Below are 230,686 nucleotides of genomic sequence, written 5' to 3' on the forward strand. Positions count from 1 at the left end.
AAGCGTCGGGGAGATGTGAGCAATCTTTGATCCGGCGATTTCCGAATGGGGAAACCCACCTTCACCATTTCTTCCTGATCATCTTTGATGGTCCGGGAGAGGTGGACAAGGTATCACCGAGTTGAATAAAATAGACTTGGTGAAGCGAACCCGGGGAACTGAAACATCTCAGTACCCGGAGGAAAAGACATCAAACGAGATTCCCGTAGTAGTGGCGAGCGAACCGGGACCAGGCCTATGCCTTTCATTCAATTAGCAGAACACATTGGGAAGTGTGGCCATAGCGGGTGATAGCCCCGTATGCGAAAATGATGTGGAAGGATTTGAGTAGGGCGGGACACGTGAAATCCTGTCTGAACATGGGGGGACCACCCTCCAAGCCTAAATACTCGTACATGACCGATAGCGAACACAGTACCGTGAGGGAAAGGTGAAAAGCACCCCGATTAGGGGAGTGAAATAGTACCTGAAACCGAATGCTTACAAGCAGTGGGAGCCCCATAGGGGGTGACCGCGTACCTCTTGCATAATGGGTCAGTGACTTAATCTAGCATGCAAGCTTAAGCCGTTAGGTGTAGGCGTAGTGAAAGCGAGTCTGAATAGGGCGACTGAGTATGTTGGATTAGACCCGAACCCCGGCGATCTAGGCATGACCAGGTTGAAGGTGCAGTAACATGCACTGGAGGACCGAACCGTTTAATGTTGAAAAATTATCGGATGAGTTGTGTTTAGGGGTGAAAGGCCAATCAAGCCGGGAAATAGCTGGTTCTCCGCGAAATCTATTGAGGTAGAGCGTCGGACGTATGCCGATGGGGGTAGAGCACTGGATGGGCTAGGGCTGCGCGAGCGGTACCAAACCTAACCAAACTCCGAATACCATCGAGTCTTATCCGGCAGACAGACGGCGGGTGCTAAGGTCCGTCGTCAAAAGGGAAACAGCCCTAACCTACAGCTAAGGTCCCCAAGTCATATCTAAGTGGGAAAGCATGTGGGAATCCCAAAACAACCAGGAGGTTGGCTTAGAAGCAGCCATCCTTTAAAGAAAGCGTAACAGCTCACTGGTCTAAATAAGGGTTCCTGCGGCGAAGATGTAACGGGGCTAAAGATATGCACCGAAGCTTAGGGTTGCAGTTTACTGCAGCGGTAGCGGAGCGTTCCGTAAGTTGATGAAGCCGAAGGGTAACCGACGGTGGAGATATCGGAAGTGCGAATGCTGACATGAGTAGCGATAAAGAGGGTGAGATGCCCTCTCGCCGAAAGACCAAGGGTTCCTGCGCAACGCTAATCGGCGCAGGGTAAGCCGGCCCCTAAGACGAGCCCGAAGGGGGTAGTCGATGGGAACCACGTTAATATTCGTGGGCCTGAAGATGTGTGACGGATGGCGGAAGTAGTGTGTCCTTATTGGATTGGGCATGCTGCCAAGTCGTTCCAGGAAATAGCCTCTTCATATAGACCGTACCCGAAACCGACACAGGTGGTCAGGTAGAGTATACCAAGGCGCTTGAGAGAAGTATCCTGAAGGAACTCGGCAAATTGCCTCCGTACCTTCGGAAGAAGGAGGCCCTGAATCGAGGCAACTCTTTTCAGGGGGCACAGGCCAGGGGGTAGCGACTGTTTATCAAAAACACAGGACTCTGCTAAGTCGGCTTCAAGACGACGTATAGGGTCTGACGCCTGCCCGGTGCTTGAAGGTTAAGAGGAGGAGTGCAAGCTCCGAATTGAAGCCCAAGTAAACGGCGGCCGTAACTATAACGGTCCTAAGGTAGCGAAATTCCTTGTCGGGTAAGTTCCGACCTGCACGAATGGCGTAACGACTTCCCCACTGTCTCCAGGATATGCTCAGCGAAATTGAATTCTCCGTGAAGATGCGGAGTACCCGCGGTTAGACGGAAAGACCCCGTGCACCTTTACTGCAGCTTTAGAGTGGCATTAGGAAAGAATTGTGTAGAATAGGTGGGAGGCTTTGAAACTTGGGCGCCAGTCCGAGTGGAGCCAACCTGTGAAATACCACCCTGTTGTTTTCTGATGTCTAACCACGCACCGTTATCCGGTGTTGGGACCCTCTATGGCGGGTAGTTTGACTGGGGCGGTCGCCTCCTAAAGAGTAACGGAGGCGCGCGATGGTATGCTCAGGCCGGTTGGAAACCGGCTGCGAGAGTGCAATGGCATAAGCATGCCTGACTGCGAGACCGACAGGTCGAGCAGAGACGAAAGTCGGTCATAGTGATCCGGTGGTCCCTCGTGGAAGGGCCATCGCTCAACGGATAAAAGGTACGCCGGGGATAACAGGCTGATGATTCCCAAGAGCTCATATCGACGGAATCGTTTGGCACCTCGATGTCGGCTCATCACATCCTGGGGCTGGAGCAGGTCCCAAGGGTTTGGCTGTTCGCCAATTAAAGTGGTACGTGAGCTGGGTTCAGAACGTCGCGAGACAGTTTGGTCCCTATCTGCCGTGGGCGTCGATACTTGATAGGAGTTGCCCCTAGTACGAGAGGACCGGGGTGAACATACCTCTGGTGTACCAGTCATGCCGCCAGGCGTGCCGCTGGGTAGCTATGTATGGACGGGATAACCGCTGAAAGCATCTAAGCGGGAAGCCTCCCTAAAGATAAGGTATCTTCGAGTCGTAGTAGACCACTACGTTGATAGGCCGGGTGTGGAAGCGCAGTAATGCGTGGAGCTAACCGGTCCTAATAACTCTGATCGCGCTTGATGAATCTGCACCATCAATGACAGGCCTGAATAGGTGTGTTGTTGAGGAGGATCCTCACAGCCAGATCGCCCACTGAATAAACCTAAATCAGGTGCATCGATTAAAACCCGCCCGCAAGCTTCATTGCTTGGTGGCTATAGCGTCTGTGACCCACCCGATCCCATCTCGAACTCGGCCGTGAAACCGGACAGCGCCGATGGTACTATGTCTTAAGGCATGGAAGAGTAGGTCGTCGCCAGGCATTGTAGCTTGCGAGCGCGGTAACAAACCCATTCACTAGTCAAAGGGCTGACCCCACCAGGGCAGCCCTTTTGGCGTCTCTGGCCTTCGTAGCTGGCGATGCCACGAACGGTGCCGCGGGATGGAGCAGTCCGGTAGCTCGTCAGGCTCATAACCTGAAGGTCGTTGGTTCAAATCCAACTCCCGCAACCACCGTATCATTGAAAACATGCAATTAATTAGCCTCACTGTTACCAGTGGGGCTTTTTGCGCTGGAACTGGAAGCATATAGGAAGCAGATTTTCCGGTTCTGTGGCGTAGTTAGGCGTAGTCTTTGGTGATCCAGTGGAGCCTAAGCCGCCCTTGAAATACGCCGGGATTGTCTAGAGCCGATAACAACAAAGTGATGAATGGCCGCTAAGCGCCCCAATGTCGGTCGTGGCGATCCGAAACCTTGGTCCCTCAAAGCGGACAGTTGGATACGGTATTAGAGGCCGATTGCGGTCGAGCGTTCACAAAACCAAATGCAACCTGGAGCTTCAGCTACAGCTCAGCGCAGACAGCAGGCGCATTGGCGTCGTCGCAAAAGTCTGGAGCCTCTGTCTCCTGCCAATACGAGACCAGGCCCAATTCGCGTGCCAAAGATTCAAATCCCGGCCGGGCGCGGGTTTGGTTGGAAACAAAGGCTAGGCCGGCGCGCGCGCGGTTGGTCGATCTGGAAGCGACGCTCTCTATCATGCCCAGCGCCTGATCCGGGGCGCCAAGACGGTCCAATAGGATCACGGAGATGTCGTTGTAGGTGTTGGGTCCGGGCGAGGCTTCGATGATTTCGCGAGCGGCTTTCGCGCGGTCCGTCTGGTTTCCTCCATTCAGGGCCGCATAAGCGGCAGACCATGCCTTTGCCAAAGGATTGCCCCTCGCCCTTTCCGATCCGGAGATCAAATCCGCAGCGCGCGCATAATCACCTGCCAGAGTCGCGATCATAAGGCGTTGACCCGCCGTACTATCCTCGTCTCCGGTCCGCAGATCACGCAAGATATCGAGATCGGATTCCACGGCAGCGCGATTGCCCTTTAACGCGTGGTAGTAGCCAGACCAGCGAAATGCCGATGGAAATATCGGACCGGCGGCCGTAGCCCTTTTCAGGTGCTTGCGTGCCTCGTCGACCCTTCCATGCAGAAGAAGAAAGGATCCGAGCGAAAGCTCTTCGCACATGCAGTCCAGCGGACGCGCGGCAACAGCCTTACGAATTTGCTGCTCGCGTCCAACGAGATCGTCGGGATCGAGGAGGTCCGAAGCTTTGAGCAGCGCCGTCCCATTCTCCGGATCAAGCGTAAGCGCTTTGGCATTAAGCCGTTTCGCTTCGGCAATAAGTGCATCGAAATCATCGGGGTTCGCATAGGCTTCGGCCCGTTTGTAGCTTGCCAGAACCGTCCAACCTTCGGCGAAGTCTGGCGCCAGAGTGGTGACGCGCTGCAATTCCAAGAGAGCACGGTCAAAGTCGCGCTCGATCAATCCTCCGTTCGAACAGAGCGAAGCCCACGCTTGCAAGGCATCAGTCGGCAGGCTGGCTGCGCCATTTGCCCCCAAGGTGCATCGCACCAGAAGCGCGGTGCTGATGGCCAGCCGGCGTGGCAGTGTTCCTGCTTCATCGGCCGGGTGCGTGAACGAATGCGACCAGATGACTTTCTGCGAACGGTCATCCTGCAAACGGACGATGGCGATCAGGTCCTCGGTCTCGCGGCGCACTCCTCCCGTCACAAAGAAACTCGGATACTTGCTGTCCTGCGCTTCGTCCGAGACCACCAGCGAGACTTTGCTCTGATAATCCTCGCTGAAAGCCGCAGCAATCTCGTCCCGGATCGAAGGGATAAACCCGCTCGGGATATCAGGAGACTGTGCGCGAAAATCGGTGACGCGGATATTCGCCTCGGTTTCTATCGAAGGCGATCTTTCAAAGTCGATGATGAAGGTCGCCAAGGCCACGGTTCCGGCCGCTGTCGAGATCGCCCCTGCGACAATCTTCCACGGTTTTGCCAAACGCTGGAAGAAGCCCCTGGGCTGAAGTTCATTGACAGCATCCTGCTCGGTCACATGGGACTTGGCGTCATGCTCATCAGAACTCTCGCCGGCCAACGGCCTTTCAGGAGCCTTTTCCGCAAGTGATACCTCTGGCAGGAAGCGATAACCTCGGCCATAGACGCTTTCGATAAAGCTCGCATTGCGCGCTGTATCGCCCAAGGCTTTACGCAGTTCCTTGATAACACTCGTAAGCGCGGACTCGGAAACGGCTGCTCCATCCCAAACAGTGTCGAGCAGCATTTCCTTGGTTGTTAGCATGCCGCGACGGGCAGACAGGTTCTTCAGCACTCGAAAAGCTTTGTTGCCGATATGGACGGGGCCGTTCGGCCCGATTAGGCGCTCGTCCACCGGATCGAGGATGTAGTCCCCGAACGCCACGGCTTGGTTCGATTGCTCCGTACCCATTGTGATCAACCCTTCGATGGCCATGCTGTGCTCTGACCTGTACCGAGATATATAGTTGGTCGGCGATTTCGAAACCAGCGAAACCCGCAGAAATGCGTGACCAATTATGGAAAGATTCTGGAAATGCGAGATTCCAGCGTTTGCACAAGATGCAGGATACCAAAGGCGCTAGCCAAGATGCAGTCGAAGGGACGGACTGTCGTTTTAGGCGCTCTACAACCCTTCAAAGACAGACGTGCGCTTGGCGCATCACATTTTGGCAAAGGATATTGATCATGGGTTGCACTCCGAAAACTATTCGTACCGTATCCACCTTCGCATTGGCGCTGGGGCTTGCTTCGGCAGCCCTTACCCCCGCCTGGGCGCAAGCGGCCGGCCAGGCGGAAGCTGCGTCTACGAGCCGACCGGCGCAAAGCCCCGTGTGGGGTATTGTGAGCCAGGAAATCGAGGCCGATGCCGACATCCGTTTTGGCGTCCTCGCTAACGGTATGCGCTATGCCTTGAAGCGCAACACAAACCCATCAGGCGAAGCGGCAATCCGCTTTACGGTGAAAGTCGGCAACCGCGAGGAAACCGATGCAGAGAGTGGCGCGGCCCACTTTATCGAACACATGGCGTTCAACGGCACGACTAACATTCCTGAAGGACAATTGCTGCCAATGCTCGAACGTCTTGGCCTAGCTTTCGGGGCCGATACCAATGCAGAAACATCACTCGACTACACGACCTACAAGCTCTCCCTGCCGAACACTGATGAGGCGACTGTCGATACCGGCCTCATGGTCATTCGCGAGATGGCGGGTGAAATGACGATCGCTCCTGAAGCGGTGGAGCGCGAGCGCGGCATCCTCTTGAGCGAAGCGCAAGTGCGCAACGACCCGCAACGTCGTCGCGCAGCCAGCTATTTCGGAGCCGCGTTACCTGGGTCACGTATCGGACAGAGGATCAACGCCAATGTGGAGCGCATCCGCGAGATTTCGGCAAACGAGCTACGCGAATTCTATGAGGGATATTACCGCCCCGAACGCTCCACTCTGGCGATTGTCGGTGACTTCGATGTCGACGCAATGGAAAAGAAAATCCGCGCACAGTTCGGCGATTGGAATGGGAAAGGCGAAGCACGCGACATATACATCGGTCCGGTGCCCGATGGGGCGCAGCCATTGATTGCGACTTTCGTCGATCCGGCGATCCCTGAGTTCATTGAATTGCAGCGCCTGAGCGAATGGACGCCTTCGCAAAACACTGTGGCCGAATCGCGCGAGCAATTCCTCCGCCTGATTGCCTCGATTGCGCTTTCCAACCGGATCAACGCGCTCTCACGGTCAGCAGATGCGCCAACTCTAGGCGGGCAGGCATCGGAACAACCGCTGTTCCGCACGGCCCAGTCATTTGGTCTAATGGCCATCGCTAAGGATGGCCAATGGCGCGATACGCTAGCGCTGGCAGAGCAGGAATTGCGCCGTGCCGATCAATACGGCTTTACCGCGAGCGAAATTGCTGAGGCCAAGGCGAATATCGAAACCGCTCTTGCCAATGCTGCGGCGCAGGCTGCAGGCCGCACCAGCGTTGCGATTGCGGAAAGCCTTGTACAGGACAGCCTGAACAACGGCATTCCGACATCGCCTGAGACCAACCTTGCGCTTTACCGCATGATCGCCCCCACGGTTACACCGCAAGCTGTAAGCGCCGCATTCAGCGAAGCCTGGGATGGCGGCCCCAGCGTGGTCCACATTTCCACCAAGTCACCGATTGAAGGCGGGCAGGCGACAATCGCGGCGGCATTGAGCGAAAGTGCAAAAGTCGCTGTTTCCGCGCCGGTCGAAGCCGCCGCTGTAGAGTTTGCGTATTCCGATTGGGGCGTACCGGGCAAAGTGGTGGCCGACGACCGGATCGCCGATCTCGGCATTCGCACGGTCCGCTTTGAAAACGGCCTCCAGCTCAACCTGAAGCGGACTGAATTTGAACCTGGCAAGGTCGGCTTTTCCATGCGCGTGGGAAGTGGCCTGTCCACATTCCCCGCCAACAAGCCTGGTCTGAAGGAAATGCTGCCTATCGCGATGCAGGTCGATGGACTGGAAGCACATGATCCCGACGAGCTGCGCCGGGTGCTTGCCGGCCGAGCCGTATCGCAGAGCCTTTCGCCTACCAATGGCGCACTCGTTGCGTCCGGCGGGACGACGCCCGACGACCTCAAGCTGCAGCTCGACCTGCTGGCCGCTCGCCTCACGGCGACCGCGTGGCGCGCCGAAACGCAGGCACAGTGGGCAGGCGTTGCGCCGGTACTCGTCAAGAATATCACTTCCTCGCCGGTGCCAGTATTCATCAACGCGATGAACGCGGTGCTGGGCGGAGGTGACACGCGGCTTGGCTTGCCTGACGCATCGCGCCTCGAAGACATTACTCTCAGCGATCTTCAAGCCGCTGTGGCATCACAATTGGGCGAAGGCCCAATCTCGCTTGGGCTGGTGGGCGACTTCGATGAAGATGCCGCGATCGAGGCGGTGGCGAGCACGCTCGGTACCCTCCCCTCACGGGGCGAGCGCCGAGAACAAGGTGCCGAAATCAGGCCGCTTTCGTTTGTTGCAGACACATCACCGAAGATTCTGACGCACAGTGGCGCAGCCGATCAGGGTGCACTGGCCGTGAGCTGGCAAACCGATGATGCGGGTGACTTGCGCGACAATATCGTGCGCGATCTCCTCGCCGCGGCAATCGGCCTGCGTCTGACCGAAACGTTGCGCGAGGAACAGGGCGCAACCTATTCTCCGGAAGCTTTCAGCTACGCGCAGCGCACGTTCGACGGCTTTGGACATATCACCGCCTTTGCGACCGTGCCGATGCAATCCATGGATGATGTCGCAAATGTCATCAGGTCGATTGCCAGCGAATTCAGCAACACGGCTATATCGGAAGACCTACTTGAACGCGCGCGCAATCCGATACGCGAGCGCTATGAGCGGGCCACTACGCAAAACTCTGCCTGGCTCGGACTTGTTGCCATGGCCCAGAGCGATAGCGAGGTGCTGGACCGCAGGCGCAATCGCATGGCCGTACTGGAATCGGTTACGCCTGCAGACATTCGGTCCGCGGCACGGAAATATCTGGCCGACACCCCTGGCGTAGAAATCCGAGTCATTCCCGAGACTGGTGCAAACTAGCGATAACTCATGCAGCCAAAGCGGGGTCGCCACTGAAGTGTTCGACCCCGCGGAGACTGTTAGGAGTACAGATCGGTGGACGAAGCGGTTCGTGAACCTACCACAAGACGTCGGTTTCAGAATTGTGAGAAACGGTGAATGAGGTGCCACACAGTCAAAATCTGAAGGTGCGGCTCGGCGTTTTAAGATAGCGTGACTGTGCTATCGTCGTCCGCTATTCGAAAGTATCGCATCAAAACCGGCCAGTCAGCTTTCCACCCACATATCGGACATTCCTCGCTTCAAACTGTGAAGCTGAAATCTGCCGATCGCAATCCATTCGGGTTGTGGCAGAAACTGGGCCGACAGAAGAATGTCCGCTTGTGGTCCGCCAGCGTCACCAAGCCGACCGTCACTTCCTTGCCATAATTAGGCAGAATACCACCTCAATGGCTGATATTGGTATGACAAAATGCAAGAATTGGTAGGGATAATGGATTGCCTCGCTGGAAAACCTTGCGGCGGAGGGGATCTCAACGATCTGCTACAACTTCATGCCGGTGATCGACTGGACGCGCACTGACTTGAAGTTTCAACTCCCGACCGGCGCCTATGCCCTACGGTTCGATCAGGATGAATTTGCCGCTTTCGATCTGTTCATTCTCCGGCGCGAAGGCGCAGGTGAAGAGTACACGGCGGATGAGATCGAGCGGGCCAGGCTTGTATTCGATGCGATGACGGAGATGGATGCAGCCTCTCTAACAAGGACGATCATAGCCGGCCTTCCGGGCAAGATGACGGATGCATATTCCCTTGAGGACTTTCGATCGGCCTTGGCGCGCTATGCAGGGATCGACCATGCGAAATTGCGGCAAAATCTGTTTGCGTTCTTGAGCAAGGTCTTGCCCCATGCAGAGAAACTTGACGTCCGGCTCGCGATCCATCCCGATGATCCGCCATGGGATATGTTCGGCTTGCCCCGGATAATCTGCACGCCCGATGACCTGGACATTCTCTTCAAGAATCTGCCGAGTCCTGCAAATGGCATTACGCTGTGTGTCGGCACCTATGGCAGTCGGCCAGACAACGACTTGCCGCAAATGGCCCGCGACTACCGCGACCGTATTCACTTTGCCCACTTGCGAGGGGTGAGCCGCGATCCGGAAGATCAGCGCACATTTGTTGAAGCGAGCCATCTCGACAGTGACATCGATATGGTCACGGTGATTCGACACTTGATCGAAAACGAACGGATCAATGGGCGAGAAATATTTATCCGGCCAGACCATGGCCACCTGATGATGGGGGACGTCAATCGCGCCAACAATCCGGGCTATTCGGCGATCGGCCGGATGAAGGGCTTGTCGGAAATTCGGGGTGTAATCAAAGCCGTATCTGATCTCGGATCGGCGTAGCCCTCGCCTATACCCGCGCAATGAGTGACCGTTACGATAATGCAACAGCCCTGCAATATATCAAATTGGTATGACAGACTAATGCACACAGGTATGAAAGTAGGGTTGACAGCATTGGACTGATTGGTATCCCAACGGCAGAACAAAACCCGTTGGGAGGGATGAATGTCGAAGTTTACCGGTCGCGGCCGTTCGGTTGCGTGCAATTCTCGTTTTCTAGCAAAATGCCTGGCTGGCACCGCGCTTTCGGTGCTTGCAGTGCCGAGCGCCGCGTTCGCACAGGATGGTGAGCAGCCGGCGGCTGAAGATGTCGATACGTCGACGGGCGACGTGATCGTTGTCACGGGCATTCGCGAGTCTTTGCAGGGTGCGCTCCGTGAGAAGCGCAATGCAGATAGCCTGATCGAAGTCATCCAGTCTGAAGACATCGGCAAGCTTCCCGACCAGAACCTGGCAGAGGTTCTGGAAAACATCACCGGTATCCAGATCACGCGTACGGCAGGTGTCGGCACGGGGGTCCAAATCCGTGGTACCAACGACAACCGTGTCGAGATCAACGGGGTTTCCTCGGTCGGTTCTGGCACGGGACGTGGCGGGATCAACTTCGAAGATATCAACGCGGCCATCATTGCCGCTGTCGAGGTGGTGAAGGCTCCTGAGGCGAGTACGATCGAAGGTTCGGTCGGCGGTACGATCAACCTGCGGACTATTCGCCCGCTGGATCTTTCGGACCAGCTGCTCTCCGTGCGTGTGCAGGGGGAATATAGCGAGCTGTCGGACAGCATTACGCCACGCTTTTCTGCCAGCTACGGCAATAACTGGTCGGTTGGTGGCGGCGAAATCGGCATCGTCCTGTCCGGTAGCTATACCGAGCAGGAGGCGACCTCATTCCGCCCGCGTGTCGACCGCGACAATCTGGTTGCGGCAGGTAGCGCGGTTACAGCCGCTGGCGCACCAGGCCCGAATTTTGACTATCTCGGTATTCAGTTCCTCAATCAGGAACGCGAGAATTTCGAGTACGAAACCATCAACTTCGCTGGTTCTCTCGAGTGGGCGCCAAACTCTGATATCAAGGTCTATTTCGACGCCATCATAAACGATCAGGAGCGTCGTCAGGACAGCTCCCGGATCCAGGGCTCCGGTGTTAGCGCCCTGCGCTTCAACAATGTCCCCAGCCAGTTTGAGACAGTCAATTTCGGCTCGCTCGACGGCGTGGCTCTGGGCAGCATCGAAGCGTCATTGGTAGGTACCATCCAGCCAAACCTTGCGCGCGATGATGATGATCCCAACCTGCGTTTTTCAAGCGATACGGGTGCCCGTGTCACCGACAGTAAGATCTTCCGGCTGGGCACCGAATTCGAAACCGGTCGCTTCACCGGTCTGATCGAACTTTCGACATCGCGTTCGGACACCACGAACCCGAACCTCAGCACGACCCTGAACTTCATCAACCCGAACCCGCTGACGCCGCTTGATGGCTCCAGCAACGACAACAGCGTGCCGTTCATCTACGATCTTTCGGGCGGAGCGCTCACATTCGGTGTTGATTTCGATTCACCCTTCGCGCCTACCGTGCAGGATCTCCTCAATCCGGCGAACACGGTGCTTGACGCGGTTACAGTCGGCAACAACCAGACCGACAACAAGGAAGATGCATTCCGACTGGATGGCTCGCTTGACCTCGAAGGTCTGGCTGGCCCGATCGTATCCTTCGATGCAGGCTACCGATACAACAAGGCGTCGTCGAAATTCGATCTGATCCGTTCCACCTTCGGAACGGGCGCGATTGCAAACAGCCCGAATGGTTCTTTGTTCGCAGACCTTCTGGTCCCGGGGCCTAGCAACTTCGGCGCCTTCGACGGGCGAGCTCTTGCATTCCGGAACTTCCTGCTGGTCGATCCCAATCGTTCGTTCTCCGATCGCGAGGGCACTCTTGCCATCCTGCAGGCGGCGCTCGACTCGACGCCAGGCGGCCAGGCTCGGATTGCTGCAGGCGGTCGCTTGCTGAGCGATCCGTCGCTCAACCCGGCTGGTTCATTCGACATCTCGGAGACCACTCACGCGGTCTACGGACAGCTGAACTTCGAGATGGGCCGTGTTCGCGGCAATGTCGGGTTGCGCTGGGTCAATACTGACATCGATTCCCAAGGCACCAGTGTGGCTGCCGGCGTAGAAACGCCCGTGCGGGCTGGTGGCAGCTATCAGGAGTTCCTGCCGCGCGTGAACATCGTCGCCGACCTGACCGACGACATCGTCTTGCGGGCAAGCTACACCGAAGACATCAACCGCCCGGACTTCAACGATCTGTCGCTGTCGGTGAACTTCCCGACCGGGCCGAACAATGCCGTGGCATTGGGTAACTCCAACCTCGCCCCGGAAACGGTGCAATCATATGATGCTTCGGTATCGTGGTATTTTGCCCCGTCTTCGGTCTTCAGTGTCGGCTTCTTCCACAAGAAACGGACCAACCTGTTCGTGCGCCAGGTCGAGGATGCGCTGGAAGATGCCAACGGTTTCCGCGACATTACCGCACCGTGTGAGGGTGGCGGCATTTTCAACCCTCTGCCTGACCGCAATGTTCTTTCGAACATTCCGGGCAATGGCCTTTGCGTCCCGCTGCAGACCATCATCAACGATACCGGCAGCACGACGCAAACCGGCGTCGAAGTCGCCTTCCAATATGATCTGTCGCAGTTCGAGGACACGCTTGGATTTGCATCCGGCTTCGGCTTCATTGCGAACTATACGTGGCAGGAATTCGGCGGCGGCGAAGCGACCAACTCAAACTCGGGTCGCGGCGAAGACATTTTCCAGGCCATCAACCCGACGATCAATGTGCCGGTCGAAGCGGTTCAGGGCCTCCTGGACTTCTCGGAGAATGCTTACAACGCCACGATTTACTACGAGAAATACGGGATTTCGGCGCGTGCCCGTTACACGTGGCGTGATGCATTCCGTACTCTGGACACCGCTGCCGGTGCATCTCTGAACAGTACGCTGGGCTTCCCAGTGGTGACGGATGCGCGCGGTCAGTTGAATGCCAGCATCAATTACGATGTGACGGAGTGGCTGAATATCGGCGTCGAGGGTGTGAACCTGACCAAGTCGAAAATCACCCAGTATTGCGTCAACCAGGACGCGCTGTTGTGTTTCCAGGGTCTGCCAGATCGTCGCATCACTTTCGGCGCGTCGGTAAGGTTCTAAACGCATATGTCGACATCGGCCTGAAGCCGATTCTGTCGATGCACTCTGCCGGTGTCGCCGCTCTCCCTGGCGACACCGGCATTCTTGTTTTTGCGCGCCTTGCAATTCAATTGGTATGACAGAGCAGCAAATTACGTCGCACCAAATGGTTGACAGTTTTGGCCTAGGCGTTCAACCAAGTGGGAAGAACGGGCATCGGGAGGGAAACATGTCGCACATCATCGCTAGCAGCCAGGCTGCTATTTGCACTTCACGTTCAGTCGGGCGATTTCTTGCTGGAACTGCATTCATCGCGCTCGCTTTGCCGGGTGCTGCGATGGCGCAGGATCAGGAAGGGCAAGAGGCCGCCGAACAGAGCGGCGATACGATCGTGGTGACCGGTATTCGCGGTACAATCCAGAACTCGATCGAAGAAAAGAGGAACTCAACCGAGGTCTTCGATGCCCTTTCGGCAGCCGAGATCGGTGATCTTCCAGCCTTGTCGATCGGTGAGGCGCTCGAGACCCTGACCGGGGCCGGCTCTCATCGCGAGCAGGGTGGTGCGACCGAGATTTCTATCCGAGGCCTTGGGCCATTCCTTGGCTCGACCGTCATCAATGGCCGGATCGCGACCAACGGTAGTGGCGACCGCTCTGTCAATTTCAGCCAGTTTCCGTCCGAGCTTTTCGACAAGGTCGGCATCTACAAGACTCAGGCCGCAAGTTACATCGAAGGCGGCGTAGCTGGCCAGATCGTCCTCGAAACGGTTCGGCCGCTCGATTACGGCAAGCGGCGCTTGCAGGGCAATTTCAAACTCAACATTAACCCGGACAATTTGGACATCGATGCTAGCCAGAGGTTCCAGAAGTTCGGTTATCGCGCGACCGCAAGCTATGTCGACCAATTCACCTTCGGGGACAGCGAGCTGGGGATTTCGCTGGGATATTCGCGCAACAAATCTACCAATCCTGAGCAAGAGGCCAATGTTTCAAACACGATCCGCGCCTGCGTGGTTGACCCGACGACTACGAGCGACGGTGTGTTCGACGATGGTAACTGCGACACGAGTGGCGGAACGATAAGCGGTCTGCGTGACGGGACCGTCACCGACGACTTTGTCATCGCGCGTAACAGTTATGCTCTGCGGCACAATATCACTGATGACACGCGCGACTCGGTATTTGCTGCTGTTCAGTTCAAGCCGTCTCCGGGCATCGATATCAATGCCGACTTTCAATACTCCAAGCGTCTCTTCCGGGAGCAGCGCAGCGATTTGAACTTTGCGGAAGGTCGCCGCATTGATGGCCCGGGCGATCCCAATCGGATCGATCTGCCGCTGATCTTCACCAACAGCGGCGCGTTGCGCCAGTTCACCAACGAGCAGCGTATCGAAGCGGTGAGCGAATATCTCGAACGCGATGAGGAATATTATGGTGGGGGCCTCTCCCTCGCTGCGGATGTGACGGATCGCCTGACGTTGTCATTCGATGCGTCTTATTCGCGGACTCAGCGCATCGAGGAGGCGGTCCAGATCCGCTTCCGGACCGAAGATAATGAGGACATCACCGGTGCTGCCGCCTGGCCCAACGCAAGGGAAAGCGATGGCAGTTCCACCAATGATCGCATCGAGACTGCAGTTTTGATCCAACAGAACGGGTCCGAGGGACTGAACTTCTTCACTCAGAATTTCGATGTCACCAATCCCGATCTGTTCGCCAACGATCCGCGCTTGCGCGCTGACCTTGAGCAGGATCGCTTCAACAGTGTCCTCGCGTTCCGGGGTGACGCGGATTACGAGCTTGATGGCTTCTTCTCCGGGATCTCTGCGGGTGCGCGGTATCAAAAGCTGAAATACCGTGATGTGCCTGGCGCTTCGGCGGGTACCAGTCGCTTCCAGAACACATACAACGATACAGATGGTACTGGCGCACTTCAGGCAGCGAACCGCGAATGCCGGACCAACTTCCCTTCGTCGGGCTTTTTGTCGTCTGTTTCGGGCGGAAATCCGCTGATCACCAATGTCGATGCTGCCGGCAACGTGATTGGCACCTCCAATAGTTTTGCGACCTTCGACGCTCTGTGCATCGCACGGGTTCTTGAACGCGAAGATCCATCAGGTCTGCAATTCGGTCCTGATGGCCTGCCCATCTACCCGACGGGTGATTTTGACTCGATCCAGAACACCGACGTCGTTGAAGAAAGCCTGGCGGCCTATATTCAGGCAGATTTCGACGGTGAATGGGGCGCGTTGCCAGTTCGCGGAAATCTGGGCGTGCGTATCGTTGATACAAAGGTACGCTCGCGCGGTTTCCGCACCTCTCTCAGCATCGAAGTCGCTGACGCAGATGGTGACGGTAATGTCGGCTTTGCGCTGGTGGAAGATCCAACCCAACTCACCGAGCGGGTGACTGAAGCTTCCTATACGGAATTCCTGCCCAGTTTGAACCTGGTCGCAGAATTCCAGCCGGACTTGCTGGGCAGATTTGCCGTCTATCGCGCGCTATCGCGCCCCGATCCATCGGAGCTGGGTGACGGACGGATCATCAACATCAATGCCAATGATGATTTTACGACTCCTGCAGAAGCGCTGGCGAATGGCGTGAACAACGTGTCGGCGACCGGCAATCCGGGCACCGATCCGCTGCTGTCGTGGAATGTCGATGTGGGCCTTGAATGGTATCCCAATGACGATACGATTCTCGCCTTCAATGCCTATTACAAGAGCTTCAATGGGGGGTTCGAGACGATTGGTTCGTTCGAAACCTTCAATATTGACGGCGAAAGTGCAGACTTGTTGGTGACGACGATCGACACCAACAACGACACCAGCACAATCAAGGGTATCGAGATAACCGCTGCCCACCGGCTCAGCTATCTTCCGGCACCGCTCGACGGGCTCGGGTTCAAACTCAGCTACAATTATGCAGATTCGGATTTTGAGTTCGAGGACGATGCGTTGGGTGCGATCACAACGGTCAATCCCGATGGGTCGACCAGCACCAACAACGGGCTAATCCCGCCCTCGAACCTGTTCGGTTTTTCCAAGCATGTGCTATCGGCACAGCTCTATTATGAAATCGGCGATTTCGATTTCCAGGGCGTGTACAAGCACCGAAGCGATTACTTCCAACAGTTCGTTTCGACACCCGGCCGGGTTCGGTATGTCGGCGATGTCGGCGTGTTTGAAGCGCGCATTTCATACGAAGTTACGCCGAATTTCCGCATTACTGCCGAGGGCCTCAACCTATTCAACGAGCCGCGCGTCAATTATCGCGGGGCACCCGATGACTTTGGCGCGATCCAGGTCTACGGGCCTCGCTACTATGTTGGCGCTCGGGTCAAATTCTAGTGTGAAGGCCGCCCGCACCTTCTCGGTGTGGGTGGCCACTCACGGCGGGCTGGAGTTTTGACAGGATACTGACTAGGAAAAATTGGTATAGACATCGTAGCGTAAATGAGTGGAGCATAGCGCCGCATGGCCTCGAAAAGACTTTTCCAATCAGTGGCAGAGCAAATTGCCACATTGATCGACGAAGGGGCCTATCCCCCCGGGACGAGGTTGCCGGGCGAGCGTGAATTGGCGGAAAAGCTTGGGGTTAGCCGTGTCACAATTCGCGAAGCGGAAATTGCGCTTCAGGCCGTTGGAAGACTAGAAATCAAGACCGGCTCAGGTGTCTATGTCAGCGAGAAGAAGCCTGCTCCGGGCGAATTGCTGCCCAAAGCCAGTGCCTTTGAAGTGACGGAGGCCCGTCTGTTGGTCGAATCCGAGGCTGCGGCGCTGGCCGCGCACAACATCACGGATGAAGCGATCGGGAGGCTTGAAAAACTCATCGATCAAATGCGTCACGGCAGCGAAGACGAGGCAAACGAAGCTGACGAGCAATTCCACCAGACGATAGCCGAAGCCTCGAACAATTCGGCGATGGTGCATACTGTGAAATCCCTGTGGCGAATGCGCGAAGAGCTGCCCGAGGTGAAGGCGACCTACGCGGCAGTATGCGTCCACGATGCCGAATCGCGGACTGAAGAGCACAAGGCCGTCTTCGATGCCTTGAAGGCACGCGATCCGGCAGGTGCGCGAGCAGCGATGCGCGAGCACTTCCATCGCCTCATCGAAAGCATGCTGGATGCTACCGAAAAATTGGCTCTCGCAGAAGTGCAGCAACGCGCATCGGAGAGCCGCGAGCGCTTCGCCGGTGTCGCGAAGATTGTCTAGCCAAATTGGCATTACAGAAAATCTAGAATCTACAGTCCAAAGTGATTGACATAGCCGGACTTGGTCCGGTAGCAATATGCCTCGACAACTCGAAAAGAGTGTGGAGGGGAAATTGGTGAGATTGCTTGGCATGGTGTTGCTGGCGTTTGCGTGGACAGCGCCCGCGCACGCGGAGCAAATCCTGGTCAGCAACCAGCAGGCTTACTTCGCAGCTGCCGAACGAGTCGAGGCGGGTGATACGATCGTCCTCGCAAATGGCACCTGGCGTGATTTCGAACTCGTCATCACCGGTAAGGGACGCAAGAATGCCCCGATCACCGTGCGTGCGGAGGAATCGGGCAAGGTCATTTTTTCAGGTCAGTCCAGCTTGCGTGTCGGCGGCACATACATTGTCGTAAAGGGTCTGGTTTTTCGGGACGGATACAGCCCGCGCGGTGAAGTGGTTTCGTTCCGTCGCAGCAAGAAAGATCAGGCGCGCAACAGCCGCATGACCGAAATCGTGATCGACGGATTCAGCAAGCCAGACCGGTATGAATCGGACTATTGGGTCGGCCTTTATGGCAGCAACAATCGTTTCGATCACAATCACCTTGTCGGCAAGACCAACAAGGGTGTGACGCTTGCGGTGCGGCTCGACAGCGAAGAGAGCCGCGACAACAACCATCGGATTGACCATAACTATTTCGGGCCGCGCCCGGTGCTGGGATCGAACGGCGGCGAGACGCTGCGTATCGGGACCAGCAAGTACTCGATGTTCACTTCGCGCACTGTGGTCGAAAACAACATCTTCGATCGCTGCGATGGCGAGGTCGAGATTATTTCATCGAAGTCTGGCGCGAATGTCTTTCGGGGCAACCTGTTTCTGCGGTCGCGTGGCACGCTGACGCTTCGTCACGGCGACGACAATCTGGTCGAACGCAATGTCTTCCTGGGCTACGGCAAGGATTACACCGGCGGAATCCGGGTTATCAATCGCAACCAGACGGTTCGTGGCAATTACATGGAGGGGCTGCGGGGAACGGCCTTTTCCAGCGCGCTTGCAGTGATGAACGGCGTGCCGAACTCGCCGGTCAATCGCTATGTTGAAGTTTCGGGCGCTCGGATCGAGAGCAACACGATCATTGATAGCCGACGGGTGGCATTCAATGTCGGCGCCGACGAAGAGCGATCGGCTGCGCCTTCAGACAGCACCTTCGCCAATAACCTTCTTGGTGGAGTGGAAGGCGAATCCTTCCTGGAAGTCTATGATGACATTTCGGGCATTACCTTTGACGGTAATCGCGTATTGCAGGGCGGCGTAGATGATGCGCTGTCCGGCCTCGAAGCGGCTCCGACAGCGATGGAGCGTGCAGACAATGGCTTGCTCTATCCGGTGGATCAGGAGCTCTCCAGCCTTGGCGCTCCACGCGATCTGATGCCGGTCAAGCTCGAAGAAGTGGGTGTAGCTTGGTATCCCAAGCCAGGTGCGGGCAGCCCGTTCGGGACCAGCGGCACCGTTACACAAGTTGAGCCGGGCGAAGGCACGCTGGTTACCGCGCTGGTCGCTGCAAAGGCTGGTGATGTGCTGATGCTCGCACCCGGTGAGTATATTGTCGACCGGACTATCCCAATCGACAAGCCGGTTACGCTCAAGGCGGTGGCAGCCGACGAAAGCGAAGAATCGGTGGTATTGTTCGCGCGCCCATCACTGTTCGAGCTGCGCGAAGGGGCTGATTTGCAGCTGATCGGAATTACCATTGACGGCGCATTGGCACCGGACTCGGTCGGCAATTCGGCGATCCGCACGACAACGTTTCCGATCCAGTCCAACATGCAGATCGAGCTGGACGGGGTCACCGTACGCAATCTCTCGGTCAACAAGTCCTTCAACGTCCTGACACTGGGCAAGAGTACGCTTGCGGACCGTGTATCGATCCGGAACAGCAGCTTTGCCGACATATCGGGGGCAGTCGTTTCAGCCGCAGCCGAGACCGAAGATTTCGGCCAATACAATGTCGAGTATCTCGATATTGCGCAAAGCAGCTTCAGCAACATCGGGGGTCCAATCGCGACTATTTATCGCGGCGGTCGGGATGAAAGCACCTTCGGCCCATATGTCGCGATTGCGAACAATGCCTTGGCCAATGTCGGCAAGGCGCCAACCAATGGGTCCGGTGCTGCAATCCACCTGCACGGTGTCCAAACCGCCAGGGTGGCGCGCAACGCGCTTGCTGAATCGGCACCGCTACGAGTGGTGCACACGGTCGGAACGCCTGTCACGGCAGTGATCGGGAATTCCTTCGCGCAAACGCCTGCGCCAGTACTGGAAGAATTGATCTTTGAAGGTGCGCCGCGGGTCGATCTGGAGGGCAACACGCTTGATGGGGAATTGATTCCATGAGGAACGTACTTCTGATCCTCTCGGCGTTGCTCATGCTCGCGGGCGGATTGATCGCTCCTGCGAACGCGACAACTAGTGCCGAAGCGCAGACCGAGCTTCCACCGCTGTTCCGAGCGGAGGTCAAGCGCGCGAAGCAATTCGTGGACGGCATGATCGAACAGGGTGTCGTGGTACCGGTGCCCAAAGATCCGGGCGGCGGATACACCCACGAACAGCACAAGCGGAATTTCCGTGCGATCTATCAGGGCGGACAACTGTATCGTGTTACCGGCGACGAGACGTACCGCAACTATGTCCGCGACATGCTCCTCGCCTATGCCGATCTCTACCCAACGCTCGGAGACCATCCTGCAAAGGCCAACCAGAATGTCGGGCGCCTGTTCTGGCAAGTGCTCAATGATGCCATGTGGCTCGTGCATGCGGTGCAAGGCTATGGCGAGATCCGCGACACTTTGACCGAGGCGGAACGCACACGCATCGACGGCGATGTGTTCCGCCCCGCCGTTAAGTTTCTATCGGTCGATTCCCAGCGCACCTTTGACCGCATCCACAATCATGCCACCTGGGCGACTGCCGGTGTCGGTATGACCGGCTATCTGCTTGGCGATCAGGACATGGTCGACCGCGCTCTGCTCGGCTCTGACAAAAGCGGCAAGGCCGGATTTTTGCGCCAATCGGAGCTGCTGTTCTCGCCCGATGGCTATTATACCGAAGGCCCCTATTATCAGCGGTTTGCGCTGCTGCCTTTCGTGGTCTTTGCGAACGCCATCGAGAAGAATGAGCCAGACCGCCGGATATTCGAGTTTCGTGACGGCATCCTGAGCAAGGCGCTGACAACGACGATCCAGCTGAGCTATGGCGGCTACTTCTTTCCTTTCAACGATGCCATTCGCGACAAGAGCCTGAACACTGCCGAACTCTATGAAGGTGTCGCCATCGCCTACGCGCAGACCCGCGACCCGGGACTGCTCGCAATTGCCGAGTTCCAGGACCGGACCGTGCTACGCGAAGAAGGTCTGTTGCTTGCCAGCGATCTGGCTGGAGGCAAGGCCAAGCCATTCGATTTCCGATCCATGCTGCTTAGCGACGGCCCCGAGGGGGATGCGGGTGCCGTCGCTATCCTGCGCCATGGCGCAGGCCCCAAACACACAGCGCTGGTCGCCAAGAATAGCTCGCAAGGCATGGGGCATGGCCACTTCGATAAGCTCAGTTGGCAATATTACGATAATGGCCGCGAAATCGTGCGCGACTACGGTGCCGCGCGCTTCCTGAATATCGTAGCCAAGGAAGGCGGGCGCTATCTTCCGGAGAACGAGAGCTGGGCCAAGCAGAGCATCGCACACAATGCCCTGGTGGTGAACGAGAAGAGCCACTTCGATGGCAATGTGAAAGTCGCTGATACATTCGCGCCAACGCAGCTCTATTTCTCGGCCAAGCCGGAACTCCAGATAAGTACGGCGTCTATCGACAGCGCCTATCGGAAGCAGAGCGTTTCCATGCTGCGCAGCCTTGCGCTGCTCAACGTCGAAGGCCTTGACGCGCCTGTCGCGGTTGACGTGTTCCGGGCGCGCGGCAAGGGCGACCTGCAGTTCGACCTGCCTTTGCACTATTCCGGCCACCTTATGCGGGTCGGGTTTGAAACGCAGAGCAACGTTGCCGCGCGCCCGGTTCTTGGCGACAGCAATGGCTACCAGCATATCTGGGTCGATGCCGTCGGCCAGCCGGACGCGGACAATGCATTCGCAACCTGGCTGCTTGATGGCAGGTTCTACACCTATCGCTTTGTGCCGAATGCCGGACAAGAAGTGATCCTGGCCGAAAGCGGTGCCAACGATCCGAGTTTCAACCTGCGTCGCGAACGGATCATCATCCAGCGCGTGCAAGGCGTGGACAGTGCAACTTTCATCAGCATTCTCGAGCCGCATGGTCTGTATGACGGAGCGACTGAGCAGACGATTGAAAGCGACAGCCGCATCGCGTCGCTCCGGTACGTCACGCAAGGTGAATATGACCTGGTGATCGTCGAAACGTTGACCGGCGAGAAAACCGTGCTCGCGATTTCATACGACAACGATTCCGGCAAGGCGCACCGCGCAAACGTGGACGGGCGCCAAGTCACCTGGACAGGCTACGCTGGGCGGATTGTCCTGGCGGGAGGAGGGAACTGATATGGCGAGTTTGGCAAGGTCGAGCAGCTCTGCGTTTGTTGCTGCAGCCGATGTTCCGCGCGAAGGTCTCGGCGGTGGCATCACGCGACAGATCCTCGGATATGGCCCTGAAATCATGATCGTTCGGGTCTGGTTCGAAAAGGGCGCGGTCGGTGAGGTGCATGCGCATCCCCACAGCCAGTCGACCTATGTCGAAAGCGGGCAATTCGAAGTCTTCATTGATGGCGAGAAGCGCGTGCTGGGCGCAGGCGACAGCTTCTATATCGCGCCGCACCTCGATCATGGTGCGGTTTGCCTCGAGCCGGGTGTCCTGATCGACACATTCAGCCCGCTGCGTGAAGATTTTCTGAGCGAGGGGGCCTGACCATGTTCAAGGGTAAATTACGCTATGTGATTGTAATGCTGGTCGCGCTTGCGACCATTATCAATTACATTGATCGCGGAGCGTTGGGCTTTTTGTGGCCCGAAATCTCCGAAGACCTCGGCATGACCAAGACGGATTATGCCATTATTCTCAACGTCTTCACCTTCGCCTATGCATTCGGTCAGACCCTCTTTGGCAAGATCTTTGACTGGATCGGTGTCCGGCTGGGATTTGTGCTCTCGATTGTGGTGTGGTCGGCCGCGACGATCCTGCATGCTTTTGCGCAAGGCTTGCTGAGTTTCGCAGTCTTTCGCGCGGTCTTGGGTGTTTCAGAAGCCGGCAACTGGCCAGGTGCGACCAAGGCCAACGCCGAGTGGTTTCCGATCGATGAGCGGGCCCTCGCCCAGGGTATCTTCAATTCAGGCGCCGCCATCGGCGGTATCGTTTCAGCGCCAATTATTGGCTTGCTGTTCGTCTGGCTGGGTAGCTGGCAAGCGACCTTCATCGCGATTGGCGCGCTGGGCTTCCTGTGGCTCATACCGTGGTTGATTGTCTACAAAAGCGGCCCGGACGCACACCCTTGGATCACCGAGGAGGAGCGTCAGTTCATCCTGACCGGCCAGCGCAACCAGGACACCAACGAGGTCGCCGAATACGCGCCAGACACAAAGGAAATCCTCAGTCGCAAGGAAAGCTGGGGCGTCATCCTCGCCAGCTTCTTCCTCGATCCGATCTGGTGGCTCTTTGTGGGTTGGCTCCCGCTCTATCTGAACGAGACTTATGGTTTCGGCGTTGAAGAGATCGCGCTCTATTCGTGGGTGCCCTATGTCGGCGCAATGCTAGGTGCCTGGTTTGGCGGATTGCTGGCCGGAAACCGGATCAAGGCGGGATGGAGCGTCAATCGCACGCGCAAATCGGTGATCGCGCTGGGCGGGTTGATTATGCTCATTTCACTGCTTGCCACCACTCAGGCATCTACGCCTCTGTTCGCGGTCTTGCTCATGGCGATCATCCTGTTCGGCTTCCAGACCGCGGTTGGCAATATCCAGACGCTGCCGAGCGACTTCTACAGTGGCAAGTCGGTGGGATCGCTGGCAGGTTTCGCCGGAACTGCAGCCAAGCTCGCTGTGGTTCTGCTCAATTTCCTGATCCCGATCATCACGATCAACAGCTACGTACCTGCGTTTATTGTCGGTGCAGGCCTGGCAATCATGACCGTGCTTTCTGTCTTGATCCTGTGCCCTGAGATCAAGCCACTCAAATCCAAAACTTCCTGATTTACTTCGTTCAAGCAATGGGACCCAGACTATGAAATTTGCAGGCAAAACCGCGATCGTAACCGGCGGAAGCCGCGACATTGGGCGCGCAATCAGCGTCAAACTGGCTAGCGAAGGCGCGAACGTCGTCGTGAATTACAACAGCAATGAAGAAGATGCAGATGCGACTCTGGCAGCAATTGCAGCCTCTGGCGGAGGCAAAGGTATCAAGGTCAAAGCAGACGTGACCAAAGCGGCTGATGTCGATGCCTTGGTTGCGAAGGCCCGCGCCGAATTCGGCGATGCGATCCATGTCCTCGTCAACAATGCGGGCGGCCTCGTTGCTCGCAAAACACTGGAAGAGATGGATGAAGAGTTCTTCAACTTCGTCATGCAGCTCAATATCACTTCGACCTTCCTCGCAACCAAGGCAGTTGCCCCGCACATGGGCGCCGGTGGCGCGATCGTAAATCTTGCCTCGCTGGCCGGCCGGGATGGCGGCGGAGGCGGCGCTTCGGCTTACGCAACTTCGAAGGGTGCCGTGATGACCTTCACCCGTGCCATGGCCAAGGAACTTGGCCCCAAGGGCATCCGCACCAATGCCCTGTGCCCGGGCATGATTGCTACGGCCTTCCATGACAAGTTCACGCCCGATGCAGCGCGCGAGAATGTCGCCAATTCCACCCCGCTCAAGCGGCAGGGCAAGGCGGAGGAAACGGCCGATCTCGTCGCCTATCTCGCCTCTGATGAAGCATCGTTCATCAATGGCGCGAATATCGATATCAATGGCGGCCTGGCTTACTCCTGACCAGGTGCGATTGATGCCATGAATATCCAGTCGGAAATTGAAAAGCGTCTTGCAGCGGCCCCGATCGTTCCACTGATCGGATCGGATAGTCCGGCCGAGGCTGTCGAGACCGCGAAAGCTCTGCAGGCCGGCGGCTTGACTGTGATCGAGGTCGTCCTGCGCAGCGATGCTGCGCAGGCGTGCATGGAGGCGATCCTGGCTGAAACCGATGGCCTGATCGTCGGTGCCGGGACGGTCTTGACAATCGACCAGGCGAAATCGGTCCTGGATGCCGGAGCGCAGTTCATTGTCTGCCCCGGTCTGGTCGACGAGATCGTAACGCATTGTTTCGCCGAAGGCGTACCAGTTTATCCCGGCACGATGACAGCTGGCGAAGTGCAACGCGCCTATGCGCTTGGCCTGCGTGCAGTGAAGTTCTTCCCTGCCAGCCTGGCAGGCGGAGTTCCCATGCTGAAAGCGCTTGGCTCTGTATTTGGGGAAATGCGCTTTATGCCGACTGGCGGTGTTTCGGCCCAGAACCTTGGCGAATTCCTCGGGTTACCGAGCGTGATCGCCTGTGGCGGCAGCTGGCTCACTCCCAAGGACGCGGTCGCGGCTGGCGACTACTCCCAGGTAACCCAATTGGCGCGCGAGGCGGTTGCGATCGCTCAAGCCGCTCGCTGAACGAAAGGTCCCCCTCATGGCTGAATTCCTGTCTTTTGGTGAAATCATGCTGCGTCTCAAGACGTCAGGGCATGAACGTTTCTTCCAATCACCAACCTTCGAGGCGACCTTCGGCGGTGGTGAAGCCAACGTCGCCGTTGCCCTGAGCAATTATGGTCTGAATGCTGGGTTCGTGAGCGCATTGCCGGACAATGACATCGGCGAGGCGGCGATCCGCGAACTGTGGAAGTTCGGCGTCGACACCGCTCACGTCCGCCGGAGCGGGGATCGGGTCGGCATCTATTTCCTGGAAACCGGCTCCAACCAACGCCCATCCAAAGTGGTTTACGATCGGGCGCGTTCCTCGATCTGTGATGCCGGGCCGGGCGACTTCGACTGGGCCCAGGTTTTCAATGGTGCAAAGTGGTTGCATATCACCGGGATAACGCCTGCTCTCAGCCAATCCGCCGCAGACCTGAGCCTGGAATGCGTCAAAGCGGCGCAAGAGGCAGGCGTGACCGTTTCGTGCGACTTCAATTTCCGGGGCAAGCTCTGGAAGTATGGCAAAACTGCGCCCGAGGTCATGCGCGAGCTGGTGAAATATGTCGATGTCGGCATCGCCAACGAAGAAGACTGCCAGAAGTCTCTCGACATCTCTGTTGATGTCGATGTGGAATCGGGTGAGCTCGACACGGCCAAATATGAAGCGCTCTCGCAGAAGGTGCTCGATATCTATCCGGGTATGAGCACCATCGCGATAACCCTTCGCGAAAGTCTCAGCGCAGATCGCAATAACTGGTCCGCCTGCCTGCGCACTCGCGAGGGTGGCTTCAAGCTTTCGCACCGCTACGAGCTGACCGACATCGTCGACCGTGTGGGCGGCGGCGACAGCTTTGCATCCGCACTCATCTATGGCCTCAATGCTTACGAAGACCGTCAGCAATCGCTCGAATTTGCAGTCGCCGCAAGCTGCCTCAAGCATTCGATCCTGGGCGATTTCAACCGCGTGACTGTGCCGGAAGTCGAAAAGCTAATGTCAGGCGATGGTTCAGGCCGCGTCCAGCGATAGACTAAATCTCCCGGTCCTTTCTCGCACCAGATTTGGCAGATTATCGCTTTTGGCCGCTGCTACCCAATTGAACGGATCAAGAGGCGGCCGATTCGCCCCTTTTGATTACGGACCGATTTGGCTGAGCGCTCGAACTGACATGATCGTCGCCGCGAGCTCGGATCTGCGCAATTTTGGCGTTTGAGAGCCCGCTTTCAGGAATGAGGATCTCGAACGGCAAGGTCTGGATTGGGGACGCAAAACAGACGTTCGTCGGTCCCATGTTTCGTTTGGGACCGCAGGGCCTCAGGTCTGCCTCATCAATTGTTCGTCGATTAGCGCTGACACATCGTTGGCAGCCTTGAGGACCGGCTGGTTGGCAAGGTGCGCATATCGTGCTGTCATTTGAACCTGTGTGTGTCCGAGTAGCTTGCCAATCATCGGTAGGCTTTGGCCATTGCTCACGGCAACCGAAGCAAACGTATACCTAAGGTCGTGGATGCGCGCGTCCTTGAGGCCCGCCCGCCCGCGCAGCCGCTGCCAGAACGGCTGGAGGTCAGTGAGGTGCGCCCCAGGATTGCGTCCGACAATGACAAAGGGATTTCCGTCAACTTTGTCGATCGACTGAAGGACGGAGATTGCGGCTGAACCAAGATGGACGACTTTGGCACCAGTCTTTGAATCGGGGAGCCTCAGTGCGTGGTCCGGGAGGTCGACATGTTCCCATCGAAGCTTGAGGATTTCACCAAGTCGACAGCCAGTGAACAGCAATAGCCGGATAGCGGCAATCGCTGAAGGCAGCTCGATCCGTTCCTTCTCCAACTCCCGCAACCACCGTCTTATTGAAATCATTCAACAAATAGGCCTCGCTGTTTCCAGCGGGGCCTATTTGCGTTGGAACTGGGAGCACATAGGAATCAAATGGGGGTTGGGCAGACCGCCGACATCCCCTGTCACTCGCCTGTCTGGCGCACCTCGTCCCTCATATTGTCTTCGCTTGGTCCCTTGGTGGTTAGTGACCATTTGCGCTGGTTTGCGAAGAAGATGCTTGATGTCAGCCCGGCGACAAGGATTGGATAATCTCTTCCCGGTCACTACATTGGCCATGTAATCGAAGGAGGTTTGCGATGCCGGACTCCGCTATCTCGGTGGCAACGGGTCAAATCAATGATGCTCGCGCGCGTAAGGCGCTCCGCCCTTCCATCGCGGGCTTTTTTGACGAAGCGACCAACACCGTCAGCTACGTCGTGCATGATCCGGCGACGGGCGAGGCGGCTATTGTCGACTCTGTGCTCGACTATCAGGCGGCGTCAGGGCGGACATCCTACGGCTCGGCTGATCGCATCATCGAATATGTGAAATCGCATGATCTGACAGTCGTTTGGCTGATCGAGACGCATGCCCATGCCGATCATATCTCGGCCGCGCCCTATTTGCAGGAGAAACTGGGCGGCAAACTCGCGATCGGGGCAGAGATTGTCCGGGTGCAGGAAGTGTTTGGCAAGTTGTTCAACGCGGGCACAGATTTCGAGCGTGACGGATCGCAGTTCGACCATCTGTTCACCGATGGCGAAAGGTTCGCACTCGGCGATATCACGGGCATTGCTCTGCATGTGCCGGGCCATACGCCCGCCGATATGGCGTTCATCATCGGCGACGCGGCATTTGTAGGTGATACGATTTTCATGCCCGATTTCGGCACCGCGCGGGCGGATTTTCCGGGTGGTGACGCACGGCAACTGTTCCAGTCGATCCGTCGCCTGCTCTCTTTGCCGGACGAAACGCGCTTGTTTCTGTGCCACGATTACAAGGCACCGGGCCGTGATGATTATGCGTGGGAAACCACCGTCGGCCAGCAACGGCGCGAGAACATCCATGTCAAGGATGGGGTCAGCGAAGAGGATTTTGTCACCATGCGAACTGAGCGGGACAAGGCGCTGGATATGCCGAAGCTGATTATGCCGTCGGTACAGGTCAATATCCGCGGGGGACACTTGCCGGAGCCGGAGGATAATGGCGTCAGCTACATCAAGATCCCGGTGAACGCGGTATGACCTTGCCAGGTTTTCCCGAAGCGGCTCCGCTTGCTGGGCTGGGCGGCGGCATTCTGATCGGGCTCGCGGCTGCGCTGATGTTGCTGGGGGCCGGAAGGATCGCAGGCGTTTCTGGCATTGCCGCGCGCGCCACGGGTCTCAGCTCGGGCGGTATGTCCGGCTCTAGCGCATGGATGTTCCTGCTCGGGCTGCCGCTGGGCGCGCTGGTCGTGGTGATGCTTTCAGGAGGGCTTGAGGCGAGCTTTGCCAACCCGTGGGTTCTCGCCATCGCAGGCTTGCTGGTGGGCATCGGCACGCGGCTGGGCAGCGGCTGTACTAGCGGTCACGGCGTCTGCGGCGTTAGCCGCCTGTCGCAGCGTTCCATTGTTGCCACGCTCACTTTCATGGCCGCAGGCATCGCCACAGTTGCCGCGATGAATGCAGCCGGACTGGAGGTGCTGCCATGATCAAGCGCATTCTTCCTCCGCTTGCCTCCGGCACTTTGTTCGGCGCCGGTCTGGCGCTGGGCGGCATGACCGACCCCGCCCGCGTCCGCGGATTTCTGGATCTGTTCGGCGACTGGGATCCCACGCTTGCTTTCGTGATGGGCGGCGCGGTGATCGTGATGGCACTTGCCTGGCGATTCCAGCCGCGCATGGCTGCGCCGCTATTTGCCGAAAAATTCGCACTGCCCAATCGGACTGAACTGACCCCGCGCCTGATCGGCGGGGCCGCGCTGTTCGGCATCGGTTGGGGCGTCGCCGGCCTGTGCCCGGGCCCAGGGGTCGCCGCACTGGTGATCGAACCGGCATCGGCGGCGATCTTCGTGGTCGCCATGCTGGCCGGTATGGGCCTCGTCAGGCTGATCGAAGGGGCATGACGCGCGTCATCTTGTTCAACAAGCCGCACGGCGTGTTGTCCCAATTCACCGACCGGGGAAGCCCGACGCAGCGACAGACCCTGTCGAATTTCATCGACGTGCCGGGCGTCTATCCGGCTGGCCGGCTGGATCGCGACAGTGAGGGTTTGCTGCTGTTGTGCGATGACGGGAAGCTGCAGGCGCAAATCGCCGATCCGCGCTTCAAGCTGCCCAAGACGTATCTCGCGCAGGTTGAGGGCGAACCCGCTCCGGAAGCTCTGGAACAGCTACGCAGGGGCGTTCGCCTCAAGGACGGGCTCACGCGTCCCGCAGAGGTGGACCTCATTGCTGATCCGCAATTGTGGCCCCGTGATCCTCCGATCAGGGTGCGCAAGTCTATTCCCGATAGTTGGATCAAGCTGACCATCCGCGAGGGGAAGAACCGTCAGGTGCGCAGGATGACAGCAGCCGTCGGACACCCGACCTTGCGGCTCGTCCGTTGGGCCATTGGCGATTGGACCCTCGAAGGTTTGGAGCCGGGCAGTTGGCGCGAAAGTGCTGCCCCCTGACTAGCTGCCGTGTTCGCCGTCAAAGGCAATGCAGCCCTGATTGATCAGTGTGCGGATCAAGCCCTGCGTCGATTGCGATGCACTCTGGCTCGCATCGATGGCAATATAGGGCTGCGCGCACAGCGCCTCGGCAAAGGCCACGGTATCACCCGCACACTCATGCGCCTCTCCGTCCACCATGAGCAGTATCAATCCCTGGTCCTGCCGGACGTAGGCGAACCGGCTGGCCGGATTCCGGACGAGGGCGGCTCCGGCTCTTAGGGCCTGCTCAACTTCGCTTGCGCTCACGGCTTCGTCGGGCCCCCAATCGACAATATCGTTCTTGGGTGCCGTCGCATATTTGCCGAACCAGCGTGCAAAGGCGCGTTTGTCGGACAGGCGCTCTGTCACCATCGCATGAAGCCGGGATAGCGCGAGACCGGTAATCTCTCCGGGGTTGTCCTGCGCGGCCAGGTCCGGGTCACCGTATCGATCGGCTTGCGATAGGCCGGCGAGCACGTCTTCGCTCCACCCCTCGATCAGGTCCTCACGCGAGGGCGCGCGGAACCCCACCGAATAGGTCATGCAATCATGGCCGATTGCGGTGCCCCGATGCGCAACACCGGGCGGCACATAGAGCATATCTCCTGGCTCCAGCACCCAGCTGTCGCCGGCCTCGAATTCGGCGAGGAGTTGCAGGTCGGCATGGGGAAGAAGGGGCGTTTCGTCGGAGCACAGAGGCCCCAGCTCCCACCGGCGCTGGCCCAGACCCTGAATCAGGAACACGTCATACTGGTCAAAATGCGCGCCGACACCGCCGCCATCGGTGGCATAGCTGACCATGATGTCGTCGATCCGCCAATTGGGGACGAACCGGAACGGTTCGATCAGCGCGGCAACTTCTGGCACGTGATGATCCACCGCCTGTACCAGCAAGGTCCACGGCTCCTGACCCAGCCTGTCAAAGCGGTCTTCAGGCAAAGGGCCATGTTCCACGCTTAGGCCATTGGCTGGCCCGGTCACCAGCCGCGATTCCACCGGCGCCTCACAGGCCAGGCCGGCCAGTTCGTCCGGCTCCATCGGATTGTGCCAATCGGCCCAGGCCTTGCGGATCAGCAGCGGCTTCTTTTGCCAATAGTCGCGCAGGAATTCCGCTGGATCAAAGCTATCTAATCCCGTCGTCACAGTGGCTATTCCTGTCCCGACGCGGCGACCATATCCATGAAATTGCGCGCAGCCTCGCGCTCTGTCTCATCCTTGAAGGCGATGTCCAGATCTGGCGCGGCATCGAGCATGTAGAGCAAGCTCCACAGAACGAAGCGCTGGCCCGGATCCTTTTCCAGCCCGAAGTCAACCAGCATTCTCTCGGTCGCCGCCGGGATCGCGTCAACTTGCACTTCGCTCAGGTCGGTTGTTCCGAAATAGCGCTGCAACAGATGTTCCATGTCCATCGGGCGGCGCTAAACCTCTGGCGCGATGATGCAAGCCTGCAAACGGTTTGCCGCTCCGGCATCAAGGCCATTGGGCATAGCGGCCAGAGTTGCTAGGGGCGCCCGCTATGCTCACGATTGATGATGTTACTGTCCGGCTCGGCGGCCAACCGATTCTGGAGCACGCCAGTGCTTCGATCCCGCATGGCGCGCGGGTCGGGCTGATCGGCCGCAATGGTGCGGGCAAGTCGACATTGATGAAGGCGCTGATCGGCGAGATTGAGCCTGACGAAGGCGCGATCACGCGGTCATCGAAGGTCCGTCTGGGCTATATCGCGCAGGAGGCGCCCAGCGGTTCTATCACGCCGGAAGAGGTTGTACTGGCGGCCGATGTCGAGCGTGCGCAATTGCTGGAGGAATCGGAAAACTGCACCGACATGGATCGTCTGGGCGATGTCCATGATCGCCTGCTGGCCATCGATGCCTACAGCGCCCCGTCGCGGGCGGCGCGTATTCTCACAGGCCTCGGCTTTGACGAAGGCATGCAGCGCCAACCGCTCGACAGCTTCTCTGGCGGGTGGAAGATGCGTGTGGCGCTGGGGGCTTTGTTGTTTTCGCAGCCGGATGTGCTCTTGCTGGATGAGCCGTCCAACCACCTCGATCTCGAGGCGACCTTGTGGCTGGAGAACTTCCTCAAGAGCTATCCGGCAACCCTGCTGGTTATCAGCCATGAGCGCGATCTTCTGAACAAGGTGGCCGATCATATCCTGCACCTGCAGGGCGGCCGGCTGACCTTGTATCCCGGCGGCTATGACAGCTTTGAAAAGCAACGTGCCGAGCGGGCAGCACAGTTGGAAGCTGCAAGAGCATCGCAGGAGGCCCAGCGCGCCAAACTGCAGGATTATGTCGCGCGCAACAGCGCACGCGCTTCGACCGCCAAACAGGCGCAATCGCGGGCGAAAATGCTCGCCAAAATGCAACCGATCGCAGCTTTGATGGAAGACCCCTCGCTTAGTTTCGATTTCCCCAATCCTGCTGCGCTGAAGCCGCCCATGATCACGATGGACATGGCCGCCGTTGGCTACACGCCCGATGTGCCCGTGCTCAAACGGGTGAGCTTGCGGATCGAACCGGATGACCGGATCGCGCTGTTGGGCCGGAACGGTAACGGCAAGACCACGCTTGCGCGGCTGTTGGCAGCCCAGCTTCCGCTGATGGAAGGCGAGGTGAACGCGCCGGGGAAGATGAAGGTCGGCTATTTCACCCAGTACCAGGTGGAGGAACTGGCCGGAGACGATACTCCGCTGGAGCATATGACCCGGGCCATGCAGGGTAAGCCGCCAGGTGCCGTGCGCGAGCAACTGGGCCGGTTCGGATTCTCCGGCAATCGCGCAACGCAAAAGGTGGCGAAACTGTCTGGCGGGGAACGCGCCCGCCTGGCGCTGGCCCTCATTACCCGCGACGCGCCGCATTTGCTGATCCTGGACGAGCCGACCAACCATCTCGATGTCGATGCGCGCGAGGCGCTGGTCCAGGCCCTTAACGCCTATTCGGGCTCGGTAATTCTGATCAGCCATGACCGGCACATGGTCGAACTGACCGCGGACCGGCTGGTGCTGGTCGATGGCGGGACGGCCAAGGAATATGCCGGCAGCATGGAAGATTATATCGACTTCGTGCTCGGCCTGAACCAGCCGAAGAAGGAAAGCTCTGCCAAGCCGCACAAGGGCAAGCGCGGAAGCTCTTCCAAGGATCGCGCGAAGATCCGCAGCTTGCGTGCCGATGTGAAGCGGGTCGAGACGGTGATGGCCAAACTGCAATCAGACCGCAGCGCAATCGATCAGGCCATGTACGAGCCTGCCAACGCTGCCCCGCGCCTTGCCGAGCAGCCTATGAGTGACCTGTTGGCGCAACGGGCGAAACTGTCGGAGCAGCTTGATGAAGCAGAAGCCGAATGGCTTTCGCTAGGCGAGGCGCTGGAAGCCGTCGGGGGCGATTGATCTGGCTAACCCGGCTGCTGCAGTCAGATTTCAGCCGAGAAACTCGCGACATCCGGTCGCGTTCAGCAAAGGAACAATTCGCTCGCGGGTTTCGTCCGGCAATGCGGCAAACCGCTGCCGAAGATCAGCCAGGCATTTAAGCTGGTATTTGAAGGTACCCTGCTCGTAGGGCAGGCCATCCACTTCGAAGCGGAAGGTTTCCTTACCCGCTTGCGCCGCTGCCGCATTGGCTTGCAGGAAGGGGACATAGACCCGGCCGACCTCTGACAGAAACGCCTCGACCACTGGCGGGGCTGGCTCAACCGGTGCGCTCCATGCGCCTTCGATATCGGACGCATCATCGACATGCAGCAACCAGCGATAGGTGTCCGGGAACTCGGCCCGCATCATGGTCTGCGCCGTCGGGTCCACGCCGAGCTGCGAGAATTGGCCATAGATACCGAACTCGGCCAGCGAAGGACGGGTGCCGAAGAACCAATGCTGGTTCACTACATGGTCCTCCAACGCGCGCAGTAGCCGACGTGTGGACGCCTCGATCAGGGCAAAGTTCTCCCGCGTGCAGCCGACCAGTGCCATGCGCCCGACCTGGCGCTCGCGGAAGGTACTCGCGAAGCTCTCGATTGTGTCCAGGCCGCCGCCCTTGAAAGCATCGAAGGCCAGCCAATGGCTCATCTGGATCTGGTCGACATCCTCCAGCCAGCGATATCCGAACATAGCCTTGGTCAGCCACTCGTCGGCGAAATCCTCGATCAGGTGCGCGAGGAATGCCTGGCCGGGATCGTCAGGGATCACGGACCGGCCCGTGTGTCGCCGTTCAAGATCATAGATCAGCGGAGTTGAATCATTGGCAAAGCTGCCATCGGGGTATTCCAACACCGGAATAACGGGCGCGCGGACCTGCGATTGCGCGTCCCGGGCCGATGCTCCATGCGCCCAGATGTGCGTGATCCGCCGATAGCGCAGCAACGCGCGCATCTTCATCGAATAGGGCGAGGCAAGTGCGCCGTGGAGTGTATACATGGATGCCGTCCTCACCTCGGTGTAGATGCTACGATTGTATCACAGCTGAAAGGCCGGGCGTTGCCGGAGGCTGTCGCGCCAGCGGGCAATATTCGTGCACTCTTCACCCGGCTGCAGACGCACAATCTTGGCGAAATCCATAAACACGAAGGCGGTCACATCGGCGACCGAAAGCTGGTTTGCCGCGACAAAATCCTTGCCTGCCAAATGGCGTTCCAGCTTGTCGAAGAAATGCCCGATCTGCTGCATGCCACGCTCGGCCAGGGCAGGAATCTGTTCGTAATTATGTGGTCCGGGCAGGGCGCGGCCTTTCATCGCCGGGGTGGAATTGCGCAAAGCGCTGGCAACGCCCATGCCGAACTCCTGCTCAACCTTCCATTGCCAGGTCGCAATTTCTGACTTTTCCAGTGCTGTGGTGCCCATCATTGGCGGCTCGGGAAAAGTCTCTTCCAGCCACACGGCGATACCGGCGTTGTCGGTCAACACGGTGCCATCTTCCAGCTTCAGCGCCGGGACAGTGGCATTCGGATTGATGGCCAGAAATTCTGCGCCCATTTGCTCGCCCTTGCGCAGGTCGATTTCGACCACATCATGCGGCACATCTTTCTCGGCCAGGATAATCCGGGCCCGGCGCGGACTTGGCGCTGTTTTGCAGTCGTAGAATGTCAGGGTCATGATGAGGCGCTCCGGCACATATCAGGCAGCATTGCTGGGGTGATATTGCACTGCTACTTTTGCAAGACAAGCACGGCTCTCGGGATGCACCACTGATGATCGATCTCTACACCTCGCCTACACCCAACGGTCACAAGGCGTCCTGCACGCTTGAGGAATTGGGGCTGCCCTACACGGTTCACGCCATTGATCTTTCAGCCGGTGACCAGAAACGTGAGAGCTTTCTGGCGATGAACCCGAATGGGCGGATCCCGGTGATCGTCGATCGCGAGAATGATGATCTGGCGGTGTTCGAATCCGGTGCCATCATGGTCTATCTGGCAGAGAAGACCGGCCGTTTGCTGCCGACCGAGAGCAAGGCGCGGGCGCGGGTGATGTCGTGGCTGATGTTCCAGATGGGGGGCGTTGGCCCGATGATGGGCCAAGCCAACGTGTTCCACCGTTACCTGCCCGAGAAGATCCCGACCGCGATCAGCCGCTACCAGAATGAATCGCGCCGCCTGTTCGAAGTGCTTGACCGGCGACTGGGCGAGAGCGAGTGGCTGGGAGACGAATTCTCGATCGCGGATATTGCCAATTGGTGCTGGGTCCGGACCTATCGCTGGTCAGGTGTATCTCGCGATGGGTTGGACAATCTCGATCGCTGGCTGGATATTATGAAACAACGCCCCTCGCTGCGCCAGGGGGTGCAGATCCCGATCGTTTCGGAAAATGCCCTGAAGGACGAGGAAGCGACGAAGAAGTTCGCCGAACGCGCCCGGAACAACGTCCAGACCTGAACGGGTGGGCCGCCTAGCCCACCATATAACCCCAGATTTCCTGACTGTCCTTGCGCACCAGACGCCGCTTCGTGCGCTTGGTCAGCAGCGGTTCGAGGCCTGCAGCGGCAAATGTCTCCCTTATTGCGGCCTGATCATTCGCAGACTGACGGTCGAAGGCATCCTGCAGCCTGTGCAAAAGATAAAAGCGATAGGGAATGACCACGCTGTCGATTTGCGTTTCGCGCCAGGTGAATGACGCAAAGCCCATGGCAGGCCGCGCCGTTTCCTGGTTGGCCGCATTGATATCAGCCTGTATCGGGTGGTTATCAAGCCATGCATTGGCGAATTCGATGTGCGCGTTGATCTCCGGCAGATAGTCCTCCGCAATGAAGCCAAGCAGGGCAACGAGGCTGTCCGGCAACGCAGTGCCCTCGAACAGTTCGTGGCCCGATTCCGCCTGGGCCCCGTCCACAAATGTCTCGGCCATATTCATCCGCTCGACCCAGCGGAACACGCGCGGTGCGGTTGTCTGCATCAGTTGCAAGGGCGCGGGATCGCGGCCGAGATGGGCATACATGGCGCCGATCAAACCATAATCGGCTAGTGTCGGATGACCGCCTAGCAGGAAGGGATAGCGGTCGAGATGCGTGTTCATCAGCGCGAGGAACCGGGCGTAGCTGTGCTCGATCTGGGCGTGGACATCTTCTTTCGCGCCCAGGGCAAGGGTGGCAGCGCGCATGCGGCCACTGGCCTGCAGGAAGGCTTTTTCTTCCGCCTCTGGCGGCAAGCCCGTCGGCAAGACATCGCGAAATGTGTCACGGATGAAGGGCAGGTTCACATCATCGAAATTCCACCGGTAGTGCATCGCCGGGCGCAACAAGCCCTGCGCTCCAAACAGTTCGAACAGATGTGCGATCACCAACAAGGCGGGTTGGTCGGGATAGAGGGGGTGCTTGCTGAATCCCTGGCTATCCAGGTGATCAATGATGTCGGCGCCGTCCTGGATGATGGCCCCGTCGGGGGTCTTGATCACCGGGATCATCCAGCGCCCGATCGCAGGTACGATCTGGCCCAGAAACTCTTCGCTCCCGGCTTTCACCTCTGTGAAGGGGACAGCGTTGATGCGCATGTAGGATCGCACCCGCGCGGTGTAGAGCGAGGCAGCCATGCCATAGAGCGTATAAGTGTCAGTCATTGCGGATTCCCGGGCGCAGGCCCCGTTGAGTTGCGGTTTTGGCATCCTTAGTTCTCGCATGCGCCTGGACAAGCCTTGGAATCGCCGGTGTTTATTTCCTGCCCGCAATTGCCTAGGCCAGAGCAATGAGTTCCACGACATCCTGGCGCTTCGCGATTGATCGTGGTGGTACCTTCACCGATGTCGTTGCGACTACGCCGGACGGGCAGATCGTCACGCACAAACTGCTCTCCGAAGATCCCGGTCGCTATGCCGACGCTGCCAGCGAAGGGGTGCGCCGCCTTCTTGCCGAACATGGCGAGGGGCCGATCACAGATGTCAGGATTGGCACTACGGTTGCCACCAATGCCTTGCTTGAACGCAAGGGCGAGCGCCTCGCGCTGGCCATAACTGCCGGCTTTGCCGATGCCTTGCGGATCGGGACGCAGGCCCGGCCCGAAATTTTCGCCCGCAATATCGTCTTGCCCGAACAATTGCCCGAACAGGTCATCGAGATCGGCGAGCGGGTCGGAGCCGATGGCGAAGTGTTGCACGAGCTTGACCATGGGGCTGCGCGCGAACAGCTGGCGCAGCTGAAGGCCGCCGGTTTCGATGCGCTTGCCATAGTATTGTTGCATGGCTGGAAATATCCCGAGCATGAGCAGCAGGTTGCCGCCATCGCGAGGGACCTCGGCTTCGCACAAGTCAGCGTCAGTCACGAGGTGTCTCCGCTGATCAAGTTGGTTCCGCGCGGCGATACGACTGTGGTCGACGCTTATCTGTCACCCGTGATCCGCCGGTATATCGACGGATTGCAAGCCAACCTGCCCGGCCAGTCACGCCTGTCCTTCATGCAATCCAATGGCGGGTTGGCCGAAGCGCATGCCTTTCGCGGCAAAGACGCCATCCTTTCCGGCCCGGCGGGCGGCGTGGTAGGCATGGTCGCGGCATCTGCTCCGCTTGGCCATAATCACGTGATCGGTTTCGACATGGGCGGGACAAGCACCGATGTCGCCCATTATGCCGGCGAATACGAGCTGACCGCAGAGGAAGTGATCGCCGGTGTCCGGGTCGCTGCGCCAGCGATGCAGATTCATACCGTGGCGGCGGGTGGCGGATCGATCTGTCGTTTCGACGGACGACGGTTCCGGGTCGGCCCGGAAAGCGCCGGGGCGAATCCTGGACCTGCTTGTTACGGCAAAGGCGGGCCGCTGGCGGTGACGGATTGCAATTTGTTCTTGGGAAGGATCGATCCGGCATTCTTCCCCCATGTCTTCGGCGATGACGGGCAGCAACCGCTTGATCCGGCGGCATCGGAGGCGCGCCTGAAGGAAATCGCCGCTTCGCTCGATGAACCGATGGCGCTGGAGGCGATCGCAGAGGGGTTCCTCGCGATCGCAGTCGACAACATGGCCAACGCGATCCGTAAGGTCAGTGTCGCGCGTGGCCATGACGTAACTGAATATGCCTTGGCCTGTTTCGGTGGTGCAGGTGGACAACATGCTGCGCGCGTGGCTGATCAATTGGGGATCGAAACGGTTCTGGTCCACCCGCTCGCCAGCGTCCTGTCAGCCTATGGTATCGGTCTTGCTCCGGTGAAGGCCATTCGGGAACGGAGCCTGGTCCAGCCTCTGGAGAGTGACTTCTCAGCGCAACTGGCTGAGCTCGAAGCTGCCGCGCGAACTGCTCTGCTGGAGCAAGCTATCCCGGACGACGCGATCCGGTTAATCCCGCGCGCGCGCCTGAGGTTCGAAGGCAGCGACAGCACGCTGACGCTCGACTGCACCGATGGGCTCGCGATGGATGCCGCCTTCCGTGCGGGCCATCGCACACGTTTCGGCTATAGCGATGATACAGCACCGATCATCGTCGAAGCGTTGAGCGTGGAGGCCACCGGCATTGTAGGCGGTTTGGCGGGGATGCAGGCACGGCCCAGCCATTCGGGTGAAGTCCCGACCGGCAGCTGGACCGCGATCGAGCGTGCGGACCTGACCGTTGGCCAGATGCTCGCGGGGCCTGCACTAGTGATCGACAGCGGCTCCACTACCGTCGTGGAGGAGGGCTGGCAGGCGCAGCTTGCCGAAGAGGGGAGCCTGGTTCTGACCCGCGCAGTGGCCCGGCCGAGCCAGAGGGCAAGCGGCGTTGAAGTCGATCCGATCCGGCTCGAGATCTTCAACAACCAGTTCATGACCATCGCCGAGGAAATGGGCGTGGTCCTCCAATCGACAGCGACTTCGGTGAATATCAAGGAGCGGCTCGATTTCTCCTGCGCGCTGTTCGATGCCGAAGGCGCGCTGATCGCCAATGCGCCGCATATCCCGGTTCATCTTGGCAGTATGGGGGATTCGATCAGGCGTGTCCTTGAGACGCGTGGGCCCGGGGCAGATGGTAACCCGCTGGATGGTCGCGGGTTGAAACGCGGCGATGCCTATGTCCTGAACGATCCCTATCGCGGGGGAACCCATCTTCCCGACATCACAGTCATCGTGCCGGTATTCTACGGGGCGGAGAGCACGCGACCGGACGCTTTCGTCGCAGCCCGTGGCCACCATGCCGATATTGGCGGAATTGCGCCGGGCTCCATGCCACCCGAAAGCAAGACAATCGAAGAAGAAGGCGTGCTGCTCGACAATTTGTTGCTGGTTGACGAAGGGCGCTTCTGCGAGGCCGGGATTCGCGCCGCGCTGGCTGGCGGCGCGTGGCCAGCGCGCAAGCCGGACCGCAATCTGTCCGATCTGCGCGCCCAGATCGCGGCCTGCACGCGGGGTAAGGAATTGCTGGTGCAGGCAGCCCGGGAACAGGGCGCCGATGTGATCGCCGCCTATATGGGCCACGTGCTCGCCAATGCGGAGGAGTCGGTCCGGCGCCTCCTCGACCGGCTGGAGGATGGCGCCTTCACCTATGCGATGGACAATGGCGCGCAGGTGCATGTCGCAATCACCATTGATCGATCCGGACGATCAGCGGTGTTCGATTTTACCGGCACCAGCGCCCAGCAAACCAACAATTTCAATGCCCCGCGCTCGATCACGCGTGCTGCCGCGCTATATGTCGTGCGGACCCTGATCGATGATGCAATCCCGATGAATGACGGGTGCTTGCGCCCGATCGAGCTGGTGGTACCAGACGGCTCGATGCTCAATCCCGTGCCGCCAGCGGCTGTGGTGGCGGGCAATGTCGAAACCAGCCAGGTGGTCACCGATGCCCTGTTTGCAGCGACCGGAGAGCTGGCCCCGTCGCAAGGCACGATGAACAATTTCACCTTCGGCAATGACGAATACCAATATTACGAAACCATCTCCGGGGGATCGGGAGCCGGTCCCGATCATGACGGCACCAGCGCGGTCCAGACCCATATGACCAACAGCCGCCTGACCGACCCCGAAATTTTCGAAAGCCGCCTTCCTGTCCGGCTTGACCGTTTTGCCATCCGGGCAGGATCGGGCGGCGCAGGGCAATTCTCTGGCGGAGATGGCGTGGAGCGCAAAGTGACGTTCTTGCAGGCGATGCGGGCCAATATTCTGGCGAACCGGCGCGAGGTCGCTCCGCGCGGGATTGGCGGCGGGGGCAATGCCTTGCCCGGCCGCAATTGGGTCGAGCGGGCAGACGGCTCGCGCGAAGATTTGAGCGGTACCGCGTCGGCTGACATGCAACCCGGGGATGCATTCGTGATACAGACGCCGGGCGGGGGCGGGTTCGGGACAATGCCGGACTAGAGATTTCAGGGGGACGGGATGATCAATTATTGGCCGCTGGCCGGAATCGCGATTGTCGTGATCGGATTTGCATTGCGGTTCAATCCGTTGCTGGTCGTTGTGGTGGCGGCGGTGGCCACCGGCTTGCTTGGCGGGCTCGATGTGGTTGCCGTGATCGAAGCGCTGGGCAAGGCCTTTAACGACAACCGTTATATCAGCGTGACCTGGATCATCCTGCCGGTGATCGGATTGCTGGAACGGCACGGCTTGCAACAGCGCGCCCGCGCCATGATCGAAGGGGTGCGCGGGGCCACGATGGGGCGGTTGCTGGTGCTCTATCTGCTGTTCCGCCAGGTCACCGCGGCATTGGGCATGAAGGACATTGGCGGCCATCCGCAAACGGTGCGGCCGCTGGTGGCGCCAATGGCCGAAGCTGCCGCGCTGAAGAGCCATGGTGACCTGTCGGAGGCCGAGCGCGAGCAAGTCAAAGGCATGTCGGCCGCGACAGACAATGTTGGCCTGTTTTTTGGCGAAGACATCTTCTTCGCGATTGCATCGATCCTGCTGATCCAGGGAGTTTTCGAAAGCTACGGCTATCCGCTCACGCCGCTACAATTATCGGTCTGGGCGATACCGACGGCGATCTGCGCCTTTATCATTCATGGGGGCCGTCTGCTGGCATTTGACCGCAAATTGGGCGTGAAGGCGCCGGAGGTGCGGCCATGATCACGCTGGACTGGCTCTATGTCCTTGCTGGCATCGTCTTCGCGATCTGGGCGTTCGCCAGCCTGCGCGATGCGAGCAATGGCAAACGGTTTGGCAATGCCGCGTTCTGGGGCTTGCTTGCGGTCAGTTTCTTTTTCGGCGGGGCAATGAGTGACCTGGCCAACGGAATACTCGTCCTCGCTTTGGTCGGCATTGCGGGAACCGGACAGCTCGGGCGCAGCGATCCCCCCACCACCACTCTCGAAGAGCGACTGGGGTTCTCCCAGAGGTTCGGCAACAAGCTGTTTCTGCCTGCTCTGATCATTCCGCTGACGGCAGTCGTCGGGACGGTACTCTACAATTACACACCTTTGGGCGAGACCGGTCTGTTCGAGGAACGGCGCGAGACTCTGATCCTGTTCGGCATCGGAGTGTTGCTCGCCCTGGCGGCCTGCATGGTCTGGCTCAGGCCGCCGCTACTCGCTCCGGTCGAGGAGGGGCGTCGCCTGATGGACTCGATCGGCTGGGCGGCTGTCCTGCCGCAAATGCTTGCGGCCCTGGGCGGTGTTTTCGCGCTGGCAGGGGTGGGTAACATCATTGGCGAGATCGCGGGCGGGGTTATTCCCGAGGGCAGCATCTTTGTCGCGGTGGTGATCTTCTGCCTTGGCATGGCGCTTTTCACCATCATCATGGGCAATGCATTCGCTGCCTTCCCGGTGATGGCGGCAGCCATCGGTATTCCCGTGCTGGTGGAGCAATTCGAAGGCAATCCGGCGGTGATCGGGGCGGTCGGGATGCTGGCCGGGTTCTGCGGTACGTTGATGACGCCGATGGCGGCCAATTTTAACATCGTGCCGGCCGCGCTGCTCGAATTGAAAGACCAGTATGGCGTGATCCGGCAGCAGATTGGCACTGCAATCCCGCTATGGGTCTGCAATGTGGTGATCATCTATGTTGCGGGGTTCCTGCTATGGAGCTGACCGAGGACATTGCTCGCAACTTTGCGCGCATTGCACTGGGCCATGTGGCGCGCGAGTATCCCAACAAGCTGGACCATGTGATGGCCAGCAATGCCGACGCGCAGACGCCGCGGGCACTGCATCCATGCTTTTTTGGCAGCTATGACTGGCATTCCTGCGTCCATGGCTGGTGGACCTTGCTGACACTGCGGCGGCTCTATCCCGACATGCCAGAGGCAGCGGACATCACGCAATCGGCCGAGGCCACCTTCACAACCCAGAAGCTCGCCGTCGAGGCCGCGTATCTTGACCGTCCTGAATCGCGCGGTTTCGAACGGCCCTATGGCTGGGGCTGGCTGCTCTTTCTGCATCACGAGGCAAGCCGCCATGCTGATTGCGAATGGGCAGCGCGGATGGGGCCGCTCGCGCGCAAATTCGCCACCATGCTGCGCGGCTATCTCGAGGTGCTGACCTATCCGATTACGGTGGGCACGCATTTCAACACGGCGTTCGCACTGGTGCTGGCGCGCGAGTGGGCAGTCGCGCGCGATCCAGAGTTGGTCGACGCCATCGATAGCTGGAGCTTGCGGGTATTCTCCGACCGGGCCGACTATCGCGGGTGGGAGCCGGGTGGAGACGAATTTCTCTCTCCTGCGCTGATGGCGGCGCTGCTGATGCGGCGCGTGATGCCACAGGACGAATTTCGCGCGTGGTATCGCGCATTCATGCCTGCCGGGCGGATGGAAGAAATGTTCTCTCCCGCCGATGTCTCTGATCGCAGCGACGGCAAGATCGCCCATCTCGACGGACTCAATCTCAGCCGGGCCTGGTGCTTGCGGGAAATATCAGCAGGGATGGGCGAGGCCGAGGGAAGCGGTCCCATGCAGGAGATGGGCCGGCGCCATCTGGATGCGGCAATGCCCCATGTTGCAGGGGACTATATGGGCGAACATTGGCTCGCCAGCTTCGCCCTGTTGGCCCTGCTGGCACCGCATTGACGCATCCATACAATCGGATTTTCCGGCATGACCTAGAATACGAGGTCAGGAGGGCATGATGATCGGATCGATGGCATGCATGCTGGTGATAGGGGCTATGGCTTGCATGGTCTCCATGCCGTTTGCAGCCCGGAGCCAGGATCAGGCTAGCGATCCATTCGCAGCCGATACGCTATCATCCGAGCCGCCAGTCCGGGTGGAGATGCGCACGACCGCGCCGCTCCGTGTGCGCTTGTCCGAAGACCTTGAACCTGACGATGCGGCAGCGATCCGGTCAGTTATCGATGCCAGACCTGGCTGGGAAATTGGCGCCCGCCCACACTACGAAATCGTGCCGAACCCCGAATTTTTCGAGCACATCCTGCTGGTGCCGATCAAAGGCATGACGGATGACACGTTGAGTGCGTTCGACCCCGCGCTCCAAAAGCTGGGGCCGATGTCGGTCGAGGATATCTTCGAATATTACGCAGAACCGTCGCATGAAGCTCGCGCCTGGGCCTCCAATGTGCCGCAGCCGATTGATCTTGGCTTCGCGTCCCATCCAGATTTTCTCCCGGCCTTGGGGCAGAATCTTGACCGGTTCTATCGCCGCAAGGCCTTGCTCGCGCTCGAAAGCAGCCGTGGCTACGGTAACGGCAGCGCCGTCTGCATCAGTGTAGAGACCCCGCTGGATGATACTTGCCCCATGCCAGGGCCGGATGGCTGGAATACAGTCCCGGTCGACCGGCCTGCCTATTTTACGGTGCGTTCGAATTCTGCCCGCCTGGATTCTTTCATTACCGTCGTGATGATTACGCCCAATGGCGAGATTGTCCCTGTCCTTGCGCAGCCAGCACGCGCCCAGCGATACGGCTATTTCGATCCGGAGGAACAATCGAGATACTTGTTTGCGGACAATCTGGACGCGCCCGTGAGCCTCGGCCAGCCAGGGCGATATGATGTGCTGACGATTGTCAGCGATGAACCCATCGACCCGCGCATTTGGCGATTGCGCCAAGGAATGGGTGCCCATGGCGAGTTCTGCCGAAATGGACTGGAGCGAAACTTGTGCCGGGCGATGATCGGATCGAATCTCGCCAGCGAGTATAGTGGTTCTGCCAATATCGCGCGGCAAATTTTGTGGGCGACGGCCTATCGCGGCGGGACTGGCTACGTAACCAATGGCACCTTGGCGGAACTCGGTGTATCGCGCTGGCAGGCCCAATTGTTCACACCCCGCGGTCGCTCTCCGTTGGGAAGGTCGGGCCGTCGCGGGCCGGGTCTTGTGTGGCTCTACAACTTCGAGAAATCGCACAAATGTGGTGGCAGCTATCTGGGTGACGGCTTTGTACTGACAGCGGCGCACTGCGTCTCGAAAGCGGGGATGAAAGACTTGTATGTTCGCCTCGGCACCCGCAACATCACGACGGGAGGCAACAGTTTCGCGGTCCAGTCGATAGCCGTTCACAACCGGTCCAAATGGAGTAGCCAGCGTGCCGATGTTGCACTGATCAAGCTGCGTCCTTCGCGGCGGCTGGCAACGCTGCAACAGCAAGGTAAGCTGGCTGCGATTCCGATTGCGCAAGGACGGATGAGTGCGCTGCCGCGGGGGAGTACGGTGACCGTAACCGGCTGGGGGCTGACCGGTGCAATTGCGCCTGGCGGTGATGCGATGCTGGACCAAGAAGGCAACGCCCAGCGCAACCCTCGTCACCTGCTCAAGGCCAATCTTTCCGTAAGGCCGACCAGCGAATGCACGGCCTTTTCCTCCTATCGCTTCTTTTCGGCCGGAGAGGTCGTGTGTGCCGGGTCAGGCACCGCTGGCCGTGATGCCTGCTTTGGCGATAGCGGAGGGCCGTTGACACGGTCGGTTCGCGGTCGAAGGGTCCTGGTCGGGATTGTCTCGGCGGGCATTGGCTGCGGACAGGACAATACGCCGGGCGTCTATATGCGTGCGAGCCGGTTCACCGGCTGGGTCAATCGCGCGAAGAGCAAGCTTCGCCGGGTGCAATCGGGCTTTCACGTCGTCTCCTGAGACGCAAAAGCGGCGCCCCGCCCGATAGCGAGGCGCCGCCAGTTTTGGTTCAATGGAACCTAGTTGTCGCGGTCAGGCGGGCCGGTCCGCTCGACATCTTCGACTTCCATCGATTCCATGGCTTCAGGCTCGGGCGCTGCTTCCATCGCCTCACCTTCCATAGCTTCGCCCTCCATGGCTTCACCTTCCATGGCGGTTTCTTCAGCGGCCGTGTCCTCGGCAGCGGATTCTTCCGCAGGCGGGTTGCAAGCCGCCAGCAGCAGTCCGGCTGCGATAGGCGCGGCCAGCTTCAGGTGTGATGTCTTCATTACGTTTCTCCTCCAGTTCCAAACCGACCCTACACGAAACCCAGACGGGCCACCAATTCCCGATACGGCCCTGTGGAACGAACCGGCTCCAGCAGCGGATCGAGATAGAGCTGCACCAGGCCGCTATCGCGCAAGCGGACGGCATCGGCCATCGCTGCCAATGCCGCCTCTTGCTCGCCCCATTGGGCGTATATCTGCAGATATTGGTAATTGCTCTTGTCGCCGTATTCGGCCTTGAGCGCGTCGAGATGCGCCTGGGCCGCTTCGCGGTTGCCGAGCCGGTGTTCGGCGATGGCGCCGCCGGTTTTCTGCCACACGAAGAACGGGTCTTCGGCGAAAGAGTCGCGGGCAGCCTCGTCTTGTCCCAATTCCAGTTGGGCCAGTCCCACGCCGTAATGATAGCTGGAAAGGCCGTCGCGAATGGCCTTGGCTTCGGCGAAATGCTCGATCGCCTTTTCGGGTTCGCCGCTGCCATAGGCGATATCGCCCTTGAACTTGAAGACCCGGGCGTTGAGCGGATCCAGACTGACGGCCCGCTCGATAGCTTCAGTTGCTGCGGCTGCATTGTCGAGACGTGACTGGAAAATGGCATAGCGACTGAGGATATCAGCGTCGCCCGCACCCAGTTCGTAAGAACGCTGATAAGGTTCCTGTGCGCCCTTGATATCGAGCTTGCCGGTCGACCTGACATAACCCAGGACCGAATGCCCATCGGCATATTCAGGTGCAATCCTGACGGCTTCCAGCGCTGCTTTTTCTGCCGCACCGAACACGGTGTCTCGCTGGTCCGGCGCAGCATAGAGGTTGCCGATCAATGCCAGCGCCCGGCTCTTGCTGGCATGGGCCGCAGCGTAGTCCGGGTCGATCGCGATCGCGTTGTCGAACATCGTTACCGACCTGCGATCGCTGCTTTCGTCGATGCCGGCATCGTAGAGCTCGCGCGCCTGCAAGTAGATTTCATAGGCCGCAACGCTTTCGGTTCCGCCGACCTGTTCGCCGGTGTTGCGCCCCTCTATCTCTGCGGTCAGCTCGCCGATAACGGCAGATGCGATCGCGCCCTGGATTTCGAAAATGCCGTCAACGGCCCGGTCATAGCTTAGCTGCCGCGCGGTGAATCCGGTGTTGCCGTCGGTAAGCGAGGCGGTAACGCGCAATTGGTCACCGTCCCTGCGAACGTCTCCATTGAGCAGAAAGGCGACCTTGAGCTTGTCGGCGATGTCGGTTGCGCTGACACCACTATCGCGAAAACTGCTGGAGGAGGCCTTGGCCGCCACTTTGAGCAAGGGATTGCGCGCGAGGCGCGAGCGGATTTCGGCGGCCAGTCCATCTGCGAAATAGGCCTGGTCCTTCCCGCTTCCGATGGTTTCGAATGGCAGCACGGCAATGCTGTTGCTGCGCGCGCCGCCGATTAACCCACCTTGCCATGCTGCGAGGCCCCCGGCACCGGCAAGCAAGGCCGCGCCGCCACCGATTGCCCAGCGACGGTTGATCGCGAATGACCCGGTGCTCGCAGTTGGCGGCAAAGTCGTCGAGGGTGCGGCAGGGCGTGTTTGGTCCTGGCCGTCACCACCTGCGACCATGTTGCGCACGGAATCGATCAGGCGGGCAATGGCATCTTCGTTGAACGGGCCAGCCTGGTCGGCCACGGTTATGCACTGGAACTGGCGAAAGCCCAGTGGGGGCTCAGTACCATCGATGGAGACCGGCACCAGGCAGCCGCGATCCCGGCCCCTGGTCGCTTCGTCATGGACCCAGTGGGATTTGACCGAGGTCGCAGACCACAGCACGACCACGGCGCGGGCACTTTCCAGGTTTTGCTCGGTCACATCGCCATAACGGGCGCCGCCATCGAGCAGGCCATCCCACCATACGGTGATCCCGGCGGCCTCGAGCCGGTCGATTATTGCACGCGCGGCGTCCTGATCCCCGCGCGAGTAGCTCACGAAGGCCATAGGTCGATTGGCGTCGGCATCACTCATAAACAGCTGTCCATGCTCTTATGCAGCCCACACATCGGCCCGACCCTGACCTGTATGATGCTGATTGCGCGTGAATACCTAACATCGGCGCGGCTGTCGAATAGGATGGAAGCGACTGTGGACGCCACCTGCGGTCATGCGCTTGTCGATAGGAGCGGTTGCGGTTACGCTCCGGCCCAATTGCGGGGGATCAAGGGCCAGTGCGAATTGCGCATCAATTACCAGGGCGTGGACGATGAGCGCGCCCCCGCTGCCGCAACCCTGTTTTGTGATCGGTGTGACCGGCCACCGCGCAAGCCACGCTTCCTTCCCGCAAGATACAAGTGAACTCGACCAGGTTCTGGCGCAAATTTTTGACCGGATCGATGCCGCCTTGGTTGAGGTAACGTCGCCGGATGGCGAACCCTGCGCCTGCAGCGTTACGCTGGTGACACTGCTGGCGGATGGGACCGATCACTGCGCGGCTGAGTTGGCACTGGCGCGCGAATGGCAATTGGTCACGCCGCTCCCGTTCGGACGCAGGTTGAACACCGCGATCAACGCCGGGCCGCAATCGCCCGCAGATGCGCGCGCCATTCTTGACGGCAAACCGGTGGCTGACGAAGCAACGGCGGGCCGGGTCGCGGCAATCGAGAGCCTCGCGGCGAAGGCCAGAGTGTTCGAACTTGCCGACCAGGATGCCGCCGTGAAAGAAAGCTTCCTCGCTGCGATAGGCCAACCGCAAGACATCAAGGCGGTGACAACATTCGAACATGTGTCATCCCGCCGGGCGGCCCTCGCCGGTACCGTGCTGATCGAGCAATCCGACCTGATTGTCGCGGTCTGGGACGGTCAGTCGACCGATCCTGTCGGCGGGACCGGCCATACAGTTGCCGAGGCGCTGGCGAAAGGTTCGCCGGTTTTGTGGATCAACCCTGAAAACCCTCCGCACTGGCGCATTTTGCGCGCGCCGGAATCCCTGCATGGCAGGCACGGGGACGAAAAAGCGGATCAATCGCTCGAGCATGTTGTCGCCAGTGCAGTTTCCTTGCAGGCACCGGAGGCCAAAGGGCGCTTCGCCGGGATCGCGACGATTGGTGCGCAATGCTGGAGAGACCAAAGCGGCTTGGCCAGTCACGCGTTTCGCAGGATCGAGTCCGTTTTTGGCGAACGCAGATTCTCCGCCCGCTTTGCGTCGCTCCGTCAACAATACGAATTGCCGTCACAGATCGGCGCTGGCAGTCACAAGGGGCTGGTCGATGCCATCACGGCCTTGCCGGCGGGTGACAAGGCATTGCCGGGCAAGGTCGAAAGCGAAGTCTTGCGCCGGTTCGCCTGGACCGATGCGATTTCGGCGAGCCTGTCCGACCGATATCGATCCGGCATGGTCATCAATTTCCTGCTTGGTGCAGCGGCGATTATTGTCGGCACCTTGTACCTGCCCCTTGTCGACGTGACTCAAAAGTGGATTTTCGCCGCGTTGGAGCTGCTGCTCCTGCTCGCGATCGTCGCCAATACGGCGAATGGTTTGCGCGCGCGGCTGCATGGAAGATGGTTCGAAACCCGCCGTGCGGCAGAATATCTGCGCCATAGCCCGATGATGGTGGCTCTGGGCATTGCTCGGCCGACAGGGGTCTGGCCGCAAGGGGTGAAGAGCTGGTGGCCGGAATGGTACGTGCGCCATTCCCTGCGCGGCATCGGCCTGCCCGAGGCCCAAGTGGACCGGGCATATCTACGCGCGATCCTTGCCATGATGCGCGACCTGCATGTCGATCCCCAGCGCAGCTATCACCGGGGCAAGGCCGAACGGCTCAACCGGGTGCATCACGGGCTGGATCACCTTTCCGAATTGTCCTTCGCTGCTGCAATTGGTGTGGTGAGCCTGTATCTCGCGCTCGCCGCGCTTGCCCATTTCGGCCAGATTGATGCGGTATGGCTGGGCAAAGCGGCCAAGTGGTTCACGGTCGCAGCTGTGGCCCTGCCCACGATAGGCGGCGCGATTGCCGCGATCCGATACTATGGTGACTTTGAAAGGTTTGCCGAAATTTCCGAAGTCACTGCCGAGAAACTGGACCATGTGGCGGAGCGCGTCGGGTTGCTCCTGGATGCACCGCATGACAGCCTCGATTTTGGTGCCGTGGCCCGCATCATGCACGATACAGACGAAATTGTGTTCAGCGAGATCCAGAACTGGCAGGCTGTGTTTAGTGGGAAGAGGACAACGATTCCGGCATGATTGCAGCCTTTCTCATATCCTTCGTTCTGATCGCGCTGACGATTGCCATTCATTACGAAGCGCTACGGCTCACCTCGAGCTGGGTCGTCGACTTGCCGGTTTACCCGCGCGCCCGGATCATCGTGGTGCTTGCGGTTGGCATGATTTCGCACTGTATCCACGTGCTGATTTACGCCGTCGCCTTCATGTGGATGATCGAACAGGGCGATTTCGGCACCATTGGCGGGATCGAGACGCTGACCTTTGCCGATGCGTTCTATTTTTCGATCACATCCTACACCACGCTAGGGATTGGCGACCTGTTTCCGGAAGGCGCAATCCGGCTGGTGTCGGGGATCGAGGCGTTGAACGGGCTTGTATTGGTCGGTTGGACAGCGTCCTTCACCTACCTGAAAATGGAACGCTACTGGCGCGTGCCCGAAGAAACGGCCCGCGACGAGGTCGGCTCGGTCAAAGACGACTAGAGCGCCCGTTTGGGTTGTCACTCAGGGCATTTGCCAGACACCCATGCCCTCGTCATCACGGACGATCACCCCGTCCATTCCCACCGGTTCTACTTCGCCATGGGTTAGCATCGCGATCATGGCGACGTCTGCGGCGGGGACCATGGCGAGTGTGCGTGCGCCTTCGGGCGTGCGGGCGACAATGGTGCCCATACGAGGGGCGCCATCGCGCTTGTAGTGCACGGTGTAGGTTTCGATCTGGGCGTGGCCGGCATAGGTTTTGTCGAGCATCGGCACTTCGCCGCGCGCGGTATCGGCTTCTGCATTGAAGTCGAATTCCTGCGGGAAGCTCACGCCAGCAATCGGATCGCTGCCCAGCACAATGGTGTGGCTGTGGGTGGCATAGCCGCCATTGGCGAAAAGCAGCCCCATTCCGCCGGCCTCGCGCAGCTTGTCGACCATGCAGGCGATGGAATGGCTCATGTAATTGCCGATCGGTCCGCCGCCGAAGGTCAATCCGCCAAACACGGTCATCGGCTTATCAAGCGGCCAGCCGACGATGCGCCTCGCCATCTTGGGCACGCAGGGGAAGCAGGAATAGAGCTCGACATGATCGAGGTCTTTCGCAGTCACCCCGTTCAATTCCATCGCCTTGCGGATCGAGACTTCCATGCCCGGTGACGCGGCATAGGTGTTGCGGGCCAGGATACTGTCGGGCTCGAAGGCGCTGGCACCCGCACCAATATGGATAATCTTGCTCTGCGGCACGCCGCGCTTGTGGGCCTCTGCCAGGCTGGTAACGATAAAGCCTGCCCCCTGGTTCACCGCTGAATTGGCGACCTGGAACTTGGTGTAGGGGAAGGCAATCGGCCGGTTATCTGGTCCGGCCTCGACGATCTCTGGCGCGGGTTTGGGCTGGCGAATCCAGGCCGCTTCATTGGCCGCGGCGACATGGGAGAACCCCTCCCAGATCGCGCCGCTTTCCGCCTGTCCTTCGGCCAGCGTTTGGCCCTGCGCGGCGCGAAAGGCATTTTCATAGAGCGGATAGACATCGACCGGCACGACCAGCCCATAGCTCTGGGCGTAGCCGACCTTGGCCCGGTGCGCGGCATTGCGCATGGGATCGTGCTTCTTCGACTTTTCGCTTGGTGCTTGCGCGGCGGCCTTCAGCTTGGCCAGTCCGCCCGCCGTGCGCAGCGCTTCCGCGCCTGTCACCGCACAGATAACCGCTTCCCCTGCTCCAATCCGGTTGGCCGCCTGATTCAGCAGCCGCACCGGATTATCCCCATGCGGAGTGGTTTCCTCCAGATGTGCGGGTGCCATGCCCAATGCATCGGCGACCATTTGCGCAACAGGATTGATCTGCGGCCAGCCGATCTGCCCGATCACACCGAGTGATTGGCAATCCGCCAGCCAGCCACCGCCCGCATCCGCGTCAGCGTGGCGCAAAGCCTCTGCCATCAGCGCGGTGGGATCCAGTCCCTCACGGGGGTCTTCAGGCCGGTCATTAATCTGGCCGACGCCGATAATCACCGGGATACGAGCAGGGTCATTCGCCATCAAAAACGCCTCAAGCCATTGTCAGATACCGGCGGCTTAGACGGGTGCGACCGGCGCTGGAAGCCCCGTTTCTGACAGGCAATTTTCGCGCAGCGTGTCGAGATCGGGGCCGAAGTCGAACAGTTTTTGCTCACCGCGAGTTTCGCGCATTTCGCTGCGCAGTTTCTCAGTGCCAGCGGTGTCGATTTTGCCATCCTCATCGGCCACCACGCCATACCGCAATGCGCCATTCGCAGTGACGAGGCCCTGCCGGATTTCGAGGCCGACCAGCTCGGGATCACGCTCCAGCGGATCACCCCAGCCACCGCCGCCCCAGGTGATGAAGTGCAGCAGATCGCCTTCCTCCACCTCGAGCCCGTCCTTCTTGTTCGCGACCACCGTCTTGCTGCCATCAGGCTTTTCAATGATCTTGGTCGCTCGTTCGCCCGGATCACCGCCATTGACGCCCCAAGGATAGGTGAACCAGCGGTCATCATGGATGGCGACCGTGCCTGGCTCCAGGAAGCGATAAGTCATCAAGATGCCATTGCCGCCCCGGTGCAGGCCCGCGCCGCCGCTATCAGCCAGCGCTTCGTATCGTTCGATCCGCAGCGGGAAGTATTTCTCCAGGAATTCGTTCGGCACATTGGTGAAGCCCGGCCATAGCGAATGCCCGTCCGGCCCGTCGCCCAGCGGGCGGCCCGGAATGCCGCCAAAGCCGATCTGGAACAATTGGAACCACTCGCCCTGCTTGTCATTGCCGGAATACATCAAATGCGGGCTGGAACTGAAGCCAGCGGCATTGAGGAATTCGGGCGTACCCTGGCCCAGCAATCCGCCCAGAATATCGAAGATCCGGCCCAGCGCATGGGTCCGACCGGCGAGCGGCGCAGGATATTTTGGCTTGAGCAAAGATCCTTCGGGGATGCGAACATCGATCAAGTCGTAGAACCCGTCATTGAACATGATCTGCGGGTCGAAGACCATGATCATATAGATGCCGTAGAACATCTTGAACATGTTCTCATTGAGGTAGAAATTGATCGACGCTTTTGATTGGGGATCAGTGCCGTCAAAATCTAGGATGACCGTGTCGCCCTCGCGCCACATCGTGCATTTGATCTTGTAAGGGCCGTATCCGATCCCATCATCGCAGATGTAATCCTCGAAGCTCACCGGCTCGGTGCCGACAGCCTGCGAAAGCAGCGCCTTCATCGCGCGGTGGTTGCGCTCCAGCAGCAGGTCGGTCGCGCTGGTGAACACGTCTTCGCCAAACCGGTCGCACATCTCGTCCACCCGGCGCGCCGCCACGCGGCATGATGCGATCAGTGCGTTGAGATCGGCGGCGCACCAATCTGCCTTGCGGCTCTGGTGCAGCGCCAGTTTGACGAGATCCTCATTGTATTCGCCTTTGCGGTAGATCTTCACCGGCGGGATCCGCACGCCTTCTTCGAACACGCTGGCGCTGTCGATCGGGATCGACCCGGCGACTTTGCCGCCAATATCTGATTGGTGCCCAAACATCGCGGTCCAGGCGATCAGGCGGCCACTGCGGAACACCGGCAGCAGCACGAGCCAGTCATTATTGTGACTGACCGCGCCCTCGCAGGAATAGGGGTCGGACAGGAAAATCATGTCGCCATCTTCCAGCTCGCCGTCCCATGCGCGCAGGAAGCCATCGATGAAGCTGCCGAATTGGCCGACAATCATCTTGCCGTTGCGGTCTGCAATCAGCGGGAAAGCATCGCCCTGTTCGCGGATACCGGGGCTCATTGCCGTACGCACAAGCGTCGCGTCCATCTCAATCCGGGCGTTCTTCAGCGCGTTCTCGATGATGTCGAGTGTGACCGGATCGATTTCGGCTTTGCCGAACGGTGTGGTGTTGGTTTCGATGATACGGGCGGGCATTATGCAGCCTCCCCTTCCAGAGTAATCAGCAGATTGCCTTTCGCGTCGACACGCGCCTGGCAGCCAAGATGGACCAGTGTGGTGGAATCCATTTCCGTGACGATGGCGGGGCCCGGGATAATGTCACCCGCCCGCAGCCTGGCGCGGTCATAAATCACCGCATCGCGCATCTCCCCATCCATATAGAGTTGATGATCTCGCAGTTTGGCAGCCGAGGGATCGCCATTACCCTCCGGGATAGTCTCGGCGCTGACATTGGCCGGCTTGCCGAGCGCGACCGCGCGGATGTTGACGATTTCATGCGCGGTGTCGGGCAGGTTGAAGGTGAAGAGCCGCTTGTGCTCCGCATCGAACCGCTCGACCAGATCGGCAATGGTACTGCCGGGCGGGAAGGGCAGGGGCACCTCGAAAGCCTGGCCCGAATAGCGGATATCGACTTCGATCTGGCTGGTCTGATCAGCAGGATCGACGCCTTCCTCGGCCAATTCGTTTCGCACTTGCGCCGTGATTTCGTCGATCACCGCCTGCACTGCGGCATCATCGGTATCAGGCACGAGCGTGTTAAAGCTACGCTGTGTTTCCACCCGCTGCCGGGTGGTCGCATCACCATAAGCGCACAGAACGCCGGGGCTGGGCGGGATAATCACCGGCCAGCTGTTCATCAGCTTGCCCATCGCATTGGCATGCAGCGGACCGGCCCCGCCAAAGCCCATCAGTGCAAAATCACGCGGGTCATAGCCTTGCTGGACGGAAACCAGCCGCAGCGCGCCAAACATGTTCTCGTTGACGATATCGATGATACCAGCCGCCGCCTCCATCAGCGTGACGCCCAGCGCATCGGCAATGGTCTGCACGGCCTTGGTCGCGCCCTCACGGTCAAGATTGAAACTGCCACCCAGCAATGCTTCGGGCAAATATCCCAGCACCACATTGGCATCGGTAACGGTCGGCAATTCGCCACCTTTGCCGTAGGCCACGGGGCCGGGCACTGCGCCTGCGCTTTCGGGGCCAACCCGCAACGCCTTGGTCAGTTCAGGTACAAAGGCGATGGAACCTCCGCCAGCGCCAACAGTCTTAACATCGATCGACGAAGCACGGACATTCAGGTCTCCCACGCTTGTCTCGCGCTGAAGCCGGGCGGAGCCTTTCTCGATCAGTGCCACATCGGTGGAGGTGCCGCCCATATCGAGGGTGAGAACATTCTCGACGCCAGCGTTGCTGGCAATCCATTCGGCACCTGCAACACCGCCAGCTGGGCCGGACATCAGTAGGTTCACAGGTGCGGCGGCACTCTTCTCGGCGCTCATCAAGCCGCCATCGGAACGGAGCAGGTTGAGCTTTGCCGAGGACCCCCATTCCTGGATCTGGGTGTTCAGATTGTTGACGTAGCGGGCGACAGTGGGCCGCACGCCGCTGTTGGCGACGGTAGTGAGCGCGCGCTCATATTCCTGCATTTCGGGCAGGATATCGACCGAAAGCGAAATCGGAATGTCCGGGAATATCTCCGCGCAAATCTCACCGACCCGGCGTTCATGTGCGCCATTGGCGTAGGAATTGATCAGGCACACGGTCAGCGCTTCGATCTCTTCGGTGGCTTTCAATTTCTCGAGTCGCTGGCGCAGGGTTGCTTCATCAAGATCGCGCACGGTGTCGCCTTTGGCACCCATCCTCTCGGGTGCTTCGATGGTGCATTCCAGCGGCGCCATCGGCTCCGGCTTGGGCCAGACAATCCATGCGGCCAGACCACCTGGCACCAGGCTTCGGGCGATCTGCAATATGTGGCGATAGCCCTCGGTGACGACCAGGCCCACGCGGGCGATCTTCTTTTCCAGCACGGCATTGGTGGCGACGGTGGTTCCGTGGAGGAACAGCGAGAGATCGCCGGGTGATACGCCTTCCCGCTCGCACAGCCCGCGCGCGCCATCGATCACGGCGCGACCGGGGTCGTCCGGAGTGGACGGGACCTTGTCGCGATGGGTGTGCCCGCTGGTTTCGTCGATCAGCAGCAAGTCGGTAAATGTTCCCCCGACGTCCACGCCAAGCCGATATGCCATAGCCTCTCCGTTCTTTCTGTTCTGTCAGGCCGCGCGAGCGACCAATGATGGTAATTCGCGGCCCAATATGTCCGCAAACCAATGGTTGGTTTTGATGGTTCCCTCCAGGTCGAGCCCGTGCCCGATCCCGGATTGCCCCATCAGGTAGATCAAGTCTTCGGTGGCGATGTTGCCGGTGGCGTTGGGAGCAAAAGGGCAACCGCCCAATCCGCCCAACGAGCAGTCAAAGGTGCGCACGCCGGCACCATAAGCCGCCCAGGCATTGGCGATGCCGGTATTGCGTGTGTCATGAAAATGCGCCCGCATCGGGATCTTGCCGCAAAGCAAGTCGCCGAGCCTCCCGAACAATTCCTCGACCTGCGCGGGCACGCCTACGCCGATCGTATCAGCCAATGCGATTTCGCTTGGCTCCTCGGCTGCCATTTCCTCGGCGATAGCGAGGATCGTCTCCGGCTTCACTTCGCCTTCGAACGGACAGCCAAATGCGGCAGAGATGGTGACTTGCGCGGCCAGACCTTCTTCCTTCGCGAAGCGGATCATGGCGCGGTTCTCGGCGATGCCTTCCGCGATGGTCTGGCCCTGGTTCTTTTGACCGAATGTATCGCTGCCCACCAGCACACAGCCCGCTTCGTCAATGCCCCGCTTGCCGCCTTCGCGTGTGGCCAATCCACGCATGATGCCGCGCTTGTTCAGGCACAGGCCGATATAAGCGACGTCGGCACGGTCAGGCAGGCTGGCAATCACATCTTCCGCATCTGCCATCTGCGGCACGCGCTTTGGGTGGACGAAGCTGGCGACCTCAAGCCGGCGCGCGCCATAGCCGATCATCCGCTCGATCATCGCCAGTTTGTCGGCTGTCCCGATGATATCCGGCTCGTTCTGCAGCCCGTCGCGCGGGCCCACTTCGACGATGGAAACCTGATCAGCGGACATCAAAACAAACCTCGGGCTAGCGGGGATGGCGGTCGAGCATTCCAAAATTGTATACAAATGGCAATTGCACTTGTATAGCCCCGCTCGTAAATCGATGAACCGAACGAGCAGCGTTACGGCCGCTTCAACGGCTTTGTGTACGGCGTGGGTGCCCCTGTGTCCCCTTAGCCATTTTGGAGGAACCGATGGCTGAAGGCGCGCTTTCCGGGTTGCGATTGATCGAAATGGGGCAATTGATTGCCGGGCCGTTTTGCGGACAGCTGATGGGCGATCATGGCGCTGAAGTGATCAAGATCGAACCACCAAAAGTAGGCGATGCCATGCGCAATTGGGGGCAGGGCATTCCGCTGTGGTTTTCGGTCGTGGCGCGCAACAAAAAGTCGATCACGCTCAATCTTCGCGAAAAGGAAGGCCAGGATATCGTCCGTAAGCTGGCGGCAAAGTCCGACTTTCTGCTCGAGAATTTCCGCCCCGGCACTCTGGAGCGATGGAACCTTGGTTGGGATGATCTTCACGCTGTCAATGAGGCGCTGATCATGATCCGCGTCTCCGGATATGGCCAGACCGGGCCCTATTCCAGCCGGGCCGGCTATGGAGGGATTGGCGAGGCGATGGGCGGGATGCGCTATCTTGCTGGCGAACCGGATCGCCCGCCAAGCCGGGCAGGCCTTTCGATCGGCGATTCGCTGGCGGCGACCTATGCCTGTCTCGGGGCACTGATGGCGCTCAATCACCGGCACAAGACCGGGCTAGGTCAAATGGTCGACTCCGCAATCTACGAGGCAGTCTTGGCCAATATGGAATCGACCATTTCGGAATATACCGTGACCGGCCATATCCGAGAGCGAACTGGCTCGATCCTGCCCAAGATTGCGCCCTCCAACGTTTATCCGACAATTGATGGCAGTGTGCTGGTGGCGGGCAACCAGGACTCGGTATGGAAGCGGATGTCGGCGATGATGGGTATGGCAGAATTGGGCGATGATCCGCGCTACAACAGCCATGTCGCACGCGGGCAGCGCCAGGCCGAACTCGACGATCTGATCGGGGAATGGACCCGAAAATTCACGAGCCAGCAAGTGCTTGATATGTGTGAGGAACATGGTGTTCCTGCGGGCAATATGTACCGCGCGCCAGAGATGCTGGAAGATCCGCATTTCGCCGCGCGGGAGGCGATTATAGAGCGCGATCATCCCAAGCATGACAATTTCAAAATGCAGAATGTCGCCCCGAAATTGTCCGCCACGCCGGGCGGAGTGGACTGGGTCGGGCCGGAGCTCGGCGAGCATAACGAACTGGTTTATGGAGAGCTTCTGGGGATGGATTCTGGCACCATGTCGGACCTGGAAGAGCGCGGCATCATCTGACCGCCTGCCGAGAATGCTAGCCTATTCGGCGGCCTCAATATCATCGTCATTGGCGACGCCCTCGGCTGCCTGGGAAAAGGCGTGGAAGGCGCGGCGCAAATGGCTGCTCATCACGGCTTGGGCCCAACCTTCATCGCGGGCGCGAAAAGCGGCAATCAGCTCGTCATGATCGCGCGCTGACTGGTCCAATTGCTCGAACGTGTACTGCCGCGCAGTGCGGCGAACGACCGGTTGTTCGACCAGCATGGCAAGCACTTGTGCCAGCCGCGGAGACCGGGCCGCCTCTATGATGACATCGTGAAATTCTCGGTTCGCATCGAGGAAATCCGTGATGTCGGGTGGGCGTTTCGCCACAGCCTCGGCGAGCCTCGCATTGATGGCGGCAAGTTGGTCGAGCGCGTCAGACGAAATATGCCGCGCCGCGCGTTCTGCGGCATGGCCCTCCAGCATCATGCGCAGAGTGAACATCTCATCGATGTCGTCATGCGACCAGTCGGCCACAAAGATTCGCTTTGACGCACTGCGCACCAGCAGCATCTCGCCTTCCAGCCGGCGGACGGCTTCGCGCACTGGAGTGCGGCTGACGCCGGCAATGTCTGCCAGCCTTTCCTCAGTCAGCTGCTCTCCCGGCTGGGCTTCGCCACCCAGCACAAAGCCGCGGATTTTCTCATAGGCAGTGTCGGAAGCGCGACTCATTTAGTCTCTCACCAGTTTTCCCGGGAACGAGTTGCAGCTCTATCAATTTTCCTTGACGCGGGCAAATTGTATACAATAGAGGTCCGTGAGAGGGAGAACAGCCGATGGCGCAAGCAAAGCGTATCAAGGTCATCGTTCCCATCCCGATGGATGAGGCCGGGGTCGCAAACCGTGCCGAGCAATTGCCGGACGATTTCGTGCGGCCCGGATTTGCGCCCGAATTTGAGGCTGTCCGCTTTGGCGCTGCGTTGGGCGATTCTTACCACGACACGATGCTGATGGACTGGACGGTGTTCCAGGCCGGCGTGACTGCCGAAAAAGAAGGCTACGCCGGTGTCCTGATCGATACGGTGAGTGACAGTGGCTTGCGGCCGCTGCGTTCTGCGCTGTCCGTACCGGTGGTTGGCCCTGGCGAGGCAAGCTTTGCCATGGCGATGATGCTGGGAAAGAAATTCAGCGTTATCACCATGTGGCCCGAATGGTTCCCGCTCTACGAAAAGACCCTGACCGAATATGGCTGGCACAGCCGCTGCGCCTCGCTGCGGTCGATCGATACGCGCCCCGATGTAACCGAACTGCTCGAGGGCAAGGAGGAGATCGTGTTCGGCAAGCTCAAAGCGCAGGCCGAACGCGCGATTGCCGATGACGGTGCGGATGTGATTGTGCTGGGCTCCACCACGATGCACCAATCGGCCAACTTTCTTGCCGAGAACCTGCCCGTCCCGGTGATCAACCCAGGGCAGGTCGCCTACAAAATGCTCGAAACGCAGATCGAGCTCGGCCTGACCCATTCCAAGACGGCCTTTCCGGCCCCTGAAGTGCCGATGCACGCCGACATACGCAAAGGATGGTATTGATGAGCGAGTGGAGCGCAACCGAATGGAGTGAGGGCTGCCCCGGACAAGCGCCGCTGCCCTATCCCTTTTACGTCGACATCGTGACCAAGAGGTATTTCGACGGGGTCGACAATAAGAACATGGATCAGGTGCTGAACTGCTTCACACCCGACGCGGTGCTGACCGAAGCGACCAGCGACACGGTGCATGAAGGGCGCGAGGCGATCCGGGCGATGTTCGTCAAGCTGTTCGCCGATTTCGAAAGCATCTGGCACGGCAATTTCGTCCACACTGCGGATCCTCAAAGCAATGCCGTTTGCAGCCAGTTTACCGTGCTGATCACGCCCAATGCCGGGGATGAGTTGCGGTATGAAAACTGCAACCGCTTCTATCTGAAGGATCGCCTGTTCCACCGCGTGACGGTTTATATGTCCGGCGACAATCTGCTGAAGGAAGGAGACGCCTGATGCAGTATGAACCCTCCCTTGGTCGCGACGAACTGATCGAATTCGCCACCAAAACCTATTTCGGCAATGTCGATGCGAAGAACATGGAGGCGGCTCTCGATTGCTTCCATGACGAAGCTCTGTTCTGCGTCCAGACCGCGCACACTCGGCACAGCGGCAAGGCGGAAATCCGCCGCATGTTCGAAGACTTCTTCGGGGCCTATGAGACCATCATCCATCGTGATTTTACTTGTACGGTCGACGAAGCGAATGGCCGGATCACAGCGTCTTTCATTGCAGAACTGCATGACGCGGACGGGCAAGTCACCTTGCTCAACAACACTAATTTCTGGCGCTTCCGGCCCGGCCCCGATGGGCCCAAATTCCAGGAAGTCTATGTCTATATGAGCGGGGCAAACGTCCTGACCTGAACCCTTCTCGGCGCGGGGTTCAGGGCCCTTCGCCACCCGATATTTCACCGATGAGGATGCGTACGATGAGGACTTTCAAGAACACACTGGCATGCGGCGCAGCGTTTGCAGCTGTAGCGATGGCGTCCCCGGCATTTGCGCAGGACGCGGACGCTGCCGATGGGGCGAGTGAAGGCGCACCTGACGGTGATGTCATCATCGTGACAGCCCGCCGCCAGAGCGAAGAACTCGCCGATGTGCCGGCCTCCATTACGGTTTTCACGCAAGAAGCACTGGCCCGTACCGGCGTCGAACGCGCTGACGAATTCGTGCAGCTGACGCCGGGCGTTACGATTGTGAGTGGCACAGCCGAAGCCGGCGACACCCAGATCAATATTCGCGGCATCAACGGTGCCCGCGACGCGGAAAGCTCGGTCGCCCTGGTGGTCGACGGCATCCTGAAGACCAATACGGCCCAACTGAACCAGGACCAGGGGACGCTGCGCCAGATCGAAATCCTCAAAGGTCCGCAGGGCGCGCTGTATGGCCGCAACGCTGCGGCAGGCGCGATTGTGGTCCAGACGCTCAAACCGGGGGATTTCCTTGAAGGCGGGGTAAAGATCAGCGCTGCCGAAGACGAGACCTACCGCGCGAGCGCCTATATCTCGAGCCCGATCGGCGATAATGCAGGTGTGGTCCTGGGTGGCAGCTATTCGACGACTGACGGTTTCTACCGCAATGATTTCCTTAATTCGAACACGGTGGACGACCAGGAAATCTGGTCCGTCGACGGGCGTTTTGTCGCGCAATTGGGGGATCGCACGGAGCTGGACGTGAAGGCTCGCTATGCCGATCTGTCGGGCGCATCGATTGCGTTTAACGCGGCCTTCCACTTGCCGAACTTCGCCGCGGTCAATCCCGATTTCTTCGAGGATGTGAACGACCACCCGTTCAACTTCTATTCCAACATCCGTCCGACAAATGAGCAGCAAACGTTCGAGGTCTCGGCCAAGATTGATCACGAATTCGATGCCGTCACTCTGACAGCGTGGGTGCTCTATTCGGATGTCCAGCAGTCGCTGACAGCGGACGGAACGTCGGCGGACTTCGCCCGCTTCACATTCCCGATCGGAACACCCGCATCGGCGGCTGCATCGGGCGCATGCTTTGGCTCGACCGCAGCGTTGACCGGGTTTCCGGTGAATTCACCCGGCTTCATCGGCAACAACCCGGTCCCGTTTATTTTCGATCCGGTCAATGGTTCAACATTCGGACCATACAGCCCGACGACTTGTGACGGCACGCAATACCAGATCCGCGAACAGAGCGATATCAGTGCGGAAATCCGTATTGCGTCGAATACCGGCGGCCCGCTTAGCTGGCAGCTGGGCGGCTATTTCCTTCGCATTGACCGTGAAACCGGTGTGAGTCTTGGTGCTGACCTCGGCAACGGGGTGATCGAGAACCTGTTCAACGATGCGACCTCGGGTAATCCGACCACCCAGCTTTACAACGATGATTTCTCGACCAACGTTTATGCGATTTTCGGCTCGGCGGATTACGAAGTCACGCCCGATCTCGATATCGGCCTGGCGCTGCGATACGATATTGAAGACCGTTCGGTCCGCAATCTCGTACCGGTTGCGGTTGATCCCTTCACCGGTGGCCCGATCAATCCCGGTCAGGCATTTGGCGCGATTGGACCGCAGAGCGAAACTTTCAAGCAGCTCCAGCCCAAGCTCAGCCTGCGCTATGCGATAACAGACGACGTGAATTTCTACGCCAACTGGGGCATCGGCTTTAAATCTGGTGGCTTCAACAACCAGGGCTCGGCCGCCATCGTCGATCAGGCGTTCAACCAGTTTATCGGCACCAACGTGCTGATCAATGACATCTATCGCAAGGAAACTTCGAGCGCATTCGAAGCGGGCGTGAAAGGCGCGCTGTTCAACGACAAGGTCACCTTCGACCTTGCGGGCTACTACACCTCGATCGACGACATGCAGTTCTTCGAGTTCTTCGTTGGTGCCTTCGGCTTGCTTCGGGTCGTATCCAACATTGATGAAGTCGAGGTCTATGGCGCCGAGTTCAACCTGAATGCGGAGATCATTCCGGGTTGGGACATCTTTGGCGCGGTCAACCTGACCGAGAGCGAGATCAAGGCCAATGCCAGCCGTCCGATCACCGTTGGCAATGAATCACCCTATACTGCAGACTATACGATCAATCTCGGCACCCAGATGGTGGCCCCGATTGCCGACAGTTTCGATCTGGTGATGCGCGCTGACTATCGCATCACCGGCCCGACCTGGTTCCATACGGTCCAGGATGACCCGAGCCCGACCTTGTTCAGCGGATTGCTGCCTGGTTCGGCTCTCGCGCTTCCGGGTTTCGTAGGTGACGCGGATTACTCGATTACCGAGCGTGAAGCGTTCGGGGTGCTGGACCTGCGGTTCGGTTTCGAAGGCGAGAACTGGAATATCACCGCCTTTGCCGATAATTTGCTCAACAAGCGGTATCTCAATGAAGTGATCCCCGCGGTTGAATTCGGCGGATCGTTCCTGTCGCCTGGGGGACTGCGCCGCTTCGGGGTCGAGGTCGGCTTTACATTCTGACGCGAACGAGCCCATACGGATCGCATGAGCACCGACGCCCACGAAGATGACGATGTCCGGGGCAATTACGCCGGTGTCTATGAAGGCAGGATAGGGTTCGGCCGGCGGCCGGCCCTGATCCTGATCGATTTTGTCAAAGCCTATTTCGAACCGGAAAGCCCGCTCTTTGCGGACATTCAGCCTGCACTGGATGCGGCGCTTGAGCTGCGCCATGCGGCGCGCGCAGCCGGAGTGCCGGTGATCTACACCAATGTCGTCTATCATCCTTCGCTCAAGGATGGCGGGCGCTTCACCCAGAAGGTTGCTCCGCTGGCGGGATTCGCCAAGGGTCACCCTTATGGCGATTGGCCTGCCGGCATGATGCCTGCCGACGACGAGCTGGTTATTTCAAAGCAATATCCCAGTGCGTTTTTCGGCACCTCGCTGGCCTCAACACTGGCGGCAAACGGGCATGACAGCCTGATCATCACGGGTTTGACCACTAGCGGTTGCGTCCGGGCAACTTGCGTCGATTGCTGCAGCCACGGGTTCATTCCCATCGTCGTCGAACAGGCCGTGGGTGACCGGCACGAGGATCCGCACCGCGCCAACCTGTTCGATATGAATGCCAAATATGGCGATGTCGTCAGTCTGGCCGAAGCCAAGGCGTATATGCAGGCGCTCGGCCGATCATAGTCCTTGTGCTGATGGCGATTGCCATTAGGCTCGCTTGACCGACAATCATCAGGCATCCCCCTCCTTGACCATCGCCAGCCCGAACGACGCTCCGCCGCTGACCCGCTCAACGCGGCTGTTCTACGGCACCGGCTTGATGGCGAGCGGGATCAAGACCTCCGCTTTCAGCACCTATCTCCTGCTGTTTTTCAACCAGGTCATGGGTGTGCCCGCGACGATCGTTTCGACCGCCATCGCGCTGACATTGGTGGTGGACGCCGTCGTCGATCCGACAATTGGCCGGTGGAGCGACCGCACCCGCAGCCGGTGGGGCCGGCGCCACCCCTTCCTGTTTGCCGCAGCGGTGCCGGCGGGGCTGTTTTTCACTATCACCTGGTTCCCGCCGGACGGTCTGTCAGACTTTGCCATGGGTGTATGGGTGTTCGGCATGGCCTCGCTGACGCGGGCCTGCATGAGCCTGTATGAAATTCCGTCGTCAGCCCTGGGGGCGGAACTCACCAACGACTATGCTGAACGCACCCGCATTTTCGCGCTGCGGTTCTGGTTTGGCTATATCGGGGCGTTCGGGTTTGGCGCTTTCTGCCTGTATTTCTTCTTTGTCGCGACGCCCGAATATCCACGCGGGCAGCTCAATCCGGCAGGGTATACGTGGTTCGCGATTACCGGCGGCGTGCTGATTGCACTCGCGGTCCTGACCAGTGCCTTCGGCACCAGGAATCGCATTCCCTATCTGCGCCAGGTCCGTGACCGGGAGGAGAAACTTTCCTTGATGGGGCATCTGCGGGAAATGGCGGATGCTTTCACCCACAAGCCGTTCATGGCGATTTTCGGCTATTCGATCTTCAAGCAAACCGCGATCGGGCTTTACACCGCAACGACGCTCTATTTCGGGACCTATGTGTTCGAATTGAGTGCGGGGCAGCTGGCGATTCTGGTGACCGAAAACCTGGTCGCCGCAACACTGGCCACACCCCTAGCACCCAAGCTCGCGGAGTGGTTTGGCAAGCGCAATGCCGCGATGTCGATGGGCTTGATCGGTATCTGCATTGGGGTCATGCCATTGATCCTGACCCTGTTTGGCCTGTTCTTCCCGCCCGGCCACCCCCTGTTGGTACCTACCCTGTTTGTGGTGGGCGCAGTTTATCACGCCATGATCGCGACATCCTTGATGAATTCTTCGGGCATGATCGCAGATACGGTGGAAGATCATGCGGTGAAGAGCGGCCGGCACAATGCCGGGGTGTTTTTCTCGGTCAACAGCTTCACAACCCAATGCGCTGTAGGTCTGGGCATCTTGCTCGCCGGGCTGGTGTTGGATGCCTCCGCTTTCCCGCAAGACGCCAATCCGCTGGGCGTCAGCCAGGCGATCAAGAACAGCCTGATCATGCACTACGTCCCTGCGACCGTGGGACTATGGCTGGTCGGATCGCTGCTGCTTTTGTTCTATCCCATCACCGAGGCATCGCACCGGGCAAACTTGGAAAAGCTCAAGTCCCGCGAGGCCGAAGCAAACGCGCAGGCCGTGCGCGATGGTGCAATCGGCGGGGCAGGGCGTTAGCGCCAGTCCTGCGTCAATAAGGCCAGACCAAAGCCCCCTATCGATAGGCCTGTCGCTCGTGCATAGTCTTGGGCAACAGAATCGATAGGAGAGACCCATGGCAACCGCAGCCGATACGCGTCCAGACGCAGATCTCGATGCGTTCCGCGCCGAAGTGAAAAGCTTCCTGGCCGCAAGTTTTCCCGACAGCCTGAAGGGCAAGGGCAATGCCTTGCGCTCTGTGGAAGGTCCGACTGATGAAACTGCCGAAGAAACCGCCTGGCGCACAGCCATGGCAGAGCGCGGCTGGGGCACACCGACCTGGCCCAAGGAATATGGCGGCGGTGGCCTGAGCAAGCAGCAAGCGAAGGTGCTGCAACAGGAAATGGCCATGGCCGGGGCGTGGAACCCGATCGGCGGGATGGGCGTAATGATGTTCGGCCCGACATTGCTGGAATATGGCAGCGAGGCCCAGAAGCAGGAGCACATCCCACCGATCACGCGCGGCGAAATCCGCTGGTGCCAAGGCTATTCCGAACCCAATGCCGGGTCTGACCTTGCCAGCCTGCAAACCAGTGCCGAGGACAAGGGCGATCACTATCTGGTCAATGGCCAGAAGACCTGGACCAGCGGGGGCCAATGGGCGGACAAGTGTTTTTGCCTGGTCCGCACCGACCGAAGCGACAAGCACAAGGGCATATCGTTTCTGCTGATCGACATGGATTCGCCCGGTGTCGAGGTGAAGCCGATCACCATGATCAGCGGCATGAGCCCGTTCTGCGAAACATTCTTCACCGATGTGAAAGTGCCCAAGGCCAACCTGGTCGGCGAAGAAGGGCAGGGTTGGACCATCGGCAAACGCCTGTTGCAGCATGAACGGACCAATATTTCCGGCGGCGGCGCGCTCGCGTCGCTCAATGCGCAGCCGCTCTCGAAAATTGCCGAGCACTATATCGGCACCGACGAGAATGGCCGATTGGCGGACCCGGAGATGCGCGTGAAGATTGCGGAGTTCGAAATGGCCTGGAACACCTTCCTGCTGACCGCGCGCCGCGCGATGGAGGAAAGCAAGGCCAAGGGCGGGGTCTCCGAAATCAGCTCGATTCTGAAGAATGTGGGCTCGAAGCTGGGCCAGCAACGCGCGGAAATGCTGATCGAGATCATGGGTTTCCGGGGCCTCGGCTGGGAAGGTGAAGGCTTCACCGACAAGGAATTGAAGCATGTTCGCGGCTGGCTCTTTGGCAAGGCAACTTCGATCTATGGCGGCTCGACCGAAATCCAGAACAACATCATCGCCAAGCGCATCCTTGGCATGCTGGACCACCAGTAAGCGCGCCCGGAAAGAGGATAGATCATGGCAGTATTGAACGAAGAACAGACCATGCTGCGCGATATGGCGCAGGAATGGACGAAGAACGAAAGCCCGGTCACCGCATGGCGCAAGGTTCGCGATGAAGGCTCGAATTTCGATCCTGCCGCATGGTCGGCGATGGGTGAAATGGGCTGGACCGGCGTTATCATCCCGGAAGAGTTCGGCGGCAGCGACTTTGGCTGGATGAGCCTTGGCCTGGTGGTGGAGCAATTGGGCAAGACCCTGACGGCAAGCCCGCTGGTGGCATCATCGCTGGCAGCCGGTGCCATCATCCTGGGCGGTTCCCAGGCGCAGAAAGAGGCTTTCCTGCCGCGCCTTGCCAGTGGCGAACTGGTCGGCACGCTCGCCTTCGACGATGGCCCGCGCCATTCTGGTGCAGTGTCCACTGTGGCGGTGTCCGAAGGCAAACTGACAGGAACCAAACCGTTCGTGCACGAAGCCGAAAGCGCGGGCCTGTTCGTGGTCCTCGCCAGTGACGGGGTTTATCTGGTTGAAAAGGGCGCTGGCGTAACCCTGTCGGACAGGGAACTGACCGACATGCGTGATCATGCCGAAGTCACTTTCGACGGAGCTGCTGCTGAAAGGCTTGCTGATGGCGGGGACGATCTGGCCGAGGCGATTCTTGATCGTGCACGCATCCTGACAGGCGCCGAAATGCTCGGCATGGCCCAGCATGTTTTCGACGAGACGCTCGACTATCTAAAGCAACGGACGCAATTCAATCAGGTCTTGAGCACTTTCCAGTCGCTCCAGCACCGGATGGCGGAACTGTTCACTGATCTCGAATTGATGCGCACAGCGGTAGAGGCAGGTCTGCAGGCGCTCGACACTGGCTTCCGTGTGCCGGAGGCGGCCTGCCTGGCCAAGAGCCGGGCCAATGATGTGTTGCATGTGATCAGCCGGCAGGGGATCCAGCTGCATGGCGGGATCGGTATGACCGACGAATATGATGTCGGTTTCTACCTGAAGCGGGCCCGGGTGCTGGAGGCAAGCTGGGGCAATAGCGGCTTCCTGAAAGACCGCCACGCGAAGCTCGCGGGGTATTGAGCGCCCCGCCGCCCGAGAACAATCCGAATGAAGCGCACCCGGACGATGCCGTGTGGGTGCGCCACCATGCATTTGTCGCGAGCAAGCTGCGGCGCAATTACGCAGCCACTCTGACCCACGGGGTGTTCGGGATGACCGGTTTCCGGTTGATCTATGCGCCCACGATCATCCCCGCCTATCTGTTCGTCCAGACCGGTAGTGCGGCTGCGGTGGGACTGGGTATGGCGCTGCTGCAGCTGGGCGGGACACTGTCCCCGATCCTTTCGGGCGCGCGGGTCGAGAGCCGCAACCGTATTCTTCCCTACGCTATCACGGTCGGCTCGCTGATGCGGGTTATGGTGCTGGCGCTGGCGCTTACGGCATGGTTTCTGGAAGGGCCGCCCTTGCTCCTAGCGACCCTCGCGATCTTCCTGTTTCTGGGTTTCTTCCAGGGTGCACAACGGGTCGCCTTCCAGATGCTGATGGCCAAACTTATCCCGATTGCGCAACGCGGCAGGCTGCAAGGGGTGCGCAATTTGCTGGGTGGGGGAATTGCTGCCGGTCTGGCCTGGGCTGCCGGTACCTATTTCATCGAAGAGGAATGGTTCGGCAATGGATACGCTACGACATTCCTGTTCGCCTTTATCCTGACCTCGATCGGTCTGGTGGTCCTGCAATTTGGCATTCGCGAGCCTGACGCGCCGACCCTGCGCGCGCCCGTTCCGCTAAGAGAGCGATTCGGCCAATTCCGTGACTTGCTGGCGCATCGCGGTTTCCGGGCCTTCGTCGCGGCGCATGGTTTCGCCAGCATTGCCCGCGTCGGGCTGCCCTTCTGGACCATTTACGTCGGCCAGCAGTTGGGGCTGAGCGGCGCTCTGATCGGATCACTCAGCTTGGCCTATCTTGCCTCCGAAACACTTAGCAATCTGGCCTGGGGCCAGATCGGGGATCGCCATGGTTTCCGGATCGTCTTCCTGGGATCAATGGTGTTCAACCTTATTGGCATGGTGTTGCTGGTCACCGCCGATGGATGGTGGCTTCATTTGGCGTTCGTGGCGCTCGGCTTCGGCATGTCCGGCTGGATGATGGCAGCGATGACGCTGGTGCTCGAATTCGGCGCGCATGAGGATATCCCGATGCGCATTGCCCTGGTCACTACGGTCGAGGGCGCGGTTAGCTCGGTCGGGCCGATTGTGGCGGGCCTCGCCATTGCGGCAATGGGCTTCATGCCGCTGATCACCGCAGCATTTCTCTCGCTTACCCTCGCATTGGTGGTCGTGCTGTGGAGAGTGAGCGAGCCGCGCAAAGCAGCAATTTAGAACAAGGCCCCCAGATCCTTCTTCAGGATCTTGCCATTGGCATTGCGCGGCAGCGTTTCCTCCACGAACACGATTCGGACCGGCACTTTGAATTTGGCCAATCGGGCTGCGACCCATCCTTGCAATTCGGCCTCGCTCGCCTCTGTACCCGGGGCGAGGTGGACAACGGCGGCAGGTTCTTCCCCCAGCTGCTTGTGCGGAAGGCCGATGATCGCAGCGTCGGTCACCGCAGGGTGATCGTAGAGCACATTCTCGACTTCGGAGGAGTAGATGTTCTCGCCGCCGCGGATCACCATGTCCTTGGCGCGGTCGAGAATATAGCAAAAGCCTTCTTCGTCGACGCGGCCCAGATCTCCGGTGCGGACCCAGCCATCGATAAAGGTTTCAGCAGTCGCTTCGGGGCGGTTCCAATAGCCGATCACGATTTGTGGCCCACGTGCCCACAGCTCGCCGATTGCGCCCTGGGGCAATTCGTTGCCATCTTCGTCAGTGACTTTCAGATCGCTGACCGGAACTGCGGGCCCGCAACTGTCAGGCCGGTTAAGGTAATCCTCCGCCGTGTGACTGGTGACGGTGGCCATTGTTTCGGTCATCCCCCAGCCATTGCCCGGCATTGCTCCGAACAATTCGTAGATCTTGCGCACCAGTTCAGGCGCGGCAGGGGCGCCGCCATAGGCGATGTTTTCGAGGCTGGAGAGATCGTATTTCTCGCGGTCGGGATGCTCGATCATTTGCCACGCAATGGTAGGGACCCCGCCCGTCAGATTGACCTTCTCGCGCTCGATGATTTCGAACGCCTTCACCGTGTCCCAGCGATAAAGGAAGATCAGGGTGTGCCCGGCAAACAGCGCCCCCATCATGCTGGCAGAGCAGGCCGTGACGTGGAAAAGCGGGATTACCGTCATCCCGACTTTCTGCACGCCAGCTGCCGGCATTTCGCCCCGGCGCAAGGCGGTGCGGGCGGCGGCATAGGCACTGGACAGGATATTGGTGGTGAGATTGCGATGGCTTCCCAACGCACCCTTGGGCTGGCCGGTGGTGCCACTGGTGTAAAAAATCGTCGCCGGATCGTCCGGGGCGAGCGTGACATCGGGGATCGTGGCCTCAGGCAATGTGGGCCAGGAATGCGGCGTACCGATAAGGTCCTCCAGCCGGTCAACCGAAAGGTCGTCCGTCCCCATCCGTGAAACGATCACATGATCGAGATCGGGGCACTGCGCGCGGTGTTGCGCAATTCGCTCCCAGCGTTCGGCATCGCAAACCAGCAGCTTTGCACCTGAATTGTGGAGGCCGAATTCAAGTTCGTCGCCAGTCCACCATGCGTTGAGCGGCACGCAAATGGCCCCGATGGTGGTGGCTGCGAAGAAAGCGACGGGCCATTCCGGTAAATTGCGCATGGCGAGCGCGACACGGTCCCCCTTTGCAATACCGCGTGCCTGGAACTCGGCCGCAAGCTTGGCCACCGCGCGATACCAGGCTTCGTAACTGACCCGTTCGTCTTCGTAGATCGTCATCAGACGGTCACCATGGCTGCGGGCATGGTCGGCAAGAGCGCGCAGGCTGGGCGGGGCATTCTTCCATACCCGCGTTGCGACGCCGCGGATTTCGACAGTTTCGATTTCGAACGGTTGGCCTGGGGCACACAAACCGGCCTGCACCTGGTCCAGCGACATGGCAGGCCAGTTTTCGGGCGCTTCCCAGGTCCATGGCGCGTCAACGCCGGCAGCAATATCGTTCAAATTCTCTCTCCCTATTCCGGGTATGTTTTTATTCGCAACCGATGCTAGGTGGGTTTGCAAGAGCGCTCAAGCGCCGAGCGCATGCAGCCAATCTGGGAGAGATTATGACCACTCCGTTCGACATGGCCGATCCGGCCACGCTGGGGTTTGATGCCGGACGGCTCGACCGGCTCAGCGCATTTCTGCAATCAAGCTATGTCGATACCGGCAAATTGCCAATGACCCAGTTGGTGGTCGCCCGTGACGGACAGCCGGTTTATTATGACAGGCAAGGCCGGATGGGCGAGGGACGCGAGGATCTGCGTGACGATGCTATCTTCCGTATCGCCTCCATGACCAAGCCGCTGACATCGGTCGCCTTCATGCAACTGGTCGAGCAGTGCAAAATTGCGCTGGAAGATCCCGTGACCAAGGTCTTGCCCGAGTTTGCCGACCTGAAGATCTACGCTGGCGGGGGCGGTTCGGTGCCGTTCGCGCCAGGCCAGCCAGCAGGCCCGATCCGGTTTGTCGATCTGATGACGCATATGTCGGGCTTGACCTATGGCCTGCAGAACCGGACCAACATCGATTCGATCTATCGCGAACACAATCTTGATTTCGCGCGCAGCCGCCATGACAGCGATGGTTTCATCAAGATTCTGGCTGACCTGCCGCTGGAATTTGCGCCCGGCCAAGGCTGGAATTACTCGGTTGCAACCGACGTGCTGGGCGTGTGTGTGGAACGCCTGAGCGGCCTGCGGCTGGGTGAGTATTTCCAGCAGCATATCTTCGGCCCTCTCGGCATAACCGACACTGCCTTCGGCATTGCCGAGGGGCAGGGCGATCGCCTGGTTGATGCCTATCAATATGTTCCGGGCAAGCCACCTGCCAAGATCGATGGCGGCCCCGACAGCAAGCTGACCCAGGACGGACGCTTCGACAGCGGCGGTGGCGGATTGTGCGGTACCATCACGGATTATCACCGTTTCACGACCATGTTGCTCAATGGCGGTGAACTGGAGGGCGCGCGGATCCTTAGCCCAAAAACGCTCAGGCTGATGCGGACCAATCATCTGCCGGGCGGCGCCGACCTGACCGAAATGTCCAGCAGCCTGTTTTCCGAAAGCAACAATGCCGGAACCGGCTTCGGGCTCGGCTTTGCGATGGTGATTGATCCGGCCCAGACACTGATGCCGTCGAGCGTCGGAGAATTCTATTGGGGCGGGGCCTACTCGACCGCCTTTTTCGTTGATCCGGTAGAGGCGATCACGATGGTGTTCATGACGCAGGTCTATCCGTCCAGCACCTATCCGATCCGCCGCCAAATCAAGACGCTAATCTATTCCGCGCTGACAGACAGCCGCGCCTGAAGACCCTTGAGGAGAGTTTCCATGACTTCACCTATTCGCACCGAGCGCCACGACGATGTCCTGGTTATCATTTCCGATAATCCGCCGGTAAACGCTCTGGGGCAAGCCGTTCGGCAGGGCCTGAAAGACGGAATTGCCGAGGCGATGAGCGATGATGCGATCGAGGCGGTGGTGATCCGTTGCGACGGGCGGACCTTCTTTGCAGGGGCCGATATTACCGAGTTCGGCAAGCCGCCAGTCGGCCCGAACCTGCCCGAAACGCTTGATGCAATGGAAGCGGGAGACAAGCCGGTTGTTGCTGCGATCCATGGCACAGCCTTGGGGGGCGGGTGCGAAGTGGCGCTCGCCTGCCACTACCGTGTCGCTGTACCGTCCGCGAAAATGGGGCTGCCTGAAGTGAAGTTGGGGCTGATCCCCGGTGCCGCAGGTACACAGCGGCTTCCGCGCGTGGTCGGTGTAGAAGCTGCTCTGCCGATGGTGGTACAAGGCAATCCGATCCCGGCAGCCAAGGCAGAGGCCATCGGCCTGGTCGACAGGCTGGTTGGTGAAGACAGCCTGGAAGCCGATGCGATCGCCTTTGCGCGCGAGCAGATCGGCAAGCCGGTCAAGCGTTCAAGCGAAGGCACCGCGCATGAAGACGGGGTCAGGAATCCCGCGATCTTCGACGAATTCCGGGCCAAGAATGCGCGCCGTATTCGTGGCTTTGATGCGCCGGAAGCGGGCATCCAGGCCGTCAAGGCGGCGACCGAACTTCCCTATGCCGAGGGCGTGAAGAAGGAACGCGCGCTGTTCACCGACCTGATGACCGGCACGCAGAGCGCCGCCATGCGGCACTATTTCTTCGCCGAACGTGCTGCCAACAAGATCGACGGGATCAACCCCAAAATGCCGCTGATCGACATCAAGAAAGTCGGCGTTATCGGCGCGGGCACAATGGGCGGCGGCATCGCCATGAATTTCCTGTCGGCCGGCATCCCGGTCACGATCCTGGAAATGAAGCAGGAGGCGCTTGATCGCGGGACCGGCGTAATGCGCAAGAATTACGAGCGCACAGCCAAACGTGGCCGGATGAAGCCGGAACAGGTTGAGCAGGCAATGGGCCTGCTCACGCCGACGCTCGACTATGCTGACTTGGCTGATTGCGATCTGGTGATCGAAGCCGTGTATGAAAGCATGGACGTGAAGAAGGATGTGTTCGGCAAGCTGGATGAAGTGGTGAAGGAAGGCGCGATTCTCGCTTCCAACACCAGCTATCTCAATGTGGACGAGATTGCTCAGGCGACAAAGCGGCCTGGCTCTGTCCTGGGGCTGCACTTCTTCTCTCCGGCCAACGTTATGAAGCTGCTTGAGATCGTGCGTGGTGCAGAAACAGCGGATGATGTGCTGATAACGAGCATGAAGCTGGCCAAGAAGATCGGCAAAGTCGCTGTGGTGGCCGGCGTGTGCGATGGATTCATCGGCAACCGCATGCTCAGCCCGCGCCAGAAGCAAGCCAATGAGCTGATCATGGAAGGCGCGAAATATTGGGAAGTGGACGACGTTCTGCTGGAATTCGGCTTCCCCATGGGACCATTCCAGATGGCCGACCTGGCCGGGATCGACATTGGTTGGCACCGCGATCCGTCCAAGGTCGAGACCATCCGCGAAGCGCTTTGCGCGGCCGAGCGGTTTGGCCAGAAGAATGGCAAGGGCTTCTATGACTACGACGAGGCCCGCCAGCGCACACCATCAGACGATGTGCAGGCCATCATTTCCGACTTTGCCCAGAAGGAAGGTACCGAGCAGCGGCAGATCTCGAAGGACGAGATCCGCGAACGCTTGCTCTATCCGATGGTCAATGAAGGCGCGATGATCCTGGACGAGGGCATGGCCCAGCGGGCCAGCGATATCGATGTGGTGTGGATCAATGGCTATGGCTGGCCGATCTTTACCGGCGGGCCGATGTTCTGGGCCGATACGGTCGGGCTCGACACGATTGTTGCCGGGCTGGAGGCGCATGGATTGCCGGTTAGCGATTTCCTGCGACGTAAAGCGGAGGCAGGCGAGCGGTTCAATTGATCGACAGGCGACATGTGGTTGCTGATTAGTCACATATTTGAAACCTAATTTGCTTGCGTCGAAAGCGTGATAGGCGCATGATTCCTGCCGGGTTGGGAGAGGCCCGGCATCAAGAGCGCTTTCATTGCACCATATAGACGGGGCGTGACTGCGTGAACTGGTGCCTTGGAATCTGCGCCTCGAGCGCGAAGCGATCATTCTCCCGATCCGTGTGTTGAGCACTTGGGTTCGGGAGAAACCATGAAAACCACGTTCCGTAATTCCATCGCCCTAGGCGCGCTTGCAGGCGCGCTGGCTGTTGTCCCTTCGGCTGCTTTTGCGCAGGCCGGTGCCGATGAAGGCGTCACCGAAGACGAAGGCCGCACGATCGTCGTTACCGGCTCGCTGATCCGGGGCACGCCGGAAGACGCCGCCTTGCCGGTGGACGTTTACACGAACGAAGATTTGGCCAAGCAGGGCGTCGACAGCCCGCTGGAGTTTATCAAGGAACTGCCCTCGGTTGGTGCGGTCCTCGGTGACTCGAACCAGTTCTCGACCGCTGCGCAAGGCTTCCAGGGGGTTGGTTCGATCAACCTTCGCGGTCTTGGCCCGCAGCGGACGCTGGTGCTGATGAATGGCAAGCGGACTATCCAGTCGCCCGGTTCGGGTTTCGTTGATACCCAGCTGATCCCGCTGTTCGCGCTTGAACGTGTTGAAATTCTTAAGGATGGCGCCGGTTCAACTTACGGTTCTGACGCGATTGCCGGTGTTGCCAACTTTATCACCCGCAGCGACTTTGTCGGCTTCGAAGTCCAGGGCGACTACACGCTGGTGAGCGGGTCGGACAATGATTACTCGGTCAGCGCCCTGGCTGGTTTTGAACTGGGCAGCGATGCCAACCTTGTGGTGGGCGCAGGCTGGCAGCACCGTTCGGAATTGCCGACTACGGCGCGCGATTACACCGCACTTCCTTACACAGTGAACCCTTCGGGCTTCTCGGCGCTTTCGACTCCGGGCCTCTTCGCGGTAAGCTATTTCGATACGGGAACCGGTACGGTAAACACCCAGACCCGGCCTGATCGCGGGTGTAACGATCTGGGAGGTTTCCAGGATGGGGCGCTATGCCGCTTCACTTTCATCCCGTTCGACAACATCACCGAGGACGAGGATCGCTATCAGGTCTTCGGCCAGTTTACGGCGGATCTGAGTGACAGGGTCCGGTTCCAGGCGGATGCGTTGTGGTCCCGCAGTGACCTCGAATCGATCAACTATTCACCGGCGTTCCCGCCGACCCAGGGTCCGCGTGGCTCAGGGTTCCTGGCTGCCTTCACAACCTCGCCAGCCAACCCGGGCTTGCCCGCTTTTCTGGCGCAGCAGGGACTGCCGGCGAGCAGCGCGACCAATCCGATTGTTGCGGTTACCAATGTTCTGTTCCGGCCCTACGGCTATCTTGGCAATCCGGTCGACGGAGACCGTGGCTCGGGCACAGGCCTCGCCAGCACCGAGGCTTGGCGCGTTTCCGGTGGTTTCGACATCGAGCTGAGCGATACGCTGACACTTGATATTGACGGGACTTATTGGGAATCCGAGCGCGAGGCATTCGCCCCCGGCATCATTGGCAGCCGCCTCCAGGCTGCGCTCAACGGCTTGGGCGGCCCGAATTGCACCGGCACAACGCCGGGTGTTGGCGGGTGTGAATTCTTTAACCCGTTTGTGAATGCCGGGCCGGGTAACCCGACGCTTGGCCTTGCCAATCCGTTCTACGTTCCAGGTGCCGAAAACTCGATCGGTTTGACCCAATGGTTGCAGGTGCCCAACGGCACCCGCGACGAAGAAAGCCAGTTCGTGATCGATATGGTGCTTTCGGGCGAGACCGGGATCGAGCTGGGCGGCGGTGCCGTCGGCTTCGCGCTTGGTGCGCAATACCGGAAGAACAAGTTCACCACCGATCCGTTGAACGATTTCTCCAACCTCGATGTGAACCCTTGCTTTGTGCTGGGGGATACCAGCTGCGTTGGCACCACCACGGATGGCGTTGGCTCGTTCATCTTCCTGGGTGGTAGTCGTCCTCAGCGCCTGTCGCAGGATGTCTACGCGATCTTCGGCGAAGTCCGCTTGCCGGTCACTGACCGGATCGAAATCCAGGGCGCTGTCCGGTTTGAGGATTACGGCCAACCGGTCGGATCGACCATCAATCCCAAGGGCTCGATCCGTTTCGAGGCAACCGATTGGCTGACTTTCCGCGGCTCTGTCGGTACCACTTTCCGTGGTCCGATTGCTTCGCAGGTCTCGCCCAACTCGGTCACGGCCCTGGAAGGGTTCACGGCTGCTGGCGGTAACTTCAAATCGAAGGATATCTTCGGCAACCCGGTCGACCTTGGTCCGGAAACGGCCTTCACTTACAATATCGGGGCGATCATCAATGCGCCGATTGGTGCTGGCAATGTGATCTTCAGTGTCGATTACTGGTCGATTGATTTGGAAGACCGGATCACCACCACGCCGGGCAATGCGATTGCAAGTCTGGTCGGTAATGGACAGACAAGCGGCAACGATCCGGTCAATTGCGCCAGTCCGCTGGCCAACCTGATCACCTTCAGCGGCAACACCTGTATTCAGGGCACGACCACGGGCCTCGATATCAGCCGTGTCCGGACCGACTTCGTGAACGGACCGGATGTGAAGATTGCCGGCCTCGACTTCTCGTTGACCGTCGATGTACCGGTGGCCGAGACGGTTGATCTCACCTTTGGCGGTAATGCTGTCTGGAACCTCGACTATTCCTTCGATGATTTCGAGATTCAGGGTGTCGTTGTCCAACAGGCATATGATGCGATTGGCTTCGGCAACTACTTCCGCGATCCGAACACGGTGCCGGAATGGCGCGCCAACGGCTTCGTCAATCTGGCCTACGACGTGTTCAACCTGCGTTACACCGCGACCTATATCGATGGCGTAACGGATGATCGCTGCGTCAATCGCAATCCGTGCTTCTCGACCTCTGCCGGCCCGACCGACTTCGGGATCGACAGCGGATCGTACACGCAGCACGACATTGCGCTGACTGTGGACCTGGAACTTGGCGGGTTCGAAGCGCAGCTGCAGGCGGCGATCGAGAACTTTACCGACTCCGAGCCTGCGACAGCGCAATTGCCGCTCGGGTTTAACCCGTTCATCGGCAATGCCATCGGCCGGAACTATCGTTTCGGTATTCGGACGCGCTTCTAAGCCAGGCCGAAATCAGAAGGGCCGGGGCGATCCCCCGGCCCTTTTTGCATCTGCATTCCCAGAGAGGACAGGCCGAGCGTGGCAACAGCTCCCAGCATTCCCGGCGCGCCGGCAGGCGAAGAAGTTAGCAATCGCGCCCGCAAGGTCACGCTGTTCCTGCTCACCGTAACGTATTTCTTCAGCTATATGGACCGGCAGATCCTGGCGATCCTGCTGGAGGATATCAAAGCGGACCTGTTGCTCAGCGATACACAACTGGGGCTTCTCTCCGGCTTTGCCTTCGCTCTGTTCTACGCCACCCTCGGGATTCCGGTGGCCGCGCTGGCGGACCGGATGAACCGGATCAACATCATTTCCATCGCACTTGCCTTGTGGAGCGCGATGACGGCGGCATGCGGGCTGGCGGGCAACTTCGTCCAGTTGCTGGCAGCGCGTATCGGGGTTGGCATCGGAGAGGCAGGCTCCAGTCCGCCAAGCCATTCGATTATTGCGGACCTGTACCCTGCCAATAAGCGCGCTCTTGCATTGTCGATTTATTCGCTCGGCGTCACCCTGGGGGCTGCGGCCGGGCAGATATTCGGCGGCAACCTGACCTATTTCTTCGATTGGCGGGTTGCCTTCATTGCCATCGGGCTGCCCGGCGTGGTGCTGGCGGTGATTGTCAAAGTGTTCGCCACAGAGCCACCCAGACGATCAGAGCCCGGCGTGGTCGAGGATGATGAGCAGCCGTCCATCGGCGATGGTTTCCGGACAATCTTTGCCAATCGCAGCGCGATCTGGATGGTGGCTGGTGTCACGCTGACATCGATGATCGGCTACGCGTTGACAGGCTGGACACCCGCCTATCTGATCCGCATCTTCGAACTCAACACGCTGCAGGTTGGCAATATCGTCGCGCCCCTCCTCGCGATTGCAGGGGTTGTCAGTGGCCTAGGCGGAGGCTGGCTGGCCAATCGCCTGACTGAAAAGCACGGCCTCTACGTCCAGCCCCTGATGATCGCCGGTCTCAAGACGATCGCGCTGCCGTTCCTGATCTGGTTCTACCTTGCCCAAAGCGCGCCGGTGGCTGTTGGTGTCTATTTCGTCGCTCTGCTGTTCCAGTCGAGCTATCTCGGCCCGACCTTTGCGGTCATCCAGACGCTCGCGCCGATGAAGATGCGGGCGGTATGGGCTGCCATCACCTTGCTGATCATCAACCTGATCGGTCTTGGTATCGGGCCGACCATGGTGGGTGTGTTCTCCGACATGCTGGAGCCGACTTACGGCACCCAGTCGCTGCGCTATTCCTTGCTGATTATCGCCGCGATCACACCGTTTGCTATTGCCTGTTATTGGCGTGCTGCGGTCTGCATGAAGCAGGATCACCCCAAGATCGCGACCTGAGGGACAGGCCGCAACACTGCCTGAGTCAGGCGGTGCAGCTTGCGCCACCCAGCACGCAGAATCGCGCGCAATGCGGGTGGTTCAGCTTAACCGGCTGGCTTGCTTCGGCCAGGGTGGCCCCCATGTCGAATTGCTCGTCGTAAGGGATCAATGTGCAGGCTGCGACGCGAGGCGTCTCCTCCCCTTTGCGATGCACCACCATGCGGCTGCTGGCGCACATGATCTGGGCCGGGTCCTGATCGAGGATCTGCCAGCACGCAGTGGTGATTTCGGCGATATCCTTGTCCTCGTCCATTTCCGGAAACAGGACCAATCGCAAGGGGTCATGCGCATCCACCGCAATCTGTTCTGCCGCGAACAAGCGGGCATAGCCGGCGCGCTCTTCAGCCTCGCTTTCGCCTGGCAGCAAACGGCCAGCGACAGCGAGTGAGAAGCCATGGGTGGAAAGCCAGCGCAGCCCGTCCATCGCCACATCCCAGCTGCGCGGACCACGCTCGGCCTCGTGCACGGCCTTGCTGTGGTGATCGAGGCTGATGCGCAGGGTCAATTTGTTGCCAAACCGCTCCCGCAATTCCAGCAGGGCCGCTTCGTAACGGCGCATCGGCTTCATTGCATTGCTGAGCACCAGCGCTTCGAAACCCCGCTCGAGCACGTCGCTGAGCATCGGAACAAAGTCCGGATTCATAAAGGGTTCGCCACCGGTAAAGGCGATTTCGCGGGTGCCGAGATTCTTGTCGGCAACCTCGTCCAGATACGTCGCCGCGTGCGCGTGGCTGAGATAGATCAGCGCATCATTGGTCGGGCTGCTCTCGATGTAGCAATTGGCGCAGGCCAGATTACACAACGTGCCGGTGTTCAGCCACAACGTCTCCAGCCCAGTCAGCGGGACAGATGCGCGCGGTTCGCCCTTTGCCGTCCAGTCCGGATCTGCAAATTTCTCTTCCGGCAGAGCTGCGCCTTCCACATCGAAGGGAGACGCACCCGCAGGGGCGTTGCGACTTTTCACGGCAGTCTGGTTCAAGCGAAGGTCCTGCGCATCTTGGCGACAAAGCCGGCATATTTCTTCGGAATCGATCCGAACACGGTCGGTTCCCACGCAGCGAAGGCGGCTGCCTTGGTAATCTCGCTGCGGGTCGGATAGCTGATGATAGCGCTGCCCATGGCAAAGGTGTTGCTCTTGCCGGTCATAGACTGGGTGATCGGCAGCAGCAATTCACCGGCATTGGTGCCGCAAATGCTGGCACCGACGATCTTCTTGCCCTTCATCATCACTTTCATATGGCCCTTGGTCGCATCCTCGGCGATGGCGCGCTCATTGTGGTCAAACCCTTCGGTGACCACGGTCAGCTTGTCGCCATATTTCTCTTTTGCCTCTACCTCGGTCAGGCCGATCTGGGCGACTTCCGGGGAGGTATAGGTGCACCAGGGCAGGGCCGAATAATCCACCTTGGTCGGTATACCGAGGGTGATTTCCAGCGCCACGTTTGAGCCTTCATACCCGCTGACATGGGTCAGGCGCGGCCCGTCACGGCAATCGCCGATGGCATAAATGCTCTTGATCGAAGTTCGGCGGCGCGCATCGACCTTGATCCCGTTCCGGGCCATTTCCACGCCCAGTTCTTCAAGGCCGAAGCCTTTCACATTGGCCTGGCGTCCTACCGCGACCAGCAGGTGGGTAGAGGTAAGGCTTTCGCCATTGTCGATGTCGACCGTGATGTTAACCTCTGCGCCCGAGACTTTGGCAGCAAGACCTTCGACGAAAGCCACCCCTTCCGCCTTCATCGTTTCGACAACCACAGCGACGGAGTCGGCATCGTCACGGCCCATCGGGCGACCGGGTTCAATTACGGTGACTTTGGTGCCGAGCCGGCAAAAGGCCTGCGCCATTTCCATCCCGATCACCCCGCCACCGATAATGGTCAGGCTTTCGGGTTGCTCGGTCAGGTCGAACAGGTTCTCATTGGTCAGATAGGGCACGCTGTCCACGCCGGGGATCGGCGGCACAAATGGTTTGGAGCCGGTGGCGACGACGATCCGCGGTGCGCGCAATTCGCGGCCAGCGACTTCAACCGAATGCTTGCCGGTGATGCGGGCATAGTCGCGGATCACCTCGCAGCCCATTTCCTCGAAGCGCTCCTCGGAATCGTGCGGGGCGATGTGGGCAATCGCATCATGAATATGCTTGTGTACGCCGGCCCATTCGACCTTGGGTTGCTCCAACGTGACACCGAAACGTGTGTCCTCGCGCGCTTCCTGGGCGCGCTTGGCCGCCGTCAGAATGGCCTTGGATGGCACGCAGCCATTGTTCAGGCATTCGCCGCCCATATGGTTCGCTTCGATCAGCGCGACCTTCAATCCGAACAACGCGCAGCCACCCGCGGCGGTCAATCCGGCGGCACCACCGCCGATAACGATAACATCATGCGTGAATTTCATATCTTCCTCGCGTAACCCATTTCCCCAGGAATGCGAATCAAAGTCGCAACCATGCTCAATTCCGTTCCAAGGGGCCGCAAAGTTACATGAATATTGAAAACAGCCGGGACCTTCCCGGCGCATTCCGGCGGACCTGAAGCTGATGCGTATCCTTGTGACCGGTGCAGCCGGATTGATTGGCGGGGAGCTGTGCGCGCGTTTGACCGCCTCTGGCCATCAGGTGGCCGGGCTCGTCCGTTCCAACCCCGATGTGCTTGCCAATGACGGAACCCGCGCGGAGATAGAAGAGGTCCTCCACGGTGATTTGTCGCAGGAGGGGATGGGACTGGAAGCTGGCGTGTTGGATAGGCTGTCCGGCGATCTCGACCTCGTTCTCCACTGCGCGGCGCTGACGCGGTTTGATCTGGAAGAAGAAGCCTATCGCGCCACCAATGTGGACGGTACAGCACGCGCGCTGGAGCTTGCCCGGCGGGCCGGAGCGAACTTCCTGCATATTTCGACAGCTTATGTCTGTGGCGGGCGAAGCGGCGATATTCTGGAAAGCGATGCACTACCGTCTGGCGGATTCACGAACGTATACGAGGCGAGCAAGGCCGAAGCGGAAGCGCTGGTCCGCGCCAGCGGAGTGCCGTTCGCCATTGCCCGACCGAGCATCGTGGTCGGCGACAGCCGCACCGGTGCCATCCGGCAATTCGATACCATCTACGCCGCGTTCAAATTGATCGCGGAAGGCCGTGTCCGCCATATGCCGGTGCGTGATGGCGCGACGCTGGATTTCGTCCCGCTCGATCATGTTGCACGCGGGATCGTGGCCTTGACCGAGAATTTCGAACAGGCATCGGGCGGTGCGTATCACCTCGTATCGGGTGGGCCGGTGCCGGTCTCCGATTTCGCCGCTGCAATCGGCAGCTTTGCCGAATTTGACGCGCCAGCACTGGTTGCTGCCGAGGGGTTCGACCCGTCGACTCTCCCAGCCATGGAAAGGCGCTTGTTCAGACGTGTGGCCGGGCTCTACGCCAATTACTTCCAGCGCGACCCGCAATTTGACGATACGCAATTGCGCGCTGCGACCGGACTGGTCCCGCCTGCGATGGATCAGGCGCTGTTGCGCAAGCTGATCCAGTATTGCCTTGATGTCGGCTTCCTGAAGGCGCGCGAACCTCAGCGGATATCGGGATAGTTCTTTTCCATCCGGCTGCGCAGACCAAACGCCCACATCATCCCGACTTTGAAGTAGATCCAGTTTGCCTTGAGCGGACCCCATGCGGCGATACGTCGGTCAGATGTGCGCACCACTCGCCGCACCATCTTGATCCGGCCCAGCGCGGCGAACTTTACGCACAAATCGGCCTCTTCCATCACGGCATCGCCGGGCGTGCAGCCGCCAATGGCCAGAAAATCGGCCCGGCGGAAGAACATGGCGTGGTCACCGAACAACAGGCGGACCCCGCGAAAGAACAAGTGCGGGCGGGTGATCAGCGGGGCGTACCAGGTCTTGATGAAATTGTGTGCGCTGGTGAACCAACGCGTCTTTTCGCCGGTTATCAGAGGGGTAAAGCTCGCCAAGGCAATCCGGTCATCCTCCAGCGTATCGCGGATCACCTCCACCATATCGATCGGCGGAGTGGTGTCGGCGTGCAGGACGCAAGCGAGCGTGGATGATGCGGCGCGCACGCCCTCGTTGATCTGGCGGCCGCGCCCTCTGGCTGTTTCCACGAGTGTCCAGCCTGCTTGCCGGACCAGTTCGCAGGTCCGGTCGCTGCTGCCGCCGTCAACGGCGATCACCTGGGTGGGCTGCGGGTCAAGCCTACCTATCACCTCGATCAGGGCGGGCAGGGCCTTTTCCTCGTCAAGCAGCGGGACAATCAGTGCGAGTGATTGCATCACGGCAGGAAATCCGGCCAGTCTGCAAGGTCGGCCGCGGTGTCGATATCGCTCAATTCGGGCAGGACCGCAGGGCGAATGCCGCGTTTGACGAACCGGCTCACGGTTTCCTCGAATACCTTGTCGGTACTCCAAGGCATATCTTCGAAGGCGAAGCGGGCGTCGGTGGTGAAGCCGAGCAGGTAGTATCCACCATCGCTGGCCGGCCCGATCACCATCTCCTCACTTGCCAGCGTGTCATTGGCCGCCCACAGGATTTCGGGCGATAGGCCAGGGCAATCGCTGCCGATCACTATTGCCGGTGCGGGCACGCGGGCAAGCTTGTCGGTCAGATCGCCATCACCCTGCTCAACAATGTCGAGGTCTTTGCCCAGACTTTTGCGAAACAATTCGGGATCGGCACCGGTCACACGCAATTCGAAGGGAATGCCCGTGGCCCGAACCACCTCGACCGTATGGGACAGCAGCTTGGTATAGATCGCGGCCGCGCCTTCTGGCCCGAAGCCCGGGATCAGGCGAGTCTTGGCCTTGCCCGGTTCGGGCCAGCGGCAGAATATCGAGATTTTGGCGGTGGTCATTGCGGGGCGCGATAGCGTCTTGGCGCGCCGCCTGCCATAGGCCATGAAGCTGCCATGGCGCGTAAACTACCCGTGATGGCCCTGTTGGGGGCGGCAACGCTGGCCGGATTGTGGTGGGCGGAGCGAAAGTATCCCTTACGCGAACAGACGTGGCCGGAGGGGCTGCGCACAGTCCGAAATGTCGCCATGGGCGCGAGCAGCTTGCTGGTGGTCCAGGCGATCGAGGTGCCGCTGACGGAGCGGATCGCGCGTGGCAATCTGGTCAATTCGCGCGGGATTGCGCAGAAGATGCCCCGTCCTATGCGACTGCTCGCCGGAGTGGCGGCGATGGATTACGGGTTCTACCTCTGGCATGTCGCCACCCACAAAGTGCCCTTCCTGTGGCGATATCACCGGGTCCACCACATCGATCCCGATATGGATATGAGCACGGCAATGCGGTTCCATGCGGTCGATATGCTGGTGTCCTTACCGTGGCGGCTGGTGCAAGTCTGGTTGAGCGGGGTCGATCCGAAGAGCCTCACCATCTGGCGCAATTTCTTCAATGCTTCAGTGCTGTTCCACCACTCCAACCTGAAGCTGCCCCATGGCTGGGACGACCGGCTGAGCATGGTCATCACCACACCCGCCATGCATGGCGTCCATCATTCCAAGGCGCCCGAAGAGCGAGACAGCAATTGGACCAGCGGCCTGAGTTTCTGGGACCGTTTGCACAGGACCTTCCGCAAGGTTGATAACCGGGCCATCGCAATCGGGGTCAACGATATCGCTGCGGAAGCAGACCTGTCTCTGGAACGCAGCTTTACTGCGCCTTACCGCTCAATGCCGGAAGAAGTTCCGGTGGTTAATTCGCGCTAGCGGTTTTTGGGCCGCAGGACCCACCACACGATGACTGCTGCCACCATCCCGCCGACAAGGTTCGATACCAGCTCGGCACCATAAATCGCATCCGATCCCCAATTGCCGCGTAAGAACCAGGCGAAGGGAAGCATGATCGCAAAGACTCTGAAAGCGCTTTGGAATAATGCAAAAGATGCTTTGTCGACGGCGTTGAGAACGCCGTTGCCCACGATCAGGAGGCCGTATCCGGCGTAACCCCAAGCCGCGATGGTGAGATAGCGGGTGAACTCGCGGCTGACGTCCGCCTCGTCGGTAAAGAACTGTGCGAACCATTCGCCAGTCATCAGCAGCACCGCAGCGATGCCCAGGCCCCATGCAATGCAGAAGGCGCCTGCATAATAGGCGGCCTGATGTGCCCGTTCGAACTGCTTCGCGCCCCAGTTTTGCCCCACGATTCCCCCAATTGCGCCAGACAGGGCCAGCAGAGGCACCACAGCGAAGCTTTGCAACCGCCCGGCCGCGCCAAAGCCTGCCACGGCAGCCTGCCCCTCAATCGCTATCAGAGCCGTCAGGATCGAAAGGCCGATCGGATTGATCGCATTTGAGAAGGCGGCAGGCCCGGCCACCCGCAGGATCGCGGCGGCCGGATCGACAAGGTTGCATTTGCGCAGCAAGCCGAGGTCGAACGGCAAGGGCGTCTTGCGCAGCAAATACACGGCCATGGCGATGCCGAACATCCAGCCGATAATTGTGGCATAGGCGGCACCCAGGATCCCGAATCCCTCGAAGCCGAAGGCCCCTGTGATCAGGATTGGGTCGAGGATCCAGTTGGCGACCGCATAGGTGATCGAGACATAGCTGGTCTTGCGCGCCTCGCCCTGGCCACGCAGCACGCCATTGAATCCCATGATCGCCAGCAAAAGCGGGAAGCCCATAGAGAAGGGCTGCATATAGGTGCGAATGATGGGCAGGAGGTTATCTTGCGCATTCATCAGCCGGAAAAGCGGGTCCATCACGAGGAACACGAGCAAGCCTAGAGCCAGTCCGCATGCAATGGCGAAGGCGATCCCGAAATTGGCACGTCGGGCGGCCTTGTCGTCGTCTCCCTCTCCCAGTGCACGCGCAACGACCGAGTTGATGCCGACCATCACGCCGACGCCCAGGCTGGAGAGGGCGACGCTGATTGGAAAGATGAAACTGATCGCAGCCAGTTCTTCGCTGCCGAGCTGGCCAATGAAATAGGCATCGACCAGCCCGATCGACATGATTGCGGCGACGCCAATGATCATGGGCAATGTCTGGGAGACGAGATGGCCCGGAATGCTTCCGCGCGTCAGCTTGGCGTTCTCGCTCATATTGGCTCGCTCATCCCGCTGCGCCTAGCGACAAGCCCAGGTAAGGGGAAGGGCTAGCGGCACGAGTTTATCTTGTCTGACCCATGCTGCTCATGCGATACCGTGCACAAATCGAACGAAGGAGACGACCGATGGCGACCCAGCGCAAAGATGACAGCTTCCCCTGCACGGACGAAGAATGGAAAGCCCGGCAGGATCTTGCGGCCTGTTATCGCATTTTCGACCATCTCGGCTGGGGCGAATCGATTTACAATCACATCTCGGTCAAAGTGCCGGGTGAAGACGATACTTTCCTGATCAACCCGTTCGGGCTGCTCTATGACGAAGTGACCGCGTCGAACCTTGTGAAGATTGATGTCGAGGGCAACAATGTCGGCCCGTCGCAATATATGGTCAACAAGGCAGGCTTCACCCAGCATGCCTATTTTCACGAGCATCTGGGCGAGCGGGCAGCAGCAATCTGCCACGTGCATACCACGGCAACGATGGCTGTATGCAGCCACAAGGATGGCCTTGTGCCGACCAATTTCTACGCCTGCAATTTCCAGGACCAGATCGGCTATCACGACTTCGAAGGCGTGACCGTGCGCGCAGAAGAAGGCGAGCGCCTGGTCGAAAATCTCGGCAATCACAGCATCCTGATGTTGCGCAATCATGGCCCGGTAGTGATGGACAAGACCATCCCCGGCATGTTCGTGAAGATGTGGGCATTGCAGCGCGCGTGCGAAATCCAGGTGGCGACGCTGGGGATGGGCAATCCGCAGGTCGTTCCGCAAGAAGTTGTCGATGTGCACCAGCGCGATCTGTCCGTGATGCAATCACAAGGCGGCGCGGGCGTATTCGATTTCGAAGCCTGGAAGCGCAAGATCGATCGTATCGACACGAGCTGGCGGGACTGACCGGATGCGCAGCCGCACCTGCGGTAAATGCGGTGGCCGGATGGCGGCAGGCGCACTGGTGACGCCTACGCAGGGCGGTTTCCAGCCTGCTGGCTGGTTGGCAGGTGCCCTTGAGAAAGGGTGGTTCGGCATTCCCAAGGTCAACAAGAAGGATCTGCGCGAAGTGCTGACCTATCGCTGTGATCGTTGCGGCGTATTGGAAAACTATGCCGAGTAGGATCGCGCCAAAAAGTATGGGGCCATCATGCCCCGACTGACAGTCAACGGCCGCCCCGTCGAATATGACATGGATGCAGAAACCCCGCTGCTGTGGGCGCTGCGCGACGCTTCCAATCTCACCGGCACCAAATATGGCTGTGGCAATGGTGACTGCGGGGCCTGCACCGTGCAGGTCGATGGCGTCGCCTTGCGTTCCTGCCTGATCACGCTGGAAGAGGCCGAAGGGCGCTTCGTCACCACTATCGAAGGCCTCAGCCGTGACCGTTCGCATCCGGTGCAACAGGCGTTGGTGGCAGAGCAGGCAATCCAGTGCGGTTTCTGTACGCCGGGTATCGCGATGGCCGGCGCCGCGCTGCTGCAGCGCAACGCTGCGCCGTCCAAGGAAGAAATTGAGCAGGCCATCCCCAACATCTGCCGGTGCGGAGTCTACCCGCGCCTTGTTCGCGCTATCCAGCGTGCCGGGCGTGTCGAGCGCAGGCAGGAAACGATCAGCGCCGCCCCCGCTCCCGGAATAGATCCGGCAGATGCTGCCAAGGTGGTGCCGGCGATGGCACCACCCGAAAGCGAATAGAGCTTACAGCTTCACCCGTACGCCGAAACGCGCGCTGAAGGGTTCGGCCGGCTGGATATTGTTGTCGCCATGCGCGCTGGGGAAATAGGTCTCGTCGAACAGATTCTCGATATTGACCTGAAACGCCACCTGATCGTTCAAAGTATAATAGAACGCTGCATCGAACCGCCAATAGTCCGGCAAGGTGACGGTGTTGGAGAAGCTGGCGAACTGCTCGTCCTGATAAATGACGCCCAGGCCGACTGCGAATCTCTCGCTCAGATCGAACCGGTTCCAGGCTGAAATCTGGTGCTTGGGCAATTGCTGCAAACGCTGGCCTTGCACGCCGAAGCTGGATGCACTGGTGATCTCGCCGTCGAGATAGGTGTAGCCAAGATTGGCGTGCCAGTCGGGCGTGATCTCGCCGATCAGATTGATCTCGAACCCTTCGGTGCGGCTCTCACCGGTCAGAACGGTCAGGCCGGTATTGTTGGGATCGGTCGCGCGGGTATTGCTCCGCTCCAGCCGGAAGATCGAGGCTGTCGCCAGCAGGCCGGGTTTAACCGACCATTTCGCGCCGATTTCGTAATTGGTGAACTTTTCCGGCTCGAAGGTGGCGTTGGTCGGGCTGATGAGGAAGAACTGGTCGCCGGCCTGGGGCAGGAAGCTCTCTGCATAGGAAGCGTAGAACGAAATATTCTCCTGCGGCTTCAGGATCAGCGCGACACGCGGGCTCACCTCTTCATCGACGCGGTTGCCCGGTGTGCCGGTAAGGGCGTCGACAGTCTCCAGGTCAAACCGTTCGTACCGAAGGCCGGCGACGATCTCGACATGGCCGCCGATACTCAGTTGGTCCTGGATATAGGCAGAGAAGGTCGACAGCTCGCTGTTGCGATCCCGGATAATCGGGCCCAGCGAGAAGGCCGGAACAGCGATCACGTCGGCCAGGGCAGTCGTCGTCCGTGTGGCGCCGCCTGCGAAAATGGCATTGCTGCGCGTGTTGCGGCTGTCTTGGGTGCTCGCTTCTACCCCGAACAGGAAAGTGTTCTCCAGCGCGCCAGTATCGACTTGCCAGACCAGATTGGCCTGGCCAATCAGGTTCTGGCGGGTTTGCGCGTCCTGGTATCCGCTCAATTCCACTGTCGTGCCGTCGGTGCCGCGCGGCAGGATATTGGCGTAGATCTTGTCGTAGTCGGCATACTGGATCGAGGCATTGGCGCTGAGGCTGCCGTTGAATTCATGTTCGATCCGGCTGCGCAGGATGTGCACTTCTGCATCGGTCTGGTTGAAGCCGGGCGCACCAAAAAAGATTTCCGTCGCTCCGGGCAAAGGCAACCCGTTGAGAGCCGGAATGCCGCGATCGACCACGCGGGAATCGTTGTCGTAACTGTAAGTGGCGGTCAGCCTGGTATCGGGGCCAAGTTCCGCCGTGATCGTTGGCGAAATGCCTATGAATCGGCCATCATAGAGATCACGGTCGTTGTTGAATTCTTCGTAGGTGCCATTCAGCCGGATCGTGACATTGTCAGATAGCGACTGGTTTACATCGGCCAGCAAGGCGAAAGCACCGAAAGTATCGACGGACGCGTCTCCATTGAAGAAACGGTCACCCACCTTGGCCGTCTTGCTGACGCGATTGACCACACCGCCGCCGCCGCCGCGCCCGAAGATCAACGCGTTGGCACCCTTGAGCACTTCGACGCGGGCGATGTTGTAGAGCGGGCGATAATACTGCGCATCGTCACGCAGGCCATCAAGGTAGAAGTCCGCCGTGGTTTCCTGCCCGCGAATGAAGATTTCGTCGCGGTGCCCTTCGCCGGTCTCCAGGCTTACACCGGGAACATAGCGCAATGCCTCACCGAGCTGGCGGATCGACTGGTCTTCCAACTGGTCCTCGGTAATGAAGGTGACAGTCTGCGGCACATCCACCAAGGGTGTCGGAGTCTTGGTGCCGGTCGAACCGTCCTCGGAGGCATACTCGTCCACCGTCCCGATGACGACGATTTCCTCAGGCAAATAGTCCCGCTCCGGCCCGCTTTCAGCCACAGTTTCGGCAATTGCCGGGGAAGCGAATCCGGCGAGTGCCGCACTGGACAACAGGGCTGCGCGGCGGAGAGTATGGTGCATACAGGACTTTCTTGCGAACGATTCTCGATAACAAGGGGCGTGCTATTGAGAATTATTCGCATTTGCAAGCGCTCGATCACGCTTGGCGGAAAAATCGCTTATTGCTAGGCAAACGGGCAACACAACCGATCACAGGATTGCTTGAGGAGACACCATGAAAGCGACCATCTGGCACAACCCGAAATGCGGCACCTCGCGCAAGACGCTGGCGATTCTCGAAAACCTGTCCAAAGTGGATGTCACAGTGGTGGAGTACCTCAAGGATCCGCCGACTGCCGAAAAGCTGGCGCAGCTCTATGCCGATGCCGGTATCACGCCCGCCGAGGGATTGCGCCTGCGCGGCACCGATGCGGAAGAGCGCGGCCTGCCCGATGCTGATGCCGAAACGGTGCTGGCCGCGATGGCGGCTGATCCGATCCTGATCAATCGCCCGCTGGTTGAAACGGAGAAGGGCGTTCGGATTTGCAGGCCGCAGGACACGATCCTGGAAATCCTGTGAGCGCTAGGTCCGGTCGCGGGTCAGGAACTCGTCGCTCTGCAAAGAGCGGTAGCCAAGCACGAACACCGCCACGCAAAAGGCGATAATCACGGCAAAGCCCAGCCATTCGGAATAACCGTAGAGCAGGACCCCCAGGGCAGGGGCATAGATGTAGCTCGCGCCATTGATCGAGGCGACCTTGCCCGACACCTGTCCCTGTTCAGGGCGGGTGACGGCCAGTGAAGCGCCAGCAGTGAAACCGGGCCGGTAGAGGCCAAAGCCGAGCGAGGCGACGGCAAAGCCAAGCGCGATGGCATGCAGGTCCTGCGCAACGCCGAACAGGACCACTCCGATCACAGCCAGGGCCATGCCCCACAGCGTCGAAGCGCGCGGCCCCATCTGGAGGGTCGGGATCAATCCCCATTGTGCCAGCAAAGTTGCCACTGCTCCGACCATCAGAACGATGCCAACAGGGCCCGCCCCTGCTTCGGGCGTGTCGCGCAGGCCGAGACGGTCCAGCACCAGGAAACCGGAAATGCCAAGGATCATGGCTTGGGCATGCCCACCCAGTAGGCCTGCCGTCATCCACGGCAACAGCCGCTTGTCCGTCCACTTAAGGTCCGGCGGCTCGGCTATAGGATAGGCCTGCATTTCCCCGGACTCCAAATCGTCATCATGGTCATCGGTGTCGCGGGCATGGCGCCCCGCAGCGCTGCCAAACGGGGCATCAAAGGTCTTCCCGCGTGCTGCAAATTGCGGTTCGTCGTTCGGCAAGCGAAAACGCAGGGCGATTAGGGTGACGACCCCGATGGCAGAAAAGGCAATGAAGGGACCGGTCAGACCAACGCCCGGAAAAATCAGCAGTGGTGCCAGCGCCGGACCGATGACAGTGCCCAGGCCAAAGCTCGATGCCAGAACCGACAGGGCCTGGGTCCGCTCGCTGCGCGGGGTGCGGCTGGCGACATAGGCCTGCACGGCGGGCGGAGCGGCAGAGCCGAAGGCGCCGTAGAGCGAGCGACAGACCGCAAACATGATCAAGGTCCACAGGCCGGACAACAATCCGAGCAGGCCGAACCACAAAACCAGCCCGCACAGCGCCATTGAAAAGATAAAACCGACCATCCCCAGCGCCATCATGGCCTTGCGGCCACGCTGGTCGGAACGCTTGGCCCAGATTGGCGCACACAGCACCCACAAAAGGGCAGACCAGCTATAGGCCAAGCTGATCCAGACATCCTGCACGCCCAGCGCCGTGCCGATAGACGGCATGACCGATTGCATCGCCGTATTGCCGGCAGCCGTGACCAGCATCACGGCGAACAACAGGACCAGCCGCTCGCGCGAAATCGGCCTTGGCGGCTTGGCCGCAGCGAGCGTGGAAAGCCCTGTCTGGGTGGGGTCGGCGTCGGCCATCGCCATCCGCTACCCCTCTGATCCACCGGTTGCAATGCTGCAACTCAAGTGCCACCTGTTGCCCGGGACAGAATACTGCATGGGCCTCGCTTGGCTGGAGGAAACGGGTTGACGAACAGTGATTTAGGAGCGCCCTCGCGCTTGAGGGATCGTATCGGTCGCAAGGTTGGCAAGATGTTGGGCCAATGGGGCGTGTTCTTTCGCGGCTTCCTCGAACATCCGCGCATGGTGGGCTCGATCATCCCGTCTTCGCGCTTCACGATCCAGCGCATGCTGGGCCCAGTCGATTGGCAGCGGTGCAAACTGTTTGTCGAGTACGGCCCCGGCGTCGGGACCTTTTGCCTGCCTGTGCTAGAGCACTTGCCGGGCGACGGACGCCTGATCGCGGTCGACACCAATCCGCTGTTTGTCGACTATCTCAACCGCATAATTACCGATAGCCGTTTCACTGCCGTGCTTGGCTCGGCGGAGGATGTCGAAGAGATCGTGCGATCCGCCGGCCATGACCACGCCGACTATATCCTGTCGGGCCTGCCATTCTCGACCTTGCCGGGCGGAGTGGGTGAGCGGATCGTCGCCTCCACACACCGCATTCTGCGCCCTGGCGGTGCCTTCATGGCGTACCAGTTCACGGCGGCAGTTCGCGACCTGATGCGCGCCGACTTTGCCCGCATCGACAGTGATTTCGAATTCTGGAACGTGTTGCCCTGCAAGCTCTTCTGGGGTTGGAAGAGCTAGCCAGCCATCAAGAACCCGCGAGCCGCATTTTAGTCGAAGGTCTCGCTGATCCCTTCGGAACTACCGCCAGAAAGCTGGCCGTGAATAGCGGCCAGCACCGCCAGAAAGATGCACACGAACACTGCGTTGATCAGGCCGGAACTGATGCCGGTGCCGATCGCCGCGCCTTGCGGGCCGAAGATCGCCATGACCAGTCCGAAGACCATGCCGATGACAATCGAGACTACGCCGAAAACGAGGATGAGCAGGAAGTAGAACAGGAACAGGCGCAGCGAATTGCCCTTGGTCAGCTGCCACGAACGGCCAATCACTTTGACCGGGTTCATGATCCGCTCGATGCCGATCACCGGCGCGGTCAGCGAGAGCTTGGTGTAGAGGTATATGCCGCCAACAAAGGCAAGCAGACCGACGATGGCGATGAGCGCAGTGGAGCCGGTCGCCGCCGCGATGCCAACTGGCACACCGATTGCGAGCACAAACACGAGGCCGGTCAGCAAGGCAGTCCCGATATAAGGGAGCAGCGCCTTCACACCGAAGCCGATCGCATCACCCACCGTCGGGCGTGACCGGTCAGTGAGCAAAGCCAGGAGGGAAATCATGCCGATCCCCTGCAACAGGCCGACCAACAGGAACAGCCACCAGTTCTCCGAATACAGGGCCAGGGACTGCTCCATAATCGCGTCGAAATCATCCGGAGCCGGCTGGCCGCCAGCTGCCATACCGGTCGCCGCTTCGGGGGCGACTACGGCCAGCAAGGCGTACGGCAGGAAGAAAAATACACCGGCCACAATCGCAATCATGCTCAAATTGCCTTTGAGCAATGCCAGCGCATCATTCCAGGCCTGGCTCATATCGAATTTCATCGTCCTGCTCCCCCAATTTTCGTTGCCCTCTTGATAAGCGCTCCGGCAGGGGCCACGCAATGGGCAAATGGAAAATCGCCTTACCCAAATTGAATGGCGCGCCGATACGTCGCAGGTCCCATATCGCGCCGCGCTCGAAGAAATGGAGCGCCGCAATGCCGCCATCGCGGCGGGTGAAGAGCGTGAGCTGATCTGGTTGCTGGATCACCCCCCGGTCTACACGGCAGGCACCAGTGCGGCGGCGGATGAACTGCTTGATCCGCGGTTTGAAGTGGTGGAAGCCGGGCGGGGCGGGCGCTATACCTATCACGGGCCGGGTCAGCGCGTAGGATATGCGCTGCTCGATCTGCGTCATCGTGGCAAGGATGTCCGCCGGTTTGTCCATGCGCTCGAACGCTGGGTCATCGCAACGCTCGCCGGATTTGGTGTCGAGAGCTGGGCTGTCGACGGGCGGGTCGGCATCTGGACGACCGATATAGACGGATCGGAGGCCAAGATTGGCGCCATCGGCGTGCGGGTGCGTCGTTGGGTCACGATGCACGGCTTCTCAGTCAATCTCGATCCGGATCTTGCCCATTTCACCGGTATCGTGCCCTGCGGCATCGAAGAATTCGGGGTTACCAGTCTCGCAAGGCTGGGGATTTCGCTTGCGCCAGAGGATTGGGACGCGGCATTGCGAGCCGAAGCAGAGAATTTCCTCGCCGGCCTTGAAGGAGAGACAGCATGATCAGGCGCATCGTATTATTGGCAGCTTTGCCCCTCGCTCTCGCGGCGTGTGGGGATGATCCTGTTGTTGAGCCAGCGGTCGAGGAAAGCGGCGGAGATGCGCAGGGTGATGTGCGGGGCGGTTCGATCAGTGACGCGATGCTGCCGCTGGATTCTGTCGAGTCGCAATCGCCCACGCAGGGCGGCGATGATGAAGATGGTGAAGAAGGAGCCGGCGAGGGCGAAGACGCCGGCGAAGATTAAGGCTAGGCTTCGTCGCCGAGCAATTGCTTGGCACGATCGAGCCCGACCCTATCGACAATGAGGCCATCAACCGTAAGAACTTGGGCGAGCGGATGAAGTTCGAATGCGGTCACGATAGAGCGGGCTACGGCCAATTCGTCTTCGCTGGTCGCCATAAGCTCTTCGATCACGGGAACCTGGGCGGGATGGAGTGCCATCATCGCGTCGAAGCCGGTCACGCGCGCCCTCTTGACCACGTTGCGCAGGGTATCTTCGTTTCGGACGATGTTCGTGCCGCTTTCGATCGCCATCAATCCGCGAACCTTCGCGGTTAGCAGCAATTGCGCGCGCACGGCCCGCACAGCATCGTTTTCCGGCCCTGCCATGTGTGATGACGCGACCAAGGCAGATACATCCCAGCTCAGACCGAGAATGCGCGGGTGGGGATCTTTCGAAAAACCGGGGATGGCCAGCGCGGCTTCGGGGGCATCGCCCACTTGGGGGACAATGCGGACCGAATTGTGCTTGGCCGGTCCGCCTTGCTCCAATTCGTAAATCTCTGCAGCCACCAGCTGGACCTGATCCGGGCCAAGAGCGCGGGGCAAGACGATCCCGTTGGGCGGGACCGCCATGACCGCCTCGAGATCCTCTTTCCAGTGCATGCTGCCGACCGGATTGATCCGCACCCAGCGCTCGAACGGTTTGCCGACCAATTGCCGGCTTTGCTGGTTGAGAAAAAGGACAGCGCGATCGCGCGCCTCTTGCTTACTCCGCTCCGGTACATTGGCGAGATCGACGACGACAACATCGGCGCCCGCGCCGGCAGCCTTGGCCAGTTTGGCGTCATTATCGGCCGGGACGAGAAGCCAGGATCGCAGCATGGTGGGTTCCGGGGGCAGGCTTAGGCTGCCTGTTCCCGCTCCTCCTCCAGCGTCGGGTAATCGACATATCCTTCCGGAATCGGGAAATACCAGCTCTTGGGCACATCCTTATTGGGATTGAAATGAGCCCCTGCCGCAATCCGCCTTTCCAGGTCGGGATTGGAAATATAGGGTCGGCCAAAACTCACCGCATCGCATTTGCCGCTAGCGACATCTTCGGAAGCTTGTGCGGCGGTATAGTCCGAATTCAGGATCAGCGGGCCCGAATAGAGGGTGCGGATCAGCGGACTCTGCTTGGGCACATCTGTCTGGCCGAATGTGCCTTCAGGCCCCGGCTCACGCAGTTCCAGAAAAGCGAGGCCGAGCTCTTCGATGACCTTGGCGGCAGCACCGAAAGTCTCTGCCGGATTGCTGTCATCGCACCCTTGCGTTTCACCATTCGGGGACAAACGGATGCCGACCCGGTCTGCGCCCCAGACATCGATCAGCACTTCGAGCACTTCGCGCATGAAGCGGGTGCGGTTTTGTGCGCTACCGCCATAATCATCATCGCGCAGATTGCTGGAATCGCGCAGGAACTGGTCGATCAGATAGCCATTGGCACCATGCAATTGCACGCCGTCAAACCCGGCATTCTTCGCGTTCTGCGCCGCATTGCGATAGTCGTCGATAGTGCGCTTGATGTCATCGAGGGTCATGGCGCGGGCTTGTGCGTAAGGCTGCTTGCCTTCGGGTGTATGTGCTTCGCCGGGCGCTGTCGTTGCGCTGGCTGAAACTGGTGGGTTTCCGCCCAGGAAATAGGGATGGACGATCCGGCCCATATGCCACAGCTGCATCACGATCAGTCCACCCTCCTCGTGCACGGCATTGGTGGAGGCTTTCCATGCTTCGGCCTGCTCGGCGCTCCAGATGCCCGGAGCTGACGGCCAGCCGAGGCCTTCTTGGCTGATTCCGGTCGCTTCGGTCAGGATCATGCCAGCGCCGGCCCGCTGGCGATAATAGGTCGCCATCAATTCGTTCGGGGTGAACATCGGGTCAGCCGCACGCCCGCGCGTCAGTGGTGCCATGAAGATGCGGTTCTTCGCTTCCAGCGCGCCCATGGTGATCGGCTCAAACAGATTGTCATGCATTGTCAGGTCGTCTCCGCATTTTCTTTTCAACTTTTCAGTTGGCGGGCTACGGCAGAGACATGGTGGGTGCAACCAAGGAAAATTTGGCGGCTCGATTGCCACACCAGCGCTGGCTGCTGCTGGTGGCATTGCTGGCTGGCAATATTGCCTTGGCGTTGGGACCATGGAGCGTACGTCTGGCCGATAGCGGGCCGGTCAGCGCAGCATTTTGGCGCCTGTTTCTGGCGCTGCCGCTCCTGGCCTTGTTGGCGCGTGGGACCGGGCAGAAGTTGGGCGGTATTCCACGCAAGACTCTGCTGTTGGTTGCCCTCGGTTCAGTTGCGTTCGCGCTGGATCTGTCGAGCTGGCATATCGGCATCGAGCGGACCCGGCTCGGCAATGCCACGCTGTTCGGGAATGCAGGCAGCATCATCCTGTTGTTTTGGGGATTTGTGGTTGCCCGCTCGCTTCCGCGCGGGCTGGAATGGCTGGCGATAGTCTTCGCGCTGGGCGGAGCAGCAATCCTGATGGGGCGGAGCCTCGAGATCAGCACCGGGACACTGATTGGCGACCTGTTTTGCCTTGCCGCAGGCCTGTTCTACGCGGTCTATTTGCTCACCCTGCAAGACGCGCGCAAAGAAATTGGCGCCTGGAGCCTGCTGGTCTGGGTGAGCGTGTTCGCTTGCCCGGTTTTGCTCGTGATCGCGATGCTGAATGGAGAGCCGGTCTGGCCGACCAATTGGGCGCCGTTGGTGGCACTGTCATTCCTCAGCCAGTTGGTCGGGCAGGGGTTGCTGGTATTCTCGTTGCGCCATTTCCCGCCGCTCGTGATCGGCTTGGCCTTGCTGACTCAGCCCGCAGTCGCCGCGCTCTATGGCGTTGTCGTATTCGAGGAAGTTCTGGGCGGCTGGGACGTCTTCGGTATGCTTCTGCTGGGCAGCGCATTGGTGGTCTCGCGGGTGCGGGCACCCGAACGCCCTCCTGCGCGCTAGCGCGCGATAATCATGCAAAATTTCTGATAACGCGCTTCGACCATTTCCAGATCGGGGCCCGATAAACATTCGCGCGCCTGCCGCGCCAATTGTTCGGCCTCTACCGTCAGTGTTCGCAATCTTGCTTCGTCATCAAGAGTCGTCGCAGCATTTGCAATGCAATCGAATGCAACGCGTGCTGCTGTCGGGCTGGTGGCCAGGGCAGAGCGCATGGCGCCGAAGCCACGGGCGACAAAATGGTCGAAATCGTCGTCGAGCAGGATCAGGCGATCCTCGCTTGCCGATTCCGCCTCGTTGAAAGTCCGCACCAAGTCGCGCCTCGCCAATTCTGCCGTGGCTGCGCCCAGCCAATGCATCGCTGTAATGGCCGTGAACGGATCATTGATGCCCGGACTGAGTGCGCGCAAACCTATCTCGACAAGCTCGTCGATCAGGAAGTGCAAATCCTGGGTCGGAGTTCGCATGCCGCCCTGCGTGAAGCACGCGCGGATCTTGCCATCGCGCAGATCGTCCAGATCATCATCAGGCGACCAATAGGCGAGCGGGACGTCGGGATGAACAAAATCTCCGGTCCGCACGCCCAGTTTCAGATGGCCCTCTGCCGCTTGGGCAATCCGTTCGAGCTCGGCAAAATCAATCCGCTGGATATATCCCACATCCTTTGCGGTCACTGCCCGCCCCCGCGGGGCCTTCATTTCTACTTCGGTGCTGGCATCGTTGGGAAACAACCGTTTGATATCGTTGATCAGCCGTCCGCCAATTCCTTCCAGAACGGAATTGATCCGGATCGAGGCCGGGATGTGATTGAGAAAGAACACCAGCACTGCGATCGAAATAGCCATCAGGATATAGGCAGTCAGGAGCGACAATTGCGGCACAAACCCGGGCATGTTGCTCGCTTCACCTACGGTCAGCATCGACTGTTCCTCGCCAGTGCGGACCACGCGCAAAACGGTGAGCGCGAAAACAAAGGTGCCGATAAAGGTCGCCAGACTGAACTGGTTGCCCCGGTCTTCCATGAAATTGGTCAGCAGGCGGGGGCCATAATTGCCGCTGGCATAAGCCACAGCTGCAATCGTGATCGAGAAAACTGTTGATGCCACGCCGATCATCGAGCCGGCGATGACGGTCAGCATGTTCGAAGCACCCTCGGGGCGGGCAGGCTGGAGCCATTCAACCTCGCCTATCCACTCAGCCCACCCGGTTCTGTCCAGGTAGATAGTGAGAGAGGCAAGACACACCGCAAACAGCGCGAAAAGCGCCGGGTAGAACCAGTAGCTTGCGTTGACCGAATGCCAAGCTGCTTTCAGATGCCCCAACATGGCGCAACCTCCTTTGGGAATAGGGGTACAACGCCTATCAGCCAGAAGAGTTGCCGAGCGCTATGAATTTCGGGCTAGAGCGGCACGAAAAAGATGAAAGTCTCGTCAGCCAGTTGCAGTGCCGCGAAAGGATGGCGCCTGCCATCATAGGTGCTGAAAAAGCAATCAACCAGCAACGGTTGGGCATCGCCCGGGTGGCGCAGGGATACCTGGTTGCCGACCCGGACCCAAGGCTCTGCCCATAAGTCGACGGGCCATTCTTCCAAGGCTACGTTTTCTTCTGTGCGGCCGACATATTTCCAGCCACGATCATGGTTCCAGCGCCGCGCGCGGGCTCTGCGGACGGGATTTGCAAGCATGTCTGTTCAGACCTTGCCCAAATCACCCTGGCCGACAGTGCCGCTCGCCATTTCGAGCATCTTGTCGAGGCTCTTTTTGGCTTCGAGGCGCAGGCTCTCTTCAATCTCGATGCGCGGTTCCAGATCGCGCAGGCAGGTATAGAGCTTTTCCATCGTGTTGAGCGCCATGTAGGGGCAGATATTGCAGCTGCAATTGCCGTCGGCACCCGGCGCACCGATGAAGGTCTTCTCCGGAATGGCTTTTTCCATCTGGTGCATGATGTGCGGCTCGGTTGCCACGATCAGCGTATCACCTTCGAACTCTTGCGCGAATTTCAGGATGCCGCTGGTGCTGCCGACATAATCGGCATGATCCACGATGGTAGGCGGGCATTCAGGGTGCGCAGCGATCGGCGCATGGGGGTACTGCTCTTTCAGTTTGAGCAGCTCGGTCTCGCTGAAGGCCTCGTGGACAATGCACACGCCCGGCCACAGCAGCATTTCACGGTCGAACTTCCGGCTGAGATAGCCGCCAAGATGCCGGTCCGGCCCAAAGATGATTTTCTGGTCGGCGGGGATCTGTTGCAGAATCGTTTCTGCGCTGGAGCTGGTGACGATAACGTCGCTCAGCGCCTTCACCTCGGTCGAGCAATTGATGTAGGTCAACGCGATGTGGTCGGGATGCGCCTCGCGGAACGCCTTGAACTTCTCTGGCGGGCAGCTGTCTTCGAGGCTGCAGCCGGCATCCATGTCAGGCAGCACCACAACCTTTTCAGGCGAAAGGATCTTGGCCGTTTCAGCCATGAATTTCACACCGCAAAAGGCGATCACGTCCGCATCGGTTTCGGCAGCCATCTGGCTTAGCTGGAGCGAATCCCCAACGAAATCGGCCAGGTCCTGAATGTCCGGCGTCTGGTAGTAATGCGCCAGGATAATCGCGTTCTTCTCTTCGCGCAGACGCTTGATCTCGCTGAGCAGGTCTTCGCCGGTCGGCAGTTTGGTTTCGGCAGTCATTCTTCAGGCCCCTCGGGATTCCGCATTGCCCTGCTGATATAGGCATTTTGCAGTGTTTTGCGAGCCAGTTGTGCTAGCTTCCAACGGGGGAGAGCGAGCGATGTATGATCTAGAGCTGACCGAAGCCTATTGTCCGGCGCAAACAGATACCGAGTATAGCGAAAGAACCATCGAAGATGTGCTGCGAGAGCAGGCTGCGACCCGCCCGCAAGCCTTGGCATTGCGCGAGTTGCTGGCCGACGGGACGGTCGGGCGCGAATGGACTTTCGAAAGGCTTCTTGAGGATGCAGAGCGGACGGGACGCGCACTGGCGTCCCGCCATCCGGCTGGATCGCGAATCGCGATAATGGGCGGCAATTGCCCCGAATGGGTGCTGGTGCAGCTTGGCGCGGCCTTGGCTGGCCTTACGCTCGTTACCGTCAATCCGTCGTTCCTCGCCCGCGAAGTGCGCTACGTGCTCGAGCAATCGGGAGCCTGCGCCGTGTATTATCAGCCCCATGTCCGTGGCACCGCTTTGCGGCCTGTGGTCGACGAAGCAGCCGCGGGCTTGGCGGCTTCGGACTATCTGATCGATATCGAAGATCTGGCCGAGCTGTTTTCCGGCGAACGCGATGGCGCACTCAGAGCGACCAAGCCGCATGACATCGTGATGATCCAGTACACCTCCGGTACGACTGGCTTCCCCAAGGGCGTCCTGCTGCACCAGCATGGACTGGTACAAAGCAATCGCGACGCCTTTGATCGCTGGGAACTTGCGGCCGGGGAAACGGTGATGTGCCCGTTCCCCCTCTTCCATACGGCGGGCAGTGCGGTGTGTGTTCTGGGGTGTCTTGCCCATGGCGCCACATTGTTGCTGGTGTCGCTGTTCGATCCCGTTGCCGTTGCCAAGACCATCGAGCACGAAAAGCCTGAAGTGGTTGGCGGGGTCGCCACCATGATTTTTGCCATTATCGAAGCAGCCAGGGCGACGGGGACCAGCATCGACTGCGTCAAGACTGTGATCAGCGGCGGGGCGATGGTTCCGCCCGAGCTGAACCGGGCGGCCCAGGCCACTTTCGGAGTGCCGATCCTGATCGTTTACGGCCAGACCGAGACGTCACCCGGAATTACCGCCGCGTGGCCAACTGACAAGGATGAGGAGCTGACTGAGACGATCGGCCAACCGCTGGCCCATATGGAGGTTTCCATCCGCAACCCGAAGGATAATTCGGTTTGCAGGGTCGGCGAGCAGGGCGAAATCTGCATGCGCGGTTACAACATGATGGTCGGATACAACGACAATCCGCAGGCCACATCCGAGACAATTGATGCCGACGGCTGGCTGCACACAGGCGATCTCGGCAGCATGAGCGCGCGCGGCTACGTCAAGATTACCGGCCGCGTGAAGGAGATGATCATTCGCGGCGGCGAGAATCTGTTCCCGGCGGAAATCGAGGCTGCGATGCTGGAACATCCAGCAGTCGCTGAAGCTGCGGTGGCAGGTGTCCCGGACGAAAAATGGGGCGAGGTCGTCGCGGCTTTCCTGCGGTGTGCCGACGGTGTGGGGAAACCGACCGCCAACGAGCTCAAGGCTCACATCCGCGAGCGCCTCTCCCCCCAAAAAACGCCGCAGCATTGGATCTGGATGGACGAATATCCGCTGACCGGCTCCGGCAAAATTCAGAAATTCGAACTGAGCAAGGCGTTTGTGGCGGGCAAATATGAAGGTCGCGAAGCCTAGTCAGCTTGCCCGACCGACCGCCTCTTTCAATTCGTCCAGCCACGGTTCGAACGGCTTCCAGGCGTTCTGGCCTGAACGGTTGATCGGCTTGCGGACCTGTTCGCTGCTGGCCGTGCGCACGGCCCTGTCGGTCTGGTGGAAATTGAGGCACGCCTCTTCGAAAGGCAGGCCGCAATGGTCCAGCATCCGGTGCACCTGACCTTCCAGATCGTCGAGCACATCCTCGTGTTGGACCCGCAAGACCTTGCCGGGTAGCACCGTGTCCCAATGATCCATCAGATCGACGTAATCCGTGTAATAGCGACCGACTTCGCTCAGTCCGTAGGTGAACTCCTGCCCCTCGGCGAAGAGTTGCTTGAAACCCGAGAAGCAGCAATCCATCGGATCGCGCCGCGCATCGATGATCTTGGCATTGGGCAGGATCAGGTGGATCAGCCCGATATGGCGGAAATTGTTCGGCATCTTGTCGATAAAGAAGGGTGCGCCCTGCCGGTGGATGCGCGTATTCTCGATAAAATCCTCGCCGAACTTGGCCAATTGCTCGGGCGTGAGATCATGCAGCACTTGCGGATAGAGCGATTGACCCGCCTTGCGGCCGCGCAGCCGGTGGGCCAGCGCGAGAATATTGGGTAGCTCGAGCGTCCCATCGACCATCGAATGGCTGGCAAGAATCTGCTCCAGCAACGTCGATCCTGCTCGCGGCAATCCCAAGATGAAAATCGGATCGGGCGCCAGGCAACCCTCGCCTGCATGCTTGGCAAACAGATCGGGCGTGCAGTGCTGCTTCTGCCGGGCCAGCTCTTCCTGCATCGTGTCGGCGGAATAGCGCGTTTGCGCGCGTTTCAGGCTGTTGCCCTGCTCGTAAAAGCGAAAGCTCTGCTCGTAATCCTTGCGATCCTCATAGGCTTTGCCGAGGGCGAAAGAGATATGCACCCGGTCCATGAAGGCGAGATCGGGCCGGTCGATTTGCGCGCGCATGGCGGCCATTTCCTGGTCGGAGAAGCGGTACGTCTTGAGATTGGCGAGCGCATAATAGGCATCGCCATGATCGGGCTTGGCCGCAAAGGCTGCCTGATAGCTGGCGACTGCCTTGTCCTGTGCGCCCGTCGTCTTGAGGGCATGGCCCCGGCTGGTCAGCGTGGCGGGATCATTCGGCACTTTGTCCAACACCTGATCGAACAATTCGAACGCGCGGTCATAATCGCTGGTCTGCATGCTCTCGATCGCGAGATGCGATTGGAACAGAGGGCTGGACGGATCCTGGGCATGCAAGGCCTCGGCCTGTTCGCGCGATTGGGCGAATTTCTGCCGCCGGCGCAGCGCATCCATATAATCGAGCCGCAATTGCACATTGTCAGGCTCAAAGGTCACGGCGCTTTCGAGCAGGAATTCGGCATCATCGAGAATGCCCAGCTTGATCCCGATCTGCGCGAGTAACCGCATACCTTCCACATTGCGCGGATTCTGGCGCAAGAAGGCGCGGCAGATTTCCTCAGCGCGCAACAGGCGCCCTTCGTGCAGATGATTGGACACCGCGAGCAATTCGCGCGGAAGAGCCTTGAGCCGGTCTGCCTGACCCGCAGCTGCCGTCGCCTCTGCCGGCCGTCCATTGGCAGTTAGCAGCGCGGCCTGTGCCCGCCAGCTTGCCTCCAGCGCCGGATTGAATTGTGTGGCACGGGTAAAGGCCGCAAGCGCGGCCGCATCGTTGTTCTTGGCGCGGGCCAGGTGGCCCGCCTCCTGCCAGGCGCGGCCATATTCGGGCGAGGCTGCGTGCAGTCGGTCCAGGTAATCTTGCGCGTCATCGAAACGCTTGAGGTAACGGGAGGCTGCTGCTGCCATATAAAGCGCATCGCTATCAGCTGGATCATCGGCCAATATCTGGCCAGCCAAGGCGAGCCCGCCGGCAAAATCCCCAGCCTGCAACGCCTTCTGGGCGCGTACCACCATTTCGTCGCGATCGCTCATATTCAGAATGCCTTGCCGCAAATGCGAAGCGGCGGGCAAGCCTTTCAGCCGCCCGCCGCCACTTTTGCGCAAGTGCTGCGACTTAGAAGTCGTAGCTGAAGCGAATGCCACCCGTCAGCGGACGGTTGGTGGTGATCCGCGGACGGTCATTGATGAAGTTGCCCGCAATCTGTGCGCGCTCGTCCGTCAGGTTTTCGCCGAACAGTTCAACCGACCATTCATCCTTCTTCACACCGGCCGAGAGACTGAAGGTGGTGTAACCATCCAGCTTCAGGCGGTTGATCGTGATGATGTCGGTGAACTTCGAAGACGAATGCACCATCTGCGGCTGGATGTGGAAGCGCAGATCATTGGCGCCATCCCATTCATACCGCACCCGCATGTTGCCCTGGAAACTCGGCGCATAGGCCAGGTTATCGCCAACAATCACATCGGTCGTCGGGGTGAGCACGTCCTTGATCTCGGTATCGAGGAAGCTGAATGCACCTGCGACCGTCAGGCCGGGCACCGAATAGGGTGCAATGGTGAATTCGCCTTCAATGCCCTTGATCTCTGCATTGGCAGCGTTGTCGCTGAAGAACAGGTTGGTGATGCTCGGGTCGAAGATCGTCGTCTGCAGGTTCGAGATGTCGACATAGAAAGCGCTGCCGTTGAAGCGCAGCTGGCCGTCGATCAAGTCGAGCTTCCAGCCGATTTCGTAGTTCTTCACTTCATCGGTCTGCAGTTCGAAGGGGACGGTAAAGCCCGCACCGTTGGTCGCGCCGCCCGGACGGTTCAGCAAGCCAGGACGGAAACCTTCCGAATAGGTGGCGTAGAACAGCAGGTCTTCGCTCGGCGTCAGCGTGGCTGTGCCCTTGAAAATCGTGCCGGTCGTCTTGGCTGTGTCGGGCGCCTGCAGGGCATTGAAGACCTGCTGTGCCTGTCCTGCGCTGAGGCCTGCGGCCTGGATATCCGCCAGGCTGTCACCCAGATTGAAAGTCTGGCGCAAGGCCGGGTTACAGCTGCCGATGAAGGTGAACTGCCCATCGCCATCATACAGGTCCGAAATGTCGGTACCGAAGGCGTTCTGGTCCGTCGCGCTGAACGAGTTACAGAAGGAGCCATTGGCGCTGCCTTCGAAATCCACTTCGATGTCGTAGTACCGGGCACCGACAGTTACCGTCAGAAGGTCTTCGACGATATCGAAGCTGGCTTCACCGAACAGGCCGAATTGCTTGTCCGTACGACGGATGTCGTTGCGGAAGATGGTGTCGGCCGGGAACGGGCCCGGGTCGGTGTTGAAACCGGCCTGCGGGAAGTTCGGCTTGAACGGGCCGAACGGCTGCGCGACGACATTGCCCGGATAGGCGAAATCATTGCGCTCTTTCAGTTCCAGGTCGGAATAGAAGCCGCCTGCGGTTACGCGCCAGCGGTTTTCCGCTGGTGTGTTGAAGCGCAGCTCCTGCGTGAACACCGTCGTATCCGAAACCGAGTTTACATAGAGGTTTGGAGCCTGGCACGTGCCGGTCGGGCCACCTGCGCCCGGATAGGTGACCGAGCCATCGCAGATGTAATAGGGCAGATACTGGCCGACAAAGAGATAGTCGGAATAGTCGACCCGCTGGTTCGTTTCACGGTCCGTGTAGGCGCCGGTGTAAACGATATCGAGCATCGCGATCCGGCCTTCGACCGTCCAGCTGGTGTTCGAGAAATCATCTTCCAGAGTGCTTTCTTCGAATTGCTGCACGTCGAGCCCACCAAGCCCGCCCAGTTCAGGGTCTGCGAAGAAAACGCCGTCGCTTTCCACGCTCTGGCGCGAGTGACTGATGGTCACGTTCCAGTCGGAATTGAACTCATACCGGCCCGAGATGCGGAAACCGGCATATTGCGTGTCGTTGAAGTCTTCTTCCACGATGCCGGCATTGTCGGCGGCAAGGAAGGTGACATTCGAAAGATCCGCGCCGGCCTGGAAGCCGCCCCGCAGTGCGTTTACCGGAATGCCGTTGGACCGGACTGTGCCAGCCGGACGGAAGCGCGCGCTCTCGGCAACCGTGCGGGTGCCTGCGACATTGTCGATATAGCCGCCCTGGTCATCGAGATAGACAACGCCGCGCAGTGCGAAGCTGTCCGTGACCGGCAAGTTGAGCATGGCTTCGCCGGAATAGCTGGTTTCGCCATTCTTGGTGAAGCTGGTCTCGACCTTGAAGCCGGCATCAAAGCCGGTCAAGTCGGGCTTGTTGGTGATCAGGCGGACAACGCCAGCTTGCGAGCTTGCACCGAACAGAGTGCCCTGCGGGCCAGCGAGCACTTCGATCCGTTCAAGGTCAGCAGCGTAGACATCGAGGTTACGGCCCGGCTGTGCGAGCGGCTGCTCGTCGAGGTAAAGCGCGACGTTCGGGGCGAGGCCTGCAACACCGGCGGTGGTCAGGTTCGGCGTGGTCGAGGCGAGGCCGCGCACATAGATCGTGCTCTGGCCAGGGCCGGAGCCACCAGCGGTCACATTCGGGAGCTGCACGAGGTAGTCGTCAAACGTGGCAATGCCGAGTTCGTCTAGAGCCTCTTCGCCGATCGCATTCACGGAAATGGCTACGTCTTGCAGATCTTCGCTACGCTTGGTTGCGGTAACGACAATCGTGCCGACGCCGCCCTGGCGTTCTTCTGCTTGTGCGCCATCGGTCGACTGGTCCTGCGCGATCGCGGGTGACGCGATAAGCGCGGCCAGCACGCCAAGCGAGGCGCTGCTGCGAAGAGATTTCATTTTGTATTCCCCTTGGGTCGGTTTTTTGAGTGGTGCCGCCGCACCCGTTTTGAGATTTCGCCGGCGACCCGAACGAAATGCGTAGGCGCGAAAAGAGTTTTCGCGCGTCTGGCAAAGGGCGCTAACAAGGTGCCAAGGGGGTGGCCACAGTCAGAATTCTATTTTCAGGGATGGTATTTTCGGCGTTGCATTATCGCAACACGGCCTTTTGGCGAATATTTACAAATACGATACCAGTCTGCATCTGAATAATGCCGCCCAATTTCTCTCACTAATCGATCTTTTTCGATAAGAAGAGGCAAATACACTCAAATACGTATGAATCTATATTTATAAAGTGGCTCTAAGCCGGGGAATAATCGGGTATGTGGCGGTTATGTAATGGCAAGTCTTCGCCAATATAGGATGCAGGCTAATCTGCCCTCGCAGCGGCCTCGGCAAGGATATCCTCGCAGTGGGTCTGCACGCCCTGACGCTTGCGGATTACATCGTAGACCACCGCCTTGACGATCGAGATCGCCATCAGCGCCACGACGACCGAGAAAGGCAGGGCCCCGATGATCATCGTGATGCGGATCGCGTCGATGCCGCCAAGGATCAGCATACTGCCTACGACCAGCGCGATTGCGGCGCCCCAGAACAGGATGTGATGCCGGCGTTGCCCCTCATCTTCGCCCGCGCCATTGATCGTGTTCACGATCAGGATCGCGCTATCGGCGGAGGTGATCAAATATGTCATCAGCAGAATCACAACCAGGCCTGCCATCACTTGGGCAACGCCCGGGCTCAGCATGACAGAGAGGGTGGCGAACAGCTGGTCCGAGATGTTCGCCGCGAGGATAGACCCCTGCGCAGCACCGCTAAGCTCCAGATCGATTGCGGTACCGCCTGCCAACGACATCCAGATGAAACACATCAGTGACGGAACCAGTATGACGCCCAGCACATATTCCCGTACCGTGCGACCGCGCGAGACCCGCGCGATAAACATGCCGACAAAGGGAGCGAAAGCGATCCACCACGCCCAGTAGAAGACCGACCAATCGAGTTGCCATTGCGCGGCAGCATCGCCGGCCTGGGTGCCGTCGGACGAAAACACACTCAGCTGCATTTGCGGCAGCGTAACCAGATAATCGATCGTTGTACGAGCCAGAAGCTCAAAGCCGGCAAGGCCTGAACCGAAGGCGACAAAGACGGCCAGCAACAGGAATGAAAGGACCATGTTGAGGTTCGAAAGCCATTTGATTCCCCGTCCCACGCCAGACAGGGCGGACAGGGTAGAGGCACCCACCAGCAACAACAGCGCCATGACTATCGCGGCCGAAGATGCGGTCCCGCCCGAATTGAGAAGCCATTCCCCAAACCCGATCCGGTACAGTCCGGCGACGAATTGCTCGACGCCAAACCCCAATGTCACGGCCACGCCGAGGATCGTAGCGACGACTGCGACGACATCGATCACATGGCCCCAGGGGCCGGACAGTTTGAGCCCGAACAAGGGTGCCAATCCGGACCGGATCGTCAGCGGCAAATTGCGGCGATAGGCAACATAGCCGACTGCAAGCCCGACAAGGGCATAGGTGGCCCAGGCTGCGAAGCCCCAATGCAGGTAGGTATAGCGGTAGGCGGATGTGACCGTCTCGGCAGACGTTGCAGCGACAACGCCGTTGATGATATCCGGATTGGACTGGAAATGCGCCAGCGGCTCCCCGGTGGAGTAGGTCAGCATGCCGACCCCGATTCCCGCACCGAACAGCATCGAAAACCAGGAGAAGCGCGAGAATTCGGGCTCTTCACCAGGCGCGCCGATGCGCAAGGACCCCGATTGCGGTATGACGGCCAGAATGACCGCCACCAGCATCAGGAACGCGACCAGGTAGACATACCAGCCCGCAAATTCACGGATGATCGTGGCATTGGCGAGAGCCAGGGTCTCGCTCGCATGGGTCGGGAAGAAGATCGCCCAGGCAATGATCATGCTGACAATGATCTTGGCCGGGATCGTCACATGGGTGCTGAAGCCATTGTAAAAGCCCGAGTCAGCGGTTGCGATAGGCAATTCGACCAGAGGCGGCTCGATACCGGCCTGCGACGCGGTCGTAGTATTGTCAGAACTCACGCAAAATCCTCGTTCATCGGAGCGCACGCCACCGGAACGGGTAACAGGCACCACTCAGTTTCCGGCCAAAGACTAGTAAATAGCCGGGCTTGTGTGTCTGGCGCCTTAAAGCAGGGTTTGATGCCGACGGGAACCCCCACGCATGGTGACGGGGCAGCTGTTAGGGCGCTGCTTCCCCGTCAAACAGAACCATCACTGTCACATCGCCATAGCCGGCGACCTCCAGCGGAATGGCAAGATTTTGAGTCACCGCCTGGCGTGCGGCGTCGCGGGCAAGATCCAGCAAAACCGCATTTGCTGCCTGCTTGCGGGCTTCGCGCTCGGCCAGTTGGGTGTTGTCGCGGGTCAGCTTGTCCTGCGCCTCGCGGCTGATCCAGATGCCTTCCCGCAGATATTGCGCGCGCCCTTCATCGAGATTGGGCTTGCCGATATCGATTGCGGGCAGACGGACCGTTAGTGTCTCACTCTCTGGGTCCCAGCCGAGCCGCGAACGATCAACCTCGGAGAGATCAATCGTATAGCTTACCCGCGTCGGGATTACGGCGATCTGCCGGGTATTGATGGTGCCGAAGAAGCGGCTGTCATTGCTCGATACGACCGGCGCAAATTCGGCGCTGAAGACTGTCAGCTCGTTCTGTTCCTCGAATGCAACCAGACTGGTGGCAAGCGGATCGCCGAGGTCTTGTGGTCCGAATGCGCGCCAGCCCAGCCACGCGACCGCAGCGAGCAACAGAATGACAATGAACCACGGCACAGCTTGAATGCGCGCCAGTGATTTCTGTCGCTCCGGCTGGGGCGACAGGGTCTCTTCCGAGACCGCATCTTTGGTTTTCAGATCGTCTGCCATGTCTCTTCCGATTGGCTAACCAGGCCGCGACGTTCCAGATCGATCAGGTGCGCCTTGACGCTCATTTGCGCAGCACCGTCGAGGCGCGGATCCAGCCCTTTGTACATCAGCGGGATGAATTCTGGTAGCTGGCGGGGCTCTTCGCCCAGCAAGCGCAAGATCTGGTTTTCACGCTGGCGCCGATGGCCGATCATTCCCCGCACAAGCTGGCGCGGTTTCTCGATTGGCGCGCCATGGGCGGAATAATAGACCCGGTCCCCGTCCTCACCGGCGCGTTGATAGAGTTTGTCGAGGCTGGCCATATAGTCGCCCATATCGCCGTCAGGCGGCACGACCACACTGGTCGACCAGCCCATCACGTGGTCGCCCGTGAACAAGGCGCCACTTTCCTCCAGCGAGAAGCACAAATGATTGGAGGTGTGCCCCGGCGTATGGACCGCGCGCAAAGTCCAGCCGCGTCCGGTCATCGCTTCGCCATCTTCCAGCACCCGGTCGGGCGCGTAGGTGGTATCAAATGCCTCGTCAGACCGCGGCAGGTCGGTGTTGATGACCAGCGGCGCACATCCGACAATCGGAGCGCCCGTCCGGGCAGCGAGCGGCGCTGCGGCAGGGGAATGGTCGCGATGGGTATGGGTGCACATGATCGCAACGACGGTGCTGTCTCCGATAGCGGCCAACAGCGCTTCGATGTGTTCAGGTTCGTCGGGCCCGGGATCGATGACGGCGACTTCGCCCTCAGTGCCCACCACATAAGTCTGGGTGCCGGTGAACGTGTAGGGCGAGGGATTGGGGGCGAGAACCCGCGCAACCAGCGGTTCGGGACGTTCGACCTTGCCGGTCGGCCATGGTTTAGGTGGTATCTGAGCCATCCCCTTGCATATGGGGCGCATGCTGCCGCATGTCACGCCACAACACATTCTGACGCGGAGAGAAGAGTTTGTCCGATCTGATCCTGGTTCTCGATGAGGGCACAACATCAACGCGCGCCATGGTGTTCGGGCTCGATGGTCGAATGCACGATGTCGCGCAGGCAGAACTGACGCAGCATTATCCCAAGCCCGGCTGGGTGGAGCATGATGCAGGCGAAATCTGGGATCGGACTTTGGCCTGCGCGCGCGAGGTGACGGAAAAGGCAGGTGTCGACCGGATTGCCGCCATCGGTATCACCAACCAGCGCGAAACTGTGGTGGCATGGGACAAATCCACGCTGGAGCCGCTGTCGCGCGCCATTGTGTGGCAGGATCGCAGGACCGCCGATTTTTGCGAGGAATTGCGCGAAGCTGGCCATGAAGCAGAAGTTCAGGCGCAAACCGGATTGCTCCTAGATCCCTATTTTTCCGGCACGAAGATGCGCTGGCTGCTCGATCACGATGAACGTGTCCGGCAGGCGGCCCGGAAAGGCAGTCTGGCCTTCGGGACGGTGGAAAGCTGGCTGGTCGCCAAGCTATCGGGTGGTTCCCATATCAGCGATGCCAGCAATGCCAGCCGCACCCAGCTGCTGCCGCTGGATGGCGCGCAGTTTGATGACGGGCTGTGTGACTTGCTGGGCGTTCCCAAGGCTGCTTTGCCACAGGTGGTCGATACGCATGGTTCGCTGGGGGAAGCGAAAGCCGAGTGGCTGGGCAAGGCGCTGCCGATCACTGGCATGGTGGGGGACCAGCAAGCTGCCACGATCGGGCAGGGCTGCCTTGCGCCCGGTGATACCAAAGCAACCTACGGAACCGGCGCATTCGTGCTCGCTAACAAGGGTGGCGAGCAGCCGCGATCGGACAACCGCATGCTGGGCACCGTTCTGTACCAGCAGGGCGGCAAGCGAACTTATGCCATCGAAGGCTCCGTCTTCGTTGCCGGCAGCCTGGTGCAATGGCTGCGCGATCAATTGAAACTGATCTCCAGCGCTGCGGAAACAGAGGCGTTGGCGCGATCGATTGAGGATTCCGGGGAAGTTGTGATCGTGCCTGCGCTGTCGGGCCTTGGCGCTCCGCATTGGCGCGCCGATGCACGCGGGGTGATCGCGGGCCTGAGCTTTGCCAGTGGCAGGGCGCAGATTGCGCGGGCAGCATTGGAGGCGATGGCACACCAGACCCATGATCTGGCTGAAGCATTCGCCGCTGATGGCGCGCGCTGGACCAGCCTCAAGATCGATGGCGGAATGAGCGCCAATGACTGGATGGCGCAGGACCTTGCCAACATGCTCGATCTCAAGGTCGAACGACCTGATTTCGTCGAAACGACTGCCTTGGGTGCTGCGATGTCGGCGGCGGTCGGTGCCGGTCTCTATCCATCCCTGCAATCTGCCGCCGACGCCATGCGCGGCAGCATCAGGGCCTTTGATCCGGCGATGGGCGAAGCAGTGCGGGAAGAGCGGTTGGCGCGGTGGCGCAAGGCGTTGAAGGCCGCATAACCTGTGGCGACTAGAGGCGGCCGAGTGCGCGCTCCAGCCGGGATTGCAATTCGTCGATCGGGTTGGCGGTTTGCTGCATCTTCTCGCCCCAGGCATCATCGAGCCGGGCGATGCGAGCGTGCAGCGTACGGCTTTCCGCAATCAGCAGTTGGGTTGGCAATTCCAGCATTTCCAGCAAATGCGGTTCCGGCTCCCGGTCGGGCGGTAGACGGCCATGCCGTTCCAGCTGGTATTCGGTCATCTCGCCGCGGAAAAATGCGCGCTGGTTCAATAACCAGGCCAATGCATGCATCACTCGGGTCGTTGTTTTCAGCCCCTCGGTTGAAAGGGCTAGTCGCAGCATATCGCCACTGTTCCGGTCTCGTGGGGTCGACAGATCGAACGCCGCACGGACATCGTCCGCGAGCATCAGCGCCTCGCAGTAAAGGTCCTCGACAATCGTCGCGGAAAGATCGGTTGCATTTCCCATACCCAGACCGGGCGCTAGGCCCGAAAGGGCGGGACGGGAAGCTTGGCAACCGTGTTGTCCCGTAGAGAGAGAGCGCGCGTCCCGCAGCGGGACGTTTTTTGATTGAGGGACCCATCAAGAAAAGCCCCGGTCTGCGATTAGCAAACCGCAAGGCCGACCGGCCGCCCGAGCTTATGCGAGGAAGCACGGCTGGCGGAGGCCAGCCACCCGCAGGGACAATAAGGAGAACCTAGGCAATAATATCGGGGATCAGTTGATCTTCGATCGCGCCGATCTGGTCGCGCAGGGCCAGCTTGCGGCGCTTGAGGCGGGCAATCTGTAGCTGATCGGTGCTTCCGGCAGCTGTCAGCGCATCGATGGCCGCATCCAGATCGCGATGATCGACCCGCAGATGTTCCAGTCTCTTGCGCAGTTCCGCTTCCGTCACGTTTTCGCCCGATTCCTGTTTGGCCCAATACCTGTCATGCAGGGCAACGTTTTGCCGCGCACAACTCTGTATCAACCGCGTAGGTGGAAACAAGGACTTCGCAAACTTTGTCTTATGTGGTTGTATGCTTCCACGCGGTTCGCCCGCGCCGGGCGAGTCGCTCCTGTGGTCAACACCCCAAGGAGGAGCCCAATGGCATCGTCTCACGTCAACGCCCTGCAATCCAAACACGCCGGCCTCGAAGATCGCCTGCATGAAGAGATGACGCGACCGGCACCAGACGCGGCGATGATCCAGCAGCTCAAGAAGGAAAAACTCCGATTGAAGGAGGAGATCGCTGCGGGCTGATCCCTCCGGCCCGGTCGGGCTTCGTTTCCATTCCGTCGGCATTTCCCTTTCGAGCAGGGGTAAGCTAGGCCCTGTGGCATGACTGCAGCTGCTGCCGCCCGCCAGATTCTGACCCGACTTCACGAGGTTATGGCCTCGCGCACCCATGCGCAGGGCAAACTGGATGCCGTGGTCGAAATTGTCGGCGAAGCTCTCGATAGCGAAGTCTGTTCGATTTACCTTCTGCGCGAAGGCATGTTGGAGCTTTACGCGACCAAGGGCCTGAACAAGGAAGCTGTGCACGTGACCCGCATGGCGATCGGCGAAGGTCTGACCGGGACCATTGTTGAAAACAGCGAGATGCTGAACCTTGCCGAGGCCAAGGCGCATCCGGACTTCGAGTATCGTCCCGAAACCGGGGAAGACAAGTTCCACTCCTTCGCAGGGGTGCCGATTATCTACCGCACCCGCGCGGTTGGCGCGCTCAATGTCCAGCATGTCGATCCGCGCCGGTACGAAGATGTCGAGATCGAGGCCTTGCAGACCACAGCCATGGTTTTGTCGGAACTGATCGCCAATGCAGAACTGATTGACGAAGAAGAGGTCGGCGCAACCGAGTCACAGACTGGACCTGCCAATATCGAAGGGCTGACGCTGGTTGCCGGGATCGCCAGTGGCACCGCAGTCTATCACCAGCCGCGGGTGACGATCGACCAGGTGGTGGCGGACGATATCGAAGTCGAACGCCAGCGGGTTTACCGCGCATTCGACAAGATGCGGGACCAGATCGACGGTCTTTCCCAACAGGCTGAATTCGGCAAGGGCGGCGAGCATGAAGAGGTCCTGCAGACCTACAAAATGTTCGCCTATGACGAGGGCTGGAGCCGCCGGATCAATGAAGCGATCGACAGCGGCCTGACGGCCGAAGCCGCGATCGAACGGGTCCAGCAACACACCCGCATGCGGATGCGCGAGATCGACGATCCATTGCTGGCAGACCGGATGCATGATCTGGAAGATCTGGCCAATCGGCTATTGCGGATTGTCTCGGGCCAGCTCGGTACCGCAGCGACCCAGGGTCTGCGCCGCGACACAATCCTGATCGCGAAAAATCTCGGCCCGGCCGAGCTGCTCGAATATGACCGGCGCCGGCTGAAGGGTGTTGTGCTGGAAGAGGGCTCGCTTACGGCGCATGTCGTGATCGTAGCGCGCGCGATGGGCATCCCGGTGCTCGGCCGGGCACGCGGCCTGCGCGGCATTGTGCGCGAGGGCGATCCGATCTTGCTCGATGCGGACACGGCGACTGTCACGATCCGACCCACGCAATCGGTTCTCGATGCTTTCGAAACGCGCTTTGCCAAGAGCAAGGAACGCCAGGCTGCCTATGCCGAACTGCGCGATGTAGAGCCCTTTACCCGGTGTGGCACCCGCATTCAGGTGATGATGAATGCCGGACTGCGCGACGACATGGCGAACCTTCCGCTGGTCGGCGCTGATGGCGTGGGCTTGTTCCGGACAGAATTCCAGTTCCTGGTTTCGGCAACCTTGCCCCAGCGAGAGCGCCAGACGCGGCTCTACCGTGATGTTCTGGAGGCGGCACAAGGCAAGCCGGTGATTTTCCGCACAGTCGATATCGGAGGTGACAAGGCGGTGCCCTATCTCGCTTCGGATGAAAGCGAGAATGACGAAAACCCGGCGATGGGCTGGCGCGCTTTGCGATTGGCGCTGGAACGTGGCGGGCTGCTCAAGGCGCAAGCACGTGCCCTGCTCGAGGCGTCGGCTGGCAAGCCGCTACGGGTAATGTTCCCAATGGTCAGCGAGCCGTGGGAATTCGACGCTGCGAAGGCTGTGTTTGACGAGCAATTGGCATTCCTGCGCAAGCAGAAGAAGCAATTGCCGGATGAGATCCACTATGGCGCGATGCTGGAAGTGCCCGCGCTGGCGGAGGTTCTCGACCTGATCATTCCCAAAGTGTCCTTCCTGTCGATTGGTACCAACGACCTGACCCAGTTCCTGTTCGCGGCAGATCGCGCCAATCCCAAGCTGGCGGCGCGTTATGACTGGCTAAGCCCTGCGATCCTGCGGTTCCTGCGGCGAGTGGTGCAATCTACCACCGGCCACACGATCGATCTTGGCGTGTGCGGCGAAATGGGCGGACGCAAGCTCGAAGCACTGGCGCTGATGGGCCTCGGCATCCACCGTTTGTCGATCACACCGGTTTCCGTCGGGCCGATCAAGGAACTGGTCCGGCAAATCGATTTGAAGCAGATCGAGGATGCCATGACCGGCTGGCTCAATGCGCCTCCGCCATCGATCCGCGAGGCCATGACGGTATGGGCGCAGGAACGCGATATCGATATCGAGTGAATTCCGTCGCGCGGTGCTCTCGCTTCACCGACACTTGGGCGGCAACATCATTCCATGCTTGACAGGTCCCGTTCAGGACGCGGATGTAACGCGCATAAAAAGTTGCGGTCGTATTGGATTTGAGATGGAAGACGAGGACGTCATCACGGGCGAAGCCGAACTCGCGTTCGGGGCGGGTGACCGCCTGCGCATGGCTCGCGAGGAACAGGGCCTGACTCTGGAGCAGGTGTCGGCCAAGACGCGGATACCTCAACGGCACATCGAGACTATCGAGGCAGGCGACTTCGCCAATCTTCCCGCACGGACCTACGCCGTCGGTTTTTCGCGAACCTATGCGAAGGTCCTCGGTCTCGATCAGAAAGAGATTGCCGACCAGGTCCGCGAAGAACTGGGGGCAGAGGATCCGGGCGAGCGTTATGGCCGCCAGGAACAGTTGCAGCCGGGCGATCCAGCGCGGGTGCCCTCACGTGGCCTCGTGTTCTTTTCCATCGCAGCAATCGTGCTGCTGGTGGCCGGTGGCTTCATGTTCTACCGCACCTTCTTTGCGCCTGGCTCCGGCCCCGGCTCTTTGCTCACGGCAGAGCAGCGGATGCAGGCCAATGCCGAGGCGGAAGCGGAACAGACCGATGCACAATCGGGCGCAGCAGCTCCGATCAATACGGCAGGGCCGGTGGTTTTTACCGCGACGATGGATGAGACCTGGGTCAAGTTCTACGAGAGTGACGGCACGCGCCTGATGGAAAAGCAGATGGCAGCCGGGGAAAGCTATACAATTCCCGCCAATGCGCAGGACCCGCAGATATGGACCGGGCGTCCCTATGCTTTCGATATTACCATCGGCGGGCGCGAAATCCCCAAATTGTCGGAAGAGGATACCGTGATCCAGGATGTGCCGATCAGTGCTGAGGCGCTGTTGGCGCGCGACCAGAATGTGCCGCCCAACTCTGCCGACGCTGCGCCAGCCGACGCAGCACCAGCCGGCGAAGTTGAGGCCGACGCAGCGCCAGTCAATGAAGTTGAGGCTGTCTCCACCGACCCTGTCACCTAGGCATTTCCCCCGATAACAGGCAGTTCGCCCTCGACATGGCGGGCTGCATGGTTAATTTCCCACGCGACACGTTCAGCATCGGTTCGGTGCCTTTTTGCCATGCCGACCGTGGAGATGGGACAGGAGCAAGACCATGAATTTCCGCCACAAACGTCTGATCATGGGCGCTGCACTGTTGGGTGTCGCCATGCCCGTAATGCCGGCGCTGGCGCAATCCGGAGACGAACAAGCGCGCATCCGCAAGCTCGAGGGAGAAGTTCGCGCTCTGCAGCGGCGTGTATTCCCCGGCAGCGACGGGCGTTATTTCGAACCGCAGATCAGCGGCTCTCCGGCTTCCAATTCGACCGCTCCGACCACTTCGACCACTGCCGTGACCGACATCCTTGCCCGGCTCGATGCTCTGGAAGCATCGCTGCAACGGCTGACCGGACAGGTGGAGGAAAACACCAATACCCTGCGCGGGCTGACCACGCGGATGGCTGCACTCGAAGGTGGAACAGCCGCCATTGCACAGCCGTCGAGCGGGCCAACCACCAACCTGCTGCCGGACGCCGGAGAGACAGGTAGCGGAACGGCAACGCGCACTGTGGCGGCCCCTGAAACCACGCCTGAACCAGCCGGACCATCGGCAGAGCGGCTGGCGGCGGTGCAGGCAATTGCGAAGCCGCAAACCGATGATGCGGGTGATGACGAGTATTCCTACGGCTTCCGCCTCTGGAACGCGGGCTTCTATCCCGAGGCGCAGCAGCAATTGGCGATGTTCGTGGAGAAGTATCCGAACCACAGCCGTGCGACCTATGGCCGCAACCTGCTTGGTCGTGCCTATCTGGACGATGGCAAGCCGCGCGATGCTGCGCCGTGGTTCCTGCGCAATTACCAGGCCGATCGCAATTCGCGCCGGGCACCCGACAGCTTGCTGTATCTGGCCGAAGCGATGATTGCGCTCGAAGACACCAGCCGCGCTTGTATCGCGTTGGCGGAATTCGGTGAAACCTACCCGGCGCTTGCGGCTGGCCGGCTGCAGAGCCAGTACGAGGCGAACCGCCAGAAAGTGACCTGCAATTGATAGGGCGCAAGACCACGGGATCGATCCCGAACTAGCCTCGCGCTTCACAGATGCATTGGGCGATTTCCGCTGCGGCTCGCCCATGGGGCTTGCTGTGTCCGGCGGCCCAGACTCAATGGCGATGTTGGCCCTCGCAGCGGCGACCAGGCCTGGCGAAATCGAAGTCGCGACAGTCAATCACGGCCTGCGACCTGAAGCGGCAGACGAATGTGCGCTGGTTCTCGCAGCATGCGAGGCGCGCGACATTTCCTGCACGGTGCTGACAGTCGAAGTGGGCGCCGGCAATTTGCAGACCGAGGCGCGCGAGGGGCGCTACCGCGCTTTGCTTGCCTGGGCGTCGGATCGAGGCTTGCAGGCCGTCGCCACAGCCCATCATGCGGATGACCAGGCCGAGACAGTGCTGATGCGGCTCATGCGGGGCAGCGGGTTGCAGGGATTGGCAGGGATCAGGCCACAAGTTGTGTTCGAGAACACCGATATTCCCGTGATCCGCCCGTTGCTGGGCTTTCGCCGAGACGAATTGCGCGAGGTCATCGCAGAGACGGGCATGCCCTTCGCGAGTGATCCGTCGAATGAAGATGAGAGTTTTGATCGCGTCAGGATGCGCAAGGCAATTGCGGATGCCGATTGGCTCGATCCAGTGGCCATCACCCGCTCGGCTGGGCATCTGTCAGAGGCAGAGAGCACTTTGGAAGCTCTGGCAGATCAATTCTGGCGCAAACGATCTGATGCCGGCGAAGGAGAGGTCACCGTGCCGATGACCGACTTCAATGATAGCAATGCGCGACTGATCGTGCGCGCTGCGACATCATTGGGGGCGAGCGTCCGGCTGGGCGATGTCATTGCGTTGCTGGGCAACGAAATGGCGCAGCGGGGCAAGGCCAATATTGCCGGAGTCCTGATCGAGCAGGTCGGCCAAACCTATCGCATCCGCCGCGAACCGCCCCGCAATACGGGTTAGCCAATCAGAGGATCTGCTCGCCCATACCCAGCGACTCTCCGCGGGTAATGATCACCTTGTCGCCCTTTTTGGCGACAGCGAAGACCTTCGCAGCGAAATCATCCGGCATGCCGATGCAGCCGTGGCTGGCGTAGCCGTTCTGGACGTCGGAACCGTGCAGCGCCACACCATCCGATGTCAGGAACATCGAATAGGGCATCGGGGCGTTGTCGTATTTTTCCGACACATTGTGACGCATCTTGTAACGGATCGGGAAGGTGCCAAGCGGGGTCGGATGCTCGTCCGTGCCCAGCAGGACAGCTGCCGCGCCGATTTCATAACCGCCCTTGAAAACGGAAATCACACGTGCGTCCAGATCGACAGTCATCACGATCTTGCCGTCGGCCGGAACATCATCGGTGTTCCAGTGCCACTCGCCATATTTGATCGGGCCGTTGATCTCGAGGATGCGCTTGACGGTGAACTCTTCGTCGGCCTGCGCATTCGCTTGCTGCGTTTGTGCTTGCTGCGAAGCGGCCTGGCCGTCCTCGCCTGCCGCAGTCTGGACAGTTTCGCCTGTCATTTTGGCGGGATCGACCGGAATTGCTTCCTCCAGCGCAACCTTCTCGGTTGGCGCCGCCTCGTCGTCTGCCATCATCGTACTCGCCAGCGTTGCGCCGCCGAAGACGAAAACCGTGGCGGCTGTAGCGCCGCCGATCCATTTGAGCATCGTGTTCATGCCATCTGTATGCGCCCGAAACTGGCGGACTTCCATCGCTTCGCACGCAGCGTCCCGCTTTTGGACGGCGTTAGGGGGCAAAAGTTAACGCCGGGAACCGGGCGTGATCTGGCCAAACTATCGCCTATCCATGCGCTCCGAAATGGTTGGCAATCGCGCCAGTAATGCGCAGCGAGAGCGAATAGGCGCGTTCAATCGGATCGATATAATCGCGCCCGATCGGGCCGTATCCTTCGCCTGAATCGTCGGGCCAGTCGCTGGATTCATCCATCTCGAAATTGGCGATTTGCGGGAAATGGGTCGGGAAGGCGCGGCGCATTTGTGCCAATGCGTCTTCGATCCGCAGGGTGAAGACCATTTCCAGCACATCATCACGGCTGATGTCATTGGCGCGGCTGAAGCCGGGCAGAGCCACCGCGCGGATGAACATGTGTTTGAACAGGGTCAAGCGGAGGGCTTGCAGCACGCCGAGTGTCCTGCGCACCTGCTCGCGTTCCGGGAGGGGTTCCTCTGCCGGCAAATGATCCAGCAGCTTGTGGAATTTCAGCGCGTCGACCCGCAGGCGGCTGACCAGGCGGCGGAACACGCCATTGCGATCATCTGTGGTCAGATAATCGGCCAGCGCCTGGCAGGCATAGGAAATGCCTTCCTCGGTACCGCGATAGGTCCGGCTGGCCCAATAGGCGGAATTGAACAGTTCGCCATAGGCTGCGACGGTCTTGATACTCGCCAGTGAATTGGCGCTGCGGGCGAGGCGCATTAACTGGCGCCCGCGCGGGCTGGATTCGATCAGTTGCGCGATCTCCTCCTCATTGCCTTCCACTGCGGCGCCAATCCCGGCGATCACATTGACCGGATAGCCGAGCTGTTGGAGGATCGCATTGTGCGGGATCGCGCGAATCTGGCGCAAGTTCATGGTCCGGTCGGCCGCAACATCGCTCTGGCGGCGGCTGACCCGGCTGCCGGTCGAATTGAGCAGGCCCAGGCCGAACGCGGTAATAGCGCGCGAGTAAGTCTGGCTTTCCAGGTGCTCGCGCTGGTGCCCGCGGATGGCGCGGTAGAAATCGAGGCTCAGATCAGTGCGGGTGTAAAACGGGTCCGGGTCGTTTTCGGCATGTTCAGTCCACTCGTAATCAGCGATCTGGCGCAGCGTCGCACGCGCGAGCTCTGGCGTCTCGAAGAATTGGTATCCGTCACCGCCCTGGAAGCTTACTTCCGGCTCGAGCCGGATGCGGCCGCGCGCAAAGCGACTGCGGGCCCAAGGGGAAAGTGGCCATTCCAGCCGGTCGCGGAAACTCGCCGGATGCGCCCCGCGGCCCATGCTTTCACCATGGGTGTTGAAAACCAATGCGGCCACCCCGGTCAACGCATTGGCACGCATCGCATCGGCCATCCGGCCCTGGAGCCGTTCGATCGCCAGGCTGGCGGGCACCTGCCCGACAAAGCGCCCTGCATCGGAAAACCCGGTCTGGATGCAAACTCTGCCCCGGCCACGGGCATAGGTGCGGTATTCCTCTTCCTGCAGCAGCGCGTCGAGGAAGCGGCCACCGTGTTCCAGTGCCGTTTCGGTTTCGAACAAGGGCGAAACGTCGACCTTGTCCTCGATCCCGAACAGCTTGGCATAATAGAGCGCGGCCATCACGGTAGAAGGCTGTTCGCACTCGGCCACCAACATCCGGATCGGCGCGTCGGCGTCCACATGGTGCAGGATCTGCGCCATGGCGAGGAACTGGCGGATGGCCGTGCTGGCTTCGATTGCGAGAGCGCCGAAATTGACCCTGAGCGGCTCGACATCGCGTACCATCTTGCGCAGCACGGCGAGCGCGCCCTTGCTGCCGATATCGATTTTGTCGCCGCCCTCGATCCGGCGACGGATCGCATTGTGGAGCTGCTTGGCATTCACGCGAAAATGGATCCAACCCATCCCCAAGCCGTCGGCCCGCATGGCAGAGGCGAGAGTGAGCAACTGCACAGCCCGCGCTTCCGCGGCGTGCTGCGCTTCTTCCTCCAGCGCGGCAATCACCGGCGTGAGGCTGAGCAATTTGTGGTCGTGATCGGCAGTCAGGCGATTGGCAGCGTCCGACAGGGCCTCGGGCTCGGAGAGGTCCTGCGCAAAGTCTGCCGCGCGTTCCTCGGCATAGGCGAGGGCAGGGTGCAAGGTGGCGAGCAGCGTGTGCCCGCTATCGATGCCTTCCAGCTTGGCGACATAGCGGCGCAGCCGCTCGGCCTTCTCTGCCAGCCGGAAACCGATGGAATCGAACCACTTGATGTCGGTCCGCCCGTCCATGTCATAGCCGACCCAGGTCGCGAACCGAAACGGCAGGGCCTTGAGGTCGCGCCAGCGCTCGGGCCATTTGATGGCGGCACCGGACAGCAATTCTGACACGATCGTATCGCGGGCGTCCTGCGCATGGCCGATCGCGCGCATCGCGCGGGCGTGTTCGTAGTCCAGCGTTACGGCTGGCCTATCTTCGGTCGCCGTGCAGGCGGCATCGGCCACGCTGCCATCGCCGGTGGTGGCGGATGCGAGTGAAGTGGCCTGGTCCGGCGTCAGCAGGAAGGTCGGATGGGCGGTGAAAACGGTGTGCAGGCGCGGTTGCTCCCAATGCTCACGAAAGGCACCGAAATCGGCAAAATCCGGCCCGATGGAACTGTCTGCGTCCTGCGGCAGATCGAGCAAGCGGCGAGTGCGGCCCGCGCGATCTTCCAAAGCAGCTGTTTCCAGCTCACAAATCATGCCCTCGATCTGGTCCAGGGTCAGTTCGCCCGCTTCCAATTCGCGCGACAGGTCGAGGGAGAGCTGGAACACCGGATTGAACAGCGGTGTTTCGGACGTTTGCTGGTGCAGCGACTTCAGCCGTTCCTTGAGGTCCGCGACTGTCTTCATTGTCCCAGCCTCGCTGCCCTGCGGGCGGTTTCGGCCACCTCGACATAATTGGGGCTGCTCTTGGGCGCGACCCAGCTTCCCCCGACACACAGGACGGGATCGAAAGCGAGCCATTCGGCGGCATTGTCTTCGCTGATCCCGCCTGTCGGGCAGAACTTGCACTGGCCGAACGGCGCGGCGAGAGCCTTGAGGGCGGGGAGGCCGCCTGCCGCCATGGCCGGGAAGAACTTGAAATGCTGCAGCCCGAGGTCGAGCCCGCGCATGATGTCGCCGGCATTGGCGATCCCGGGGAGGAACGGCACGCCTTCACGGGTGGCGGCTTTGGCCAGAGGTTCAGTCAGACCGGGCGAAACAATGAACTCGCTGCCGGCATCCAGTGCATCAGCGAGCTCTTGCTGATTGGTGACGGTACCCGCGCCGACAATGGCGCCCGCTACCTGCTTCATCGCCCGGATTGCTTCGAGCGCGGCTGGTGTGCGCAAAGTGACTTCGAGCACGGTCAGGCCACCGGCCACCAGTGCCTCGGCTAGCGGCACGGCCTGCTCGACATCGTCGATCACAATCACCGGGATGACCGGCGCTGTGCGCATGAGGGCTTCGATATTGTTCACAGATGTTCTCTCGCAAATGCAGCCGCTGCGCCAAACAGGCCCGGCTGGGGATGGACAATGAGTTTGACCGGCAAAGTTGCCATCAGACCGGCAAACCGGCCCTTGGCGCAGAAGCGATCCTCAAAACCGGACGCCGTGATCGTATCGCGGATACGATAGCCAAGGCCGCCTGCAATCACCACGCCAGCTGCGCCCTGGATCAAGGCTATATCGCCCGCAACCGATCCCAGGGCGAGGCAGAAGCGATCAACCGCAGCGGCGGCGAGACTGTCCTCTCCGCTAGTTCCGCGGGTCCAGATTTCGATATCGTCGAGATCCTGGACAGCGCGACCTTCCATGGCGGCAAGCGTATGGAAAATATCGACAATTGCAGGACCGGAGACAACCCGTTCGTCCGACACGCGGTTGTGGCTCTTGCGCAAGCGGGCAAGGATCGCATCCTCTATGCTGTCGAGCGGGGCAAAGTCGCCATGGCCGCCTTCCGTCGCCTGGACTCGGTAATCGCCCGCACCATCGCGCCAGAAATGCGCTACGCCCAGCCCAGTACCCGGACCCAATACGCTGATCGTGCCGTTGGCGGGCAGGTCTTGCTCCGGGCCGGCCAAATGCAGGAACTGCTCTGCCGGCGCGCGCGCAGCGGCGTGAGCAACCGCCGCGAAATCATTGACGATCGTATGCCTGGTGCAACCAAGCTTGTCGGCAATCAGCGGGGGGCGGATGATCCACGGGTTGTTGGTGAAGCGGATAATGTCGGATTTGACCGGACCGGCAACGGCCATCGAAATCGCATCGGGAAGCGTTCCGCCCATCCGGTCGCGAAAATCCTCCCAGGCGGTCTGGAAACTGGCGTGGTCTTTGGTGTGGAGGGTTTCTGGCTCGCCCAGCGTGATTGCGCCATCATCGGCAATGGTGGCGATGGCAAAACGGGCATGGGTTCCCCCGATATCGACCGCAACGAGTTGGGTCATGCCGCCTCCCTCAAAGCCCTGCGCTCGCCAGTATCGGGCTTGCGCCTTGCTCCGCGCCATCGGCATTCATGCGGAACATGGAAAAGAGCTCCCGGCCCACACCCATGGCCAGGCGTGGATCAGGGGCAGGCTCTCGCACCTCGAGATCGGCCGTGGTCGAAAGCGATCCGGTGGTCGCGCACAGCTTGACCATATCGCCATCGCGCAGCCTCGTCAGGGGGCCGCCCCCCAAGGCTTCAGGTGTGCAATGGATCGCCGCGGGCACCTTGCCGCTGGCACCCGACATGCGTCCATCGGTGACCAGAGCCACGCGGTAGCCACGATCTTGCAGCACGCCCAGCGGCGGGGTCAGACTGTGGAGTTCCGGCATTCCGTTGGAGCGCGGCCCCTGGAAACGCACAACGACCACCACATCCTGGTCCAGCTCGCCCGCCTTGAAAGCGGCAGTGACGGAGGGCTGGTCTTCAAACACGCGGCACGGTGCCTCGATGGTGAAGCGTTCCTTGTCGACCGCGCTGGTTTTGAAACAAGCCCGGCCCAGATTGCCCTCGACCAGCCGCATCCCGCCATCAGCGCTGAACGGATCAGCGGCCGGGCGCAGCATCGTATTATCGCCGCTTTCGCCCACTTCGCGGTAAGCCAGAACTTCGCCGTCCAATCCGGGTTCTCTAGCATAGGCGGACAGGTCGTCGTCCCATACGGTGGGGATATCCCGATGGGCGAGGCCGGCATCCAGCAATTCGCCGATCACATAGCCCATACCGCCAGCCTCGTGGAAATGGTTCACATCGCCTGATCCGTTGGGATAAACCCGCGCCAGCAGCGGCACGGCCGAACTCAGCTCGCTCAGATCGGTCCAGTCGAAAATCACGCCAGCGGCGCGGGCCATGGCGGGAATATGGATCGCATGATTGGTCGATCCGCCCGTGGCGAGCAGGCCGATGGCGGCGTTGATGATCGCTTTTTCGTCCACGCAGCGCGCCAGGCTTCGTTCCTTTGATCCGGTCAACGCGGCGAGCCGGTGCACGGCGGCGCGGTCCAGCTCTTGCCGCAACTTGGTGCCGGGCTGGATGAAGGCGGCGCCGGGAATATGCAGCCCCATCATTTCCATCATCATCTGGTTGGAATTGGCGGTGCCAAAGAAGGTGCAGGTGCCAGGTGAATGGTAACTGCCCATTTCACTGGCCAGCAGTTCGGTGCGGCCAACTTTGCCCTCTGCATAGAGCTGGCGGACGCGTTGCTTTTCCTTGTTGGGTACGCCGCTGGGCATCGGACCGCTGGGCACGAACAGCGCGGGCAAATGGCCAAAGCGCAGTGCCCCCATCAGCAAGCCAGGCACGATCTTGTCGCAAATGCCCAGCATGGCCACACTGTCATACATCGCATGGCTGAGCGCGACGCCGGTGGAAAGGGCGATGGTGTCGCGGCTGAACAGGGAGAGTTCCATCCCGTCTTCGCCCTGGGTTACGCCGTCACACATCGCGGGTGTACCCCCTGCGACCTGGGCGGTGGCCCCGGCTTCGCGGGCGTAGACCTTCATCCGTTCGGGGTAGCGGCCATAGGGCTGATGCGCGCTGAGCATGTCGTTATAAGCAGAGACGATCCCGATATTGGGCGCGCCACCGGCTTTCATGGTCGCCTGATCATCGGTCGCCCCGGCATAGGCGTGCGCGAGATTGGAACAGCTGACCGAGCTTTTCTCCGGCGCGCGGTCCGCCTCGATATCCATCAGCTCGAGATAGGCATCGCGGCTCGGCTTGGAGCGTTCGATCACTCGCCGTGTGACGCGATGGATGGTGTCGTTGAGATGTGGTTCTGTACTCATGGTCCCCTCATGCCGTGACGGTGCTGAATTGGGCGAGAGGCAAGGCGCAAGGAGGGAGCGATGAGTATTCATCGTGACCGACGAGCAACGCCGCGTCTCGCCCAATTCGGCCCGCCGCTTTCGCGGTCGTTTGTAAAAGCCCTTCGGCCCGCGTCCCACCGCTGGTCCGGGCAACCAGCCCGGCCTGCACGGCGCTTCTTGCCGAGCGAACTTTTACAAGCGATCCCGGCACGAGGGGGCCATCAGCACAGAACCTATTCATCGTGCCAGCTCACTCCGTCACGTTCGGCCAGGGCAATGGCTGCGCTGGGGCCCCAATTGCCGGCATTGTAGGTCTTGGGCGTCAGCCCGCTCTCATTCCAAGTGGCGCGGATGGCATCGATCCATTCCCACTGCGCCTCGACTTCGTCGCGCCGCACAAACAGCGTCTGGTCGCCTTCGATCAGGTCCAACAGCAGGCGCTCATAAGCGATCCGGCGATGCTGGCCGACAAAGGCATCTGGCATGGCAATGTTGAGCGGAACTTCGCGCAGCCGAACTCCGTCCCGACCAAGGCCCGGGACCTTGGTCATCATGTTCAGCGTGATATTCTCTTCCGGCTGGATGCCGATCACCAGCCTGTTGGGCTGGGTTGTCGCGCCGAGCGATCCGAAAATCGAATGCGGAATGCAGCGGAACTGGACCACAATCTCCGTCACGCGCTCGGGCAGGCGTTTGCCGGTCCGCAGATAGATCGGCACACCTTTCCAGCGCCAATTGTCGACATGGGCCTTGATCGCGACGAAAGTCTCGGTGTCGCTGTCCTCTCCCAACTCATCGTCATAGCCGGGGACGGACTGACCATCGATGGCGCCGCTGCGATACTGGCCGGTTACGGTTTCGTCCGCTGCAACCTGGCGCAGCGCGCGCAGCACTTTCACCTTCTCGTCGCGAATGGCAGTCGCGTCGAAATCGGTCGGTGGCTCCATGCAAACCAGCGCCAGCAGCTGGAGCATGTGGTTCTGCACCATATCGCGCAGTGCACCTGCATCATTGTAGAAGCCCACACGCCCTTCCAGTCCGACAGTCTCGGCAACCGTGATCTGGACATGCTCGATGTAATTCGAGTTCCAGATCGGTTCGAACAGGATATTGGCAAAACGCAGGGCGAGCAGGTTCTGGACGGTTTCCTTGCCCAGATAATGATCGATCCGGAAAGTGCGGTCCTCGCTGAAGGCGGCCGCTACTGCATCATTGATCTCGCAGCTTGTCTCCAGCGAGGTGCCAAGTGGCTTCTCCAGTCCGATGCGCACGTCACCATCCGCCAGACCCGCGCTTTGAAGGCCCGCAATGGTGGGCTCGAACAGGCTCGGGGCGGTCGACAGGAAAATGGCCAGACCATTGCCTGTCCGGTCCGCTTTCTTGGCGAGATCCTGATAGCCTTCCAGCGTTGTCGCATCGAGCGGCTGGTAGCTCAGTCGGTTGAGGAAATCAGCCATCCCGCCGCGCCGGTTCGCCGGGAGATACTTCTCCAACGCCTCACGCGCAAAATTGCGAAAGCCATTATCGTCGAGGTCCGAGCGGGCCGTTCCCACGATCTTCAGATTGTCGTCGATCAGGCTGTCTGCGTGCAGCGCCGCGAGCGATGGCAGCAGCATGCGCTGCGACAGATCGCCGGTGGCCCCAAACAGAAGCAAGCGGTCGGCAGTAAAGCTCATGCGGGTTCAGACTCCTCGCTCGTTGGCCCGCAGGGCTACCAGCGGTGGACGGCAGGCGCCAGTGCTGCGCATAGCTATTCAGTCCGCGCCGTGACGCTCCACCTGCACGTGCTGACCATGGAAGTCGACCAGACCGAAACTGGTCATGAAACTCACATCGGCAGCATCGCGCCCGACGCCGATCTTGGCGATTTCGCTGGCCTTGGCCATGCCAGTCGCGTCGACGAGATACCACGCCCCGCCGCCCGGGACGGACGCGTCGTCCAGGAACACTTCGGCGACGGCATGAAAATCCTGCGGTGTTACATCCGGCCCGTATCCGCTGACATAGCGCGCCGGGATGCCCGATGCGCGAGCGAAGGCAATCATCACATGGGCATAGTCGCGGCATACTCCGCGCCGTTCGATAAAGCTGTCGCGCGCCGTCGTGGTTGGCCCGCTGCTACCCGGTGCATAGGTGAAATGCTGCGCAATCCAGTCCCGCATGGCGACAATCCGCGCCCCGCCTTCATTCTCGCCGAATTCTGCTTCAACAAAGGACTGGAACTTGTCCGCCGCGCAATAACGGCTGTCGAACAAATACTGGACTGTTGCGCCCGGCAGGGCATGGGGTTCCACCCGTCGCAGCGAGGCGATGTCTGGCAGGATACGCTCGACGCCGACTTTGGCTTCGTAGCGAACCTCGAACGCACCCTCCGCCCTGATCCAGAACCGCTCCCCGATATCGTCCTGCGCTGGCACTCGCACGCAATGCGCGCTCTCGCTCAGCGTGGTTTCGCAAGAAAGGACGCGCTGTTCAGGAATATCGGCCGCCTCGAATTGCAGCAGGCAATCGGTCGCTTGCTGGGCAGTGAAGGAGAAATGCGTGGAAATGGCGAGGGGCATGAGCAGAGAAGCGCTTTCCCGGATTTGTGCACGAAGTCGCATGGCTCTGTCAGAGTTTTCTCAATTTTTCGAGTTGTTTGTCCCATCTGGGATATTCTGCCTCCGTTCGCCGGTGCCTAACGAGCGGTCACTTCAATTTTCCAGAAGGGATCGTCACCATGAAGACTGCCATTTTCACCGCCATCGGCCTTGCTTTGGCCGCCACCACAATCGCAGCGCCAGCCGAAGCCGGCCCGTTCAGCAAGCTCAAGAAAGCTGCCAAGAAGGTCGAACGAACAGCAGAAGATGCACAGGATGTGGTCGAAACTGTCGACTCGGTTTCCAAGGGTCAGTTGCCCAGAAGTCAGCGCAGCCGCAAGCGCGGGTCGAAGGGGTGTTTCGCAAACCGCGGCAGCACATCTGCCTCGGCCTGCACCGCAGCTGCGCCCGATCATGTTGGCGGTGCCGGTCCCGTACCGGCGCGCTTCAGTGGCCAGCTGCAATGCGCCAATCTCAATGTCGGCAATGCCTTTGTCGCACGCGACGGCAATTACACGTTCAGCCAGGGGATCAGCACGGAAACACGATCCGGATTGATTGACCGCAGGAATGTCCAGGCAAGCAATGGCTGCCTCTATTCCGGTCTGGGCGTGGGCGATGTTCTTTACGTCGAATTCGACAAGTCCCGGTACAAGAAATACGACTACGAAATGCAGTGCGTCTCGTATGACGGCTCCGAACAGCTCGACAACACCAACGGGCCAAGCGTGGGGAACTACAAGGGCAAGTCCGTGATGTTGCACACGGGCAATTCGCTTGGTTACACGCCCACTGCCACGGGCAGCAATTCGGATCGTAGCCGGGCCTATGATGCCCATCTCGACGGGCGCGGGCGGACCATGCTGACATTCAATTTCGGCGCGCTGCATACCGACAAGTCGGGGACGGACTTCTTCTGCCAATGGTTCAACAAGAATACCGGCAAAAGCGCAGTTGCCCTCACCTTCCGGCGCGGCCCGCGTGGCTGACCAGCAATAGGGATGGGCAGGTCCACGCACCTGCCCATTCTAGCGAGCGTGCTGGAATACGGCGACCCTTCCGGCACGCTCGCGATTATCCCGAAATCACAAAGGAGCATCCCATGCGTATTGCCTTTCTCACTTTGTCCGCCGCCCTCGCGCTCAGCGCCGGTCCTGCCCCAGCCTTCGCGCAATCCAGCAGTTCCGAAGTGGAACGTGACGGGTCCTGCCCAACCGGGTTCAAGTCATCCGGTTCCAGCTGCAAGTCGAGCGGCAAGGTTGCGATCATCAAACTCGGCAGTTGTCCGACCGGTTTCAGGGCGTCTGCGAAATACTGCGTGGGCGACAAGGATGACTATGCCGAAGTGCGCAGCGGTTCTTGCCCCGGCGGACTGAAAGCCTCTGGCCGATATTGCGTAAAATAGTCACTGGGGCTGAAAGGCATTCGAATGCCGGACGGGGCGTGCCTGCATGGCGCGTCCCGCCTTTTTTACTGGAATGTCATTGAGATAGTGGGCATTCCCGCATTCCGGGCCAGGAAGTTGGTGCGTTAAGGGAGTGGGCCAGCGCAGTGGAAGACGGCGAGCCAGATCTGGAGGCAATTGTCGCGCGTGCCTATGCGGCTGTCACTCGGCCAGGTGTCTTCGTGGACATCCTGCAAGACCTGAGCGAGTTCGAGAAATCTGCTGGCGAGATTGGCGAAAATACCGGGCTGCACTTCGCCAATGCGGCAGACATTATCGATAACGTCTATCCCAATGACAGGGTCGATCACAATTTGCTGGACACGCAGAAGGCGGACCACCTCGATTGCGATCTTGCCTTGGATAGCAGCCTTAGGGTGGTTCATCGTAACTCGGCAATATTCTATCCGGCCGGGTTTCCCGAGAACCGAGATATTCCCGACTGGCTGTTCGAGCCGGGTCAGGAAAGCGAGGATCGCGGGCGTCTTGCCGCTCTCTTCAAGGATGAAAGCGGTGGAGACGATTTCGGCGGGTTCTATCATCTCTATACCTCTGAGGATGACGAAAAAGGCTGGTGGTTCACCGCCCGGCTGGACCGTACGCAGGAAGAGCCCCGAATAACATTCGATGCTGTCCGTTTGCGCTGGAGCGAGCGCAGCGGAAAAGCGTTCAGCGAAGCGCTGAGACTGACCGAGACCGAAACGTCCTTGGTGCGCCATATGGTCGGGGGCGGAACGCTTCGCCAATTCGCCGAAGCGCGCAGCCGTTCTCTCGGCACTGTGCGCAACCAGATGAAGGCATTGCAGCGCAAGCTTTCGGTAAATTCCAAAGAGGAATTGCTCCTGCTCTATGCAGGATTCCTCCATTCGCTTGAGCTTCCTGTCGAACGCCCGGGTGTCGAGCCGCACCGCTGCAATCGGCATTTTGAAGGACCCGAGGGCGAAACAATTGCCTGGGAGGAGCATGGCGACCCTGCGGGTGTGCCGGTGCTGTTCTTTCATCCGATCGAGGGCGCTTTGCTCACGCCGGAAGTGGCCAATGCGGCGCGGCGGATGTCGCTGCGCATCATCGCTCCATGGCGCCCGCATCACGGCGGCACAACGGCAAAGGCCCATGGCCTGAAAGCCGCCGATGAATTCGCGGATCGCCTGCCAGCCTTTCTCGATCATCTCGGAGTGTCGCGCTGTGCCGCGATGACGACCCATGCCGGTGCACCCTACATGCTGGCCTTTGCCAAGCGCCAGCCAGACAGGGTCAGCATCGCTGTCGGTATTGGCAGCTTCCTGCCCCTTTATGACGCCGAGAGCATGGCATCCTTGCGCCCGGCGCATCGGCGCCAGATCCGTCTCGTTCGTCTCGCCCCGACTTTTGCCAAGGTTTACCAGAGGGCAATGCTGGCGACCATCGGCACGGGTGAATTTCATCGCTTTGTCGAGGAGTTCTATCAGGGCTGCGACCGCGAATTGCGGGCCATACAAAAGCCGTCCATGGTCCGGATGTTGAGAAGCTCGGCCACCTATGTTGTACGCGGACGCTTTGTCGGAACGGCTGAAACGATGATCACCTGGGCGGCGGACTGGAGCGCATCCTGCCGTGATGTGCCGGTCCCGGTTCACATGCTGTATGGCCGCGAGGATTCGACGATCAGTAGCGAAGAGGCTATCCGGAGCTGCCGCAATTTCGGCTTTAACGCTCCGGAATTCGTCGCGGATGCAGGCAGCTTTCTTCTCCAGGACCAAGCCGAGATTGCATTGGCGCGCGTGAAAGAGCTGGCAAGCGACTGAGTCGGCTGGCGCTGTCCTACACGATCGAGATTATCTAGGCCGACATGGTGCCCGAAATTGGCGCACGCGGCTCTTTCTCCGGTCCATAATCCACACGTATGCAGCTTGCTTTCTGCAATCTGCGGAAAGTCACACATCTTGGCTTTTGGAGCCGAACTCAGGTAATCTTTACAGTGATTTGCGCGGAAGGTCACACTCTCGCAAACCGGTGTTAGTGTGTCAGGGGATGGCCCCGAACAGGTCATGTGCGTCGGCGTCTTCGACTTTGACATTCACAATGTCGCCCGCAACCAGCGTCGCGGCGACATTGCGGAGGTAAACCGCACCGTCGATCTCAGGGGCATCTGCCTGGCTGCGGCCGGTGGCACCGATATCGCCGTCTTCATCGGGCTCACCGACCTCGTCGATGATGACGGGCAAGGTCTTGCCGATCTTGGCCTGCAGCTTCTCCGCACTGATCCGCTCGGTGACTTCCATCACGCGGGCATACCGCTCTTCCTTCACGGCCTCGGGCACATGGTCGGGCAGGGCATTGGCTTGCGCGCCCTCCACCGGTTCGAACCGGAACGCTCCGACGCGGTCCAATTGGGCTTCTTCAAGCCAATCGAGCAGGTACCGGAAGTCCTCTTCGGTCTCTCCGGGGAAACCGACCACGAAGCTGGAGCGGATGGCGATTTCGGGGCAGATCGCACGCCATTTCTTGAGCCGTTCAAGCACCTTGGCCTCGTTGGCAGGGCGCTTCATGGCCTTGAGGACTTTGGGGCTGGCGTGCTGGAATGGAATGTCCAGATACGGCGTCAGCAAACCCTCCGCCATCAGCGGGATCACCGCATCGACATGGGGGTAGGGGTAGACATAGTGCAGCCGGACCCAAGGTGGGGTTCCATTACCAATGTCGAGCTGGCCCAATTCGCGCGCCAGATCGGTCATATGGGCGCGGACCGGATGGCCCTTCCAGTCGCGCTCCTCATGCCGGGTGTCGACGCCATAGGCGGACGTGTCCTGGCTGATGACCAGCAATTCTCTGGTGCCTGCAGCGACCAGCTTTTCAGCTTCGCGCAGCACGGCATCGACCCGGCGGCTGGCCAGTTTGCCACGCAGGTCAGGAATGATGCAGAACGCGCAGGAGTGATTGCAGCCCTCCGAGATTTTCAAATAGCTATAGTGGCGTGGCGTCAGCTTGATATCGGCTTCGCTGGGCTGCGGGATCAGGTCGACAAACGGGCCCTGGCTGGGCGGGGCATGTTCGTGGACGGCCTCCACCACTTGCTCATACTGGTGCGCGCCCGTGACGGCGAGAACCGCAGGATGTGCGGCGCGGATGGCATCTGCCTCCTCGCCCATGCAGCCGGTCACGATAACCCGGCCATTCTCGGCAATGGCTTCACCGATCGCGGCCAGGCTTTCTTCCTTGGCACTGTCCAGGAAGCCGCAAGTGTTCACCAGCACCACGTCGGCACCGGCATAGTCGGGAGACATGGCATAGCCATCGGCGCGCAAACGGGTGAGGATACGTTCTGAATCGACTAGCGCCTTGGGGCAGCCGAGGGAAACCATGCCGACCTTCTTCTGGTCGGGGAGGGAGGTAGTGCTGGTAGCCATTGTTGGGCGCGCCTACACCCCCAACTGCAATTGTGCTACTACGAAGGTGATTTGAAGCAGGCAGGGGACCAACAATGCTGGAAGCACTCGTTCTGATAGTTGCTACCGCCGCGGGGAGCAATCCGGGCTTGGACATCAGCAAGCATGCTCTGGATCCGAAACAGATCATGGCGAGAAACGTTTCTAGAGCGATCCGGTTGGCAGAAGAGAATCCGGGCCGGACAATTTGCACCCGGGTCAAGAAGACGGGATCGCGCCTGAAGTGGGAGAAAGTCTGCATGACGGCAGAGGCGTGGCGCGAAGCGTCCCAGCAGAAGGAACAGCTCAAGAGCGACCTTTTGATGCGGGGCGGTCTGCAAGGGTAGAGCCTGCTTATGTCGCAGCAAACGACGCTTTGATCATGCGGATGACCAAGGCGTTTGATCAATGGGAGGGATCGAAATGTTCGATGTGAACTGGATTGGCGTAGTGCTGGCGGCACTGGCTGGATTTGTCGTCGGTGGAATCTGGTACGGGCCGATAATGGGCAAAAAATGGATGGGCGCAGTCGGCCTGACTGAAGATCAGATCAAAGAAGGCAATATGGGCCTGATCTATGGCGGAGCCTTCGCCTTCTCGCTTCTTGCCAGTTGGACTCTCGCGCACACCTTCGGGAGCTACTCCGACCTCGGATCGGATCTAAGCGTCCTGGCGAAGGTGATGACGGCATTCGGAGTGGCGATAGGCTTCATCATCCCGGCGCTGGGGACCAATTACCTGTTCTCACAAAAGGGTAAGGCGCTGTTCTTTATCGACGCAGGATATTGGATGCTATTCTATATCGCGATGGGCCTCGTTCACGCCTATATGCCCTGATTTCAGGGGCTTGGTAGGCGCGCATCAGCTTCCGACTGGCCCGACAAACTCTGTTTCGGGCGGGAACCCTTTGCCGACCATGTCCCATTCCCGGTTCATGGCTTCCTGGGCCTCGACATAGGCTTTCCAGGCCGCTTTGTTCTGGCACACGGTTCTGGCTTTGACCCGGCTGCCCGGGACCAGGGATCGGACGCAGATCTCGAGATCGGGATTGTCGCTCTCGATCCGGGCGGCCTTGCTTGTGTCCTGAACATACACCCTTTGCGGTGCCGCCTCACGCGCGACGGCAGGCTCCGGTTGCGGCGGCAGGTCGGCAGGTGTGGCCGGTGTAGATTGCGCCAACATTGCGATCGGCAGAAAGAGCTCAAGCATCGAAGAATCTCCTGATATGGCCAAGATATCCGTCAATCGGATCGATGTGCAACAGGAATCAGCAGGCTCGCGAAGTTGAAAATGCCCGGCTTTTGTGCGTAACTGGCTTCGAGAAGGAGATGCTCACCCATGTTTGAACTCGCGCTGTCACTGGCACTGTCGATCCAGTCGCAACCTACCACCCGCACGGATCTTCCTCCTGCTCCGCCACCGGCGCGGGCGCAAAGCACACCGAAGCGGAAGAAGATCTATGTGCGTGATTCGTCCAAGGCTGCAAAGATCGAGGTTGATGATCCGATGCAGGAAATCTGCGTCAGGACACCTGTTGTCGGTAGCCGGGTAAAGGTGCGCACCGTGTGTCAGGACCAGGCCGCGTGGAAAGCATACCTGCTGGCGCAGGACGCGATGGCACAGGAATGGGACAAGGCCGATCCCGGCGTGCCCGTTATTTAAGCCGCGATCAGTCGCCGTTTGGAGAGGGGACGACTTCAACTACAACGTCACCCTCTTCCAGCGCGTCGCATTCCTTTTCCCAGTACCCGCGCGCTTCGCCCTTGCGATAGATTCGCAGGCCGATCCCGCGCCCGCAGCTTTCTGACAATGGCTTGCCAACCTCTTCCGAGGTGATCTTGCGCTCCACCAGCTGGACTTTGCCGGTTACGCTGGCGAGATCGCCCAGATAATCCGCAATATGCGCGCCCTTGGCGCTCCCCGCGAGCAACAGTCCGGTGAAGCGGACCGGGTTAATGACATTATTGGCGCCGGCCTGTTTGGCGAGGAATTCGTTGTCGTCCGCCCGCACGACCACGCTGATGGGAACGTCGGGCGCAAGGTGGCGCACAGTGAGCACAATCAGGATCGAGGTGTCGTCGCGGCCCGCAGACACCAGCACATTCTGCGCCTCGCGGATGCGCACAGCCTCCAACGTATCGTCGCGTGTGGCATCGGCTGCCATCACGTTGCAGCCCAATTTCTCGGCTTCCGTCAGTCGGTCCTCGCTCGGGTCGATGACAACGATCGTATGCGGGTCGGTGCCCCGTTCGATCAATTCGCCGACAGCTTCGGATCCGGATATGCCGTAGCCGAGCACCACGACGTGCTTCGATAGCTGGTCCTGGATGCGGGCCATGCGAAACTTCTCCCAGCTGCGCTTGATGATGAAATTGTAGGCGGTGCCGACAAAAATGAAAAAGACGGCGAAACGGATCGGCGTCACGATCACCGCCTCGACCAACCGCGCGCGATCGCTGATCGGGGCGATGTCGCCAAAGCCGGTGGTCGTGATCGAGATCATTGTGAAATAGATCACGTCGAGAAAGCTGACTTCGCCGTCGAGATTGTCGACCAGGCCTTCGCGGTCCCACCAGTGGACCATAATCACAATGAAGATCAGGAAAAGCGCGAGGCCAATGCGGATGCCCAGATCGCCCCATACAGGAATCCTGACCGCCCGGCGCAATGGCTTGAACCGCGGTCCGCGCATCCTGCGACGCGTCCCGCCGGATACAATTCGGTCAATCTGATCAGTCATCCAGCGGTGTGCCCAGGCATTTTTGGGCGATTAGCCTATTTGTTGCGCGGCGGCAATTTGCTCGCCGGATCAACGTCCTCGCCATCCTTGCGGATCTCGAAATGCAATTCTGGCCGGGTGGCAATGCCAGCTTGGCCCGCAAGGCCAATCCGTTCGCCGGTCTTGACCACATCACCTTTCTTGACCGTGATGCGGGCAAGATGGCCGTAAGACGTCTGCCAGCCATTGCCGTGATCGATCAGGACCTGGCGTCCGAACCGGGTCTTCTCTTCATCAGCGAAAACAACGGTGCCACTGGCCGAAGCACGAATCATGTCGCCCAGTTCTACATCGATATCGATCCCGTCATGGCCGCCGCCATCGGGCCGCTTGCTAAAGCCATACAGAACTGGCCCATCATGAGGGCGACGGAAGAAAGGAGAACCGGGTATCGAACGACGCGCCACACGGCGCGGGGTGAACACTGCGGGGATGATCAGTTTCTGGCCGACCCTTACTGTCCCGTCATCATCCAGCCCGTTGGCGATGGCAATGTTTTCGAACGGCACGCCATATTGCAGCGCAATCGCGAAGCCGGTCTCGCCCGGCTTGACCGTGTGGTTACGCTGGCGCGGGATGACCAGGACTTCACCGACCTGTACGGAATAGGGTTCGGGAATGCCGTTCGCGGCTGCGATTACAGCTGCAGGAACCCCTGTCCGGTTGGAAATACCGCCCAGCGTATCGCCGCTTTCGACTTCATATTCGGTGGCGGTTCGGGGATTGCCGGCCGCCAGCAGAACAGGCGCGGCGAGGATGAGAAAAGCCGCGCGCCGCATCAGTCGAACCTCTCGCCAAGTGTCGAGAGCAATGAATAATGGGTCAGATCCAATTGCAGCGGTGTCACAGAAACAAACCCCTCATCAATGGCTTCCAAATCGGTGCCATGGTCGAGCGTGTGCTCGATCGAATGGAGCCCAAACCAATAGTATGTCAGGCCGCGCGGGTCACGCCCCTCTACTACCGATCCACGCGAATAATCGTGGAAACCTTGCCGTACAGCGCGAATTCCTCGCACTTTCTCGGCCGGAACAGGCGGGAAATTGACATTGACCAGGGTCCTGTCGCCAAACGGAGCATCGATCAGGCGCTTCACGACTTCGCCGCCAAAGCGGCGTGCGGCCTCGAATGCTTCGTGGTCGGTGTCGCGCTTCAGGACCTGGCTGAGGGCGATCGATTTGATGCCGCCCAGTGCGCCTTCCATGGCGGCAGATGCGGTTCCGGAATAGGTGATGTCATCACCCAGATTGGCGCCGCGGTTGACGCCGGACAGGATCAGGTCGGGCGTCTTGTCCTCCAGAACCGTGCGCAGAGCCAGCATCACACTGTCAGTCGGCGTGCCGGTCACAGAGTAGCGCCTTTCACCCAGTTTGCGTAGGCGGACAGGGTGATTGAGGGTGAGTGAATGGCCTGCACCGGATTGCTCTTCGGCCGGGGCGCAGATCCAGACATCGTCCGAAATTTCGCGTGCGATTGCCTCCAGCACCTCAAAACCGGGGGCATGGATGCCGTCATCGTTGGTCAGGAGGATACGCATCAGAGGGCCGGTTCCAGTCGTGTGATGCCGCCCATATAGGGGTGGAGTGCATCGGGAATGCGTACGCTTCCGTCGGCTTGCTGGTATTGCTCCATGATCGCCACCAGCGTGCGGCCAACCGCAAGGCTGGAACCGTTGAGCAGATGGAAAAACTCCGTCTTCTTCTCGCCTTCAGGGCGATAGCGGGCATTCATCCGGCGCGGCTGGTAGGTTCCGCCATTGGAGCACGAGCTGATCTCGCGATAGGCGCTTTGCCCGGGCAACCAGACTTCGAGATCATAGGTCTTCATCATGGTTGCACCCAGATCCCCAGCGCAAAGCTGCATGACCCGGTAATGCAGCCCGAGCTTTTGCAGAATGCTTTCGGCACATGCAGTGATACGCTGCAGTTCGGCTTCACTGTCCTGCGGCAGGGCGGCGCTTATCAGTTCGACCTTCTCGAACTGGTGCTGGCGAATGAAGCCCCGCGTGTCGCGACCGGCCGACCCGGCCTCGGACCGGAAACAAGGGGTCAATGCCGTCCGACGCATCGGGAAGTCACTCTCTGCGAAGATCTGTTCGCGGAAGGAATTGCCCAGTGACATTTCGGAGGTTGAGATCAACCAGCGGCCATCTGTCGTTTGAAACAGGTCTTCGCTGAATTTGGGAAGCTGCCCAGTGCCGATCGCTGCTTCGTCTCGCACCAACAGCGGCGGATTGCATTCCGTGTAACCGTGCTCGCTGGTGTTGATATCGAGCATGAACTGTCCCAGTGCGCGATGGAGCCTCGAGATGCCGCCGCGCAGGAACGTGAATCGGGCTCCGGCAATCTTCGCTGCAGTCTCGAAATCCATGCCCAAAGCCGGGCCGATGTCGGCATGCTCTTTGGGATCAAAATCAAAATCCGGCTTGGTGCCCCATTCGCGGATATAGACATTGTCGTCTTCGCTTTCCCCGTCAGGCGTTTCCTCCGCGGGGATATTGGGCAGACGCGCCATCAAGGTGTCGAATGCGGCAGACGCCTCGCGTTCGGCGTCTTCGAGAGCAGGCATATTGTCTTTCAGTTTGGCGACAGCGGCTTTGAGCGTTTCCGCCTTTTCGGTATCGCCCTGGCCCATGGCCTGACCGATCTGTTTCGAGGCGGCATTGCGCTCGGATTGCGCTTCCTGCGCCGCGGTTGCAGCGGCGCGTTTGCGCGCATCCAACGCCAGCAATTGCCGGGCGACTGGCTCATGCCCGCGGCGTGCGAGGGCGGCATCGAAACCTTCGGGGTTGTCTCTGATTTCTCGTATGTCGTGCATGGCGCAGCGCTATGCCGATTTGCCCATGCAAATGCCAGTGGCAATGGGCAACTTGCATGGGGAGAGCAGCCAAAGCGGCCCTTGCGCGGCTGCCCGCAAACGGTAAACCCGATGTTCAACATGCGGAATATGCGGTTGTATTCGGGCTGAACGGGGTGGTGATACTTGGCAATTTCTCTCGACACACCGCCGCGTCGTACAGCCTTTATCGATATTGCAGAAAAGATTGTCAGGGCGGGGCGCAAGCTGGGCCGGATCCAGCCTGCCCGGTTGGAAAAAGACTATCTGCTGGAACAGGCGGCCAAGCAGGTCGGGATGGATGATTTCGGCGATCCGTGGTTTCACCAGCCGCTCGATATTCTGTTGCAATCGATCCGCGACGAGGCGCGCCTCAATGCCGCCGGCGACTTCTCGGCCATGCTCCAGTTCAACCAGGTACTGATGCACCGGTTGCTGTCGGAATATTGGTACAAACGGCACCCCGAGATACTCGAACGCACATTGAAGCGCCCGGTTGTGATCGTTGGTCCGATGCGATCTGGCACCACGCGCCTGCACCGGCTTCTGGCCAGTGATCGCCGCTTCAGCCATATGCGCAGCTTCGAAACCATCAGCCCGGTCCCGCGGCTTGATTTCGAAGAGGTGCTGGCGGGCGAGAGAGAAGACTTCCGGCCCATTCTGGCCAAGCGGATCATGCGGGTCGCACGGCTTGCCAATCCGCGCACGCTTTCGATCCATCCGACCGGCCCTATGGAGCCGGAGGAAGAGCTCGGCCTGCTGGTTGCCAGCATGTATGGCATGAAACACGAGGCGCAGTGGCATGTGCCCTCCTATGCCGCATGGTGCGAGGCTAGTGATGCTACGCCTGCCTACGCGTATATGGCCGATCAATTGCGCCTCATCGGCTGGTCGCAGCAGGCGTCGGAATTGCGGCCCTGGATTCTCAAGACACCCCAGCACATGCTGGACCTGACTGCGCTGCTGAATGTGTTCCCCGATGCGCGGTTGATCTTTACGCATCGCGATCCCCAGCAGGTGGTTGGCAGTGCCGCCTCGCTCGCCTGGAACCAGACCATTATCTATTCCGACCATGCCGATCCGCACCAGGTCGGGCAGGAATGGCTGCGCAAGTCGCACTTGCAGGTGGAGCGCATGATGCGCGCACGGGAAACCATCCCGGCAGAGCGGATGATCGATGTCCAGTATGACGATATGGACAGCGATTGGCGCGGGACCATGGAACGGGTCTACCGGTTCCTCGAGCTGGATATGGAACCTGCTGTCCCGGCGATGGAGGATTATCTGGAGCGGGCCAAGGACCTGAAACGGCATCCGCATCGTTACAGTCTGGAGATGTTCGGATTGAACGCAGGCGAAGTGCGCGAACGGATGGGTGATTACATCAACCGCTTCGACGTGCCGATGGAGAAGCCGATTGGCAGTGCAGCACCCAAACGGGCCGGGGGGTCACGCTGACGCCAGCACTTCGCGCGATGCGTGCCTGCTGCATTTCGTTGGCTTTCGCGACGATCGGTACTGGAACGCCGTGCGGGTGTTCGGCCTGCCCGACATGATCCACCGCAATTGGGATGTCTATGCCGCCCAGGATGTCGCGCCCTGGGATATTGTCGTCCATGCCGACGGCTCATGGGACCGTCCACCGCGCAGCTTTTCAACGGAAGCGGAATTGAGCCGGCGATCTCGCCGTCGAATGAACAGTTAAGACCTAAATCTCGCGGACTGGCTGAAAAAATGGTGGGCGCGGCAAGGATTGAACTTGCGACCCCACCCGTGTGAAGGGTGTGCTCTACCACTGAGCTACGCGCCCGCCGGATGTCGCTATCACCGACGAAGGCGGCGCCAATGCCACCATCACTGCCGATCTGCAAGCGCTGCGTGTTAGCGGATCAACGAAACCATCCGCGCCAGCCAGCCGCGATTTTCCTCGGCTTGCGCGACTGCGACCGACGAAGGCGGACATTCTAGGCAATAGGCTTGCATGCCGCGCGTGCCCACAAGTCGCTCCGCATCGATCCGGACCTGGCCCAAGAGAGCCTGTTGGCGACCGGCGATCATTGCAAAAAGATCGCCGTTGCGCGTCGCTTCGCCTTCGGACAGTAGCATCGAGCGAAGCAGATTGTCATAAGGTGGCGGCTCGGTTCCGAGGAACTTGGCGTGCCAGTCTCCCTCTTCCAATTCGGCCTGTCCCGCGACCCATGCGAGTGCCTCGTCGAGACCACCATATTGGTCGACAAGGCCGATTTGCCGCGCTGTGCCACCATCCCAGACGCGCCCTTGGGCGATGGTATCGACCTGTTCGGTCGGTAGCTTGCGCGCTTCCGACACGCGCGTCAGAAAGTCGCGATAGCCGTCTTCAATCGAGCTTTGAAGGATGGCATCCACTTCCGGCGTGAAGCCGCCGATCAGATCGGGCTGACCCGACAATGGAGTGGTCGCAACGCCATCAGCATCGACGCCATACTCATTGGCGAGGTCTTCGAAAGTCGGGATGACGGCAAAAATGCCGATCGAGCCGGTGATGGTCTCGGGCTCGGCGAAAATCCGGTCGGCGGGAGTTGAAACCCAATAGCCGCCGCTGGCCGCAACATTGGCCATGGACACGGCGATCGGGATGTCATTCGCTTTGTGACGCAGGATAGCGTCGCGAATGGCTTCGCTAGCGAGGACGGAACCACCCGGAGAATCGACGCGAACTACCAGTCCGGAAATCTCATCATCAAGTGCATCGTCGAGCAAGGCTGCGATCCGGTCTCCGCCTGCCGTTCCCGGGCCTGCTTCGCCATCGACGATTTCACCGGCAACCGTGACCACTGCGATGGTGCTGCCGGGAGTGTCGCGCGGATTGTCGGCGAGCCATGGGCCCAGATCGGTCGAGGCAAAAGCGCCGGGCGCTTCGTCCCAGCTATCCTCGCCCACGATCTCTGCCACCCGCTCGCCGAATTCGACACGATTGCCGAGCTTGTCGACAAGGCCTGCTTCCAGAGCTGCCTGCGCGAAGTCGCCATTCTGCGCCTCGATCCACTCGACCGGACGGGTCGTCACTTGCTCGAGATCGAGGGCAGGGCGGGCCTTTTTCACATTGGCCTGCCATTCTTCCCACAGCGCCCCGTACAGCGCCTGGGCATTCTCGCGCGCTTCGGGTGACATCGAATTGCGATCATAGGGTTCGACAGCCGATTTGTAGGTGCCGACCTTGTAGATCCGGGCATTTACATTCAGGTTTTCGAGCAGCTCGCCATAATAGAGGCGATTGCCACCAGGCCCGGCAATGATTGCGCCGCCCAGCGGGTCGACCCAGACTTCGCTGGCATGGGCGGCCAGCATCATGCCGTCATCGGCATAACCAAGAGCGTAGGTCAGAACCGGCTTTTCAGCGGCCTTAGCCCGATCCAGTGCCTCGCCGATTTCCTGCAAATGCACCTGGCCTCCGCCGACAAAGCCCGAGAGATCGAGCACGATGGCTTTGATCCGCTCATCGCCAACTGCAGTATCAATCGCGTGGACAACGTCCTGCACATCGAATTCGCCGACCGGAGCGCTGCCGCTCAGGAAGGCCTCGATGGGATCGATGACGCTCTTTTCCTCGACGACGATCCCGGACAGATCGAGCAAGAGTGCACCCTCGCGAACCTGGGCCGGGCTTGGGCGCGCCGTGAGGATAGCAAACAGCAAGGAGAAGAATAGCAGCAGGAACAGCAGGCTGAGCCCGTCCTTGATCCCGACCAACAATTTCCAGACACTTTTTGCGAACGCCATAAATCTTCCAGACTTCCTCTAATATGCGCCTTACATAGGCATGGCTGCGTGGCATCGCCAGCCGAAAGCGCTTGAGCCGCCGACACTGCTCGATTAGGGGCTTGGCTTTAATGACATCGACCGGCTCTTCTTCGCATTCCGGCCGCTACCCAGCGGGCGGGCAAGCCTTTCCGCACGCCAGCCTGACCGGCATCGCGCAACTGGAACGGCATGAAATCCTCTATCTGCTCGACGAGGCGGAACAATGGGTTGAATTCAACCGCCAGCGCGACAAGCATTGTGACCTTCTGGGCGGGCTTACTGTCATCAATGCCTTCTTCGAAAACTCGACCCGGACGCTGCTGAGCTTTGAAATCGCCGGGAAGCGGCTGGGCGCGGATGTGGTCAATATGCATGCCGCACAGTCGAGCGTGAAAAAGGGCGAAACCCTGATCGATACGGCGATCACGCTCAACGCGATGCGGGCCGATGCGATTGTCATCCGGCACGGTTCGAGCGGCGCCGTCGACCTGATCGATAGCAAGGTCGATTGCCCGGTCCTCAACGCAGGTGACGGGCAACATGAGCATCCGACTCAGGCATTGCTCGATACGCTGGCGCTGAGAAACGCGCTGGAAGAGCGGGGCGAGGGTGCCGAGGACTTTACCGGCCTTACTGTCACGATCTGCGGTGATATCCTGCACAGCCGCGTGGCCCGTTCCAATATTCTATGCCTGCAAGCTATGGGCGCGAGTGTGCGTGTGTGTGCGCCGCCAGCGCTGATGCCCGATGGGGTCGAGCGCATGGGTGCAGAGCCTTTTTCCGACTTCGACGCTGCGTTGCAGGGCTGCGATGTGGCGATGATGCTGCGCCTGCAGACGGAGCGGATGAGCGGACAGTTCATCCCCTCGGCGCGTGAATACCATCACCTGTATGGCCTTACCCAAGCCCGGCTTGATCGGGCTGCGCCTGATGCGCTGGTGATGCATCCTGGACCGATGAACCGCGGGGTCGAAATCGACAGTGAAGTCGCCGACATGCTGGATCGATCTATCATTACGCGACAGGTGGAGATGGGCGTCGCGGTGCGAATGGCCTGCCTCGATATCCTGACCCGCAAGGCGCGCGGCGTGCCCGGCTGGAGCGGATCCTCCGGCGGAGGGCAATGGGTATGAAAACGCAGCAACCCCTCATCATTACCAACGGCCGCCTGATCACTCCGGATGGGCTGATCGACGGCGGCGTGGCGTGTGAGAACGGGATCATTACCGAGATAGGCGACATATCCGGGATCGAAGGCGCCGAGACTATCGATGCAAGGGGCCAGTTGATCGGCCCCGGTCTGGTCGATCTGGGCGTTTTCGCGATCGACAAACCCGCGCTTCATTTCGGGGGTATAACCCGGGCGGCGTTAATGCCGGATCAGACGCCAATCCTCGATCTGCCCAGCCGAGTTTCTTACATCGCCAAGAGCGGGAAGCCGGACCTGTGGGTCCATCCCCTGGCCGCCGCAACGCGCGAGTTGGCGGGGGCCGACCTGGCGGAGTTTGCATTGATGCGCGATGCGGGAGCGCGCGGCATTGCCACCGGACGCAATTGGATCGCCGATAGCGGGGTCATGCTGCGCGTGCTGCAATACGCAGCCATGCTGGATCTTGTGGTGGTGAGCCATGCCGAAGACAGCGGCATTGCTGGCGATGCAGTGGCGACAGCAGGAGAAATGGCCACAAGAATGGGGTTACCCAGCGCACCGGCGGAAGCAGAAGCTCTGGCCGTTGCGCGCGACATTGCACTGGCCGAAATGGCCGGCGCACGTTTGCATATCCGCCAGGTAACGACTGCTGCAGCTCTCGATCTGGTCCGCGCAGCCAAGGCGCGCGGCGCAAGGGTTACCGCAGGCGTTACGCCGGCGCATTTCATGTTGTCGGACCTTGCCACCGGCGATTTCAGAACGTTCGCCCGTCTCTCTCCGCCATTGCGAGCGGAAAGTGACCGGCAGGCCGTGATCGCTGCGATTGGCGATGGCACGATCGATGTCATCTCAAGCGGCCATGATCCGCGTGGACCAGAAGACAAACGCCTGCCGTTCAGTGATGCAGAGCCCGGCATGGCGGGGGCGGAGACGCTGCTGGCCACTACGCTCACCCTGGTTCGGGACGAGGTGATCGCGATGGACCGCGCTTTTGCGCTTTTGTGCACAAATCCGGCACAACTGCTCGGCGTCAACGCTGGTCGACTCATAGTGGGGGCGGAGGCCGATATCGCAATTGTCGATCCCGACAAGCCTTGGATTGCCAGCAGCGCCAAGATGGCTGCAAGAGCCGGGAATACGCCATTTGACGGCCAACCGATGCAGGGACGGGTTACGCACCTCTACAAGGGTGGCGTCAAAGCGTGATGTGTTGCATATTATGCGATGAAGCCCCAAAGGGCGCTGCGGTCGCTGCACAAAAGATAGTATAATGACGGGACGGGGCTGCGTGGAAGAATCTGGTTTCAACAAGAGGCGGGGCGAACGGAAAAACACCGGCATTGCCGGCCGATACCGTACCGGCTCCGGCACGCCGCGAGATGTCTGGATTACCGACCTCTCGCAAACGGGTTGCCGATTTTATGACCGGTTCGGCACGATGCAACCGGGCAAAGCGCTAACGTTGCGGATCGGAACCTTCGGACCGGTTCCGGCCAAGGTTCGGTGGTGGGAAAACCACACCAATGGCGTGCAGTTCGAGGAACCCCTCCATGAGTCGGTTTTCGAACATATCTGCGAGAATTTGAGCGAAACGGTACCCGACGGTCTTGAAACCGGGGACGAGTAAAGAAAACCCCTCCCGACCGAAGTCGAGAGGGGCAGTCGCTCGCTAGAGTCTTTCCAAATTCTGAAGGTGTCAGCGACGCGCCATGCGCACGCCGCGATCCACGGCGCCCGGCAGAGGGCGACCTTCGGCCCAGGCGATGCATCCTTGGCCGCGTGATTTGACTGTCCCGCACATGCTCTTGGCGGACGCCTGCTGGAAACCGCCAGCGTTGACGCGGTAATAGGTTTTGCCGCGGACCTTCGCCTGCGTGATGACCATGTTGTAGTCACTCAGGTTGGGGTAGCGCTTGGCATAGATGCCCCACGCCCGGCGTGCACCGGCTTCGGAGCGGAAGCTGCCAAGCTGGACGAGGTGCGAACCGTCGGCCGAGACATTGCGCTTCGCCACGCGGGCAGGCTTGGGCGTTGCACCTTGACGTGCCGGCATGGCCTGAACGACCGGGCTGGATACGAATTTGATCGCGCTGGCGGCCACCTGGGCGACGGTTACGCCGCTCGGTGCAGGGGCCTTGAAGGCATCTTCGAAGCTTTCCGGCGACTTTACGTTCGGTGCAGCAACGGCGACTTGCGGTGTCGGCTTGGCCGGAGCGGTTCCTACCGGAACACTATCCAGTGGCGGCAATTCGCGCGGAGCAGGTGCTGCTGCGGCAAATTCTGCGACTGGGGGCAATTCCCCTGCCGCAGGAGCGCGGGCGACCTGAGGAGCAGATGCAGCGGCTTCGGCAGCGAGCTGCTGTGCATTCGGGTTGCTGGAAAGTGCCAGCTGGACCGGTTGCCCGGCATCGGCGCGAACCGGTACATTCAACAATCCGGCGACACGCTGCTGGAAATCTTCCGGCTTGGCCGAACGGGCCCAGTCGCTGATCCGTTGATCCAGTTCGACCGGAGCAACGTCTTCGGCAGCCATGATCCGTGCTGCTTTCCAATTGCCCTGGAGGGCATAGGCGTAGGCCAGGTTCTGACGCAGCTTTGCCGTATTCTCGCCGCCACGAAGGGCATTGCCAAGAACATGGACACCGCGATCTGCTTCGCCAGCCAGCGCAAGCGCGAGGCCAAGATCGGAAGCGGGAATATCGTCGCGCCAGTCATCAAGGACGGCGACAGCGCGGGCATTGTCACCCTTGCCGATAGAGGCAAGCGCAAAGCCGAGTGCCGTGCGACCCGAGGTATCGCCCAGTTTCATCGCATCATCGAAGCTTGTAGCTGCCGACTGGAAACGACCTGCATCGAGATAAGCAGCACCCAGAACCCCACGATAGGCGGCATTCTGCGGCTCGGCGAGGACTGCAGCCTCGGCATTGGCGATCGCCTTGCCCGACTGGCCTTTCTCAAGAGCGACCTGCGCTTTGTTGGCAGACAGGTCTGCACGCGGTGCCCCCTGGGCCGAGCAGCCGGTAATGGCGAGCGCGCCAAGCGCGGTCGTCAGGGCCAGTGCGGCAGTTTTCTTCGAGCGAGCCATGGTATTTCCCCTTTAAGGTCAGGCTTCAGTGCCGCTGAACTTGTGCGGCGAGTGAATCGATATCCGGCATATCGTCGAGCAAGCCGTCGAGGGCTTCCGTAACGATTTGCTGGGCGCTGCGTCCTTTGACCGTGCAGGCCAGACGCAGTTTGAGATGACGGTCGGCATCAAGCCGCAGCGTGAAAGCTGCGCGCTTGCCGCGCTCGAGAGCCGAACGACGCTTACGCGTCTTGGGCTTGCGTTCCTGTGCAGGCTCGGGCGTTGCCTTGGTTTGATCGGTCGCGACCACGCGCTCGGCCAATTCCTCGCGCTGGCGATGAACTTCGGGGCGGGTTGCCTGGGCCAGTGCCTCGTCAGCTGCGCGGGCGAGCTGGCGTGCTTCCTGCTCTGCCGCTTCGTTTGCCGGTTCAGGCGTCAGATGCAGCACGTCGGCCTCCGACTGGCGCGGTGCGGGGGCTTCTTCACCCATATCGTTCCAGCCCAGATCTTCGAGATGGTCATGCGATTCGGCAGGGCCCGGCTCGAGCGGGGTCAATTGCGGGCGCATGGCCGGCTTGGCCCCACCCTTGCGGGCGAGAAGGCTCGGATTGAGCGAGGCGAAGGAAGCTTCGGACATGGTTTCGATGCCCCGCTTACTGGGCCACCCGGCGGCCGAAACCACCGGTCGGACGATGCGTGCCCGGCACCTGGGATACAGAACCCGGAGCAGCAAACACCGTGCGGCGGAAATTCTTTTCAAGCCGGTCCGCGATATAGCCCCACAACGCTGTCACTTCGGCGGCACTGCGGCTGTCGGGATCGACTTCCATCACCGTGCGGCCATCGATCATCGAGGCGGCGAAATCGGTGCGGTGGTGAAGTGTAATCGGTGCCACGGTGCCATGCTGGCTCAGCGCGACGGCGGCTTCCGATGTAATCTTGGCTTTGGGCGTGGCTGCGTTGACCACGAATACGAGCGGCTTGCCGGCACGCTCGCACAGATCGACTGTGGCCCCGACGGCGCGCAGATCATGCGGGCTGGGGCGTGTCGGGACAACAATCAGCTCTGCCACCCCGATGACGGACTGGATCGCCATTGTAATGGCTGGCGGCGTATCGATCACGGCAAGTTTGAAACCCTGCTGGCGCAAGACCTGCAGGTCGCTGGCCAGCCGTGCCACGGTGGTCTGGGCGAAGGCGGGATACTCCGCTTCGCGCTCGTTCCACCAATCGGCGAGCGACCCTTGCGGATCGATATCGATCAGAACAACCGGTCCGGCTCCGGCGCGTTGCGCCTGGACGGCCAGATGGCCGGAAAGCGTGGTCTTGCCCGATCCGCCTTTTTGCGATGCCAGTGCCAATACGCGCACAGGACGGTCCCCCTGAATTGCTTCTATTGACCCACGCCAATCGCGGGTCGTCATCGGGGGGATCGCAGGATACCCCTAATTTTGGGTTAACGTTGGTCCTAACAAGAGGGCCTCGCGTCCGTCGGGGAATGGGCGGTGCTGCCGCCGCAGGTTAGAAAATCTTTGCTAACGGCCTGTTCACTATGTCACTCTATGTCCCACAGAGTTGAAGTAGAGTTACCGAGAGGGTTCGCGAGACGATCATGGCATTCGCACGAGCAATGAAGGCGCTGGCTGCGCTGTCGCTTCTGGCGACACCGGTTGCGGTGTGGGCCGACGTAAAGACCGGCGTCGATGCATGGAGTGCGGGCGACTATAGCCGCGCGGTGCGCGAATGGCGCGATCCGGCGGCCAAGGGCGATCCTGATGCGCAATTCAATATGGCGCAGGCCTATCGCTTGGGCCGCGGCGTCGAACAGAACCTGAAGCAGGCCGAGGTATTCTATGCCAAGGCGGCGGCGCAAGGCCATTTGAAGGCGGCAGACAATCTGGGGCTCTTGCTGTTTCAGAGCGGCCGACGCGAAGAAGCGATGCCTTATGTCCAGGCCGCCGGCGAACGCGGAGATCCCCGCGCGCAATATCTGTTGGGCATTGCCCATTTCAACGGGGATCTGGTCGAGAAAGACTGGGTCCGCGCCTATGCCTTGCTGACATTGGCCAATTCTGCGGGCCTTCCGCAAGCGGCCCCGGCGATCAAGCAGATGGATGACTTCATCCCGCTCGATCAGCGCCAACAGGCCCAGCCCCTGGCGCAGAGGATCAAGCGTGAGGCCGATGCCCGGCGGTCGAGCCAGCTAGCCGCAGCCGATCTTGGCGGCACGCCTCCTCCCCGTGTCGCGGCGGCAGTGCCCGCACGCGCCGTACCCAAGCCAAGCGACGCCCAGCGTCTGCCAACAGCGGCGACCCGTATTCCACAACCCATCGCACAAACGCCTGTCGCGCCTTCCGTGGCTGCGGCCCAAGCCGCGATTTCGGAGGCTCAACGGGTGACGGGGACGCAAAGCCCGGCCGAGGCCGGCGCAACGTTTGCAGCCCGGCAGGCTCCTGCGCGCACGACCACGCCGCGCCCGGCGGTCGATCAACCGGTTCGCGTCGCGGCAGCGCCAACGGCAAGGGTTGCGCCTGCGCCCAGGCCCGCTCCCCGCGCTGCCACGACGACGAGTGGGCCATGGAAAGTCCAGCTCGGCGCTTTTTCGGTCAAATCCAATGCCAACAAGCTCTGGTCGAGGCTTTCGGGCCGCAGTGCCCTGTCCGGCAAATCGAAACTCCTGGTTCCGGCTGGCCGGCTGACCAAGCTGCAGGCGGGTGGCTATGCAAGCCGCAATGCTGCGCAGACCGCTTGCAACGCGCTGAAGCGTAGCGGCCAGGGGTGCCTCGTCACTCGCTAGTCGGGCCTGATCGCTGTTTCTGGCATATAACGATGGGTAAACGGGCTTTGGCTCGTGCGCTCTGCATGATACCCCCTGCCGGGACAGGGAGGATTATCGATGGCTACAGAACAACCCGAGATGGACGGAGATGCTAGCACACCCGATCAGGTTGTACCGGTTTCCGCCAATGACGGGCAACGGCTTGCGAGCCTCGATTTCATCCGCGGGATAGCCGTGATGGGCATTCTGGCAGCGAATATCGTCGCGTTTGGCCAGCCATTTTCGGCCTATATGTACCCAGATGCCTTTACGGTGCCGCATTCGGCCACTGAGGACTGGCTGTGGGTCGGGCAGTTCGTGCTGATCGACAGCAAAATGCGCGGGCTGTTCTCGCTCCTGTTCGGCGCTGGCATGATGCTCTTCATGGAAAAGGCCTGGGCGAGGGGCGCGACACGCTGGCTGCAGGCACGGCGCCTGTTCTGGCTCGGTCTGTTCGGCCTGATCCACTATTTCCTGATCTGGCGCGGCGATATCCTGTTCTCCTATGCCTGTTGTGGCATGCTGGCGCTGCTGTTCCTGAAAGTCAGTGCCAAGTGGCAATTGCGTCTCGGTATTCTGGGATATCTGCTCGGCGCTGTCATGTACGGCTCGATGATGGGCTTCCTCTATATGGCGTCCGAGACCGATGCGGCCCGGTCTGATCCGCAGATGGCCGAGATGGTCACCCAGCTTGAAACAGACAAGCAGGACCAGCTGGCGGATGGCGTCATCCAGACCGAGTTGATTTCGAGCGGGGATTACCCTGGCTGGGTCAACCACATGTGGGTCGAACACGCGAGCGACCTTGGTTTCTTTATCTTCCTCTGGCTGTTCGAAACCTTGCCGCTGATGCTGATGGGGATGGCGCTTTATCGTATGGGGCTGTTCAGTGGCGGCTTCGATCCGACCAAGCAGCGCATGTGGGGCTGGGCCGGAGTGCTCAGCGGCGGTGCGCTTAGCCTGTGGTTGGCTCTATGGATCAAGGGCGAAGGGCTGACATTCTACGGCACGCAGTCGGCGATGGTCGGTTTCAGCTTCCTGCCGCGCGTGTTCATGATCCTGGGGCTTGCCGCGCTTCTGGCACTCTATGGGCCCAAAGCGGTCGGATGGCTGGGTGAGCGGATCTCCTATGCCGGCCGGGCAGCTTTCACCAATTACCTCGGTACGTCGATCGTGATGCTGTTCGTGTTCCATGGCTGGGCGTTGGGGCTGTTCGGCAAGCTGGGCCGGATCGAGCTCTACGGTGTGATGCTGCTCGCCTGGGCGCTGATGCTGCTGTGGTCCAAGCCTTGGCTGGAGCGGTTTCGCTACGGCCCGCTCGAATATCTGTGGCGGTGCTTGACCTATATGCGCGTGTTCCCGCTCCGGAAGTAGCTTGGCGGGGGAGGGTGTCGACAAATAGCACCTCCTCCCCCTTTTTGCTCTTGCTATTGAGAATAATTCGCATATTCTCGCTCTTGCGAATCAGTCGCAGGAGACAGCTGACCGATGTATATCTGCATCTGCAACGCCATTCGGGAAACCGAGCTGCGCCGCATGGCGATCAAGACCCATGGTGATGCTGAAGCGGTTTACGCGGCGATGGGCAAACGTCCGAATTGTGGCCAATGCCTGGCAGAAGCTGACGAGATCGTGATGGAAGAGCGCGTGATGGGTTGCGAACCCGTCGCAGCTTGAGCGGATTATCCGCTAACGCAAATCGCTCGCAACTGGCGGAAATCCGCCGATTTTTCGCCTTTTTGACCTTGCCGCATCTGTGTTTGCACGCTTATGTCTGCCCGCAATTTCCATTCAAAGGAGCTGGGCCATGAAGGGCGACGCAAAAGTCATCGAATTTCTCAACAAGGCGCTTACCAACGAGCTAACCGCCATCAACCAGTATTGGCTGCATTATCGCGTGCTGGACGATTGGGGCCTCCACAAGCTGGCAGCCTATGAGCGCAAGGAATCCATCGAAGAGATGGAACATGCCGACAAGCTGGCGGCGCGAGTGCTTTTCCTCAACGGTTTGCCCAATTTCCAGGCGGTCCATAAATTGCGTGTGGGCGAGACGGTCGAGGAAATCCTGAAAGCCGATATGGCGGTGGAAGAGGACGCGATTCCTCTGTTGCGGGACGCCATCGCATATTGCGAAAGCGTGCGCGACTATGTCAGCCGCGATTTGTTCGCCCAGATCCTCGACAACGAGGAGGAGCATGTCGACTTCCTCGAGACCCAGTTCGACATGATCGAACGCATGGGACTGGAAAACTACGTCCAGTTGCAGAGCGTCGCCGCAGGCGAAGGCGGCGAGGGCTAGCTTCCTTCGTCGGGGCCGTGTTGGGTCGCCTTTTGGCCCTGGGCGGCGATCACGGTCTCGGCCGCGAACAGCACTAGCCCGCTGATCAGGAATATCATGGCCGCGATCCATGCAAAGGCGACCATGCTACCGATCTGCGGCTCCACAAACGCGCTGACGAACAGCAAGGCGATCACCACGCAAATGGTGAGCGCCGCGCCGGTGCTCAACATGATCGCACGTTGGGCATAGCGCCTGCGCCGGCGCAGGCGGGCAAGCTCGATCCGCTCCCTGGCAGTCTGCTCGTCTTCCATCCGGACCTCCAGCCGTTCGATCCGGTTGGCAATCCAGATCAGCCGCGCCATCATCACATTCATGACAGCCCCGATCCCTGCGAGCAGGAACGCCGGGGCGAGGCTGAGCCGGACGATTTCCTGGACCCGCGTCGTGCTCGACGTTTGCTCCAGCAGGTCTGCGGCAATGTTCCCACCGCCGACAGTGAGAAGGTCGAATAACATCACCCGCGCTCCGAGCCGCCGCTGTAATTGCCGCCGCCGCCTTTGTTGGCGTTGTAGGGGTTCTTCGGGCTTTTGAGCACCACGCGCACCGGCACTGCATCGAAACCCAGCTTGGCACGGATGCCATTGACCAGATAGCGCTCATAGCTTTTGGGAAGCGCATCGAGCCGCGTCCCGAACACCACGAAACGAGGCGGGCGGGTCCCGGCCTGTGTGATGTAGCGCAGCTTGATCCGGCGGCCACCCGGCGCTGGCGGCGGATTGGCCTCCATCGCATCATCAAACCAACGGTTGAGCGCGGCAGTCGGCACGCGTTTGGACCAGCTCTCGCGGATTTCGAAGGCCGCGTGCAGCATGGTATCGAGGCCCTTGCCGGTTTTGGCGCTGACAGCGAAGAGCGGCAGGCCGCGAACCTGCGCCAGCCCGTCATCCAATGCACCGCGAATGCCGTTGAACAGCGAGGATGCGTTTTCCGCGACGTCCCATTTGTTGATCGCGATCATTAGCGCGCGCCCTTCTTCGAGCACGTGACTGGCGATTTTCAGGTCCTGGTGCTCGAGACCCTGGGTCGCGTCGAGGAGCAGGACGACAACTTCGGCGAAATCGACCGCACGGCGGGCGTCGGCAACGCTGAGCTTCTCCAGCTTCTCGGTCACATTGCGCTTCTTGCGCATCCCGGCAGTGTCGACGAGATGGATGTCGCGTGGTTCGCCGGTTTGCGGATCGGTCCAGGTGTAATCGATTGCGATCGAATCGCGGGTAATGCCGGCTTCCGGGCCCGTCAGCAGTCGATCCTCGCCCAACAGACGGTTGATCAAAGTCGACTTGCCAGCATTGGGACGCCCCACAATCGCCAACTTGAGCGGGCCGAGGGGAACATCTTCTTCGTCCTCTCCGTCATCGAGCCCCTGCTCCTTGGCAGCGGCTGCGGCGGCTTCGGCCTCTTTCTCGAAATGGCCGATATGGGGCCACAGGCCCTCGAACAGATCGGCGACCCCTTCGCCATGTTCGGCTGACAGGGGTACCGGGTCACCCAGCCCCAGCGAGAAGGATTCGTACAGGCCAGCATCGCCAGCTTTGCCCTCCGCCTTGTTCGCAACCAGCACGATCGGCACATCGACGGTACGCAGCCAGCGGCCGATCTCTTCGTCCAACGGTGTAATGCCGGCGCGCGCATCGATCACGAACAGAACCGCATCTGCGCCTTCGAGGCTCACCTCGGTCTGCGCGCGCATCCGGCCCGGCAGGCTCTCGGCGTCCTCGTCTTCCCAGCCTGCGGTATCGACAATGTCGAATTTCAGCCCAGCCAATTCTGCATCACCGACACGGCGATCGCGCGTAACGCCGGGTTGGTCGTCGACCAGGGCAAGCTTCTTGCCCACCAGCCGGTTGAACAGCGTGGATTTACCGACATTGGGTCGACCGATGATGATCACGGTTGGTTTTGCTGGGGCAGACATATCGAGCGCGCAAGTGGGCCTTAACGGCGCGCTTGGCAAGGCGAAGCGGGTTTCATGGTAAATTCGTGTTTACCACAGGGTTGAGGGTCATCGTAAGGTTACCCGGCAAATAAGCGCGGCATGATTTTGCCGCTCCCTCTACGCTCCATCATGGTTGCGTCTGTCGCTCTCGGCCTTGCCGCCGGGCAGCCTGCATCTGCTCGCAGCGGAGAGTTCTCCGCATCAAGTCGCAGTGAATTGCCTGCTTACCTGCAGTGCGTGCCCTATGCCCGCGAAGTTAGCGGCATTCGCATTTTCGGTGATGCGCATACGTGGTGGGAGCAGGCTGCGAGCCGGTACCAGCGTGGCAACCAGCCCAAGGTTGGCGCCGTGATGGCGTTCAAGCCAAACGGCAAAATGCGCCTCGGTCATGTGGCTGCTGTCAGCCAAATCATCGATTCGCGCACTGTTCTGCTCGATCATGCCAACTGGTCGCCGATCAACGGCCGCCGTGGCCAGATCGAGCGTAATGTGCGGGCGATTGATGTTTCGCGAGCCAATGACTGGAGCCAGGTGCGCGTCTGGTATCATCCGCTGCAGGCTCTGGGTAAGACCGCATGGCCGGTCCACGGCTTCATCTATGGCAAGGGCAAGGTCAATCGCGCGCCATTCCGGCAGGAAAGCCGCCCGGCGGCCCCCGTCCGTATCGCAGTCAGCAAGGATCCGTCCAAGGCGTTTCTCAGCGCATTCTCTGGTCTTGGGCCGGCGAAGGCTACACGTCCTGCACCAGCGCGCCAGAATGTGAGCCAGCGCAATTCCTATCGCAAGGCACCACCTTTGCCGCCACGTGCCACTGCGACAGCATCGCGTGCACGCGATCCGTTTGCGGCCGTGCTGTCGAAATACGATTAAGCCTTAGCCCTGAGCAAGGCGTGAGGAACTTCAGGCTTTCGCGATGGGTGCGTCGTCGCCCAGATCTTCGAACCAGGCCTCGACCGGACCTTTGAGCTTGAGCGTCAGGGGTTGGCCCTTGCGGTCAACGGTCTTGCCCGCCTGCACGCGGACCCAGCCCTCGGAAATCGAATATTCCTCGATGTCCGTGCGTTGCTTGCCCTTGAACCGGATACCGACACCGCGCTGGAGCGCTTCGCCATCGAACGCGGCGTTGCGCGGATTGACCGACAGGTGATCGGGCGGGGTGTCTGCTGCAGTGGCAGCCTTGGGGGTGTCATTCTCGCTCATGGCGCTGGCCGATAAAGATGCCGGGCGCACCTGACAATATCATTTGATCGCGCAGCCAGCATTGACGGGGTTCAGGTCTCGTCCGGATGTTGCCCCGGATCGCCAATATCGGGGCTGGGCGGCTCGATCTCGTCGGGCCGCGGGTCGGGCTGAACCGGCGCCGGTGTAGTCGGTGTTTCAGGCGGTGCCGCGGGCTCGATCGTATCGGGACGCGGTTCGGGGGTAGTGGCCATGCGACTGCTCCTTGGGCAGGTCGCAACCATACCATTGTCAGCGAAGCGGGTCGAGCAGGCGCGATTGGCGCGCACTGATGCTTGCCCTTTGCCTCACATGGCATTAGAGGCGCGCGTTCAAACGCGGGCGGCTGCGGCTTCCCGCGCGACTTCGTTCGAGCTAGCGGGCGTGGCGGAATTGGTAGACGCGCTGGTTTTAGGTACCAGTATCGCAAGATGTGGGGGTTCGAGTCCCTTCGCCCGCACCAAACCGTCGCGGTTGGCTCATCGCACAATGAATTTGTCAGAAAGCGCAAAGACTTACCCATGCAGACCAAAGAGACCACCAACGAGGGCCTCAAGCGCGCCTATGAGTTGACGCTGACCGCCAAGGAAATCGATAACAAGATCGAATCCGAAGTGAAGAAGGTCGCGCCGCAGGTGCAAATGCCGGGCTTCCGTCCAGGCAAGGTTCCGGCCAATCTCGTGCGCAAGATGCATGGTGAGCAGCTTCACGCGCAGGTCCTCAACGATTCGATCCGCGAATCAGTGGATGAGCTGATGAAGGAAAAGGAACTGCGTCCAGCGATGCAGCCTGCCATCTCGCTCGATGAGAAATACGAGCAGGGCAAGGACGCGGTCGTTTCGGTCAGCCTTGAAATCCTGCCCCAGGTCGAAGCACCTTCGACTGATGGTCTCAAGCTGGAACGCCTGACAGTTCCGGTGTCCGATGAGGCTGTGATGGAAGCGATTGAGAACATCGCCTCGGGCAACAAGAGCTACAAGGACGCTGCGAAGTCGAAGAAGGCTGCCGATGGCGACCAGCTGATCATCGATTTCGTCGGCTCGATCGACGGTGTCGAATTCGAAGGCGGCAAGGCCGAAGATGCCCCGCTGGTGATTGGTTCGGGCACATTTATTCCAGGCTTCGAAGAACAGCTCCAGGGCGCCAAGACCGGTGACGAGAAAACCATCACGGTCACGTTCCCGGCCGAATACCAGGCCGAAAATCTGGCTGGCAAGGAAGCCCAGTTCGACGTCAAGGTGAAGCAGGTGAAGGTAGAGACCGACACCACGATCGACGACGAGTTCGCCACCAATCTCGGGCTGGAAAGCCTCGACAAATTGAAAGAACTGCTGCGCGGCCAGCTGGAGCAGGAAACCAACGGTCTGACCCGTACGCAAATGAAGCGTGCGCTGCTCGACCAGCTCGCTGCGGGCCACGACTTTGCCGTGCCGGAAGGCATGGTAGACGCCGAATTCGAACAGATTTGGGCCCAACTCCAGCAGGAAGCCCAGAACGAGGCTGATCCTGCCAAGGCCTTGAAAGAGATCGAAGCCGAGAAGGACGATTACCGTTCTATCGCCGAACGCCGCGTGCGCCTCGGCCTGCTGCTGTCCGAAATCGGCCAGGCCAACAATGTCGAGATTTCCCAGCAGGAAATGAGCATGCTGATGGCCCAGGCCGCCCAGCAATATCGCGAAGAGGACCGCGAGCGTTTCATGCAGTTCATCCAGCAGGACCCGATGGCTGCCGCCCAGCTGCGTGCTCCGCTGTATGAAGACAAGGTTGTCGACTTCCTGTTCGACAAGGCCGAGGTAACGGATCGTGAAGTGACGCGTGAAGAGCTCGAAGCTGCGATCGAAGCTGACGCCGAGGAAGAGAAGAAGCCGGCCAAGAAGAAGGCTGCCGCCAAAAAAGCACCTGCCAAGAAGGCCCCGGCCAAAAAGGCACCTGCGAAGAAACCTGCCGCCAAGGAAGACGCCAAACCGGCGGCCAAGAAAGCTCCGGCCAAGAAGCCTGCCGCGAAGAAAGCGCCAGCCAAGAAAGCCGCAGCCGACAAGAAGCCCGCAGCGAAGAAGGCACCTGCCAAGAAGCCTGCTGCAAAGAAGGCCCCGGCGAAGAAACCGGCAGCAAAAAAGTAACCCGGGCTCGCATCACCTGCTAGAAAAGGCCGCTCCTGCTTTTGCAAGGGCGGCCTTTTTCATGGATGGCAGGAGGTCGTCAGCCTTTTCGCTCGACTTCCAGTTTTTCCCGCTCCTTACGGGGAGCCAACGACGCCATCGCGCTGTCCTGGCCACGGTGGATATGGGCGCCTTCGCGTTCTACAAGCTGCATCAGCCACGCGCTGGAAATTCCGTGGATTATGATCGAAGCGAGGATCGCAAAGCTGACGGTGGCCCATAACACGTCGAGTTCCCCGAATTGTGCGTTGTTCTGGCCATAGGCCAGATAATAAATCGACCCCATTCCTCGAATGCCCAAGAACGCGACAGTAAGCTTGCCGAAGAAGGGCAGGTCACACTGGGATTCGGCGATCAGGCCGGCCATGGGCCGGATCACCAGGATCAGCGCAAAAGCAGTGGCGGCCATGGGCCAGGTCAGCGCATCGAGAACCCCGCTTGCGAGCATGCCGCCGAAAGCAAACAAGACAGCCACCAGGACGATCTTTTCGATCTGGTCGATGAAGTGGTGGCTGATCCGGTGATAGCGGCTGGCGTTCTCGCGCTGCCGCGCTGTCACTGCACCGACAAACACGGCCAGAAATCCGTATCCGTGAACAAGTTCAGCTGCGCCATAAGCAGTGAGCAACGTGCCCAAGACGATAAGCCCTTCCGAAGTAGAGTATTTTTGCGGTCCGTCGCCGTCCTCGCCGGTTTCATCCATTTGACGCTCGAAGACATACCAAGCGCCGGCGCGGCCGATCAACCAGCCCACCAATACCCCGGCCACCGTGCGCCAGATTACATCGATCGCGAACCACTCCACCGTCCAAGTGCCAAGCGCAGTCATCCCGACAGCTGCGATGGCCAGATAGGTGAAAGGGAATGCGAGCCCATCGTTAAGTCCGGCCTCTACTGTCAGGCTGAAGCGGACATCGTGGCGTTCCTCATTTCCCGGCGGTCCGACTTGAACGCTGCGCGCCAAGACCGGGTCGGTCGGAGCAAGCGCTGCGCCGAGAAGAATGGCGCTCGCCGGGGCAAGTCCCAGACCCCACCAACCAAGCAACGCGACTGCAATAATGGTGAGCGGCATTGCGATGACCAAGAGCGGCCAGATCTGGCGCCAATTGGCCCAGCTGACCGGCCGATCAATGGCAATGCCTGCGCCTGCGAGTGAAGCGATGACGATGAATTCCGTGACATATTCCAGTGTTACGCCATCGAGCATGTCACCGGCCGGATTGATCGATGGCAGCCCGAGCGGGAGCGAAAAGGCTGCATAACCGAGCGCAACGTAGAGAATGGGGAGCGAAAGGTATTTACCGGCAAGCCACCGTTCGAGGCCGACCGAAAGAACCAGGCCGAGCCCGAAGAGCAAAAGTGCGATCAGGCGAGGATCGGAATCGAGCACCGTCATCCCTCAACCCCACTTAGCGCGCGGGCTGCCAGCGGGTGAATGTGGGCACGGGTAGCTGTGCCGTCCGTGCCTTTTCATAGGCGCGGCCAGCTTTCAGAACGGCGTGATCCTGCCATTTGGCCCCGATGATCGAGAGGCCAACCGGTAGCCCTTCGATATGGCCCATCGGGACGGTCAGGTGCGGATATCCGGCCACGGCGGGCGGCGTGCCGAAGCCGATACTGCCGTTGAAATTGTCCCCTACTACCAGATCGCTGACCCAGGCCGGCCCCCGGGTTGGCGCAACCAGGAACTGGACATTGTACTGTGCCAGAAGGGCGTCGATTGTTTCCTTGCCCGCGATCCTGATCGCCTTGGAACGGGCAGTCTCATAGGCTTCACGATCTGTCGTCCGCTCGGCAGTCTGGAAGATGCCCTGGCCAAACCAACGCATTTCCGCATCAGCGTTGGCCTCGTTAAAGGCAATCAGGTCGGCGAGCGAGCGGGGCAAGCCATCGCCCGGCAGGCTCCTCAGGTATTTGCCCATTTCTTCACGCAGTTCGAACAGGAGGACGGTGAAGCTGGCACCGTAGACTTCGGAATCGATATCGAATGCAATGTCGACCAGTTCTGCGCCGGCGGTTTCCATATCGGTCAGCGCCTGGTTGAATACAGCTTCGACATCATCACGATTGCCAACCTGGTTTCGCATCACTCCGATCCGAACCCCCGCAAGCGAGGCGTTCTCCAGACCGGCGGTGAAATCGACTTTGCGCGCGTCTGCTTCTGTGGTGGCATCATCGGCCGGATCGCTGCCGGAGATCGCATTCATCAGCATGGCCGCGCTGGCCACGTCACGGGTCATCGGGCCGGCGGTGTCCTGTGTGCTGGAAATCGGCACCACATGGGTGCGGCTGACGAATCCCACCGTCGGCTTGAACCCGACAACACCATTGATGCTGGCCGGGCAGGTTATCGACCCGTTGGTTTCGGTACCAATCGCGGCCCAGGCAAATCCGGCCGCAACCGCTGCGCCGCTGCCAGAGGAAGAGCCGCAGGAATTGCGATCGATCGCATGGGGATTGCGGGTCAGCCCGCCTACCGCGCTCCAGCCGCTGGTGGAGGCATTGTCGCGGATATTGGCCCATTCGGAGAGGTTGGCCTTGCCCAGGATTACCCCGCCTGATGCACGAATGCCCGCAACGAGCGGTGCATCACGACCGGTACGGTTCGCCGCCAGGGCAAGACTGCCTGCGGTCGTCGGCAGCTCGCGCGTTTCAATGTTGTCCTTGATCAACACAGTTCGGCCACCCAGCGGCAGGCCAGCGCTTTCGGCGGCGCGCGCTTCGTCGGGCGCATCGGGATTGACGGCAATCACCGCATTGAGCTGGGGCCCGCCATCGTCGAAGATTCTGATACGCGACAATTGCTCCAGCGCGCGCGTCTCTGCCGCGCTGGCCGGGCCGGGGCTGATGGCAACGGTCTCTTGAGCCATCGCAGGGGCGGCAGCAAAGGTGAGGGCGACAAGCGAAGTGAGCGTTTTCATGCCCGGCACACTGCCAGCCTGTTGCGCGGATGCAAGCGCGGGTTAGAAATTCCCGCTCACGCGGAAGCGGAAGATCGGCCCAATGCGACGGTCTGCCGCTTCCACGAATTGCACCGGGGTTTCCGTGCGAAAGCCGTCATAGACTGTGCGGTCGAACAATACGCGCCCACCCAGCAAATTGCCGGCAAGCGCTTGTATGGTCAGGCCGAAGACATCCTTATGCTCGACAAAGAGCCAAGCGAAGGTTGGACCGTCCTGGTCGCGTCCGACCTCCGCAGTGCGGAAATAGGGGCGGGACCGGTTGTATTCGAATCCGCCGCCATAGGCGAAATTGGTCCCCGGTATGTCGTGCCGGAAATCCACTTCTGCTTCCCGATCGCGCCCGCGCGAGAAATCGCGCAGCTGGCCGGTCAGCGGATCGCGCACCTCGCCCTCTTCATATTCGAAGCGGATATCGAACTGCGCGCCTTTCCAGCCGATCGGGTCCATCCGCAGTGTGGTGTTCCATTCCATTTCGGTTCGGCGCGCGGTGGGGATGTTGCCGCGCGATTCTCCGCCGCCGATTAGCGGGACGATATCGATAATGTCCTCGATCCAGCGCTGTTCGAACATGAAAGTGGTCGAGCCCCAGTCACCCAAGGACTTGTTGAATTCGACTGTCGCCTCCCAGGTCTGGGAAGGGACCAATTCATTGTTGCCGGCATTGGCGTTCTCGTTGTCCAGAAACACACGGGCGAGGAAATCACCAAAGGAGAGTTGGCCTACGCGGCGCTCCATCCCGACCGTGATGTCGAATCCCTTGCCGTTATTCCATGCCAGCGAAACCGAACCCTTGGGCCGGGCGAAGCTGCGCTGGTTGGCTGCGCTGCCAGTCTGTTTGAGGGTCGAAAACTCGTAAGCGCCGGTCGCTTGCAGGCTGAGCCTGTCAGTCAGTCCCTTGCTGAAACTGGCGGCAATCTCGTAGCGGTCTTCTTTGACGCCGCCGGTTCCTTCAGGGAAATCAATCGCGGCAAATTCGCCCTGGGGATCCAGCTCGAACAGGCCAGAGACGCGATCGAGCCGGTTGAAGGCAGCCTCTCCCGAGACTTGCCAGTCTGCATCAAGGAGCGGGAAGTTGTATTCGGCGCGCGCGATCCGTTCGCCAGAGCCGTCGAGGCGCGTGAAGCGGCTGCCGGTCGACAGCAAGGCAGGATCGTCAAAATCGCTGATAACGCCCTGGGAGAAATCCTCGTTATCGTAGGACTCCACGCCGATCAGCTTCAACTGGCCCGCCCCGACCGGGAAAGTTATGTCGCCGCTGATCTCGTACTCGTACCCGTCTTCGCGGGTGCGGATAGCCCGCAGGTTGGGGAGGATCAGCGGGCCCGATATCGCCTCGTCCTGATTGCGACGGAAATAGCTCCGCGCGTAGGAGAGGTTGAGAGTGGCAGTAATTTCATTTCCGAAATCATAGCCGAGATTGGCCGTCAGCGTCGGCTTGTCGAACGCCCCGACAAAGACGGTCTCCTCTTGTTGCAGGAGCGTGCCGGCCCCATCGACGATTACGGTCGGCCCCTCCGCGCCGAAGCGGTTATTGTCATTCTGCAAAGCAAGAGTGAAGTTGAGATCGCCTGTCGTGCCCGCAACCGAGATTTCTCCGCCATACCATTCCGGATCGACGGCCGTAGTCCGGAACCGGGCTTTCCAATTGAACGTGCCCGAAATGCCGGCCAGGTCCACAATCACATTGGCGACCTGGCCAGACAGGCCGGGCAGGTCGAGGCTGGTGCCATCGACGATTTCGATCCGCACGACGTCGCCTGCGGGAATACGTTGCAGTTGGTCACGGACGCTGTCGCTCTTGCTCGAAAGCCGTTCCCCGTTAACCAGCACATTCTGGTCTGCCTGGCCGAGCCCGCGCGACCCGCCACCTCCGCCGCCATTGATGCGAAAGCCGGGGACTTCGTCCAGCATATCGAGGGCATTGCGGGGTGAGACCCGTTCGAAGTAGGCCGGTTCGTAAACCTGCCCCTGCGTCGTGCGGGCAACCGACCCCTGAATCGTCTGATCGTCTTCAGGGGCGGTTTCCGAGTCCTGCGCGTAAACGGGAACCGGGCTAAGGCCCAGGGTGCCAGCGAGAAGGCCACAGATTTTCAGGCATTTGGGTCGCAAGAGGTGCAGTCCGCGCGAAGTAATGGGGGATCGGCCTATTGACTGGCCAATACGGTTACAAAAGTAATCATCGACCGATGGTTCCCGCTGGCAGACCAATTGCATGCAATTTTCGCAATTCGCGGCAGGCCGTGGCTGTTCACAGTCGAAGGGTTAAGGGGGTTGAACATCGCCCCGCCACTCGCGACATAGGCGGTCACTGCATTTACGAGAGGAAACTCCCCCATGATCGATCTGTCCGAACAGCTTGGCGAAACCTACGGTGCCCAAGGCCAGTTCACGCGCGATCCGCTGACCGGCGCCCTGGTGCCGATGGTGGTCGAACAAACCAGCCGCGGCGAGCGCAGCTTCGACATTTTCAGCCGCCTGCTGCGCGAACGCATCGTTTTTGTTACCGGCCAGGTCGAAGATGGCATGGCCTCGCTGATCACAGCACAGTTGCTGTTTCTGGAGAGCGAGAATCCGTCCAAGCCGATCAGCATGTATATCAACTCGCCCGGCGGCGTGGTGACGGCCGGCATGGCGATCCATGATACGATGCAATACATCAAGCCACGCGTTTCCACCGTGTGCATGGGGCAAGCTGCTTCGATGGGTTCTTTCCTGTTGGCTGCGGGCGAACCCGGAATGCGGATCGCATTGCCCAATGCGCGGATCATGATCCACCAGCCATCGGGCGGTGCCCGCGGGATGGCATCCGATATCGAGATCCAGGCACGCGAGATCCTGCGCATCAAGAAGAGCATGAACGATCTCTATGTGAAATATACCGGCAAAAAGCTGGACGAGATCGAGAAGGCAATGGACCGCGACACTTTCCTCGAAGCCGAAGAAGCGATGAAGTTTGGTCTGGTCGACAAAGTCTTTGAAACCCGTCCGGAATCGGATGGCGAAAAGGATGAAAAGGGCTCTGGCGGCGCGCCCGAGTAACCTTTTCACTAAGGAATTGCGCGTGTCCCGCCCCGTGGTGGGACATGCTATCGCAATAAGTGGGAAACCTTGACCTTTCAGCCGGGGTCAAGCTCCCTCACTTATACGGCAATGGTTGTAATACCAGCCATGGACGATACATTCCGACGAATCCCTGCGGTTGGCGGGGCGAAGGGTCGGGAAGCCTAGGATATGACGAAATTGAGCGGAACGGATAGTAAAAGTACGCTGTATTGCAGCTTCTGCGGCAAATCTCAGCACGAGGTCAGGAAACTGATCGCCGGCCCGACCGTGTTCATCTGCGATGAATGCGTGGAACTGTGCAACGATATCATCCGCGAAGAAACCAAGGCCGGGCTGACCGGTCGCAAGGAAGGCGATGTTCCGGCACCGTCTGAAATCTTCGGTACGCTCAATGATTATGTGATCGGCCAGGATCGTGCCAAGCGCACGCTCTCCGTCGCGGTTCACAATCACTACAAGCGCCTCAAGCACTCCGCCAAGGCGGGTGATGTAGAGCTTGCCAAATCCAATATCCTGCTGGTCGGCCCGACCGGTACCGGCAAGACGCTGTTGGCCCAGACGCTGGCGCGCACTTTCGATGTGCCGTTCACCATGGCCGACGCGACGACTTTGACCGAAGCGGGCTATGTCGGTGAAGATGTTGAGAACATCATCCTCAAGCTGCTGCAGGCTTCTGACTACAATGTCGACAAGGCGCAGCACGGGATCGTTTATATCGACGAGATCGACAAGATTACCCGCAAAGCGGAAAACCCCTCGATCACGCGCGATGTGAGCGGCGAGGGCGTCCAGCAGGCCCTGCTCAAGCTGATGGAAGGCACCACCGCCAGTGTTCCGCCGCAGGGCGGGCGCAAGCATCCGCAGCAGGAGTTCCTGCAGGTCGACACAACGAACATTCTGTTTATTTGTGGCGGCGCCTTTGCGGGTCTGGACAAGATCATCGCGGATCGTCTGCAGAAGCGCAGCATCGGTTTTGGCGCGCATGTCGCCGACCCGGACAAGCGCCGCATCGGCGAGTTGCTGGAGAAGAGCGAGCCGGAAGATCTGCTGAAATTCGGCCTGATTCCGGAATTCGTCGGTCGTTTGCCGGTGATCGCCACGCTGCATGATCTCGATGTCGATGCCTTGGTCACGATCCTGACCGAACCGAAGAACGCCATCGTCAAGCAGTATGGCAAACTGTTCGAGCTCGAAGATGTCGAACTGACCTTCACTGACGAAGCGCTCAAAGCCATTGCCGAGCGCGCAATCAAGCGCAAAACCGGCGCCCGTGGCCTGCGCTCGATCGTGGAGGGCATGTTGCTCGATACAATGTTCGACCTGCCTGATCTCGATGATGTCAGTGAAGTGGTTGTCGATGCCGACGTGGTCGAAGGTCGCAAGGAACCCGTGCGCGTCGTCTCCAACGATGATGACGGCAAGAAGGAAGCGGCGGCTTAAGGCATGCCTGGCATCTTCGCACTGGCGGTGATGCTCCTGGCAATTCTCGCCTTGTGCGGTTCGGCCCTTTGGACTGATCGCCATTACCAGCGGTTCGACCAGATTCCTGCGCATTACGATTTTCGCGGTAAGGCGACACGCCTTGCCCCGCGCACCACAATGGCCTGGCTTCTACCTGGCATCATGGTGGCGATGCTGCTCGGATTTCTCATCCTGCTCACCGTTATTCCCGCGGAGCTTCAGAATGGGGACCCGTCTTCAGGGTTGATCCTCATGAGCGTGATATTCGTTCTCACACAGGGTCTTATCCTCTGGTTGCTGCACCGTTGGGCGCGCGCTCAGGCTTAGCGTTCTAGCGACCTCGGTTACGGGTGAGGTCACGGCACGCAATACGTGCTGCAATCGTCTCTAAAAGCACAAAACCCCGCCTGGCAGGAGGACGCCAGGCGGGGTTCATTGTGCGCAGCCAGTTACCTATGGGGGATGGCGATGGCTGCGGGCCTGAGCTGAAGGGGATCAGCCCGGCAGGAAAACGCCGTCTGTGACGTGGATCACGCCATTGCTGGTATTCACATCGGCCTGGGTGACTGCGGTAGCGCGGCCTGCGCCATCGGTGATCACGATATTGTTGCCCGAAAGGCGCGCGGTCAGTTTGTTGCCAGCCAGCGTCGTAATTTCGAAGCTGCCATTATGGCGCTGGATCGCTGCCGTCAGATCGGCTGCCGATACCCGGCCGTCGACAACGTGATAGGTCAGGATGCTGGTCAGCGTGCCCTTGTTTTCCGGCTTCACCAGATTGGCCACGGTGCCATCGGGCAGCTTGTTGAAGGCAGTGTCGGTCGGCGCGAACACCGTGAACGGCCCGCCTGTTGAAAGCGTACCGCCCAGATCGGCGGCGGTAACAGCAGCGACCAGCGTGTTGTGGACCCCGGTGCTTTGCGCGGTCTGGACAATGTTCGGCTGCGATGCGGCGCGGTTGGTGTGATGGGCCATGGCCGGCTGGCTCAGGGCAATTGCTCCGCCGCCCAGCATGGCGATGGCGGATACAGCGGCGAGGGCATTCTTGGTGATGGACATTGGTATTCTCCTCAAACTCAGCCAACGGCCCCGTCCTGCCTGGCATGTGAGAAGATACGGACGCATCCGAGGCGCGGATGCATCGGATGCGAAACTTTTTTCGGCAGGAGCCTAGATGGCCGAAAATTCGCCGCTGGCGACAACCGGGCCTGCGTCGCCCCCGGGTACTGCACCGCCCAGGGGTTCGCGCGTCAAGACGAGCTGCGATCCATCTGCCAGTTGCGCAGCGAGAGCGTCGTCGAGGCTCGATTTGCGAACCTCACCCGGCGCGACCAAACCGAGTGATTGTGCTGCACCCTCCGCCGGAACGACCCACAATTCATGATCATGCACGCCATCTGCGGCCAGACCCGTCGCGGAAACCAGCAATTCCTGCTGCCCAGCCAAGTACGTCACTTCGAGACGGAGCCCGCTATCACCGACCGGAATGGAAGATACCAGCGGAGCCTGGGCAATCTGAGGTTGATCGACAGGCGCTGGATTGGAACCACCGGGCAAAGCGAGGAAAGCCAACGCCAGGGCTGCTGCAGCCGATGAAATGCCCGTGGCCCATTTCCACCGGGCCAGCCGTTTTTCGAAAGCGACGACATTGCTGGCAATATCGGATGGTTCGTGGGTCGCTCCAGCCAACTCCGCTTCAATTTTCGCCCATAAATCCGAACGTGGCGTAGCGGGGCTGATATCGTCGAGGAGCGGCCCGAGCTCGCTTTCCCAGCGCGTGACCTGGGCCGCAAAGCTGGCATCGCTGGCCTGCAGGCCACGGGCGCGCAGCAGGTCTTCCCCTTCGAGGAGACCCATGGCGTATTCCGCAGCAAGGCGTTCGGTGTCGGTCATGATGGATCGGTTTCGAGGCAGGCTTTCAATTTGGCAAGGCCGCGGCGGATGCGGCTCTTCATCGTGCCGAGCGGTGTATCGGTGGATTCGGACAGTTCAGCATAGGTCTGCCCCTCCAGAAAGGCACTACGGATGGAGGACTGTGTCGGTTCTTCGAGGGCGCCGAGGCAATGGTGAATGCGTGCCGATTGTTCTGCATCTTCCAGTAAGGCATCGGCCCTTGGCTGCACGTCAGCAACATCGGAAGCCTCTTCCACTGGCACCGCGCCTTTGCGCACTTTGCCCGTGCGCAGGCGATCCACCGCGCGGTTGCGGGCGAAGATAGCGAGCCAGCTGATCGGGCTGCCGCTGCTGGGATCGTAGCGGTCGGCCCGGCGCCAGAGCGTGAGATAGACGTCCTGCAATGCGTCCTCGGCTTCCTTGCGGTCATTCAAGATACGCAGGCAAATCCCGAAAAGTTTCGCATGGGTCGCAGTATAGATTTCGCCCAGGGCAGACCGGTCGCCTCCGGCCAGCCGGATCATGGCAGCGCGCAGGGCCTCACGCGCGATGTAGGCTGGATCGTTACTCAACAGCCGCCGCCGCAATTGGCATCGCGCTCGATCTGGATAGTGGCATGATTGATGCCGAAGCGTTGCTTCAGCTCGGTCGAGAGCTGCGACAGGAATGTATCGCCAGTCTCGCCTTCAGGTACGACCAGATGGGCAGTCAGCGCGGTTTCTGTCGTGCTCATCGGCCATATATGAAGGTCGTGCACCAGGGTGACGCCGTGCTGCCCGGACAGGAAGCTCTCCACCTCGGTCTCGCAGATACCGTCCGGCACCGCGTTGAGGCCCATCTTGATGCTGTCTTTCGCCAGCCCCCAGGTGCCCCAGCCGATTACGGCAACAATCACCAGGCTGGTCAGCGGGTCGACCCACACCATTCCGGTCAGCAGGATTACAATACCTGCAACCACCACTCCGACCGAAACCAGTGCGTCAGCTGCCATATGCAGGAAGGCGCCGCGGATATTGATATCGTCCTGCCCCTTTACGAATAGCAGCGCGGTCGCGGTGTTGATGATCACCCCGATCCCGGCGACGATAATCATGGTCCAGCCCTCGACTGGGGAAGGGTCTAGCAGACGATGGAAGGTCTCGAACAGGATTGCACCGATCGCGACAAACAAGAGCGCCGCATTGGCGATCGCGGCGAGAATGGTCGAACTCTTGTAGCCATAGGTGAACCGGCCCGAGGGCGGCTTCTTCGCAGCGACTGCCGCAGCCCAGGCCAGCAGCAAGGCCATCACATCGGAAAGGTTGTGCCCGGCATCGGCCACCAGCGCCATCGATCCCGACAGAAAGCCATATGTCGCCTCGACAATGACAAAGGCGGTGTTGAGGACAATCCCGATCAGGAAGGCACGGCCAAAATCCTTGGGCGCATGTGAATGGCCATGGCCATGGCCCTGACCATAATCATGGTTATGCCCGTGACTGTGGCTGTGCGTATGGTGGTGTCCCGCGCCCATCGTTTTCACTGATAAACGCAGGAATCCAATCCGTCACGCCGGACCACCCCGATACGCGCGGTTATTGTGTTGCCATGGCGACGCAGCCAACCCGAAGGGCTTACGACCGCGCGTTGCTTCGGCAAGGGCAATGCCACCGCCATACGAGCGGCTTCAGCGGGTGTCAGATTGGCCGCAGACTTGTTGTAATAACGCTGGGCCCCGGCCTCTGCGCCATAAGTGCCGATGCCTGTCTCTGCGACATTGAGATAGACTTCCATGATCCGGCGCTTGCCCCAGATCTTCTCGATCAGGAACGCAAACCAGGCTTCGAATCCCTTGCGGACATAGCCGCCACCCTGCCACAGAAACACGTTCTTGGCGGTTTGCTGTGTGATCGTGGAACCGCCCCGGATGCGGCCACCGCGCGCATTGCTCGCGGCAGCGGCGGCAATCGCTTCGGCATCAAAACCGCCATGCTCGCAAAATTTGCCATCTTCCGCAGCGATAACGGCCCGTACCATGTCGCGATCGATATCGGACAGGGGCTCCCAATCCTTGGTGATTGCATTCTCGTCCATCAGCATCGTCGCAGTCACCGGCACCGGAACGAACTTGAACAGCACGACCAGCACCAGACTGAGCGCGATGAAGGCGAGTATGATCTTGGCCAGCAGCTTGGCAATCCACAGCATTGCTATCCGATAGCATTGCTGCGAGCGAGTGCAATTGACTGCGAGACGAAGTCACCACAAGGCGCAGTTATGATTATCGTGGTCGAAGGGATCAGCGCGGTCGGCAAGACGACCTATGCGCGCCAGTTTGGCGAAGGGCGCTGGTTGCCGGAAATACCGGCGAAAGCTGAGCGGCCTCCTTATGATGCCCCGGCTGAAGACCACGCGCAGTTCTGGGCTGACCACAATAGTCGGCGGTTCCAGATGGCACTGGAGATCGAAAAGGCAAACGGCTTCGTGGTTTGCGACACCGACCCGCTCAAGATCCATTACTCTTGGTGCATGGAGCAAGCGGGCTTTGATTGGCCCGACAGATTCGACAGTGCCCGCGTGCCTGTTCGTCGGGCGATTGCGGAACGCAGATTGGGCTTTGCCGATCTGTATCTGGTGAAGACGGTCGAGCCAGCCGTCGCGCGACGACAGAAAGAGGGCGATCAGACTCGGCGGCGTGGCAACTTTGATCAACACCTGGCCCTCCAGCCTCATTTGATGGCTTGGTTCGCAGCAATGTCGGATGTTCTCCCCGGATTGGTCAAATGGAGTTTCCCTGTTTCGGAAGACGTCATGGCTACCGCTACTGCCAGCTCGAATAATCCCGGGTCTCACCGGTTCGACGCCTCGGTCTTTGATGCCCTGGTTTCGCGACTGGATCGCTAGAATGGTCAGACTGTTTGGCCTTGGCTATATCGATCAATCATGAGCGAGATTGCATTCTTTGACGAAGCCCTTGATCCGGCCTTTGCGCGCGCCCTGGTATTGGACGCACGGCGCCAGCTGGACCAAGGATCGCGCGAATGGTTCACCAATTTCACCTGGTCCGAGAAGATCAGGCGGGCCAGCCATCCGGTGCTGATCCGCACCTACGACCCGCGCCAGGTGGCGATGATATGTCAGCAGCTGGAGGCCAAGGGTGTTATCGAACCGGGCCACGAATGGCGCGTCACCAACACCGCCTGGACGCGCCTGGCCTATATCCCCTGGCACAATGACACCAAACATGCCGAGGCCGTGACCGTCTATCTCAACGAGGAGTGGGATCCGGACTGGGGCGGGCTGTTTTTATGGCGGGATGGCGCGAATGGGGCGATTCACGCCAAGGAACCGCTATTCAATACTGCTTTACGCAATTCGGGGGCGGTGCTTCACGCAACCACCCCCGTCATGCTTGATGCGCCGGAGCCGCGCTTTACAGTGCAGCTATTCCGGCAGGATCGGGATTAGGCCCCGGCTGGCATCAGCCGGTCGCCTGCGATCCGCTGCATCGCCTTCTGCAGTTTTTCAAACGCGCGCACCTCGATCTGACGGATGCGTTCGCGGCTGACATCGTAGACCTGCGAAAGCTGTTCCAAGGTCTGCGGGTTTTCCGTCAAACGACGCTCGGTCAGGATGTGCTGTTCCCGCTCGTTGAGCGCGTCCATAGCCTCCACCAGCATCTCATGGCGAACTTCCGCTTCCTGTGCTTCGGCAACGGTCTCGTCCTGCAAGGGACGATCATCGGTCAGCCAGTCCTGCCATTCGCCAGAACCGTCTTCGCCATTGCGCATCTGCGTGTTCAGCGATCCGTCACCGCCCATCATCATGCGGCGGTTCATATTGATCACTTCCTGCTCGGGTACGCCGAGATCGGTTGCGATCTTCGCCACATCATCGGGATGCAGGTCTGAATCTTCGTAAGCGTCGAGCTGCTTCTTCATCCGGCGAAGGTTGAAGAACAGCTTCTTCTGCGCTGCGGTGGTGCCCATTTTCACAAGGCTCCAGCTGCGCAGGATGAATTCCTGCATGCTCGCCTTGATCCACCACATCGCATAAGTCGCGAGGCGGAAACCGCGATCGGGCTCGAATTTCTTTACGCCCTGCATCAGGCCGACATTGCCCTCCGAAATGAGGTCGCTGACCGGCAGGCCGTAACCGCGATAACCCATCGCAATCTTGGCCACGAGGCGCAAATGGCTGGAAACCAGCTGTGCGGCCGCATCCGGGTCTTCATGTTCGGCATACCGCTTGGCGAGCATATATTCCTGCTCGGCGGTGAGAACGGGGTATTTCTTGATTTCCGACAAATAGCGGTTGAGGCTCTGCTCTCCGCCCAGTGCGGGAATGGCTACTGCCTTGGTTTTACTCACTTCTTCCCTAACCTTTCTAGCGTCGACCCAAAGTGCCGGACCCCTGATGGGCATCCGTGCGGGCGGGCCACGTGGTTACATATAGACTGCTCTTTTCGGATTTGCAGTGCTGTTCACCATATCAACGCATGGTTTCGTCGATTAGTTCCTGCATATCGGCGGGTAAATCCGCGGTAAATGCGACCCTTTGTCGCGTTACGGGATGCTCGAAACCGAGAGTCGCTGCATGCAGGGCCTGTCTTGCGAATCCCATGTCCTTGAGGAGCGGCCTGAGGCGCTTTGGATCTCGCCCGTAAACCTGATCTCCTACTAGCGGATGGCCGATTGATGCACAGTGAACGCGAACCTGGTGGGTTCTACCGGTTTCCAGCCGACATTCGATCAAGGCGCATTCCTCGAGCTTCTTGAGAGTCTTGTAGTGCGTAACGGCATGTTTGCCACGCGAGGAATCCTTGGCCAGCACGGCCATTTTCTTGCGGTCGCGGTCGCTGCGACCCAGCCGCGCCTCGATCGTTCCTTCTGCAGGCAGCGGGTGGCCGGCACAGACGGCGTGATAGCGCCGCTCGATCGAGTGGTCAGCGAACTGCGAAGCAAGCCCTTCATGCGCCGCATCAGTCTTGGCGACGACCAGCAAGCCCGACGTGTCCTTGTCGATGCGATGGACAATACCGGGCCGCGCCACACCGTTGATGCCCGAAAGCTGACCCCGGCAATGGTGCAGCAGCGCGTTGACGAGCGTGCCATCCTGGTTCCCGGCGGCGGGATGCACCACCATGCCTGCTGGTTTGTTGACCACTAGCAGGTGTTCATCCTCGAAGACGATGTCGAGTGGGATATCTTGTGGTTGCGCTGTGGGTTCGACGGCCGGCGGCACGGCGATGGCAAATGTCTCGCCTCCGGTGACTTTGGCAGAGGGGTTCGTGGCTTGCTTGCCAGCGACCTTTACGGCGCCGTCTGCCATCAGGCCTTTGATCCGTTCTCGCGACAGGTTTGACGCTTGTGCCAACGCCTTGTCGAGGCGGCCGGGCACCGCAATTTCTCCAGAGATGATTTCCCGTTCTGACATGCTAGGGTCATGGGAGATGCCCATCGAAGTCTCAAGCCAATTGATCGAATTGCTCCGGCTGGAGGCGGACCGGACTTACCCTGAGGAATGCTGCGGCATCCTGTTGGGGCAGGGCGGCCGCTTGACCGGGATACAGCCTACGCGCAACGTGCATGCGAGCCCGACAACGCATTTCGAAATCGACCCCCAGACCCTGATCGACTGCCATCGCACGGCCCGGCACGGCGGACCACAGGTGATGGGGTATTTCCATTCTCATCCGACCACCGCGCCGCGCCCGTCTCCGACCGATGCAGCGATGGCCCCTGGCGACGGAATGGTCTGGGCCATTGTCGGCAGGAACCAGATCAAATTGTGGCGAGATGAACCCTCTGGATTTGCCCCTCTGTCCTACACCATCGTGGGGATCTAGGCCCGTGCGCGATGCCCATACGCCAGCGCCATTTCGACATTGTTTTCACAGGCGGGTGGCGAGACCGGTTTTTTGGTTTAGAACCCTGTTCCAGGTGTTCCATCGAGTAGGATTTGAACCGCGACCATGCATGATAACGACGCCGTAACCCTCGCCAGCCAGCTTTGCTCGCGCTTGTGTCATGATCTTCTCAGCCCGGTCGGCGCGCTGACCAATGGGCTGGAGCTTCTGGCGGACGAGGAAGACCCGGAAATGCGCCAGCGCTGTTTCGAATTGCTGGAGCAAAGCGCGAAGACGAGCGCAAACAAGCTCAAATTCTTCCGCTTGGCTTTCGGTGCTGCCGGTGGATTTGGCGAAAAGGTCGGAATCGAGGAGCCGAAGGCGGTAATCGAAGCGCTGGCCGAGGATGCCAAGCGCGTTGAAGTCAACTGGGCGCTTGCAGTCGATGCACTGCCCAAACCGGCAGTGAAGGTTCTCCTCAACTTTGCCCATATGGCGCTTGAGGCACTGGTGCGCGGAGGCACACTGGATATCGGGGCTGAGCGTCGCGACGGGGCGAGCGAAATCGTGGTCCGTGCCACCGGGCCCAAGATCGCATTCGATGCGACTGTCGGCAATGCACTGGAGGGGACCTTGCCCGAAGACGGGCTGAGCGGTCGTACCGCACCAGCGCATATGCTGGCTCTGTTGGCCGAGCAGGTTGGCGGCAATCTGCAATTCCAGCAGTCGGACGAAGCGTTGGTGCTGGGGGCGATGCTGCCCGAGGGATGAGCGAACTTGTTCATCATGAACGGCTGTCGCCCAACTGCAATGATCGCAAGCTGCCGATCAGCATGGTGGTGCTGCACTATACCGAGATGAAGCCGGTCGAGACCGCGTTCGAGCGGCTGTGCGATCCCGATGCCGGGGTCAGCGCGCATTACCTGATTACCGAGGAAGGCGAAGTGACCCGCCTGGTGCCGGAGGAGAAACGCGCCTGGCATGCGGGGGTTTCGTATTGGCGTGGTCACAAGGATGTAAATTCGGCCAGTATCGGCATCGAACTCGACCATCCCGGCCACGCGCTGGGCTATCGCGATTTTGCCGAAGCCCAGATCGACGCGCTGGTGCCGCTCTTGCACCGGATCGTGCAGCAATATGACATTCCGCGCGCCAATGTGGTGGCGCATTCCGACGTAGCGCCGGCCCGCAAGACCGATCCAGGTGAATTGTTCCCATGGGACCGGCTGGCAGAATATGGCCTGTGCCTGGCGAAGCCCGACAAGATCGAACAGGGTGACCCGTTCGACAATGACGCCGCCTTCTACCTCGCGCTCGAGCGGTTTGGGTATGACATCACGGATGGCCACAAGGCGGTGGAGGCGTTCCAGCGCCGATGGCGACCGGAATTGATTGACGGCAAGGTCGATTTCCAGATCCGCGCGATCTTGTTCCAGTTGCTGCTGGACCGCGACCGGGGTGTCTCGCGCTAAAGACTATAATCGAGGTTTTCGGGAGGATGGAATGAGAAACGTCGCGAGGCTGGCCATGGCGCCGCTGGTCGCTGCTTTGCTGGGCAATGCACCGCCGCAGGGTTCCGCGACCCAGGAAACAGCAACCCGAAACCAGGCGGTCGCCGCAAAATTGCCACTGGCAGACCAGGCCGACTTCGCGGATGCACGTAGAGGACTGCTGGCCCAGCACGATAGCGATATTCTCAATCCCGATGGCAGTGTTGCCTGGAGCGTGGATGCGTTCGATTTCCTTGCCAGTGAAGCTCCCGATACCGCCAATCCTTCGCTTTGGCGGCAAAGCCAGCTGGCTGCGATCCACGGCCTGTTCGAGGTCGTACCGGGGATATACCAGGTCCGGGGCTATGACCTGTCAGTCATGACCTTGATTGCTGGCAAGACCGGCTGGATCGTTATCGACCCGCTTCTTTCTGCAGCTCCGGCAAAGGCATCGCTCGAACTGGCCAACCGGACACTGGGTGAGAAACCAGTTGTGGCCGTGCTGTATACCCACAGCCATGCCGACCATTTCGGAGGCGTTCTTGGCGTAACTAGCAAGGAAGACCTCCAAAGCAGTAAGGTCGCTATCTATGCTCCCAACGGCTTTATGCGAGAGACCGTCGGCGAAAGCGTTCTCGCGGGCACTGCGATGGGCCGTCGTGCGCAATACCAGTTCGGCGCCAAGGTTCCTGTCGGGCCGGGCGGCGTGGTCGGAGTCGGGCTGGGTCCGAAGCTTTCGACCGGTGCGATCGGCTTGCTGCCTCCGACACGCGAACTTTCGACCGACGGAGAGACGCTCGATATCGATGGCATCATCTTTGAATTCATCGACGCGGGCCAGACCGAAGCGCCTGCTGAATTCGTATTCTACCTGCCGCAATTCCGCGCTTTGCACACCGCCGAGGTGGTCACACGGAATTTTCACAACATCCTGACGCCACGCGGGGCGATTGTGCGCGATAGCCTGGAATGGAGCCGCAAGATCGACGAGATCCTCACGCGGTTCGGCACCAAGAGCGATCTGATGCTGGCCTCGCATCACTGGCCGACCTGGGGTGCCGGCGAAGTGATGCGCAAACTGCGCAACCAGCGCGATACCTATCGATTCACTCACGATCAGACCCTGAGGCTTGCCAATCAGGGCAAGACGATGGACGAGATAGCGGTCGCGATTGGCGAGCCCGACTTCGCCGCCACGGATTTCGGCACGCGCGGATATTACGGGACCTTCCAGCACAATTCCAAAGCGGTCTATCAGCACTATTTCGGCTGGTGGAACGCGGTGCCGGCCGATTACGACGCCTTGCCCAAAGTGGAGGAGGCAAAGCGCTGGATCGATGCACTGGGTGGAGCCGATGTGGCGCTCGCCCAAGGCCGGGCGGCGTTCGAGGCGGGCGACTACCGATGGGCTTCGCGGCTCCTGCAGATGCTGGTCTTCGCCGATCCAGCCAATGAGCCGGGCAAGGAATGGCTCGCGGCCAGCTACGAACAGCTCGGGTTCCAGTCCGAGGGCGGTACCTGGCGCAATATCTACCTGTCGGCAGCGCAGGACCTGCGCGATCCACCCGATACCACCGCCTTGACGACGACGACCGCAGAAGTGCTGGCGGCGATCCCTACAATCGACTTGTTCAATTCGCTCGCCGCGCGGTTCAATCCGGCAAAAATGCAATCGCCAGAAGCTGTGCTGGCCTTTGAATTCAGCGACACGGGCGAAGCGATCACGGTCGATTTGCGCAAAAGCGTGCTGTTTCCGCGAAAAGGCGCGCCCGCAGATCCGGCGATGAAGCTGACGATTGCGCGCTCAGACATGAACCGGTTGCTGGCCCGGCAGGTGACCATTCCTGAATTGATCGGTGCCGGGGCGGCATCATTCGAAGGGAACCCCGGAGCGTTGCAGGCGATGTTTGCCGCGTTGGACGAGCCCGACCCGCTATTCGAAATTGTCGAACCTTGAGGACACGCGGTTTCGCCAAGGATCGGCCGTGATTTGCACTGCCCGGTTTGTTGGCGCATTCTGGCACGGTTAACTGGGAGGGTAATCACATGATGCGTAAACTGTGCGCCGAGGCATTCGGCACTTTCTGGCTGGTCTTTGGCGGCTGCGGCTCTGCCGTACTCGCCGCCGGATTTCCTGAATTGGGTATCGGCTTTGTCGGTGTTTCGATGGCGTTCGGTCTTACCGTCCTGACCATGGCCTATGCTGTCGGAGGCATCTCGGGCGGGCACTTCAATCCGGCAGTTTCGCTTGGTTTGGCTGTCGCCAACCGGTTCTCCTGGGGTGAACTGATCCCCTATTGGGCAGCACAGGTTCTCGGGGCATTTGCCGCCGGCCTGGCGCTCTTGATTATTGCGTCCGGCGCCGAGGGCTTCGTTGCTGGCGGATTCGCTTCCAACGGATTTGGCGATCTTTCACCGGGTGGCTATTCGATGCAGGCAGCCTTGCTGATCGAGATTATCCTCACGGCATTTTTCCTGATCGTGATCCTGGGGTCGACATCGGCGAAGGCGCCAGCAGGTTTCGCACCAATTGCGATTGGCCTGTGCCTGACCTTGATTCACCTCGTTTCGATCCCGGTCACCAACACATCCGTAAATCCTGCCCGTTCAACCGGCGTTGCTTTCTTCGCCGAGACGGGCGCGGCGGGGCAGCTGTGGTTGTTCTGGGTCGCGCCTCTGGTCGGGGCTGCCATCGGCGCCGTGATCTGGCGCTATCTGCTGTCGCCTGATGATACGCTCGAGAACATCGGCGGTGACGCGCAAGAGTAGGGCTTGCAGGTGCCGGGTTTCCTAAACCCGGCACCCACTCTATACGGGGCGAGCCAGGGGGCCGGGCAGCCGCGAGGAAACTCGAGGAAAGTCCGGGCTCCACGAAACGAGGGTGGCGGGTAACGCCCGCCGGGGGAAACCCCAGGGAAAGTGCCACAGAGAGTATACCGCCGATGGAGGTCGAGACCTCACAGGCATGGGTGAAAGGGTGCGGTAAGAGCGCACCGGGGGGCTGGCGACAGTCTCCGCATGGCAAACCCCACCCGGAGCAAGGCCAAATAGGGGCGGCGCGCCAATCTCTTCGGAGTGCGGCAGGGATGTTTTGTCCCGTGATCGCCCGGGTTGGCTGCTTGAGCGCGCAGGAGCAATCCTCCGCCTAGATGAATGGCTGCCCCTGCGGCGCTGGTCGAAAGATACCGGTTGCAGGACAGAACCCGGCTTACAGGCCCCCTGGCACCTGACGCAGCCCGTTGGCGGGAACATCGCGTCCTGCCCCGGATTGAAGGGGCATGACTGCCCTTCGCGCCAACCGCTCGCCCGTCCAAATTGTCGCCATTCTCTTGGCTGTCATCATCCAGATCGGGGCGACATTCCTTCCCCAGCTTGGCTTCGGGGAGCCGATTGGTGACCGGTCCGACAGCGTACGGACCTTGATCACGCCTTCGGGATGGGCGTTTGCGATCTGGGGACCCTTGTTCTTAGGCTCAGCCTTGTTCGCAATCTGGCAAGCATTGCCCAAACAGCGAGACAGTGAACTGGTGGACCGGATCGGCTGGTCTGCAGTCGGGGCCCTGTCAGCGCAGGGATTGTGGGCAACCTACACCCAATTTGCGAACCTGACTGTCATATCCGCGATCATTATCGCGTTTTCGCTGATGTGCTTGCTGGCGATTTTGCGCGTCATGGTCAGTTTTGAGCGTCCGTTTACTGCGGGAGAGCGTTGGATTGTGGCACTCGTGTTCAGCGCACTTGCGGCGTGGCTAACGGCAGCAACGATCGTCAATATCTCCGCGACACTCGTCTACTATGGCGTCGCAGGCGGCTTTGAATACCCTCTCATTGCAGCGGCAATTATCCTGGTCGGCGGAGCAATCGCAGCGACCGCTGTAGCCCGCAGCAAAGGCAACCCCTGGTACTCGCTGGTTTTCCTATGGGCTTTATTGGCGATTTATTTTCGTGGCGGGCAAGAAAGCGGCGCTATTGCCATCGCCACAGCAGTATCAGGGGTGGCGGTTGCCGCTGCGTGTCTCGGGGCCTTGCGTCATCGGGACAATCGCGCACGCTGGTTTGGCTGATCTGTCTTTGGTGATCTGGCATCCTGTGGCACTATCTGGTGTGACATAGGAGGGATGACTTGGGCTTGATACAAACTGTGATGGGTGGGGCCATCGCGGCAGTGGGTTTCTGGTGCGCAGTTGCAGCAGCGGCGCCGCCTGAAGCGGGGCTGGGTGACTACACTTCTGAAGCAGCGCGTAGCATGTGCGAGATGGCTGACCCCGAGGCCGCCATTCCAGTCATTGCCGGAGCGGACTATCAAAATCTGAAAGACGCCCTGGCCCGTGGAAGCGGCGGCGTCATCATTGTCGGAGGGAATTTTCAAGGCGCGGGGCCAGCCGATTTCGCTGGCATCGCCGCGGGCACATGCTTTGTTGAAACCGACCTTTCCTCGAGCGCCTGGGGCAATGCGAAGATCGAGAAGTTGACCCTGGTTAGAGTAGACCTGTCGGGTGGCGACCTTTCCAATACGGCTTTGCAAGAAGCAAAGATGATCGGTGTGAACGCCAGCGGCACCAGCTTTGCTGACGCCGATCTTTCCTACGCAAGCTGGGTGGGCCGCTATTGGACAAGCAATCTGGAGAATGCCGACTTCAGCGATGCCACAATGCGGGGGTTTCGGTTCCGCTGCGGGATCACGATGGATGAGGCCTGTGGCGGCAGCAGCGGCGCCGATTTCTCCGGTGTCGATCTGACAGGTGCCAGCCTGTCGAGCTTCCCGGTCTGGGGTTTCGACAATTTCGAGGGCGCAAGGATCGATCAGGCCATTCTCAGCCCTCGTGCCATACCCTATCTGCGTGGCATTGTGCTGGATGGTCCGCTCATCCTGGGTTGGCCGAATGACGCGCCGGATCAACGGTATCCGCAGGAGCGCGTGTCGACGGAAGACTTCCGTCTGCTGCAGCAAAGTGCCCTATCCGCAAAGATTGACGTCCCGTCCTTCGATTGCGGCCTCGCGCAGAACACGGCGGAAAAGCTGGTATGCGGTGAGTATGAAAGCAATTTGAGACGGCTCGATCGTGACGTGGCGCAGCTTTACGCAGTGGCCAAGCAGGCAGGCCGAACGACGCTGCGCGACCAACGGGCCTGGTTGCGTCAACGCGACCAGTGCGAAGATCGGGACTGCGTCGAGCAAGCCTATGAAGATCGCAAGACCGGGCTGCTGGCATCCATCGATATCCCGATCATCCTGGCCCCTGACCAATCGCGCCAGTTTGAGGAGGACGTGTTGCCCGTGGGAAAACCGATGCGTAACTCTCCACTTTACAAGCGGCTCCGCAAAGTCCTCGAAAGCGCATCGCGCCAGGGGGTCACGTTGGTAGGGCTTGAGAACGGTAGGATCGCGGCAATCGGAGAAGCGGTTGGCGCCAACGCGCATCTTTGTACGCTATCCGTATCCAGTGCAGCCTATGATCCAGAGACCGGCTGGTACGGCGCCGAAACTGATGACGGCGAACAAATTCCGCTTTTTCGTATCTGGAACGAAAGGCTCGAGTTCCGCTATTCAGGCAACATGGGCGACACGCCAGATGCCGCGAGCAGCTTTATCACATGCGGAGCGCGCGCAGCGTTCGCGGATCTCGTCGCGCTGGGCGAATGAAGGAGCTGGTTAGCTCCTGCCAATGCTTGTGTAATCAAAGCCTTTGCTTCGCATATCGTCTGGCTGGTAGATATTTCGCAGATCCACCATCACGGGTGCCTTGGCCAGTTCCTTGACCCGCCCGAGATCGAGCGCCCGGAAAGCATCCCATTCGGTCACGATCGCAACGACATCGGCATTCTTGATCGCCGCATAGGGATCATCGACCATGGTCACCTTCGGCATCAGTGGTTTTGCGAGCTCCATTCCCTCGGGGTCGTAGGCTTCCACCATGGCTCCAGCATCGGTCAGGGTCTGGGCGACCGCAATGGCCGGGCTGTCGCGCATATCATCGGTATTGGGTTTGAAAGTGAGACCCAGCAGCGCAACTTTCTTGCCCCGTGCAGCTTCCATTCCGCCAAGCGCGTCGAGCACTTTGCGGCCCATCGCACGTTTGCGGCTTTCATTAACCTTGACCACCGACTCCACAATCCGGACGGGACTTTCATAGTCCTCCGCCGTCTTGAGCAAGGCCAGCGTGTCCTTCGGAAAACACGATCCGCCATAGCCGGGGCCGGCATGGAGGAATTTCGCCCCGATCCGGCCATCCATGCCGATCCCGCGCGACACGTCCTGCACATCGGCACCCACTTTCTCACACAGATCGGCCATCTCGTTGATGAAAGTGATCTTGGTGGCGAGAAATGCATTGGCAGCATATTTGATCAGTTCGCTGGTGCGGCGGCTGGTGAAGAGGATGGGCGATTCATTGAGGAAAAGGGGCCGATAGACCTCGCTCATAACCTCGCGACCGAAATCATCCTCGGCCCCGATGACGATGCGGTCAGGCCGCTTGAAGTCACCAATGGCGGCCCCTTCGCGTAGGAACTCGGGATTGGAAACCACGGCAAAACGTTGGGTCGTGCCGGTCTCCCGGATAATTCGTTCGACTTCATCCCCGGTCCCGACCGGGACTGTCGATTTGGTGACGATGACAGCTTCGTTGTCCAAGGTTGCGCCTACTTCGCGCGCGACTTCGTAAACGAATGTCAGGTCGGCATGGCCATCGCCGCGGCGGCTGGGTGTGCCCACAGCAATGAAGATGGCGGATGCATCCTTGATGCCCTCGGCCAGATCGGTGGTGAAACTCAGGCGCCCAGCTTTGACATTGCTTTCGACCAGAGCATCCAGGCCGGGTTCGTAGATTGGCATGATCCCGTCATGCAGTCGGTCTATCTTGGACTGGTCCTTGTCGATGCACACCACATCGTGGCCGAAATCGGCAAAGCAGGCCCCCGATACCAAGCCGACATAGCCTGATCCCACCATCGCAATCTTCATTGCAGCTTGTCCTTCTTTTCGATCTTGATCTTGCCGTCTTCCTCGACGGCTTGAATCATGCGGCGCTCATTTCCTTCCAGCACCAAGGCTGTGAGTCGGCCGAAACGGAATGCACCAGTGTCTACGCCGATGCGGTTGGGGCGTTCTTCAACTTCTTCGAAAATTGTGTGCCCGTGAACCACTACCCGCGGATGCGGCTGGTCGTGGGACAAGAATTTGTCCCGGATCCAGAGCAAATCGTCGCGGCTCTGATCTTCCAGTTCCACGCCAGGGGCTATACCCGCATGCACGAATACATAGTCGCCAGCGATAATCATCTCTTCGAAATTGCTGAGGAATTTGCGATCTTTCTCCGGCACTTTTGCCGTGATCAGGGCCTGCAACTCTTCCAGCGAAGCCTCGTTGTACTGCTTCTTGGAGATATCATAGCTGAGAATGGTTTCGCGTCCGCCATGGCGCAGGAAATGACGCAAGACCTTCACATCATCGAATGACTGGAGGAACATCTCTTCATGATTGCCAGCCAGGATGCGGACCGGGCGACGTTTGCGCCACTTGTGCGCATTCTTGATCACTCCGGAACTGTCCGGTCCGCGATCCACCAGGTCGCCCAGAAGAATTATCTCGGCATCGATATGGCTGTGCTTGTCGATTTCCTTGTCGATCGCTGCGATGAGGGCCTCAAACAGGTCGTTACGACCGTGGATATCGCCGATCGCATAGAAACGCTTGCCGTCAGGGACGGACGCAGCGGGGGCACGGTTCTTGGTGCCCATAAGTTTCTTGATCGATTTCAACATGGTTGTGTCGTGGAAGATATCGCAAATGGATGCGCCGCGACATAGGCGCAGACCCGGCTATCCGCAATCCACAACGGCCCGCCGCAACGGGGCGGTGGTGCCAAAAAGTCACGCCACTGGTGCCGATAAGCCGGTGGATACAATTTTCTTGTGCAGTGCAGCGTAACTGTGCATGATTATGTCATATCGAGTTGAGACCACGCACCTAAAACGCTGGCCGGTCGATATGCAGGTGGGACGAAGCGACACCCTAACTCGAGGAAGTTTGTCATGCTTACGTCCATCCGCGGTTTTGCCGCGACTCTCCTTGCCGGTAGCGCCATGGTGGCGACCCCGGCTCTTGCCGCCGAAGAAACCAACGCGCCCGAAGCGGTCGAAACCATTGCGATCGATATGGTTGCAGTAGCAGACGCGCCATCGCTGGATGCAATCGCCACGCCTGTGACGATCTCTGAAGAAGTGCCGACCGAGCTTGTCTCGCTGGATAATATCGAACGCGTATCTTACATTCCGCCTGAGGAAACTCTCAGCTCGAATGGTGACGAAAGTGGTTTCGAGCTCTCCGGCAATGTCGCCCTGGTTTCCGATTACCGGTTCCGCGGTGTCTCGTTCTCTGACGGAGATATCGCTCTGCAAGGCGGCATCGATCTGGGCCATTCGAGCGGCTTCTATGTCGGCACATGGGCATCGTCGATCTCGGGCGGTACCGCTTTTGGTGAGCTTGAACTGGATGTCTACGCCGGTTGGAGCGGCGATATCACCGATGGCCTGACCTTCGATGTCGGCCTGCTTTATTATATCTATCCAACCGGTGACATTCCCGGCGTGGATACCGATTACTTCGAGCCCTATGCATCGGTTTCGACCACGATCGGTCCGGTCGGCGCGACGCTTGGTGTAGCTTATGCCTGGGAGCAGGACTCCCTCGGCAACCAGGACAACTTCTACATCTACACCGACTTCGAAGTTGCCATTCCCGAGACGCCTGTCACTCTGACGGCGCATCTGGGCTATACTGATGGCGTCTTTGCCACCGATCTTAGTGGCAATTCGATCGATTGGGGCATTGGCGCAAGCTACGCGGTCACGGACTCGCTCAGCGTGGGTATCAATTACGTTGATACCGAAGGGCCTTCGATCGAAGATTTCACCGATGCCGGTATCTTCTTCACCATCGGCTACAGCATGTAAGGCGATCGCCTGTTGCAACCAAAGAAGCCCGCGCCCACCACGGCGCGGGCTTTCTTGTATCTGTGTCAGCCGATCGAGAAATTGACGGTGGTTACCACGCGCACTTTCTTGAACGGCGAATCGGCAACGCCCCATCCACCAGCTTCCCCGTCGCGGGCCTCGATCGTGAAATAGCCTTGCGTCGCCTCGCGGATGGAGCCGACATCGGTGCCGCTATCCTTGGCGAATTGTTCTGCCGATGCACGCGCATCGCGCGTAGCCTCTGCGACCATTTCGGGCTTGATCTTGTTCAGCTGTGTAAAGCTGTAGGACATGCCCGACCCTTCTTCGAGGAACACGCCTTTGCTGACGAGGTCGAACTGTTGCGAGACGGCCTTGCGGGCGAGATCGATATCATTGCTGCGCAGCGCCATGCGCTGGCGGACGGTGTACTTCGTCACGCCGTTGTTTGTGTAGCTGGAGACATTGGCGCCTGTTGGTTGCAGCGCTTCGTCAGGAAAGCCGAGCTCTTCGAAAAATCCGCGAATAGTGTCAGTATCGCGGCGCACCTTAGCCTGGGCCTGCGCAAGATCGGTCGAGCTGCTTGAATAGCTGATCGTCCACGTCGCGAGGTTCGCCGTGACATCGCGCTCTGCAAGCCCGCGTACGGTCACAGAACGATCAGCCTCTTTGGCCCGCAACAGACCGTCACCCAGCAAATATCCGCCGGAGACCAGCCCGAGCGACACAACCGCTGCCGTGCCCAGCCAGCGTCTGGTTGTCTTATCGAAAAAACCCTTGCTGCCGGCATGCTCTTCCTGTTTGCTCTCCTCACTCATTTCATCCTCCATCTCATCGCTTACCCTGCGGTGAGTTGTGCTATTCTGTCGATGAACCGTTTGTGAAGGACAGTGCCCCATGGTCAAATATCTCCACTCCATGATCCGCGTGAGCGATCCGGATGCCACCGTTGCATTCTTCAAACTGATTGGGCTGGAGGAGGTTCGGCGCTTCGAAGTGGAGGCAGGGCGGTTCACCCTGATTTTTCTTGCAGCTCCCGGTCAGGCAGGACTTGCCGAGGTCGAGTTGACCTATAATTGGCCGAACGAGGATGGCAGCACGCCTGAAGAGTATGATGGCGGGCGCAACTTTGGCCACCTCGCCTACCGGGTCGATAATATCTACGACACATGTCAGCGCTTGATGGATGCCGGTGTGACGATCAATCGTCCCCCGCGAGACGGGCATATGGCCTTTGTCAAATCGCCGGACGGCATCTCGGTCGAGCTTCTGCAGGATGGCAACCTGCCGCCGCAGGAACCCTGGGCCAGTATGGAGAATACGGGCAGCTGGTAGGCCGCCCGTTGCTGGTCAGGGTTTGACCATCTCGACCGGCTTTTCTTCCGGATGGGTGGTCGTCAACCGCAAGACCAAATAACCCAATATGGCTGAAATCAGCGAGCCGCCGAGGATCCCGATCTTGGCTTCGTCGATCAACATCCGGCTCTCCGTGAATGCGAGGCCGCTGATAAACAGCGACATGGTGAAGCCGATCCCGGTCAAAACACTGACGCCCCAGATTTCCATCCAGTTGGCGTTTTCAGGTGGCTTCGCGATCTTCAGCTTTACCGCTGCCACGATGATTCCGAAAATCCCCACTTGCTTGCCGACCACAAGGCCGGCCGCAATTGCGAGCGGGAGCGGAGCGAGGACTTCGTCAATGCCCATGCCTGACAGATTGACCCCGGCATTGGCGAAGCCGAAGACCGGCACCACCAGATAGGCGCTCCACGGCGCGAGGCTGTGTTCGAGTTTTTCCAGCAGGGAATGCCCGTCGGTCCTGTGCATCGGGATCGTCAGCGCGGCAAGAACACCGGCGATCGTTGCGTGCACACCGGAAAACAGCACAGCAACCCACAATGCCAAGGCAACCAGAATATAGGGCCAGATACGGTCGACACCGAACTTGTTCATGGCCACCATGACCCCGAAAATGGCGATGGCGATGAGCAGCCACATCATCTTGAGATTGGCGGTATAGAACGCCGCGATCACCAGGACCGCGCCGATATCGTCGACAATTGCGACGGTAAGCAGGAACAATCGCAGCGATGCAGGCACCCGGCTTCCGAGCAGGCCCAGAACGCCCATGGCAAAGGCAATATCGGTTGCTGCAGGGATCGCCCACCCGCGGATCAACGGGCTGTCAAACCCGACCACAAAGGAATAGATCAGGGCCGGCACGGCCATGCCGGCGATGGCAGCCAGGACCGGGAGGCGGCGTTGTTCCGGACTGGAAAGCTGGCCACAAATCAGTTCGCGTTTGACCTCGAGGCCGACCACGAAGAAGAAAATCGCCATCAGTCCGTCATTGATCCACAAATGGAGATCATCGAGTTTGGGAATGGGTGTCCAGCGAAGCTCGCCGTAGAAGAGTTCTTCGTAGGCACCCGCGAGCGGTGAATTGGCCACCAGCATTGCAGCGGCAGCCACCAGGATCAGCAGGACACCGGCCGATGCGTCGCTGACGAACAGGGCACGGACGGGTGCAAATGCACGGGCGATAGGGGAACGGGTCGGTTCAATCATGATTGCGCGCCCTTTTGATGGTTATTTCCCGCGTTGCAAGGGGAGTCTGGGTCCGATAGGCTACTTCACAGAGGACAGAGGTTTGGGGGCTATGTGGAACTCGCAGGGTTTACTGCGGGCGAATGGCTGCTGCTCGTCCAGTATGAGCTGCTTCTGTTTGCAGGCTTGTTCTTTCTTTTGGGGTCAATTGATGAATTGGCGGTGGACCTTGCATGGGTCTGGCTCCGGCTGAGCGGTCGCACCCAGACGGTGCAGATCACGCCGCGACACGTTGAACGTCCGCTAAAGGGCAGGGCTGCGATCCTGATCCCGACATGGCAGGAAGAGGATGTCATTGGCACCACGATCGCGCATGCCCTTGATGTCTGGCCCCAATCCGAGTTGTGCCTTTATGTCGGGTGCTATCGCAATGATCCTGCGACGATTGCTGCAGCCGTAGAGGCTGCGCCTGGCGATCCACGCTTGCGGATCATTGTCCATGACCGCCTCGGCCCGACAACCAAGGCAGATTGCCTGAACAGGCTGTACCAGGCGTTGGCACTGGACGAGGTTCGCTCCGGCGAGGCCTTCCGGATGGTCTTGCTGCACGATGCGGAGGACATGGTCGATGCGGCAGCTTTGAGCCTGGCGGATTCCACACTGGACGACGCTGACTTCGTACAACTGCCTGTCCTGCCAGAGCCACAAGCCCATTCACGCTGGATATCGGGCCACTATTGCGAGGAATTCGCCGAGGCACATGGCAAAGCGATGGTTGTAAGAGATGCGGTTGGCGCCGGGCTTCCTTCAGCAGGGGTAGGCTGTGCTGTTGCCCGGGAGCAGCTCGCTTTGCTTGCCGATCGTCGCGGTGACGGTGTGCCGTTTGCAGCCGATAGCCTGACAGAGGACTACGAGCTGGGTCTTGGCATCGGGCATCAAGGGGGCAGGATGCGGTTTCTTCGCGCCCGCTACGAAGATGGCCGGTTGGTTGCGACACGCGCATGCTTTCCCGCTGACATTGCCAGCGCTGTCCGCCAGAAAACACGGTGGGTCCATGGGATCGCGTTCCAGGGCTGGGATCGGCTCGGCTGGAGCCTGTCGCCCGCAGAGAGCTGGATGCGACTGCGCGACCGCCGGGGGCCATTGACCGCTCTGGTGCTGGCGATGGCCTATATCCTGCTTGTCCTGGCCGTAGCGAGTTGGATCGCGAGCGGGCTGGGGCTGGCACCAGAGATCGAGCTGACCCCTGCCTTGTGGTGGCTGCTGCTGTTAAACTTTGCCGGGCTCGTGTGGCGGGCGGTCTTCCGCTTTGCCTTCACCGCTCGCGAGTATGGGGCGAGAGAGGGCATTCGGGCAGTGCTGCGCATACCGATCGGCAATATCATCGCGATCATGGCCGGGCGCCGCGCCCTGATGGCGTATCTGCAAACATTGCGCGGGAACAGGCCGCATTGGGACAAGACGTCACATTCTGCCCATCCGGCTGCCCGCCATCAGGCCGGGGCGCTCGCGTGAGCGGTTCGTCTGTGCGCAAGGGGCAGCCGCTTATCGTGCTCGGCGTGTTGGCACTGGCTTGGATGGTGGCCCGCATTGCTACCTGGCAGTCGCCGTTTGGCCCGATAGATCTGCCTCCAATCCTGGTCGAAGCTGGATCATCTGATCGGGTGGCAGGGGCTGAGACTTCAGGTTCCGATTTCGCAATCGGTAGGGCGCAGCACAACGTACTGCCCAAACGCAAACTGATGCAGGCCTGGAGTCCCGTTCTCAAGGGGCCATGGATGGACAATCCAGTGGCGGAACCTGTGCCAACGCGGCACCGCAGTCCGGTCTCGGGCGATGCCTTGATATGGGCTGCGCCTGATCGAGGCATTACGCCGACAGTGGCTGGCGGTCACCAAATCCTGTTTGCGGCTGCAATGGCGCATCTGCCGCTGGTCGATTCTGTTCGTCAGGCACTGGCAATCCCGCAGCCTTCTGGCGGTCGCCAAATCGGAGCAAGCGGGAGATGGACGCTCGATGCCTGGCTCCTGGCTCGGCAAGGCAGGGGTGGCGGCCCCCAGGCGATACGACCGGCAAGCTATGGTGCGAGCCAAGCCGGTGCAGTGCTGCGTTACCGATTGCGACCGGACAGCAAGCATCGCCCGTTTCTATATGCGCGTGCTAGCCGAGCATTGGTTGCAAACGGAGAAACGGATGTAGCGTTCGGCGTCGGGGCCAGGCCGGTGCCAGCCGTGCCGCTGGCCGCGCATGCGGAATTGCGTGTGACCCATGCCGGAAACGATACCTTTGTCCGGCCAAGCGGATTTGTCGCAACCGAGTTGCCGCCCAAGGCACTGCCAGCTGGTTTGCGCGCCGAGGCCTATGCCCAGGCAGGCTATGTCGGCGGGCGGTTCGCGACTGGTTTTGCCGACGGGCAAGTGCGGGTTGATCGCTCTCTGGCCGAGTTCGATCTGGGCGAATTGCGTGCCGGAGCGGGGGCGTGGGGCGGTGCGCAGAAGGGTGCGGAACGTGTCGACATCGGCCCGACGGCCAGCATGCAAGTCGAGATCGCCGGTATGCCCGCACGGGTCGCGGTCGACTATCGGATGAGGGTTGCAGGCAACGCGGTGCCGGGATCGGGCGTGGCGCTGACCGTTACCACCGGTTTCTGATCCACAGTGTCCTTTAATCCTTGCCCCGCCTCGGCTACGGCTGGGGACCCATGGACGTGTATCTCCCCATAGCCAATCTCTCGGTCGACGGGATCGTGATTGTCGCGTTGGGAGCGCTGACGGGAATCTTGTCCGGCCTGTTTGGTGTGGGTGGAGGCTTCCTGACCACACCATTGCTGATATTCTACGGTATACCGCCGACCGTGGCGGCCGCTTCCGCCGCTACGCAGGTAACCGGTGCAAGCGTTTCGGGCGTCCTTGCCCATAACAAGCGCGATGGGGTCGATTATCGCATGGGCGCGGTGCTCGTGGCAGGCGGCGTGGTGGGCGCGATGTTCGGTGCTGTGCTGTTCCGTTTCTTCCAGTCGATCGGCCAGATCGATGTGATCATCAATGTCCTTTACGTCTTGATGCTGGGCACGATCGGATCGCTGATGATGCGAGAGGCGCTGGATTCGATCATGGCGCGGCGCAAGGGCTCAGCCCAACCAGCGGCGCGCCGGCGGCATCATCCGCTGGTTGCCGCCTTGCCCTATCGCTGGCGGTTCTACCGCTCTGGTCTGTACATTTCCCCACTGGCGCCGCTGATCCTGGGCTTGCTGGTTGGGGTGCTGACCATGTTGATGGGCGTCGGCGGTGGTTTCATGCTGGTGCCCGCGATGCTGTATATCCTGGGAATGAGCGGCAAGGTCGTGGTGGGCACTTCGCTGTTCAACATCCTGTTTGTTACCATGGCCACCACCATGACCCATGCGCTTACCACCAAGGCCGTCGACCTTGTCCTCGCTGCCCTGTTGCTGGTGGGGTCGGTTCTCGGCGCGCAATTCGGGACGAAGATTGCGCTTAAGGCGCGGCCCGATCTGCTGCGTCTGATCCTGGCCGCGATCGTGATTGCTGTTGCGCTGCGCATGCTGTTCGGCCTCGGCATCCAGCCCGACGAAATCTATACGGTGTCGCCATTGTGAGGCGCTGGCTGTTCCTTGTGCTGGCATTGTTTGCGCTTTCGGCTCAGCGCGATCCCGTGCTGGTCCCCGAAGTATCGCAACATGAAGTGCAGGTAAGGCAGGGCTTCGTCGGGACCGAATTGCTTTTGTTCGGCGCCATTCTCGATCCGAGAGGGCGCCGCGCTGCAGAGGGGTACGACATCGTGGTTGTCCTCAAGGGTCCATCGGAACCCATCCGGTTGCGCGAAAAGCGTCAGATCGGCGGCATCTGGATGAATGCCGAGAGCACGGCGTTCCGTTCTGCACCATCCTATTTTGCAGTCGCCTCCAGCCGTCCGATCGAAGAGATCGTCGACGACAGGACAGCGGCGATCTTCGAATTCGGTACCGATTTCATCCAGCTTTCGCCAAGCGGAACCATCGATCCCGAGGAGCAGACACGCTTCAGCGAAGGGCTGGTCGATCTGCGTACCCGCCTCGGCCTGTATAAAGAGGATATGGACGGGGTGCAGGTTAGCGAAGGCGTGCTTTACCAGGCGCGCATTGGCTTGCCCTCCAATGTCCAGACCGGGACCTACACCGCTGAAACCTTTGCCGTGAGCCGGGGCCGTGTGATCTCGTCCGCGATTGCCGAAGTGGAAGTGAAGAAGGTCGGCTTTGAGCGCTTTGTCGAGGTGTTCTCCCAGTACCAGTCGTTCCTCTACGGTCTGACGGCGATCTTCCTGTCTGTCCTGATGGGTTGGCTCGCGGGTCGCCTCTTCGCCATGATTTGACGGCTCCACCGGAGCAAATTGACGCGATCTTAACCCTGTTCCTGCTAGCGCACCTGCTGAAATCCGAAGAATGGATCAGGGGTCCGAACGCATGACTGACATGGGCAAACAGGAATTCCAGGCTTCCGAGCCAGCACAGCCGCAAACCGCTGCTGCACCGGCGCGTGAGCCGCAGGCCCAGCCAAAGGCTGCCAGCGACAATGTCGGCAAGCCGATCGGCGTGGTTCTGGAGATATCCGGGGCCGGCTCGCAGATTGCGATTGATCTGCAACGTCTGAATGAGTGCATGAAAGACGCCGATCCTTCGATCGCGCTTGCCGGCCAAGTCGGGAGCCAGATCAAGATCCGTGTCGGGGATAGCTGGCTGCTGGCTAGCGTCCGCAACCAGCGCCAGGATCGCCGCCAGAATGGCGGGATCATCGCCAACATCGATTTCCTTGGCGAAGGCCAGGAAGAGAAGCTGACTGGCAAGATCCATGCCTTCAAACGTGGTGTGACCCGTTACCCGGTCCCCGGTGCCTATGTCTATCCGGCCAGCACCCCCGACTTGAAGATGGTCTATGCCAGCGATGGCCGTTCCAACATCCAGATCGGAACCGTCTATCCAACCAAGGACATCCGGGCCGGCCTTTATGTCGATGCCATGCTGGGCAAGCATTTCGCGCTGTTGGGTTCGACCGGTACCGGTAAATCGACCAGCGCCGCGCTGATCCTGCACCGCATTTGCGAGGCCGCGCCAGAAGGTCATATCGTGATGATCGATCCGCACGGCGAATACTCGGCTGCGTTCAAGAATACCGGGCTGATCCTCGACGTGTCGAACCTGCAAATGCCGTATTGGCTGCTCAATTTCGAGGAGCACTGCGAGGTATTGCTGACCAGTACGGGCAATGACCGGCAGGTTGACGAAGACATTCTGGCCAAATGCCTTCTCAAGGCGCGCGGGAAGAACCGGCTGGCCGAGACGATGGGCAAGATTACGGTCGATTCCCCAATCCCCTATCTCCTGTCCGATCTCTCGACCGCAATCGCTGATGAGATGGGCAAGCTCGACAAGGCCAACTCCTCTGCGCCCTACATGCGGATCAAGGGTAAGCTGGAGGAGCTGAAGGGCGACCCCCGCTATCAATTCATGTTCTCCGGCATGTTGGTCGGTGACACGATGGCGGAATTCATTTCGAAGATTTTCCGCATGCCGAGCGATGGCAAGCCGATTGCGATCATCGATGTCTCCGGCGTCCCGTCGGACATCACGAGCACCGTCGTTGCCGTGCTGAGCCGGCTAGTGTTCGATTACGCCATCTGGGCCCGCGAAGAGCGCACCCGGCCGATCCTGCTGGTTTGCGAGGAAGCTCACCGTTATGTGCCGAGCGAGGCGAATGCCGATGGTTCCTCGGTTGGCGATATCCTGGGGCGGATCGCGAAAGAGGGGCGGAAATACGGCATCTCGCTGGGCCTGATTACCCAGCGCCCATCCGACCTTGCCGAAGGTGTCTTGTCGCAATGCGGCACGATCATCTCCATGCGTCTCAACAACGATCGCGACCAGGCCTTTGTTAAGGCCGCCATGCCCGAAGGTGCGCGCGGTTTCCTCGATTCCATTCCCGCGTTGCGCAATCGCGAATGCATTGTTTGCGGCGAGGGTGTGGCAATCCCTATCCGTGTCAGCTTCGACAATCTGGAAGAATCCAAGCGCCCGGCATCGGAAGACCCGAGCTTTGTCGAACTTTGGCGCCAGACCGGCGGTGAAGAGGAAGCCGTCCATCGCGTCGTCCACCGCTGGCGTGCGCAAGGTTAGTTTACTGTATTGGCCCTCAGGCGCCGGGCGCGATGCGTCCGCATCGCTTGGCTTTCCTCGCATAAGCTCGGGCGCGCAGTCGCGCTTGCGGTCGGCTAGTCGCCGACCGAGCCAGGGCTCGACATTCATGGCGTCAAACACGCATCCTGGCGCTTCACATCGACCGTGTCGCGGAGCTCGGCTTGCGCCTAGCAAGCCGCAAGGGCGACCGCCCGCCCGCAGCACCGCAGGTGCGAGGACATCGCGCGCCGGAGGGCGTGCGGAAAAAAATCACGTCCCCCGTGTGTCGCCGAACAGGTGAATATGGAGGCGGTCGCTCAGGCGGTATCCATGGTCGAGGCAAAGCGGGACGAGCCAGTCCATCCGTGCGCGTAAGGTCGCGCTGTCTGTCCCCTCCGGCATCAGGAATATCCGCGCAGGCGGAATCGCGTGACGCCGCTGGAGATCGATCACTTCGTTGAGATCGACCGGGTCTGCGATCACAAATTTGAAACAGGCTCTCGGGTCTAGCGCATAGAAATCGAGCCGCTCCGGGATGAGCGCCAGCTCTGCCGGATTGCCGGAATGGGCAAGCTTGGGGCTGACATTGTATTGGTCGATACGGATGTCGAGCCGCGGCGGAGCCTTGGTGGTGCTGTTGGTTTCCACCTCCACCGTCATATCGGGCAGGGCCTCCAGCATCTCTGCCAAGGGGCCGGCCTGCATCAACGGTTCGCCGCCGGTTATGACCAGTCGTTTTTGCCCGAATGCGGCAATGCGTTCGGCCACATCGGCGACATCAAGAGTGATCTGGTTTGCCTTCCGTTCGAATGTAGCGCCGCCGCGATGCGGCCGGTTATCGCCCTCGAAATGCCAGGTGTAAGCGGTGTCACACCAGACACAGGCCAAATTGCAACGGCTGAGCCGCACAAATGCGACCGGCATGCCGGCAGACGGCCCTTCGCCCTGTACCGAGGCGAAGATTTCCGGGCCTCCGGTATCGTCAGTGGCGAGGATCAATTGCGTCATACTATGCGATTATTTCCTTTGGAGGCGACAAAGGCGACGGAGTGCCACCCATGCATGCCCGGCTTAACCAATTGAAACAAAGTGTAAATCTAGCGCATCGGTGTCGCTGGCACATCTGTCATCCAATTTCGGTGCCATGATACCATTCCCCATTCGTCGCCAATGCCATGATTGAAACAGTTAGAAAAACTCACCTGGCGCGGACTGATCACCCCAATCGCGCCAGCGCCGCTCGCAGCCGCTCGACTTCGGCGCTGTGATGCGCGTGGTCGGCCTTGGCTTTCTCGACTGCTTCGGGTTTGGCGCGCTCGACAAAGTTGGTATTGGACAGCCGCCCGTCGAGCGCCTTCACTTCCTTCTCGCTGGCGGCCAGTGCCTTTGCGATGCGGGCCTTCTCATCGGCAATGTCGATCACGCCTTCGAGCGGGATGATGAACACATCGCTGCCCGCAGTGACCTGCATTGCAGCACCTGCGGGAGCTTCGCCCAGTGTCACTGGCGTCAGGCGCGCGAGACGTTCGATCGCGGCGGAGCTGCGTTCGATTGTGCTGCTGGCTAGATCGGACGCTTCGGGAAGGAAAGCGGCCAGCTTCGCGCCGGGGGCAATGCCGAGCTCATTCTTGGCGGAGCGGACATTGCTGGTCAGCTCAATCACCCAGTCAATCGCAGCGACGGCGTGAGCATCGACAGACGCCTTTGGCTCGGGCCACTTGGCAGTGATGAGCGGATAATTCGCACGGTCACCCTGCGCGTTCCACAGCTCTTCGGTGATGAAAGGCATAAAGGGGTGCAGCATGACCAGGATCTGGTCGAGCGCCCACCCTGCCACGGCACGGGTCTCGACCGCAGCGGGGCTGTTTGCATCGCCGGTAAACACCGGTTTGATCAGCTCCAGATACCAATCGCAGAACCGATCCCACACGAAGTGATAGACGGTGTTGGCAGCGGCATCGAAGCGTAGATCGGCCATGGCCGCGTCGAGCGCTTCCACGGTTTGCGCCACTTCGCCGATGATCCATTGGTTGGCGGCTAGCTTGGCTGCTGGCGCGGCCAGCGAGTCGCTCGCACCGATGCCGTTGGATTGACAGAAACGGGTGGCATTCCACAGCTTGGTCGCGAAATTGCGATATCCCTCGACCCGCTTGTCATCCATCTTGATGTCGCGGCCCTGGCTTTCCATTGCTGCCATGAAGAAGCGCAGCGCATCGGCGCCATACTGGTCGATCAGGCCTAGTGGATCGACGACATTGCCCTTGGACTTGGACATTTTCTGCCCGTCGGCGGCGCGCACGAGCCCGTGGAGATAGAGCTTGGGCCATGGGGCCTGCCCGGTCAGATGCATCCCCTGCATCATCATCCGCGCATCCCAGAAGAACAGGATGTCAAAGCCGGATACGAGCAGATCGTTCGGGTAGTGTTTTTGAAACAGCGGTGCGCTCTCATCGGGCCAACCAAGCGTGGCGAAGGGCCACAGGCCGGAAGAGAACCACGTGTCGAGCACGTCTTCGTCGCGTTTGAGCGCAACGCCTGCTCCTGCTTGCGCCTGAGCTTCCTCTTCGGTGGCAGCGACGAACACATTGCCATTGTCATCGAACCACGCCGGAATACGGTGGCCCCACCACAACTGGCGGCTGACACACCACGGCTGGATGTTTTCCATCCAGTTGAAGAAGGTTTTCTCCCAGCTCTTTGGGACGATCTCGATGGTGCCGTCTTTCACCGCCTGGATCGGAGCCTTGGCCAGCTCCGCAGCATTCACATACCATTGGTCTGTCAGCCACGGCTCGATGACCACGCCGCCACGGTCCCCGAACGGGGTCGCGATGGTGCGCGGCTCGGCGTCGAGCTCGACTTCTTCGCCCTTCTTGGTCTTGGTCACATGCGGGATCAGGAAGCCCTGTACTTTCAGGCGCTGGACGACCAGTTCGCGCGCACCGCCGGTGCCGTCTCGCTTGAAGCGATGCAAACCGACGAATTCGTCAGGCACTAGTCCGTCGGAGGTCTGGCAAACATTGGCATCGCCATCGAGCATGTTGAGCATGTCGGCGGGAGCGAAGCCGGCCCGCTTGCCGACATCGAAATCGTTGAAATCATGCCCCGGCGTAATTTTCACTGCGCCGCTGCCCAGTTCCGGATCGGCGTGCTCGTCTTCCACAATCGGCACGCGGCGGCCGGTGATCGGCAACACGACATGCTTGCCGACGACGCTTTTGTACCGTTCGTCGGTCGGGTGGACCGCCACCGCCATATCGGCCAGCATGGTTTCAGGCCGGGTGGTGGCGACTTCGATATAATCGCGCCCATCTGCCAGCGTCACACCGTCTTCGAGCGGATACTTGAAGTGCCAGAAATGGCCCGGGATATTTTCGCTCTCGACCTCGAGATCGCTGATTGCAGTCTTCAGTTTCGGGTCCCAATTGACCAGCCGCTTGTCGCGATAAATCAGGCCGTCATTGTAGAGATCGACGAACACTTTGAGCACCGCATCGTTGAAATGCGGGTCCATGGTGAATTGTTCGCGGCTCCAGTCCATCGAGCAGCCGAGGCGTCGCAGCTGGCGCGTAATCGTGCCGCCGCTTTCCTCTTTCCACTCCCACACCTTCTCGACGAAGTCTTCGCGTGAATAATTGGTGCGTTTGTCCTGCCGCTCTTCCAGCTGGCGCTCGACCACCATTTGCGTGGCGATCCCGGCATGATCGGTGCCGACCACCCACAGCGCATCCTTGCCGCGCAGCCGCTCATACCGGATCACAATATCCTGCAACGTGTTGTCCAAAGCATGGCCGATATGCAGGCTGCCGGTGACGTTGGGTGGCGGGTTGACGATGGTGAACGGCTCTGCATAAGGACGCTCGGGCCGGAACAGGCCTTTCTCTTCCCAGTGCTGGTACCAGCGCGCTTCGATTTGCGCAGGATCGAATGTGGTAGGCAGTTCAGTGGTCATGGTGTCGGTGTTCGCTCGGTCTCGCAGGCGGGGCTGGGCCACCGCAATGGTAGTTCCTGCCAATGCCAGTGCAAATGCGACCATGCAACGGCTTGTGATGGCGCCATTTTCCCCGCATAGCATGCGGCAATGTCGGAAGGGGCGAGCTTTTCCCTGCAGCAGCAGGAAGATGGCACCACAGTGTTGGCGCTGGCCGGGCCCTATCTGGTTTCTACCATTGGCGCGATCGACAAGGATATCCGCGAGATCGAGGTCGGTTTCACGCTGGTTGACCTGACGGAAGTGACCGAAATTGACACCGTAGGCGCCTGGCTTGCCTGCACCGTGGCGCGCGACAATGGCGCAGATGTGACGGGCGCGAGCGAGCGGGGGCAGCGCCTGATGGATGCTGTCGGCGCGAGCGAGAACGACAGCGTAATGGTGCCGGAAAGTCTCGGTCTGTTTACCCACGTATCCGCACTTACAGGCCAACGGATGGCCGATTTTTCGCGTGGTTTGCGAAAAATGGTTGGTTTTCTCGGCCAGCTGATCCTCGCTTTCGGCAGCTTGTTGCGCCACCCCGGACGATTCCGGACAAAAGCTCTGGTGCGACAGTTGCAATTGGTCGGGATCGATTCGCTCGCAATTATCGGCCTGATGAGCTTCCTAATCGGGATCGTTATCGCGCAGCAGGGCGCCGTGCAGCTGGCGCAGTTCGGGGCCGAAACACTGACGGTCAATCTGGTAGGCCGGATCACCCTTCGTGAATTGGGCGTTCTGATGACAGCGATCATGGTCGCTGGCCGGTCCGGTTCGGCGTTTGCCGCGCAGATCGGGACCATGAAACTGACCGAGGAGGTGGACGCGATGCGTACGATCGGCATTTCGCCGATGGAGGCGCTGGTCGTGCCACGCATCCTGGCTGCCGTGTTGATGATGCCGCTGCTGGGCTTTTACGCTGCCTGCATGGCGATCATCGGCGGTGCGGTCATCTCGGATGTAACGCTGGGCATCCCGTTCTGGAATTTTATCGAACGTATTCAAGATGTCGTACCAGTATACGATCTCTATGTCGGCCTCATCAAAGCGCCGGTGTTCGGGCTGATAGTGGCATTGATGGGCTGTTATCACGGGATGCAGGTGGCAGGGAATTCGGAAGAGGTTGGCGCGCGGACAACCCAAGCTGTGGTCCAGGCGATTTTCATGGTTATCGTGCTCGATGCATTCTTCGCCGTGTTCTTCACTGAAATCGGGTGGGCGTGATGGCAGGGCCAGGGCAACATGAGCGGTATCGCGGCGATCATCCGATTGTGGTCGATGGGCTGACCAATCGTTTCGGTGATTTTACAGTGCACGAATATTTGTCACTGACCGTCAATCGCGGCGAAATTATCGGCGTAGTGGGCGGCTCGGGCACAGGCAAATCTGTGCTGATGCGGTCTATTATCGGCCTGCAATACCCGCAGGAAGGCCAGATCGAGGTATTTGGCCGATCCATCACCGATGCCGATCCGGACGAAGAGATCGGGGTGCGCAATCGCTGGGGCGTCTTGTTCCAGGGCGGGGCGCTGTTTTCGACGCTGACGGTGGCCGAAAATGTGCAGGTGCCATTGAAGCAATTCTATCCCGATATCGAACCGTCCACGCTCGACGCAATCGCGCGCTACAAGGTTGTAATGTCAGGCTTGCCTGAAGATGCCGCGTGCAAGTATCCGTCCGAGCTTTCCGGCGGAATGAAGAAACGCGCCGGGCTGGCACGTGCATTGGCGCTCGATCCGGAATTGCTTTTTCTTGACGAACCGACGGCCGGGTTGGACCCGATTGGTGCCGCCGCCTTTGATCGCCTGACCCGCGAATTGAAAGAGACGCTGGGGCTCACCGTGTTCCTGATTACGCACGATCTCGACACACTTTACGAGATTTGTGACCGGGTCGCCGTGTTGGCGGATCGCCAGGTGATCGGGGTGGGCACGATTCCGGAATTGCTCGAAACTGAGCACCCCTGGATCCAGGAATATTTCAACGGTCCGCGCGGACGTGCGGCGCAAGCGAGCCAGAACCGGTCCAAGGCGCGCGCCGCGAAGACCATAGACAAGCCGTCACCGGCAGGCGCATAGAGGCAAGCAGATGGAAACGCGGGCAAATCATGTTTGGGTAGGGGCCGTGACGCTGGTGTTGCTGGCGGCTCTTGCGGCATTCTTTGTCTGGCTTGCCCGCTTCGGCGAGGGTGCCCAGAACGAATACGACATTTTCTTCAAGCAATCGGTCTCCGGCCTTGCGAATGGCTCTGAAGTGTCTTTCGCAGGCGTGCCGGTCGGGCAAGTCACGCAGATCTCCTTGTGGGAAACTGATCCCGAATTTGTGCGCGTGCGCGTGAAAGTGCGGGACGAGGTGCCGATTCTTGTCGGGACCACAGCGACCATCCAGGGCTCCTTTACCGGCGTCTCGACCATCCTGCTGGACGGCGCGCGGGCCGGAGCTCCTCCGATCACATGTGGTGAAGGCGAGGGGGCAACCGCGTGCCCGGAAGATGTGCCCGTCATTCCCACCAAGCCGGGCGGCCTGGGTGAATTGCTGGCCAATGCGCCGTTGCTGCTGGAGCGGCTGGCGACTTTGACCGAGCGGCTGACGCTGACCTTGTCGGATGACAACCAGGCTGCGCTCGCGGGGATTTTGCAGAACACCAATGCGATGACCGAAGATCTCGCCCGGGCGACCCCGCGGATCGAAAGCACGCTGACCGAGCTGGAAGGCACGCTGAGGGAAGCGGGCGAGACGCTCGACGCGTTCGAGAAGGTGACCAATTCGACCGACCAGCTGATCAATCAGGAAGGTGCCGCGCTGGCGACAGAGCTGCGTGGCACGCTCAACGCCGCGAGCAAGGCGGCCCTGTCGCTGAGCAAGACGCTCGACGATGCCCAGCCTGCTGCGCAGCAGCTCAACCAGCAAACTTTGCCCGCCGCCAATGCGACGCTGCAGGACCTGCGCGAAACCAGCAAGGCGCTGAGAGCTGTGACGGAGCGACTTGAAAACGAAGGCGCTGCCGGCCTGCTCGGTTCGCAGCCATTGCCGGATTACGAACCGTGAGGGTTCCAGCTATGAAAACCGCCATCCGTATTGCGCTCGCTGGCGCTGCTACACTGGGCCTTTCGGCCTGTATAAGCCTTGGCAGTGAACCACCGCCCAGCTTGCTGACCCTGACCGCTGCCAATGGCGCGCCAGCGGGAAGCGGCTCGACCGGCACCAATGAAAATGCCCTGTCGGTGATCGAGCCAAGCGCGCCGCAGCGCCTGTCTGTCACGCGGGTTCCGGTGCAGGTGGATGATGCCACTATCGCCTATCTTCAGGATGCCGTCTGGGTCGAACGGCCCACACGCCTGTTTCGCAGGTTGCTGTCGGAGACCATCCGCACGCGCACCGGCAGGGTCGTGATCGACGGCTTTGATCCGACCTTTGCCACCAGCCAGCAATTGCGTGGCAGCCTGGTCGAGTTTGGATACGACGCACGCAGTTCGTCGGTAATCGTCCGTTACGATGCGATGCGCGACGGCGAGAACGATACGGTCGTCACCCAGCGCTTCGAAAGCGTGGTGTCCGGGGTTCCGGCAGAGGCGGGTCCGGTGGGCGACGCGCTGAACCGTGCTGCCAATGATGTTGCAGGACAGGTCGCCGACTGGGTCAGCTGACCCGGTTTCGCACCAAATCCAGAAATTCCATCGCGCGTTCGAAATCGGCAGTTCGCCGCGCGCGGACTTCTGCGGCTTCGGCATCCTCGCCCCACAATTCTGCCTGCCAGTCTTCTTCCAGATTGGCCGCATCCCACAGCGCCTTGGTGTCTGCGCTGGGCTGTAGCGCGGCGAGCCCTATACACAGCGATGCACTGAGCGATGAGAGTGTCAGTAAGGGGGCAAGAATGAAGGCGTCTTGCTCCGCCAGCCGTTTGCGCAAGGCCGCGATGCTGGCGTCTGGCTGGGGGCGATGGATGATCCCGCTGATCCGTTCCAGCCGGATGCCTTCACGCTGTTCGGTTGCACGGACCAGGGGTTCCCACACCTCCTCCTGCCGGCGGAACACGGCTTCGCCGGGCTCGGCCCGGTAGCACAGTGTATCGGTTTCCCCGAAAGCGAGCAGTTTGGAGATGACGTCTTCTTCACCGGTTGCAATCCGGTCGATGGCGAAATCGGCCATGTCGCGCCCGGGCAGGCTGGCCGGGTCGACCGTGTCGCCTTGACGATCCCATTCTGCAGCAAGCGCCTGTGCCAGAGCCTCTGACGGAACAATCTGCTCGCGTTTCCCTTGCGTCTTGAGTGGTCGCCCATCGAGCGCGACCTGCCACCCGTCGGCAAGCTGCTCGACCCTCACATCTTTCCAAAACCGTTTCATGGGCGTGGCGATTTCCACCGCTTGGCAAGGATGATGGGCAGGACAAAGAACTCGATCGCGCCAACCACGAACAGGGCGTAGCCGAGCGGCGGGTTGTCAACGAGCCGGCCCGAGATAATGAGCACACCTAGGCCTGCCATGATGATCCCGCTCAACCGGGCCAGTTGCAGCAGCATGAAGCGCTGCTTGGCCTTTTCATCATCCGTCATCGAGCCAGTCTCCCAATTGGTCAGGCGTGTCGACCACCGTTTCTGCACCAGCGGCGAGCAAGGTGTCGGTTGCGTGATAGCCCCATGATACGCCGATCGCACGCACCTGCGCGGCTCTGCCCATTTCGATGTCGTAGATCGTATCGCCGATCATCACCGTTTGCTCCGCCTCGGCCACCGCCTCTTCCATGGCTGTGTGCAGCATGGCGGGATGCGGCTTCGAGGGGTGGTGATCTGCGCCTTGGAGGCTGACAAACCGGTCGATCAGGCCATGTTCGCCAAGACAATGATGCAATCCGCGATTGGACTTGCCGGTTGCGACAGCCAGCGCCCATCCTGCCGTCGCGAGACGGTCGAGCAAGGGGACGATGCCCTCGAAAAGGGGTTCGGAGACCATGCCGTTTTCCCGGGCGGTGCGGAACGATGATTTGTAGGCGTCAACGGCGCGGGTAACCTCCGCGTCCGACGCTTCCTGCGCCAAGGTACGGATTGCGACCGGCAGGCTCAGGCCGACGATCTGGCGCACATCGCGCCGGTCGGGCGCAGGCAGTCCTGCTTCGGCGAACGCAACTTCCATCGCGTCGCAAACAGGGGCCTGGCCGTCGACCAGCGTGCCATCACAATCGAACACCGCCAACCGCGTGGTCACTTGCGCCCCTTCGGCTTCGATTTACCGGCGCGCGGGCCAGTGCTGGGCTTCGGGCCACGCTTGGCAATCGCGCCGCCCGATTTCTTGCCCAGCTTGCGTTTCGGAGCCTTCGTTGCTCCCCGCGCCCTGCGCTCGCCCCGCTGCGATTTGCGATATTGCTTGGCATGCTGGCGCGCGGCTTGTTTCTTTTCTGCCGGGCTGCGCTCGTTCACATCTTCGCGCAAGGGTGCGGCGTCACTCAGCGAAGGATCGAAGCCCAACTGCTCCATCGTGGCGGCAAAATGTTCGGGCAATTCGGCCATAACATCCAGCTTGCCGCCTCCCGGCTCGCCAATGATCAGGCGGCGGGCATGCAAATGCATCTTGCGGCTGACACTTCCCGTGAGGAAGGCGTCCTGCCCGCCATATTTGCCATCGCCGACAATCGGCGTGCCAATCGCTGCCAGATGGACTCGTAGTTGGTGGGTCCGGCCGGTCATCGGTTCCAGCTCTACCCAGCAGGCGCGGTTGCCGGCTTTCTCCACCACCCGGTAGCGGGTGACGGCGGGTTGGCCGTTTTCATGGTCGACATGCATTTTCTCGCCCCCGCTGCCGGGTTGCTTGGCGAGAGGGGCATCGATCGTGCCTTCTTTGACTTCGGGCAGGCCGACCACCAGCGCCCAGTAGATCTTCTTGGCGGAACGGCCGGCAAATCGCTTGGCAAAGGCTGCCGCACTGCCCGGGGTGCGGGCGACCAGCAGCACGCCGGATGTATCCTTGTCGAGCCGGTGGACGAGGCGCGGGCGCACATCGTCGTCACCCTCGACGAAGGCATCGAGCAAGCCGTCGACATGTTTGAAGGTCTTGCTGCCGCCCTGGGTGGCGAGGCCCGGCGGCTTGTTGAAGATGATGGCCGATTTGGTCTCTTTGATCACCATCGCCTTGGCTTCGTCGATCTGTTCTGGCGTCAATTCCTTGCGCTGGCGCGGCTTGCGCGCGGCATCTTCCCCGCCGGGCGGGATGCGCAAGACCTGGCCCTGCACCAGCCGGTCTTCCGGCTTCGCGCGCTTGCCATCGACCCGGATCTGGCCAGTGCGGGCCCAGCGCGAGATGGTGTTGAAGCCGATCTTTGGCAGGTTGCGTTTGAACCAGCGATCCAGACGCACGCCGTCATCATCTTCGCTGACCGTAAACTGGCGCACTTCATGGCTAGGGCCGGGCGCGCTCATCCGAACAGCCTCGTAATTGTCAGGCCGAAGAACAATCCGCTGACGCAGAGTGAAATCGACAGGATCAGATACAAGGCCGCAAAGGCAAGCTGTCCGCGCTGGACCATCAAGACCAGTTCGAGACTGAAAGCGCTGAAAGTGGTAAAACCGCCCAGAACGCCGACGCCAAGGAACAACCGGAACTGTTCGGTGCCTTCGGGCGAAAAACGGATCAGCCATCCTGCCAGCAGCCCCATCATGACACTGCCAAGCGCATTCACCGCCAATGTGGCCCAGGGAAAAACCGACATCGCCGGCGCGCCCATCCACCCGGTCATTTGGCGGCCGAGCTGGTAGCGCAAGACAGCACCGATCGCGCCGCCCAGGGCGACATTGACGGTTGCGGCAAAAGGAGAAAGTGTACTCACCCGCGCGCCTTAGACCGCACAGGGGGCGCTAGCCAAGCGGCTTCTGTGGCATGGTTGCATCGGGAGGCAGGCCGAAAATCCGCTGATTGCCTTGCGTCTCCTGCCGATTCTGCGTATGTGCGCGTCCTGTGAGGCCGACCGCTTAGCGGATTCGGCGCTTTTTCTTTTGGAATTTAGCGGTGATTCCCGCGCTGCATGCGGGCTCTCCCCTTTGTTTGAGGTGACGATTTTTATGCAGATCATGGTTCGCGATAACAATGTCGACCAGGCCCTCCGCGCGCTCAAAAAGAAGCTGCAGCGTGAAGGCGTCTATCGCGAAATGAAGCTGCGTCGCCATTATGAAAAGCCCAGCGAGAAGCGCGCCCGTGAAAAGGCTGCTGCTGTGCGCCGCGCCCGCAAGCTGGAGCGTAAGCGCATGGAACGTGACGGCATCAAGTAAGCCGGAAAAAGGCTCACGCCGCGATTCTTTGACCCGCCCCGCTTGAAGTGGCGGCAGGGTTACGCCAAAGGGCGCGGGAGGATATCTTCCGCGCCCTTCGCATTTGCAGGATCCATCATGACCGAAGTTACCCGCGTTCCATTGCAGCCCATCGCCAAGGGCTCGCTGACCAAGCTGTGGCTTGGCGTAATCGTTGCCATCCTGATTGGCGCCGGTGTGGCGTGGGCGGCCGTGCCCGCGGGCGTCTCGGTGGACGAGCTGGTGGCCGGATCAGGCGGAAGCCCGAGCGAAGGCGATGTCGCTTTCGTCAAATACAAAGGCACGTTGGCCGATGGCACGGTATTCGATGAATCGGGCCCGTCGCCATTCCCGCCAGGTATCTTCCCAGAAGGAACGCCGATGCTGTTGCAAGAAGGCCAGCTGGTCGACGGCTTCTTCCAGGGCATCCAGCAGATGGAACGGGGTGGTAAGTACCTGCTCAATATCCCGGCAGAGCTCGCCTATGGTGCCAACCCGCCACCGCAATCGGGCATCCCGGCCAATAGCGACCTGATCTTCGAAGTCGAATTGGTCGATTTCATGAGCCAGGCCGATGCCGAACGCAAAGTCATGGCTCTGCAACAGGCCATGGAAGCCCAACAAGGCGCGCAAGGTGGTCCGGGCGGACCCGGGGGGGCGAGCGGGGGTCCACAAGGGCCGCCTCAGGGCCCTCCGCAGGGACCGCCTCCGGGCCCGCAGAACTGATTTCTCTCTAACGACAGGAAACTCCATGTCCGTTGACAAGGAAACCGTCGCCAAGATCGCCTCGCTTGCCCGTATCCAGATGACGGATGCCGAGCTGGAGAAAATGGCGCCTGAACTGAACAATATCCTCGCCTGGGTCGAACAGCTGGGCGAAGTCGACACCAGCGATGTCGAGCCGATGACGGCTGTCATTCCCAATACGTTGCGGCTGCGTGACGACGTGGTCGATGCCGATCCGCTTACCGGCGGCGGCGTGCAGGACAAGGTGCTGGCCAACGCTCCGGCGTCTGAACATGGCTTTTTCGGCGTGCCCAAGGTGATCGAATAATGACCAATCTGACCGAACTGGGCGTCGCGCAGATCCGCGACGGGGTTGCCGCTGGCGATTTCACCGCGCGTGAAGTGGCAGAGGCGTTCAATGCCAATGTTGCTGCCGCCGAAGCGCTCAACACCTTTATCGTCACGACGCCGGAAAAGGCTCTCGAAGCGGCCGATGCGGTCGACGCGGCGCGTGCCAAGGGCGAGACGCTGGGCGCAATGGCCGGTGTGCCGATCGGCATGAAGGACCTGTTCGCCACCGAAGGCGTGCAAACCACCGCTGCAAGCCACATTCTCGAAGGCTTCACCCCGCATTATGAATCGACTGTCAGCGCCAATCTGTGGCGCGCAGGTGCAGGCATGCTGGGCAAGCTCAACCTCGACCAGTTCGCGATGGGTTCGTCCAACGAGACGTCCTATTTCGGTGAAGTGAAGAGCCCTTGGCGCAAAGAGGGCAGCAATACTGCCCTGACTCCGGGTGGCTCATCGGGCGGCAGCGCTTCTGCCGTTGCAGCGCGCCTCTGCCCGGCGGCGACCGGTACCGATACCGGCGGCTCGATCCGCCAACCGGCTGCCATCACTGGCACGACCGGAATCAAGCCGACCTATGGCCGTTGCAGCCGGTGGGGCGTTGTCGCTTTCGCCAGCAGCCTCGACCAGGCGGGCCCGATGACACGCAGCGTCACCGATTGCGCGATCATGCTCGAAGCGATGGCCGGATTTGATCCGAAGGACGCAACCAGCCTCGATCTGCCGGTGCCGGAATGGGAGAAGGGGCTTAACCCGGATCTCAGCGGGAAGAAGGTCGGCATCCCGCGCGAATACCGGATGGACGGCACACCACAGGACATTCTCGACAGCTGGGAACGGGGCAAGGAATGGCTGCGTGATGCCGGGGCCGAGATCGTCGATGTCAGCCTGCCGCACACCACATACGCCCTGCCAGCCTATTACATCATCGCGCCCGCAGAAGCCTCCAGCAATCTCGCCCGTTATGACGGCGTGCGCTATGGCTTGCGCGATCTGCCCGACGGGGCTGGCCTGCAAGACATGTATGCCGCCACGCGCGAGGAAGGGTTCGGAGATGAAGTTAAACGACGCATCCTGATCGGCACCTATGTGCTCAGCGCGGGCTTCTACGATGCTTATTACAATCAGGCTCAGAAGATCCGCACGCTGGTGGCTCGCGACTTCGAACAAGCCTGGGCCGATTGCGACCTGATCCTGGCACCGACCACGCCCAATGCGGCGTTTGGCTTGGGCGAAATGCAGGCGGATCCGCTGGCGATGTATCTCAATGATGTCTTTGCTGTGCCTGCTTCGCTCGCCGGCTTGCCCGCGATGAGCGTGCCCGGTGGCCTCAATTCAGATGGCTTGCCGCTCGGCCTGCAACTGGTCGGCAAACAGTTTGACGAGCAGAGCGTCCTCAATGCCGGCCTGGCAATCGAACAGCGCAATGGCTTCACTGCGAAGCCGGAGAATTGGTGGGCGTGACTTCGTCGAGCTTCGGGCCAAGCTTTGCCGTCACCTACACGGTCAAGGACGAAGCAAGGCTGCTGCCCGATGCGCTGAAGTGGCACCGGGCCCTGGGGGCGCAGCGCTTCTACATCTTTCTTGACGGCACCACCGATTCCATGCGCGACTGGCTCGACACCCAGAGCGACGTGATGGTGCGCGAGAGTGTGCCGCCGGCAGAAGTGGGCGATGCGCCGGGGTTCTCGAAGAAACTTGCCAAGGGCTGGGACACCTTCATAGACGCCCGCAAAAACCTCAATGCCTGGGTCGCAGCGCGGCTGGCGCTGAAGGACGGGATCGACTGGTTGGCCATGATCGATCCGGACGAGTTGCTGTTGCCTGACCCGGCTGGCGGCGTCGATCCTATCGCGATGCAAAGCTTGCTTGGCGGGCAGGAACCCGATGTGGCGCAAATCCTGCTTCCCAATTGCGATGTGTTGCCCGACGGGGAACCGCGCACGTCTCCCTTCGCCCATCGCCATTTCCAGGCGCGCTATCCGGCGCTGGAAGCGGCATGGCGTGCCGCGCGCAAGGCGCTGTCAGTTGTGTCCAACCCGCTCAAGGTCGCGCGCTATGACCAATGGTTCTGGGACCGTGCACTGGGCGCAGATTTGCCGCGGCGGCTGGTCCATCCAGTCACCGGTGCAACCATTCCGGCTGGGTATTTCCTTTCCTATTCCAGCTACAAGTCGATCCTGCGCACGCGGCTCCATCGGGGATGGCGGCCAACGATCCATCACTGGACGAGTGATGACGGGCAGGGGGACATGGTGAAAGCAAAGCGCGCCCGCGTGCTGCATTTCGATTTCACCGATGCCGCAAGCTATCTTCATAAATTCGGCCAGCGCCGGGGCAATCGCGAGGAACGACCGATCCATTTCGCCACCCGCCGGGCGATTGGGGATATCGCACTCGATTGCAGCGAGGCGGAGGCGCAGCGTTTTTTCGATGAATGCCTGACCGTCAGCGATCCGGCGCGTATGGCGCATCTGGTCGAACGTGGTGTGGCCCTTGACCTGCCGCAGATTGCCGCCTTCTTTGCTGGCGAGGGGGCAAGCCGATGAAACTCTTCAGGCCCTATTTGTGGGGTGGCCGCGTCATCAAGCTGGCGCGGCGGCTGGGCATGGACGTGATGCCGGCTCTGACGCGCGATCATCGCGTGGCCGGAGCCCGTCTGGGGTGGCGTGACGAAGAACCCGGTCTGCTGCGCGGGGCCGTTGTCGAAGGCGAGCATGACGGCGTGCCGCTCAAACTGTTCGTCGCCAATGATCTCGATGTGATCCAGCAAGTCCACCGCAAGGGCGAGCTCTATGAGCCGGAAGAACTGGCGATCATCAAAGGGACCTGGGACCAGCATCATGAGGGCGGGGCCTTCCTCGATGTCGGCGCGAACGTGGGCAATCACGCTTTGTTTGCCGCAATGGTACTGGGCGCGGACAAGGTGATCGCGTGTGAACCTCAGGACGCAGCGGCACGGATTCTGGAAACCAATGCGGCGCTCAATCACGTTGCTGATCGGATCGCAATCCACCGCGTCGGCCTGTCCGATAGTGCGGGGCAGGCGAGCGTTGAAAGTGCCAGCAATAACCTCGGCGCGGCTCGCCTGACGCAAGGTAAGGGCGGGATCGAACTCGTCACTGGCGACGCGTTGGTGGGCGATCAGCCGATCGGCTTTATCAAGATCGACACCGAGGGGTTCGAACTGCCGGTCCTGCGCGGCCTATCCGGAACCATCGCGCGCGACCACCCGCCGCTGTTCGTGGAAGTCGAGACCGCAAACCTGCCGGCGTTCGAGCAAATCTGCGCCGGGCACGGCTACGCCATTACCAATCGATTCCAACGCTACGAAACCAGCGTGAACTGTCTCGCCATCGCGCGGGACTGACGCTAAGGGGCATCGCATGAGCAAATACATTATCCAGGGCGCAACGGGCGAGTGGGAGGTCGTGATCGGCCTCGAAGTTCATGCGCAGGTCACTTCCAATGCCAAGCTGTTTTCCGGCGCGTCGACTGCGTTCGGGGCAGAGCCCAATTCGCAGGTCAGCCTGGTCGATGCGGCGATGCCCGGCATGCTGCCAGTGCCCAACCGCGAATGTATCCGCCAAGCGGTCCGTACCGGCATGGCGATCGAAGCGCAGATCCACAAATGGAGCCGGTTCGACCGCAAGAACTACTTCTATGCCGACCTGCCGCAGGGCTACCAGATCAGCCAGCTCTATCACCCGATTGTTGGCGAGGGGCAGCTGTTGATCGAGGCCGACGAGAAGGCGGGTATTCCCGAAGATAAGGTGATCGGGATCGAGCGGATCCATGTCGAGCAGGATGCCGGCAAGCTGATGCACGACCAGCATCCGACCATGTCCTATGTTGATTTGAACCGCAGCGGCGTGGCCCTGATGGAAATCGTTTCCATGCCGGATATGACGTCCCCTGCCGAAGCGGGTGCCTATGTCCGCAAACTGCGCTCTATCCTGCGCTATGTCGGATCGTGCGACGGCAATATGGAAGAAGGCTCGATGCGTGCCGACGTCAACGTATCCGTGCGCAAGGTCGGTGATCCGGAACTGGGCACGCGGACCGAGACCAAGAATGTCAATTCGGTGCGATTCGTGATGCAGGTCATTGAATACGAGGCCAATCGCCAGGTCGATCTGATCGAGGATGGCGGCAGCGTCGATCAGGAAACGCGCCTGTTCGATCCCGGCACCGGCACGACGCGGACTATGCGCAGCAAGGAAGACGCGCATGATTATCGCTATTTCCCCGATCCCGACCTTCTGCCGCTGGAACTGGAAGACAGCTTCCTGGAAGAATGCCGCGCGAGCCTGCCAGAATTGCCCGATGCGAAGCGCCAGCGCTATGAGACCGAGTTGGGCCTGACGCCGTATAATGCCCGCGAGCTGACGGCCGAGGTCGAGACCTTTGCGCGATTTGAAACGCTGCTGGGCGCGACGGCCAAGGCTATCGGCAAAGACGAGAAGCAAGTCGCCACGCAGGTCGCGAACTGGGCACTCTCGGTCGCTCCGGGCGTGATCAAGTCGCTGGGTGACGAAGCCAATCCCGAACACGCAACTGCCGAGGCACAGGCCGCGATCCTGAAAATGCAGGATGCGGGCGAAATCAGCGGCGGCCAGGCGAAGGAAATCTACGAGATCGTCCTCAAAACCGGTCGCGCGCCCGATGAAATCGCCGATACCGAGGGCCTCAAACAGGTCAGCGACACTGGCGCTATCGAGGCAGCGATCGATGATATCCTGGCCAACAACCAGGACAAGGTCGAGCAGTATAAGGGCGGCAAGGACAAGCTATTCGGCTTCTTCGTCGGCCAGACCATGAAGGCGATGCAAGGCAAGGCCAATCCGCAAGTCGTGAACCAATTGCTGAAAGACAAGCTGGGGTAAACGCTGGGGAAATTCCCGTATCGGACGGATCCCGAACTTGCCCAATGGCTTCGCGGCGTTAAGCTTGCGACCAGGATAAACAAGTGAAGGGGGTCGCGATGGGAATTTCCCGTCTTGCACTGCTGTTTCTGCCGCTAGCAGCAACAGCACAAGCACAAGCCATAAAGAACGAGCCGCCGATGCGGCAATTCACAGAAGCCGAAATCGCTGACATCGCGATGCCGGATTTGGCGTTTGATCCTGGCGAGATCAATCCGAAGGATCATGAAAAATACTTCATCTTCCATCGGCCTGAAACCAGCTTCAACCAGGCCTATGCGGATATTACCGAATGCGATGCGCTGGGCAGCGGCATCAATGTCTATCGCGGCGTCGATAGCGGGGCGATCGCCAGTGCCATGACGCAATATGGGGTGCTGGCCGGTGGTATCGGCGGTGCGATCGGCGGCATGATGGCTGATGCGATCTTTGGCTCGGCAGAGCGGCGCAAGGCGCGGCGGATCAATGTCCGTAACTGCATGTATTACAAGGGCTATGACCGCTACGCGTTGGAGAAGGACCTGTGGCAGGAATTCCATTTCGAGGAAGGTTTCGGTCGCAAGGAGGAGAGCAAGCGCAATGCGGCCCTGCTGCAACAGGCTCGCGTCGCCTCTGGACCCAAACCGACATGGGAGGTGCTGGAACCATGAGTATTCGACACGCAATGATTACCGCGAGTGCGGCGATGCTTTTCGCTTCGACCCCGGCCCTGGCGCAAGAGGTTGAGACCCAGGCGATAGAAGCCAAGCATCTCGAAAGCGGCAAGCATCAGATCGATCCTGCCAAGGGCTATCTCTTTGCCAAAGCTCCAAACCGGTTCAATGCGCTCTTCATCAAGACGCCGGATGAGGAAGATTACGCCGAGTATAAGGCCGATTGGGAAGAGAAACTGGCCAAGGCCCGGAAGAAGTTTCCCGGAAAGCTGAGAATGTGGGAGGCCAATAAGGAGCGCCGCCGCAATCCCGGACCGAAGCCCGTTGAACCGACGGAAGAGAGCTTTGCCATCGAGCCGATGGACATCCGGATGTTCGCCGGTTTCGGACCACAATATGTCTACTCGAAAGAAAAGTTGCCCGACGGCGAGACGACTTTCAATTACCTGACCGAGTTGGAGCCAGGCACCTACACCTATTACGGCCCGCTCCTTTACCTGCCCGGAGCACAGACCATCGGTAAATGCTATTGCATGGGCAGCGTCAAATTCGAGGTCAAGGCCGGAGAGATCACCAATCTGGGTGATTTTCTGGCCGAGGGTTGGGCCGAACCCGAAGCGCGCAGACAAGCGTCCATCTTCTGGAAGGATTTCGCTAATCGAGCGGCAATTCCGGTTGATTACAGCGTGCCGGATGGGCTGGATGACTTGCCCGTCGTGAGGGCCGATCTGCGTGCATCAGGCAAACGCAACAACGTCCTCAACACCATGGTAGGCCGCCTGCCGTCGGTCGAGGGCGTGCTTGCCTATGATCGTGATGTGCCAATCGACCTGAAGGGCCTGGCTGCGCAACAGAAGGCTGAAGAAGCGGCCCGTATCGCAGCCGAAGCCAAAGCGGAGGCCGAGGCAAGGGCATTTGCAGCCGGTGCAAGTGTCAGCGCGACCGACACAGCGCCTCAGGCCGAAGCCGTAGAGGCAACGGCTAGCGACTAGACCCAAGGTGCCGACAAAGAAAAGGGGCCCCGCAGCGCGAACTGCGGGGCCCCTTTTCTGTGGCCTCAGGCCGAAGCGAGGCTTAGCCCTGGCGTTCGCCGGTAATCGGCATCGCGCCGAAGGCACCTGCATTGACGTTACCGGTCAGCTGGTCGCCGGCCACGGTGGCTTCGCATTCCAGCTTCATCGGCATCGGGACGGTCATGTTCATGTCCCAGGTCAGCTTGTCGCCGTCGATCTTGCCGTTCTCGACATCCATCGAGCCCATGCCGCCGGCCATGCTGCCGGTGAAGGTGTTGCCGTCATCGCCGGGGACGACGGTGAACGTGCCGCTCTGGTCGCCCATCGGGCTCTTCACGACGGTGTTGTAAGTTCCTGCTACGGACATTGAAGTACTCCTCTTGAAAGATGCAGCGGCCATCGCCGCTGCTTACATGTGTGTCAATAACTCAGTTTTCGAGTTCGCGAACTTCGATTGGCAGGCGGAGCGCGTCGAGCTGCGGTTTGACCTTTTCGGCATCGCCTACGACGACCCAGATGAAACGCGCCGGATCGATTGCGCCGCGTGCGGCCGCATCGAGGCTTTCGCGGGTCTGGCCGCGATATTTCTCGGCCAGCTTCTCCTGGTAGTCCATGTCCCGGCCATACAGCACGTTGGACTGCATCGCGCCAAGCACCGCGCCGGAGGTTTCAAACTGCCCCGGCAGCTCGCGGATCTCGTTGTTCACGATCCGGACCAGTTCTTCTTCGGTCACGCCATTGGTGGTGACAAACTCGCCGATCTCGCGATTGAGTTCGGCGAGGGAATCGCCCGTGCGGTCGGCCTGGACCGGCGCCTGGACAAAATATGTCACCGCATTCTCGCGCTGGGAGACACCGCCACGCACGCCGTAGGACCAGCCCTTGGTCTCGCGCAGGTTCATGTTCATCCGGGCCAGGAAGTTGCCGCCAAGCGCATTGTTGGCATTCAGCAGGTCGACGATCCCGGCATCCTGTGCCCGGGCATCGGTAACCAGGCCGCCGAGGATGAAGCTCTGCGGGGAATTGGGCCGATTGACTAGCACGATGCGGGCACTTTCAGGTGCAGTTGCCTTGCTGGAAAAGTCCTTGCTACCCTTGGGCGTGGCGGGTGCTTCCCATTCGCCGAAGGCTTTTTCCAGCGCCGGCGTCAATTCCGACAGCGCCAGATCAGACACTACAAACAGCGACGCATTGTCGGGACGGATCCAGGTCTGCTTGAAATTGACCAGATCATCCCGGGTGATCGAGCTGACCGATTCCACGCTGCCACTGCCGGTATCGCCATAGGGATTGTCCGATCCGTAGAGCAGCGGGGTCAGTGTCATTTGCGCGATGCCGCCGGGGCTGCGCATTTGTTGCTGGATGCCCGTGATTGTCTGGGTCCGTACACGCTCGAGCTCGCCTTCATCGAAGGCAGGATTGCGCACGATGTCGGTCATCAATTCCAGCGACGGGGCCAGGTTAGCCGTCAGCGCCGTCAGCGTAAACGAGGAACGGTCTTGGCCACCGCCAGTCGAGATCACGGCGCCGAGACGTTCGCGAGCTTCGGCGATTTCTCTGGAGCTCAGGCTGGTGGTGCCTTCATCGAACAGACCGAGCGCGAGGCTTTCCAACCCGCGCTTGTCGGTCGGATCGGCGGCAGAGCCTGCGTCGAAGGACAGCGCTACACGGGTTACCGGAACGGCATCACGCTGGGCGTAATAGACGGTCATCCCGTTCGACAAGGTCACTTCGGATACGTCCGGGAAATCGAGCGAGGCGAGCGCTTCAAATGCGGGTGCGGGACGCTCGACCGTTACGGTCAGTTCGTTGGCACCTGGCGCGGCCTCTGCTTCGGCATCGCCATCTGCGGCGACCGAGGCTGCTTCTTCATACGAACTGTCACGTTCGCCGGGCTCGAGCTGCAGGGTCATGCTGGGGCGGGTCATCCACTTCTGCATGGCCGCCTGAACTTCAGTCGGGGTCAGAGTGGCCAGAACTTCCAGCTGCTGGGCATAGAAATCGGGAGATCCGGTCAGGACTTCGCCCTGCGCCAGCGTCACGGCCTTGCCGCCAAAGCCGCCTACCTGTTCCAGCCCGCGGATGGTGCCAGCGAGGCTTTGCGTTGCAGCGCGGCGGACTTCGTCTTCGGTGGGACCTTCGGCAATGAACTGGTCGATGATCGCATTCATGCGACCTTCAACAGCTTCGGCGTCTTCACCGGGCTTCACAGTGGCACCTACGGTCAGCACGCCAACCCGCTGGAACGAGAAGTTGCCAGCGCTTACACCCACCGCGACTTTCTCGTCACGGACCAGGGCATTGTCGAGCCGGCTGGACGACAGCCCGCCCAGGATCTGCGCGCCAACGGTCAGCGCAACCAGATCGCGGCTGTTGATGCCGGGTGCGGTCCAGTAACGACTGATATTCGTCGCTGCGACTTGGTCTTTCATGACCGTACGAACATCTTCGGCCAGCTCCGGGATCGCAGCTTCGGCCGGGTTGTTGACCGGACCACGCGCGATCGGGCCGAAATACTTTTCGACCAGCGGACGCGCTTCGGCGGCGTTGATATCGCCGGCCAGAACGATGGTGGCGTTGTTCGGGCCGTATTTGTCGCGGAACCAGGCGCGCACATCATCCATGGAGGCGGAATCAAGGTCTGCCATCGATCCGATCGGGGTGTGGTCATACGGGTGTGGGGCCGGGAAAAGCGTCTTGACGATTTCGTAGAACACCAGGCCGCCGGGCTGGTTGTCGCCCTGGCGTTTTTCGTTCTGGACCACGCCGCGCTGGTTATCGAGCTTCTCCTGCGTCACCGCGCCGAGCAAGTAGCCCATCCGGTCACTCTCGAGCCACAATGCACGCTCCAGCGCGCCCCGCGGCACTGTCTGGAAATAATTGGTCCGGTCGAAATTGGTCGTGCCATTGTAATCGGTCGCGCCCATTTCCTGCAGATATTTGAAATAGTCGCCCGGCGCATTCTCCGAACCGTTGAACATCAGATGCTCGAACAGATGGGCAAAGCCGCTCTTGCCTTCGGGCTCATCCTTGGAACCGACATTGTACCACACCGCGACGCCGACGATCGGCGCCTTGCGATCTTCGTGCACGATAACGGTCAGGCCGTTTTCAAGCTGGAATTCCTCGAACGGAATGCTGACTTCATCGATCAGGGCCGGCAGCGGAGCTACCGCCTCGGCTGTGTCCTGGGCAGCGGCTGGCGCTGTCAGGGCGAACGGGGTGGCCGTCGCAATGGCGAGGGCTGTCAGGCTGGTTGAGGCAAAACGAAACATGGTCTCTCCGGGGATGTGTTCTTTGATATTGCGAATAATCTACCGAGTCATTTCCCGCTGGTCACGGTCTTTCGGCTTTTGGCATTGGCTAAGGCATCAACGCGCCAGAAGTGGACTGGTTTCAATCTCTTCTGGACGAACAGCGAAGCCTGATCGGTGTAATGCGGGCTGTCGGGCCTGGTGGTCGCCGCGCCAAAGGGCTGGATCGACTCTGACTTCACCCTTTCGCCGGGTTTCCATTCAACCCATTGGATGAAGCTGTCGCCATGCACGACCCGCAACCGGCCATCTTCGTCAACTTGCCAGGTGGTAGAGGCGCGCAGTGTGTCGGAGCCTCCATCCAGCGGCAAATCGACATCGCCCAGACGCAGGCGGAGGAGGTCGCCCATCGGCGGGTCCAGGCGCCCGAAATGGGTCATCAAATGCGTCGCGGCCTTGCGCAGCTTGGCACCGACATCGGGCGTTGGATTGTTCTGGTATTCCGCTGACATAAAGTCCCTGATCAAAAGCAGCGCAAGCGCATCGGCCCGGCCTTGGTTGTCGGAGGTCAGATCCCACGTCGCCAGCAATTGCTGGGCGTCATATTCCAGGCTGCCCTGCCGGTATTGGCGGGCCGCGATCCCATCGAGCATCTGGGCGACATAGCCTGCCCGTTCGTAGGTCTGGTCAAACTTGATGTCCCAAAGGGTCTCGCGGTCCAGCTGGTCGGCTTCGGTCATCAACTTCCACGCGCGGCGGGCGCGGTTGGTAGTTTTCAACTCGACCCCCAATCGCGGCGGCACACTGTCAGGCGACAGGTCACTGCCCGGGCCGGCGGCCTGGTAGGGATTGTTGTTGGCATTCATGAGCCAGCCGCTGGCGGGATTCACATATTTGGGGATTGCATCATAGCTGACCGGGCCATTCCAGATCAGGTCGGACCGGTCGCCCGGCAAGATCCCGCGCCAGTTGTGGCCCTCGGGCCGGTCGGGAATGGCGGCGTTATAAACATAGGCAATATTCCCCTCGGCATCGCCATAGATGAAGTTGGTGCTGGGCACGTCCATCCGCGCCAGGATGGCTTCCCACTCTTCCAGGTTCGTCGCCTTGTTGAGCCGGTAATAGGCATCCAGCTGGTCGATGGAATCGATCGCCCCATAGCGGATTGCGAAGGCGCCCTTGTCATTCTTGATCACTGGGCCGTGGGCACTACGATAGACGATTTGGCGAATGGGCAGCACGATCGGACCAAGCTTGACCGGCAAGGTGACGCTTTTCTCTTCCAGATCGCGCCATTCCCCGTCGAGGCGATAGCGCGTGCCGCTTTCGTCCAGAACCAGCTCGTAAATGTCGATCATGTCGGGCCGGTTGACCGTATTGGTCCAGCCCAGCGTGCGGTTGTGGCCCAGGAACGGGAACGGGCTGCCCGGGAAATTGGCACCGGTGAAGTGCCAGCCCTCTTCGCTTTCGACCACCATTTCATACCACGCGACACCGCCGCGCCAGGGCTGGTGGCTGTTGGAGACAAGGATCGTGGAGCCGCCCGATTTTTCCGGCGTCACGGCAAAGGCGTTGGAACCGGACAAAGCATCATCGGAATTCATTGGCAGTGGAAGCGGGCGATAGCTTGCCTGTTCGCTCGCTGCCTCGCCCGTCTGCTCGGCGGGCGTTTCGGCGGAGGTTTTGGCAGGTTCGAAACCTGGAATGGGTGGGCCGAATTCAGGCTTCAGCTCTTCGCCCGCCACCAGCGGGCCGAGCACGCCATTGAGGCCGAAGAAGAACGGCTGGCGCAGCGCAAATCCGGCGGCGACGTCTTCGCCATTTACCGGGAACAGGTTGGCGAGCTTCAGTTCTTCCGGATGCGCTGCGGCATAGTCGTTGAGGCCGGTGGCGTAGGCTTCGAACAGGGCGCGCGTGTCCCCGGGCAAATCGCCATAATGTCGCTGGGCCGTGCCGCGGGCATCGAGCAGGTGATAGACATAGTCGATCTGTGCGCCGTCCTGCCCGGCAATCGCGCCATACCGCCCCTTCGACATCGCGATCACATCTTGCAGGGTGAAGAAATCATCCTCGCTATGCGCCACGGCGACGCCATAGGCGACATCGGCATCGGTCTTGCCATAGATATGGGGTACGCCGAATTCGCTGCGGATGATCTCGGCGGTGTAGGTCCGATCGCGATCCGGGGCGGTGCTGCGGTGGGCAAAGAACGGTTCCCACACCATCAGGCCGATCACTGCGACCAGAGCCAGCACAAAAACCACGCCGCCAACGCGTGCGAACCATCTCTTCATTCGGGAAATCCTCTCTTCTTGACCGCAGGCGTAGCGGGGGGAAGGCGCCGGGTGAAGGGGGCAAATCGACTCAGGATAAGTCTGGTCGCGGGCTTCCAGCCATGGCGCGGCGCGGGCTACGCATCGAATCGTGAAATCCGAAATTACCATAGGTCACGCAACGGGCGACCAGCCGGTCACCTTCGATATCGAGGAACTGCTGGCCACGCGCTTGCTGGTGCAAGGCAATAGCGGCTCGGGCAAGTCCCATTTGCTGCGCCGCCTGCTGGAAGAAAGCGCAGGCATGGTGCAGCAGGTGGTGATTGATCCGGAGGGCGATTTCACATCGCTTGCCGATCATTTCGGCCATGTCGTGATTGATGCGGAGGCCTATTCTCCGCCCGAAATCGAGGCCCTGGCGCGCCGCTGCCGGGAACATCGCGCCTCGGTGGTGTTGGGGCTGGAAGGGCTGGAGGTGGAACAGCAGATCCGCTGTTCGGCGCAATTCCTCAATGCGCTGTTCGATGCACCGCGCGAATTCTGGTTTCCTGCACTGGTAGTGGTGGACGAGGCACAAATGTTTGCCCCCTCCGTCGCGGGCGAGATTGCTGAAGACACGCGCCGAATGACTCTATCCGCGATGACCAACTTGATGTGCCGGGGCCGCAAGCGCGGACTGGCAGGGATCGTTGCCACCCAGCGTCTGGCCAAACTGGCGAAGAACGTGGCCGCCGAAGCGTCCAATTTCCTGATGGGGCGCACTTTCCTCGATATCGACATGATCCGCGCGGCCGATTTGCTGGGAATGGAACGTCGCCAGGCGGAGCGGATCCGCGATCTTGAACGCGGCCATTTCCTCGCATTGGGCCCGGCTATCAGCCGCAGGCCGGTCGCAGTGAAGATCGGGTCGGTCCGTTCCGGCCAGGTGACCCGCAACGACGGGTTGATGCCGTTGCCCGATATGCCGCGTGAGGGGATGGAAGCGCTGCTGACCAGCGAGTTGGCGGCTGATGTGCAAGCCCATGCGCCCGCCCCGCCGCCGGCTCCCCCACGTCCGAAAGTCGAAGAGGTTGTGCCTGCTGTCGAGCCGCAGGCAATCGCCGCCCGGTCAACGGCTGAACAGGCCGAAGCCGATGCCACGCGGCAAATGCAGGTCAACACGATCCTCGAAGAGCTGGCGATGGAGGAGGGGAGCACTTTTCAGTCGTCGAGCGTGCAGTACCAGAACTTCCTCACCCGGTGCCGGGCCGGACGTATTCTGGGTGTGCCGATGGATATGACCGAGTTCAGGCGGGCCTTCGCTATCGCCAGCGCGGGGTTGGAGCGGCTCGACGAAGGGCGACGTAGGCAATTGCTGCAACTCGGGGCGGGTGTCGATGATGATGTTCTGGCGCCCTATCTGGCGATTGCTGCGGCTGCGCTGGAAGGGAAAACGGCACCGGAAGATGAAGAACTGGCGCGCGTCTACGGCTCCAGTTCCCCCGGACGCATCCGGCGCCTGCTCGACCACCTTGAAAAACTCGGCCTGATCGTCATCCGGGAAGAATTTGGCGGGGGCCGCAGTTTGCTGGTGCCGGGCATAGATGCGCTGAGTGCCGCCGAAGGCTGACCAGGCCTATGCCTCTCCGGGCCATGGGCGTGGGAGAAATTTACACCTCCCCCCTCGCAGCTTGCGTTCTGACCCCTATATGCGAGTAATACACCTCCTGCCGGGGGTGGGGAGGTCTTGTGTTGCAATATAGCAACACTATATGACTCGGGTAACACAGTGAGGGATACCACATGAATCTCGAGAAATTCACCGATCGCGCGAAGGGCTTCCTGCAAGCTGCGCAGACTGTTGCGATCCGCATGAGCCACCAGCGCATCACACCTGCGCATCTGCTCAAGGCGATGATCGAAGACCCCGAAGGCATGGCATCGGGCTTGATTGCCCGCGCGGGCGGCAATCCGCGTGCGGTCGAAGAGGATATCGATGCTGCGCTGGGCAAAATCCCCGCAGTGAGCGGGGGTGGGGCACAGCAGACCCCCGGCCTCGACAATGATACGGTCCGTATCCTCGATCAGGCCGAAACAATCTCGGAGAAATCGGGCGACAGCTACGTCACGGTGGAACGGCTGCTGGTGGCACTCTCGCTCGCCTCGACCACTGCGGCTGGCCAGGCGCTCAAGGATGCCGGTGCCGATCCCAAGACACTGGAAGCCGCGATTTCCGAGTTGCGCGGCGGTCGCACGGCCGACTCGGCCAATGCCGAAGAAGCCTATGATGCGATGAAGAAATATGCCCGCGATCTGACCGAGGCTGCGCGGGAAGGTAAGCTCGATCCGGTAATTGGCCGCGACGAGGAAATCCGTCGCACGATCCAGATCCTGGCCCGTCGGACCAAGAACAATCCTGCGCTGATCGGCGAACCCGGTACCGGCAAGACCGCGATTGCCGAGGGTCTGGCGCTGCGCATTGCCAATGGCGATGTGCCTGACAGTCTCAAAGGCCGCACCTTGATGAGCCTCGACCTCGGTTCGTTGATCGCGGGCGCGAAGTTCCGCGGCGAGTTTGAGGAACGCTTGAAGGCAGTGCTCGACGAGGTGAAGGGTGCCGACGGCCAGATAATCCTGTTCATCGATGAAATGCACACGCTGATCGGGGCGGGCGCGAGCGAAGGCTCGATGGATGCCTCCAACCTTCTCAAACCGGCCCTGAGCCGCGGCGAGCTGCATTGTATCGGTGCGACCACGCTCGACGAGTATCAGAAATATGTCGAGAAGGACCCGGCGCTGCAGCGGCGTTTCCAGTCGGTCTACATTGACGAGCCGAGTGTCGAAGACACGATCAGCATCCTGCGTGGCATTGCGGAGAAGTACGAGCTGCATCACGGTGTGAACATCACCGATGGCGCACTGGTTGCCGCTGCCCGGCTATCGGATCGCTATATCCAGAACCGCTTCCTGCCCGACAAAGCTATCGACCTAATGGACGAGGCCGCCAGCCGCATCCGCATGGAAGTGGAAAGCAAGCCGGAAGAGATCGACGAGCTTGATCGTCGGATCATCCAGCTCAAGATCGAGGAACAGGCGCTCGACAAGGAAACCGACGCGGCGTCCCGCGACCGTCTGGAAACCCTGCGCAAGGAACTGGCAGAGCTGGAGCAGCAATCCTCCGAACTGACCACGCGCTGGCAGAACGAGCGCGACAAGATCCACGCCGAAAGCAAGATCAAGGAAGATCTGGACGCGGCCCGGATCGAGCTGGAACAGGCCGAGCGCTCAGGCGATCTCGCCAAGGCGGGTGAGCTTTCCTACGGCACCATCCCGCAGCTCGAGCAACAGCTCGAGGATGCGCGCGAAACCACCGAGAACGCACTGCTCAAGGAAGAGGTGACAGAGGACGACATTGCCAATGTCGTTTCGCGCTGGACTGGCATCCCGATGGACAAGATGCTGGAAGGGGAGCGCGACAAGCTGCTACAGATGGAAGAGATCCTGGGCAAGCGGGTGATTGGCCAGCGCGAGCCGATCGAGGCCGTGTCCAAGGCGGTGCGCCGCGCGCGGGCCGGCTTGCAGGATCCCGGGCGTCCGCTTGGGTCATTCCTGTTCCTGGGCCCGACCGGTGTCGGCAAGACCGAGCTAACCAAGGCCCTGGCGGAATTCCTGTTCGATGATGACCAGGCGATGGTCCGCATCGATATGTCCGAATTTATGGAGAAGCACGCGGTGGCTCGCCTGATCGGCGCGCCTCCCGGCTATGTTGGCTATGAAGAAGGCGGCGTGCTGACCGAGGCCGTGCGCAGGCGCCCCTATCAGGTGGTGCTGTTCGATGAAGTCGAGAAGGCGCATAACGATGTCTTCAATGTGCTGCTCCAGGTGCTTGACGATGGCCGGCTGACAGACGGGCAGGGCCGCGTGGTTGATTTCTCCAACACGCTGATCATCCTGACCTCCAACCTTGGCAGCCAGTTCCTGGCCAATATGGATGATGACCAGAAGGTCGCGGATGTCGAACCACAGGTAATGGATGTCGTGCGCGGCCATTTCCGGCCCGAGTTTCTCAACCGGCTTGACGAAGTCATCCTGTTCCATCGCCTGTCGCAGGAGCACATGGCGCCGATCGTGAAGATCCAGGTCGGTCGGGTGCAGAAACTGCTGACGGACCGCAAGATCACTCTCGACCTTACCGAAGCGGCACTGCGCTGGATCGGGCGGGTCGGATACGATCCGGTCTATGGTGCGCGGCCGCTAAAACGGGCCGTGCAGCGATACTTGCAGGATCCACTGGCGGACAAATTGCTGGCGGGTGACGTGCCTGATGGCAGCACCGTCAAGATCGACGACGGTGATGGCGAGCTGAAGATGGAAATAGCTGCCGCCTGATGCCGGGCCCGATGCCGGAAGGGTAGGGCCCGGACGCCCGCTCGACCTCGCCCAGCTTTCGATCCACCAAATACAAAAAGGGCCCCGGTTTCCCGGGGCCCTTTCTTTTTTGGTGTGTCGTTCGAAGCGGGGATCAGAACTCGGCCTGGAACCCTGCGAAGTAGTAACGACCCGTGTTGTCGAAGATACCCGAGCCACCGCCGGCACCAGACAGCTGGAACGGAGGAAGCTTGTCGGTGATGTTGTCGACACCGGCGTAGAATACGAACTCGTCGTTGATGTTCCACGACACGCGAATGTCGTGATAGCCACGGGCCGGGTAGAACACTTCAGCAGTGCTATCCGGGTTGAGCGGCGGCAAGGTGAGAATGTCACCCGGGGTACAGGTAGGTGCGCCATTAGTCCGCGGGATGACACCGCTGACCGGGCACTCACCCTGGAACGGGAAGTAGTTCTCGTACGCACCGATGGTCTGCTTATCGACCCAGCGGAAAGAGTAAGCAAAGGTCACTGCACCCTTCCGGTAGGAAGCATTGAAGTTCATCGCCCATTCCGGATCACCCAGCTCACCGCGGACGCGGTTCGGAAGGTCCGGATTGTCAATGTCGAGGAAGTTCGTGCGATCAAGGGTATGCGTCGCGATGAGACGCAGATCCAGGCGATCGTCATTGTCGAACGTCTTCGCGTAGCGAACGTCGAAGTCGATACCTTCGGCGGTCAGGCTGGCAAAGTTGACCGGAGCGATGTTCAGAGCACCAACATTCCGCAGCGAACCGTCAGCATTACGCGGAGCGATCAGCGGGCAGAAATTGTTGTTGAGCGTCGGCGCATCGTAGCAGTTGGCCAGGATCTGGTTACCGCTGATGTTGGCGATCACGCTCTCAACTTCGATGTCGTAGTAATCGACAGTGATCGACAGGCCGGGAATCCAGCGTGGTTCGATCACGGCACCGATTGTAAGACTGTCCGAAACTTCGGCTTGCAGGAACGGGTTGCCGCCCTGGTTGACCGAACGGTTGCCGGTGACCGGATCGGTGAAGCCGACGGGAACACCGTCTGCCGCACAGTTGGTTGCCCGGTTGGCCGTACCGTTGTTGATGAACCGCGTATCGCACGGGTCGGTCAGGAACAGGAAGTTCTCTGTTGCCGGCGAAAACAGGTTGCTCAGAGTCGGCGAACGAACAGCGCGCGAGAAGTTCGCACGGAAACGAATGTCCGAAACCGGAGCCCAGACAGCGTTCAGGTTGTAAGCTTCGACCGTACCGGTCAGGCCGCCACCCGAATTGTAGTCGGAGATACGGCCTGCCGCCGAGAAGGTCAGCTCTTCAGCGAAAGGCACGTTGGCGAGCAGCGGGAATTCGATTTCACCGAAGCCTTCGAGAACTTCAAGTGCCGGCGGGGTGAAGTCCGAGAACGCGTTGAAGAAAGTCGCACCCGAAGCAGACAGCGGATCAGGGATCTGCTGGGCTTCTTCACGGCGCCATTCGAAACCGGCCACGAGACGGATCGGGCCGCCCGGCAGTTCGAAGAATGGCGAACTGTCAGTGCCGATATAGCCGAGAACGTTGAACTGCTCGGCCTTCTCGTCGAGGCTTGCATTGGCGTTGATGTAATCCAGTGCAGCCTGGCTCGGGCCACCGGCACCGATCACGTTGATCGGGATACAGGCCGGATCATCATTGGTCGGATCAGCATCAGCGTTGATGCGGCAGACGATCTGACCGGCACCATTGCGAACCGCATCAACCGCGTTGCGGGTGTTTTGGTAGATCAGCTGGTTCTGGGCCGAAAGATTGCTTTCGAACCGGCCGTAGTTGAACGACAGGTCGTAGCGGGTGTTGGAGCTGATATCGCCCTCGACACCAACGACAACACGGTAGGTTTCGCGCTTGAGCTGGTCATTACGCGTACCGAAGTCCGAGTTGTTACGGTTGATGAAGAAGCCTTGCGAGGCCGCACCACCAACGCCGGGCGGGAAGCCGAAGCCCTGGAGCAGTTCATCCTGAATCTGGCGCAGCGTACCTACGTCGGCAGGATTGATGAACGGGTTGTCGAAGTTCACGAAGAAGAACGACGAGGTCGCGCCATCCGCACAGCTCGGGTCGAGACCCGATGCGCCGCTCAGGCCGCCGCAGAAGCTGTTGAAGAAGGTCGGCGTACCCTGACCGAGAGCTTCGATCCGTGCGTATTTGAATTCCGCGTAGGGACGGAATGCATCGCTGATGTCGAAGTGGGTCAGGATGTTGAGGTTGTAGCGCTCGATATCCGGGATCAGCGTACCGTCCGAAAGGGCAGTACCCGTGCCGCCGATTGCGCGACCGCTGGGAAGACGGTTGTTGTCTTCGCGGAACAGACGTCCGTCCGGGCCGAAGCGGTGAGCCGCAACGGTGCCGTTGGGGCCGCAAGAAAGCGGCTGGACGGCTTGGCCGAAAATACAGAATGCCTGAACTGTGCCGCCTTCGGAGATGAAGTCGAGGAACAGGTTGTTGGTCAGGACGCTATCCGGAATGCCGTCGCTGTTGCTCAGGCCTTCGTCGGAAAGATCGTCCGTCTGTTCGAACGCGGTGAAGCCGATGCCGAAGCCCGAGATGTCGGGACGCTGGCTGTTCAGCACGCGCGTAATGTTGGTGTATTCGGCGGAGACTGCGATGTTACCGCGACCATCAGCGAAGTTACGACCGAAGGTGGCACCGATCGAGTAACGGGCGTTGTCGCCACGCTCCGAGATACCGGCCTGGCCGTTCATTTCGAAGCCGTCATAGTCACGACGCAGGATGAAGTTGACGACACCGGCGATGGCGTCGGAACCGTACACAGCGGAGGAACCGCCGGTTACCACATCGACACGCTCAAGCAGTTCGAACGGGATTGTGTTGACGTCGACCTGGAAGTCGCCGGCACTTGCCGTAATGTGACGGCGGCCGTTGACCAGCGTCAGCGTACGGGTTGTGCCCAGGCCGCGAAGGTCGAGGATGTTCAAACCGGTCGTACCGATGAAACGCTGCGAGTTCGAAGTCGAGAAGGTCGAGCGGAGCGACGGGAGGTCGTTCAAGGCATCGCCCAAGGAGATCGAACCATCGTCGAGAAGCTCTTCTGCTTCCACCGAGGTTACCGGAACGGTCGAATCAAGGTTGGGGCGCGCAATACGCGAACCCGACACGATGATCATGCCCGAGTCGGAAGATGCAGTAGCCTGCGAATCATCGTCTTCGGAAGACTGTTCGGCTTCAGGATCGGCGTCCTGGTCCTGCGCGTAGGCAGGCGTTGCAACAACAGCCAGCGAAAGCGCAGCAATGCCGGCGCCTGCAAAGAGGCCGCTCTTGCCACGACGGGTGGAGAGACGAGTGGTATTCATGTGGTTTATTTCCCCCAAGGAAAGCCGGCACGACCCGGCGCAATCAAAGCGATCAATTCAATCAACCTGCGCATTACGCGCATTCGGCTGTGTTCATCGATGCTTCAGGGTTGGCCCGCCCGCAATTGAAAAAGGGCGCAGGGCAGGGCCTTTGAGTCAAAATGTTGCGGGGGTGCAACAGTTTAGAGAGGTGGCGGGCCGGCTGAATCTGAATCTGTCAAAAGGCCATGCAATCTTGAAAGATTACGTCATTCGATGCGGCGGCCTTTTACACCCAGTTGGCCATTGACCCGGATGAAGTAGCTGCCGAGCGACGCTTTCTTGAACTCGACACCCTGCCCTGTGCGAGGCGCACGGAACCGCATTGGAGCGTCCTTGATCCGCCACACCGAACCCTCTTCAGTGGTGATGACCCAGCTATCACGCTCGATCTGGCGTACGCGTGTAATAGTGGTCTGGAGGAGTTTGATCTCTTCGTCGTCACCGCCGAATATCCTCAGCTTGGGCAGCGAGAAGCCGAACAGGCGGCGCTTGGTCTGTTCGACCTCCTCCTTGTCGACAACCTGGAGTGACCCATCATCCGTGGCGGCAATGACAACGCCCACTTCGCGATCATAGCAGGCGAGTCGCTCGGTCGGATCGGCGATTGCGCGGCACGCGCGCAGCTCTTCGAGATCGCCTGATGATGCCACGGCGGCGTCTTGTGCGAGCGCGACAGAGCCTGTGCAGGCAGCGATGACAATCAGGCAAGCGCGCGAAAACCGGTTCATATTCCCTCCATGGAAGAGCCGGTGAACTGCCATAGCGGAGGCGTCAGGCCAACTGTCACTTCAAAGTCACACATATCCACGCATGCGACAAATGAGGGCGTTTGAAGATTGCGGCGAGGCTTTTCCCTGCACTAGAGGCGGCACATTCGGATTTTTGTCCGAAGGACCAACCGTTCAAGGCGTGCCAAGGGGGCACGCGGGATCAAGGGGATTGGAATGTCCACTCGTTTTAATAAGGCAGCTCTGCTGACCGGCACTTTCATGGCCGGCGCATTGATTGCCACTCCGGCTTTTGCCCAGGATGCTGATACTGATGATGCAGCTTCCAGTGATGACGGCCTGATTGTTGTTACCGGCTCGCGTATTGCCCAGCGCAACGTCGAAACCGCTGCACCGATCGCTGTCGTTGGTGACGAAGAGTTCAAACTCTCCGGCACCGTCAACGTTGAAAACGTTGTCAACACGCTGCCTCAGGTGGTTCCGGGCTTCACTTCGAACTCGAACAACCCAGGTACCGGTACTGCTACGCTGAACCTTCGCGGTCTCGGCTCGGCCCGTACCATGGTACTGGTCAACGGCCGCCGCTGGATGTTCTACGATACCGCGCAGATCGTCGACCTTAACACCATCCCGTCGTTCCTGCTCGACAGCGTCGACGTTGTGACCGGTGGTGCTTCGGCTGTTTATGGTTCTGACGCCCTTGCCGGTGTTGTGAACTTCCGCCTCAAGGATGTCGAAGGCATCGAAGTTGGCGGCCAGTACTCGATCACCCAGGAAGGTGACGGCGAGCGTTACAACCTCTACGGTGCAATCGGCACCTCGTTCGACGATGGCCGCGGTAGCGCGACTGTCTACGCCGAATACTTCAACCGTCAGCCGATCTTCCAGGGCGACCGCGCCTTCTCGAACTTCGCGCTTGGTGGTGAAACCTTCGGTGCAAACCTGCTCCAGTTCGGTTCGTCGACCCTGCCAAACGGCGTTATCCGTTACTTCGGTGACGGCGATCGTACCGGCACGGACTTCGCTGCCAACAACGCAGTTGTGTTCGACGACGTGGCTGGTGATTTCCGTCAGCGCGCTGGCGACACCTACAACTACGCACCGGTCAACTACCTGCAGATCCCGCAGGAACGTTACCTGATGGGCGGTTATGCCGATTACGAATTCTCCGATGGGCACGAAGCCTACCTGGAAGTTTCGTTCGTCAACAACCGCGTTGCGCAGGAACTGGCGGCTACTCCGGTAACCGGCACGTTCAACGTCAACCTCGCCACGATCCAGCCATTCCTGAATGCTGCTGACTTCGCTCAGCTGCAGCAGCTGAATGCGACGGAAACTGATGGTGACCCGAACAACATCGCGTTGTTCCTGCAGCGTCGTACGATTGAAACCGGTCCGCGTAACAGCCTCGACGAGCGTAATGCTTTCCGTGTGCTCGGCGGTGTCCGCGGTGCGATCACCGACTGGCTGAACTACGATGCATATTACATGTATGCCCGTACCCGTAACGCCAACGTGCAGGATGGTAACATCTCGCGCTCTGCCTTCCAGGCAGGGGTTGACGGCACCGGCACCACGATCAACCCGTTTGGTCTTGGCACGCTGACGCCGGCAATGGTGAACGCCATCTCGATCCAGGCACAGAACGGCGACATTTCGACCCTCGAAGTTGCTAACGCAGCCCTGTCGGGCTTCGTCGGCGATCTCGGCTGGGGCGGTGGCGACATCGGCTTTGCAGTCGGCGTCGAGTATCGTGAAGTTGGTTCGCGGTTCATTCCGGATACGGCACTGTCTTCGGGCGACGTGATCGGCTTCAACGCCGGCCAGGCCACCGAGGGTAGCTACAACGTGCGTGAGATCTTCGCAGAGCTTAACGTGCCGATCTTCGAAACCGACGGCGGAACCCGTCTCGAAGTGAACGGTGCAGCCCGTTACTCCGACTACTCCATTGGTAACATTGGCGGTGTTTGGACCTACGCTGGCGGCGTCGAGTTCTCGCCGATACCGGACGTAACGCTTCGTGGTCAGTACCAGCGTGCAGTTCGTGCCCCGAACGTGGGTGAACTGTTCGGTGGCCAGGCCATCGGCTTCCCGGGTGCTACCGACCCGTGCTCGACCGCAGCAGCTACCCCGGGCAGTGCCCTTGGTAACCTGTGTGTCGCCAACGGTGTTCCGGCTGGCAGCCTCGGCAATCCGGGCATTCAGCTGAACGCCCAGATCCCGGCTAACTTCGGTGGTAACCCGAACCTGCAGGAAGAAACGTCTGACAGCTTTACCGCAGGTATCGTGTTGCAGCCGTCCTTCATCCCGGGTCTGACGATCACGGCCGACTACTTCGACATCGAAGTGGAAAACGCGATCAGCACGATCTCGCTGCAGCAGTCGTTCGACCTCTGCTTCAACCAGTCGCAGGACGCTACTTCGGTTGAGTGTTCGCCGTTCTTCGCACAGCCTATCCGTAATGCTGCCGGTATTATCACCGTCAACAACCCGGTTCCGCTGGGCGCGCAGAACATCGCAACGTTGGGCGTTTCGGGTGTCGACCTTCAGGTCAACTACTCGACCACGATCCCGTTCTCGCTGCTGACCGACACTGGTGAGCAGACCGTGAACCTCAACTTCCTGGGCACATGGTCGGAAAGCTCTTCCTTCCAGGGCTTCCCGGGTGCGAACGTTGTCGAATGTGCTGGCTTCTTCGGCCAGACCTGTGGCGAGCCTACGCCTTCGTTCAAGTGGACTTCGCGTCTGTCGTTCGTCGATGGCCCGCTGACCACGTCGATCCGTTGGCGTCACCTCAGCAGCGTCGAAGACGACGATGCTGGCACGGACTTCACAGCCTTCAACGGCATCGAAGACACAGGCGCATATGACCTGATCGACTTGACCTTCTCGGTCGACGTCAACGAGCAGGTTACTCTGGCATTCGGTGTGAACAACCTGTTCGACACCCTGCCAGGCACCCCGACTTTCGATGCGGCTGGCAACGTGACCAACCGTCCGAACGGTCTCCTGCTTGGTGACAACCAGGAACAGGCTAACACCTACCCGAGCACCTACGACGTGCTGGGCCGTGACTTCTTCGTTTCCGCGAACTTCAAGTTCTAAGAAACGGGTCACACCGATAAGAAAACGGGCGGTGGAGCTTCGGCTCCGCCGCCCTTTTCTTTTGTCTCGACAGAATTGTTCTGGCCGCACGAGAGGGCGCCTCGAGTTTCAGGCGGCACCCAAAGCGGCGTATCTGAACTGCAATTGAGAGAGCGGCGTCAGCCAGAGTTCTTCAGGACGCGGAAATCGGCGAAGGGGATGGCCTCATCCCGATCACGCAGCTCGGTTTTCTCGAGGAGATCGAGCCGAGCCCCTTCAAATGCCGCGTCCAATCCAGCCTGGTCCGCTGTTGTCCGGCAGGCAGATTCAAGGGAATCGATCCGCCCGATCTCATTCGCGGCGCGGCCGGCGATCGTATCGAGCGTGGCTGCAATATTGGCCGGATGGTCACGCGCCCCCATGATTAGAGTCCGCCGTACGGCCTCGGCAATTTCCCAACCTACCGATTGCGGGCCGAACCGCTTCTGCCCTTCGGCGACGGTCTGCGGAATCTCCGGAGGCATAGGGGCGAGCCCGGCCTGACGAAGCGCGAGGCTGCGTTTGGCAATGCCAACCACATCTTTCTCTACCAGCGCCCAATACAGCTGCTCTCGTCGTGCGGCATTATGGGCCAGGATCGGCCCGTCGAGCCGATGGCTCATCAGCCCGATCAGCGCGCCAGGTTTGGCGACCCGGGCAATCTCTGCGGCAATCTGGGCCACATTGCCATATTCGAAACCGAACTGGCTGGTCACCGCGTTGAAGCGACCGTCGGGGAAGGGCAAGGCTTCCATGGCCACCCCGGCTTTGACTTTCGCGCCTCGGGGAGCTGGCGGCAATTGCGGCGCCAGATCTACGCCGGTCGGCTTCAGATCGCGTCGCGTACCCATCAGCCAAGCCATCACGCGTCCGTCGCCTGTGGCGAGGTCAAGCAGTGCGCACCCGCGCGGTAGCCGTTTGGCAAAGTCACGCCATGCGCTCTGCTGCACAGCATCGATACTGCGATAGCCTTCAGGCAGACATCCGCCCCCTCCTTGACCGCCCTGCTGGGCCCAGAAATCGCCCCATGCCCGTTCGCTTGCACTGCTCATGCTAGGCGTCCTCGCGTGTCACGACATCGAACGCAACCGTCATCCTGCGCGAGGTGCCGAATGGCGTGGTCCCATGATACAATGTGCTGGGGAACAGGGCGAGGTGAGCAACCTCGGGTTCGATCACCGTCAACGGCGGCAGGTCAAGGCGGAGATCGGGGGCCGGGCGACCCACTTCGAGGGCACCGTCACCCGCGGCGCGACCCTCCGGCAATTCGAGATAGCAGGCCGAGCTGACGATCCCCTGCGGATGAATATGTGCGGTGTGATAATCGCCGCCGCCAAGCAAGCGAACCGACCATGAGCCAAGCAATTGCCACGGCGTCTCGCGATGGCGCAGCAGGGGATGGGTCTCATCAAGCGGCGGCAATTGCGCGCGATAGTTTTCCAGCGTAGCCCGGATCGCTGTATGGAGCGCGGCGAATTCGGGTTCTGTCCGGTGGAACAGAATCCCTCGCGTCTGCGAACCGCCTCGCAATGACTGGCCCAGGGGCATGGGCGACGTGTCGTGCAGCTCGTGGAGTCTCGCAATTGCCGGGGGCAGTACGGTGTCGGCATCCGCCAACGGCTCCAGCCGCACCAAACCATCTTGCTCGTGCAGCCATTGCGCGCGTTCGTCCCCTGCGACACGCCATGCAATCCCGCGCAGAGCCCATCCGGAAATGTCCCACGGGCTTTGCGCCAGCAGCCGATCGAGATTGTTATGCGCTTGCTCGATATGGCCCAACCGGATGTGGTGGCGGGCCTCGTGCAGCCACCGATCCGGCAGGTCGAGATCGAGGCTGGCGAACAGGGAATCCGCGCGCGCATCATCGTCGGCAGCGCCGGCATTTACCGCCTCAAGCAGGGCAAACTGTCCGATCGAGGGGAAGTTCGTGCGCGCCTCCGCAGCGATTTCGGCAGCCTCGGCAGCATAGTCGAGCCCGGCCAAAACGTTGCAGTGATCCGCAGGGATATTCGGATCGTGCGGCAGGCTTTGTGTGGCCAGTCTGTAATGCGAGGTGAAATCGCTGTCACCGTCCGCATGGCGCATCTGGGCCAGGAATCGCAGCCCTTCCAGCCAATGGGGTGCCTGTTCCACGATCTGTTCGGCCAGCTGGCGTGCTTCGGCTGTTTCGCCCGCTACGTCGAGCGCTTGGGCACGGGCCAGCCACAAATCCGCGTCGCCCTGATTCACGGCCAGGGCGGCATCGACGCGAGCGATAGCATCAGGTTCGCCGCGTTCGATTGCCGTGCGCGCCCGTCCATGCAGCCCGCGCGGATGCTTCGGTTCCAGCGCCAGGCACTGGTCATACCAATGCGCAGCCTCGGCCGGATGCCCGGCGGCACGTTCCGCTGCGCCGCGCGCCGAGCAATAGCGCACCGCCGTGCGCCCGACCTCTTCGAACGGTGCCATCGCGGCAATCGCGGCCCGCGGCTTGCCCGCCCCGGTGAGGGCGATGGCCTGATTGATCACAAAATCGACAGTACCGGGCCGGGCGGCAAGCGCCTGTCCGAAGAAATCGGCGGCTGATGCAGCATCGCCGCTGCGCAGCGCGATGTTTCCGGCGCTGTTGAGCAGGTCGGCCTGGCCGGGATGCGCTGCCAGACCCTGGGCCAGGATGGCCTGCGCCTCTGCCGCATTGCCGGCTCGTTCCGCCGCAATGGCCCGCGCGTGGAAATCCTGCGGCGAAGGCGTGCTCACCGGTCGCGGAACCAGCCGCTGATGGCGAAGCGGCCATGCGGCGCAAAGGGCGGGACAAAGGTGACGGCGTGTGCTTGCGGCACGGCAAAAAGGTTGAGCGTGTTGAAACGCGGCATGAAGCCTTCGAACACATCGCCGTTCTCGTCGTAGAAGACCAGATAGCCGCCCCAGTCAGGCTTCCAATCGTCAATAGTGAGGTTCAGGACATAGGCGATCTTCCACCCCTCGGCGACTTGCTCGTCCGAGTGCAGGCCTAGGAAATGCTGGCGTCCGAACAATGTCGCCTGCCCGTCGGCCTTGATCAGGTCATCGAAGCCGGTGACGCGGCGCACCAGATCGAGGAAGGGTTCGGTATTTATGTGCTCGATCAGCACTTCGTGCGGGCCGCCAGGGGCCCATTTTTCCTGATATGCCTTGACCAGCGGATAGCGCGCATAGCGGAACGCGTAGTCGCCGCGCGCGGCAGCATCGTGGGAAGCCTTGTTCAGCGCCTGCGCGCGGGTATTGCCCTGCGGATCGCGCAATTCCTCCAGCGTGATGTCCTGCGGCTCTTCGCCAAAGCCCGCCTGCATCGCCATGCCCCAAGGGGTGAGGTCCGACATGACCTTGCGCAATTCCACTGCGGCATCTTGGGTCAACACGTCACGGACCTGGATCCGGCGATTGGGTGCGAACTGTTTCGCAAGGGCATCTGTATCGAGCTTGGAATTGATCTCGAAGATGTTGATAGGTTCGCTCATGACGGCTTGGCACTAAGGCCCCGTGGCCGCGCTTGGCAAGCGCTGGATCGCCGCTTTTTGAAGCTGTCGGCTCGCAGACTCTGTAGTTGACGCAAACGTAAGGCACCCCTACGCGAGTGGCAAATTGAAACGTGTGTGAGGAGAGAGCCATGGCCACCGCCTATATCGTTGAAGCTGTCCGTACCGCAGGGGGACGCCGCGGCGGTCGTCTTGCCGGTGTCCACCCCGTCGACCTTCTGGCCAAATCGCTCGATGCGATTGTCGAGCGCAGCGGGATCGATCCGGGCGCAATCGACGACGTGGTGACCGGCTGTGTCAGCCAGGCCGGCGAGCAAGCTATGCAGGTCGGGCGGATGGGCGTTCTCGCTTCCAGGCACCTGCCGCAATCGACCCCTGCCGTGACTATCGACCGCCAGTGCGGATCGAGCCAGCAGGCTATCCAGTTTGCTGCGCAAGCCGTGATGAGCGGCACGCAGGATGCCGTGATCGCC

194 protein-coding genes, 3 tRNA genes, 2 rRNA genes and 1 other RNA gene (2 of these 200 running past the window's edge) are annotated in these 230,686 nt (G+C 60.2%); 114 read left to right on the forward strand and 86 right to left on the reverse strand.

The features are described 5' to 3' along the window. The 3 genes from ABD653_RS11680 to ABD653_RS11690 all read left to right on the forward strand — a co-directional run. Window positions 1-2,717: ribosomal RNA gene (locus tag ABD653_RS11680) — 23S ribosomal RNA — on the forward strand; it begins 72 nt to the left of the window's first position. Window positions 2,718-2,842: 125 nt separating this feature from the next. Further along, window positions 2,843-2,957 (forward strand): 5S ribosomal RNA (rrf, locus tag ABD653_RS11685). Between the two features lie 114 nt (window positions 2,958-3,071). Beyond that, window positions 3,072-3,148, forward strand: a tRNA-Met gene (locus tag ABD653_RS11690). A 330-nt stretch (window positions 3,149-3,478) separates the two neighbouring features. Here ABD653_RS11690 and ABD653_RS11695 read toward each other — a convergent pair. Continuing rightward, a complete protein-coding gene (locus ABD653_RS11695) occupies window positions 3,479-5,446 on the reverse strand; it encodes a winged helix-turn-helix domain-containing protein (RefSeq protein ID WP_160778837.1) in 1,968 nt (655 codons plus the stop codon). Window positions 5,447-5,697: 251 nt separating this feature from the next. Between ABD653_RS11695 and ABD653_RS11700 the strand changes: the two genes are divergently transcribed. From ABD653_RS11700 to ABD653_RS11755, 12 genes are all read left to right on the forward strand, one after another. Then, window positions 5,698-8,583: a M16 family metallopeptidase gene (locus tag ABD653_RS11700; RefSeq protein WP_160778838.1), complete on the forward strand. Its 2,886-nt coding sequence runs from the start codon at window positions 5,698-5,700 to the stop codon at window positions 8,581-8,583. 485 nt (window positions 8,584-9,068) lie between these two features. Next, window positions 9,069-9,977: a mannonate dehydratase gene (gene uxuA, locus ABD653_RS11705; RefSeq protein ID WP_199801207.1), complete on the forward strand. Its 909-nt coding sequence runs from the start codon at window positions 9,069-9,071 to the stop codon at window positions 9,975-9,977. A 165-nt stretch (window positions 9,978-10,142) separates the two neighbouring features. Continuing rightward, window positions 10,143-13,181 carry a TonB-dependent receptor gene (locus ABD653_RS11710; protein ID WP_160778839.1) on the forward strand — a complete coding sequence of 1,013 codons (3,039 nt, stop codon included), beginning with the start codon at window positions 10,143-10,145 and terminating at the stop codon, window positions 13,179-13,181. Between the two features lie 208 nt (window positions 13,182-13,389). Further along, window positions 13,390-16,509 (forward strand): TonB-dependent receptor, encoded by a 3,120-nt coding sequence (locus tag ABD653_RS11715; protein ID WP_160778840.1) that lies wholly within the window; start codon window positions 13,390-13,392, stop codon window positions 16,507-16,509. A 153-nt stretch (window positions 16,510-16,662) separates the two neighbouring features. Continuing rightward, complete coding sequence (locus tag ABD653_RS11720) at window positions 16,663-17,376, forward strand: FadR/GntR family transcriptional regulator (protein WP_325065383.1); 714 nt, start codon at window positions 16,663-16,665, stop codon at window positions 17,374-17,376. A 115-nt stretch (window positions 17,377-17,491) separates the two neighbouring features. Then, entirely contained in the window at window positions 17,492-19,756 is a 2,265-nt protein-coding gene (locus ABD653_RS11725; protein ID WP_199801098.1) for a chondroitinase-B domain-containing protein, read from the forward strand. After that, the gene (locus ABD653_RS11730) at window positions 19,753-21,924 is read left to right on the forward strand and encodes an alginate lyase family protein (RefSeq protein WP_160778842.1); all 2,172 of its coding nucleotides are present in this window, start codon (window positions 19,753-19,755) and stop codon (window positions 21,922-21,924) included. Before ABD653_RS11725 ends, ABD653_RS11730 begins: the two co-directional genes overlap by 4 nt. Before the next feature lies 1 nt (window position 21,925). After that, window positions 21,926-22,288, forward strand: a complete 363-nt coding sequence (locus tag ABD653_RS11735; protein ID WP_160778843.1) for a cupin domain-containing protein — start codon at window positions 21,926-21,928, stop codon at window positions 22,286-22,288. 2 nt (window positions 22,289-22,290) lie between these two features. Continuing rightward, the gene (locus tag ABD653_RS11740; RefSeq protein WP_160778844.1) at window positions 22,291-23,565 is read left to right on the forward strand and encodes an MFS transporter; all 1,275 of its coding nucleotides are present in this window, start codon (window positions 22,291-22,293) and stop codon (window positions 23,563-23,565) included. A 31-nt stretch (window positions 23,566-23,596) separates the two neighbouring features. Further along, window positions 23,597-24,352, forward strand: coding sequence for an SDR family NAD(P)-dependent oxidoreductase (locus ABD653_RS11745; protein ID WP_160778845.1), 756 nt, complete (start codon window positions 23,597-23,599; stop codon window positions 24,350-24,352). A gap of 18 nt (window positions 24,353-24,370) precedes the next feature. After that, entirely contained in the window at window positions 24,371-25,015 is a 645-nt protein-coding gene (locus ABD653_RS11750) for a bifunctional 4-hydroxy-2-oxoglutarate aldolase/2-dehydro-3-deoxy-phosphogluconate aldolase (RefSeq protein ID WP_199801099.1), read from the forward strand. 16 nt (window positions 25,016-25,031) lie between these two features. Continuing rightward, a complete protein-coding gene (locus ABD653_RS11755) occupies window positions 25,032-26,063 on the forward strand; it encodes a sugar kinase (protein WP_160778846.1) in 1,032 nt (343 codons plus the stop codon). Window positions 26,064-26,348: 285 nt separating this feature from the next. On the opposite strand, the gene ABD653_RS11760 is transcribed toward ABD653_RS11755, so the two are convergent. Further along, window positions 26,349-26,894: a tyrosine-type recombinase/integrase gene (locus tag ABD653_RS11760; protein ID WP_160778847.1), complete on the reverse strand. Its 546-nt coding sequence runs from the start codon at window positions 26,892-26,894 to the stop codon at window positions 26,349-26,351. Between the two features lie 275 nt (window positions 26,895-27,169). On the opposite strand from ABD653_RS11760, the gene ABD653_RS11765 reads away from it, so the two are divergent. From ABD653_RS11765 to ABD653_RS11780, 4 genes are read left to right on the forward strand one after another with little or no spacing between them, the layout of a single operon-like run. Then, on the forward strand, window positions 27,170-28,096 hold the full coding sequence (locus ABD653_RS11765) for an MBL fold metallo-hydrolase (protein ID WP_160778848.1): 927 nt from the start codon (window positions 27,170-27,172) through the stop codon (window positions 28,094-28,096). Then, a complete protein-coding gene (locus ABD653_RS11770; protein ID WP_160778849.1) occupies window positions 28,093-28,542 on the forward strand; it encodes a YeeE/YedE family protein in 450 nt (149 codons plus the stop codon). The genes ABD653_RS11765 and ABD653_RS11770 overlap by 4 nt, the downstream gene beginning before the upstream one ends. After that, window positions 28,539-28,955, forward strand: a complete 417-nt coding sequence (locus tag ABD653_RS11775) for a DUF6691 family protein (protein WP_160778850.1) — start codon at window positions 28,539-28,541, stop codon at window positions 28,953-28,955. Before ABD653_RS11770 ends, ABD653_RS11775 begins: the two co-directional genes overlap by 4 nt. Further along, window positions 28,952-29,503, forward strand: a complete 552-nt coding sequence (locus ABD653_RS11780; protein ID WP_160778851.1) for a pseudouridine synthase — start codon at window positions 28,952-28,954, stop codon at window positions 29,501-29,503. Before ABD653_RS11775 ends, ABD653_RS11780 begins: the two co-directional genes overlap by 4 nt. On the opposite strand, the gene ABD653_RS11785 is transcribed toward ABD653_RS11780, so the two are convergent. After that, entirely contained in the window at window positions 29,504-30,667 is a 1,164-nt protein-coding gene (locus ABD653_RS11785; protein WP_160778852.1) for a cupin domain-containing protein, read from the reverse strand. A gap of 5 nt (window positions 30,668-30,672) precedes the next feature. Then, a complete protein-coding gene (locus ABD653_RS11790) occupies window positions 30,673-30,933 on the reverse strand; it encodes a hypothetical protein (protein WP_160778853.1) in 261 nt (86 codons plus the stop codon). Window positions 30,934-31,040: 107 nt separating this feature from the next. Between ABD653_RS11790 and ABD653_RS11795 the strand changes: the two genes are divergently transcribed. Beyond that, the gene (locus tag ABD653_RS11795; RefSeq protein ID WP_160778854.1) at window positions 31,041-32,912 is read left to right on the forward strand and encodes an ABC-F family ATP-binding cassette domain-containing protein; all 1,872 of its coding nucleotides are present in this window, start codon (window positions 31,041-31,043) and stop codon (window positions 32,910-32,912) included. A 30-nt stretch (window positions 32,913-32,942) separates the two neighbouring features. On the opposite strand, the gene ABD653_RS11800 is transcribed toward ABD653_RS11795, so the two are convergent. Continuing rightward, a complete protein-coding gene (locus ABD653_RS11800; protein WP_160778855.1) occupies window positions 32,943-33,932 on the reverse strand; it encodes a glutathione S-transferase N-terminal domain-containing protein in 990 nt (329 codons plus the stop codon). A gap of 39 nt (window positions 33,933-33,971) precedes the next feature. Further along, window positions 33,972-34,607 carry a glutathione S-transferase family protein gene (locus ABD653_RS11805; protein WP_160778856.1) on the reverse strand — a complete coding sequence of 212 codons (636 nt, stop codon included), beginning with the start codon at window positions 34,605-34,607 and terminating at the stop codon, window positions 33,972-33,974. A 95-nt stretch (window positions 34,608-34,702) separates the two neighbouring features. Between ABD653_RS11805 and ABD653_RS11810 the strand changes: the two genes are divergently transcribed. Beyond that, window positions 34,703-35,386 (forward strand): glutathione S-transferase family protein, encoded by a 684-nt coding sequence (locus ABD653_RS11810; RefSeq protein WP_160778857.1) that lies wholly within the window; start codon window positions 34,703-34,705, stop codon window positions 35,384-35,386. A gap of 13 nt (window positions 35,387-35,399) precedes the next feature. Here ABD653_RS11810 and ABD653_RS11815 read toward each other — a convergent pair whose 3' ends face one another. Further along, entirely contained in the window at window positions 35,400-36,563 is a 1,164-nt protein-coding gene (locus tag ABD653_RS11815; RefSeq protein WP_160778858.1) for a glutathione S-transferase family protein, read from the reverse strand. 125 nt (window positions 36,564-36,688) lie between these two features. Between ABD653_RS11815 and ABD653_RS11820 the strand changes: the two genes are divergently transcribed. From ABD653_RS11820 to ABD653_RS11840, 5 genes are all read left to right on the forward strand, one after another. Continuing rightward, window positions 36,689-40,258: a hydantoinase B/oxoprolinase family protein gene (locus ABD653_RS11820; RefSeq protein WP_160778859.1), complete on the forward strand. Its 3,570-nt coding sequence runs from the start codon at window positions 36,689-36,691 to the stop codon at window positions 40,256-40,258. A gap of 18 nt (window positions 40,259-40,276) precedes the next feature. After that, on the forward strand, window positions 40,277-40,963 hold the full coding sequence (locus ABD653_RS11825; RefSeq protein WP_160778860.1) for a DUF969 domain-containing protein: 687 nt from the start codon (window positions 40,277-40,279) through the stop codon (window positions 40,961-40,963). Continuing rightward, window positions 40,960-41,922, forward strand: coding sequence for a DUF979 domain-containing protein (locus tag ABD653_RS11830; protein WP_160778861.1), 963 nt, complete (start codon window positions 40,960-40,962; stop codon window positions 41,920-41,922). The genes ABD653_RS11825 and ABD653_RS11830 overlap by 4 nt, the downstream gene beginning before the upstream one ends. After that, entirely contained in the window at window positions 41,913-42,899 is a 987-nt protein-coding gene (locus ABD653_RS11835; RefSeq protein WP_160778862.1) for a DUF2891 domain-containing protein, read from the forward strand. The genes ABD653_RS11830 and ABD653_RS11835 overlap by 10 nt, the downstream gene beginning before the upstream one ends. A gap of 115 nt (window positions 42,900-43,014) precedes the next feature. After that, window positions 43,015-44,913 (forward strand): serine protease, encoded by a 1,899-nt coding sequence (locus ABD653_RS11840; protein ID WP_344705481.1) that lies wholly within the window; start codon window positions 43,015-43,017, stop codon window positions 44,911-44,913. A gap of 59 nt (window positions 44,914-44,972) precedes the next feature. Here the strand turns inward: ABD653_RS11840 and ABD653_RS11845 are convergent, their stop codons facing one another. Both ABD653_RS11845 and ABD653_RS11850 read right to left on the reverse strand, forming a co-directional pair. After that, entirely contained in the window at window positions 44,973-45,221 is a 249-nt protein-coding gene (locus ABD653_RS11845) for a hypothetical protein (protein ID WP_160778864.1), read from the reverse strand. Between the two features lie 29 nt (window positions 45,222-45,250). Beyond that, window positions 45,251-47,200: a TIR domain-containing protein gene (locus tag ABD653_RS11850; RefSeq protein WP_160778865.1), complete on the reverse strand. Its 1,950-nt coding sequence runs from the start codon at window positions 47,198-47,200 to the stop codon at window positions 45,251-45,253. A gap of 235 nt (window positions 47,201-47,435) precedes the next feature. Here ABD653_RS11850 and ABD653_RS11855 point away from each other — a divergent pair, with 235 nt between their 5' ends. Together ABD653_RS11855 and ABD653_RS11860 are read left to right on the forward strand one after the other, a co-directional pair. Beyond that, entirely contained in the window at window positions 47,436-49,415 is a 1,980-nt protein-coding gene (locus tag ABD653_RS11855; protein WP_160778866.1) for a hypothetical protein, read from the forward strand. After that, window positions 49,412-49,879: a potassium channel family protein gene (locus ABD653_RS11860; protein WP_160778867.1), complete on the forward strand. Its 468-nt coding sequence runs from the start codon at window positions 49,412-49,414 to the stop codon at window positions 49,877-49,879. The genes ABD653_RS11855 and ABD653_RS11860 overlap by 4 nt, the downstream gene beginning before the upstream one ends. 21 nt (window positions 49,880-49,900) lie before the next feature. Here the strand turns inward: ABD653_RS11860 and ABD653_RS11865 are convergent, their stop codons facing one another. From ABD653_RS11865 to ABD653_RS11880, 4 genes are read right to left on the reverse strand one after another with little or no spacing between them, the layout of a single operon-like run. Further along, on the reverse strand, window positions 49,901-51,418 hold the full coding sequence (locus ABD653_RS11865) for an acetyl-CoA acetyltransferase (RefSeq protein ID WP_160778868.1): 1,518 nt from the start codon (window positions 51,416-51,418) through the stop codon (window positions 49,901-49,903). 36 nt (window positions 51,419-51,454) lie between these two features. After that, complete coding sequence (locus tag ABD653_RS11870; protein ID WP_160778869.1) at window positions 51,455-53,305, reverse strand: hydantoinase B/oxoprolinase family protein; 1,851 nt, start codon at window positions 53,303-53,305, stop codon at window positions 51,455-51,457. After that, window positions 53,305-55,359, reverse strand: coding sequence for a hydantoinase/oxoprolinase family protein (locus ABD653_RS11875; protein WP_160778870.1), 2,055 nt, complete (start codon window positions 55,357-55,359; stop codon window positions 53,305-53,307). The genes ABD653_RS11870 and ABD653_RS11875 overlap by 1 nt, the downstream gene beginning before the upstream one ends. 24 nt (window positions 55,360-55,383) lie before the next feature. Then, entirely contained in the window at window positions 55,384-56,292 is a 909-nt protein-coding gene (locus tag ABD653_RS11880) for a hydroxymethylglutaryl-CoA lyase (RefSeq protein WP_160778871.1), read from the reverse strand. 185 nt (window positions 56,293-56,477) lie between these two features. On the opposite strand from ABD653_RS11880, the gene ABD653_RS11885 reads away from it, so the two are divergent. After that, entirely contained in the window at window positions 56,478-57,659 is a 1,182-nt protein-coding gene (locus tag ABD653_RS11885) for a CaiB/BaiF CoA transferase family protein (RefSeq protein ID WP_160778872.1), read from the forward strand. A 21-nt stretch (window positions 57,660-57,680) separates the two neighbouring features. Here the strand turns inward: ABD653_RS11885 and ABD653_RS11890 are convergent, their stop codons facing one another. Beyond that, window positions 57,681-58,355 (reverse strand): GntR family transcriptional regulator, encoded by a 675-nt coding sequence (locus ABD653_RS11890; RefSeq protein WP_160778873.1) that lies wholly within the window; start codon window positions 58,353-58,355, stop codon window positions 57,681-57,683. Between the two features lie 104 nt (window positions 58,356-58,459). On the opposite strand from ABD653_RS11890, the gene ABD653_RS11895 reads away from it, so the two are divergent. From ABD653_RS11895 to ABD653_RS11935, 9 genes are all read left to right on the forward strand, one after another. Then, window positions 58,460-59,212: an aspartate/glutamate racemase family protein gene (locus ABD653_RS11895; RefSeq protein ID WP_160778874.1), complete on the forward strand. Its 753-nt coding sequence runs from the start codon at window positions 58,460-58,462 to the stop codon at window positions 59,210-59,212. Next, on the forward strand, window positions 59,212-59,658 hold the full coding sequence (locus tag ABD653_RS11900; RefSeq protein WP_160778875.1) for a nuclear transport factor 2 family protein: 447 nt from the start codon (window positions 59,212-59,214) through the stop codon (window positions 59,656-59,658). The genes ABD653_RS11895 and ABD653_RS11900 overlap by 1 nt, the downstream gene beginning before the upstream one ends. Further along, window positions 59,658-60,068 (forward strand): nuclear transport factor 2 family protein, encoded by a 411-nt coding sequence (locus ABD653_RS11905; protein ID WP_160778876.1) that lies wholly within the window; start codon window positions 59,658-59,660, stop codon window positions 60,066-60,068. The genes ABD653_RS11900 and ABD653_RS11905 overlap by 1 nt, the downstream gene beginning before the upstream one ends. Window positions 60,069-60,133: 65 nt before the next feature. Beyond that, complete coding sequence (locus tag ABD653_RS11910) at window positions 60,134-62,662, forward strand: TonB-dependent receptor (protein ID WP_234032148.1); 2,529 nt, start codon at window positions 60,134-60,136, stop codon at window positions 62,660-62,662. A gap of 24 nt (window positions 62,663-62,686) precedes the next feature. Further along, window positions 62,687-63,337 (forward strand): isochorismatase family protein, encoded by a 651-nt coding sequence (locus tag ABD653_RS11915; RefSeq protein ID WP_160778877.1) that lies wholly within the window; start codon window positions 62,687-62,689, stop codon window positions 63,335-63,337. Window positions 63,338-63,371: 34 nt separating this feature from the next. Beyond that, window positions 63,372-64,895 (forward strand): MFS transporter, encoded by a 1,524-nt coding sequence (locus ABD653_RS11920; protein WP_344705490.1) that lies wholly within the window; start codon window positions 63,372-63,374, stop codon window positions 64,893-64,895. Between the two features lie 97 nt (window positions 64,896-64,992). After that, window positions 64,993-66,204 carry an acyl-CoA dehydrogenase family protein gene (locus ABD653_RS11925; protein WP_160778878.1) on the forward strand — a complete coding sequence of 404 codons (1,212 nt, stop codon included), beginning with the start codon at window positions 64,993-64,995 and terminating at the stop codon, window positions 66,202-66,204. A 24-nt stretch (window positions 66,205-66,228) separates the two neighbouring features. Then, on the forward strand, window positions 66,229-67,293 hold the full coding sequence (locus tag ABD653_RS11930) for an acyl-CoA dehydrogenase family protein (protein WP_160778879.1): 1,065 nt from the start codon (window positions 66,229-66,231) through the stop codon (window positions 67,291-67,293). Beyond that, window positions 67,290-68,591, forward strand: coding sequence for an MFS transporter (locus ABD653_RS11935; RefSeq protein ID WP_199801100.1), 1,302 nt, complete (start codon window positions 67,290-67,292; stop codon window positions 68,589-68,591). The genes ABD653_RS11930 and ABD653_RS11935 overlap by 4 nt, the downstream gene beginning before the upstream one ends. Here the strand turns inward: ABD653_RS11935 and ABD653_RS11940 are convergent. Beyond that, on the reverse strand, window positions 68,588-70,264 hold the full coding sequence (locus ABD653_RS11940; protein WP_160780371.1) for a class I adenylate-forming enzyme family protein: 1,677 nt from the start codon (window positions 70,262-70,264) through the stop codon (window positions 68,588-68,590). The two genes, ABD653_RS11935 and ABD653_RS11940, sit on opposite strands and share 4 nt — an antisense overlap. Before the next feature lie 170 nt (window positions 70,265-70,434). Here ABD653_RS11940 and ABD653_RS11945 point away from each other — a divergent pair, with 170 nt between their 5' ends. From ABD653_RS11945 to ABD653_RS11960, 4 genes are all read left to right on the forward strand, one after another. Continuing rightward, entirely contained in the window at window positions 70,435-71,679 is a 1,245-nt protein-coding gene (locus ABD653_RS11945) for a serine hydrolase domain-containing protein (RefSeq protein WP_199801101.1), read from the forward strand. 21 nt (window positions 71,680-71,700) lie between these two features. Further along, a complete protein-coding gene (locus tag ABD653_RS11950) occupies window positions 71,701-73,737 on the forward strand; it encodes a 3-hydroxyacyl-CoA dehydrogenase NAD-binding domain-containing protein (RefSeq protein ID WP_160778880.1) in 2,037 nt (678 codons plus the stop codon). A gap of 240 nt (window positions 73,738-73,977) precedes the next feature. Beyond that, complete coding sequence (locus ABD653_RS11955) at window positions 73,978-76,944, forward strand: TonB-dependent receptor domain-containing protein (protein WP_160778881.1); 2,967 nt, start codon at window positions 73,978-73,980, stop codon at window positions 76,942-76,944. Window positions 76,945-77,022: 78 nt separating this feature from the next. Beyond that, window positions 77,023-78,327, forward strand: coding sequence for a spinster family MFS transporter (locus tag ABD653_RS11960; RefSeq protein WP_160778882.1), 1,305 nt, complete (start codon window positions 77,023-77,025; stop codon window positions 78,325-78,327). Window positions 78,328-78,352: 25 nt separating this feature from the next. Here ABD653_RS11960 and ABD653_RS11965 read toward each other — a convergent pair whose 3' ends face one another. Then, entirely contained in the window at window positions 78,353-79,348 is a 996-nt protein-coding gene (locus ABD653_RS11965) for a radical SAM protein (RefSeq protein WP_199801102.1), read from the reverse strand. Further along, the gene (locus ABD653_RS11970) at window positions 79,345-80,763 is read right to left on the reverse strand and encodes a dihydrolipoyl dehydrogenase family protein (RefSeq protein ID WP_160778883.1); all 1,419 of its coding nucleotides are present in this window, start codon (window positions 80,761-80,763) and stop codon (window positions 79,345-79,347) included. The genes ABD653_RS11965 and ABD653_RS11970 overlap by 4 nt, the downstream gene beginning before the upstream one ends. A 142-nt stretch (window positions 80,764-80,905) precedes the next feature. Here ABD653_RS11970 and ABD653_RS11975 point away from each other — a divergent pair, with 142 nt between their 5' ends. Beyond that, on the forward strand, window positions 80,906-81,943 hold the full coding sequence (locus ABD653_RS11975; protein WP_160778884.1) for an SDR family oxidoreductase: 1,038 nt from the start codon (window positions 80,906-80,908) through the stop codon (window positions 81,941-81,943). Here the strand turns inward: ABD653_RS11975 and ABD653_RS11980 are convergent. Then, complete coding sequence (locus tag ABD653_RS11980; protein ID WP_160778885.1) at window positions 81,925-82,647, reverse strand: glycosyltransferase; 723 nt, start codon at window positions 82,645-82,647, stop codon at window positions 81,925-81,927. The genes ABD653_RS11975 and ABD653_RS11980 overlap by 19 nt on opposite strands. After that, window positions 82,647-83,225 (reverse strand): TIGR04282 family arsenosugar biosynthesis glycosyltransferase, encoded by a 579-nt coding sequence (locus ABD653_RS11985; protein WP_160778886.1) that lies wholly within the window; start codon window positions 83,223-83,225, stop codon window positions 82,647-82,649. The genes ABD653_RS11980 and ABD653_RS11985 overlap by 1 nt, the downstream gene beginning before the upstream one ends. A 54-nt stretch (window positions 83,226-83,279) precedes the next feature. Between ABD653_RS11985 and ABD653_RS11990 the strand changes: the two genes are divergently transcribed. After that, a complete protein-coding gene (locus tag ABD653_RS11990; protein ID WP_160778887.1) occupies window positions 83,280-84,083 on the forward strand; it encodes a sterol desaturase family protein in 804 nt (267 codons plus the stop codon). Here ABD653_RS11990 and ABD653_RS11995 read toward each other — a convergent pair. Further along, the gene (locus tag ABD653_RS11995; protein WP_160778888.1) at window positions 84,080-85,420 is read right to left on the reverse strand and encodes an MATE family efflux transporter; all 1,341 of its coding nucleotides are present in this window, start codon (window positions 85,418-85,420) and stop codon (window positions 84,080-84,082) included. The genes ABD653_RS11990 and ABD653_RS11995 overlap by 4 nt on opposite strands. A 131-nt stretch (window positions 85,421-85,551) precedes the next feature. Here ABD653_RS11995 and ABD653_RS12000 point away from each other — a divergent pair, with 131 nt between their 5' ends. Genes ABD653_RS12000 through ABD653_RS12010 form a run of 3 tightly spaced genes read left to right on the forward strand, consistent with a single transcriptional unit; the run spans window position 85,552 to window position 87,109 of the window. Continuing rightward, window positions 85,552-86,319, forward strand: coding sequence for a class II aldolase/adducin family protein (locus ABD653_RS12000; protein WP_160778889.1), 768 nt, complete (start codon window positions 85,552-85,554; stop codon window positions 86,317-86,319). A gap of 4 nt (window positions 86,320-86,323) precedes the next feature. Then, window positions 86,324-86,536, forward strand: coding sequence for a hypothetical protein (locus ABD653_RS12005; protein ID WP_160778890.1), 213 nt, complete (start codon window positions 86,324-86,326; stop codon window positions 86,534-86,536). Window positions 86,537-86,563: 27 nt separating this feature from the next. Further along, window positions 86,564-87,109: a (2Fe-2S)-binding protein gene (locus tag ABD653_RS12010; RefSeq protein WP_160778891.1), complete on the forward strand. Its 546-nt coding sequence runs from the start codon at window positions 86,564-86,566 to the stop codon at window positions 87,107-87,109. A 3-nt stretch (window positions 87,110-87,112) separates the two neighbouring features. Here ABD653_RS12010 and ABD653_RS12015 read toward each other — a convergent pair whose 3' ends face one another. Continuing rightward, window positions 87,113-89,215, reverse strand: a complete 2,103-nt coding sequence (locus ABD653_RS12015) for a TonB-dependent receptor (protein WP_160778892.1) — start codon at window positions 89,213-89,215, stop codon at window positions 87,113-87,115. 154 nt (window positions 89,216-89,369) lie between these two features. On the opposite strand from ABD653_RS12015, the gene ABD653_RS12020 reads away from it, so the two are divergent. Continuing rightward, window positions 89,370-89,714, forward strand: a complete 345-nt coding sequence (locus ABD653_RS12020) for an arsenate reductase family protein (protein ID WP_160778893.1) — start codon at window positions 89,370-89,372, stop codon at window positions 89,712-89,714. 3 nt (window positions 89,715-89,717) lie between these two features. On the opposite strand, the gene ABD653_RS12025 is transcribed toward ABD653_RS12020, so the two are convergent. Next, a complete protein-coding gene (locus tag ABD653_RS12025) occupies window positions 89,718-91,106 on the reverse strand; it encodes an MFS transporter (RefSeq protein ID WP_160780374.1) in 1,389 nt (462 codons plus the stop codon). Window positions 91,107-91,280: 174 nt separating this feature from the next. On the opposite strand from ABD653_RS12025, the gene ABD653_RS12030 reads away from it, so the two are divergent. Then, a complete protein-coding gene (locus ABD653_RS12030) occupies window positions 91,281-91,844 on the forward strand; it encodes a class I SAM-dependent methyltransferase (RefSeq protein WP_407672789.1) in 564 nt (187 codons plus the stop codon). Window positions 91,845-91,873: 29 nt separating this feature from the next. On the opposite strand, the gene ABD653_RS12035 is transcribed toward ABD653_RS12030, so the two are convergent. Further along, window positions 91,874-92,707, reverse strand: a complete 834-nt coding sequence (locus tag ABD653_RS12035) for a hypothetical protein (protein ID WP_160778895.1) — start codon at window positions 92,705-92,707, stop codon at window positions 91,874-91,876. A gap of 67 nt (window positions 92,708-92,774) precedes the next feature. On the opposite strand from ABD653_RS12035, the gene lipB reads away from it, so the two are divergent. Together lipB and ABD653_RS12045 are read left to right on the forward strand one after the other, a co-directional pair. Then, complete coding sequence (gene lipB, locus ABD653_RS12040; RefSeq protein WP_160778896.1) at window positions 92,775-93,434, forward strand: lipoyl(octanoyl) transferase LipB; 660 nt, start codon at window positions 92,775-92,777, stop codon at window positions 93,432-93,434. After that, window positions 93,431-93,676 (forward strand): hypothetical protein, encoded by a 246-nt coding sequence (locus ABD653_RS12045; RefSeq protein WP_160778897.1) that lies wholly within the window; start codon window positions 93,431-93,433, stop codon window positions 93,674-93,676. Before lipB ends, ABD653_RS12045 begins: the two co-directional genes overlap by 4 nt. Before the next feature lie 2 nt (window positions 93,677-93,678). On the opposite strand, the gene ABD653_RS12050 is transcribed toward ABD653_RS12045, so the two are convergent. Both ABD653_RS12050 and ABD653_RS12055 read right to left on the reverse strand, forming a co-directional pair. Continuing rightward, window positions 93,679-94,536 carry an HpcH/HpaI aldolase/citrate lyase family protein gene (locus ABD653_RS12050; RefSeq protein ID WP_160778898.1) on the reverse strand — a complete coding sequence of 286 codons (858 nt, stop codon included), beginning with the start codon at window positions 94,534-94,536 and terminating at the stop codon, window positions 93,679-93,681. Between the two features lie 20 nt (window positions 94,537-94,556). Then, window positions 94,557-95,666 (reverse strand): alkene reductase, encoded by a 1,110-nt coding sequence (locus tag ABD653_RS12055; RefSeq protein WP_160778899.1) that lies wholly within the window; start codon window positions 95,664-95,666, stop codon window positions 94,557-94,559. A gap of 59 nt (window positions 95,667-95,725) precedes the next feature. Between ABD653_RS12055 and ABD653_RS12060 the strand changes: the two genes are divergently transcribed. Next, window positions 95,726-96,637, forward strand: a complete 912-nt coding sequence (locus ABD653_RS12060) for an EamA family transporter (protein WP_160778900.1) — start codon at window positions 95,726-95,728, stop codon at window positions 96,635-96,637. Here ABD653_RS12060 and ABD653_RS12065 read toward each other — a convergent pair. The 3 genes from ABD653_RS12065 to nadA all read right to left on the reverse strand — a co-directional run bounded on the left by ABD653_RS12065 (window position 96,634) and on the right by nadA (window position 99,311). Continuing rightward, on the reverse strand, window positions 96,634-97,959 hold the full coding sequence (locus ABD653_RS12065) for a DUF2254 domain-containing protein (protein WP_160778901.1): 1,326 nt from the start codon (window positions 97,957-97,959) through the stop codon (window positions 96,634-96,636). The two genes, ABD653_RS12060 and ABD653_RS12065, sit on opposite strands and share 4 nt — an antisense overlap. Window positions 97,960-98,033: 74 nt before the next feature. Continuing rightward, on the reverse strand, window positions 98,034-98,318 hold the full coding sequence (locus ABD653_RS12070; protein ID WP_160778902.1) for a hypothetical protein: 285 nt from the start codon (window positions 98,316-98,318) through the stop codon (window positions 98,034-98,036). 6 nt (window positions 98,319-98,324) lie between these two features. Continuing rightward, window positions 98,325-99,311 (reverse strand): quinolinate synthase NadA, encoded by a 987-nt coding sequence (gene nadA / locus ABD653_RS12075; RefSeq protein ID WP_160778903.1) that lies wholly within the window; start codon window positions 99,309-99,311, stop codon window positions 98,325-98,327. A 100-nt stretch (window positions 99,312-99,411) separates the two neighbouring features. Between nadA and ABD653_RS12080 the strand changes: the two genes are divergently transcribed. Further along, the gene (locus ABD653_RS12080) at window positions 99,412-101,031 is read left to right on the forward strand and encodes a class I adenylate-forming enzyme family protein (protein ID WP_160778904.1); all 1,620 of its coding nucleotides are present in this window, start codon (window positions 99,412-99,414) and stop codon (window positions 101,029-101,031) included. Here the strand turns inward: ABD653_RS12080 and ABD653_RS12085 are convergent, their stop codons facing one another. The 5 genes from ABD653_RS12085 to ABD653_RS12105 form a co-directional block, all read right to left on the reverse strand. Next, window positions 101,032-102,996 (reverse strand): tetratricopeptide repeat-containing sulfotransferase family protein, encoded by a 1,965-nt coding sequence (locus ABD653_RS12085; RefSeq protein WP_160778905.1) that lies wholly within the window; start codon window positions 102,994-102,996, stop codon window positions 101,032-101,034. 82 nt (window positions 102,997-103,078) lie between these two features. After that, window positions 103,079-105,733, reverse strand: coding sequence for a TonB-dependent receptor (locus ABD653_RS12090; RefSeq protein WP_160778906.1), 2,655 nt, complete (start codon window positions 105,731-105,733; stop codon window positions 103,079-103,081). 412 nt (window positions 105,734-106,145) lie between these two features. Next, window positions 106,146-107,852: a BCCT family transporter gene (locus tag ABD653_RS12095; protein ID WP_160778907.1), complete on the reverse strand. Its 1,707-nt coding sequence runs from the start codon at window positions 107,850-107,852 to the stop codon at window positions 106,146-106,148. A 160-nt stretch (window positions 107,853-108,012) separates the two neighbouring features. Beyond that, a complete protein-coding gene (locus ABD653_RS12100; RefSeq protein WP_160778908.1) occupies window positions 108,013-108,699 on the reverse strand; it encodes a DUF4230 domain-containing protein in 687 nt (228 codons plus the stop codon). Then, window positions 108,684-109,568, reverse strand: a complete 885-nt coding sequence (locus ABD653_RS12105) for an MBL fold metallo-hydrolase (RefSeq protein ID WP_160778909.1) — start codon at window positions 109,566-109,568, stop codon at window positions 108,684-108,686. Before ABD653_RS12105 ends, ABD653_RS12100 begins: the two co-directional genes overlap by 16 nt. Window positions 109,569-109,636: 68 nt before the next feature. Here ABD653_RS12105 and glpK point away from each other — a divergent pair, with 68 nt between their 5' ends. Further along, complete coding sequence (gene glpK / locus ABD653_RS12110) at window positions 109,637-111,103, forward strand: glycerol kinase GlpK (protein ID WP_160778910.1); 1,467 nt, start codon at window positions 109,637-109,639, stop codon at window positions 111,101-111,103. A gap of 10 nt (window positions 111,104-111,113) precedes the next feature. Here the strand turns inward: glpK and ABD653_RS12115 are convergent, their stop codons facing one another. Continuing rightward, window positions 111,114-111,572: a DUF1465 family protein gene (locus ABD653_RS12115; protein WP_160778911.1), complete on the reverse strand. Its 459-nt coding sequence runs from the start codon at window positions 111,570-111,572 to the stop codon at window positions 111,114-111,116. A gap of 229 nt (window positions 111,573-111,801) precedes the next feature. Beyond that, on the reverse strand, window positions 111,802-111,999 hold the full coding sequence (locus ABD653_RS12120; protein ID WP_160778912.1) for a YdcH family protein: 198 nt from the start codon (window positions 111,997-111,999) through the stop codon (window positions 111,802-111,804). A 192-nt stretch (window positions 112,000-112,191) separates the two neighbouring features. Between ABD653_RS12120 and ABD653_RS12125 the strand changes: the two genes are divergently transcribed. From ABD653_RS12125 to tilS, 5 genes are all read left to right on the forward strand, one after another. Then, window positions 112,192-112,347, forward strand: coding sequence for a YdcH family protein (locus tag ABD653_RS12125; protein WP_160778913.1), 156 nt, complete (start codon window positions 112,192-112,194; stop codon window positions 112,345-112,347). Window positions 112,348-112,425: 78 nt separating this feature from the next. After that, window positions 112,426-114,693: a phosphoenolpyruvate--protein phosphotransferase gene (gene ptsP / locus ABD653_RS12130; RefSeq protein WP_160778914.1), complete on the forward strand. Its 2,268-nt coding sequence runs from the start codon at window positions 112,426-112,428 to the stop codon at window positions 114,691-114,693. Between the two features lie 124 nt (window positions 114,694-114,817). Then, entirely contained in the window at window positions 114,818-115,741 is a 924-nt protein-coding gene (locus tag ABD653_RS12135; protein WP_160778915.1) for a helix-turn-helix domain-containing protein, read from the forward strand. A gap of 133 nt (window positions 115,742-115,874) precedes the next feature. Beyond that, the gene (locus ABD653_RS12140; RefSeq protein ID WP_234032151.1) at window positions 115,875-116,807 is read left to right on the forward strand and encodes a tetratricopeptide repeat protein; all 933 of its coding nucleotides are present in this window, start codon (window positions 115,875-115,877) and stop codon (window positions 116,805-116,807) included. An 82-nt stretch (window positions 116,808-116,889) separates the two neighbouring features. Next, on the forward strand, window positions 116,890-117,768 hold the full coding sequence (tilS, locus tag ABD653_RS12145) for a tRNA lysidine(34) synthetase TilS (protein ID WP_267904703.1): 879 nt from the start codon (window positions 116,890-116,892) through the stop codon (window positions 117,766-117,768). Between the two features lie 4 nt (window positions 117,769-117,772). On the opposite strand, the gene ABD653_RS12150 is transcribed toward tilS, so the two are convergent. From ABD653_RS12150 to ABD653_RS12180, 7 genes are all read right to left on the reverse strand, one after another. Next, window positions 117,773-118,486 (reverse strand): L,D-transpeptidase family protein, encoded by a 714-nt coding sequence (locus tag ABD653_RS12150; RefSeq protein ID WP_160778917.1) that lies wholly within the window; start codon window positions 118,484-118,486, stop codon window positions 117,773-117,775. A gap of 124 nt (window positions 118,487-118,610) precedes the next feature. Next, a complete protein-coding gene (locus ABD653_RS12155; RefSeq protein WP_160778918.1) occupies window positions 118,611-121,373 on the reverse strand; it encodes a phosphoenolpyruvate carboxylase in 2,763 nt (920 codons plus the stop codon). Next, window positions 121,370-121,963: a bifunctional 4-hydroxy-2-oxoglutarate aldolase/2-dehydro-3-deoxy-phosphogluconate aldolase gene (eda, locus tag ABD653_RS12160; protein WP_199801212.1), complete on the reverse strand. Its 594-nt coding sequence runs from the start codon at window positions 121,961-121,963 to the stop codon at window positions 121,370-121,372. Before eda ends, ABD653_RS12155 begins: the two co-directional genes overlap by 4 nt. A 17-nt stretch (window positions 121,964-121,980) precedes the next feature. Beyond that, window positions 121,981-122,952, reverse strand: a complete 972-nt coding sequence (locus ABD653_RS12165) for a glucokinase (protein ID WP_160778920.1) — start codon at window positions 122,950-122,952, stop codon at window positions 121,981-121,983. 10 nt (window positions 122,953-122,962) lie between these two features. Then, window positions 122,963-124,777, reverse strand: coding sequence for a phosphogluconate dehydratase (gene edd, locus ABD653_RS12170; protein WP_160778921.1), 1,815 nt, complete (start codon window positions 124,775-124,777; stop codon window positions 122,963-122,965). Between the two features lie 254 nt (window positions 124,778-125,031). Then, window positions 125,032-126,474, reverse strand: a complete 1,443-nt coding sequence (zwf, locus tag ABD653_RS12175) for a glucose-6-phosphate dehydrogenase (RefSeq protein ID WP_160778922.1) — start codon at window positions 126,472-126,474, stop codon at window positions 125,032-125,034. A 78-nt stretch (window positions 126,475-126,552) separates the two neighbouring features. Next, window positions 126,553-127,359, reverse strand: coding sequence for a transglutaminase-like domain-containing protein (locus ABD653_RS12180; RefSeq protein ID WP_160778923.1), 807 nt, complete (start codon window positions 127,357-127,359; stop codon window positions 126,553-126,555). 158 nt (window positions 127,360-127,517) lie between these two features. Here ABD653_RS12180 and ABD653_RS12185 point away from each other — a divergent pair, with 158 nt between their 5' ends. From ABD653_RS12185 to ABD653_RS12195, 3 genes are all read left to right on the forward strand, one after another. After that, window positions 127,518-128,366, forward strand: coding sequence for a hypothetical protein (locus tag ABD653_RS12185; protein WP_160778924.1), 849 nt, complete (start codon window positions 127,518-127,520; stop codon window positions 128,364-128,366). A gap of 113 nt (window positions 128,367-128,479) precedes the next feature. Beyond that, a complete protein-coding gene (locus ABD653_RS12190) occupies window positions 128,480-128,782 on the forward strand; it encodes a hypothetical protein (RefSeq protein ID WP_160778925.1) in 303 nt (100 codons plus the stop codon). 146 nt (window positions 128,783-128,928) lie between these two features. Continuing rightward, on the forward strand, window positions 128,929-130,605 hold the full coding sequence (locus tag ABD653_RS12195; protein ID WP_160778926.1) for a bifunctional helix-turn-helix transcriptional regulator/alpha/beta hydrolase: 1,677 nt from the start codon (window positions 128,929-128,931) through the stop codon (window positions 130,603-130,605). Between the two features lie 219 nt (window positions 130,606-130,824). Here ABD653_RS12195 and rimO read toward each other — a convergent pair whose 3' ends face one another. Continuing rightward, window positions 130,825-132,207: a 30S ribosomal protein S12 methylthiotransferase RimO gene (gene rimO, locus ABD653_RS12200; protein WP_160778927.1), complete on the reverse strand. Its 1,383-nt coding sequence runs from the start codon at window positions 132,205-132,207 to the stop codon at window positions 130,825-130,827. 167 nt (window positions 132,208-132,374) lie between these two features. On the opposite strand from rimO, the gene ABD653_RS12205 reads away from it, so the two are divergent. Together ABD653_RS12205 and ABD653_RS12210 are read left to right on the forward strand one after the other, a co-directional pair. After that, complete coding sequence (locus ABD653_RS12205; protein ID WP_344705513.1) at window positions 132,375-132,572, forward strand: hypothetical protein; 198 nt, start codon at window positions 132,375-132,377, stop codon at window positions 132,570-132,572. Window positions 132,573-132,633: 61 nt separating this feature from the next. Next, window positions 132,634-133,062: a DUF1761 domain-containing protein gene (locus ABD653_RS12210; protein WP_234032152.1), complete on the forward strand. Its 429-nt coding sequence runs from the start codon at window positions 132,634-132,636 to the stop codon at window positions 133,060-133,062. A 24-nt stretch (window positions 133,063-133,086) separates the two neighbouring features. Here ABD653_RS12210 and ABD653_RS12215 read toward each other — a convergent pair whose 3' ends face one another. Further along, entirely contained in the window at window positions 133,087-133,434 is a 348-nt protein-coding gene (locus tag ABD653_RS12215) for a hypothetical protein (protein WP_160778929.1), read from the reverse strand. A gap of 129 nt (window positions 133,435-133,563) precedes the next feature. Between ABD653_RS12215 and ABD653_RS12220 the strand changes: the two genes are divergently transcribed. Beyond that, window positions 133,564-133,887, forward strand: coding sequence for a hypothetical protein (locus ABD653_RS12220; RefSeq protein WP_160778930.1), 324 nt, complete (start codon window positions 133,564-133,566; stop codon window positions 133,885-133,887). A gap of 7 nt (window positions 133,888-133,894) precedes the next feature. On the opposite strand, the gene ABD653_RS12225 is transcribed toward ABD653_RS12220, so the two are convergent. The 4 genes from ABD653_RS12225 to serS all read right to left on the reverse strand — a co-directional run bounded on the left by ABD653_RS12225 (window position 133,895) and on the right by serS (window position 137,821). After that, window positions 133,895-134,917, reverse strand: coding sequence for a potassium channel family protein (locus ABD653_RS12225; RefSeq protein WP_160780377.1), 1,023 nt, complete (start codon window positions 134,915-134,917; stop codon window positions 133,895-133,897). An 83-nt stretch (window positions 134,918-135,000) separates the two neighbouring features. Next, window positions 135,001-135,783, reverse strand: coding sequence for a M23 family metallopeptidase (locus ABD653_RS12230; RefSeq protein WP_160778931.1), 783 nt, complete (start codon window positions 135,781-135,783; stop codon window positions 135,001-135,003). Continuing rightward, window positions 135,783-136,541 (reverse strand): 5'/3'-nucleotidase SurE, encoded by a 759-nt coding sequence (surE, locus tag ABD653_RS12235; RefSeq protein ID WP_160778932.1) that lies wholly within the window; start codon window positions 136,539-136,541, stop codon window positions 135,783-135,785. Before surE ends, ABD653_RS12230 begins: the two co-directional genes overlap by 1 nt. After that, a complete protein-coding gene (serS, locus tag ABD653_RS12240; RefSeq protein ID WP_160778933.1) occupies window positions 136,541-137,821 on the reverse strand; it encodes a serine--tRNA ligase in 1,281 nt (426 codons plus the stop codon). The genes surE and serS overlap by 1 nt, the downstream gene beginning before the upstream one ends. A gap of 165 nt (window positions 137,822-137,986) precedes the next feature. Between serS and ABD653_RS12245 the strand changes: the two genes are divergently transcribed. Together ABD653_RS12245 and ABD653_RS12250 are read left to right on the forward strand one after the other, a co-directional pair. Beyond that, the gene (locus ABD653_RS12245; protein WP_199801104.1) at window positions 137,987-139,297 is read left to right on the forward strand and encodes a sulfotransferase family protein; all 1,311 of its coding nucleotides are present in this window, start codon (window positions 137,987-137,989) and stop codon (window positions 139,295-139,297) included. Continuing rightward, window positions 139,257-139,544, forward strand: a complete 288-nt coding sequence (locus ABD653_RS12250) for a hypothetical protein (RefSeq protein ID WP_199801105.1) — start codon at window positions 139,257-139,259, stop codon at window positions 139,542-139,544. Before ABD653_RS12245 ends, ABD653_RS12250 begins: the two co-directional genes overlap by 41 nt. A 30-nt stretch (window positions 139,545-139,574) precedes the next feature. Here ABD653_RS12250 and ABD653_RS12255 read toward each other — a convergent pair. Both ABD653_RS12255 and sppA read right to left on the reverse strand, forming a co-directional pair. Then, a tRNA-Val gene (locus tag ABD653_RS12255) sits at window positions 139,575-139,649 on the reverse strand. Window positions 139,650-139,720: 71 nt separating this feature from the next. After that, on the reverse strand, window positions 139,721-141,598 hold the full coding sequence (gene sppA, locus ABD653_RS12260; protein WP_160778934.1) for a signal peptide peptidase SppA: 1,878 nt from the start codon (window positions 141,596-141,598) through the stop codon (window positions 139,721-139,723). A 110-nt stretch (window positions 141,599-141,708) separates the two neighbouring features. On the opposite strand from sppA, the gene ABD653_RS12265 reads away from it, so the two are divergent. The 3 genes from ABD653_RS12265 (at window position 141,709) to ABD653_RS12275 (ending at window position 144,396) form a co-directional block, all read left to right on the forward strand. Further along, entirely contained in the window at window positions 141,709-142,752 is a 1,044-nt protein-coding gene (locus ABD653_RS12265; protein ID WP_160778935.1) for an aspartate carbamoyltransferase catalytic subunit, read from the forward strand. Next, window positions 142,749-143,975, forward strand: coding sequence for a dihydroorotase (locus ABD653_RS12270; protein WP_160778936.1), 1,227 nt, complete (start codon window positions 142,749-142,751; stop codon window positions 143,973-143,975). Before ABD653_RS12265 ends, ABD653_RS12270 begins: the two co-directional genes overlap by 4 nt. Before the next feature lie 64 nt (window positions 143,976-144,039). Continuing rightward, on the forward strand, window positions 144,040-144,396 hold the full coding sequence (locus ABD653_RS12275) for a PilZ domain-containing protein (protein WP_160778937.1): 357 nt from the start codon (window positions 144,040-144,042) through the stop codon (window positions 144,394-144,396). A 69-nt stretch (window positions 144,397-144,465) separates the two neighbouring features. On the opposite strand, the gene ABD653_RS12280 is transcribed toward ABD653_RS12275, so the two are convergent. From ABD653_RS12280 to ABD653_RS12290, 3 genes are read right to left on the reverse strand one after another with little or no spacing between them, the layout of a single operon-like run. Continuing rightward, window positions 144,466-145,854 carry an SPOR domain-containing protein gene (locus ABD653_RS12280; protein WP_160778938.1) on the reverse strand — a complete coding sequence of 463 codons (1,389 nt, stop codon included), beginning with the start codon at window positions 145,852-145,854 and terminating at the stop codon, window positions 144,466-144,468. Window positions 145,855-145,879: 25 nt separating this feature from the next. Continuing rightward, complete coding sequence (locus ABD653_RS12285) at window positions 145,880-146,470, reverse strand: hypothetical protein (RefSeq protein ID WP_160778939.1); 591 nt, start codon at window positions 146,468-146,470, stop codon at window positions 145,880-145,882. Window positions 146,471-146,486: 16 nt separating this feature from the next. Further along, complete coding sequence (locus ABD653_RS12290; RefSeq protein ID WP_160780379.1) at window positions 146,487-147,203, reverse strand: AAA family ATPase; 717 nt, start codon at window positions 147,201-147,203, stop codon at window positions 146,487-146,489. Between the two features lie 242 nt (window positions 147,204-147,445). Here ABD653_RS12290 and ABD653_RS12295 point away from each other — a divergent pair, with 242 nt between their 5' ends. The 4 genes from ABD653_RS12295 to bfr all read left to right on the forward strand — a co-directional run bounded on the left by ABD653_RS12295 (window position 147,446) and on the right by bfr (window position 150,950). After that, window positions 147,446-148,630: an SPOR domain-containing protein gene (locus ABD653_RS12295; RefSeq protein ID WP_160778940.1), complete on the forward strand. Its 1,185-nt coding sequence runs from the start codon at window positions 147,446-147,448 to the stop codon at window positions 148,628-148,630. 99 nt (window positions 148,631-148,729) lie between these two features. After that, on the forward strand, window positions 148,730-150,025 hold the full coding sequence (locus ABD653_RS12300) for a DUF418 domain-containing protein (RefSeq protein ID WP_199801107.1): 1,296 nt from the start codon (window positions 148,730-148,732) through the stop codon (window positions 150,023-150,025). Between the two features lie 114 nt (window positions 150,026-150,139). Beyond that, complete coding sequence (locus ABD653_RS12305; protein ID WP_160778941.1) at window positions 150,140-150,328, forward strand: (2Fe-2S)-binding protein; 189 nt, start codon at window positions 150,140-150,142, stop codon at window positions 150,326-150,328. Between the two features lie 130 nt (window positions 150,329-150,458). After that, window positions 150,459-150,950 carry a bacterioferritin gene (gene bfr / locus ABD653_RS12310; protein WP_160778942.1) on the forward strand — a complete coding sequence of 164 codons (492 nt, stop codon included), beginning with the start codon at window positions 150,459-150,461 and terminating at the stop codon, window positions 150,948-150,950. On the opposite strand, the gene ABD653_RS12315 is transcribed toward bfr, so the two are convergent. Beyond that, entirely contained in the window at window positions 150,947-151,447 is a 501-nt protein-coding gene (locus ABD653_RS12315) for a DUF2721 domain-containing protein (RefSeq protein WP_160778943.1), read from the reverse strand. The genes bfr and ABD653_RS12315 overlap by 4 nt on opposite strands. Further along, the gene (gene der / locus ABD653_RS12320; RefSeq protein ID WP_160778944.1) at window positions 151,447-152,907 is read right to left on the reverse strand and encodes a ribosome biogenesis GTPase Der; all 1,461 of its coding nucleotides are present in this window, start codon (window positions 152,905-152,907) and stop codon (window positions 151,447-151,449) included. The genes ABD653_RS12315 and der overlap by 1 nt, the downstream gene beginning before the upstream one ends. 120 nt (window positions 152,908-153,027) lie before the next feature. Between der and ABD653_RS12325 the strand changes: the two genes are divergently transcribed. Then, the gene (locus ABD653_RS12325) at window positions 153,028-153,798 is read left to right on the forward strand and encodes a CHAP domain-containing protein (protein WP_160778945.1); all 771 of its coding nucleotides are present in this window, start codon (window positions 153,028-153,030) and stop codon (window positions 153,796-153,798) included. Window positions 153,799-153,828: 30 nt separating this feature from the next. Here ABD653_RS12325 and ABD653_RS12330 read toward each other — a convergent pair whose 3' ends face one another. Both ABD653_RS12330 and ABD653_RS12335 read right to left on the reverse strand, forming a co-directional pair. After that, complete coding sequence (locus ABD653_RS12330) at window positions 153,829-154,128, reverse strand: DUF3297 family protein (protein ID WP_160778946.1); 300 nt, start codon at window positions 154,126-154,128, stop codon at window positions 153,829-153,831. Between the two features lie 71 nt (window positions 154,129-154,199). Continuing rightward, complete coding sequence (locus ABD653_RS12335; RefSeq protein ID WP_199801108.1) at window positions 154,200-154,361, reverse strand: hypothetical protein; 162 nt, start codon at window positions 154,359-154,361, stop codon at window positions 154,200-154,202. 163 nt (window positions 154,362-154,524) lie between these two features. On the opposite strand from ABD653_RS12335, the gene ABD653_RS12340 reads away from it, so the two are divergent. Then, a tRNA-Leu gene (locus tag ABD653_RS12340) sits at window positions 154,525-154,609 on the forward strand. A 58-nt stretch (window positions 154,610-154,667) separates the two neighbouring features. Then, the gene (gene tig, locus ABD653_RS12345; RefSeq protein ID WP_160778947.1) at window positions 154,668-156,266 is read left to right on the forward strand and encodes a trigger factor; all 1,599 of its coding nucleotides are present in this window, start codon (window positions 154,668-154,670) and stop codon (window positions 156,264-156,266) included. A gap of 79 nt (window positions 156,267-156,345) precedes the next feature. Here the strand turns inward: tig and ABD653_RS12350 are convergent, their stop codons facing one another. Genes ABD653_RS12350 through ABD653_RS12360 form a run of 3 tightly spaced genes read right to left on the reverse strand, consistent with a single transcriptional unit; the run spans window position 156,346 to window position 161,482 of the window. Continuing rightward, on the reverse strand, window positions 156,346-157,701 hold the full coding sequence (locus ABD653_RS12350; protein WP_199801109.1) for a cation:proton antiporter: 1,356 nt from the start codon (window positions 157,699-157,701) through the stop codon (window positions 156,346-156,348). Window positions 157,702-157,714: 13 nt separating this feature from the next. Next, the gene (locus ABD653_RS12355; RefSeq protein ID WP_160778948.1) at window positions 157,715-159,226 is read right to left on the reverse strand and encodes an amidase; all 1,512 of its coding nucleotides are present in this window, start codon (window positions 159,224-159,226) and stop codon (window positions 157,715-157,717) included. A 42-nt stretch (window positions 159,227-159,268) separates the two neighbouring features. Next, the gene (locus ABD653_RS12360; RefSeq protein WP_160778949.1) at window positions 159,269-161,482 is read right to left on the reverse strand and encodes a TonB-dependent receptor plug domain-containing protein; all 2,214 of its coding nucleotides are present in this window, start codon (window positions 161,480-161,482) and stop codon (window positions 159,269-159,271) included. A gap of 120 nt (window positions 161,483-161,602) precedes the next feature. On the opposite strand from ABD653_RS12360, the gene ABD653_RS12365 reads away from it, so the two are divergent. The 3 genes from ABD653_RS12365 (at window position 161,603) to ABD653_RS12375 (ending at window position 164,119) form a co-directional block, all read left to right on the forward strand. Next, entirely contained in the window at window positions 161,603-162,307 is a 705-nt protein-coding gene (locus tag ABD653_RS12365) for an ATP-dependent Clp protease proteolytic subunit (protein WP_160778950.1), read from the forward strand. Window positions 162,308-162,499: 192 nt separating this feature from the next. Next, on the forward strand, window positions 162,500-163,771 hold the full coding sequence (gene clpX / locus ABD653_RS12370) for an ATP-dependent Clp protease ATP-binding subunit ClpX (RefSeq protein WP_160778951.1): 1,272 nt from the start codon (window positions 162,500-162,502) through the stop codon (window positions 163,769-163,771). Window positions 163,772-163,774: 3 nt separating this feature from the next. Beyond that, window positions 163,775-164,119, forward strand: coding sequence for a DUF1648 domain-containing protein (locus ABD653_RS12375; RefSeq protein WP_160778952.1), 345 nt, complete (start codon window positions 163,775-163,777; stop codon window positions 164,117-164,119). Between the two features lie 168 nt (window positions 164,120-164,287). Here ABD653_RS12375 and ABD653_RS12380 read toward each other — a convergent pair whose 3' ends face one another. The 5 genes from ABD653_RS12380 to mtgA form a co-directional block, all read right to left on the reverse strand. After that, window positions 164,288-164,848, reverse strand: a complete 561-nt coding sequence (locus tag ABD653_RS12380; RefSeq protein WP_160778953.1) for a fasciclin domain-containing protein — start codon at window positions 164,846-164,848, stop codon at window positions 164,288-164,290. 111 nt (window positions 164,849-164,959) lie between these two features. Beyond that, window positions 164,960-165,682: an anti-sigma factor gene (locus ABD653_RS12385; protein WP_160778954.1), complete on the reverse strand. Its 723-nt coding sequence runs from the start codon at window positions 165,680-165,682 to the stop codon at window positions 164,960-164,962. Next, window positions 165,679-166,254: a sigma-70 family RNA polymerase sigma factor gene (locus ABD653_RS12390; protein WP_234032153.1), complete on the reverse strand. Its 576-nt coding sequence runs from the start codon at window positions 166,252-166,254 to the stop codon at window positions 165,679-165,681. The genes ABD653_RS12385 and ABD653_RS12390 overlap by 4 nt, the downstream gene beginning before the upstream one ends. Next, window positions 166,251-167,195 carry a cation diffusion facilitator family transporter gene (locus ABD653_RS12395; protein ID WP_160780383.1) on the reverse strand — a complete coding sequence of 315 codons (945 nt, stop codon included), beginning with the start codon at window positions 167,193-167,195 and terminating at the stop codon, window positions 166,251-166,253. Before ABD653_RS12395 ends, ABD653_RS12390 begins: the two co-directional genes overlap by 4 nt. A 5-nt stretch (window positions 167,196-167,200) precedes the next feature. Further along, window positions 167,201-167,869, reverse strand: coding sequence for a monofunctional biosynthetic peptidoglycan transglycosylase (gene mtgA / locus ABD653_RS12400; protein ID WP_160778955.1), 669 nt, complete (start codon window positions 167,867-167,869; stop codon window positions 167,201-167,203). Window positions 167,870-167,938: 69 nt separating this feature from the next. Between mtgA and ABD653_RS12405 the strand changes: the two genes are divergently transcribed. Next, window positions 167,939-168,565, forward strand: coding sequence for a hypothetical protein (locus ABD653_RS12405; RefSeq protein WP_160778956.1), 627 nt, complete (start codon window positions 167,939-167,941; stop codon window positions 168,563-168,565). Window positions 168,566-168,604: 39 nt separating this feature from the next. Beyond that, window positions 168,605-169,129: a 2OG-Fe(II) oxygenase gene (locus ABD653_RS12410; protein WP_160778957.1), complete on the forward strand. Its 525-nt coding sequence runs from the start codon at window positions 168,605-168,607 to the stop codon at window positions 169,127-169,129. On the opposite strand, the gene rpoH is transcribed toward ABD653_RS12410, so the two are convergent. Beyond that, window positions 169,126-170,031, reverse strand: a complete 906-nt coding sequence (gene rpoH, locus ABD653_RS12415; RefSeq protein ID WP_325065384.1) for an RNA polymerase sigma factor RpoH — start codon at window positions 170,029-170,031, stop codon at window positions 169,126-169,128. The genes ABD653_RS12410 and rpoH overlap by 4 nt on opposite strands. Window positions 170,032-170,152: 121 nt before the next feature. Then, window positions 170,153-171,097 (reverse strand): RluA family pseudouridine synthase, encoded by a 945-nt coding sequence (locus ABD653_RS12420; protein WP_160778958.1) that lies wholly within the window; start codon window positions 171,095-171,097, stop codon window positions 170,153-170,155. A gap of 16 nt (window positions 171,098-171,113) precedes the next feature. On the opposite strand from ABD653_RS12420, the gene ABD653_RS12425 reads away from it, so the two are divergent. From ABD653_RS12425 to ABD653_RS12460, 8 genes are all read left to right on the forward strand, one after another. Further along, window positions 171,114-171,509 (forward strand): M67 family metallopeptidase, encoded by a 396-nt coding sequence (locus tag ABD653_RS12425; RefSeq protein ID WP_160778959.1) that lies wholly within the window; start codon window positions 171,114-171,116, stop codon window positions 171,507-171,509. A 126-nt stretch (window positions 171,510-171,635) separates the two neighbouring features. Beyond that, window positions 171,636-172,280, forward strand: coding sequence for a histidine phosphotransferase family protein (locus tag ABD653_RS12430; protein WP_160778960.1), 645 nt, complete (start codon window positions 171,636-171,638; stop codon window positions 172,278-172,280). Continuing rightward, window positions 172,277-172,981, forward strand: coding sequence for an N-acetylmuramoyl-L-alanine amidase (locus ABD653_RS12435; RefSeq protein WP_160778961.1), 705 nt, complete (start codon window positions 172,277-172,279; stop codon window positions 172,979-172,981). Before ABD653_RS12430 ends, ABD653_RS12435 begins: the two co-directional genes overlap by 4 nt. A gap of 31 nt (window positions 172,982-173,012) precedes the next feature. After that, on the forward strand, window positions 173,013-174,956 hold the full coding sequence (locus tag ABD653_RS12440; protein ID WP_160778962.1) for an alkyl/aryl-sulfatase: 1,944 nt from the start codon (window positions 173,013-173,015) through the stop codon (window positions 174,954-174,956). A gap of 89 nt (window positions 174,957-175,045) precedes the next feature. Beyond that, window positions 175,046-175,768, forward strand: a complete 723-nt coding sequence (gene aqpZ, locus ABD653_RS12445; protein WP_160778963.1) for an aquaporin Z — start codon at window positions 175,046-175,048, stop codon at window positions 175,766-175,768. A 53-nt stretch (window positions 175,769-175,821) separates the two neighbouring features. Continuing rightward, an RNA gene (gene rnpB / locus ABD653_RS12450) (RNase P RNA component class A) lies at window positions 175,822-176,226 on the forward strand. 51 nt (window positions 176,227-176,277) lie between these two features. After that, the gene (locus tag ABD653_RS12455) at window positions 176,278-177,063 is read left to right on the forward strand and encodes a hypothetical protein (RefSeq protein WP_160778964.1); all 786 of its coding nucleotides are present in this window, start codon (window positions 176,278-176,280) and stop codon (window positions 177,061-177,063) included. 59 nt (window positions 177,064-177,122) lie between these two features. Then, a complete protein-coding gene (locus tag ABD653_RS12460) occupies window positions 177,123-178,643 on the forward strand; it encodes a pentapeptide repeat-containing protein (RefSeq protein WP_160778965.1) in 1,521 nt (506 codons plus the stop codon). Between the two features lie 9 nt (window positions 178,644-178,652). Here ABD653_RS12460 and ABD653_RS12465 read toward each other — a convergent pair whose 3' ends face one another. Continuing rightward, window positions 178,653-179,963, reverse strand: a complete 1,311-nt coding sequence (locus tag ABD653_RS12465; RefSeq protein WP_160778966.1) for a UDP-glucose dehydrogenase family protein — start codon at window positions 179,961-179,963, stop codon at window positions 178,653-178,655. After that, entirely contained in the window at window positions 179,960-180,763 is an 804-nt protein-coding gene (locus ABD653_RS12470; RefSeq protein ID WP_160778967.1) for a metallophosphoesterase family protein, read from the reverse strand. The genes ABD653_RS12465 and ABD653_RS12470 overlap by 4 nt, the downstream gene beginning before the upstream one ends. A gap of 270 nt (window positions 180,764-181,033) precedes the next feature. On the opposite strand from ABD653_RS12470, the gene ABD653_RS12475 reads away from it, so the two are divergent. Further along, window positions 181,034-181,954, forward strand: coding sequence for a TorF family putative porin (locus tag ABD653_RS12475; RefSeq protein WP_234032154.1), 921 nt, complete (start codon window positions 181,034-181,036; stop codon window positions 181,952-181,954). A gap of 65 nt (window positions 181,955-182,019) precedes the next feature. Here the strand turns inward: ABD653_RS12475 and ABD653_RS12480 are convergent, their stop codons facing one another. After that, window positions 182,020-182,772 (reverse strand): SIMPL domain-containing protein, encoded by a 753-nt coding sequence (locus ABD653_RS12480; RefSeq protein ID WP_160778968.1) that lies wholly within the window; start codon window positions 182,770-182,772, stop codon window positions 182,020-182,022. Between the two features lie 79 nt (window positions 182,773-182,851). Between ABD653_RS12480 and ABD653_RS12485 the strand changes: the two genes are divergently transcribed. Next, window positions 182,852-183,289, forward strand: a complete 438-nt coding sequence (locus ABD653_RS12485) for a VOC family protein (protein ID WP_160778969.1) — start codon at window positions 182,852-182,854, stop codon at window positions 183,287-183,289. 15 nt (window positions 183,290-183,304) lie between these two features. Here the strand turns inward: ABD653_RS12485 and nhaA are convergent, their stop codons facing one another. Further along, on the reverse strand, window positions 183,305-184,522 hold the full coding sequence (nhaA, locus tag ABD653_RS12490) for a Na+/H+ antiporter NhaA (protein WP_160778970.1): 1,218 nt from the start codon (window positions 184,520-184,522) through the stop codon (window positions 183,305-183,307). A gap of 93 nt (window positions 184,523-184,615) precedes the next feature. Between nhaA and ABD653_RS12495 the strand changes: the two genes are divergently transcribed. The 5 genes from ABD653_RS12495 to ABD653_RS12515 all read left to right on the forward strand — a co-directional run bounded on the left by ABD653_RS12495 (window position 184,616) and on the right by ABD653_RS12515 (window position 190,667). Then, a complete protein-coding gene (locus ABD653_RS12495) occupies window positions 184,616-186,016 on the forward strand; it encodes a glycosyl transferase family protein (RefSeq protein ID WP_160778971.1) in 1,401 nt (466 codons plus the stop codon). Then, the gene (locus tag ABD653_RS12500) at window positions 186,013-187,152 is read left to right on the forward strand and encodes a hypothetical protein (protein WP_160778972.1); all 1,140 of its coding nucleotides are present in this window, start codon (window positions 186,013-186,015) and stop codon (window positions 187,150-187,152) included. Before ABD653_RS12495 ends, ABD653_RS12500 begins: the two co-directional genes overlap by 4 nt. 50 nt (window positions 187,153-187,202) lie before the next feature. Next, complete coding sequence (locus tag ABD653_RS12505; RefSeq protein WP_160778973.1) at window positions 187,203-188,117, forward strand: sulfite exporter TauE/SafE family protein; 915 nt, start codon at window positions 187,203-187,205, stop codon at window positions 188,115-188,117. Further along, entirely contained in the window at window positions 188,114-188,869 is a 756-nt protein-coding gene (locus tag ABD653_RS12510; RefSeq protein WP_160778974.1) for a TIGR02186 family protein, read from the forward strand. The genes ABD653_RS12505 and ABD653_RS12510 overlap by 4 nt, the downstream gene beginning before the upstream one ends. A gap of 91 nt (window positions 188,870-188,960) precedes the next feature. Further along, window positions 188,961-190,667, forward strand: coding sequence for an ATP-binding protein (locus tag ABD653_RS12515; RefSeq protein WP_160778975.1), 1,707 nt, complete (start codon window positions 188,961-188,963; stop codon window positions 190,665-190,667). A gap of 270 nt (window positions 190,668-190,937) precedes the next feature. Here ABD653_RS12515 and ABD653_RS12520 read toward each other — a convergent pair whose 3' ends face one another. Together ABD653_RS12520 and ABD653_RS12525 are read right to left on the reverse strand one after the other, a co-directional pair. Then, complete coding sequence (locus ABD653_RS12520; RefSeq protein ID WP_160778976.1) at window positions 190,938-191,675, reverse strand: 7-carboxy-7-deazaguanine synthase QueE; 738 nt, start codon at window positions 191,673-191,675, stop codon at window positions 190,938-190,940. A gap of 208 nt (window positions 191,676-191,883) precedes the next feature. Beyond that, window positions 191,884-194,619 carry a valine--tRNA ligase gene (locus ABD653_RS12525; RefSeq protein ID WP_160778977.1) on the reverse strand — a complete coding sequence of 912 codons (2,736 nt, stop codon included), beginning with the start codon at window positions 194,617-194,619 and terminating at the stop codon, window positions 191,884-191,886. Window positions 194,620-194,748: 129 nt separating this feature from the next. Between ABD653_RS12525 and ABD653_RS12530 the strand changes: the two genes are divergently transcribed. From ABD653_RS12530 to ABD653_RS12545, 4 genes are read left to right on the forward strand one after another with little or no spacing between them, the layout of a single operon-like run. Then, entirely contained in the window at window positions 194,749-195,861 is a 1,113-nt protein-coding gene (locus ABD653_RS12530) for an MlaE family ABC transporter permease (protein ID WP_160778978.1), read from the forward strand. Further along, window positions 195,861-196,715, forward strand: a complete 855-nt coding sequence (locus ABD653_RS12535) for an ABC transporter ATP-binding protein (RefSeq protein ID WP_160778979.1) — start codon at window positions 195,861-195,863, stop codon at window positions 196,713-196,715. Before ABD653_RS12530 ends, ABD653_RS12535 begins: the two co-directional genes overlap by 1 nt. 10 nt (window positions 196,716-196,725) lie before the next feature. Further along, the gene (locus ABD653_RS12540; RefSeq protein ID WP_160778980.1) at window positions 196,726-197,685 is read left to right on the forward strand and encodes an MlaD family protein; all 960 of its coding nucleotides are present in this window, start codon (window positions 196,726-196,728) and stop codon (window positions 197,683-197,685) included. A gap of 11 nt (window positions 197,686-197,696) precedes the next feature. After that, window positions 197,697-198,284, forward strand: a complete 588-nt coding sequence (locus ABD653_RS12545) for an ABC-type transport auxiliary lipoprotein family protein (protein ID WP_160778981.1) — start codon at window positions 197,697-197,699, stop codon at window positions 198,282-198,284. Here ABD653_RS12545 and ABD653_RS12550 read toward each other — a convergent pair. The 5 genes from ABD653_RS12550 to crcB are packed head-to-tail and all read right to left on the reverse strand — an operon-like array spanning window position 198,277 to window position 201,454. Next, window positions 198,277-198,981 carry an ATP12 family chaperone protein gene (locus ABD653_RS12550; protein ID WP_160778982.1) on the reverse strand — a complete coding sequence of 235 codons (705 nt, stop codon included), beginning with the start codon at window positions 198,979-198,981 and terminating at the stop codon, window positions 198,277-198,279. The two genes, ABD653_RS12545 and ABD653_RS12550, sit on opposite strands and share 8 nt — an antisense overlap. Then, a complete protein-coding gene (locus ABD653_RS12555) occupies window positions 198,978-199,190 on the reverse strand; it encodes a hypothetical protein (RefSeq protein ID WP_160778983.1) in 213 nt (70 codons plus the stop codon). The genes ABD653_RS12550 and ABD653_RS12555 overlap by 4 nt, the downstream gene beginning before the upstream one ends. Continuing rightward, window positions 199,180-199,839: an HAD-IA family hydrolase gene (locus tag ABD653_RS12560; RefSeq protein ID WP_160778984.1), complete on the reverse strand. Its 660-nt coding sequence runs from the start codon at window positions 199,837-199,839 to the stop codon at window positions 199,180-199,182. The genes ABD653_RS12555 and ABD653_RS12560 overlap by 11 nt, the downstream gene beginning before the upstream one ends. Next, window positions 199,836-201,047, reverse strand: coding sequence for an RluA family pseudouridine synthase (locus ABD653_RS12565; RefSeq protein WP_160778985.1), 1,212 nt, complete (start codon window positions 201,045-201,047; stop codon window positions 199,836-199,838). Before ABD653_RS12565 ends, ABD653_RS12560 begins: the two co-directional genes overlap by 4 nt. Next, a complete protein-coding gene (crcB, locus tag ABD653_RS12570; RefSeq protein ID WP_160778986.1) occupies window positions 201,044-201,454 on the reverse strand; it encodes a fluoride efflux transporter CrcB in 411 nt (136 codons plus the stop codon). The genes ABD653_RS12565 and crcB overlap by 4 nt, the downstream gene beginning before the upstream one ends. Window positions 201,455-201,686: 232 nt before the next feature. On the opposite strand from crcB, the gene rpsU reads away from it, so the two are divergent. The 9 genes from rpsU (at window position 201,687) to ABD653_RS12615 (ending at window position 209,555) form a co-directional block, all read left to right on the forward strand. Beyond that, window positions 201,687-201,893 (forward strand): 30S ribosomal protein S21, encoded by a 207-nt coding sequence (rpsU, locus tag ABD653_RS12575; protein ID WP_006834591.1) that lies wholly within the window; start codon window positions 201,687-201,689, stop codon window positions 201,891-201,893. A 117-nt stretch (window positions 201,894-202,010) separates the two neighbouring features. Then, window positions 202,011-202,637, forward strand: coding sequence for an FKBP-type peptidyl-prolyl cis-trans isomerase (locus tag ABD653_RS12580; protein WP_160778987.1), 627 nt, complete (start codon window positions 202,011-202,013; stop codon window positions 202,635-202,637). 25 nt (window positions 202,638-202,662) lie between these two features. Then, entirely contained in the window at window positions 202,663-202,965 is a 303-nt protein-coding gene (gene gatC, locus ABD653_RS12585) for an Asp-tRNA(Asn)/Glu-tRNA(Gln) amidotransferase subunit GatC (protein WP_160778988.1), read from the forward strand. Further along, the gene (gene gatA, locus ABD653_RS12590; protein ID WP_160778989.1) at window positions 202,965-204,449 is read left to right on the forward strand and encodes an Asp-tRNA(Asn)/Glu-tRNA(Gln) amidotransferase subunit GatA; all 1,485 of its coding nucleotides are present in this window, start codon (window positions 202,965-202,967) and stop codon (window positions 204,447-204,449) included. Before gatC ends, gatA begins: the two co-directional genes overlap by 1 nt. Then, the gene (locus tag ABD653_RS12595; RefSeq protein WP_160778990.1) at window positions 204,446-205,534 is read left to right on the forward strand and encodes a glycosyltransferase family 2 protein; all 1,089 of its coding nucleotides are present in this window, start codon (window positions 204,446-204,448) and stop codon (window positions 205,532-205,534) included. Before gatA ends, ABD653_RS12595 begins: the two co-directional genes overlap by 4 nt. Then, complete coding sequence (locus ABD653_RS12600; RefSeq protein ID WP_160778991.1) at window positions 205,531-206,355, forward strand: FkbM family methyltransferase; 825 nt, start codon at window positions 205,531-205,533, stop codon at window positions 206,353-206,355. The genes ABD653_RS12595 and ABD653_RS12600 overlap by 4 nt, the downstream gene beginning before the upstream one ends. Window positions 206,356-206,371: 16 nt before the next feature. Continuing rightward, window positions 206,372-207,871, forward strand: a complete 1,500-nt coding sequence (gene gatB / locus ABD653_RS12605) for an Asp-tRNA(Asn)/Glu-tRNA(Gln) amidotransferase subunit GatB (protein ID WP_160778992.1) — start codon at window positions 206,372-206,374, stop codon at window positions 207,869-207,871. A gap of 98 nt (window positions 207,872-207,969) precedes the next feature. Next, on the forward strand, window positions 207,970-208,560 hold the full coding sequence (locus ABD653_RS12610) for a hypothetical protein (RefSeq protein WP_344705565.1): 591 nt from the start codon (window positions 207,970-207,972) through the stop codon (window positions 208,558-208,560). Then, window positions 208,557-209,555 carry a hypothetical protein gene (locus ABD653_RS12615; protein WP_160778994.1) on the forward strand — a complete coding sequence of 333 codons (999 nt, stop codon included), beginning with the start codon at window positions 208,557-208,559 and terminating at the stop codon, window positions 209,553-209,555. The genes ABD653_RS12610 and ABD653_RS12615 overlap by 4 nt, the downstream gene beginning before the upstream one ends. Before the next feature lie 82 nt (window positions 209,556-209,637). On the opposite strand, the gene ABD653_RS12620 is transcribed toward ABD653_RS12615, so the two are convergent. The 3 genes from ABD653_RS12620 to ABD653_RS12630 all read right to left on the reverse strand — a co-directional run bounded on the left by ABD653_RS12620 (window position 209,638) and on the right by ABD653_RS12630 (window position 215,124). Further along, window positions 209,638-209,943, reverse strand: a complete 306-nt coding sequence (locus ABD653_RS12620; RefSeq protein WP_160778995.1) for a hypothetical protein — start codon at window positions 209,941-209,943, stop codon at window positions 209,638-209,640. 61 nt (window positions 209,944-210,004) lie between these two features. Further along, the gene (locus ABD653_RS12625) at window positions 210,005-212,851 is read right to left on the reverse strand and encodes a M16 family metallopeptidase (protein ID WP_160778996.1); all 2,847 of its coding nucleotides are present in this window, start codon (window positions 212,849-212,851) and stop codon (window positions 210,005-210,007) included. A gap of 47 nt (window positions 212,852-212,898) precedes the next feature. After that, a complete protein-coding gene (locus ABD653_RS12630; RefSeq protein WP_160778997.1) occupies window positions 212,899-215,124 on the reverse strand; it encodes a penicillin acylase family protein in 2,226 nt (741 codons plus the stop codon). A 130-nt stretch (window positions 215,125-215,254) separates the two neighbouring features. On the opposite strand from ABD653_RS12630, the gene ABD653_RS12635 reads away from it, so the two are divergent. Beyond that, complete coding sequence (locus ABD653_RS12635) at window positions 215,255-216,712, forward strand: helicase HerA domain-containing protein (RefSeq protein ID WP_160778998.1); 1,458 nt, start codon at window positions 215,255-215,257, stop codon at window positions 216,710-216,712. 173 nt (window positions 216,713-216,885) lie between these two features. Next, entirely contained in the window at window positions 216,886-219,471 is a 2,586-nt protein-coding gene (gene clpB / locus ABD653_RS12640; protein WP_160778999.1) for an ATP-dependent chaperone ClpB, read from the forward strand. A 133-nt stretch (window positions 219,472-219,604) separates the two neighbouring features. Here clpB and ABD653_RS12645 read toward each other — a convergent pair whose 3' ends face one another. Beyond that, a complete protein-coding gene (locus tag ABD653_RS12645) occupies window positions 219,605-222,826 on the reverse strand; it encodes a TonB-dependent receptor domain-containing protein (protein WP_160779000.1) in 3,222 nt (1,073 codons plus the stop codon). Window positions 222,827-223,074: 248 nt separating this feature from the next. Then, window positions 223,075-223,596, reverse strand: coding sequence for a hypothetical protein (locus tag ABD653_RS12650; protein WP_160779001.1), 522 nt, complete (start codon window positions 223,594-223,596; stop codon window positions 223,075-223,077). 216 nt (window positions 223,597-223,812) lie between these two features. Between ABD653_RS12650 and ABD653_RS12655 the strand changes: the two genes are divergently transcribed. Beyond that, window positions 223,813-226,701, forward strand: a complete 2,889-nt coding sequence (locus ABD653_RS12655; protein WP_160779002.1) for a TonB-dependent receptor domain-containing protein — start codon at window positions 223,813-223,815, stop codon at window positions 226,699-226,701. Window positions 226,702-226,859: 158 nt separating this feature from the next. Here ABD653_RS12655 and ABD653_RS12660 read toward each other — a convergent pair whose 3' ends face one another. The 3 genes from ABD653_RS12660 to ABD653_RS12670 are packed head-to-tail and all read right to left on the reverse strand — an operon-like array spanning window position 226,860 to window position 230,195. After that, window positions 226,860-227,771, reverse strand: coding sequence for a class I SAM-dependent methyltransferase (locus ABD653_RS12660; RefSeq protein ID WP_160779003.1), 912 nt, complete (start codon window positions 227,769-227,771; stop codon window positions 226,860-226,862). A 1-nt stretch (window position 227,772) separates the two neighbouring features. Next, on the reverse strand, window positions 227,773-229,455 hold the full coding sequence (locus ABD653_RS12665) for a 2OG-Fe(II) oxygenase family protein (protein ID WP_160779004.1): 1,683 nt from the start codon (window positions 229,453-229,455) through the stop codon (window positions 227,773-227,775). After that, window positions 229,452-230,195, reverse strand: coding sequence for a 2OG-Fe(II) oxygenase (locus ABD653_RS12670; protein ID WP_160779005.1), 744 nt, complete (start codon window positions 230,193-230,195; stop codon window positions 229,452-229,454). Before ABD653_RS12670 ends, ABD653_RS12665 begins: the two co-directional genes overlap by 4 nt. A 149-nt stretch (window positions 230,196-230,344) precedes the next feature. On the opposite strand from ABD653_RS12670, the gene ABD653_RS12675 reads away from it, so the two are divergent. Further along, window positions 230,345-230,686, forward strand: partial view of an acetyl-CoA C-acetyltransferase gene (locus tag ABD653_RS12675; protein ID WP_160779006.1) — the start only. The gene runs 831 nt beyond the window's last position; the window shows 342 of its 1,173 coding nt (coding positions 1-342); it begins with the start codon at window positions 230,345-230,347; the stop codon falls past the right edge of the window.

Origin of the sequence: Parerythrobacter jejuensis, from assembly GCF_039536765.1 — a bacterium.
GTDB lineage: Bacteria > Pseudomonadota > Alphaproteobacteria > Sphingomonadales > Sphingomonadaceae > Parerythrobacter > Parerythrobacter jejuensis.

What these genes read in the sequence shown, in the direction of transcription:
- ABD653_RS11695 (WP_160778837.1), bottom strand. Translation starts at nt 5,446, where the DNA reads ATGGCCATCGAAGGGTTGATCACAATGGGTACGGAGCAATCGAACCAA.
- ABD653_RS11700 (WP_160778838.1), top strand. Translation starts at nt 5,698, where the DNA reads ATGGGTTGCACTCCGAAAACTATTCGTACCGTATCCACCTTCGCATTG.
- ABD653_RS11710 (WP_160778839.1), top strand. Translation starts at nt 10,143, where the DNA reads ATGTCGAAGTTTACCGGTCGCGGCCGTTCGGTTGCGTGCAATTCTCGT.
- ABD653_RS11715 (WP_160778840.1), top strand. Translation starts at nt 13,390, where the DNA reads ATGTCGCACATCATCGCTAGCAGCCAGGCTGCTATTTGCACTTCACGT.
- ABD653_RS11730 (WP_160778842.1), top strand. Translation starts at nt 19,753, where the DNA reads ATGAGGAACGTACTTCTGATCCTCTCGGCGTTGCTCATGCTCGCGGGC.
- ABD653_RS11735 (WP_160778843.1), top strand. Translation starts at nt 21,926, where the DNA reads ATGGCGAGTTTGGCAAGGTCGAGCAGCTCTGCGTTTGTTGCTGCAGCC.
- ABD653_RS11740 (WP_160778844.1), top strand. Translation starts at nt 22,291, where the DNA reads ATGTTCAAGGGTAAATTACGCTATGTGATTGTAATGCTGGTCGCGCTT.
- ABD653_RS11745 (WP_160778845.1), top strand. Translation starts at nt 23,597, where the DNA reads ATGAAATTTGCAGGCAAAACCGCGATCGTAACCGGCGGAAGCCGCGAC.
- ABD653_RS11750 (WP_199801099.1), top strand. Translation starts at nt 24,371, where the DNA reads ATGAATATCCAGTCGGAAATTGAAAAGCGTCTTGCAGCGGCCCCGATC.
- ABD653_RS11755 (WP_160778846.1), top strand. Translation starts at nt 25,032, where the DNA reads ATGGCTGAATTCCTGTCTTTTGGTGAAATCATGCTGCGTCTCAAGACG.
- ABD653_RS11760 (WP_160778847.1), bottom strand. Translation starts at nt 26,894, where the DNA reads ATGATTTCAATAAGACGGTGGTTGCGGGAGTTGGAGAAGGAACGGATC.
- ABD653_RS11765 (WP_160778848.1), top strand. Translation starts at nt 27,170, where the DNA reads ATGCCGGACTCCGCTATCTCGGTGGCAACGGGTCAAATCAATGATGCT.
- ABD653_RS11770 (WP_160778849.1), top strand. Translation starts at nt 28,093, where the DNA reads ATGACCTTGCCAGGTTTTCCCGAAGCGGCTCCGCTTGCTGGGCTGGGC.
- ABD653_RS11775 (WP_160778850.1), top strand. Translation starts at nt 28,539, where the DNA reads ATGATCAAGCGCATTCTTCCTCCGCTTGCCTCCGGCACTTTGTTCGGC.
- ABD653_RS11780 (WP_160778851.1), top strand. Translation starts at nt 28,952, where the DNA reads ATGACGCGCGTCATCTTGTTCAACAAGCCGCACGGCGTGTTGTCCCAA.
- ABD653_RS11790 (WP_160778853.1), bottom strand. Translation starts at nt 30,933, where the DNA reads ATGGACATGGAACATCTGTTGCAGCGCTATTTCGGAACAACCGACCTG.
- ABD653_RS11795 (WP_160778854.1), top strand. Translation starts at nt 31,041, where the DNA reads ATGCTCACGATTGATGATGTTACTGTCCGGCTCGGCGGCCAACCGATT.
- ABD653_RS11800 (WP_160778855.1), bottom strand. Translation starts at nt 33,932, where the DNA reads ATGTATACACTCCACGGCGCACTTGCCTCGCCCTATTCGATGAAGATG.
- ABD653_RS11805 (WP_160778856.1), bottom strand. Translation starts at nt 34,607, where the DNA reads ATGACCCTGACATTCTACGACTGCAAAACAGCGCCAAGTCCGCGCCGG.
- ABD653_RS11810 (WP_160778857.1), top strand. Translation starts at nt 34,703, where the DNA reads ATGATCGATCTCTACACCTCGCCTACACCCAACGGTCACAAGGCGTCC.
- ABD653_RS11815 (WP_160778858.1), bottom strand. Translation starts at nt 36,563, where the DNA reads ATGACTGACACTTATACGCTCTATGGCATGGCTGCCTCGCTCTACACC.
- ABD653_RS11820 (WP_160778859.1), top strand. Translation starts at nt 36,689, where the DNA reads ATGAGTTCCACGACATCCTGGCGCTTCGCGATTGATCGTGGTGGTACC.
- ABD653_RS11825 (WP_160778860.1), top strand. Translation starts at nt 40,277, where the DNA reads ATGATCAATTATTGGCCGCTGGCCGGAATCGCGATTGTCGTGATCGGA.
- ABD653_RS11830 (WP_160778861.1), top strand. Translation starts at nt 40,960, where the DNA reads ATGATCACGCTGGACTGGCTCTATGTCCTTGCTGGCATCGTCTTCGCG.
- ABD653_RS11835 (WP_160778862.1), top strand. Translation starts at nt 41,913, where the DNA reads ATGGAGCTGACCGAGGACATTGCTCGCAACTTTGCGCGCATTGCACTG.
- ABD653_RS11840 (WP_344705481.1), top strand. Translation starts at nt 43,015, where the DNA reads ATGCCGTTTGCAGCCCGGAGCCAGGATCAGGCTAGCGATCCATTCGCA.
- ABD653_RS11845 (WP_160778864.1), bottom strand. Translation starts at nt 45,221, where the DNA reads ATGAAGACATCACACCTGAAGCTGGCCGCGCCTATCGCAGCCGGACTG.
- ABD653_RS11850 (WP_160778865.1), bottom strand. Translation starts at nt 47,200, where the DNA reads ATGAGTGATGCCGACGCCAATCGACCTATGGCCTTCGTGAGCTACTCG.
- ABD653_RS11855 (WP_160778866.1), top strand. Translation starts at nt 47,436, where the DNA reads ATGAGCGCGCCCCCGCTGCCGCAACCCTGTTTTGTGATCGGTGTGACC.
- ABD653_RS11860 (WP_160778867.1), top strand. Translation starts at nt 49,412, where the DNA reads ATGATTGCAGCCTTTCTCATATCCTTCGTTCTGATCGCGCTGACGATT.
- ABD653_RS11865 (WP_160778868.1), bottom strand. Translation starts at nt 51,418, where the DNA reads ATGGCGAATGACCCTGCTCGTATCCCGGTGATTATCGGCGTCGGCCAG.
- ABD653_RS11870 (WP_160778869.1), bottom strand. Translation starts at nt 53,305, where the DNA reads ATGCCCGCCCGTATCATCGAAACCAACACCACACCGTTCGGCAAAGCC.
- ABD653_RS11875 (WP_160778870.1), bottom strand. Translation starts at nt 55,359, where the DNA reads ATGGCATATCGGCTTGGCGTGGACGTCGGGGGAACATTTACCGACTTG.
- ABD653_RS11880 (WP_160778871.1), bottom strand. Translation starts at nt 56,292, where the DNA reads ATGTCCGCTGATCAGGTTTCCATCGTCGAAGTGGGCCCGCGCGACGGG.
- ABD653_RS11885 (WP_160778872.1), top strand. Translation starts at nt 56,478, where the DNA reads ATGGCTGAAGGCGCGCTTTCCGGGTTGCGATTGATCGAAATGGGGCAA.
- ABD653_RS11890 (WP_160778873.1), bottom strand. Translation starts at nt 58,355, where the DNA reads ATGAGTCGCGCTTCCGACACTGCCTATGAGAAAATCCGCGGCTTTGTG.
- ABD653_RS11895 (WP_160778874.1), top strand. Translation starts at nt 58,460, where the DNA reads ATGGCGCAAGCAAAGCGTATCAAGGTCATCGTTCCCATCCCGATGGAT.
- ABD653_RS11900 (WP_160778875.1), top strand. Translation starts at nt 59,212, where the DNA reads ATGAGCGAGTGGAGCGCAACCGAATGGAGTGAGGGCTGCCCCGGACAA.
- ABD653_RS11905 (WP_160778876.1), top strand. Translation starts at nt 59,658, where the DNA reads ATGCAGTATGAACCCTCCCTTGGTCGCGACGAACTGATCGAATTCGCC.
- ABD653_RS11910 (WP_234032148.1), top strand. Translation starts at nt 60,134, where the DNA reads ATGAGGACTTTCAAGAACACACTGGCATGCGGCGCAGCGTTTGCAGCT.
- ABD653_RS11915 (WP_160778877.1), top strand. Translation starts at nt 62,687, where the DNA reads ATGAGCACCGACGCCCACGAAGATGACGATGTCCGGGGCAATTACGCC.
- ABD653_RS11925 (WP_160778878.1), top strand. Translation starts at nt 64,993, where the DNA reads ATGGCAACCGCAGCCGATACGCGTCCAGACGCAGATCTCGATGCGTTC.
- ABD653_RS11930 (WP_160778879.1), top strand. Translation starts at nt 66,229, where the DNA reads ATGGCAGTATTGAACGAAGAACAGACCATGCTGCGCGATATGGCGCAG.
- ABD653_RS11940 (WP_160780371.1), bottom strand. Translation starts at nt 70,264, where the DNA reads ATGTCGCTGGACCAGGTGCAGGCCGGTTTGTGTGCCCCAGGCCAACCG.
- ABD653_RS11945 (WP_199801101.1), top strand. Translation starts at nt 70,435, where the DNA reads ATGACCACTCCGTTCGACATGGCCGATCCGGCCACGCTGGGGTTTGAT.
- ABD653_RS11950 (WP_160778880.1), top strand. Translation starts at nt 71,701, where the DNA reads ATGACTTCACCTATTCGCACCGAGCGCCACGACGATGTCCTGGTTATC.
- ABD653_RS11955 (WP_160778881.1), top strand. Translation starts at nt 73,978, where the DNA reads ATGAAAACCACGTTCCGTAATTCCATCGCCCTAGGCGCGCTTGCAGGC.
- ABD653_RS11970 (WP_160778883.1), bottom strand. Translation starts at nt 80,763, where the DNA reads ATGAAATTCACGCATGATGTTATCGTTATCGGCGGTGGTGCCGCCGGA.
- ABD653_RS11975 (WP_160778884.1), top strand. Translation starts at nt 80,906, where the DNA reads ATGCGTATCCTTGTGACCGGTGCAGCCGGATTGATTGGCGGGGAGCTG.
- ABD653_RS11980 (WP_160778885.1), bottom strand. Translation starts at nt 82,647, where the DNA reads ATGCAATCACTCGCACTGATTGTCCCGCTGCTTGACGAGGAAAAGGCC.
- ABD653_RS11985 (WP_160778886.1), bottom strand. Translation starts at nt 83,225, where the DNA reads ATGACCACCGCCAAAATCTCGATATTCTGCCGCTGGCCCGAACCGGGC.
- ABD653_RS11990 (WP_160778887.1), top strand. Translation starts at nt 83,280, where the DNA reads ATGGCGCGTAAACTACCCGTGATGGCCCTGTTGGGGGCGGCAACGCTG.
- ABD653_RS11995 (WP_160778888.1), bottom strand. Translation starts at nt 85,420, where the DNA reads ATGAGCGAGAACGCCAAGCTGACGCGCGGAAGCATTCCGGGCCATCTC.
- ABD653_RS12000 (WP_160778889.1), top strand. Translation starts at nt 85,552, where the DNA reads ATGGCGACCCAGCGCAAAGATGACAGCTTCCCCTGCACGGACGAAGAA.
- ABD653_RS12005 (WP_160778890.1), top strand. Translation starts at nt 86,324, where the DNA reads ATGCGCAGCCGCACCTGCGGTAAATGCGGTGGCCGGATGGCGGCAGGC.
- ABD653_RS12010 (WP_160778891.1), top strand. Translation starts at nt 86,564, where the DNA reads ATGCCCCGACTGACAGTCAACGGCCGCCCCGTCGAATATGACATGGAT.
- ABD653_RS12015 (WP_160778892.1), bottom strand. Translation starts at nt 89,215, where the DNA reads ATGCACCATACTCTCCGCCGCGCAGCCCTGTTGTCCAGTGCGGCACTC.
- ABD653_RS12020 (WP_160778893.1), top strand. Translation starts at nt 89,370, where the DNA reads ATGAAAGCGACCATCTGGCACAACCCGAAATGCGGCACCTCGCGCAAG.
- ABD653_RS12025 (WP_160780374.1), bottom strand. Translation starts at nt 91,106, where the DNA reads ATGGCCGACGCCGACCCCACCCAGACAGGGCTTTCCACGCTCGCTGCG.
- ABD653_RS12030 (WP_407672789.1), top strand. Translation starts at nt 91,281, where the DNA reads ATGTTGGGCCAATGGGGCGTGTTCTTTCGCGGCTTCCTCGAACATCCG.
- ABD653_RS12035 (WP_160778895.1), bottom strand. Translation starts at nt 92,707, where the DNA reads ATGAAATTCGATATGAGCCAGGCCTGGAATGATGCGCTGGCATTGCTC.
- lipB (WP_160778896.1), top strand. Translation starts at nt 92,775, where the DNA reads ATGGAAAATCGCCTTACCCAAATTGAATGGCGCGCCGATACGTCGCAG.
- ABD653_RS12045 (WP_160778897.1), top strand. Translation starts at nt 93,431, where the DNA reads ATGATCAGGCGCATCGTATTATTGGCAGCTTTGCCCCTCGCTCTCGCG.
- ABD653_RS12050 (WP_160778898.1), bottom strand. Translation starts at nt 94,536, where the DNA reads ATGCTGCGATCCTGGCTTCTCGTCCCGGCCGATAATGACGCCAAACTG.
- ABD653_RS12055 (WP_160778899.1), bottom strand. Translation starts at nt 95,666, where the DNA reads ATGCATGACAATCTGTTTGAGCCGATCACCATGGGCGCGCTGGAAGCG.
- ABD653_RS12060 (WP_160778900.1), top strand. Translation starts at nt 95,726, where the DNA reads ATGGTGGGTGCAACCAAGGAAAATTTGGCGGCTCGATTGCCACACCAG.
- ABD653_RS12065 (WP_160778901.1), bottom strand. Translation starts at nt 97,959, where the DNA reads ATGTTGGGGCATCTGAAAGCAGCTTGGCATTCGGTCAACGCAAGCTAC.
- ABD653_RS12070 (WP_160778902.1), bottom strand. Translation starts at nt 98,318, where the DNA reads ATGCTTGCAAATCCCGTCCGCAGAGCCCGCGCGCGGCGCTGGAACCAT.
- nadA (WP_160778903.1), bottom strand. Translation starts at nt 99,311, where the DNA reads ATGACTGCCGAAACCAAACTGCCGACCGGCGAAGACCTGCTCAGCGAG.
- ABD653_RS12080 (WP_160778904.1), top strand. Translation starts at nt 99,412, where the DNA reads ATGTATGATCTAGAGCTGACCGAAGCCTATTGTCCGGCGCAAACAGAT.
- ABD653_RS12085 (WP_160778905.1), bottom strand. Translation starts at nt 102,996, where the DNA reads ATGAGCGATCGCGACGAAATGGTGGTACGCGCCCAGAAGGCGTTGCAG.
- ABD653_RS12090 (WP_160778906.1), bottom strand. Translation starts at nt 105,733, where the DNA reads ATGAAATCTCTTCGCAGCAGCGCCTCGCTTGGCGTGCTGGCCGCGCTT.
- ABD653_RS12100 (WP_160778908.1), bottom strand. Translation starts at nt 108,699, where the DNA reads ATGGCAGACGATCTGAAAACCAAAGATGCGGTCTCGGAAGAGACCCTG.
- ABD653_RS12105 (WP_160778909.1), bottom strand. Translation starts at nt 109,568, where the DNA reads ATGGCTCAGATACCACCTAAACCATGGCCGACCGGCAAGGTCGAACGT.
- ABD653_RS12115 (WP_160778911.1), bottom strand. Translation starts at nt 111,572, where the DNA reads ATGGGAAATGCAACCGATCTTTCCGCGACGATTGTCGAGGACCTTTAC.
- ABD653_RS12125 (WP_160778913.1), top strand. Translation starts at nt 112,192, where the DNA reads ATGGCATCGTCTCACGTCAACGCCCTGCAATCCAAACACGCCGGCCTC.
- ptsP (WP_160778914.1), top strand. Translation starts at nt 112,426, where the DNA reads ATGACTGCAGCTGCTGCCGCCCGCCAGATTCTGACCCGACTTCACGAG.
- ABD653_RS12135 (WP_160778915.1), top strand. Translation starts at nt 114,818, where the DNA reads ATGGAAGACGAGGACGTCATCACGGGCGAAGCCGAACTCGCGTTCGGG.
- ABD653_RS12140 (WP_234032151.1), top strand. Translation starts at nt 115,875, where the DNA reads ATGAATTTCCGCCACAAACGTCTGATCATGGGCGCTGCACTGTTGGGT.
- tilS (WP_267904703.1), top strand. Translation starts at nt 116,890, where the DNA reads ATGGGGCTTGCTGTGTCCGGCGGCCCAGACTCAATGGCGATGTTGGCC.
- ABD653_RS12150 (WP_160778917.1), bottom strand. Translation starts at nt 118,486, where the DNA reads ATGAACACGATGCTCAAATGGATCGGCGGCGCTACAGCCGCCACGGTT.
- ABD653_RS12155 (WP_160778918.1), bottom strand. Translation starts at nt 121,373, where the DNA reads ATGAAGACAGTCGCGGACCTCAAGGAACGGCTGAAGTCGCTGCACCAG.
- eda (WP_199801212.1), bottom strand. Translation starts at nt 121,963, where the DNA reads ATGCGCACAGCGCCGGTCATCCCGGTGATTGTGATCGACGATGTCGAG.
- ABD653_RS12165 (WP_160778920.1), bottom strand. Translation starts at nt 122,952, where the DNA reads ATGACCCAACTCGTTGCGGTCGATATCGGGGGAACCCATGCCCGTTTT.
- edd (WP_160778921.1), bottom strand. Translation starts at nt 124,777, where the DNA reads ATGAGTACAGAACCACATCTCAACGACACCATCCATCGCGTCACACGG.
- zwf (WP_160778922.1), bottom strand. Translation starts at nt 126,474, where the DNA reads ATGAGCTTTACTGCCGACCGCTTGCTTCTGTTTGGGGCCACCGGCGAT.
- ABD653_RS12180 (WP_160778923.1), bottom strand. Translation starts at nt 127,359, where the DNA reads ATGCCCCTCGCCATTTCCACGCATTTCTCCTTCACTGCCCAGCAAGCG.
- ABD653_RS12185 (WP_160778924.1), top strand. Translation starts at nt 127,518, where the DNA reads ATGAAGACTGCCATTTTCACCGCCATCGGCCTTGCTTTGGCCGCCACC.
- ABD653_RS12190 (WP_160778925.1), top strand. Translation starts at nt 128,480, where the DNA reads ATGCGTATTGCCTTTCTCACTTTGTCCGCCGCCCTCGCGCTCAGCGCC.
- rimO (WP_160778927.1), bottom strand. Translation starts at nt 132,207, where the DNA reads ATGGCTACCAGCACTACCTCCCTCCCCGACCAGAAGAAGGTCGGCATG.
- ABD653_RS12205 (WP_344705513.1), top strand. Translation starts at nt 132,375, where the DNA reads ATGGCGAGAAACGTTTCTAGAGCGATCCGGTTGGCAGAAGAGAATCCG.
- ABD653_RS12210 (WP_234032152.1), top strand. Translation starts at nt 132,634, where the DNA reads ATGGGAGGGATCGAAATGTTCGATGTGAACTGGATTGGCGTAGTGCTG.
- ABD653_RS12215 (WP_160778929.1), bottom strand. Translation starts at nt 133,434, where the DNA reads ATGCTTGAGCTCTTTCTGCCGATCGCAATGTTGGCGCAATCTACACCG.
- ABD653_RS12220 (WP_160778930.1), top strand. Translation starts at nt 133,564, where the DNA reads ATGTTTGAACTCGCGCTGTCACTGGCACTGTCGATCCAGTCGCAACCT.
- ABD653_RS12225 (WP_160780377.1), bottom strand. Translation starts at nt 134,917, where the DNA reads ATGCGCGGACCGCGGTTCAAGCCATTGCGCCGGGCGGTCAGGATTCCT.
- ABD653_RS12230 (WP_160778931.1), bottom strand. Translation starts at nt 135,783, where the DNA reads ATGCGGCGCGCGGCTTTTCTCATCCTCGCCGCGCCTGTTCTGCTGGCG.
- surE (WP_160778932.1), bottom strand. Translation starts at nt 136,541, where the DNA reads ATGCGTATCCTCCTGACCAACGATGACGGCATCCATGCCCCCGGTTTT.
- serS (WP_160778933.1), bottom strand. Translation starts at nt 137,821, where the DNA reads ATGCACGACATACGAGAAATCAGAGACAACCCCGAAGGTTTCGATGCC.
- sppA (WP_160778934.1), bottom strand. Translation starts at nt 141,598, where the DNA reads ATGGCGTTCGCAAAAAGTGTCTGGAAATTGTTGGTCGGGATCAAGGAC.
- ABD653_RS12265 (WP_160778935.1), top strand. Translation starts at nt 141,709, where the DNA reads ATGACATCGACCGGCTCTTCTTCGCATTCCGGCCGCTACCCAGCGGGC.
- ABD653_RS12270 (WP_160778936.1), top strand. Translation starts at nt 142,749, where the DNA reads ATGAAAACGCAGCAACCCCTCATCATTACCAACGGCCGCCTGATCACT.
- ABD653_RS12275 (WP_160778937.1), top strand. Translation starts at nt 144,040, where the DNA reads ATGACGGGACGGGGCTGCGTGGAAGAATCTGGTTTCAACAAGAGGCGG.
- ABD653_RS12280 (WP_160778938.1), bottom strand. Translation starts at nt 145,854, where the DNA reads ATGGCTCGCTCGAAGAAAACTGCCGCACTGGCCCTGACGACCGCGCTT.
- ABD653_RS12285 (WP_160778939.1), bottom strand. Translation starts at nt 146,470, where the DNA reads ATGTCCGAAGCTTCCTTCGCCTCGCTCAATCCGAGCCTTCTCGCCCGC.
- ABD653_RS12295 (WP_160778940.1), top strand. Translation starts at nt 147,446, where the DNA reads ATGGCATTCGCACGAGCAATGAAGGCGCTGGCTGCGCTGTCGCTTCTG.
- ABD653_RS12300 (WP_199801107.1), top strand. Translation starts at nt 148,730, where the DNA reads ATGGCTACAGAACAACCCGAGATGGACGGAGATGCTAGCACACCCGAT.
- ABD653_RS12305 (WP_160778941.1), top strand. Translation starts at nt 150,140, where the DNA reads ATGTATATCTGCATCTGCAACGCCATTCGGGAAACCGAGCTGCGCCGC.
- bfr (WP_160778942.1), top strand. Translation starts at nt 150,459, where the DNA reads ATGAAGGGCGACGCAAAAGTCATCGAATTTCTCAACAAGGCGCTTACC.
- ABD653_RS12315 (WP_160778943.1), bottom strand. Translation starts at nt 151,447, where the DNA reads ATGTTATTCGACCTTCTCACTGTCGGCGGTGGGAACATTGCCGCAGAC.
- der (WP_160778944.1), bottom strand. Translation starts at nt 152,907, where the DNA reads ATGTCTGCCCCAGCAAAACCAACCGTGATCATCATCGGTCGACCCAAT.
- ABD653_RS12325 (WP_160778945.1), top strand. Translation starts at nt 153,028, where the DNA reads ATGATTTTGCCGCTCCCTCTACGCTCCATCATGGTTGCGTCTGTCGCT.
- ABD653_RS12330 (WP_160778946.1), bottom strand. Translation starts at nt 154,128, where the DNA reads ATGAGCGAGAATGACACCCCCAAGGCTGCCACTGCAGCAGACACCCCG.
- ABD653_RS12335 (WP_199801108.1), bottom strand. Translation starts at nt 154,361, where the DNA reads ATGGCCACTACCCCCGAACCGCGTCCCGATACGATCGAGCCCGCGGCA.
- tig (WP_160778947.1), top strand. Translation starts at nt 154,668, where the DNA reads ATGCAGACCAAAGAGACCACCAACGAGGGCCTCAAGCGCGCCTATGAG.
- ABD653_RS12350 (WP_199801109.1), bottom strand. Translation starts at nt 157,701, where the DNA reads ATGACGGTGCTCGATTCCGATCCTCGCCTGATCGCACTTTTGCTCTTC.
- ABD653_RS12355 (WP_160778948.1), bottom strand. Translation starts at nt 159,226, where the DNA reads ATGAAAACGCTCACTTCGCTTGTCGCCCTCACCTTTGCTGCCGCCCCT.
- ABD653_RS12360 (WP_160778949.1), bottom strand. Translation starts at nt 161,482, where the DNA reads ATGCAATTGGTCTGCCAGCGGGAACCATCGGTCGATGATTACTTTTGT.
- ABD653_RS12365 (WP_160778950.1), top strand. Translation starts at nt 161,603, where the DNA reads ATGATCGATCTGTCCGAACAGCTTGGCGAAACCTACGGTGCCCAAGGC.
- clpX (WP_160778951.1), top strand. Translation starts at nt 162,500, where the DNA reads ATGACGAAATTGAGCGGAACGGATAGTAAAAGTACGCTGTATTGCAGC.
- ABD653_RS12375 (WP_160778952.1), top strand. Translation starts at nt 163,775, where the DNA reads ATGCCTGGCATCTTCGCACTGGCGGTGATGCTCCTGGCAATTCTCGCC.
- ABD653_RS12380 (WP_160778953.1), bottom strand. Translation starts at nt 164,848, where the DNA reads ATGTCCATCACCAAGAATGCCCTCGCCGCTGTATCCGCCATCGCCATG.
- ABD653_RS12385 (WP_160778954.1), bottom strand. Translation starts at nt 165,682, where the DNA reads ATGACCGACACCGAACGCCTTGCTGCGGAATACGCCATGGGTCTCCTC.
- ABD653_RS12395 (WP_160780383.1), bottom strand. Translation starts at nt 167,195, where the DNA reads ATGGGCGCGGGACACCACCATACGCACAGCCACAGTCACGGGCATAAC.
- mtgA (WP_160778955.1), bottom strand. Translation starts at nt 167,869, where the DNA reads ATGCTGTGGATTGCCAAGCTGCTGGCCAAGATCATACTCGCCTTCATC.
- ABD653_RS12405 (WP_160778956.1), top strand. Translation starts at nt 167,939, where the DNA reads ATGATTATCGTGGTCGAAGGGATCAGCGCGGTCGGCAAGACGACCTAT.
- ABD653_RS12410 (WP_160778957.1), top strand. Translation starts at nt 168,605, where the DNA reads ATGAGCGAGATTGCATTCTTTGACGAAGCCCTTGATCCGGCCTTTGCG.
- ABD653_RS12420 (WP_160778958.1), bottom strand. Translation starts at nt 171,097, where the DNA reads ATGTCAGAACGGGAAATCATCTCTGGAGAAATTGCGGTGCCCGGCCGC.
- ABD653_RS12425 (WP_160778959.1), top strand. Translation starts at nt 171,114, where the DNA reads ATGCCCATCGAAGTCTCAAGCCAATTGATCGAATTGCTCCGGCTGGAG.
- ABD653_RS12430 (WP_160778960.1), top strand. Translation starts at nt 171,636, where the DNA reads ATGCATGATAACGACGCCGTAACCCTCGCCAGCCAGCTTTGCTCGCGC.
- ABD653_RS12435 (WP_160778961.1), top strand. Translation starts at nt 172,277, where the DNA reads ATGAGCGAACTTGTTCATCATGAACGGCTGTCGCCCAACTGCAATGAT.
- ABD653_RS12440 (WP_160778962.1), top strand. Translation starts at nt 173,013, where the DNA reads ATGAGAAACGTCGCGAGGCTGGCCATGGCGCCGCTGGTCGCTGCTTTG.
- aqpZ (WP_160778963.1), top strand. Translation starts at nt 175,046, where the DNA reads ATGATGCGTAAACTGTGCGCCGAGGCATTCGGCACTTTCTGGCTGGTC.
- ABD653_RS12455 (WP_160778964.1), top strand. Translation starts at nt 176,278, where the DNA reads ATGACTGCCCTTCGCGCCAACCGCTCGCCCGTCCAAATTGTCGCCATT.
- ABD653_RS12465 (WP_160778966.1), bottom strand. Translation starts at nt 179,963, where the DNA reads ATGAAGATTGCGATGGTGGGATCAGGCTATGTCGGCTTGGTATCGGGG.
- ABD653_RS12470 (WP_160778967.1), bottom strand. Translation starts at nt 180,763, where the DNA reads ATGTTGAAATCGATCAAGAAACTTATGGGCACCAAGAACCGTGCCCCC.
- ABD653_RS12475 (WP_234032154.1), top strand. Translation starts at nt 181,034, where the DNA reads ATGCTTACGTCCATCCGCGGTTTTGCCGCGACTCTCCTTGCCGGTAGC.
- ABD653_RS12480 (WP_160778968.1), bottom strand. Translation starts at nt 182,772, where the DNA reads ATGAGTGAGGAGAGCAAACAGGAAGAGCATGCCGGCAGCAAGGGTTTT.
- ABD653_RS12485 (WP_160778969.1), top strand. Translation starts at nt 182,852, where the DNA reads ATGGTCAAATATCTCCACTCCATGATCCGCGTGAGCGATCCGGATGCC.
- nhaA (WP_160778970.1), bottom strand. Translation starts at nt 184,522, where the DNA reads ATGATTGAACCGACCCGTTCCCCTATCGCCCGTGCATTTGCACCCGTC.
- ABD653_RS12505 (WP_160778973.1), top strand. Translation starts at nt 187,203, where the DNA reads ATGGACGTGTATCTCCCCATAGCCAATCTCTCGGTCGACGGGATCGTG.
- ABD653_RS12515 (WP_160778975.1), top strand. Translation starts at nt 188,961, where the DNA reads ATGACTGACATGGGCAAACAGGAATTCCAGGCTTCCGAGCCAGCACAG.
- ABD653_RS12520 (WP_160778976.1), bottom strand. Translation starts at nt 191,675, where the DNA reads ATGACGCAATTGATCCTCGCCACTGACGATACCGGAGGCCCGGAAATC.
- ABD653_RS12525 (WP_160778977.1), bottom strand. Translation starts at nt 194,619, where the DNA reads ATGACCACTGAACTGCCTACCACATTCGATCCTGCGCAAATCGAAGCG.
- ABD653_RS12530 (WP_160778978.1), top strand. Translation starts at nt 194,749, where the DNA reads ATGTCGGAAGGGGCGAGCTTTTCCCTGCAGCAGCAGGAAGATGGCACC.
- ABD653_RS12535 (WP_160778979.1), top strand. Translation starts at nt 195,861, where the DNA reads ATGGCAGGGCCAGGGCAACATGAGCGGTATCGCGGCGATCATCCGATT.
- ABD653_RS12540 (WP_160778980.1), top strand. Translation starts at nt 196,726, where the DNA reads ATGGAAACGCGGGCAAATCATGTTTGGGTAGGGGCCGTGACGCTGGTG.
- ABD653_RS12545 (WP_160778981.1), top strand. Translation starts at nt 197,697, where the DNA reads ATGAAAACCGCCATCCGTATTGCGCTCGCTGGCGCTGCTACACTGGGC.
- ABD653_RS12550 (WP_160778982.1), bottom strand. Translation starts at nt 198,981, where the DNA reads ATGAAACGGTTTTGGAAAGATGTGAGGGTCGAGCAGCTTGCCGACGGG.
- ABD653_RS12555 (WP_160778983.1), bottom strand. Translation starts at nt 199,190, where the DNA reads ATGACGGATGATGAAAAGGCCAAGCAGCGCTTCATGCTGCTGCAACTG.
- ABD653_RS12565 (WP_160778985.1), bottom strand. Translation starts at nt 201,047, where the DNA reads ATGAGCGCGCCCGGCCCTAGCCATGAAGTGCGCCAGTTTACGGTCAGC.
- rpsU (WP_006834591.1), top strand. Translation starts at nt 201,687, where the DNA reads ATGCAGATCATGGTTCGCGATAACAATGTCGACCAGGCCCTCCGCGCG.
- ABD653_RS12580 (WP_160778987.1), top strand. Translation starts at nt 202,011, where the DNA reads ATGACCGAAGTTACCCGCGTTCCATTGCAGCCCATCGCCAAGGGCTCG.
- gatC (WP_160778988.1), top strand. Translation starts at nt 202,663, where the DNA reads ATGTCCGTTGACAAGGAAACCGTCGCCAAGATCGCCTCGCTTGCCCGT.
- gatA (WP_160778989.1), top strand. Translation starts at nt 202,965, where the DNA reads ATGACCAATCTGACCGAACTGGGCGTCGCGCAGATCCGCGACGGGGTT.
- ABD653_RS12600 (WP_160778991.1), top strand. Translation starts at nt 205,531, where the DNA reads ATGAAACTCTTCAGGCCCTATTTGTGGGGTGGCCGCGTCATCAAGCTG.
- gatB (WP_160778992.1), top strand. Translation starts at nt 206,372, where the DNA reads ATGAGCAAATACATTATCCAGGGCGCAACGGGCGAGTGGGAGGTCGTG.
- ABD653_RS12610 (WP_344705565.1), top strand. Translation starts at nt 207,970, where the DNA reads ATGGGAATTTCCCGTCTTGCACTGCTGTTTCTGCCGCTAGCAGCAACA.
- ABD653_RS12615 (WP_160778994.1), top strand. Translation starts at nt 208,557, where the DNA reads ATGAGTATTCGACACGCAATGATTACCGCGAGTGCGGCGATGCTTTTC.
- ABD653_RS12620 (WP_160778995.1), bottom strand. Translation starts at nt 209,943, where the DNA reads ATGTCCGTAGCAGGAACTTACAACACCGTCGTGAAGAGCCCGATGGGC.
- ABD653_RS12625 (WP_160778996.1), bottom strand. Translation starts at nt 212,851, where the DNA reads ATGTTTCGTTTTGCCTCAACCAGCCTGACAGCCCTCGCCATTGCGACG.
- ABD653_RS12630 (WP_160778997.1), bottom strand. Translation starts at nt 215,124, where the DNA reads ATGAAGAGATGGTTCGCACGCGTTGGCGGCGTGGTTTTTGTGCTGGCT.
- clpB (WP_160778999.1), top strand. Translation starts at nt 216,886, where the DNA reads ATGAATCTCGAGAAATTCACCGATCGCGCGAAGGGCTTCCTGCAAGCT.
- ABD653_RS12645 (WP_160779000.1), bottom strand. Translation starts at nt 222,826, where the DNA reads ATGAATACCACTCGTCTCTCCACCCGTCGTGGCAAGAGCGGCCTCTTT.
- ABD653_RS12650 (WP_160779001.1), bottom strand. Translation starts at nt 223,596, where the DNA reads ATGAACCGGTTTTCGCGCGCTTGCCTGATTGTCATCGCTGCCTGCACA.
- ABD653_RS12655 (WP_160779002.1), top strand. Translation starts at nt 223,813, where the DNA reads ATGTCCACTCGTTTTAATAAGGCAGCTCTGCTGACCGGCACTTTCATG.
- ABD653_RS12660 (WP_160779003.1), bottom strand. Translation starts at nt 227,771, where the DNA reads ATGAGCAGTGCAAGCGAACGGGCATGGGGCGATTTCTGGGCCCAGCAG.
- ABD653_RS12670 (WP_160779005.1), bottom strand. Translation starts at nt 230,195, where the DNA reads ATGAGCGAACCTATCAACATCTTCGAGATCAATTCCAAGCTCGATACA.